The sequence below is a fragment of the Bradyrhizobium sp. USDA 376 genome, from assembly GCF_054063675.1.
In genome coordinates this window covers 5,938,783-6,162,032 of sequence record NZ_JBSSGN010000001.1, presented here as the reverse complement: position 1 = coordinate 6,162,032, position 223,250 = coordinate 5,938,783, and the positions used below count along the sequence as shown (strand labels likewise).

Genomic DNA, 223,250 nt, shown 5'->3' with positions numbered 1-223,250 from the left:
CGCAATCGCTCCATGACGAGGTCGCGGCCGGCAAGATGACGCTCGCCGATGCACAGGCCCAGTTCAAGCTGCGCGGCCGGCAGATGAAGTTTGGCGGCGGCCAGGGCTATCCCGTCGTCTACACCGCCGATTCAACCGTCATGATGAACGGCGGCGCGCCTCAGCTCGAGGGCAAGAACAACGGCATCAAGGATGCCAACGGCATCGTGATCGGCGATGCCACCGTCAACACGGCGAGGCAAGCCCCTGAAGGCGCCATCCTGTCCTATCTCTTCCCGCGTCCGGGCGAGACCGTTCCGGTTCGCAAGCTGGTGTTCGCCCGCTACTTTGCGCCGTGGAACGTCGCAATTGCCTACGGCCTCTATGTCGACGACATCGACGCCGACGTGCGCGCGCTGACGCTGGAGCTGGCCGCGATCGGCGTCGGCCTGATGCTGCTGATGGCGACGCTGTCCTGGCTGATCGCCCGTGACGTGCTCGGCGCGCTCGACCGCCAGAAGAACCGCATGCAGGAGATCTCCGAAGGCGCCATCGACAGGCCGGTCGAGGAGACCGATCGCGGCGACGAGATCGGCCGTATGGCCGAGACGCTCGAAGTCCTGCGTCAGACCGCGCTGACGGCGCGCAATCTGGAGGCCGAGCAGGTCGCTACCAAGTCGCGCAGCGAGCAGGAAAAGCGCGAGGCTCTGATCGCGCTTGCCGACCGCTTCGATGCCTCGGTCGGCCAGCTCGTCGGCCTGATGGCCTCCGGCTCCGGTGCGCTCGAGACCACCGCCAAGTCGATGTCCTCGACCGCCGAAGGCACCAACCGCCGCGCCGCCGTGGTCGGCTCGGCCGCCAATGAGGCCAGCCAGCGCGTCCAGACCGTGGCCTCCGCGGCGGAAGAACTCTCCTCCTCCATCACCGAGATCAGCCGCCAGGTCGCGCAATCGGCTGAAGTCACGGGACGCGCCGTGGACAGCGCCCGCCGCACCGACACCATCGTGCGTGCACTCTCGGACGGCGCCCAGCAGATCGAGCACGTCGCCGAGCTGATCTCGAGCATCGCCGCGCAAACCAATTTGCTTGCGCTCAACGCCACCATCGAGGCCGCGCGTGCCGGTGAAGCCGGCCGCGGCTTTGCCGTCGTCGCTTCCGAAGTGAAGTCGCTGGCAAGCCAGACCGCGGAAGCCACCCGCGAGATCGGCGACAAGATCGCGCAGATCCAGGGCGCCACCAAGGAAGCGGTCGACGCCATCGGCGGCATCACCGCCACCATCGAGGAGGTCAGCCGCATCGCCACCTCGATTGGAGCTGCCATCGAGGAGCAAGGCGCCGCCACCGCCGAGATCGCCCGCAGCGTCTCGCAGACCGCGGAGGCGACCAAGGAGGTCACCACCAATATCGGCGGCGTCTCGACCGCCGCGAACGAGACCGGCAACGCCGCCGGCATGGTGCTTGCGGCGGCCAGCAGCCTCTCCAAGCAGGCCGAGCAGCTCTCCGGTGAAGTCGGAACATTCCTGAAGGGCGTGCGCGCGGCGTAGGCTGCGGGACGTCTGTCTCATCCCTCCCGCTTGCGGGAGAGGTCGGCGCGAAGCGCCGGGTGAGGGCTTTCTCCTCTAGGGGATTGTCCCGTTGTGGTGACACCCTCTCCCCAGCCCTCTCCCGCAAGCGGGAGAGGGAGCACACCTATTCCCTGGCGGCGAGCCAACCTGATCGCGTTCGAACTGTAACGAAATCAGCCCCGCTGCTACCGCCGCGCGAGGCTACAGCCGCTCGACAGCTGGCGCGTCGACCCGGTCGAGCCGTCGTTCGACTGCGACGGGAACTCCTCGAACGGCGAGTTCTGCTTGCCAGTGTTGAACTCGAAGATCTTGCGGAACACGCCCGGCACCATGGCCGAGACCGGATTGACGCGCATCACGGGCGCGGCCGGCGTACCGACGACCTCGTAGGTCACGCCGATCAGTCCCTCTTTGTCGCCACCGCCAAGGAACAGCCCGAGGACGGGAATCTGTCCGAACATGTTGTTCAACCCGTACATCGGCACGAAGGTGCCGCTCATGCAGACCTGGTTGCCGGGATAGTCGATCGAGCCCTCGATGGTGGCGCCGATCATCGGGCCCTTCACGACGCCGTCGCGGATCGTCAGCGCGCCGTTCTGCCGCGTGAATTCGGCGCGCAGCGCACTGAAGGAGACGCCGTTGCCGGTGCCGTTGGGCGCGCCCGCGGCGACGCGCTCGAGCTGCGCCTCGCCCTTCACGGTGAAGTCGCGCACGTTGATGAGGCCCTCGCGCGAGGTGTTCGGCTCCGAGGTCGGCGGCTCCATCGCCACCACCATCTGACCGCCGACCGCCTTGGTGTAGGTGTCGGTGAAGCGCAGCAGCGCGCCGGCATCGTTGGTCTGGAGGTAGATCACCTCGCGGTTGCCCTGGGCGCGGCCGCCGCGCAGGTCGGCCGCAACGGGCGTGTCGCGACCGATCTTGCCGCTCAGCGTGAAGGCCTTGATGGCGCCGCTGCGCTTCGACATCTTGGCATCGACGCTGCGCATCGCCTCGCCGTTGAAGCCGGCGACCGCACCGAGCTTCACGTCGATGTCGAAATCGACATTCTTCAGCTTGCTCTTGTCGTCCTTGGAATTGCCTGAGATCGCCGACTTCAGGAAGCCGCGGCCGTCGAACACGTCGCCACGCATGGTGCCGCGCACCACGCCGTCCTGGTTGCGCTCGACCCTCAACGACGCCTTGTCACCGTCGGACGGCGCATAGGTCGGGAAGTTCGCGTTCAGGAGGTCGCCATTCGGATCGACCTCGAGCGAGCCCTTGATCGAGGCGCCGCCGCCTTCGATGACGATGTCCTCGAAGCGGGTCGACTGCGCGGTCGGCACCACCTTGAAGCTGGCCTTGCCGGACTTGCCCGGCAGCTTGACCCAGCCGGGCAGGATATTGTCGAGCTTGACCGAGGTCAGGTCGGCCTCGACGCCGAGCTTCGTCGTCTGGTCCGGACCGCCGGCGATCTTGCCCGACACCTTGATCGGCAGCGAGCCGCTGACGGCGGGGCTGAGATCGAAGCCGAGGCGCGCGCGGCTCGCATCGTCCAGCGTCGCCTGCAATCTGACGTCGGCATCGCCCTCGGCCGGCTTGCGGTAGTCGAGCGAGGCGGCCTGCCCGTTGATCTTGACGTCGCCCTTGACCTGGTAGCCCTGGTTGCTCGCGATGATCTTGAGGCTGTTTGCCTCGAGTTTCTGGTTCATCACCAGCTTGTCGGCGGCAAAGCCGTTGAGATCGGCGGTGACGGCGTAGGTGGTGTCGGCCTTGGTCAGTTCGCCCTTGACCGGCATGCCGAGCTGGATGTTCGCCGAGAACGTGCCCTTGCTGGTGTTGGGATCGACCACGGTCGCGGACAGATCGCTCAGGCGATCATTCGAGAGCATTTCGGCCGCCGCAGGCACGGGGCCGTCGACGCGGAACCTGGTGCGCGAGGGCGACGGCTTGGGCGCCATGTCGGGCACCTCGAAGGTGAAGTCGGAGATCGTGATCTTGCGACCGGCCGGCGTGTCGGCAATGCCCTGTCCGATATTCACCGTCGCCGTGCGGCCGGTCACGCGCGCCTTGAGGTCGGCATCGTGCACGACCGGCATGCCATCCACCGGTCGGACGGCGACGCCGCTCGCGACGATGTTGACCGACAGGCCGTCATCGGGGATCGGCGGTCCCTTGCGCGGGAGATTGCGCGTCGGCGAGTTGATGCCGATCTCGATGCGCTGGAGCGTGCCGCGCTCGATCCGCTCGATCACCCATTCGCGCAATTCGGGGACGATCAGCGTCGGCCACATCCGCTTGAGCGCGGAGGCCGACATCGGCGTTCCCGCAAAGCCGAGAGTCAGCCGCGGCTCGCCCGAATAGTCGATGGCGCCGGTGCCGGCGACGCCGATCTCGCCGTTGGAGATATCGGCTTGCGTCAGCAACATGCGCTTGTGGTCGGTGTCGAAGCGGAAACCGATCGCGATGCGGTTGAAGACGAGCGGCGGCTCGTTGTCGATGCCGCCGAGAAGGATCGATCCGCCGCTGAAGCCGAGCTGCCAGTCGTTGATGTTGCCGTTGGGCGGCTCGACATGGGCCAGAAGCGTCAGACGGTTGGCGCCGGAGAGGATCTTGAATGGTGCGACCAGCACCCGCCGATTGGCGTCCCACTCGACATTGATCTCGGCGGAATCGATCGCCATCGGATAGTCGGGCGTGTCGGTGTCGATGATGTTGCCGGCGCCGACCGCGATCTTGCCGCGGAAGAAGGTCGGCACGCCGTCGCGACCGAGCTCGCCCTTGAGCTCGCCGGTCAGCGGCAGGTCGGCGGTATAGGTGAGATCCTTCACCCGCAGCGCCAGCAGGATGTTGGAGGTCGAGACCTTGTCGGCCTTGATGTCGACCGAGCGCACGCCATTCTCGGCGGGACCGATCGTGGCGCGCAGCATCCAGGGACGTGCGCCCTCCTCGCCGAGGCTGAGCGCGACGCCGCCGTGGCTCGGCCGGCGCAGGCTGAGCGTGATGTTCTCAAAGCTCCATTTGCTGCCGCGCTGCTGATCGTCGACGATCAGATTGCCGTTCTTCAGGCCGATCTCGTTGAGGTTCTGGCCGTCGAGGCCGGTCATGCTCAGACTGTCGAGCCAGTCGAGGCCCTGGAGAATTCCGCTCTGCGCGCTCGCCTGAGGCGCGGCTTGCGATGCGGCTTGAGATGGATCCTGGCCCGCGGGCGCCGTGGCGAAGGGCGGCGGCGGAACGCCGTTGCGCGGGAATGTCGGCGGCAGGCCCGCATCCTTCTTGGAGGCAACGCCGGTTGCCAGCGGTTTTGCGGTGTCGCCGGCCGAGACCGTGACGGTGCCGTCGGGCGCGATGCGGATCGCGAGCTCGGCATCGACGAGATTGAGGCTTTCCGCGCGCAGGTGCCCCATCAGCAGGCCCGCGCCCGACAGCCTCACCTCGGCCTTCGGGGCGCTGGCGACGATGGCATGGTCGCGGTCGCGCACGATGATGTCGCGGATGCGCACGGCGATACGGACCCGCCCGGCGCGCTCGATCTGGGTGCCGCCGACCTCAACCGTGTTGCCGTGGCCGATATTGTCCTCGATGGCGGCGGCAAGCCAGGGCGTCGCGATGTCGAGATTGATGGGGCCGGCGCCGAGCCGCCACCACAGCGCGCCGAAACAGCCGACGAAGATGACGATGAGGGCGCCGCCGACGACAGCCAGCCGCTTCAGCCAGCGACCGCCGCCCAGCCAGCGGCGCAGCGACCCAAAGCGATGGAAGCCCGAACTGGAACGCGACAACAGCCGGCGCGCCCGATGGCCCGCCGCCGCTTCCTGATCCGGATCCCAGTCGGCCTCGTCCCATTCCTGCGGCTGTTGTTGACCGCCGCGCCGATCGAAATCCCGATTGTAGTCCTGGGGCGACGTATTCCTTGCCATTGCCTCTCGATACAGGCGCCCGTCGTAAGATTGCGCGCCGCCGGGACCGCAGCCGTCCACGGGGCGTGAAGCCCCCTGCGCCGGCACTGCCGCCATACCTCGAATATTCCTGCTGTTCGTCATTTCGCCCCGGGAGCGCGTTCAACGAGCAGTGGGGTGGTGCGTGGAATTCCTTGTAACCATACTCCGGCGTCGTCAGACTTGCCCAGCCAAGGGCGCGATTCCGGCACACCGGACGAGAGCTGCAATACCGCTTCGGTTGACCCGCCGAAAGCGTCGAAAGGAAGGCGTATGTCCAAGAAATCCCGAAAGAAATCGTCCAAAACGCCCTCCGGCAGTCCAACGGCTAAAAAGAAGGCCCCCAAAACGAGGGCAACGACTCAAACAAAGGCCGCGAAAACACAGCGGACACCGGCGAGCAAATCAACCGCGACCATAGCAAAGACAGCATCGCATGGGGCCGCGTCGAAACAGTTAAATTCCTCCAAATCGTCGCGGCCTGCGGCGAAGCCGGTCCTGACCGAAGGTCAGAAGGCGCCCGCCTTCCGCCTGCCCCGCGATGGCGGCGGCGTGGCGACGCTGTCGGACTATGCCGGCCGGAAGCTCGTCCTGTTCTTCTACCCCCGCGCCGACACCCCCGGCTGCACCCGGGAGGCCATCGACTTCACCCGCCTAGCAGGTGCCTTCGCCGACGCCGGCACCGCCGTGCTCGGCGTCTCCGCGGATTCGTTAAAGGCCCAGGAGAAGTTTCGCGACAAGCACAGCCTCGGCGTCCCCCTGATCTCGGACGAGAAGCACGAGATGCTTGAGGCGTATGGGGCCTGGGGCGAAAAGTCCATGTACGGCAAGAGCTTCCTCGGAATTCTTCGCACCACGGTGCTGGTCGGAAACGACGGCAAAGTGGCCAGGGTCTGGCGCAATGTCCGGGTCGACGGCCATGCCGATCAGGTGCTGGAAGCGGCAAGAAGTCTTTAACCAGCCCGTTAAGTTCTAGCGGTTCCGTTTCCGGAAAATTAACCATGACCGGCCCAGATTGCTGCGGCAATTAGGCCGCAAGGAACCCATCCGACCGGCGCCGGGAGTGCCGATGTCGAAAAGTTCTGCCCAATATTCGCAGTACCCCCAGCATCATCCTCACGACCACGGACGGGTCTTCCATCGGCGTCCCGTCGCTGTCGCTGCAGCCGCCGCGATTCCCCTCTCCGACGCCGATGACGCCTACACCATCGTCCATCACGGCAAGCAGGTTCGCCTCGGTCCGGTCGTGTTCTGGATCGTGGTCGGCACGATCGTGCTGCTCGGCCTGTGGTCGGCCGCGACCGCCACCTATTTCGCTTTCCGCGACGACGTCCTGACCCGGCTGATCGCCCGCCAGGCCGAGATGCAATACGCCTATGAGGACCGCATCGCCGAGCTGCGTGCCAAGGTCGATCGCACCACCAGCCGCCAGCTGCTCGACCAGGAGCAGTTCGACCAGAAGCTCGACCAGATCATGAAGCGCCAGACGGCGCTGGAGTCCCGGGCGACGGCGCTGGGCGCCATGCCTGACGTCACCGGATCGATCCCCCGCGCGGCGCCGCAGCGTGGCGACACCGGTCAGGGCGCGACTCAGGGCACGCCAAAACCGTCGCCGATCAGCGACACCGTGATCTTCGTGGCACCGCCCGATCGCGAAGCGCGACTCGAATCGCGCGCCCCTGCCGTCCTGGCTCCGCCGAGCAGCCAGTTCGCCAAGAACCAGGGTTTCGACAATGTTCTGATCCGGCTCACGACCTCGCTCGATCAGGTCGAGCGCCGCCAGATGGCAGCGCTCAGCGCCGTCGAAGAAGGCATGGATTCGCGCATGCGCCGGATGCGCGGCGTCGTCAGCGATCTCGGCCTCAACCTCGCCAGCCTCGAAGCCGCCGTGCCGCGCAGCGCGATGGGCGGCCCGTTCGTCCCGGTCAAGCTGACGGCCAATGCCGGGCCGTTCGAGAAGCAGCTCAATCGCATCAACACGACCCGCGCCGAGATGGATCGTCTCAATCGCACGCTGGCGCTGGTGCCGTATCGCAAGCCCGTCATCGGCGAGGTCGAGTTCACCTCCGGTTTCGGCGTGCGCAGCGATCCCTTCCTGGGTCGGCCCGCGATGCACACCGGTCTCGACTTCCGCGCCGCCACCGGCGATCCCGTCCGCGTCACCGCCTATGGCAAGGTGGTCTCGGCCGGCTGGTCCGGCGGCTACGGCCGCATGATCGAGGTCGATCACGGCAACGGACTGTCGACCCGCTACGGCCATCTCTCCGAGATCAGCGTCAAGGTCGGCGAGATCGTGAAGATCGGTCAGGTCGTTGGTCTCGTCGGCTCGACCGGCCGTTCCACCGGTCCGCACCTGCATTACGAAACCCGCATCGACGGCGAAGCCGTCGACCCGCAGAAGTTCTTGCGCGCGGGCGTGCGCCTCAGCGCGGGCTAAACCGAAGCTCGTCTGTTTCGGCGTGTGCGAACCAGCTCAGCGCCGGCCCCCGCCCATCCCGCCTCCGGGACCGCCAAAGCCTCCGCCACCCATTCCGCCGCCAGGACCCATCGGCCCGCCGGGCGAGCCCATGCCGCCGGGGCCGGACGGGCCGCCGGGTCCGGTCGGCGCGGAGCCGGGATTTGCACCGGGGGGCGATCCGGGCGCAGGCGCGCCGGCCGGGCCGGGCTGACCGCCGCCGGGATTCGGCGTGCCGCGATTCGGATGCAGGATCGAGCCACCCGGCGACCGGTTGGGATTGCCGACACCACCGGGCGCCTGCTTCGGCGATCCCGGGAATTGGCTGACGGCTTGAGCCGAATCCACCTGGAGACCGCGCGAGCGATCGAACGCGCCGTTGACCACCATGCGCGCTTCGCCCGCCGCGGGCCCGAAGCGCGAGCCGTCACGGGCGATCAGCCCCGAGCCGAGCTGGAGGTTGGCGCCCGCCCGCTGCACATAGGCCTCGATCGACAGCCGGCTCGCACCGACAAGATCCGAGAAATCGTCGATCCGCGTGCGTGCGGCCTGCATCGCGCCCTGGCTCACGCTGCCCTCGATCTGGACGCGCTGGCCGACCAAAAGCGGATCGATTCCGTTCAGCTTGAGCCTGCCGATATGTAGACCATCAGGCCCGCGCTCCACCAGACCGGTGACGCGTGCGGCCGCATCGCGGCGCGGCTCGACCAGGCTTGCGACGATGACACCATCGGTGCGGCGCAGACCAAAGACGGCGACCTGCGTGCCCGCACGGAGCTTGCTCTCCTTGTCGCCTGTGACGATCTTCTGGCCGAGCACCGTCAGCTCGTTGCCCCTCACCTGCTCGACCGGCCCTGCGACCTCGCTCGCGATCGCGATGTTGCGTGTGACCAGCGTGCCGTCGGCCTGCCGGGTTGCAACCACGCGCGCGAGCTGGCCGATGCGCAAGGCATTGGCGCTGGCCGGCTCGCCGTCGATGCGGACCGGGACGTCGTTGGCATAGGTGACGCGCTCGCCGTTGACGTAGATGCTGCCGAAGCGCTGGATCACGCCGACGATGCCGGTGCCGCCGATGCCGTGATCATCGCCGCGCGTGATTCCGGTGCCGCCGATGCCCTGGTCGGTACCGCGCTTGACCTGCGCGCGGGCCATCGCCGTGCCGGCGAGCCAGAACCCCATCAACAGCAGACGGCGGGAGATCAGCGGCGGCCGGCTCATGAACCGCCCTCTTTGCCGGCGTTCTTGCCGCTTTCCTTGCCGCTTTCCTTGCCGCTTTCCTTGCCGTTTTCCTTGGCCTCGCTCTCCTCGTCGGCGTCCTCGCTGTAGATGTAGATGCCGAAATTCCAGCGGGCGTCACCGCCCTTGTCCTTGACAAGGGCGCGGTTGGCCTCGCGGTTGGCGGTCTTCAGCGCGTCCATGGCGAGCTCGCGCGAACGGGCCTCGAGGCGCCGCGCCAGCTTCGGCGAGATGTTGTTGTAATGCACCGCGCGTTCGAGGAAGCGTGGCCCATCCGAGACGTTCTGCGCGGCGGCCGCGATGTGGTCGTGCAGGTTGCGGCCGAGATAATGCCACTTGCTGTCGTCCTCACCGCTCGGGACGAACGCGGCCTCGACCAGCTCGATCTCGTCGGCTTCGTTGATCGTGACGAGCTTGCGGTCGACCCACTCGTCGAGCACCGCTCGCGGGCGAACGTCCTTGGTGACGGAAGCGACGAGCTGCTCGAATGACGGCGCATCGCCTTCGGCCGTGCGCGGCAGCGCCAGCGGCTCGCCCTTCGCGTCCGTGAATTCGGGCGCGGCGAGCCAGCGCGCAATCACGGCGCTGGTCAGCGACACCGCTGCCGGGGCTTCGTGCACCGGCGCGCCCGCGCCGCGCAGCCGCGCCACCTCCTTGCGGTGGATGCCGGTGAGCAGGCTGACGCGGCTGTCGGTCTGCTCCTTTCCCTCGAGCGCGAAATCGTGCTCGGCGACGTTGACGAACAGCTCGCGAAGCAATTGCGCCAGCGCCGGAAAGGTCATGCCGCTGCGGATGCAGAGCCGCACCAGCGGGCGCAGCAGCCGCGCCAGCGGCGCGTGCAGCTTCGCGGCGGCATTCGGCTGTGGTGCCGCTGCTTTCGACCCGGGCTTGGCATTCATGTCTGGATTGTAGCGATCTGCGGCGTGGGACACAATCCCACTTTTCCCTGATTGCCGATTGACGTGGTAAATTTTCCCACATATACGGAACACCACTGAGGGCGCGACGTAGAGGGACTCACACCCATGGCAGACCGCTTGGTCCGCATTTCCAGTTCACCGCATGCTGTGCCGATTTCCGCTTGGGGGCATGGCGCAATCGAGCCGATGCTGCCGGCGCTGCTACGCGGAGTGATCTTCATCTCGGTGCTGGCCGCACCGTTCCTCGCAGCGCTTCTCGCAGGCTGACCGCGATCATGCATCACACCAGCGAAACCCCGCGCCGTCCGTCGGTGCTGCACATCTTCAAGATCTACTATCCCGACCTGTTCGGCGGCACGCTCACGGTGATCCGCGACATCTGCGCGAGCCTGAAGGATGCCTTTGCCTCCGCCGTGCTGGTCTGTTCGCAATCGGCCGAGAGGCGCGAGATCGTCGTCAACGACGTGCCGGTCGAGCGCGTGCGCTCGTTCGGCAATGTGCTGTCGATGCCCGCGGCCCCGACCTATCCCTGGCGTCTCTGGCGCAAGATCGCCGAGCACGATCTGCTCGCGCTCCACGCCCCCTTCCCGCTGGCGGACCTCGTCTTCGCCTTCGGATTCGGCGCGAAGCGGCCGCTGGTCGTGCATTGGCACGCCGACATCGTCACCCATGCCGGCTTGCGCTGGTTCATCGAGCCGCTGATGCGGCGGACGCTCCGGCGCGCCAAGGCGATCATCGTCTCGGACCACGTGCTGGTCGACAACACGCCGCTGCTGCGCGAATTCGAGGACAAATGCCACGTCGTGCCGTTCGGCATCGACACCTCGGGCTATGACTGGCCGAAGATCGAGCCGCACCACGTCAACGACCGCGGCCGGCTCGTGCTCGCCTGCGGCCGTCTCGTGCCCTACAAGGGTTTTGACGTGCTCATCCGCGCCGCGGCTGCGCACAATTTCGAGACCTGGATCATCGGCGAGGGTGTCGAGCGGCCGCGGCTCGAGCAATTGATCCAGGAACTCGGTCTCGGTGACCGCGTTCGCCTGATCGGCTCGGTCAGCGATTGCGAGCGCATCAAGCTGATGTGCCTCGCCGACGTCTTCGTGATGCCGTCAGTGACCAATGCCGAGACCTTCGGCCTCGTCCAGCTCGAGGCCATGGCTGCCGGCCGCCCGGTCGTGAACACGGCGCTCGACACGGCGGTGCCGCGCGTCGCCCGTCACGGCATGGAAGCGATCACCGTGCCGCCGGGCGATGCCGAGAAGCTGGGCGAGGCCATTGACACCCTGATCCGGGATCCCGAGCGGCGCCGCCGCATGGGACTTGCGGCGCGCTCGCGCGCCCTCTCCCGCTATTCGGCCACGGCCTTCAAGCAGGGCATGGAGACCGTCTACCGCAACGCCGTCGCCGCCTCGAGCGAGGAGCGATCCACGACCGCCGAGCCGCCGCAGGCGACCGGCTGGCTGGACACGGTCCGGATCGCGGCGGCACTCGCCTGGTCCGACATGCGGCACCGCTATGTGCGCTCGCTGCTCGGCCCGTTCTGGATGTCGCTCCAGATGGCGATCGTGGTCGTGGTGCTGGGCTCGGTGATCGGCCAGATGTCCAACACCAACATGCTGGCGCGCCTGCCGATGCTGGCGCTGTCGATGACCGCCTGGACCTTCCTCAACGGCGTGGTGCTGGACGCGACCACCGCGCTCCAGAACTCGGCGAGCCTGATCCGCGACCGGGCCCTGCCGCCCGTCATCTTCCTGCTGCAATGCACGTTCCGTCAGGCGCTGTTCGCGCTCCACAACGCCTGTGTTCCGCTGCTGCTGTGGCTCGCCTTCTCGCCCCACGACCTCTCTCACGCGCTCGCGGCGCTGCCCGGTCTGCTGCTGTTCGTCGCCTGCACCTTCGCCCTGAGCCTCGTTCTCGGCGCCATGGCGACGCGCTATCGCGACCTCAAGCCGATCATCGAATCCACGCTGATGCTCGCCTTTCTGGCCTCGCCCGTGATCTGGTCGTCCGAGATGATCAACCACCGCTCGACGGTGATGCGGCTCAATCCGCTGACGCATCTGTTCGCGGTGTGGCGAGAGCCGCTGGCGGGCGGCCCTGTCGATCCCGTCAGCATCGTCTACGTCCTCGTCGCGCTGGCGCTCCTGGTCTTTGCGAGCGTGCTGACGCTGGTCCATCTGCGCAAAGCCGCATTCTGGATCTGACGCATGGTCTCGGTCACTCTTCGCAACGTCTGTCTCGACTATCCGCTCTACGGCGCCTACGACTTCTCGCTGAAGCGCCGGCTGCTCGGGCACCTCATCCGCGAGCCGGGCGAGATGCGGATGATCCGGGCCGTCGACGATGTCACGATCGAGGCCGAAGCAGGCAGCCGCATCGGGCTCGCCGGTCCCAACGGCTCCGGCAAGTCGACGCTGCTGCGGCTGATCGCCGGCGTCTATCCGCCGAGCAGCGGCAGCATCGCGCTCCAGGGCAACGTCGTGCCCCTGCTCGGCCTCAACGCCGGCGTCAACCTCGACTTCGTGGCGGAGGACAACATCGCGCTGCTGCTGCGGATCAGCGGCCGCAAGCCGACCCGCGCCGTGATCGACGAGATCTGGGCCTTCACCGAGCTCGAGCCCCGCATGCAGCGGCTGCCGCTGCGGATGTTCTCCTCGGGGATGCTGATGCGGGTGTTGTTTGCGACCGCGACCGCCTTTCCGGCCGACATCCTGCTGCTCGACGAATGGCTCAGCGTGGTCGACGAGCACTTTGCGGAGAAGGCGCAGGAGCGGCTGCTGAACATGGTGTCGCGGGCGGCGATCGTGATCATCGCCTCGCACGACCAGCCGCTGCTGCGCCGCACCTGCACCAGCATCATCAATCTCGATCACGGCCGCATCGCCTCGACCGTCACGGTCGAGCCGCCGGCAACGCACACCTTTGAGCTCCGCGAGAAACGCGCATGAAACAGAACATCCTCGTCGTCTCCGAGTCGCTCGGACAACCCAACCACAAGCGCGGCATCTTCCATTTCACGCGCGAGCTGGTTCGTTCGCTCGCCTCGGAGGGTCACGAACTCACGCTGCTCGTGGAGACCTCGAAGCGCTACCGCAAACTGTTGCGGCGCGAGCGGCGCACAAAACTGTTCGCGGCGCAGTCCCGCAACATCGAGCTGCTTGCTCTTTATCGCTTCCTCGACGAAGTCAACGTGAGCGGGCCGGTGATGCTCAGCGGCTCGCGCCGCAAGTTCGACTGGCTCCGTCATAGGGCCGGAATGTTGCTGTCGCGGGACAACATCCTCTGCCTCCTGCGCGCAATCGGCCTGCGTGGCCTGAACGCGCACCTGATCGAGAACCGGCCCGCCGCGCTCGAATACATTCCGCCGGACCTGAGCCACCTCGAACTGTTCGGCGACTTTCAGCTCGAGCCCGGGTTCTTCAACTATCAGGACTCCTCGGCCTTCTTCCTGCTCCCACCGCCGCGGATCGACGCGCGCGACTACGACGTGATCGTCGTGGACACCCCGACCCGCGTGGCGATCAAGCGCAGGCCGGACGCCAAGGTGATCTGCGTCGTCCACGACCTGCTGCCGCTCACCGATCTCAAGCTCAGCGACATCGCCACGCGGCAATTCCTGGCGCGAATCCGCACCAGCCTGCGCCAGGCCGACGAGCTCGCCTTCGTTTCAAACTACAGCATGATGCGGTTCAGGGAACTGTTGCCGCAATTTGCGCACCTACCGGCGCGGGTCGTGTATCCCCGCACCCGGTTCGACGCCCCGGATGTCCTGCACCTTCCAGCCCCGTCGGGGCGTCCGGGGCGGCCGAGCTTCGTCGTCATCGTCTCGAACGAGCCGCGCAAGAACGTCGCCGCCGTCGTCCGCGCCTTCCGTGGCGTGCCCCAGGCCGAGCTCGTCGTGATCGGCTATGCCGGCGAGATCAGCCGGATGCGCAATCTCCCGCCCAACGTCCGCTTCGCCGGCTATGTCGACGAGCACGAGAAGGCCGCCTTGATCTCGGAGGCGCACGGCCTGATCATGCCGAGCCTTGCCGAAGGTTTTGGCGTGCCGATCATCGAGGCGTTGGCCGCGAACACGCCGGTGCTGTGCTCGGACATCGCGGTCTTCCGCGAGGTCGCGGGCGAGCTTGCCGACTATTTCGACCCGTATTCGACGGACTCGATCGCCGCCTCCGTCACCCGCGTGTTGACGCGGCAGGAGGAGTGGCGCGGCAAGATCCGGGCGCGGCGCCAGGAGCTCGCGAAACGCTTCGGCTACGAGACCCAGGCCCGCGATTTCCTCGGCCGCCAGGTGCCCGCGGAAAGGCTGGTCGCCGCGCCGGTCGCATCGTACGGATGACGGCCGAATCCGCGACGTGGTCCGGTCCCGCCGATCGGCAAGCCGGCCGGACGGGATGGCAGAGCTGGCGCAACCCGGCCGCGCTGCTCCGGGCGGCCGATGTGCTCGTCATCCTGATCGCGGCATCGCTGCCATGGTCCACAACGGCGCCTTCGATCTTCGTCGGGCTCTGGCTGCTCGCGGTGACGCCGACCATCGTCTGGCGCGACTATGCGCGCCAGCTCGCGCGCCCGGCGTTCGCCCTGCCCTTCGCGCTTCTGGTACTCGCGCTCCTCGGCACGCTGTGGTCGGAGGGTGCGTGGGCGGACCGGCTGCATGCGATCAAGCCGGTCGCAAAGCTCGTGCTGATTCCGCCGCTGCTCTACCATTTCAGCCGATCCGAGCGCGGCTTACACGTCTGCATCGCCTTTCTCGCCTCCTGCGCGCTGCTTGCCGTGTTCTCCTGGATCGTGCTGCTCGACCCCGCCTGGAAGATCACCGCGACGGCGTCACCAGGCGTTCCCGTCAAGAACTACATCGACCAGAGCCAGGAGTTCACGCTGTGCGCCTTTGCGCTTGCGCTGCCGGCGCTGACCTTCTGGCGCGGCGGACGCGCGGTCGCAACACTCGTCTGCCTGGCACTGATCCTGCTGTTCGTCACCAACATGGTGTTCGTCGCCGCGGCCCGCACCGCCCTGCTCTGCATCGCGGTGCTGCTGGCCTTGTTCGCCTGGAAGCATCTAAGCCGCCGGGCGGCGCTGGTCCTGCTTGCGGGCGCAGTCACTGCGAGCCTGCTGGCCTGGACGACGTCGCCCTATCTGCGCCAGCGCATCACCGACATCGCCATCGAATACCGCCACGGCCACGAGGACATCAGCCGCGCCTCGACCGCGCAGCGGCTGACCTATTGGCGCAAGGCGCTTCACGCCTTCACTGAGGCGCCTCTGATCGGCCATGGCACCGGCTCGATCAAGCGCCAGTTCGAGCGCGCCGCCACGAGCGAGAGCAGCCTCGCTGCGGAGGTCGTCAGCAACCCGCACAACCAGACCCTCAACGTCGCGATGCAATGGGGCCTGTTGGGCGTCGTCCTGCTCTACGCGATGTGGATCGCGCAGCTGCGGCTGTTCCTCGGCGAAGGCCTGGCCGCCTGGATCGGCCTCGCCGTCGTCGTGCAGAACATCGCGAGCTCATTGCTCAACTCGCATCTGTTCGATTTCCACGAGGGCTGGATGTATGTCCTCGGCGTCGGCGTTGCCGGCGGCATGGTCCTGAAGGCGAAACCCAGCAGCGAGACCTCGCGATCTTCCTCGGGGTCAAGCGGCGGATCGGGAGCTCACGCGGCGCAGGAAGCCGAACGCGCGCCCGTCGATCACCAGCAACGCGCTGCCGATGACGATGGCGCCGGCGATCTCGCGCATGGAGATCGGCTCGCCCAGCACCAGCCAGCCCAGCAGGATGGCGGTGACGGGAATGAGCAGCGTCACCAGCATGACATTGCTCGCGCCCGAGCGCCGTATGATCTGAAAGAAGACGATGTAGGCGAGCGCCGTTGAGAGGGCGGCGAGGCCAAGCACCGCGAGCCAGGTCGTGAGGCCCGGCATCGGCAGGTACCACGGTTGCTCCACCACGCCGGCGACGACCGCCATCATGATCGTCGATGCCATCAATTGAAACGTCGCCGTTCCAAGCGGCGGAGAGTCCTTCAACAGCCGCCGCGCCGCCAGTGCCGCAAAGCCGTAGCTGAGGGCCCCGCCGAGGCAAAGCAGGATGCCGAGCCCTTTCCCCGGCCTCGTCTCGATGCCCCATCCGCGCAGGATGATCACGCCGAGAAGCCCGAGCGCAACGCCGGCCAGGCGCCGCATCTGCAATGCCTCCTCGCCAGCCCCGGCCATGACGATCACCGTGAACAACGGCGTGGTGGCATTCAGGATCGAAGCCAGTCCGCTCGGGATGAAGGTCTGGCCGATCACGATCAGCGAGAACGGGATGACGTTGTTGAGCAGTCCGATCGCGCAGAACGGCTTCCAGCCCATCATGCCCTTGGGAAGGCCGATACTCTGCGCGCGCAGCAATGGAAGCAGAATAGCGGCACCGAGCGCGACGCGCAAAAACACCAGCGTCAGCGGCGGCAATTCCCGCAGAGCCGCGCCGTTGAAGAAGAACGAGCCGCCCCAGAGGACGGAGAGCACCGCAAGCAGCGACCAGTCTCGCGCGTCGATCCGGTTGTCTCTCGCAGGCATGGCGTCTCACATCGGTGATCCAACCTGCCGCCTAGTACGGCGCAGCGGACGGTGCCACCCGATTTCCGAGATGGCCCCTAAGGGCCCGCGCTCTGGCTCCCGTCACCATTACGCGCCTCGCCGGCGATATCGGCAACAACCGCCCCGATGACCAGCGCGCCGCCAACGAGCGCGTGCACGGCGGGTACCTCGCGGAATGCAACCCAGATCCAGAACGGCATCAAGGGCGTCTCCAGCGTCGCGATCAGGGAGGCCTGCCCTGATGGCAGCAGGCGCGAGCCGAGCATGTAGAACGTCAGGCCGAGCGCGACCTGAAGGCAGCCGAACATCGCGAGGATTGCGAGGCTATGGCCGCTGACATGGGCGATGTCGCGGGCGAACGGAAGACTGACGAAACTTCCCAGGAAGTTGGAGAGCGCGGCTGCCGCCACCATCGACGTCTCCCGGTGACGCCGAACGACGACCGTCATGGCGGAGATGGCGAGCACCATCAGGCAGCTCAGCGCGACACCGCCGATGTCGGCGCCGGCTGCGATGCCGCCGACGGTCACCACCACGCCCGCAAAGGCAATCAGGCTCGCGAACAGCGTGCGCCAGCTCGCGGCCTCACCGAGCCACAGCCACGCCAGCGCCGCCGCGACGAACGGCTGCGTCGCAATCAGCACCGCCACATTCATCACCTTGGTCATCTGAAGCGCGGGAATGAAGGAGACCATGCCGATCGCGGACAATGACGCGACGATCAAGCCTCCCTTCCCCGGCGCCACGAACTGCCGCAGGCCGGCGCGGCCTTGCATCACCACGAGAAACACCGTGATCAGGCTGCCGGCGAACAGGCCGCGCCAGAACAAAATGGTCCACGGATCGAACGGCAGCAGCCGGGTGAAGAACGGCGCGGTGCTCCAGGCGGTCGCGGCGGCGATGACGAGGGCAATGCCGAGACCGCGTTCCGAACGAGGCTGCCCCATGTTCGATGCGCCCGGCCTAAGACGGCTTCTTCGGCCGCGACACCAGCTCGATCATCTTGCCTTCATCGTCGTCAGGCATTGCAGCCTTGGCCTGCGCATAGGCCTCGACCGCGGCGCGCGCGACCAGCGGCTTGCCGGCGAGCAGGCTCTCGGCGAGCTTGACGGCATAGGCGGCATCCTTGTGCCGCAGCGCTGCGGTGAAGGTCGCGCCGGAAAAATCGCGGGCGACCATGCGCCTGGAGTGACGCTGCACCTGCGGGCTGGCGGCAACGCCCGCCTGGATCGATTCCAGCACGAGATTCATGTCGAGCCCGGCCTGCTCGGCGATAGCAAGGCCCTCGGCAAGACCGGCGATCTGGATCGCGCCCATCAGATTGTTGATGAGCTTGTAGACGGTGCCGGAGCCGACCGCGCCGAAATGGCGGATGGTCGAGCCGATCGGCTCAAGGAACGGTCGGGCGCGTTCGAGATCGGCGGCGTCGGCGCCAACCAGCAGCGTCAGCTTCCCGGCCGCTGCCGCATCCGGCAATCCCGTCACGGGGCAATCGATGTAGATGAGCCCGCGCGCATTGAGCTCGCGGCCCATCTCGCGGGCGTGGTCATAGGAGACGGTGGAGCATTCGATCGCGATGGTGCCGGCCTTCGCCGTCTTGGCGGCGCCCTCCGGCCCAAGCCAGACCGCGCGCGAGGCCTCGTCGTCGGCAACCATGGTCACGACCGCGTCGGCATCGATCGCGGCATCTTCAGGCGAGGTTGCCCACAGCGCGCCGCGCGCGATCAGGTCCTCCGCCTTGGCCTTGCTGCGATTCCACAGCGTCACCGTGAAGCCGGCATCGAGATAGCGGCCGGCCATCCCGTGGCCCATCCGCCCAAGCCCGATGAAGGCGACGCGGGGCATGGCTAGTCCACGTCCTCGACGTCGCCCGCGGTGGTGCCGAAGGCACGCTGCGCCAGCGTCGCGGCCATGAACTCGTCGAGATCGCCGCCGAGCACGCCCGATGTGTCGGAGGTCTGCACGCCCGTGCGCAGATCCTTCACCATCTGATAGGGCTGCAGCACGTAGGAGCGGATCTGGTGACCCCAGCCGATATCGGTCTTGGCGGCCTGGTCAGCGGCGGCCTTCTCCTCGCGCTTCTTCAGCTCGATCTCGTAAAGACGGGCGCGCAGCATGTCCCAGGCCTGCGCGCGGTTCTTGTGCTGGGAGCGGCCGGCCTGGCAGACCACGGCAACGCCTGTCGGGATGTGCGTCAGGCGCACCGCGGATTCGGTCTTGTTGACGTGCTGGCCGCCGGCGCCGCCCGAACGCATGGTATCGGTGCGGACGTCTGATTCCTTGATGTCGATCTTGATGCTGTCGTCGATGACAGGGAAGACCTGCACGCTCGAGAACGAGGTATGCCGCCGCGCATTGGAATCGAACGGCGAGATGCGCACGAGGCGATGCACGCCCCGCTTCCGTCTTCAGCCAGCCATAGGCGTTGTGCCCGGAGACCTGGATGGTCGCCGACTTGATGCCGGCTTCTTCGCCCTCGGACTCTTCGAGGTACTCGACCTTGAAGCCGTGCGTTTCGGCCCAGCGCGTGTACATGCGCAAGAGCATCTGCGCCCAGTCCTGGCTCTCGGTGCCGCCGGCGCCGGCATGGACTTCGAGATAGGAATCGAAGCGGTCGGCCTCGCCCGACAGCAGCGCCTCGAGCTCGCGGCGTGCGACTTCCTTCTTCAGGTTCTTCAGCGCAGCTTCGGCTTCGGCAACGACGCCGTCATCGCCCTCGGCCTCGCCGAGCTCGATCATGCCGATATCGTCTTCGAGCTCCTGCTCGACCTTGCCGATGCCCGAGAGCGAATCCTCAAGCGAGGTGCGCTCCTGCATCAGCTTCTGGGCCTTCTGGGGATCGTTCCAGAGGTTGGGATCTTCTGCGAGCTTGTTCAGCTCAGCGAGGCGTGCCGTCGATTTCTCGACGTCAAAGATGCCTCCTCAGCAGCCCGACTGACTGCTTGATCTCTTCTACCAACCGTTCGATTTCGGCGCGCATATCGTTCTCTGGTCTGGCGCATGATCCGGGAAAGTGTGCAGCGGTTTCCCGAAAAGATCATGCGCAAAAAAACTAAAGCGCGATAACTCATCGCGCGTTGGGGGATGTAACGGCGGCAGCGCGAAAGCGCAACCGCCCCCCTCGCCCGTATCAGGCGTTATCCGCTACCACAGCCCACCGGTGCCCGGCCGCATGAGGAAGCCGGAATCCGGCTGCTGCTGCTGCGAGGCCGGCATGCCGCCGCGCGCGTCGGCGTCGGCCACGCCGATGACCGAATAATTATCCGGCGGCGCCGTGCCCGGCTTGAACGCCTCCAAAATGGTTCCGCCGGTCTCGCCGGGGCCGGCACGCATGCCGGTCTTGGCGACGACGCGCACCAGCTTGATGCCGGCCGGCACCTTGAACGGAACGGCGGGCTTGTCGGCGAGCGCGAGCTTGAGGAAATCGCGCGCGATGGGCGCAGCCAGATGGCCGCCGGTCGCGGCGTTGCCCTTACCGAGCGCGCGCGGCTTGTCGTAGCCCATATAGATGGCGACGGCGACGTCGGGCGAGAAGCCGACGAACCAGGCGTCCTTGGCCTCGTTGGTGGTGCCGGTCTTGCCGGCGATCGGCTTGCCGACCTCCTTGACCACGGTCGCGGTGCCGGCCTGGACCACGCCTTCCATCAGCTCGGTGATCTGATAGGCGGTCATGGAATCCAGCACCTGCTCGCGGCGGTCGATCAGCTGCGGCTCGTTCTGGTTCTTCCAGCCGCCCGGCGCGTCGCAGCCGCGGCATTCGCGCTGGTCGTGCTTGAAGATGGTGTGGCCGTAGCGGTCCTGAATACGGTCGATCAGGGTCGGCTTCACGCGGCGGCCGCCATTGGCGAGCATCGAATAGGCCGTGACCATGCGCATCGCCGTCGTCTCACCGGCACCGAGTGCGTAGGACAGGTAATTCGGCAGCTCGTCATAGACGCCGAAGCGGCGGGCATATTCGCCGATCAGGGGCATGCCGATGTCCTGCGCGAGGCGCACCGTCACGGTGTTGAGCGACTGCCTGAGCGCATTGCGCAGCGTCACCGGTCCCTGGAACTTGCCCGAGGAGAAGTTTTCCGGCCGCCACACGCCGGCGCCCTGGCCCTGGTCGATTTCGATGGGCGCGTCGAGCACGACGGTCGAGGGCGTGTAGCCGTTGTCGAGCGCGGCCGAATAGACGATCGGCTTGAACGACGAACCCGGCTGCCGGTAGGCCTGCGTGGCGCGGTTGAACTGGCTCTGGTCGAAGGAGAAGCCGCCGACCATCGCGAGCACGCGGCCGGTCCAGGGATCCATCGCCACCATCGCGCCGGACACTTCGGGGATCTGGCGCAGCCGGTACTGGCCTTCGACCGGTTGTCCTTCCTTGGTGTAGAGCGGATCGGCGTAGATCACGTCACCGGGTTGCAACACCTGCGCCACGGATGTCGGAGTCTTGCCCTTGGCGTTGCCTTGCGCCGCCCTCGCCCAACGCACGCCGTCAACGGTGACGATGCCGGTCTCGCGCTGCTTGCTGACGGCGCCGCCGAGCTCGCGGCTCGGCTGGAAGCCGATGCGCGCGGACTGGTCGCTGGTCTCCAGCACCACCGCCATGCGCCACGGCGAGATGTCGGAGAGCGACTTGATCTCGGCAAGCTTCACGCCCCAATCGCCCGACGTATCGAGCTTGCTCATCGCGCCGCGATAGCCCTGCTGCTCGTCGTAGTTCACGAGGCCGGCGACCATGGCCTTGCGCGCCATGACCTGGATCTTGGGATCGAGCGTGGTGCGGACGGAGAGACCGCCCTCGTACAGCTTCTTCTCGCCGTAACGCTCGAAGATGTCGCGGCGGACTTCCTCGGCGAAATATTCGCCGGCGAAGGTGTGGGCGCCGTTGGAGCGGTTGGTGACGGCCAGCGGCTCCTTGCGCGCCTTGTCGGCGTCGGCCTGCTTGATCCAGCCGTTCTCCAAGAGACGGTCGATGACGTAGTTGCGGCGCTCGATGGCGCGGTCGCGGTTACGGACCGGATGCAGCGTCGCCGGCATCTTCGGCAGCGCGGCCAGATAGGAGGCTTCCGCCACCGTCAGCTCGTTCACCGACTTGTCGAAATAGACCAGCGAGGCAGCCGCGATGCCGTAGGCGCCGAGGCCGAGATAGATCTCGTTCAGGTACAGCTCGAGGATCTTGTCCTTCGAGTAGGTCTTCTCGATGCGCATCGCCAGCAAGGCTTCCTTGATCTTGCGGGCGAAGGAGACCTCGTTGGTCAGCAGGAAGTTCTTGGCGACCTGCTGGGTGATCGTGGAAGCCCCCTGCGGACGGCGGTTGGAGCCGTAGTTCTGCAGGTAGAGCAATCCGGCGCGCGCCATGCCGGTGTAGTCGATGCCGCCATGCTCGTAGAAATTCTTGTCCTCGGCAGCAAGGAAGGCGTTGATCACGAGCTTCGGCACCGCCTGGATCGGCAGATACAGCCGCCGCTCCTTGGCGTATTCGCCGAGCAACGAACCGTCGACCGCGTGCACACGCGTCATCACCGGCGGCTCGTAATCCTGAAGCTGAGAGTAGTCCGGCAAGTCCTTGGAGAAATGCCAGATCAGGCCTGCCACGGCTCCGACACCGACAAGGAACACCACTGTTCCCGCGGCGAACAGGAAGCCCATGAACCGCACCAGCAAGCGCATTATGTGTTTATCCGTTCAAACTCTGGATCAGCCCAGTATCAGCCCCATAGGACCTAAAAACTGGCACCCCAAACTGGCGCCAACCTCACGTCGCGAATTCACCGGCCTACGCAATCACATCAAGGCTGGGCCCAAAGACGCTTGCCGAGCGGGATTCTCTCCGATTCCGGAACCCCCTGCGGCATTTTTTATAAAGCGTCCGCTGTGGCCAAACTAGGGCCTTTGCGGCCGGACGGAAAAACCCTTCTTCAATTCGAGATCCCCCGGTCGTCAATTGGGCGATCCCAGGGTCGTCAATTGGACGATCCCAGGGGCGTCAATTTGACGATCCCGCGGTCGCCAGCCGTTTGGCCAGGAACCCGTCGATCGCCTGCGCCATCGAGCCCACTGCCTTGGACCGCCAGCCCTCGGACACCAGGTGCTCGAGGTCGCCTTTGTTGGAGACATAGCCGATCTCGACCAGCACCGAGGGCACGTCGGGGGCCTTCAGCACCCGGAAACCGGCCGATTTCAGGGGGTGCTTGTGCATGCGCACCGTCGACTTCATTTCGCTCATCAGCACATGGGCAAAACGATTTGAAAACGTGCGGGTTTCTCGCTGAGTCAGGTCGATCAGGATGTCGGCGACATCGGTCGGCTCCTCCGCGAGGTTGAAGCCGGCGATCGCGTCCGCGCGGTTTTCGGCGTCGGCCAGACGCTGGGCCTCGGCGTCGGAGGCCTTGTCCGACAACGTATAGATGGTAGCGCCCTGCGCATCGCCCTCGGCCCGCGGCAGCGCGTCGGCATGGATCGAGACGAACAGCGCGGCCTTGAGGTTACGGGCGACTTTGACCCGGTCATTGAGGGGGATGAAGGTGTCGTCGTCCCGCGTCATCACCACGCGATACTTGCCGGCCTTGTCGAGCCGGTCGCGCAGCGCACGGCCAAATGCCAGCACCAGGTTCTTCTCGCTCTCGCCGCTCGACTGCGTGCCGTTGTCGATGCCGCCATGGCCGGGATCGATCACGACGACCGGCCGGCCGTCAGCCTTCTGCTGCGCCGTGTCCGGGGCCGTCGCGGGAACGGTTGCAGGCGGCGCGTCGGCGACCGCCGGCCGCAATTCCGGGCGGTTTTCCGGCGCGAGCGTCGCAACGAAGGCGGCGCGGTCAACCTCCTCCAGCTCGAGCACCAGCCGGGCCGGCTGGCCGTTGGCCGCCTCCACCACATAGGAATTGGCGATTTTTGTCGGCCCGGTCAGGTCGAACACGATTCGCGATCCGCCGGGCATGACGAGCCCGTAGCGGAAGGCCTTGACCAGGCCCCGTCCCGCCGTCCCGGTACCCGCGGGAAGCTGAAAATTGACCTGCGGGACGTCCACCACCACCCGGTACGGGTCGGCGAGCGTCACGGCGCGGAACGTCACGGTCTGGTCGATATCGAGGATGAAGCGGGTCTGCTTGCCATCGCCGGCCAGCCGGGCGCCCGAGGCGATCGGAAAATTCGACGCCGTAACAGAGGGTTGCGGCCGGCTCTCGGCCGCGCTCAGGCGCGAGGAATCGGCACATGGCAATACCGCAGCGCACAACAGCGCGCATCCCAGCAAGACCTTTTGTTTTGCGCGGCTCGCCACCGACTCCGTGCCTCCGAGCAGCTCTTTTAACGCAATAGAACCACAGGGTTAATCGATCCTTAATGACAGATTCGCGAAACTCGCTGACTGTGACCGCCGTGCGACGCTCCCTTGCACGGATGGTCCATTCCTCGTATGTACGGAATGCTGACGGCCGATATTTCCGGTTGTGTCGCATTCAGCCTCCCGGTGCAGCGCCGGAGCTCCCAAGGTTCGGGAATTCCAGCGTTTTCCGTTCCCCTCAAAGACCAGCGCGGTGCGCGGCAGCGAGGCGGAGCGGGTCAAGCCCCGGCGGCGGACGGTTTCCGGTTACCACGTTTCCGGGACGGTTCTGACAGCGACGTAACCCATTACCCGGTCCCTTGATCCCAAGGGGACGGTTCGTGATCCCCAAGGCGAGCGCGCTCGCGCCATGCCTGGCCAGCAGCAACTGATTGAGGGGCGGCCCCGCCGCCCAATGTTTCATACGGGCCGACGCTTGATGCGCCAGACTGTGCCGACGAACTCTGAAGGACCATTCGCGACGCTGCGGAGTGACAATCCCGCGCGCCGCTGTGGTCCTGAGGCTTCCGGTTCGGCAAGGCGCGAGAGACGGCGTTTCGGCCTTCCCCTCACCCCCGAATCAGGTGGACCGTCGCGTCACCCGGCAGCGCACATCGCGCCCACGGTGAGTCGCGCCCGCCGCCGCCAAGAGTTAAGACATGCCCAACAAGATGTTGATCGATGCCACCCACCCGGAAGAGACCCGGGTCGTCGTGGTCCGCGGCAATCGCGTCGAAGAGTTTGATTTCGAGACCGCGCAACGCAAGCAACTGCGTGGAAACATCTACCTCGCCAAGGTCACAAGGGTCGAACCCTCGCTCCAGGCCGCCTTCGTCGAATATGGCGGTAACCGCCACGGCTTCCTCGCCTTCAGCGAAATCCATCCCGACTACTATCAGATCCCGGTCGCCGACCGGCAGGCGCTGATCGAGGCCGAGGAGCAGGCCCACCGCGAGGCCGAGGAAGAGAGCGAGAACCGTTCCCACGGCCGCCGCCGTTCGCGCCACCGCAATGCCCGCCGCCGCGGTCATGGCGAACGCGTGCGCAGCGAGATCGTCGAGGGTCTCGACGCCGGCGCCGATCCCGCCGCCCAGCCGGTCGAGGGCGCGCCGCTGCCGGAGTACACCGAAGGCGCTCCGCACGAAGGCGAGCATCTGCACACCGAGGCAGAGCAACACGGCGAGCACGGTCACCACGAGCACGATGATCACGGGCACGACGACCACCATCACGCCCATGACGATGATCACCCTCACGATCATGACGACCATGGTCATGACGGCGAACACGATCATCGCGACCATGATCATGCCGACGAGACGCCCGCGCCCGTCGCCGCGGTTGGCGCAGAACCCGTCGTGGCGAGCGAGCCCGTTGCCGAGCCGCAGGAGGCCCCGGCCGTCGAAGCTCAAGCCTCCGAAGCTTATGCCTCCGAAGCGCACGCCGAGGCTCTCGCCGAAGCCGTGACGTCAGCCGCGGAGCCGGCCGATACCGTCTACGCCGCGGACGACAGCGCCGAGGCACCGCATGCCGAGGCCGCCGAAACCGGTGAAGAAGAAGACGACGAGGACGAGGACGGCGAGGAAGCCGAAGAGGAAGTCGTCGAATCCGTCGGCGGCGACGACGTGCTGGAGGAAGTGCCGGAGCGCACCTTCCGCCCGCGCCGCCAGTACAAGATCCAGGAAGTCATCAAGCGCCGCCAGGTCATGCTGGTGCAGGTGGTCAAGGAAGAGCGCGGCAACAAGGGCGCGGCGCTGACGACCTATCTCTCGCTCGCCGGCCGTTACGCCGTGCTGATGCCCAACACCGCGCGCGGCGGCGGCATCAGCCGCAAGATCACCAGCGCGCAGGACCGCTCGCGCCTGAAGGAAGTGGTGCAGGATCTCGACGTGCCCGAGGGCATGGGCATCATCCTGCGCACCGCAGGCGCCTCCCGCACCAAGCCCGAGATCAAGCGCGACTTCGAGTACCTGATCCGGATGTGGGAGACGGTGCGCGACCTGACGCTGAAGTCGCAAGCCCCGACCCTCGTCTATGAGGAGGGCTCGCTGATCAAGCGCTCGCTGCGCGACCTCTATAACAAGGAGATCGACGAGATCCAGGTTGCCGGCGAAGGCGGCTACCGCGAAGCGCGCGACTTCATGAAGATGCTGATGCCCGCCAATGTCAGCGCGGTGAAGCAGTATCGCGACGGCCAGCCGCTGTTCTCGCGCATGGGCGTCGAAAGCCAGCTCGATGCGATGTTCTCGCCGACCGTGCAGTTGCGCTCCGGCGGCTATGTCGTGATCAACCAGACCGAGGCGCTGGTCTCGATCGACGTCAACTCGGGACGCTCGACCCGCGAGCACCATATCGAGGACACCGCGCTCAAGACCAATCTGGAGGCGGCCGAAGAGGTCGCCCGCCAGCTCCGCCTGCGCGACCTCGCCGGCCTGATCGTCATCGACTTCATCGACATGGACGAGAAGCGCAACAACCGCGCGGTCGAGCGCAAGCTGTCCGATTGCCTGCGCCAGGACCGCGCGCGCATCCAGGTCGGCCGCATCTCGCATTTCGGCCTGCTCGAGATGTCGCGCCAGCGCATCCGCGCCAGCGTGCTCGAGAGCTCGACCGACCCCTGCCCGCATTGCGGCGGCACCGGACATGTCCGTTCGGTGTCTTCGGTGGCACTGCAACTGCTGCGCGGCCTCGAAGAGATCCTGATGAAGGGCGCGACCCACAATCTCGTGGTCCGCACCCGCACTGACGTCGCGCTCTATGTGCTGAACCACAAGCGCGGCCATCTGCGCGACCTCGAGAACAGCTTCAAGGTCACGCTGTCGGTCATCGCCGATCCCAGCGTCAGCGGCCCGCAGGCCTACCTCATCGATCGCGGCGAGCAGGTGCACACGCTGGAAGCCGCCAAGGCGCTGCTTGTGGCGCAGGCGGCCGCGAGCCCGCCGCCCTTGGCTGAAGACGCCTATGACGACGAGGAGTTCGATCCGGAGCTGGAATCCGAGATCGAGTCCGAGGAGACCGAAGGTCTCACCGAGGAGCAGGCTGCCGGAGAGGCAGCCGCCGAGCAGGACGGTCAGCGCCGCAAGCGCCGCCGTCGCCGGCGCGGCCGCGGTGGCCAGCGCGAGGGCGAGCTGCGCGAGGATGCAGCACAGACCGTGCCCGAGCCGGCGATGATCGCGGGCGAAGGCGAGGAAGAGGCCGAGTCCGAGCAGGACGGCGAGGAAGGCGAGGAGCAGGCCGCCCGTGGCGAGCAGCAGGGCAGCGGCGAGCGCCGGCGCCGGCGTGGTCGCCGTGGTGGACGCCGCCGTCGCGGCGGTAGCGAGGAAGGTCTCGCCGGCTCCATCAGCGACGAGCTCGCGGCGAGTGCGCCGCCGGAGGCGAGCGATGCGGTTGCCGATTTCGACGGCAATGGCGGCGAGACTGCGCCGTCGATCGTGCAGGCCGAACACGCCGCCGAGCCGCAAGTCACTGAATACGTGACCCAGCCCGAGCCCCGCGCCGAGGTGCAAGCTGAGGCACCGGCGCAGCCCGAGCCGGCCCCCGCTGTCGCTGCAGCGGATGAAGAGCCCGCCGACGACAAGTCCGCGCGCCGCCGCTCCACGGTCCGGGAAAAGGTAAGCTTCCTGCTCAACAGCCAGAGCGAGCCGGCAACGCCGGTTACGGAGGCGCCGCAGCCGGTCGCAACGCCGGCGCCGGCACCTGAGCCCGCGCCTGAAGCCGCCAGCGAAACGCCGGCCGCTCCACGCCGCGCCGGCTGGTGGTCCCGCCGCTTCGGCGGCGGCGAGTAGGCCCCGACACCCAATAAAAAACGCCCGGCACCGCCGGGCGTTTTTCGTTTCAGGGCTCCACCGCTACGATGGCACCTCGTCATCCCCGAGCGGCGCGACGTCGCGCGCGGCGATCTGGCGAAGCTGGTCGTAGAGATCGGGCGCCTCGCTGGTGCAGAGGCAGACGCCTGTGGCGGAAGGTCCCTCGCCGGCATTGAGGTAGGCGTGGCCCATGGTGCTGTCGAGATAGATGCCGTCGCCCTCGCCCAAGATCTCAGGCGCATAGAACTCGGTGTGGACAGCGACGCGTCCGCGCGTCACCACAAAATACTCCTCGCCGCCGTGGCGCAGCAGCGGGCCGAACTCCTCCAGCGAGCGCGCGCGGACCTCGGCCACGATCGGCACCATGCGTTTGCCGATCAGATCGGTGCATTGATAGGTGTAGGTGTAGAACTTCGTGGTGATCACCTGGCCCTGCCCGGCCCGGCTGATGCTCCGCCGCGCCGTCACCGGCCGGCCCCGCGCGGGCGCCGCGACCGCCGGATTGAACAGCTCGGCGATCTCCATCTTCAGGCCAGAGGTCAGCTGGAGCAGCTTGTCGTAGGTCAGCGACATCAGGCCGTTCTCGACCTTGGACAGGGTCGAGAGCGCCATGCCGGTCCGCTCCGCCACCTGCTTGAGCGTCAGGCCGCGCGTCTGACGGGCGGCCTTGAGGCATTGGCCGAGCTGGGAATTGGCAATTTCGGGCGTCGTGATCTCGCTCATGGCGCGATGCTAGCACGAAAATAGTTGATCGATCGGTCTAATCTTTTCGACCGATATAGCCCCGATCGGTCCTATTTGGTGGGCCGATGGGCAGCCTGGGCTACCGCTTGCACATGAAATGGCTCGGCTTGACGATTATTGGTGCGCCGGCCCTGGTTTCCGATATGCTAAATCGTTTTCATAATCTGAAAGGAAGCGGGCGTTGTCCGAACTGTGCGATTCCAGTGCCGTTGAGTTGCGCCGCCTGTTGGCCGCGCGGACGATCTCGCCTGTCGAGCTGCTCGACGCCTGCCTGTCGCGCATCGCCGCCGTCAATGGCGCCGTCAACGCCGTCGTGACGCTGGACGAGCCGGGCGCACGCGCTGCGGCGAAAGCCGCCGAGGCGGAAATCCTGCGCGGCGAGGATCGCGGCGCGCTGCACGGCCTGCCGGTCCTGATCAAGGACACCCAGGACACCGCCGGGATGCGCTCCACCTATGGCAGCCCACTGCTGCGCGACAACGTACCAGTCGCCGACCAGGGCTCGGTTGCGCGCTTGCGCGCAGCCGGCGCCATCATCTTCGGCAAGACCAACACGCCGGAATGGGCGGCGGGCGGCAACACCCGCAACCCCGTGTTCGGCGCCACCGGCAATCCGTTCGATCCCATGCGCTCGGCGGCCGGCTCCTCCGGCGGCTCGGCAGTGGCGCTCGCCTGCGGCATGGCTCCGCTCGCCTCGGGCTCCGACACCGGCGGGTCCTTGCGCAATCCGGCCGGCTTCTCCGGCATTGTCGGCATGCGTCCGTCTTACGGACTCGTACCAAGTGAGAAGCGCATCTTCGGCTGGTCGAATCTGTCGACCGACGGACCGATGGCGCGCAACGTTGCCGACACCGCGCTGATGCTGTCGGTGATGGCGAGCGACGACGCCCGCGATCCGCTCGCCTACACCCTGCCCGGCGAACCGGTGCGTGCGCGCGCCGAGCGCTGGGCCGCGCCGCGCCCCGCCGATCTCGGCAAGCTGCGTCTCGCCTTCACCGAAGACTTCGGCTTCGCACCGACCGAGCAGGCAATCCGCCGCGTGTTCCGCAATCGCGTGAACAAGCTCGCGCCGCTGTTCGCCGAAAGCCGCGAGGGGACGCCCGATTGCACCGGCACGGACGACGCCTTCGCCGTGCTGCGCGCGGGCATGTTCCTGGCGACGCACGGCAAGAACTACAAAGAGCGTCCCGAAATGCTCGGTCCGAACGTCCGCGCCAATGTCGAGGAAGGCCTCGGCTACACGCTCGAGGACCACGCCCGCGCCGCAACGACGCAGACGCGGATCTATCGCGCCTACCAGACCTTCTTCGCGAGTTGCGACGTGCTGATCAGCCCGACCATCACGCTGAGCCCGCGTCCGTGGTCGGAGCTCTATCCCGCCGAGATCGACGGCGTGCCGACCAAATCCTATTTCCACTGGCTCGCGCTCGCCTATGCCGTTACGCTTGCCGGCAACCCCGCGATCAGCATTCCGCTCGGCCTCGATGAGGCTGGCCTGCCGTTCGGCCTGCAGATCGTCGGCCCGCGCGGCGGCGACGCCATCGTGCTGTCGGTCGCTGCGAGCATCGAGGCTGCCTTCGCGAACGATGCGCAATTGTGCCGACCCGTGCCCGACCTCGCACGGCTCGTTTCAGCACCGCCGCTGTCGGCCGCACCCGATTTTCTCACCTGGGAATGACCCGGGCCTGACAGGAGACTTTTTCCGATGCAAAGCGCGATCGTTCTCGGCGGCGGCATGGTCGGTGTGGGTGCGGCGCTGCATCTGCAGCGACGCGGCTGGACCGTCACGCTCGTCGACCGCAGGGAGCCCGGCCGCGAGACCAGCTATGGCAATGCCGGGATGATCCAGGCGGAAGCCGTGCGCCCCTATCCGATGCCGCGCGACCTCGCCTCGCTCGTGAAGATCGCGACCGGCCGCACCAACGACGTGCGCTACAGCCTGTCCTCGCTTCATCGCCATGTCGAGCCGCTGCTGCGCTACTGGTGGCATTCGGCGCCGAAGCGGCATCGCGAAGCGATCGTCGGCTGGGCGCGGCTGATCGGCTACGCCACGAGCGAGCACGACATCCTCATCCGCGAGGCTCACGCCGACAATCTGATCCGCCGCGCCGGCTACCGGGCGCTGTACCGCGATGCCGCCGCCCTGGAGCACTCGATCAAGGACGCGGAGCAAGATCAGCGCGAATTCGGTGTGAACTTTCGCGTGCTGTCGGGCAGCGAATTGACAAAAGCCGAGCCGATCCTGCGCGACGATCTGCCCGGCGCGATCCACTGGCTCGACACCTGGACCGTGTCCGATCCGGGCGCGCTGGTCACGGCCTATGCCGAACTGTTCGTGCGCCTCGGCGGCAGGATCGTGCTGGGCGATGCGCAGAGCTTGCAGCAGAGCGCGAGCGGCTGGTCGGTCGACACCGATCAGGGGCGCATCGACGCCGCGCACGCGGTCGTGACACTCGGACCGTGGTCGCCGGATCTTCTCTACAAATTCGGCTATCGCATTCCGCTGGTGCGCAAGCGCGGCTACCACATGCATTACAGCGGCGGCGCCTCGCTCGATCTGCCGCTGGTCGACAAGGGCGGCGGCTACGCCATGGGCCCGATGGCCAAGGGCATTCGCATCACCACCGGCGCCGAGCTGACGGGCCCGGACGCGCTGGCAACACCGGTGCAGCTCGCCAGCGCCGAAGCCTCCGCGCGCGAGCTGATCGATCTCGGCAAGCGCGTCGAGCCGGATCCATGGTTCGGCACCCGCCCCTGCACGCCCGACATGCTCCCGGTGCTCGGACAAGCTCCGCGTCATCCCGGTCTCTGGATGAACTTCGGCCACGGCCACCAGGGCTTTACGCTGGGGCCCGCGACGGGACGCCTGCTCGCGGAAATGATGAGCGGCGAGACGCCGTCGATCGATCCCGCGCCGTACCGGCCGGAGCGGTTTTAGCCCCCAACGCTCGCGGCGAGCACCGCGAGCGCGGCCGACAGGCGCAGCAACGGATCGTCCCATTCGCGGGGGCTGCGCTGGCGGAACAGCCGCATGGTCGGATACCACGGACTGTCCTCGCGGTCGCGCAGCCAGCGCCAGTCGAGCGCGTAAGGCGTCAGCATCCACACGGGACGACCCAGCGCGCCGGCGAGATGCGCAACCGACGTGTCGACGGCGATGACGAGATCGAGCGCCGCGACGGCTGCCGCGGTGTCGGCGAAATCGCCGAGCGCCGGCGCAAGATCGATGATGTCCTTGCCGAGCGCGGCCAGCACCGCAGCATCCTCGGGCCGTGGCTCCTTTTGCAGGCCGTAGAGCTGAACGCCCGGCATCACGAGGCGCGGCAGCACGGCCTCGGCTGACAGCGAGCGCTGCCGGTCGCCCTTGTGTCTGGCATTGCCGGCCCAGACCACGCCGACCTTCAGTGCCGTCACATCCGCAAGCGCCGCGCGCCAGCGCGACAGTTTTGCGGGATCGGGATGCAGATAGGGAACGTGCGCCGGGATGGTGTCGAGCGTGGTGCCGAAGATGCGCGGCAGGCTCATCAGCGGCAGTTGCAGATCGAATGGCGGCAGCGGCGCGCCGCGCGGGATCACGGTGACGTCGGGAAGCTGCCGCAGCAGCGCGGCGAGCGCGGGCTGAACCTGCAAAATGATCCGGCCGCCCTTCGCCGTCACCATCGGGACATAGCGCACGAAATGCAGGGCATCGCCGAGGCCATATTCGGCGAACAGCAGCAATGTGCGCCCCTCGAGCGGCTCGCCCTGCCATTCCGGCTCGGCGAACGCGGGATCGCCGTCCGACAGCGCCTTGCATTTGCGTCGCCAGCGATAGGCCTCGAACCCATCGGCGAAATCGCCGTTCATCAGCAGGAAATGCGCATGGTTGTATTGCGCGAGCGGTTGCTCCGGATCGAGCGCGATCGCACGATGCGAGACGGCGAGCGCCTCGTCGATCTCACCGGCATTGCGCAGCGCGACCGCGAGATTGGCGTGGCCCTTGGCATATCCAGGATCGGCGACGACCGCGCAGCGATGGGCCGCGACCGCGTCGGCGGCACGCTCCTGCTTCTCGAAGATGATGCCGAGATTGGTCCATGCCGGGGCGTGATCCGGCTTCAGCAGCAGCGCGTGCTCGCAAGCGGAGATCGCTTCGTCCAGGGCGCCGAGCTCGGAGAGACAGGCACCGAGATTGCTGGCGATGACGTGGTCCGATGGATCGCGCGCAAAGCTCCGCCCGTAGATCTCGGCGGCCTCCTGCAGGTGACCGGCCTCGTGCAGGACGAGACCGAGCAGGCGCAGCGCCGGACCATTGTCAGGCGCAAGCGCGATCGCGCGGCGGTACTGGACAATGGCATCATCGAGCAATCCTCGCCGATAGAGCACCTCGCCGAGATTGCAGAGCAGCCCGGGAAGCCCGGGGTCTTGGTCGAGCGCGCGGCGATAGGCCGCCTCCGCCTCGTCGAGGCGCGCCTGATCGACGAGGAGATTGCCGAGATTGAGCCAGACGCCGCGATACGAAGGCTCCCGCGCGATCACGGCGCGATAGGCCTCTTCGGCCTCGCGGCGAGCCGCCCCTGCTCCGCGAGCACGACGGCGAGGTTGAAGCAGGCCCGCGTCAGATGCGCATCGAGCGCGAGCGCGCGGCGGTAAGCAGCTTCGGCCTCGTCGAAGCGCGCGAGTTCGTCGAGCGCGACGCCGAGCTTGTTGTGCAGGCCAGCATCATCGGGCCGCCGGACCAGCGCGCGCCGGAATGCCGCGACCGCCCCTTCCTGCTCGCCCTTCACGGCCAGCGCATCACCGAGCGTGACGAGCGCCGGCGCGTGGTCGGGATCGACGCTGAAGATGCGGCCGAGCAGCGCGGCGCCCTCCGCCGCGCGATCGGTGACGAAGGCGGCGACGGCGGCCAGATGCAGCGCAGAGACGTGATCCGGGTCGGCTTTCAGAACCTCCGAGCACAGTGCATCCGCCTCATCCGGACGCCCCGCCGCAAAATGCTCCGCCGCCTGCAACACAATCGGATTCACAGCCGCGTCGCTCACGATACCCACCCCTCAAGCTCCGAGATGCGGGTTAAACGCGCGAGCTCGAAAATTCCGTCAGTCGGCGCGCGAGGCCAGCAAATTTCCGACGGGCTCGGCGTCCGCATAGAAAAGGGCTGATCGACGATCTCGATCAGCCCTATCAATTCCTGGGGACCGACGGCGCGGCTGGCGCCGTCGGTTGTAGCTTGCAGGTCAGTCCGTCGTGATCGCCGTCTCCATGTCGGTCGGATCGATCTGCTTGGAGAGGTTGGCGGTGAGCTTGTCGCGGTCGAGCTCACCCTCCCACCAGGCAACGATCACGCAGGCGACGCCGTTGCCGCAGAGGTTGGTCAGTGCGCGGCATTCGCTCATGAACTTGTCGATGCCGAGCACGATCGCCATGCCCGGCACGAGGCGCGGATCGACCACCGCGAGCGTCGCCGCCAGCGTGATGAAGCCCGCGCCGGTGATGCCGGAGGCGCCCTTCGAGGTCAGCATCGCCACCACCAGGATGGTCAGCTGCTGGCCGAAGGAGAGATCGACGCCGAGCGCCTGGGCGATGAACAGCGTCGCCAGCGTCATGTAGATATTGGTGCCGTCGAGGTTGAAGGAATAGCCCGTGGGCACCACGAGGCCGACCACCGACTTCGAGCAGCCGAGCCGCTCCAGCTTCTCCATCAAGGACGGCAGCGCGCTTTCCGATGACGAGGTGCCGAGCACGATCAGCAGCTCGTCCTTGATGTAGGCGAGGAACTTGAAGATCGAGAACCCCGCCATGCGCGCGATGATGCCGAGCACGACGAACACGAACAGCGCTGCCGTGACGTAGAACGTCGCGATCAGGCCGACCAGGTTGAGGATCGCGCCGGTGCCGAACTTGCCGATGGTGTAGGCCATCGCGCCGAACGCGCCGATCGGCGCCGCGCGCATCACGATGGAGATGACGCCGAACACCGCATGCGCGGCATCGTCGATGAAGCTGCGGATGGTGTGGCCGCGCTCACCCAGGCTCATGATGGCGAAGCCGAACAGCACCGAGAACAGCAGCACCTGCAGGATCTCGCCTTGCGCGAAGGCGCCGACCACGGTGTCCGGAATGATGTGCAGCACGAAGTCGACGGACTTCTGGCCGGCGGCCTGCTTGGCGTAGTTCGCAACCGCCGCTTCGCTTGCCGCCGCATTGCCGAAGCCGGCGCCCGGCCTGACGAGATTGCCGACGACGAGGCCGATCACCAGCGCGAAGGTGGAGACGACCTCGAAATAGACCAGCGCCTTGACGCCGATGCGTCCGACCTTCTTGGCGTCCTGGATGTGGGCGATGCCCGAGACCACGGTGCAGAAGATGATCGGTGCGATCACCATCTTGATCAGCTTGATGAAGCCGTCGCCCATCGCCTTGATCCACTCATTGGTGGCGAACGTCGGCCACAGCCAGCCGACGATGGCGCCGAGCACGATGGCGATCAGCACCTGGACATAGAGAATCTTGTACCACGGCTTCGCTGAGGTCGGCGCGACCGGCGCCCCCGCCATCGTTGTCGTCGTCATCGTTTCACTCCCCCTCAAACGTTGGGGCCAGCCAAGATCAACTTGGCCGGCCCTGTCAATCGGAACCGCTCGTGATTGCGCGTCTTACCCGCGACGGTCGACGATCCGGCGGGCTGCCGGCATCAGCGTCGCGCCCAGCGCGTTCTTGACCAGGGACGCCGCAATGAACGGCGCAAGGCCGACCTGCCAGGCTTTGGCCATGCCAAGACCGATGCCGAAGGCCAGCCAGCCGAAGCCGGAGGCCAGAATGACGACGTGGCCGACCGCCATCGCGGCGAACAGCAGCACCACGCTGCGATCCCAGCCGCGCTCGGCGAGCCAGCCGGTGATGAAGGCAGCGAGCACAAAGCCGAACAGGTAACCCGCGGTCGGGCCGACCAGCGGTGCAATGCCACCCACGGGACCGGCGAACACCGGCAGGCCAAGCGCACCCTCGGCGAGGTGGGCGATCATGGTTGCGCTGCCAAGGCGCCAGCCATAGGCAGCGCCGATCATCAGCACCACCAGCGTCTGCAACGTCATGGGCACGTAAGGCAGCGGCAGGTTCACCTTGGCCGACAGCGCCATCAGCGCGGTGCCGAGCGCGACCAGCACAACAGCGCGCAGTGCGCCGACGGTTTCGCCCGGACGGGTCGGCCACATCAATGCGGCGAGAGGAGAACGCGTGGCGGCGGTGGGCGCGGAACGGTCAGACAAGTTGCACTCCGGAAGGCTGACGAAAACTGGCGGCTATTTAAGCCAGTGAGCGATCCGGTCAACTGCCTCCCGCATCTCTTCTGCCGAACGCGCATAAGAGAACCGTATGAATGAACGGCCATGGATGGGATCGAAATCGACGCCGGGCGTCGCCGCCACGCGAGCCTGTTCCAGCATCTGCTTGGCGAACTCGAAACTGTCCGAGGTGAAATCAGAGACATCGGCATAGAGATAGAACGCACCATCGGCAGGCAGGAACTTGCTGAGGCCCGCTTTCGGCAATCCCTCGATCAGAATCCGCCGGTTTTCCTGATAGCCGTGCTTGATCTCCTCCATCTCGGCCGCGCCGTCGAAGGCAGCCTCGGCGGCGATCTGCGACAGTGACGGCACCGAGATCGACAGGTTCTGCTGCAGCCGCTCGATCGGGCGCACCAGGATCTCGGGCACGACCATCCAGCCGACGCGCCAGCCCGTCATGCAAAAATACTTCGAGAACGAGTTGATCACGAGTGCGTGCTCGGATAGCGCCGCCGCGGTGACCGCCGGAAACGCGTAGTCGAGCCCGTGATAGATCTCGTCCGAGATGAAACGAATGCCGGCGTCTTCCGCCGCCGCGATCAGGCCGGAGAGCGCTTCGCGGGACATCATCGTGCCCGTCGGATTGGCGGGGCTGCCGACCAGCACGCCCTTCAGCGGCGTCTTGCGATGGGCCGCGAGCAGCGCCTCGCCGGTGAGCGCATGGCGTGTCTCGTTCGTGGTCTCGATCAGCACCGGCTCGCAACCGAGCGCGGTGAGGATATGGCGGTACGGCGGATAGCCCGGCACCGTCACGGCGACGCGATCGCCGGGCTCGAACATCGCCAGGAAGGCCAAAATGAACCCGCCGGAGGAGCCGGTGGTCACCACAATCCGCTCGGGGCTGACGTCACAGCCATAGGCATCGCGATAATGGCGCGCGATGCGCTCGCGCAAGGAGGGGATGCCGAGCGCGGAGGTATAGTCGATCCGCCCCGCCTCGAGCGCCGCATGGGCGGCCGCAATAGCGGTTTTCGGCGCGCCGGCCGCGGGCTGGCCGACCTCCATGTGGATGACATGGCCGCCGGCAGCCTCGATTCGGGCCGCGGCGGCCATCACGTCCATCACCATGAACGGGGGAACATCGCTTCGGCGGGAGGGCTCGAGCCACTGCCCCAACCGGTTCCTCAATGTCGCATCCTGCATCGATTTCTGCTATTTCGCTGGCGGACCGGTCCGTCCGGTCCTTAAAAACGGGGCGCTTGCGCCCCAGACTGGCCGCATTGTACGGCTCATAAGGGGTACGGTTCATAGGCCATATCGCGTATCCGGTCCGCCGCCAATCGCCAAAACCAATCACGAAAACTGCTTTTCAGGTCCCCTTGCCGAGACCGTTTGACCCAGACCGCTTGATGTTGCTCGAGACCGCATTGCGCAAGAAGGCCTCCGCCCTCACCGCCCTCGTCACGGCTGCGGCGATCGCACTGGCGCCGCTCCCGGCGGCACGTGCGCAGAGCAAGGGGCCGCCGATCCTGCGCGATACCGAGACCGAACAGCTGCTGCGCGAATATACCCGCCCGATCCTGCGCGTCGCCGGTCTGGAGAAGCAGAACATCCAGATGGTGATCATCAACGACGGCTCGTTCAACGCGTTCGTCGCGGACGGCCGCCGCATCTTCGTCAATTGGGGCGCGATCGTCCAGTCGGAGACGCCGAACCAAATCATCGGCGTGCTCGCGCACGAGACCGGGCATCTGGCCGGCGGTCATCTGTCCAAGCTGCGCGAGCAGCTCGCCAACGCGCAGACCCAGATGATCATCGCGATGCTGCTCGGCGCCGGCGCGATCGCCGCCGGCAGCACCCGCAGCTCCAGCAGCGCCGGCAACAACGGCCTTGCCAATGCGGGCGCGGCCGCGATCGCCGGGCCGCAGGAGATGATCCGCCGCACGCTGCTGTCCTACCAGCGCCAGCAGGAGGAGAACGCCGACCGTGCCGGCGTGAAATTCCTGACCGCGACGCAGCAGTCGCCGAAGGGCATGTACGAGACCTTCAAGCGCTTCACCAGCGAGAGCCTGTTCGCCGCCCGCGGCGCCGATCCCTATCTGCAGTCGCACCCGATGCCCGCTGAGCGCGTCGCAGCACTGCAGGAGTTCGCCAGCAGCAGTCCCTATTGGGACAAGAAGGACGATCCCGCGCTCCAGCTCCGTCACGACATGGTGCGCGCCAAGATCTCGGCCTTCATGGAGCGGCCGGAGACGGTGTATCGCCGCTATCCGCAGACCAACGACAGCATGCCGGCGCGCTATGCCCGGGCCATCAGCACCTATCTGCACGGCGATCTGCGCAGCGCGCTCGCCCAGATCGACGCGCTGATCCAGGTCCAGCCCAACAACCCGTACTTCTACGAGGTGCGCGGCCAGGCCCTTTTGGAAAGCGGCAAGGCCGCCGAAGCCATCGCTCCCCTGCGCAAGGCGGTACAGCTCTCCAACAACGCCCCCCTCATCGAGATGTTACTTGGGCAGGCTCTGGTTGGAACCGATAATAAAGCCTACACCGACGATGCTGTTCGGATTCTCCGCGCCGCCGTGGCGCGGGAGCCCGAGGCGGTGCTCGGCTATACCCAGCTCGCGATGGCCTATGGCCGGAAGGGCGACTATGCCGAGGCGGATCTCGCCTCGGCGCAGGCCGCTTACTTGCGCGGCGACAACAAGACCGCCCGCGAGCTCGCCACGCGCGCGAAAACCCGTTTCGCCGTCGGCACGCCCGGATGGGTCAAGGCCGACGACATCGTGGCGGCCAAGCCGCCGCGCAACTGACGACAAACTGGAACGACGCCTTAAGACCACGACGTCACGACACCGAGCTTTGAGTCCGCCGGGACGTTTTCCGAAACCTGCTTTGGATAAGAGGATTTGCCTATGCCTTCGCTGCGTCTGCTTGCCCCCGCGCTGTTTGCGCTCGCCATGTTCGGCGTGACCGCGCCCGCGTCGGCCGACAGCTTCTCCGATGCCCAGCGCACCGACATCGAGGCGATCATCAAGAACTATCTCGTCACCCACCCCGAGGTGCTCGAGGAGGCGATGACCGAGCTCAGCAAGCGCCAGGCCGCGGCCGAAACGCAGAAGCACGAAGCCAGCATCGCGCAGAATGCGGATGCGATCTTCAACTCGCCGCGCCAGGTCGTGCTCGGCAACAAGGACGGCGACGTCACCTTCGTCGAGTTCTTCGACTACAATTGCGGCTATTGCAAACGCGCGATGGACGACATGCTCAGTCTCATGAAGAGCGATCCGAAGCTGAAGGTCGTGCTGAAGGAGTTTCCGGTGCTGAGCCAGGGCTCGGTCGAAGCGGCGCAGGTCGCCGTCGCCGTGCGCATGCAGGATCCCTCCGGCAAGAAATATCTCGACTTCCACCAGAAGCTGCTCGGCGGCCGCGGCGCGGCCGACAAGGCACGCGCGATGCAGGCCGCCAAGGAAGCCGGCCTCGACACCGCGAAGATCGAGAAGGACCTCACCAGCCCCGAGGTGCGCGCCACCATCGAGGAGAACTTCAAGCTCGCGGAGGCGATGGGCATGAACGGCACGCCGAGCTACGTGATCGGCAAGCAGATCGTGATCGGCGCGGTCGGCGTTGAGGGCCTGAAGGAAAAGATCGGCATTGCCCGCTGCGGCAAAGCGACCTGCTGAGCGCCACGACATTGCGTTGAAAGAGGCCGGCTCACAGCCGGCCTCTTTTTTTTGCGCGGGTTCGGAACGTCGCAGTTTGTCGCGATCCGGGCGAGACCGTTCATCCGGCGTTCAACAAACAAAGCTCGTCGGAACCCCTGGAATTCGGAACGACCGCGCTCTCCTTTCGTTGTCGGCGCGGGCAATGACGCAAAGAAATCACGTGAGGAGAGGTTCAAATGACTAATCGCTTTTTGGTCTCGGTTGCAGCCCTGGCGCTGATCGCCGGCACCGGTTTCGCCAACGCGCAAGGAACCGGAACCAAGGACTACGGCAGTGGCCAGCAGACCCAGCAGGGTACGCAGCCTTCTGGCGAGCGCAGCGGCTCCATGGGCAAGCAGGAATCCATGGACAAGCAAGACAAGCGTGACAAGGGAACGGTCGGCCAGGCTGGCGGCCGGGCGTCCGAAGACAAGTCCGGCGCGATGAAGGACGAGCGTCCCTCCGGTGGCGCGATGAACAAGAACGCGGCCGAGGACAAGGCAGGCGCGACCAAGGGCCAGCGCACCGACGAACGCGCGCAGGGTCAGATGGACAAGTCCCAGCAAGACAAGTCCAAGAGCATGAGCCAGGACACTCCCAAGTCCGGCCAGAAGGACAAGGACATGAAGGCTGAGGGCAGCAAGAGCGGCACCTCGACCGAGAGCCAGAAGGGGACTGGCACCAGCACCAACCAGAACGCCCAGGGCCAGACCGGCACCAGCACGACGGTCGGCCAGGCTGGCGCGGGCGCCAAGCTCTCGACCGAGCAGCGGACCCAGATCACCTCGGTGATCCGCGAGCAGCGCGTGGCCCCCGTGACCAACGTGAACTTCTCGGTCTCGGTCGGCACCCGCATTCCGCGCGAGGGCATCGAGCTGCACGCCCTGCCGTCCCGGGTCGTGACGATCTATCCGGAGTGGCGGACCTATCGCTACGTCATGGTCCGCGAGCAGATCGTGATCATCGATCCGAACACCTACGAGATCGTGGCGATCCTCGAAGTGTAAGGCAGGTGACGACTAATCCCTGGAGGCGGGCTGCAATGCCCGCCTCCTTGCGTTTGGCCGGCAGCCATGCTTTGGACTGGTTAACAAGCAATTTCCGTAGCTTCCGCACAGGTTTTTGCACCCCGGATGAGGTGCCTGAAGCCCCTTGGGAGGTCCTTCAAGGCTTCCCCTAGGACGCTTTGTTACCTATAACCCCGCCACGCCGAAGCACCTCTTCCGGGATTGGAATGGCACAACCTGCAACCGACACGATCCTCGTTCTCAACGGGCCGAACCTCAACATGTTGGGGACGCGCGAGCCCGAAAAGTATGGCCATGCGACACTGGCGGACGTCGAGGCGCTGTGCCGCGAGGCGGCGGCGACGTTCGGTCTCAAGGCCGACTGCCGCCAGTCCAACCGCGAGGGCGAGCTGATCGACTTCATCCACGAAGCGCATGCGCGCAAGATGAAGGGCATCATCATCAATGCCGGCGGCTATTCGCACACCTCGATCGCGCTGCACGATGCGCTGCTCGCGGTGCAGATCCCGACGGTCGAAGTGCACGTGACCAACATCCACGCCCGCGAGAGCTTCCGTCACCACTCCTACACCGCACGCGCGGCGTTCGCCTCGCTCTGCGGTTTCGGCATCGAGGGCTACCGGCTCGCCATCCAGGGCCTTGCCGCCAAGCTCGGCATCAAGCCCAAAGCCTGACGCTCCCTTCCAACAGAACATTCGGATCAAGCAACATGGCGCGCCAGCCAGACGACAAAGCAGCCGCAAAGTTTTCCAGCGAGGATTCCGCGCTCGTCCGCGAGCTCGCCCTTCTGCTCGATGAGACCAGCCTCACCGAGATCGAGATCGAGCGCGCGGGCCTGCGCCTGCGCGTCGCCCGCAACATCAGCGTCGCCGCGACCATGCCGATGCCGCTTGCGGCCGCTGCCGCTGCTCTGCCGGTGGCGGCAAGCGCCGTCGCGCCCGCGGCGGCCGCGGCCGATTTGTCCAAGCATCCGGGCGCGGTAACCTCGCCGATGGTCGGCACCGCCTATTGGGCACCGGAGCCCGGCGCCAAGCCGTTCATCGAGGTCGGTAACAAGGTCTCGGTCGGCCAGACCCTGCTGATCATCGAAGCCATGAAGACCATGAACCAGATCCCCTCGCCGCGCGCCGGCACGGTGACGCAGATCCTGGTCGAGGACGGCCAGCCGGTCGAGTACGGCGAGCCGCTGGTGATTATTGAGTGACGCGAATGGGGAATAGCGAATAGCGAATGGCATCAGCCTTCCCTACTCGCCATTCGCCACTCGCCATTCGCTGCAGGACAACATGTTCGACAAGATCCTCATAGCCAACCGCGGCGAGATCGCCCTTCGCATCCTCAGGGCCTGCAAGGAGCTCGGGATCGCGACCGTCGCCGTGCACTCGACCGCCGACGCCGACGCCATGCATGTGCGCCTGTCGGACGAGAGCGTCTGCATCGGGCCGCCGGCATCCAAGGACAGCTATCTCAACGTGCCCGCACTGCTCGCGGCCTGCGAGATCACCGGCGCCGATGCCGTGCATCCCGGCTACGGCTTCCTGTCCGAGAATGCGCGCTTCGCTGAAATCCTGAGCGAGCACAATCTGCATTTCATCGGCCCGAAGGCCGAGCACATCCGCCTGATGGGCGACAAGATCGAGGCCAAGAAGACCGCCAAGAAGCTCGGCATCCCCGTGGTGCCCGGCTCGGACGGTGCAGTCGGCCCCGACGATGATGCCATGGCGATCGCGAAGAAGATCGGCTTTCCCGTGCTGGTGAAGGCGGCGGCGGGTGGCGGCGGCCGCGGCATGAAGGTCGCGCACAGCGAGGCCGATCTCCAGCTGGCGCTGTCGACGGCAGCCAACGAGGCCAAATCCGCCTTTGGCGACGCCTCGGTCTATCTCGAAAAATACCTCCAGAAGCCGCGTCATATCGAGATCCAGATCCTCGGCGACGGCCGCGGCGGCGCGATTCATCTCGGCGAACGCGATTGCTCGCTGCAACGCCGTCACCAGAAGGTCTGGGAGGAAGGCCCCTCGCCCGTGCTGGCCGCCGCCGCGCGCGCCAGGATCGGCGAGACCTGCGCGAAAGCGATGCGCGAGATGAAATATCTCGGCGTCGGCACCATCGAGTTCCTGTTCGAGGACGGCGAGTTCTACTTCATCGAGATGAACACGCGTATCCAGGTCGAGCATCCCGTTACCGAGAGCATCACCGACATCGACCTCGTGCTGGAGCAGATCCGCATCGCCGCCGGCGGCGAGCTGCCGGCGAAGCAGGACGAGATTCAGATCATCGGCCACGCCATCGAGTGCCGCATCAACGCGGAAAATCCGCAGACCTTCCGGCCCTCACCGGGCCGCATCACGCAATACCACCCGCCCGGCGGGCTGGGCGTGCGCATCGATTCCGCGGTCTATCAGGGCTACCAGATCCCGCCCTACTACGACTCCCTCGTCGGCAAGCTGATCGTGCACGGCAAGACCCGCGCCGAGTGCCTGATGCGGCTGCGCCGGGCCCTCGACGAGATGGTGGTCGAAGGCATCGAGACGACACTGCCGCTGTTCCGCGACCTGGTCCGCCAGGACGACATCATCGACGGCGACTATCACATCCACTGGCTGGAACAGTATCTGGCCGGCAAGGCGGAACCCGCCCCCAAATAAATCCCCGTCGCCGGGAACCCATTGCCTTCGCGGGCGTTTTCAGCAGTTGGGAGCTGTTCGAAGAAGGGGCGTTGAAATTCCATTGTTCGGCGCGGGGCGATACCGTCGTGACGGCTAGAGCGCAGCGGCGGCGCGCATTTTGGCAGGTCCTGCTGTTCGCAGCGGGCCTTCTGGTGTTGACCGTGATCAGCGCCGGCTCCGTCTACCTCGTCAACAAGGCCCGCGAAGACAGCAAATGGGTGCTCCACACCATCGAGGTGGAGAACCAGGTCAACGCGCTGCTGCTTGAGATCCGACGCGCCGAGAGCAGCGCCCGCGGCTTTCTCCTGACGCAGGGACCGGATTTTCAGTCGGATCATGAGAGAGCCGTCGCAGCAATTATTCCCGCGCTCGACAAGCTCACGCGCCAGATCGGCGACAATTCTACGCAGCGCGACAGCCTCGAGAAGCTGAGCGCCGCGATCGAGGTCCGGCTCGGCCAGTTCGCGCGCGAGATGGATTTCATCAAGCAAGGTCAGCCCGACAATGCCAGGGCGCTCGTCCGCGAGGCCGCCGCCGGCACCACCACAACCACGATCACCAACCTCGCCAACGCGATGATCCGCGAAGAGGAACGGCTGTTCCGGCAGCGTTCCGTCAATGCCGACCGCAGCCAGACGCTGGCCGCGTCCCTCACCGGCATCGGCTCGGGCCTCGTGGTGGTGTTCGCCCTGATCTCGATCTGGCTGGTGCGGCGTTCGGCACGCATGCGTGACGAGGCCGAAACGCGCCTGCGCGATGCCAACCTCAACCTGGAGGCCGTCGTCGACGAACGCACGGCCGACCTGCGCGAGGCCAACAACGAGATCCAGCGCTTCGCCTATATCGTCAGCCACGATCTGCGCTCACCGCTCGTCAACATCATGGGCTTCACCAGCGAGCTCGAAGAGCTCGGCGGCGACATCTTCCGCCGCGTCAGCAGCCTCACCCACGTCCCGGCCGACGGGCCGCCTCTGGCGCCCGCCAGCACCGGCGAGATCGCGCTCGAAGGTCCCGACAAGCAGCTTTCCGAGGATTTTTCCGAGGCGCTCGGCTTCATCAAATCGTCGATCGCCAAGATGGACCGGCTGATCTCGGCGATCCTCAACCTCACCCGCGAGGGCCGGCGCGAATTCCAGCCGGAGAAGATCGACATCCGCGAGTTCGTCGAGGCCATCGTGTCGACGCTGGCGCATCAGGCCGTGGAAGCGCAGGCCGAGATCCACGTCGAGCCGCTGCCTGATATCATCAGCGACCGCCTTGCGCTGGAGCAGATCTTCTCCAATCTGATCGACAACGCGATCAAGTACCTGAAGAATGGGGTGCCCGGCGAGATCAGAATTCGCGGGCGGACCAAGCTCGGCTACGCTATCTTCGAGATCAGCGACAACGGCCGCGGCATCGATCCGAAGGATCATCAGCGGATATTCGACCTGTTCCGCCGCGCGGGAACTCAGGACAAGCCGGGACAGGGCATAGGTCTTGCACATGTGCGTGCACTTGTGCGCCGTCTCGGCGGCACCATGTCGGTATCGTCGGAACTGAACGCGGGCAGCACGTTCACCATCACGCTGCCCGTCGCCTGGAACGCCAGCACCCGGAACGCAGATCGATGACGCAGCCAGTCACCATCATCATGATCGAGGACGACGAGGGGCACGCCCGACTGATCGAGCGCAACATCCGCCGCTCCGGGGTCAACAACGAGATCATCTCGTTCGCCAACGGCACCGATGCGGTGAAGCACCTGTTCGGCGCCGACGGCAGCGGGCTGCCCCAGAAGGGCAACGCCCTCTTGATCCTGCTCGACCTCAACCTGCCCGACATGAGCGGGATCGACATCCTGAAGCAGATCAAGGAAAACAGATATCTCAAGGCCTCGCCCGTGGTCGTGCTCACGACCACCGACGATTCCCAGGAGATCAAGCGTTGCTACGAGCTCGGCTGCAACGTCTACATCACCAAACCCGTCAATTACGAGAATTTCGCCAACGCCATCCGGCAACTCGGGCTGTTCTTCTCGGTCATCCAGGTCCCGCCCGCCGCCCCATGAACCAGCAAACGCCGACACTGCTGTATATCGACGACGACGACGCGCTCGCGCGGCTGGTCGAACGCGGCCTGACGCGGCGCGGCTACAGGGTCGTCCATGCCGCGAGCGGCGAGGAAGGCCTCGAGCACATCCGCCGCGCCTGCGCCCAAGACAACACCGAAGACAGCACCGAAGACAGCATCGAAGGCGGCATCGACGTCGTGGCACTCGACCAGTACATGCCGGGCCTCGACGGCCTCGAGACGCTCGAGCAGATCATGGCGATCCCGGGCGCCCCTCCCGTGGTATTCGTCACGGCCTCGCAGGACTCCAGCATCGCCGTCACCGCGCTGAAGGCCGGTGCGGCCGATTATCTCGTCAAGGATGTCAAGGGCGACTTCATCCCCCTGCTCCACGTCGCCGCCGAGGGCGCGCTGCGCCAGGCCGAGTTGCAGAAGGCACGCGAGGAGGCGGAAGCCGAGATTCACGCCTCGCGCGACCGCTACGCCGCCCTTGCCGCCGAACGCGAGCTCTTGCTGCGCGAGGTCAATCACCGCGTCGGCAACTCGCTCCAGATCATCGCCTCGCTGCTGCACCTTCAGGCCAGCTCCGCCGCGCAGGAAGAGGTCAAGGCCGCGCTGACCAACGCGATGGGCCGCGTCGCCGCGGTCGCGCAGGTGCACCGTCGCCTCTACACCTCGCAGGACCTGAAGAGCGTGGTCCTGAACCAGTATCTGGAGTCCCTGCTCGAGGATCTCCGCCGCTCGGCCGAAGGCAACCGGATGTCGCGCCTGACGCTGAAGGCCGAGCCGATCGAGATCGACCCGGACCGCGCGGTCGCCGTCGGCATCATCGTCAACGAGCTGGTGATGAACGCGGTGAAATACGCCTATCCCGACGGCGCCGGCCCGATCCACGTCGAGCTGACCTCGCAGGGCGAGGATCTCCTGCTGACGATCGCCGACGACGGCGTCGGCGACAACGTCAAGGCCGACCCGCGTTCGACCGGCATGGGCCAGCGCATCGTCGCGGCCATGGCCACCAAGCTCGACGCCTCGGTGGAGCGCGACCCCGCCCACAGCGGAACCCGCATCGTGCTGAGGTTCCAGCGCCTGCCCTCCGCACCGCCCGGCAAGGCCAGCAGCGCCGCCGCGAGCTGATCCGCCCCCCATCGCAACCGCATTGCGATCCTGCTATTGTCGCAGGCCATGACTTCGCGCGATTCCGCCTCGTCTGAGATCACGCCGGCCGTACTGCTGCGCGCCTATGCCTGCGGTATCTTTCCGATGGCCGAAAGCGCCGACGATCCGACCCTGTTCTGGGTCGAGCCGGAGCTGCGCGGCGTCATCCCGCTCGACGGTTTTCGCGTGGCCTCGCGGCTCGCGCGCACCGTGCGTTCGGATGCGTTCCGCGTGACCGTCAACACCGCCTTCAAGGCCACGATCGCCGGCTGCGCCGCGCCGCAGGCCGGGCGCGAGGACACCTGGATCAACAAGCGCATTCGCGATCTCTATGGCGGCCTGTTCGAGCTCGGCCATTGCCACAGCGTCGAGGCCTGGCAGGGCGACGACCTCGTCGGCGGGCTTTACGGCGTGAGCCTCGGACGCGCCTTCTTCGGCGAGAGCATGTTTCACACCGCGCGCGATGCGTCCAAGGTCGCGCTGGTGCACCTGGTGGCGCGGCTGATCCATGGCGGCTTCGAGCTGCTCGACACGCAATATGTCACCGAGCATCTAAAGAGCTTTGGCGCGGTCGAGATTTCGCGGCGGCGCTATACCGCGCTGCTCGACAAGGCGCTCGCGGGTGAGCCCGGCGAATTCCTGAGGCTCTCGTCCGGTGACGCGATCCCGGGTGCGCGCACACTCGAGATCATCGCCTCGCGACAATAATCGGTAGCTGGCCTAGCGGCCGAACCCGGGGAGACCGAACAGACCCGGCCGCTGCTCCGGTGGCGGCGGCGGAGCCGGCTGCTGTTGCGGCGGCGGAGGCGGCAACGGCTGCGGCGGACGCTGCTGCACGGCCTGCTTGGGCGCGGCCTTCTTCTGCGCGGGCGGCGGCGGAGGCGCGGGCTTGGTCGCGGGATCCGGTGCCGCGGTCGCAATGGTCTGCTGCGGCTCTTTGCAGTCGGTCAGCCAGATGTCGTAGATCGGATGCTCGACGCCGTGCAGGCCGGGGCTTGCCGCATACATCCAGCCTGAGAAGATCCGCTTCACCTCGCCCTGCAAGGTGATCTCGTCGACCTCGACGAAGGCGTCGGTATTGGTGGCTTCCGTCGCCGGCCGCGTATAGCAGGCGTCGGTCTTGACCCTGAGCGCACCGAACTGGACGGTCTCGCCGATCTCCTCGTCGAAATTGATGATGCGCCCGGTGATCTTGTCGAGGCCGGAGAAGGTCGCCTTCTTGTTGACGATCTTCTGGGCCGGCGGCTCGGTCACGACCTCGTCGCCCGGCTGGAGGCTCGCCGGCGTCTGCGGGACCGTGCCCGGCGCGCCCTTCTGCTGCGGCGGGCGCTGACCGGGCGCACCCGGAGCACCTTGCGGACCGGGCGGCGTGACCGCCGCGGAGGGGGGCTGGTTCGGCGGCGCGACGCTGGAGCCCGGCGGCGGCGCCAGCGGCTGGGTCTCGACCGGCCCCGGCATCACATTCCCCTGCCGGCCCGGCGGCATCGGGCGCGACGGTAGCACGCGACCCTGCGGCGGCAGCTCCGGCACCTCTTCGTCGTCCTCGGGAATCTGCTGCGGCTGCGGCTGGCCACGCGGAATGTTGCCGGGCGGCCGCAGCGGCGGCGGATCGGAGAAGATCGTGCCGATCTGCGCCTGCGCCGGGGTCGCAGCCGTCAGCGCGGTGGCGGCCAGCAGCGCCGCAAGGCCTGTCAGGGTAAAGGTTTTAAGCATCTCGCGCGGCTTCAACAGCGAATCGGGCTTGTTGGACACATTCTACAGGGGATACCGCCGCTCGCAGGCCCTCCGGTTAACACGCCGAATACGGCGGGGGAAGGGCGGCATCCCTGCCCCTCCCGGCGCTGGCTGGCCAGACCGGCTCCCGGATGGGATAGTCGGATACCCCTCCCTGGGGCCCAAGGCGAGCACAAGGCGGGCATTCGCCTTCCGAAACGACGTCCAACCATAACCAGAAGCCTCAGAGGTCCCCCCGATGCCCGTTGTGCTCGATCCCGACGCCGCCGCCATCTACAAGGCCTTCCAGGAGGCCGGCCGCCCCGCCTACGAGACCCTGACCGCACTGGAGGCCCGCGCCTATTACCTGCAGGCGCGCTTTGCCACCAACCCCGAGCCGGCGGAACTCGCCCGCGTCACCCTTCTCGCGATCCCGGCCCCGCACGGGGAGATCCCCGCCCGCCTCTACGTTCCGAACGAACCGCGCCGGCACGATGGCCTGTCGCCGGCCCTGGTGTTCTTCCACGGCGGCGGCTGGGTGATCGGCGATCTCGACTCCCACGATGTCGTCTGCCGCCAGCTTGCCGTTTCAGGCGCACTAGTCGTGATCTCGGTCGACTACCGCCTCGCCCCCGAGCACAAATTTCCGGCGGCAGTCGACGACGCAACCGCCGCAACCAGATGGATTGCCGCCCATGCGCGCGAACTCGGCATCGACGCCTCGCGCCTCTCGATCGGCGGCGACAGCGCCGGCGGCAATCTCGCCGCGGTCGTCGCGCTCGCCGCCCGCGACGCCGGCGGCCCCGCGATCGCCGGCCAGCTGCTGATCTATCCGGCGACCGATTTCGCCATGACGCACGGCTCGCACCGCGAGCCCGAGACCAGCGTGCTGCTGACGCATTCGGTGATCCGCTGGTTCCGCGACCACTATCTCAATGGAGCCGCCGACATCCATGACTGGCGCGCTTCGCCGGCGCGCGCGCAAAACCTTTCCGGCCTGCCGCCGGCCTATGTGCTGACCGCCGGCGCCGATCCCTTGCGCGACGAAGGCGACGAATATGCCGCGCGCCTGAAGCAGGCCGGCGTGCCCGTCGCGTACAAGCATTATCCCGGCCAATTCCACGGCTTCTTCACCATGGGCAAGCTGTTGCAACAGGCCAATGTCGCCGTGAGCGAGATCGGCGCGTGGCTGAAGGGATTGGGGTGACAGTTCCGTAGTCCGACAACGCCGATCGAGATGCCCTCCGTCCTCAAAACCGTCCTCGCCCTCCCCCTGCGCGCCCTGACCTGGCTCGGCGAGCAGGGCACGCGCGCGGTGGCGGCGATTGCCTTCATCGCGGTCGCGGTGCCGCCGCTCGGCGCGCTGCTGCGGCCCTACGTCACCGAGGCGATCCTCTGCCTGCTCTGCATCTCCTTCATGCGCGTCGATCTCGTCGCGCTCTACGGCCATCTCCGCCGGCCGGCACTGATCGCCAGCGCGACGGCCTGGACCACGCTCGGCGTGCCGCTGGTCGTCGGGCTGCTCGCCCATGGAAGCGGGCTCGACAGAAGCTCGCCCGGTCTTTTCCTTGCGCTGATGCTCCAAGGCATGGCCTCGCCGATGATGGCAGCGCCCGCGCTCGCCGCGCTGATCGGCCTCGATGCCACGCTGCCGCTGGTCACGCTGGTCACCGCGACCGCGCTCGTGCCGTTCACGGCCTCGTTGTTCGCGAGCCTGTTTCTCGGCGGCATGCTCAGCATCTCGCCGCTGACGCTCGGCCTGAAGCTGCTCGGCATCCTCGCGGCATCGCTCATTGGCGCGACTGCGATCCGCTGGATTGTCGGCGCCGCTGCGATCCAACGCCACAAGCGGCCGATCGACGGCCTCAACATCCTCATCCTGCTGGTCTTCGCGTCCGCCGTGATGGGCGACGTCGCGCATGACTTCGTCGCCGATCCCGTGTTCGCGATCGGCGTCGCATTGCTCGCCTTCGCGGTCTATTTCACCCTGCTCGCCGTGACGACGCTGATCTTCCGCCGCGCCGGCACCGAGCGTGCCTTTGCGATCGGCCTGATGGTGTCACAGCGCAATCTCGGCCTGATGCTGGCGGCAACCGCAGGCGCGCTGCCGGCCACGACCTGGCTCTATTTCGCGCTGACGCAATTTCCGATTCACCTTGCGCCCTATCTGCTGACGCCGATCGCACGGCGCCTGACGGCGCATGCAGACACGTCCAGGGCGACGGTTGCTGACAGCTCGAGCTAGAACGCTCTCACGTCGGCGCCCCAGCAGGTTTCGACGCCCTGAAGATATAGCGATTGGTGCTGAAGAAATATCGTCCCGCCCCGGCGAGGCGTTCGAACTCGCTGTGCCATGCATTGAGCTCATCGGCCGAAACGTCGTTCGTGCGGCCGACGAAATCCCGGATCCCCTGTGCCAGTCCCTTGCTGTAGCTCCCGTCATCGTAGCTCAAATTGAGAATCGGAAAGACGGAGGCTCCGTCCAGGTGAAATCCTGCCTTGACCAATCTGGAGGCCAACGATCTGGGCAGACGCGGATGGGCGCAATGCGCCTCCCATGATTTCATGACGGCAGCCATGCGTTTTAGGTTGTCGGAATGCCAGACCACGGCGTCCCAATCCGTTGCGACAAAAATCGTTCGGCCGCCCGGTTTCAGGACGCGAAATGCTTCGATGAGGACGCGGTCGACATCGGGCACGTGCTCGGCGACCTGAGTGCAGACGACGGCGTCAAACCATGCATCGGGCTGATCCAATTCCGTCGCGTTGCCGATGGCATATGAAATCCACTCCGACGCCTTCTGCCGGTTGCAGTCGGCGATCAGGTCGGTCGACACATCAATGCCTACGACAGATCCATGAGGCCCGACGAGCTCAGCCATGCTTTCGCAGAGATAGCCCGGACCGCATCCGATATCGAGAACGCGCTCGCCGGCAGACAGATCGAGCTGCCGGATGGTCTCCGCGCGCTGGGCCTTCACATCGCCCGTGAGATAGATTCTCTGGAGCCGTTTCGCGTTCTCATTGCTGTACTCCATTCCGCTCATCGTCGCCTCCATGGTCGCACGGCCAGTGAGATTTCCTACCCCGCCCGCGCCGCGCGCCGCAGCGCCTGCGGCGGCTGGCCGAAGGCGCGGATGAAGGCGCGCCGCATTCGCTCGGGGTCGCGAAATCCGGTGGTTTCCGCAACGAGCTCGATCGCCTCGCGCGAGGACTGCACCCGCTCGCGCGCGACTTCGAGCCGGAGCCGCTCGACTGCCTTCGACGGCGTCGTGCCGGTCTCGGCGGCAAAGGCGCGGGCAAAATGCCGCGCGCTCATGCCGGCGCGATCGGCGAGCTCCTCCACGGTCAGCGGCGCGTCGAGATTTTCGCGCGCCCAGGATAGCAGCGCGCCGAAGCGGCCGTTCGGCGCCTTCAGCTCCAGGAGCGAGGAGAACTGCGACTGGCCGCCGCTGCGGCGATGGTAGAGCACGAGCTGCCGCGCGGCCTGTTGCGCGATTTCCTCGCCATGGTCCTCGGTGACCATCGCGAGCGCGAGGTCGATGCCCGCGGTGATGCCTGCGGACGTCCACACGTTGCCGTCGCGGGTAAAAATCTGGTCCGGCTCGAACTTCACTCTGGGATAGCGCGCGACGAAGTCGCGCGTCCGGCCCCAATGGGTGGTGGCGCGGCGGCCGTCGAGCAGGCCCGCCTCGGCGAGCACATAGGCGCCTGAGCAGACGCTCGCGACCCGCACGCCGCGCCTCGCCAGCCGCTGCACGAAGGCGCGCGTGACCTCGCAGCGCGCGGCCTCGGCGACGCCGGCGCCGCCCGCGATGACGAGCGTCGTGATCGCATTCGCCGACTTGAGATCTCGCGCCATCATCTCGACACCCGACGAGCTGCGCACGAGCCCCGCCTTCGCCGCCAGCACCCGGAGCGCAAGCGGCTTGCCGGACGCACGCGCCGCGACCTCGAACACCGAGATGGGACCTGCCGCGTCGAGCAGCTGGAAATCCGGGAAGATCAGGATGCCGATCATGGGTCATGTCCGAAAGTGAGGGAATTATGCCATTTTGGACAGAAGGGCATCATGCCAGTTTGCGCCCGTCAAGCTCTTCATTGGAGGTTCTCATGTCGGCGCCGCTCCAGATTGGACTTTTGGTGTTCCCGCGCGTCACCCAGCTCGACTTCACCGGCCCGCTGCAGGTGTTCTCCGCCGTCCCCGGCGCAAAGCTGCACTTGATCTGGAAACGGATCGAGCCGGTGCCGAGCGATTCCGCGCTCATTGTGACGCCGACCACGACATTCGCCGATTGCCCGCAACTCGACGTGATCTGCGTGCCCGGCGGCCGCGGCACCGACGATCTGCTCAATGACGAGGAGGTGCTCGAATTCCTGCGCCGGCAGGCAGAGGGCGCCAAATACGTCACCTCGGTCTGCACGGGCTCGCTGGCGCTCGGCGCCGCCGGTCTGTTGAAAGGCTACCGCGCCGCCACCCATTGGAGCGCGATGGAGATGCTCAGCCAGTTCGGGGCGACGCCGACCAAGACGCGCGTCTGTATCGATCGCAATCGCGTGACGGGCGGCGGCGTCACCGCAGGCATCGATTTCGCGCTGACGCTGGTCTCGATCCTGGTCAATCGCACCGCGGCGGAGGCGATCCAGCTCGGGATCGAATATAATCCGGCGCCGCCGTTCAATTCCGGCTCGCCCGATACCGCGCCCGCCGAAGTGGTCGCTGTCGTCAAGCAGCGCATTGAGCCTTTGCAGGCCTACCGCCTCGATGCCGTCGAGCGCGCGGCGGCGCGTGTGAAGTAGGCATTCCACCCTTCGGTGCTGGAACTGAGGTTTTGGGGGACGAGTTAAACCCGCACAAAACTCGCAGCATCCGGAGCGCAGTCATGGAGCATCTCCACTACCCCAACGAAAGCACTGAATATCGTGCCGCGCGAAATGCGTTGCTGGATGAGGAGATTGCCCTCCGGGCGCAGATTGAGGCCGTTTCCGCCAGGCGTCGCGCGCTGCCGCTCGGCGGCGAGGTGCCCCAGGATTACGTCTTCGAGCGCATCGGCAAAACGAGCATGCCGGAACAGGTCAGGATGTCGGAGCTGTTCGGCCCGCGTGACACGCTGATCCTGTACAGCTTCATGTATGGGCCGGAGCGCGAGCTGCCCTGCCCCGGCTGCACCCATTTGCTTGACGGGCTCGACGGCGCCGCACGGCATGTCGGCGAGCGTGCCGCGCTTCACATCGTTGCAAAATCGCCGATCGCGCGTCTCGCCGCCTGGGCTCACGAGCGCGGTTGGGAACATCTGTCGCTGCTGTCCACCGCCGGCAACAGCTTTGACGCGGATTACTTCGGCGACACCTCGAAATTCTCCAGGGGTATGCGCGCGCAGCACCACGTTCCCGGGGGGCAGAACTGGGACGAAACGATCTTCAACGTCTTCAAGAGAGCGAACGGCAAGATCAGGCACTTCTGGGGCTCGGAGATGAGCTTCGCGCCGGCCGCGCCGAAGCAGCATCATCGCGCCGGTGATCTGGTCGATCCGCTCTGGGGCCTGCTCGACATGACGCCTGAAGGCCGCGGCGACTTCTTCCCGAAGGTGCGCTACGACTGAGGCGCACAAACCGGCTGACGAAGTGCCATCAAAGAAAAAGGCCGCTCGGTTTCCCAAGCGGCCTTTCCTGTCTCACGGCGGCTGCACATTCACATCGGGCGATTTCGGAGCTTCCTGACCGGGGGCCTATCTCCCGATCGAGTCCTGGTCGGCGGCCGCTGCATTTCGGGACAGTCGCGAGCTGTTGCCCGAACCGAACGCGATGGTCTCCCATCTCCGTAAGATGGGATCATTGAGCCGCATCGCCCGCATCCGCGCAACGACCACGTAAGCGGCATCCCCGCTGTTCCCGTTGTCCACAGCGGCGTAGCGCGGATGCATGTGCATCCAGCCGGACGATGAAGATCGCGGGCGGTTAGCCGGGCGTCCAGGGCTGGTAGTCGCCGGTCGCCTTGGGACGCTTGCCGCTGGCGAGCGTCGAGCCCGAGGGCCGGTAGGCGTTGGCCGTGCCGGTGAGATTCGGCTGGTGCGGCTTTTCCCACTCGCGGGGTTGGTAGTTGATCTCGGTCGGCGGGGTGTCGACGACGTGATGAATCCAGCCGTGCCAGGCCGGCGGGATGCGGCTCGCCTCGGCATAGCCATTATAGATCACCCAGCGCCGCTCGAAGCCGAGGGTCGGATCGATCGCGCCGCCGCGGGTGCGATAATAGAGGTTGCCCTGCTCGTCCTGGCCGACCAGTTCCCCGTACCGCTTGGTCCAGAGCTGGGTGCCAAACGTCTGGCCACTCCACCAGGTGAAGAACTTCAGAAAGAACTGTTTCATGCGGCAAGGGCCCTGCTTCGTCGGGTCCTGATGCCATCCGGACGGCGAAATGTCCAGTTCGCCGGGTGCGGCCGTCCCCGCCACAAATGCGGTCCCGCGACACCGATGCTGCCGCAAATGGGACGCGATCCGTTCATGCCCGGTACAGCGGCCCCGCGCAAAGCTGCCATCAGGCGCAAACCGGCGTGATCCCAGGAACTCCAGCCCTTTCATGGGGTTTGGCTTCCGGGAAAGGAGTTTCATCATGAAAAGTGTGAAAGTTTTGAGTGTCGCTGCGGCAGTGGCGTTGGTTCTTCCGTTGGCGAGCCCGAGCTTCGCCCAGAATCGTCCTGCAGCGGGCGGCGGCGCCCATATCGGCGGCGGTGGCGGCGGCGCGTTCCACGGTGGTGGCGGTGCACGCATGGGTGGCGGCGGCTTCGGCGGTGGCGCACGGATGGGCGGTGGCGGTGCCGCGTTCCACAGTGGTGGCGGCAATTTCGCGGCCGGCTCAGCAGTACGCCCAAGCGCGGGCAATTTCGCGACCGGCGCGGCGGTACGTCCGAGCGGCGGCAGTTTCGCAGCCGGCACGGCTGTACGTCCGAGCGGCAGTGGTTTCGTAGCCGGCACGGCGACACGTCCCGCCATCTCGCCGTCTTTCAGCGGGACCCGCAGCGTCGCAACCGCGGGCAACTGGCAGGGCGGTAGCGGCAATTGGAGTGGCCGTCACTGGCGTCATCGTCACGGCGGCTTCTGGCCCGGCTTCGCGGCAGGCGCCGCGATCGGCGGCCTCGGCTCGTATGCCTATTACGGCGGCGGGTACTACGATGATCCCTACTACTATGGCGACACTTACTATGATGAGCCATCGGTAGCAGTGGTGCCCGACAGTGGCGGCGATTCGGCAGCCTACTGCGCGCAGCGCTACAAATCGTATGATCCGGCCTCCGGCACATATCTCGGCTATGACGGGCAGCGTCATCCCTGCCCGTAAGCGGACCGAACACGTTTGAAGCAAAAGGCGTCGCAGCGATGCGGCGCCTTTTTCGCGAGTGTCATACCCCTCACCTGTTTCACGTGTGCCGAGCTTTAGTTTCGACGTTGCATACAAGTTGAAGCAAAGGGACCTCTATTCACCCCGCCGTGCATATCTACCTTGATCCAATCCAAAATTGACCCGACCCACGATTCGCGGATATCACCATTGCTTGTGGGGACTTCGATCTACTGGGAAATGTCATGCCGCGTATCCTCGTGGTAGATGACGATCCGATGGTCGGCGCGACCATCGAGGTCCTCCTCCAACGTCAGGGCTTCGACGTCACGCTGGCTGACGGCGGCGAAACCGGATTGGCTGCGCTGGAAACGCAGGCGTACGACGTGATGCTGGTCGATATCTTCATGCCGCACATGCGCGGCTTCGAATCCATCCGCATCTTTCACGAGCGCGCGCCGGCGATCCCGCTGATCGCGATGTCCGGCTATGCCTTCGCCTCGTCCGCCTCGCCCTCTCCCGATTTCCTGCGCATGGCGCTGGAGCTCGGCGCAAGCCGCTGCCTGCGCAAGCCATTCACGCCGGAAGCGCTGCTGACCAGCATCCGGGAATGCCTCGCCGGCGTGAGCGCACCGAAGGACAAGAAAGAAGCCCCTTGATTCCAACGCAGCGCGTCATTCTCGGTGCTGGACTTGCAATCCTCCTGATCATCACCGCAGCCTCGATTGCCCTCGACGTGAAGTCGCGGTCCGAGGCTGCGTGGGTCAATCACACCGTCCAGGTGCAGAAGAAGATCTCCGACCTGCGCGTGCTGCTGCGCCGCGCCGAGAGCGCCGCGCGCGGCTACGAGCTCTATCGCAGCCCGGGTTTCAAGGACGAGTTCGAGGCGGTGCACGCCCAGATCGCGCCGGCCCTCGCCGATCTCAAGCGCGGCGTGCGCGACAATCCCGATCAGGTCGCGCTGCTGGAAGGCACCGAGCCGCTGGCGCTGCGCCGGGTCGAGATCGCCGCCGAGGCGATGCGCCTGCGCGCCATGAATGACCAGGCCGGCATCACCGCGCTCAACAGCAAGGCCGAAGGCCGCGGGCTGATGGACACGGTGATGACCAATCTCGACCATTTGAGCGCAGATGAGGAACGCCTGCTCGCCGCGCGCTCCCAGGATTCGCGCCGCACCGGCATCGTGCTGCTCGGCATCGACGTCGCCGGCGCGCTGGTGATCCTGCTGCTGGTCGTGATGGTGATGCGCGAGAGCCAGCGCACCCAGTTCGCGCTCAAGAGCACGCTATTGGAGACCACGGCCGCCAAGGAGCAACTCGAGGCCGCGGTCGCCGAGCGCACCGAGCATCTGGTCACCGCGCATGATGAGCTGCGGCTGTCGGTCAACGTGCTCCAGAGCACCTTTCGCAGCATGGCGGAAGCGGTGCTGGTCATTGACGCCGAAGGCAACGTCCTGCTGTCCAATCCGGCCGCTGAACGCATGCTGCTGCACCGGACCGGCATGAACCTCGGCAATCTCCGGGCGCTCTCCGACGTCTTTCACGGCGACGGCATCACGCCGATGAAGGCCCGGGAGCTGCCTTCGGCGCGCGTGCTGCGCGGCGAGGAGTTCGAAGATCTGGAGATGATCGTCCGCCCGCACAGCGACAATCAGGTGCGCCATCTCATGATCAGCGGCCGGCCGATGCTGGACGGGCAAGGCGACGTCTCGGGCGCGGTGCTGGTCTATCACGACGCGACCACCTCGCGCGAGACCGAGCGGCAACTGCACCAGTCGCAGAAGCTGGATGCCATCGGCAAGCTGACCGGCGGCGTCGCGCACGACTTCAACAACATGCTGACCGTCATCTCCGGCAACACGGAGACGCTGGTCGCGAGCCTGCAGCACCAGCCGGAGCTGCAGCGCGTGGCGCGCCTGATCGACGATGCCGCCGAGCGCTGCGCCGAGCTGATCCAGCATCTGCTCGCGTTCGCGCGCAGGCAGCCGCTGCAGCCGCGCAACGTCGAGATCAACGCCGCGATTACGGACATCGCAAAACTGCTGCGCCCCACCCTCGGCGAGCAGATCCAGATCGAGACCGTGCTGGAACAGGGGGCGATGACGGCGCATATCGATCCGTCCCGGCTCACCAATGCCGTGCTCAACATGGCGATCAACGCCCGCGACGCCATGCCGAACGGCGGCAAGCTGCTGCTGGAGACCCACCGCGTCGTGCTCGACGAGGCCTATGCGCAGGCCAATGCGGAGGTTCGGCCCGGCCCCTATGTAATGCTCGCGGTCAGCGACACCGGCACCGGCATGTCGGCCGAGACCCAGCAGATGGCGTTCGAGCCGTTCTTCACCACCAAGGAGGTCGGCAAGGGATCGGGCCTCGGTCTCTCCATGGTCTACGGCTTCGTCAAGCAGTCCGGCGGCCACATCAAGATCTACAGCGAGGAAGACCACGGCACCACGATCAAGCTCTATCTGCCGCCGGGCGAAGGCGCGCCCGACGTCGCCGCAAACGTTGCGCCGCAGGCCGAAGGCGGTGCCGAGACCATTTTCGTGGTCGAGGACGATTCCTTGGTGCGCAACTTCGTCACCGCGCAATTGCAGAGTCTCGGCTACAAGACCATCGCCGGCGCCCGACAGCCGGGTGGCGCTGGAAATGATCGAGGCCGGCCAGGCCTTCGACCTGCTCTTCACCGACGTCGTCATCCCCGGCGGCATCAGCGGGCGCGAGCTCGCCGAGAAGGTCGCAGCGCTGCGCCCCGGGCTCAAGGTGCTCTACACCTCCGGCTACACCGACAACGCCATCGTCCACCACGGCAAGTTAGATGACGGCGTGCTGCTGCTGACAAAACCCTACCGCCGCAACCAGCTCGCCGAGATGATCCGGAAGGCGCTGAATGGTGGCGGCGGGATAGCGCCGAGCTAGCGCGTGGACTCACGAAGGCGCGCCGCGGTCACGTACATATAAGGTCGCGCGCACTGGCTCAGGATGTGAGTTCCGGTTGTCCTCTTGAGACGCCGTGGCTCGCCCAGGATTCGCGCTAGAGGTGTTCCGGAACCGCGTTATGCAACGAGTAAGGCCGTTTTGGTCTTGATCGGACCGGTCTCAAGCGAAAATCAAGCGCATCTCAAGGACAAATCGTCTCACCAGACCAGTCTCTGAGCACGCTCTCGACTACTAATGTTGGAGTCGGCGTCGCGACGGTCCACTGGCGGAGCGCGATGTCGAGCGCAGTCACCAAATGCACAGCTAGGGTCTCGGTCTGCGGCCGCAATTGACGGCGCAGCTTCGACAGGTGCTCGCATGAGAAGACGAGAGTTCATCTTATTGGTTGGTGCGGGGCTGGTCTGGCCTGCGATCGCACGGGCACAGGACGGAGCCAAGCTGCATCGGATCTTCTGGGTCTCCACCGGATCCCAACCGGATCCCTTCCTGGACGGCTTTCGCGAGGGAATGCACGCGCTGGGATACGTCGAGGGCAAGACCGTGACCTTCGAGACGCACTATGCCCCTGGAGATCCGCAGGCATTGCGCAAGATTGTCTCCGAGTTGCACCGGGGCGATATCGACCTTGTCGTCTCGAGCGGTCCGGCGACGCGCGTCATGACTGCGGTCACCGACATCCCCGTGCTGTTTGCATTGAGCGGTGACCCCGTCGCTTTGGGTGTGGTGAAGAGCCTTGCTCACCCCGGCACCAATTTCACCGGCAGCACGTTCCTGTCGCTCGAGCTGGCAGGAAAGCGCGTTGAGCTTCTCAGGGACATTTATCCAAAGCTCCAGAAACTGGCGGTCTTCTCGAACACGGATCATCCGGGAGAGCCGCTGGAATGGCGTGCGACTGTGGAGTCATGCCGGAATCTGGGCATTGAGGCAGCCTACGTTCCGTTCTGTGGCGCCCGCGAAATTGAGAATGCGCTGACGGCTGCCGGCAAAGTGGGCGCCGATGCTCTGCTTGTATTTCCCGATGTTGTGACATTGGTGCATCGTGCGAAGATTGCGGAGTTTGCAATCGAGCACCGGCTGCCTTCGATGTTTGGCTGGTCTGAATATTGTGACGCTGGAGGTCTCTTAAGTTACGGCGCAAACCAGCGCACGACCTATTATCGGCTTGCCACTTATGCCGATCGCATCCTGCGCGGTGAAAATCCATCCGATCTTCCGGTAATGCGCCCCGAGAAGTTTGAACTGGCAGTCAATCTGAAGACAGCCAAGCGTCTGGGTATTGACCTCGATGTGTCATCGATCCTGTTTCGCGCCAGCAAGGTGATCTCCTGAGGGCAGTCATGACGGACGGTGCTCCGCAGTCCTCTTCGTGTGCGATGCCCCCGCGTCGCTCGCTGTTTTGCAAGTACTTCGCGACGCTGTTTGTCGCCGCGGTCGTGCCTCTGATACTCGGCGCGGCCGTCGAGGCATCTTTCGGTTACCGGGACCAGCGTCGCCAGATCAGCGCGGTGCTGCAAGCCGATGCTCGCGCGGCGTCGGACAGAATCGAGGCGTTCACCGACGGCATCCGAGATCAGCTGGGTTGGATGGTGCAGTTTCCCTGGTCTGCTGAAGATGCGCAACATAAGATCGACGCCTTGCGCCTCCTCCAGCAGGTGCCTGCGATCGTTTCGGTTTCGCTTCTGGACGAGACCGGCACCGAACGGGTCTTTGTTTCCCGCCTGCATCTGAACAGGACTGGGCGCGGTATTGACATGTCTGCGGACCCCGCTGTTCTGGGCGCACGGGCCAACAAGGTCTGGTACGGACCGGTTCAGTACCAGCGAGATTCAGAGCCCTACATGAGGATGGCGGTTGCCGGCAGCCTGCCGGCTGCCGGGATTGCGATCGCCGAAGTCAATCTGAAGCTGATCTGGGACGTCATCGCAGCTATTAGAATTGGCGAGACCGGCTACGCCATCGTTATCGATGACTCCGGTCACCTGATCGCCCATCCCGACATCAGCCTGGTTCTGCGCGGCCGCGCCAGTTCGGGCAGTTTCGGCCGGATCAAGCATCTCGTTGGCGCGGCGAGCGAAGCGGCGGTGATAACCGGGGACCGAGGCAAGCCGGTGGTGGCGCTATCCGTTCATGCCGCCGACGTGGGATGGACGGTGATTGCGATGCAGCCGGTCCTGGAAGCCTTTGCATCAATTCGCGCGGCGTTGTGGCGCTCCGCAATTCTCATTGCCTTTGGTGTTCTCATCGCGCTGGCGCTCGCCTATTGGCGCGCGCACAGAATGTCTGGCCCGATCAAGCAACTGGAAGAGGGCGTGGAGCGGATCAGAACCGGACAATTTGAACATCGCATCAAGATCTTCAGTGGTGACGAGTTGCAGCAACTGGCGTTGCGCTTCAATGAAATGGCTTCTGAACTGGCGATCTCGCAGCAAAAATCTGCGCGGATCGAACGGCTGAAGCAGTTCTTGCCGTCACAAGTCGCCGAATTGATCGAGCATTCCCATGAATTGCTCGAAGCGCAGCGACGCGAAGTCGCCGTCATCTTTGGCGACTTGCGCGGCTTCACGGCGTTCTCCACGCGCAATGAACCTGATGTCATCATGGCCGTCATGCGCGAGTACTATGAGGCCGTTGGCGCCGTTACGACTCGTCATGAGGCAACTCTCATCGGCTTCGATGGCGACGGAGTCATGCTCCTCGTCAATGCCCCGGTCGCATGTGAACAGCCGGCAACTCAAGCGGTCCGCCTCGCGATCGACCTGCAAATGACGGTGCAGTCCATCGCCAGCAAGTGGTGCGACGCCGGCCACGCGATCGGCTTTGGTGTGGGCGTTGCCATGGGGCCGGCAACGGTAGGGACGGTTGGTTATAACGGTCGGCTGGACTACACGGCGATGGGAGCCGTCGTGAACCTGGCGTCGCGGCTCTGCGATCTCGCGAAGGACGCACAGATCCTGGCTGATCCGACCATCGCTGGCAGGGTGCGGGACAGCATTCCGTTGGCATCGCTCGGACAGCGGAGCATCAAAGGCTACGACCAGGCACTCGAAGTCTTTGCTGTCGCACCTGCTGACTTGCCCTTGAAACCGTCGGGCTCAGGGCTACGCCGGCGAGAGAAAGAGCCTCAGCCTGGTTGATACACCGGCGTTCAGGGCTAGCGCGTCGCCAGCACCACCGCCGCCAGCGTGAACACCAGCCCGGCGATCTGTCCTGCCCCGAGCGGCTCGCCGAGCGCAAGCGCGGAGGCGACGACGCCGATCACCGGCACCGCCATGGTGCCGATCGCGGCGACCGAGGCCGGCAGGCGCGAAAGCGCTGCGAACCAGCTGACATAGGCGATGCAGAACTGCACCACGGTGGAATAGACCAGCAGCCACCAGCCGACCGGCGTCACCAGCGACAGATGCGTGGTCTCGATCAGGAGGCCGATGATCGAGATCGGCAGGCAGCCGATCCCGATCTGCCAGGCCGCGGCCGTGATCGGCGGCAGATGGATCGGGTACTTCTTCGAGAATACCGTGCCGACGGCAAAGCCGAACGCGCCGCCCAGCGCCATGATGATTCCCGGCAGCTTCTCCGCGCTGGCGGCAATGCCGTTGCCGCCCATGATCGAGGCGAGGCCCGCAAAGGCCATCACCAGCCCGAGGGTGCGCAGCACGGTCGGCCGCTCGCCGAGCACCGGCCAGGCGATGATCGAGGCCCAGACCGGCATGGTGTAGGCGATCAGCGCCGCCTCGCTCGCCGGCAGCCAGAGCAGCGCCAGGCCCATCAGCACCATCCAGCCGGTGACGTTGAGCATGGCGGCGGTGAGGAGGCGCGGCCAGATCGCAGGCTCCACCTTCAGGCTCTGCCGGCGGACGAGCGCCAGCGCTGCCAGCAGCACGGCCCCGAGCACGCCGGTGACCCCGCGCAGGGTCAGCGGCGGCAGCTCAGCGAGCAGGAATTTCGTCACCGGCCAGTTGAAACCCCAGCCGATCGAGGTGATCGCAAGGAACATCAGGCCGGCCGGGGCGATGCGTGGCCGCAGCACCGGGCGAGTCGAATCATGCATGTGGGCAGTCCGGCAAAATCGAGGTCAGCTTGGCGCGGATTCGCACCTCCGACCACCACCTCGGCGGGCATGCCTGCCCTCACCCTCCGTAGGGCTACGTGAGTCCTGCTGACGCAATCCCATCGTCCAAAAATATACCTGCCCTGTGAACAGCGGGATGAAGGTCCGGATCATCACGGGATGGAAATTTTTTCGGTTGGGAATCCCTGAGGACTCACTGATACTTGGCTCAACAACAGGTGCGGGCTTGCCCCCTGTTATCCCCCGCAATCCACCATATTTAGTATTTGATTCAGGAACTCGCACTAGTTCTTGACGGGCGCAACGGAGAGTCCTAGCTTTCGGTCCGTTCGGCGCGAGTGAGTTTGCGTCCCGCCGGCACTCCCCCAAAGGGTCTCGCAAATCACCACTCCGCCGGCCGGCCAAAGGCAGCGGAATAAGGGCTTGTCGCCCTGTGAAAGGGACTTTTCGGGCGCCAGAACGGGCCGGCAAAAGGCTCGAATGGCATCGGTTGAAGAAGTGACGTTGTGGGGCGTTGAACGCATGTCGCGCACATCCCGTTGGGGCGGATGGGCGTGGACATGCCGGCGGGTGATCGATGCACGCATCGAGGAATCGCGTCGGGAGAAACTGGGCCGGAATCCACCGGCTGAACTGCGAAGCCTTAAGGCCGAACGGCCGGGAGGACTCGCGAAGCGAAATGACGACCCGGCACGCCCTCAACGAGGGGCGGGACCGGTCAAAGAAAAGGACGGGGCAAGACCATGCGGATTGAGCGGCGCCACACCACCACGGGACAGTCACCTTACGCGGGAATCGAATTCCGCCTGACCACGTCGGAGATTCGCAATCCCGACGGCTCGGTCGTGTTCAAGCTTGAGAACGTCGAGGTGCCGACCGAGTGGTCGCAGGTCGCCTCCGACGTGCTCGCCCAGAAGTATTTCCGGAAAGCCGGCGTTGCCGCGCGCCTGAAGAAGGTCGAGGAGGAATCCGTCCCCTCCTTCCTGTGGCGCTCCGTGCCCGACACCGATGCGCTCGCCGCGCTGCCTGAGAAGGAGCGCTATGTCAGCGAGCTCAGCGCCAAGCAGGTGTTCGACCGCCTCGCCGGCTGCTGGACCTATTGGGGCTGGAAGGGCGGCTATTTCACCAATGACCAGGACGCCCAGGCCTTCTACGACGAGCTCCGCTACATGCTCGCCATGCAGATGGTCGCGCCGAACTCGCCGCAATGGTTCAACACCGGCCTGCACTGGGCCTATGGCATCGACGGCCCCGGCCAGGGCCACTATTACGTCGACCCCTTCACCGGCAAGCTGACCAAGTCCAAGTCGGCCTACGAGCACCCGCAGCCGCACGCCTGCTTCATCCAGGGCGTCGGTGACGACCTCGTCAACGAGGGCGGCATCATGGACCTCTGGGTCCGCGAAGCCCGCCTGTTCAAATACGGCTCCGGCACCGGCTCGAACTTCTCGCGTCTGCGCGGTGAAGGCGAAAAGCTCTCCGGCGGCGGCCGCTCGTCCGGCCTGATGAGCTTCCTCAAGATCGGCGACCGCGCCGCGGGCGCGATCAAGTCTGGCGGCACCACCCGCCGCGCCGCCAAGATGGTCGTCGTCGACGTCGATCACCCCGACATCGAGACCTATATCGACTGGAAGGTGAAGGAGGAGCAGAAGGTTGCCGCCCTCGTCACCGGATCCAAGATCAACCAGAAGCACCTCAAGGCGGTGCTGAAGGCCTGCGTGAACTGCGAAGGCTCGGGCGACGATTGCTTCGACCCCGAGAAGAACCCAGCGCTCCGCCGCGAGATCAAGCTCGCGCGCCGCAGCCTCGTGCCTGACAACTACATCAAGCGCGTCATCCAGTTTGCGAAGCAGGGCTACAAGGACATCCAGTTCGACACCTACGACACCGACTGGGATAGCGAAGCCTACCTCACGGTCTCCGGCCAGAACTCCAACAACTCGGTCTCGCTGAAGGACGACTTCCTCCGTGCCGTCGAGACCGACGGTGACTGGAACCTGAACGCACGCACCTCCAAGAAGGTGACGAAGACGCTGAAGGCGCGCGACCTCTGGGAAAAAATTGGTTACGCCGCCTGGGCGTCGGCCGACCCGGGCCTGCACTTCAACACCACGATGAACGACTGGCACACCTGCAAGGCGTCCGGCGACATCCGCGCGTCGAATCCGTGCTCGGAATACATGTTCCTGGACGACACGGCCTGTAACCTGGCGTCCGCGAACCTGCTCACGTTCTACAACACGACGACAAAACAGTTCGACGTCGCCGGCTACGAGCACCTCTGCCAGCTCTGGACCATCGTGCTCGAAATCTCCGTGATGATGGCGCAGTTCCCCTCGCGCGCGATCGCCGAGCTCTCCTACGAGTTCCGCACGCTTGGCCTCGGCTACGCCAATATCGGCGGCCTCCTGATGACCATGGGGCTCTCCTATGACTCCAAGGAAGGTCGCGCGCTCTGCGGCGCGCTGACCGCTGTGATGACCGGCATCACCTACAAGACCTCGGCGGAGATCGCGGCCGAGCTCGGCACCTTCCCCGGCTACAAGAAGAACGCCGCGCACATGCTGCGCGTCATCCGCAACCACCGCCGCGCCGCCCATGGCGAGGCTTCCGGCTACGAGGCGCTCTCCGTCAACCCGGTGCCGCTCGACCACGCCTCCTGCCCGCAAGCCGACATCGTCACCCATGCCAAGGCGGCCTGGGATGCGGCGCTCGAGCTCGGCGAGCAGCACGGCTATCGCAACGCCCAGACCACGGTGATCGCGCCGACCGGCACGATCGGCCTCGTCATGGACTGCGACACCACCGGCATCGAGCCCGACTTCGCGCTGGTAAAATTCAAGAAGCTCGCCGGCGGCGGCTACTTCAAGATCATCAACCGTGCGGTGCCCTCCGCGCTGCGCGCGCTCGGCTATCGCGAGAGCGAGATCGCGGAGATCGAGGCCTACGCCGTCGGCCACGGCTCGCTCTCCAACGCGCCCGGCATCAACGCCTCGACGCTGAAGGCCAAAGGCTTCACCGATGAAGCCATCGCCAAGGTCGAGAAGGCCCTGCCGACCGCCTTCGACATCAAGTTCGCCTTCAACAAGTGGACCTTTGGCGAAGATTTTATTCGCGACCAGCTGGGTATCGGCGCAGAAGCCATTGCGGCTCCGGGCTTCGACCTGCTCCAGGCCGTCGGCTTCACCAAGCGCGAGATCGAGGCGGCCAACGTCCACATCTGCGGCGCGATGACGGTGGAAGGTGCCCCGCACCTCAAGGCCGAGCACTATCCGGTGTTCGACTGCGCCAACCCCTGCGGCAAGATCGGCAAGCGCTACCTGTCGGTCGAGAGCCACATCCGCATGATGGCAGCTGCCCAGCCCTTCATCTCGGGTGCGATCTCCAAGACCATCAACATGCCGAACGACGCCACGGTGGAGGACTGCAAGTCCGCCTACATGCTGTCGTGGAAACTGGCCCTGAAAGCCAACGCGCTCTATCGCGACGGCTCAAAACTCTCGCAGCCGCTCAACTCGCAGCTCATCAGCGATGATGAGGACGAGGACGATGCGGTCGAGACGCTCTACGAGAAGCCGATGGCCGCACGTGCCGCCCAGGTCTCGGAGAAGATCGTCGAGAAGCTGGTCGAGCGCATCATCGTGATGCGCGAGCGCGAGAAGATGCCGGATCGCCGCAAGGGCTACACCCAGAAGGCGGTCGTCGGCGGACATAAAGTCTATCTCCGTACCGGCGAGTATGACGACGGCCGTCTCGGCGAGATCTTCATCGACATGCACAAGGAAGGCGCAGCGCTCCGCTCCTTCATCAACAATTTTGCGATCGCGGTGTCGCTGGGCCTGCAATACGGCGTGCCGCTCGATGAATATGTCGACGCCTTCACCTTCACCCGCTTCGAGCCGGCGGGCCCCGTGCAGGGCAACGACAGCATCAAGTACGCGACCTCGATCCTCGACTACGTCTTCCGCGAGCTGGCGGTGAGCTACATGTCGCGCTTCGATCTCGCCCATGTCGATCCGACCGAGTCGAACTTCGACGCGCTCGGCAAGGGCGTCGAGGAAGGCAAGGAGCCGGACGAGACCCAGCACGCGACCAAGCTGGTCTCGCGCGGCCTCACCCGCTCCCGCACCGACAACCTCGTCGTGATGCGCGGCGGCTCCGCCGCGATCGCGCCAGGCAACGACAGTGCTCCGACCGGCGGCAGCAAGGTCACGGCCCTCGCCTCCCACGGCACGTCGGCCCGGGCCAGCGATGCCATCGAAGGCGCCGTCGCCCTGAAGCAGGAAACGAGCCACGACCTCTCCCCCACGGAGAAGCTCGAGCAGCTGCAGTGGAGCAAGGCCGGCACCGCGCAAACCATCGTCCCCACCAAGGCCGAGCGCCGCGCCGAAGCCAAGGCCAAGGGCTACGAAGGCGAGATGTGCTCGGAGTGCGGCAACTTCACGCTGGTGCGGAATGGCACGTGCATGAAGTGCGATACTTGCGGCAGCACGACGGGGTGTTCGTGACGCATTAGAGAGCAGAGTAGCAACGATCGTCATGCCCGGGCTTGTCCCGGGCATCCACGAAGGGCGGCCGAGAGGCCGCCCTTTTTGTCGCCGAATACACCTGGACAAATCGAGTCCCACATATTCAATCGAATGACGGCCCACCTATCGCCGGAGCCCGGCATATCGATCGCCGTTATGGCTTCAATCCGCAGGAACTTTCGAATATCCTGCGCGTGGTCGAGGACAACCGCGATCGCTTCGACGAACACACGATGTGGGTCGAACTGTCCGATGGCCGGACACTCGGCATGCCGCTTGCGTGGTTTCCGCGCCTGCTGCATGCAACGCCAGGCCAGCGTAACCAAGTCGAATTGAGCCGGGCCGGCCTGCATTGGGAAGCGCTGGACGAGGACATCTCGGTCACCGGCCTGCTCGCCGGACGTGGAGACGTCACGGGGTCAACTTAACACGCGGCGTAATCCATACGATGGGTGGCGAGACCCGTCGATCTGGAGACCAGGAACATCAATCCATTGCCCGTCCTTCGCGACTTCGCTCCGCTGTCCGCTTCGGCCGCGGTGTCGGGACTTTAAGCTGATGCGAAGGCAGAACGATGGCCGTGACCTGCGGTTGCTCCTGGACATGCGCCCCTCCCAGCACGCCGACTTGAACCGGCGAGATCGGCAGCCCGTTCACTTCATAGGTTGGCAGCTCGGCAGCGAATCCTGCAGTTGCACCGGCCAGCGAGATCACGACAGCGGCCGCAATGATAAGTGACTTCGTTTTCATGGCAATTCTCCTGGATGACATGTTCAAAGCCGCAAATATGCACCCGCGCCGTGCCGTCAATGAGATGATGATAATCATATAAAAACATCATCGTGATCGACCTTGAGCGGCCGAGAGCGAGCAATTCATTTCACCGCCGCGCACGGGCGCGGATCTGCCTGCTCAATCTCCCTGCCAAATCGGAAGAATATTCTCGGCTATCAGACGAATGCAGCCCGTGGGTGGAACTCGATGGGTGGAGCGAAGCGATACCCATCACCAACTCATCGACAAGAGTGATGGGTTTCCTACGAGCTGCTTGGCTCGGTCCCATCTTTCGGAATCAGATCCCGAATCTCCACAAGCGCCTCCAGCGCAATCTCGCAGGCTCCGTCGATGAATTCCTCGCCCCGCGGAGTCGCGTTGATCAGTCTCCTCATGTCCGCTTGATACTGACCCTTCGCAAGATTCAACCGGTTCAGCGCGGCCGACACGACATGATGGGTGATGGCCGGAGATTGCGCGATCTCGCCCAGCGCTGAACGCTCATGCAAGTGGATCGCGGCAAGATCGAAGGCGTCGCGGGCCGTGTAGGTCGATGCGCGATAGACCAGTTTCTTGGTCGCGATTTCCGCAGACCGCTCCGCCGCAATGGAGCGCGCGCCAAACCTCAATTCATATGTCGGATTGGCGGTGTACGACGGGGCGTTCAGGAAATCGATCTCACCGACGTCGCGCAGGACGAGTTTCAGGTACTTGCCCGGCCATTGCCAACTATCGCAAAGCGACTTCGTCACCGGGTTCATGTTCGGCGCGAGGTTCTTCAAGTCTGTGCTTGAATCCAGGAAGATATCGACGTCGTAGCTGATCCGATGCCCCAGAATCTGCGTCAGCGCGGTGCCGCCGCCGAACGTCCACGGTCCGGCGCCCCCCTCCAGACTATCGAGGGCGATCAGCGCCTTCTGCAGGAGATCTTCCCACCTCGAGGGAAGCCATCTCCCTGACCCATCTTTCATTCTCGGACTCCGTGACCTGCCAGGCCTCGATTGCCTTCAATAACTCGTCGAACGTCACGATATGATCAACGACGAGATTGTGGATGACTGATACATCGACCTCGTCGAACAACGCCTGCACGTGCACGCGCCATTTTCGCTCGGAGATCTCCCCCTTCAGACATGCCAGCAGCGTCCCTTCGTCGATGCGGTCAGGCATCGGCGTGTTGATCGTCGTCACGGCTGCAGTCAGGTTCTCGAACGCATCTTTCAACATCCCCACAATATGGTGCCATTCGAGGAAAGCCTCAACCGGCGCCACCGCTTCATCGTTAATCCGGATCACGCAAAGGCCTGACAGGCCATTGATAATACGAGTCTTTTGACGTACTTCCCCCGAGACCCATGCCAGGAAAGCGCAAGCCCCTCCTCCCTCGCCTTCGCAACATCCGGCGGGGCGCTCGATGGGTGCGCAAGACGTTCGCGCGAGCTCCGCAGCTGGTCCGGATCGCAGGCGCCTCCGCGATCCTGCTCGCCGCCGTCGCCTTCCTGAACCTCGCCTACCACGTCATCCGCAAGCCAACAGAACTGTTCTTCTTCGTCGGCAATTCCCTCGACAAGGAGCCCGCCGAAACTTGGCGCCACTATGGCCCCCTCTTCCGCACCTATTCCACCACCACCATCACCCCCGAATTGCTGGCCGCGCTGGCGCAGGTGGAGAGTTCTGGCAATCCGGTGGCGCGCACCTATTGGCGCTGGCGGTGGAGTCTTAATCCGCTGGCGATCTACCGGCCTGCCTCCAGCGCCGTCGGGCTCTTCCAGATGACCGGTCCGGCCTACCGTGACGCCGCGCGGTTCTGTGTCCGCGGCAACGCGGTCACGGAGACCGGCTGCGGATCTGCCTTCTTCTATATCCGCGCGATCCCGAGCCACGCCATCGAACTGACGTCGGTGTATCTGGACCGCCAGGTGGCCATGGTTCTCGGCCTCGCGGGCGATGTGAAGGCGAGCGGGCCGCAGAAGCAGGATCTGGCCGCCTTCATCCATCTCTGCGGCGCGGGTCCCGCCACAGCCTTCGCGCGCCGCAAGTTTCAGATGATCGTAGGGGAACGCTGCGGCGATCACCTCGTCGCGGGCTATGTCGGGAAGGTCAACGCGATGAAGCGGCAGTTTCTGCGGCTGGCGGCGGAAGATCCGTAGATCCGTAGGGTGGGTTAGCTGGCGGTCGCGCGAAGCGCGGTCCGCTGGCGTAACCCACCCTACGGCCCTGCCGATGCCCGGCAAAATCTCACCACATGGCCGCCACGCAAGCGACAACCCACAATCGCGATTTCAGCGCAAACGCGACGGAGGCTCGCGGCTTCACGATATTCAGGAGCCATTTGCAATGTTGAGTAGGATAGAAAATAAGCCAACGGGAAAATCCGGCCGGCGCGGCGGGAAGAAGAAGGCCGGGCAACGGACCGGGGCCGGCGAGCAACACGCAACTGCAGCGCATCCATTGCCGGATGCCTCGGCGGAGATCAGCCAAGAGAACGAGCAAGAGAAACGGCAAGAGAACAGGCAAGAGAACAAGCAAGATACCGAGCAAGAGGTAGAGACGAGCCCACAGATCAGTGCGCAGATACCCTCGCCCGCAGCCTTGCCGTCCGGGATGGAGATCGCTGCCAGCGCGCCCGTCGCACCGGTGGAACCCTCCCTGGCCGGCACGCAGGCGATTGCCGATGCCTATAGCGGCTACATCAAGACGTCGCTTGAGCACGCCTGGACCTTCCTGGGAAAGCTCGCGACGGCGCGCTCACCCGTCGAGGCCTTTGAGCTTCAGATGGAGTACGCGAAACAGGCGTGCGACTCCTTTGTCGCCGAATCCCAGAAGATCGCCGAGCTGCATGAACAAATGACCAGACAAAGGGTCATGCATCTTGAGGGGTTCGTGGCCAAGCTCACCCAGACGACGCTCGAAATCCGCGCCACTCGTCACTAACGACCGGAAGCCCTACCCACCATTTGACGTGATGGGTTTCTCGAGAGGCTCAACCCATCCTGCGTCCGACCGGCCGTTGTGTCCCGTCAGTCCCCGGACTTAAGGACCGCCTGGAGTTCAGTACCCTGACTTGCTCGAGCCGCCGGTGGTCGGCCTCGTGCTCGCGCCGGTGGTTTGACCTGTGGTTTGTCCTGGAGCGTAGCTCGACGCGCCGGGGCTGGTCTTCTTCGAGGCCTTCGCGTGATGCTTCTTCTTATGTCCAGGAGCGTAGCTGGAAGCGCCCGGCTCGCCTTTCTTGGAACCCATTTGCTGCATCTCCTGACCTGGCGTCTTGCTCGATACGCCCTGAGCAAACACGGCTGGTGCTGTCGCCATGACAACGGCAGCAGAGAGCGCGATGATCATCGTTTTCATGTTGTCCTCCTCTGACAAGCCCCTCAAGGAAACGGAATGAGCCAGCGCCCGTTCCTCCATGGGAACGTTCATGGTGAGAACAGCGCTGCTCGACCGGTCCCTTTCGCCACCGCAACGCCATGAACGGGTTTTTTCGAAACAGATCATGCCGCAAGGCAAAACCGATCACGACTGTTCGATCAGGATCGGTGAACCGAGCTCTTCGAAACGAAAGAGCTGAAACACCCGCTGGCCATTGAAGTCGAGCACTCTCAAATCATCGGTCTCGTGCAGGTTGCTTTCGACCGCCTGAAAGTGCCCGCCGTAGCGCTCCCTGGCGAGCGACAAGGGAACCTCGAACGCGACGAACTTGCCGATACCTTTTTGCCTGAGCACCCCGAGAAGCTTCAGGTCGTTCAGGGACTCATGCGAGGTGAGAACAAGCAGCGGACCGCTCGCCGTAAGCAGCAAAAGCGATTTCATCGGATCCTCCTTTGCACCCTACCTGATCTTCGCCAGGCACTCCTTCAGGCGCTCCAGCTCCGTCCGAACCTGGGCCTCCATGGCGTCTTGCAGTGCGAGGATGCCTCTGCTGGACAATTCCGCGGAGGCCTTTCTGTCCAGATTCTGCTTCCAGTCCCGGATGCCTTGCTTGGTGACCCGTTGGGCCTCCGCCGTCGTCTTGGCGTATTCCTTCATGCAGGCGTCGGCCATTGAGCATGTCTGGCACTCCTGGGCGGCGGCCGGACTTGAAAGAAGCAGGGCGAGTATCGTGGTAGGGAGCCTCATTGCGGTTCCTCCCGCGATAGCATAGCACGTCGCAGGGATGCCTGGGGAAGCAGCCCCCGGCTGTTTCAGCGCCAGAAGATCTAAAGCGATCGCGCGACCGCGCCGTGTCGCGCATCGTGTGCCGAGGTCGCCATAAATTCTCCCGCACCGCCCTGTCTTGATCACGACGGCAGCGGAAACTATCCTCTCACAACTCGGACTGCCGCACTCATCCGTTGACACGAAAATGAATAGAGAGCGCTCGGTGCCTGAGACGAACGACCCCAAGCCTGATACTGCCAAGCCTGATGCGTCCAAGCCTGATGCGTCCAAGCCTGATGCGTCCAAGCCTGATGCCGCCAAGCCGGACGAGCCGCGCGCCGACGGCGAGCTGGCGCGGGCCTATGACCGGATCAAGAGTGCAGAGGAAGACCTTGCGCGGCTGGACCGGCTGGTTTCCGGAATGGAACGCGACAGCGAAGGCCCGCGGGCCTCGCACGCAAGCCTTGGTGCGCCGGCAGCCGCCACTTCCGGAAACAAGGTGCCGACACCGGATGCCAGGGTTCCGAATGCCAAGATTCCGAACGCCAAGTTTCGCGATCAAGGCCTGAAGGGAGATCGGACCATGATGCGCGCCTTGGTCGGCCTCGTGCTGGCGATCGGCCTTCTCGGTGCCGCCTTCGCTTCGCAATATCGCGATGAGGCCAAGTCGATCGGCAAGTCGATCATGGCGCGATGGGCTCCGCCGGCCGCGAGCACGCCTCCGCAGGCGTCCGCGGTGGAAAGCCCAGTGCAGCCGCGGGCAATGCGACTGGCTGCTGCGGATGAGCCGAGCCCGGTGCCCGCGCCGCCGGTCGCCAAGGATGCGGAAAGCGTCCCGAAGCCCGGCGCCACAGCGCCTGAGGCGTCATCGTCCGATCTCGCGCAATCGCTCAAGGCCATCACGAGCGAGCTTGCGAGCATGAACGGGAAGCTCGAGCAGCTGAAAAGCCGCAACGAGCAGACCCTGCGTGAGCAAGCCGACACCATTCAGCAGCTCAAGGCGGCACAGGAGAAGGATGCGGCGGACAATGCGCGCCTCGCTGCGCAGGTCCAGGCGCTGCAAACGCAACTGACCACTTCATCCGCGCCTGCCGCCGCAAAGCCCGTCGTGCGCAGTGTGAACAACGAAGCGGCCGCGCAGGCCCGGCCGCACGTCCCAGCGGCCGCACCCCGGCGGCCCAGGCCGCCGCCGCGAGGCCCCTGGATGCCGCCGCGCTATATGGCCGATCCTTACTACGGCGATCCGGATTGGTGAGCCCGAAAGGCGCGATTGGATGTGAAGTGCCGTAGGGTGGGTTAGCCTGCGGCGGCGCAAAGCGCAGTCCGCTGGCGTAACCCACCTCTTTTGATTTCCGCGGAGGCAGACGTGGTGGGTTACGCTGCGCGAGCTGCGCTTCGCGCAGTCGCGGAGCTAACCCACCCTACGGAGTTACGCCCCCCTCACGGTACTTCGCTCATCGACACCTTGGCGGCGATCCCGGGCAGCTCGGAGTCTTCCGGTGCAAGCTCCTCATCGGAAGACGGGCCGACCGAGACTTCCGCCATTCTGCGTTTGACATGTTCGCATGTCTTGCGGACGTCCTCGGTGAACAGCGCGCATTCTTCGATGCGCTTGAAGATCTTCCGTCCCTCTTCACGATACCCCGCCGCCGTTTCCCGCATGAAGGCGATCGCATCATGGACCTGGGCCGTCAGCGCCTCGCATTTTTGCGCGGCGTCGATCAACTCGGTGCCCATGGCCTCGATCTCTTTTGCAGCGGACTCATAGTCGCGAATGACCGCCTCTGCACTGAGCGCGCCGACGCGCGTGACGCCTGCGGTGTGCTCGACGTAATCAGGCAAAGCAATGGACGTGAGAGAGCTTCCCGGGCGTACCGACGCAATGTCCGCCTCGAGCTGGACCAGGTTCACGCCTTCCCGTCTGCGCAATTGTTCGACACTTGCCATGATTGATCCTCCCAATACGCACCCAGAACCCCAAACCGTATTGGTTTATTACGGGGGTAAGTGGCATTCTACACCGATGTATTCTTGACAGTCGCAGCTTTGCCATTTTTTCCCGATCGCTGACGCCGCACGCAGCGATGATGGATGCATCGTCGCGCAACCTCCCCTCGTCGCGGGCTTCAACGCGATGCAGCGGCAGCTTTTGCGGCTTGCGGCGGAGGACGGGGACTAGCAAGGGGGCGTAGTGCCGTAGGGTGGGTTAGCCTGCGGCGGCGCGAAGCGCAGTCCGCTGGCGTAACCCACCTCTTTGATTTCCGCGGAGGCAGAAGCGGTGGGTTACGCTGCGCGAGCTGCGCTTCGCGCAGTTGCTTTGCTAACCCACCCTGTACCCTTTTGGGGTTCGCATCCAGTCGAAGGTGTAGACTGGAACACGGGCCGATCCGCCGGGAGCAGCCTTGCCCACCTGTGTCTTGAACACCGACGTAGGAGCCGCGCCCCGGCAGAGCGGCCGCGGTCGAGATCCAGTAGGAGGTTCGCGCCGAGAGCGCCAGTACAGGGATCGATCAGGATCGCGGTGGCCCGCTTTTTGAGAGCAAGGAGGTCCCAACAATGCTCGAAGATGTACGCTGGTTCGTCGGGATCGATTGGGCAACGCAGAGCCATAGCGTTTGCCTGCTGGATACCGAAGGAAGACAGGTTGCTCACTGCGAGTTCGCCCATGAGGGTGCGGGCCTGACGGAGTTGCGCGACTGGCTGCTGCAGAAGACCAACGCCGCACCGGGGCAGATCGCCGTGGCGATCGAGATGCCGCACGGCCCGGTGGTGGAGGTGTTGCTCGAACACGGGTTTGCGGTGTTCGCGATCAATCCCAAGCAGCTTGACCGCTTCCGTGATCGCTTCACGGTGGCTGGTGCCAAGGATGACCGCCGCGATGCCCATGTGCTCGGAGCTTCGCTCCGCACGGATCGCGCGGCGTTCCGTCGGCTTGTGGTCGACGATCCCACGATGATCGAGCTGCGCGAGTGGTCGCGCTTGGCCGACGAACTGCAGCAGGAGCGCACACGTCTTGCCAACCGGCTGCGCAAGCAGTTGTGGCGATATTATCCGCAGGCCACCAAGCTGACCGACGATGTCGCTGACGAATGGTTCCTGGCGCTTTGGCAGATGGTGCCGACGCCGGCCCGTGCGGCCAAGGCCAGCGAGAAGGCAATTGCACGCGTTCTGAAAGCCCATCGCATCCGCCGCCTTGATGCGGCGGGGGTGCTCGAAACTTTACGCGAGGCCCCGCTGTTCGTGGCACCCGGCACCACCGAGGCCGCCTGCGCACACATCCGCAGCTTGGCGGCACGACTGCACCTGGTCAATCAGCAGATCAAGGAGGCGCATCAGAACCTGGACCGTCTGTGCGTCGCAATCGAAGGCGAGGAGAAGGCCTCGGGGCAGAGCTCGGAGCAGTGCGACGTGACGATCCTTCGCTCCTGGCCAGGAATCGGCAGGATCCATCTCGCCACGCTGCTCGCCGAGGCCGCAGAGCCTCTGCGCAGGCGAGATTATCATGCTCTGCGCGCCTTGGCAGGGGCCGCGCCGGTGACGCGGCAAAGCGGCAAGCAACGCTTCGTGATCCGTCGCCTCGCCTGCAACAGGCGGCTACAGAGCGCCGTCCATCACTGGTCGCGGGTCGCCATCCAACACGATGAGGCCAGCAGGCGACGCTATGATGCCTTGCGACAGCGAGGACATGGCCACGCGCGTGCTCTGCGCACTGTAGGGGATCGCTTGCTCTTTGCCTTGTGCACGACGCTCAAGCGACACACCCCATACGAGGCGGACTATAGCGCAAGGACCTCCACTAAAGCCTGAGCCTCATTCCTTTGTTCGGCCGGTGTGACCATTCCTTCGTCCCGACCTGCCGATCGCCACAGCGCCGCGCGCAGACGCTGTCCAGGAGGCCGTCGGCACCGGCAACGCCGGCGCGAAGCGTCCTGGACGGCGGCGAGCACGGCGCTATGCTCGCCCATCAAGGACGTCTACCTCTTGACCACGGGTAGGAGGTCCTACGGACCTTTGCCCACCCTGCGAAGCGTCGATCATTACCACCAATACGGCCAGCGCCACGCTTCATAGCGAATATAGGACGGCACCAGCGGCGGGCCGTAGGGATCGACGCGGTCGTCTTCCGGGCGATAGCGATAGCGCGGAACGACGTTGTAATCCCACGGCGTCGGCCTCAGCACCGGCGCCGTGACGATGAGCCTCTCCTGTGGTGCACGAACGACGACGGCCTTCCGCGTCCGGGCTTCCGCACCTGATATCCCCTGGCTGCACAGCACCAGGGCCGTTCCGAGCGCACAGGCGAGCGTCATTTTTGTCATGCGTTGGTCTCCTTGCCGGCAGAGTGCAAAAGGACTCAAGGCAAGGCAAGCGAATTTCGCTTCCCCGTTGCAGCTATCGCATATGAAGAAGAGTGGTGGATAGCTCGTCCATAGCGCATCCTTCGAGACGCCCGCCGATGGCGGGCCCTCAGGATGAGGGCGGAGTGCGCGGCAGCAATTCAACGGGGCCAATGCTGCTTAGCCTCATCCTGAAGAGACCGCTGGAAGCGGTCGTCTCGAAGGGCGAGGCGCTTGCTCTGGCCGTCACCAAGAAGCCATCTGCGATAGCCCTTCCCCGTCGCAGCGGCGGCGACATCCGGTCAGCGCCGTGAGTCTCGCCTCGCCTGTGCCCGCTTGTTGGCCTGTGAAACCCGCCCAATCTTCGAGGGAGGAAGTTTGACGGTTCGACGACGGCTCGGCAGTGCGCGCATGCCGTCATGTGACGTGGGATGATTTTCCGGGCGCGCGAACTGCCTGGCCCGGCGCAGCGCCAGCGCCCGCCGGGCGGCTTCGCCAAGTTCGCGCCTCGCTTCAAAGTTCTGGAGTCGTCTCAGCTCCTTGTTGACGCGCTTGAGGGCGGCAACAAAAACCTCCTTGCGCCGGAACGTGCTTGCCCCCGCCCCCGGCGTGCGGCGGCCACCGGGATCGGCCGAACCTTTCGCGACGCGTCGTTGGCGGTGCCCGAGCGTTCGTTCCTTGTCGCGAAGGTCACGCAGGAGGTTGCGCAATGTCTCCAATGCCGCGCGATCGACGTCTCCGATCGCGGGATGGTGGGACGTCAGAACGATCTGCTGTTCTTCGTGGTTCAAGATGCTGGACTCGAATTTACATGGCCTCGACATCCTTTTCCTCCTTCGACGAATGGGAAAGCCAGGGGACGTCGCTATCGAGCACGACATCGGCAGCCGCGAGCCGGCGGAAAAGCGCCCTGCGGCGGGCAATCGGGGGCCAGGCGTAAAGAAAGATGTCGGACGGCTTCCAGATCGCAACCCAGCCGAATATCAGGAAGCTCTCCTGCAGGATCCGGGAAACGGGACTCGCGTCCAGCTTTCGCGACACGAGCCAGCCGAGCACCAGGCAAAACGACAGGATGGAAAGGCCAACCGCAAGCGAGAGCCGTCCGGTCCTAAACAGCTCCCGCATCTCCCGGGTCATGGCCTGGCTTCTGAGGTCGAAATGATCCTTCACCGCGATGACGATGTCGCTTGCGGACGGTTTCGAAAGTTCGTCTGACGGCAGATGAATGACGATCGCGATGGACGCATCGATCGGTAATTCCTGCGCACGGCCCACGATGTAGTCTTCGGCTTCGAGCGCAAGCTCACTTTCCCTGAAGGGCGACGGATCCAGCGTGTTGAAGAGCTGCGACACCTTCCGAAGCTTCAGCTCGATGCGGCCGGTCGGCATGGCCATGGCATCCATTGCAAGCCATCGTCACGTTTTCCGTGCCAACGTGTCCCGACCGATGGCTTGCCGCCATCGGGAAATGTACTGAGGACCGGGGCAGGACTATCGCATATGAAGATGCGTGGCGGATAGCTCGCCCCGCAGCCCATCCTTCGAGACGCCCGCCGATGGCGGGCCCTCAGGATGAGGGCGGAGCGCGCGGCGGCAATTTCAACCGGGCCAATGCTGCTTAGCCTCATCCTGAGGAGACCGCGGAGCGGTCGTCTCGAAGGACGAGGCGCTTGCTCTGGCCGTCACCAAGAAGCCATTGGGGTCCGGGGGGCGTCGTACCGATGCACTTTTTGACGGTTATGGCAGCACGCTTGACCCGGATGAGCGCGCCCGACGCAACGCCTCAGCCAGCTTCGTCCTTTGCTTGCCCCAGCGGGTCTCTTCGGCCTCGGCGCGTTCGTCAAGAGCGGCGCGCTCGGCTTCGATCTCCTCGGTGCGCGCCGCGTGCTCCCGCCTCGCCTCGTCCAGCGCCGCCTCGGCCGCGGCGACCGCCTTATCGCGGCGCGCGCGCTCTTTGGCACGGGCGGCCTCCTCCTTGCGGCGCTCGGCTTCGCGCTGCCGCTCTTCCTTCTCGAACGCCGCGGCGGCCTTTCGCGCGTCTTGATCGTCGACCTTGCGGGACGGTTTGTGTGCCGTCTTGGCGGCGCGCTTGCTCGGCCTGGGCTTGCGTTTGGGCTTGCTCTCGGCGTCGGCGAGATCGGTCGGCAGCTCCGCACTCTCGGTGAACGGACGGTCCGATCCGACCGGACGCCTGAGCACGACGCCCGGCTTGGCCAAGGTCGCGGCGACGATGTCGGGATCGTCGCTCTCCCGGGCAACGCCCTGATGGAACAGATTGGAGCTGGCGCCCCAGGCCTCGAGCGCCGCCTTCATCGAGGGGGCCGCGACCGCCTGGTCGTAGAAGCCGAGCGAGGTCTGGTAGGTCTTCAGTTGTCTCTTGAGTTGTTTCGGCATGTCGCCCCGCGACGCATCAGCCCCCGGCCGTCGCCAGTGCCACAATGCCATCATGCCCCTGTTTTGCCCGACGGGTCAAATGCTGTTCGGTATCGCCGAAATCGGTCCAAGCGACAGGGCGCAAGTCTCGTCCTTGCGCCATTCCTCCCATGGCTCGGCCTTGCCCGACGGGTCACGCGATGTTCGGTATCGCAGAACTCTGAAATCCCTGACGATTTCTACTGTGCATGGGGTTGTTTTCGACGTTTCTTTTGCTACCCACCAATCAACGCGTCATCGCAATCCGCAGGAAGGATCACCATGAACGGCAATCGCTATTACGGCGTCCGCGTCGAGGGCGCGAAATACGGCGTGGGCTTCGGCTCGGCGCTCGCCATCGCGATCTCCTACACCAACAACCATTCGATCCTGTGGGCGATCATCCACGGCATCCTGGGCTGGCTCTACGTGATCTTCGTGGCGCTGTTCCGGTGATATCGCACCGGCAGGCGAGGACCGGGCCGCGCCGTCCTTAAGCTTTCCCTTGCTTTCCCGGTTCCCGCCCCTACGGTCGCGCCGCGAACGAAGCTTTGAATGAGACAGATATGACCGACACGATGAAATGCCCCGCGTGCAGCTCCGAGCACGCCTACCAGGACCGCGACCTCTGGGTCTGCCCGGAGTGCGGCCACGAGTGGAGCGGTGCGGCGGATGCGGCTGCGGACACGACGCCGGAGGCAGGCGTGCGCGATGCCAACGGCAATATGCTTAACGACGGTGACAGCGTCATCGTGATCAAGGATCTCAAGATCAAGGGCTCCTCCTCGGTCGTGAAGGGCGGCACCAAGGTGCGCAACATCCGCCTCCAGGACGCCAGCGACGGACACAACATCGCCTGCAAGATCGACGGCATCGGCGCGATGAACCTGAAGTCGGAGTTCGTGCGGAAGGCGTAAGCACGCGCCGGCGGTCCCGCGCGGTAACGCTAACGCCGGTTCCTTCCTTGGAACATACAATTCCCCTTATCCAATCGGGAAAAATGTGTAATCTGCCTCCTGCCGGGCAGGCCTTTGTAGCGCGTAGCTATTTTATCAACCCGGGGCTGGCATTTCGACGACGCGTTAGATTGCATCACAGCTTTGAGACTTGAATGGCCGCCCCCCGGGGCGGCCTTCCCGTTTTCCGGGGGCCTAGCGCTGCCGCTGCCCCAGATAGAATCCGCACAGCACCGTCATGAGGCCGGCCGTCTGCAACAGCGTCGGCGGCTCGCCGAGCAGGAGCCAGCCGGTCAGCAGCGTCAGCGCCGGCACGCAGGCCGGAAACACCGCGGCGCGGGCAACGCCGAGGCGCTGCACTGAGACCGCGAACAGATAGAGCGCGGCCGGACCCGCAAGCACGCCCTGCGCCAGCGCCTGGATCGCGTTCTCCCACGCGCCGATCGCCGCAACGTGCGCGAGGCCAACGACGGCGATGTAGAGCGGCAGCAGCAGCAGCGACAGCACGTTGATGACGAGCGCAGCCGACACGGCCGAGACGCGCCAGTGCCGCAACGCTGCGCCGAAGCCGGCGAACATCAATCCGGTCAGCACGAAGATCAGATCGCCCTGCACGCCCTCGGCGCCGATGTGGCCGATCGATTCCGCGCCGATGACGCCGAGACCGGCGACGATAATGATGGCGCCTGCGAGCCGCGAGGCGGAGATTCTCTCCTTCAGGACCAATGCTGCGAGCAGGAGGCCGCCGAGCGTGGCGCAGGAGGGCTGGATCACGCTGCCATGGCCGAGCGGCACGAACAGGAAGCCGGTGTAGGAGATCAGCGACATCACGGGGCCGCCGAGCACCATCAGCGCAAGGCCCCTGCCCCAGCCGATGCCGCAGAGATCGGAGATGCCGGCGCGCAACACCAAGGGCAGGAATGCGATGCCCGACCAGACATAGCGATGCACGAGCAGATCGACCGGCGTGAAGCCGACCTTCAGCCCATGCCGCGTGCCGGCAAAGCCCAGCGCCCAGAACAGCGCCGCCGACAGGCCGCAGACCACGCCAAGAAGCGCCGGTGCCGCATCGCTGTTCTGAATGGGAGCGTCAGCGCCGCTCGTCCGCTGATCCATGGATCAAGCCTTATGTCAGTGAAGGCATCGGCTCAACCCATGCCGCCGCAGGGCTGGCGCGCAACTCACGCCCCCTCCCCGAACACCATCCGCCATCCCTTGCGCGTGTCCATGTATTCGCGCACCTCACGGATCCGCTCGCCCGCCACTGTGAACACGAAGCAGTAGTCGTTCTCATATGGCTTGCCGCCGGGGAGCATCGCGCGCATCCGCTCCTCCACGATCACGACGTCGCCGTCGGCATAAGCGCCGCGAAAGGCGATATCGACCTCCGAAAACAGCTTGTGCATCTCCTGCGCGATGAAGCGCGCGATCTGCCGCGCGCCGACCATGTGGTCGGTGTGATCGAGCGCGACCGCGGTGGCGTTGCCCTTGGGCGCGATCCATTCGGCATCGTCGGTGAACAGCGCGGCGATGCGTTCGGCATCGCGCGACGAAAAGGTCTTCCAGGCTTTCAGTACGACGTCCTTCGGGGTGGTCACGGCGGGCTCTCCGGCTGCGTTGAGATGAGAGCTGCTTCTAGGCCGCGATGCGAATTGCGGCTCGCCACAATCGGACTCGGTCATCCCGCGCCTCTTCCGCGTGCGCAGGTCTGCGCTATGATCCGGCCATGCTGAGCTTCGATATCTGCAACGCTGCGCGCCTGCGCCGCGATCCCGATTATGACGGCCGTTTCTTCACGGCGGTGAAGACCACGGGCATCTATTGCCGTCCCGTGTGTCCCGCCAAGCAGCCGCTGGCGCGCAACGTCGTTTATTATCCGACGGCTGCGGCGGCGGAGGCCGCGGGCTTCCGGCCTTGCCTGCGCTGCCGTCCCGAAACCGCGCCGTTCTGCCCGGCCTGGAACGGCACGCGCTCGACCGTGGCGCGCGCGGTGAAGCTCATCAACGACGGCGCGCTCGACGAATGTTCGGTGGTGACGCTCGCGACGCGGCTCGGCATCTCCTCGCGTCATCTGGCGCGGCTGTTCGAGCGGCATGTCGGCGCCACGCCCCAGCAGCTTGCCAAGACGCTGCGCGTCCAGCGCGCAAAACGCCTGCTCGATGCCGGCGATCACACCATGACGGAGATCGCGTTCCAGTCGGGTTTCGGCAGCCTGCGCCGTTTCAACGCCGCCTTCGCCGAGCTCTACGGCCGCTCGCCGTCGCGCTTGCGCGCGCGACGCGCGTAGCCCATCAGAACAAGCCGGGGCTGAGATCGAGGCCGTAGGTCAGGCTCAGCACGAACACGAACAGCGCGGCGGCCGCAAACAGTGCAAGCTGCCTGAGAATGAATTCACGCGTCGACGTCGGGGCAACAACGGCTCTTTGCGCAACGGGCATGAACGACCTCCAGTATGATTCCAGAAATTGGCCGCTCGATATGCGGCGCGCACATCAGGCGCCGCGATCTGCGAAACAACTATTAAGAAGATCACACGCGTCTTGAACGGCCGTACACAACGGCGGCATCGCGCGCTTCTTTTTCAATTCGGATTCTCGATCCGCGCACGCGTGATGAAGAAGCGCTATTCGCGGACGCAAAGAAAAACCGCGCTCCCAAGGGAACGCGGTTTCAACGAGACACGAGGCCTTCTTAAAACCCGAATCTTGCGGCAGGCACGATGCGCGCACCGTGCCTGTCGCGGAAGCTTAGCGGGCCGAGCCCACGGTCGCGGTCTTCACCTTGCGCGGCGCCAGGACGCTGGTCTGGAGCGCCGTGACGCTGGCGGCGGGCGCCGACACCTGTTGCTCGACCTTGTTGGCACCGAGCACGCGGACCTGCAGGGGCGAAGCCGGAATGCCATTGGCCTCATAGGCCGGCAGCTCGGCGGCGAAGGTGGCAGTCGAGCCCGCGATGGCGAGGACGGCGGCTGCGATCGACAAAGTCTTCTTGTTCATTGGTGATGCTCCAGAAGGAAGTTTCGGAGCACATCTAAGCCTGATTTGCTGCATTGCGATATGCACTGCTGCAACGCAATATCGCGTCCCACGCATGGCAATATGTTTAACGCGCCCAACGTCTTGGACGGATTCCCTGATTCGGCGGGTTCAGCCGCCGAGGACGTCGCCCCAGCCGTCGAAGACATAGGTCTTCCAGGCCACGGTCCCATCGCCGCGGAGACGGCTGGCCCGCCGGTAATCGTCGGCCTGATCGGCGGTCCAGGTGATGATCCTGCCGGAGATACGATCGTGCAGGATGGCGGGCTCGGTGGGATCGAAGGCGTCCATGGGACGAAGCGAGGAATGCGTCATGGCCGACCAACGCGCTGCACTTTGGGAAAGTTGCCCCCGAGTCCTCCGATTCGTATTTATCGAAGTCCGGCTCGTGGAACCCAATGGAACCCGCGCGTGGCCCCGAGGCCACACTTCCTACAAAAAGCCCGTTTTCGCCAATTTACGCCATTGCGCCGCCACACCGTCCCCCGAACAATCGACGTGCTGCGTGCCTTTCTTTGCAAGACTGTTCCGACAAGACTGGTTCGGGCAGAACCGTTTGGAGGCAGGGATCATGAATGATCGGCGGTCTCTTCTAGTGGCAGTCGCGTGCCCCTCGGCCGTCATGGCCGGCTGGCTGGCGCTCTCTCTGTCCGCCTATGCCCCTGCCCTGATCGAGAACAGCGGCGCCAACGTGGCCGCAATCTCGCGTGCCAAAGACCTCAGCCGTCTCGATCTCGCCGACGTTCCGCGCGCTGCGACGATCGAGGATGGCATTGCGTTGACGGCCGACATCGCAGCCGCTGCTGCCGCAACACCTATTCCGGCGGTCACCGAGGCAGCGGCGCCCGAGGTGCCCGCTCCCGCCATCAAGCTCGCTGCCGCCGATCCGGCGCTGATCCTCCCGGCCGAGCCGCCAGCACCGCAAATTCTGCCCGAACCGGCGCCCGCCGCCAGCGAGGCCGCGCCGGCGCAGGAGCCGGTCAAGCTTGCATCCGCCGATCCCGCCGAGATCGTGGCCACGGACGCGCTCTCGCCCGCTTCTCTCGCGACCGGGCCGGCGCCCGCAGCGAGCAAGGCGTCACCACCTGCCGACACCATCGCCGTGCTCGACGAATGTTTCGTCATCGAAGCCTGTATCGATCGCTATCTCTGGGCGCTCTACCAGCGCACGCCCAAGGAGGACTCGATCAAGGTGCAGGAGCGCCGCGCCGTCACCGTCAAGCGCAAAGGCAAGATGGTGACCGTGATGCGCAGCTTCACGAAGCTGGTCGACGAGGATTTCGGCTGGAAGGATCCGAAGGCGGCCGAGCACGCGAAAATGTCGATGATGGACTACGTCATCGGCGGCATGGACAAGAGTTTTAAGCGAAAGCTGTTCCGCACGTTGCTCGCCGCCGAGGCCGCCGGTCTGTCGCCGGGCATCACCAGCGCATTCCGCGACGATTATCGCCAGTCGATCGCGAGCGGCCTGAAGGCCGCCTCCGACCGCTCCTATCACGGCGGCAGCACGCGCGGCGGCTATGGCCACGGCATGGCGGCCGACATCGTCAGCACCCAGGGCAACAACCGTGCGCAGCGCTGGGTCTCGACTGAAGTGTTGTGGAAATGGGTCGACGCCAACGGCAAGGCGTACGGCATCGGCCGGCCCTATCTCGGCCGCGATCCGCCGCATGTCGGCCCCATCGACGGCGCCGAATATATCTCGAAGCGCGGCACGGCGGACCGCAAGGACGTCGCCAGCGCCAGGCCGAAGAAGGCGCGGGCCGTGGCGCATGCCAAGCTGCCGAAGGCGCAGGCCGCGCGCGAGCAGAAGGGCCCGGCCAAGCCGCAGAAATCGGCGCAATCGGCCGGCAAGCGCGCGACCTGAGCCGTTACGGCTTGCGTCCCACCGACGGCAGCGGCACCAGCCGCATCTCGGCCGTTCCGGCCTCCTGCGTGCGCACCAGCACGGCAAAGATGGTCTCGACCGCGAGCCGTACCGCGGCCTCCATCGCCTTGCCCTTGGCCAGATGCGCCGCGATCAGGCCGGTGAGCAGATCGCCGGTGCCATACGGGCGGATCGGCAGTCGCGGCGTCGCAAAGCGCGACAGCTGGCCGTCCGCGCAAAGGATCGTCTCCACCTGCCCGTCGGGCGTGTCCGTGAGCGTGCAGCCGGTCGCAACGACGTCGATGCGGCCCTCGCCCGCGAGCGCCGCGCACGCCGCGCGCAGGCCCTGCGTATCCGCGATCGCAAGGCCAGCAAGCAGTTCGAGCTCGAACTGGTTTGGCGTCGTCAGGTTCGCGGCCGGCAGCAGCCGATGCCGCACCACATCCAGGATGCCGTCGGCGACATAGACGCGGCCATCGTCCCCGATCACGGGATCGCAGAGATAGATGAGCCTGGAATTGCGGATCAGGGCGCGCTCGACGAAATCAGCGACGGCAGCCGCATTGCCGGGCGAGCCGAGATAGCCGGTGACCAGCACCGCGGCCTCGTCGACGAGATCGCGCTCCTCGACACCCTTCAGGAGATCGGCGACGAGCTCGGTCTCCAGCACCCGCCCACGCAGGCTCGGATAGCGCGGATGGTTCGACAGTAGCGTGGTCGGCACCGCCGCGACGTTCACGCCTTCCGCCTGCATGGCATAGGCGGCCGCGCTGTTGCCGACATGGCCGTGGACCACCTGGCTTTGAATCGAGATGACGAGCATGCGGAGGTCCGTAAGGTCAATCGCGTTGCAAGGCAAGCGCCGCCCGGATCACGAAAAATCGTACCCAAGCCCCGGGCGCAGCGCCTGCATCTTCCGCGCCAGCCGCCGATGCCCCGTCTCCTCCGACCGCGCCAGGCGGCCCGCGATCGCGACATGATCCGCATCGCTCTTGTGCTGGTTGAGCTTGGCCTGCCCTTCGACGGTATCGACCACGAAATCGATGACGCGGATCGCAGCCAGCATGCTCTCGCGCTTCTCCGGCTCCATCTGCGCGAGGTCCCAAGGGGCCTTCGGCAACCGCGCCTCGGCGACCGCGAGCAGCGCATCGCCGTGCTCGCGGTTCTCGTCCAGCCCGCGCAGATGCGCCACGCCCGACAGGTGCACGGCCTCGTAGAGCCAAGTCGAGACGTTGTCCGGCGAGGCATACCAGTCATTGGAAATGTAAGCATCGTCGCCGGCGACGATCAGCAGGAATCGCCGCGCGCCATCTGCCAGCGGAACGAGCGGATTTTTGGCGGTGAGGTGGATCTGCACGATGGCGCGTCCGTCGCGTTCTGCCAGCACGAACGGCACGTGCGAGGCACGCGGCCCGCGCTCATCCGCCGCTACGACCACGCCGAAGCCGCGTTGCCCGGCGAATTCCAGTGCACGCTGCTCCTCGATGCGGAATTGGGGACGGAGGACATGCATGGCGCGGCGCTCGATCTGTTCGACGAAGGACGAGGCAAGGCTAACCCATCATGCGGCTCAGGCCGAAACGATATCGGCCTGCGAAACGCGGATGTCAGGAATGATTTCGGCGCCGCGCAAGCTCGCCGAGATAGGCGCAGAACATGTCGGCCAGTCCGTCGGCCTGGCGCACGATCTCCGTTTCGCTGCGAGGCGCCTCCGAGAACCTCTTGCCGACCTCGCTCAGCGTCGTCGTGATCAGCTCGCCGGCGAGAGCGCGCGTCGCCTCCGTTGCCTTGGGCAGCGCTTCCCGCATGAAGGCCGCGACGATGCCCTTGCCGGCAGCCCTCGCATCCTGCGCCTCGGGCGCATCGCGATAGAGCGGAGCGGCGTCGCTGAGGGCGGTGCGGATCGCGGCCTCCTCGCACTCGGAGCGGATGAAGGCATGAACCAGCGCGCGCAGCCGCAGCGGCGGCGCCTTCGCACCGTCCGCGAGGATGCCGCGCAGCATGTCGCTCGTGCGCCGCCATTCATCGCTCTGGAGGCGGAACAGGATCGCCGCCTTGTTCGGAAAATATTGATAGAGCGAGCCGACGCTCACCCCGGCCCGCTCCGCCACCCGCGCCGTGGTAAAACGCTGCGCGCCCTCCTTCGCCAGGACCTGAACAGCCGCATCCAGAATGGCCGCCACCAGCTCCGTGGAGCGGGCCTGTTGCGGCTGTTTTCGTGAGGAAACTGAACGGCTTCGGCGATCGGCCATGGCGCCCTCGGGCAATGCGAATAGCGAATGCGACGAATTAGTCGTATTTCAGCTTCGACGCAAGCACACGCTTCGCCGCCAACCCTGGAGACCTCGAATGACCACCCCGACCATCACATCGCTTGCGCCGCTGCTGGATCGCCTCTTCATCGAGGCCGAGGCAGCAAGCGGCGCAACGCACGCAGCCGTCGCGGATCTGTCCGATGCCGAACAGGCGCGGATGCTGCGGAGCAAGACCGACTATCGCGATCTCTATGGACGTCTGAAGGACGCGCCGCTCGCGGTCTCACGCGAGACCGGTTCGCTGCTCTATATGCTGGCGCGCAGCTCCCGCGCCAAAGCGATCGTCGAGTTCGGTACCTCGTTCGGTATCTCGACCCTGCACCTTGCCGCAGGTTTGCGCGACAATGGCGGCGGCCGCCTCGTCACCAGCGAGTTCGAGCCGTCGAAAGCGGCGCGGGCGCGGACGAACCTGTCGGCCGGCGGCTTGATCGACCTCGTCGAAATCCGCGAGGGCGATGCGCTGCAAACGCTCAGTGCCGATCTGCCCGATACGATCGATCTCGTGCTGCTCGACGGCGCCAAAGCGCTCTACCCTGAGATCCTGGATCTGGTCGAAGGCCATCTCAGGCCGGGTGCGATCATCGTCGCCGATAACGCCGACGACAGTCCCGGCTATCTGGCGCGGGTGCGCGCGCCCGGCAGCGGCTATTTGTCCACGCCCTTTGCCGAAGACGTCGAACTTTCCGTGCGGATCGACTAGCGCCGTATCGGAACCACCATAAGAGCTTGAAGCCGCCGCACGATTCACCCCGCGGCAGCTTCATGCCGGGTTCCGGGGTGTCGCAGGCTCGTCACTCACACGTGATAATTGCTGACCGCAAAGCCAAGCCCCGCATGCTAAAGATACCTACCGCGCGGTATCTTTCTTGCCCATGCCCGAGCCCGACATGACCTCCGCCTTCAACGCCTATGCAGCGCTTGCCCTCGCCATCGTCTTCGAGGTCACCGCGTCCGCCTTCCTGCAGCAGTCCGCACAATTCACGCGGCCTTGGCCGACGCTTGCCATGGTGCTGTTCTACGTCGCCTCGTTCTACGCGCTGTCGGTCGCGATCCGGGTTATCCCCTTGAGCATCGCCTATGCGATCTGGGGCGGGGTCGGCATCATCCTGACCGCGACCGTCTCCTTCGTGCTGTTCCGCCAGATGCTGGACGCGGCGGCCTTCGTCGGCATCGCCTTGATCGTATCCGGGGTCGTGATCATCAACCTGTTCTCGGAGACGACGGTGCATTGATGCCGGGAAACGCCTATACCCGCGCCAAGCAGCCCGAACAGGTGCGGCGCGCCCTGCTCGACCACGCCGCGGCCATTGCCATGGACCATGGCGTCGCCGGCGTCACCGTGCAGGCGGTGGCGGAGGCGGCCGGCGTCACCAAGGGCGGACTATTTCATCACTTCGGCAGCAAGCAGGCATTGATCGAGGGCCTGTTCGCCGACCTGCTCGGCCGCGTCGATGCCGAGATCGACGCTGCCATCGAAGCCGATCCCAAGCCGCGCGGCAGTTTTACGCGCGCCTATGTCAATGCCGTGTTCACCGGCAAGGCCTTCGGCTTCACCACGCCATGGGCGGCGCTGAGCATGGTCGTCGTCACCGATCCGTCACTGCGCCGGCTCTGGAACGACTGGATGAAGGCCCGGCTGAAGCGCCACCGCGCGACCGACGGCACGCCCGAGCTGCACATCGTGCGCCTCGCCGCCGACGGCGCCTGGCTGACCTTTGTCACGACGGGACAGACGCGCATGAGTGCGGATCTGCGCGCCGTGCACGACCGGCTGATCGCGCAGACCCATCGGCGCGGCTAGAGCCGCCCCACGCTCACGGCGCCGTCTTGATCTTCGCACGCAGCGATGCTGGCTCCACGATCCCCGGCAGGAAGCTGAAATTCGCCGAGGTCTTGCCATCGACCAGCGTCGCGAAGTTGTGGCAACTGACGCAGGAGCCCGGACCTGCGGGACCATTGCTCAGATAGTTCTGGATATAGGTCTCGAGTGTCATGTTGGACAGCATGCCCGGCACGGCGTTGGATGGAATCGGATTTGGCGGGGTCGGCGGTTCGACATTGCCTCCCCATTGCGTACCGACCAGCATGTAGTTCTGGAATACGCTCTTGAGCGAGCCAAGCGCCATCCGCCACTGCTCGTTCAGGGTGGACGTGGTCGGATAAATCCGCCAGCAGCGCACGGCCTGTGGCTGCGCGGTTGCACTGGTGGTGCCGCCCAGTGCATACGGCTTGCGCGGATTCCAGGGGAATGCCGTCTTGCTGACGCCGGGCGATTGCGGCGAGATATTGGTGCCGAGACTCGACGGCGCGCCGGTGTTGAAGAACGAGAAATGCGCGCCCGGGGCGGGACTGGCCGGCCCGCAGCTCGGCTGGTTGATCCAGTTCGTGGCCTTGTCGGTGCCGCAGCCGTCCGCAACGTTGCAGGGCGCGTTTGCGAGCGGCGCGTTGTCGACATGCTCGAACGTCGCCCAGATCCATTGCGGCCGCAGCGCCGGATTGGTCTTGTCCAGCGGATTGCGCTGGAGGATGTGCATGCCGACGAGCCCCACCCGCTCGCTGCGGCAGAACGGACGGCCGTCGCGCACGAGATCGCCTGATACCGCAAGCAGGATGTTCTGCGTGAAGAATTTTGACGGATCGTCCTTGGACGGATCGAGGATGCGCCACGACGCCTTGATCTCGATCGAACCATTGGTGCCGTCCGGGACCGTGGCCGACGACGTGAAGTCGGCACCACCAGGATTCTTCTTGATGAATTCGAGCTGGCCGGCCCTGGTCGTCAGCGTCTGCGTCTTCTGGCCGCCGGGCGCGCGCAGATATTGCGCCTCGATCTCGTTGACGCGCCGCTCGAACAGCGTCCAGTTGCCGTTGACGTCGATCAGCGGCTTGTTGGTTGCGGCCTGCAGATATTCTTCATTGTTCGGCATCGGCTGGCCCTTGCCGTTCGAGCCGATATGGAAGATCGGAAGAGCCAGCGCCTGCGGGCAGCCGGCGATGACGGGCGCGTTGCCGAACAGCGAAGAGACCGTCGGATAGGCCTGCCAGACCCGCCGGCCCGGCTGCGTCAGTCCCTGCGCTGCCGGCTCCTTGACGCCGCTTGCCACCCAGTTCAGTGCGACGAACATCTGCCAGGCCATGTTGTCGAACGGCGACTGCACGTCCGCCTTCTCGCTCTGCGGCGGCTGACCGTAAAGGCCGTTGTACCCCTGTGTTTCCGCAAGGCCCGGATCGGGGCCGATATAGGCCGGCACGATGGAGCACAGCCCGTTGCTGCCATTGGCGCAGAACTTGGCCTGCGGAATATAGGGCGGTGCCGCTTGCGGCGATTGCGCCTGCGCGGCCGGCCGCAGCGGCGCCACCAGCATCGCCGTGGCGAACGCGAGCGGCATCAAGGCCAAAGACTGCCAATGCTTCATCGGAGGACCTCACAGATGCGAGCTCAACCGCCCCGCCCTCGCCCGAGCTCAAAAGTGATGTGCGACCAAATCCCGAGATCTGTCCGACGGGACATCTAGGTTGCTTTATAGACATAAACTACTTCAGGTTTAATACCACCTCACGGCAGCTCAGACAATCTCATTCTATTTTTGATTGAGAGCGCAATCGCGCGGGATCTTCTCTGGCCGTGACTAGCGGCTCTGCACCGGCTTGGGCGGACGCGGCGCGGACTTGGACGGCTTTGTGCCAGGCTTGGCCGCAGCGCGCGGCGGCTGCGCATCGACGGATTCCAGATACGCGGCGAGCGCCTTGGCGGAATCGGAACTGGTTGCGTAATGGTCCTTCAGGAACCAGGACAGCGTCAGGCTGAAGCGTCCCTTGGCGAGGCCGCGCGGGCTGCGGTGGCACGTCGCGCAACCGTCGGCAAACAGTTTTTCGGGCGACTTGCCGGCATCGAGATTTTGCGCGGACGCAACCGTCGCCGTCAGCGCGGCGGCCGCGGCAAGAATCGTCAGGGGCGCGATCAGGCCGCGCCCCGGTCGGAATAGCGATATCAACGTCGTCCCCCAGAGCGTTTTCAAGCGAAGTGGATGACCGGTTCGCGTCGAGAAAACGCGTCAAAAATCTAGAGTTCCCCGGTCACGCCGCCAGCAGCTGATCGAATTCGGGCGGCGCGTAGGCCTTGCCGTCCTGGTCGGTGATGACGACCCGCCAGCCCTCGCTCGCCCACACTTTTGCCTTCGCCACGATGAGGAGCCGGCTCTCGCGGGCGAAACTGTACTTCTCATTGTCGCGTTCTGCGACCATTTTGTAGGCCAATGCGCATCCCCTTGCGTTGCCCTGCACCCGCCCCCTCGTGGCAGCGGGCTTTGGCGGCAATTCGCCGGGAGCGTGGCAATTTGGTGCCATCCGCAGGCAGCATTGTGCTTGGCTCCGGCGGGCCGACGGAGTTTGATCATGCGCACGATCATGAAGGCGATTCAGCTTGTCGCGGGCTTGCTCGGCATCGCCTCGGCCGGCGCGCCGGCAGCGGCGCAGACCTACGATCCGCGCTATCCCGTCTGCATCGAGGTCTACACCATCGACGGCAGCACTATCGATTGCAGTTTTACGACGATCGCGCAGTGCGCCGCGACGGCCTCCGGGCAGTCCGCGCAGTGCTACGCCAATCCCTATGCCACCCAGAGCAGGCAGCAAGGCCTGGCCTCGTCGCCGCCGCGACGAAACCGATAGCCTTAAGTCCGCGCCCCGATCAATGGACGCGGATGATGTGGGGACGGCCGAGATCGATCAGCCCCTGCACCGCCGAGAGGCGATCGTCGAGGGCTGCGATGGTGAGCAGCAAATTGTTACGGCGCTCGTCGAGCATGCCCATCTCGGCACCGGTCAGCTTTTTGCTCATCCGCTCCTTGTGAATCCCATCGAGGGACTTGCGCAGTCCGGCGATCAGGCCGGCCAGCTGCTTGGCCTCTTTGGTCATCGACCGCTTCGCGACATTTTGGCGGCGCGTGTCCGCCTGGCTCTGTCTCATCGTCATCCTCCCGTGCCCCGCTGCCCCGAGTGGATGATTGCATCTTTGGGTACACATCTTACGATCGATGAAATCTGCCCGCGAAGAACTTTCTTAAATTGTACGCGCAGGGAACTCGGATCAAATCAGCAGAAAGCCCGGCGCGAGGGCCGGGCTTTCCTTGAGGCAATGCTAGCGCTTCTCGTGGCCGCCGCCGGGGCCGCCGGCCGGACCACCGCCGCCACGCGGAGCGGCATTGTGCGGAGCGCCGCCACCGCCGTGCGGCGTTGCAGGCGCAGCGGCACGCGGCGCCGGCATCTGCGCACGGGCATTCATCGGCGCACCGTGGCTCACATTCGGCTGCGCGACATGCGGCGTCGCGGGCCGTGCGGCAGGTGCAGTCGACACACGCGGTGCTTCATGCGCACGTGGCGTCGGCTGAGCACGCACCGCGGCGCGGCTCGCGGCCTGGTCGCGCGTCATACGTGCCTGAGCATCGCGGGGACTGCGAGTCTGCACATTGGTCCGCTCATGCGCGATGCGCTCGCTCCGTCCGGCACGCGTCCGGTCGGCGGCAACCGCAGCGTCGCGTTTCGTGATCGCAGCGTCGCGCTTTGCGATCGCGGCGTCACGCTTCGTGATCGCAGCGTCACGTTTCGTGATCGCGGCGTCACGCTTTGTCGTGATCGCGGCGTCACGCTTTGTCGTGATCGCAGCATCGCGCTTTGCGATCGCCGCGTCGCGCGTCGCGATCGCACCGTCACGCTTCGTGATCGCGGCATCGCGCCGTGAGGTCGCGGCGTCACGTCCGGAGATCGCGGCGGCACCCTTGCCACGCACGCCTTGGCGTTCCAGTGCGATCGTCGCGTCACGCGTCGCCGCACGACCGATGCGGGCTGCGCCCGGGTCGATCGTCATCCGCGTGGCGAAGCGCTGATGCGAGGTCCAGTAATTATTCCAGTAGGCGTGACGGCGATACCAGGGCCGCCCCTCATAGTAGCTCGACCAGTACGAGGTCAGCACGAACGGGACGACGGGCACATCGATCACGTCGACATAGTCGGGGAGATAGACGTAGCGATTGCGGTAGAGATATTCGAGATATTGCGAAGACACCCAGCCGCGATCGTCGGAGAAGCTCACGTCGCACCAGGCATTGCCGCGCAGGCAGCCATGGATGTTGACGCGGGCTCCCCCGGGGATGCGATCGACCAGGGGAAAGCCGGAGCCTGGACCGGCGCGCAGGCCGGTCGAGACGGTGACGATGCCCGGCGCGGCCAGCGCGGCCGTTGGGGCGAGCAGCAATGCTGCAACCAAAATGCTTCTGAGTCTCATGGCGTGTTCCTCCTCTGCGAGACGGAACGCGCAGGCGGAACGAGCGTTCCGTCTGTCATCGTCTAAGCAGCCGAAAGATTGAGAGCGCGCCACGCGCGGAGTTCAATATTCATCCGCCATTCATCGGCACGGCGCGCGCAGCGCTTCCAGCGTCAGTTCACCGCAGCATGAAAGCGTCGAAGTACGAGGCGAGCCCGGCAAAATCGTCGAGCGGCAGCACGGTCGCGACATACTGGTCCGGGCGCACCACGACCATGCAGCCGGCAGTCCGATCGATGCCGCGCATAGCGAAGACATCCTGACCGCTCTTGAAGTCAGGGCAGAACATCTTTTCGTAGTCGTACAAGCCGTAACGGCCTTTGCTCGGAAGCAACATCGGCGGCATCGCCTCGATGGCGAGTTCGCGATGATCCTGCTGAAACACCGCGCGCAGATCGATCACGCCGTCGATGTCGCCGCTACTGGGCGTATATCGCCGGATTGGAGATTTCCGAGATTCGGCCAGGAAATTGCACAAGGCACGAATGGCCGAGCCCGACGCTGCGGGATTCTCCGCGGGCGAGAACGCGTAGATGCGGAAGCGGCCGTCCGCCTGCGCGGCGTGGCCGAGATGCACCGGCTTGGCATCCGCAAGCCGGATCACCGGCGCGGAATGGAAGCGCGTGCCGATCACAAGCCCCTGCGCGAGATGCTGATGTGACGTCGCTCCGGTGAGAAGCGATGGCCGATAATGCGTCGCAGTGCCGGCGGTATAGCGCCCGTGACGGACGAAATAGTCCTGCGTCTTGGCGGCATCGGCGCCGCCGGCCTTGGCGGCCGAAGCGAGAATGCCGGCCCACTCCCGATCGAAATCGATCAGCTCCTTGGCAACCGCCTGGCGCTCCGCTGAATAGGAATGCAGCAGGCTCGGCGCACACCGCTTGCGCAGAACAGCGGCGAGCTTCCAGCCGAGATTGAAAGCGTCCTGCATCGAGACGTTCATGCCCTGCCCGGCCTTCGGGCTGTGGGTGTGGCAGGCATCGCCGGCGATGAAGATGCGCGGCAGGCGGCTGGCGATCTCCGTTTCCGGCACGTCGTCGAACTTGTCGGTCAGGCGCTGGCCGATCTCGTAGACCGACCACCAGGCGATCTCCTTCACGTCGAGCGTATGCGGCTTCAGGATCCGCTGCGCTTTCGCGATCACGTCGTCGGCGGTGATGTTGCGATTGGCAACGCGCTCGCCGACATCGAGCTTGGCGAGCTCGACATAGATCCGGACCATGTAGCCGCCTTCGCGCGGAATGATCAGCAGGCTGCCGTCCTTGGCCGACTGGATCAGGGACTTGAAGCGGATGTCGGGAAAATCGGTCACCGCCAGCACGTCCATCACGCCCCAGGCATGGTTGGCGGAATCGCCGTGCAGCTCGCGGCCGATCGATCTGCGCACCGTGCTGCGCGCGCCGTCGCAGCCGACGACATAGCGCGCCCTGATCGTCTCGACCTTGCCTTCGTTTCCGGCATCGACGCGTTCGAGCCGCACGGTCACGGCATGGTCGGCGGGACCTGCGGCCGGATCGACATGGAGATCCAGCAGGCGGCGGCTGTAATAGGGCTCGAGCTTGCCGGGCGCCTTGCGCATGATGTCGAGAAAGCCGTCATGGATGCGCGCCTGGTTGAGGATGACATGCGGGAATTCAGACAGCCCGTCCTCGACGTCCTGCACCCTTCCGCTGCGGACGATTGTCTCCGGCATGCGCTCGTCCGGCTTCCAGAATGTCGTCTCGTTGACCCAATAGGCCTCCTTCAGCACGCGCTCGCTGAAGCCATAGGCGTGGAACATCTCCATGGTGCGGCAGGCGATGCCGTCGGCCTGCCCGACCAGCAGGCGGCCCGGCTTCTGCTCGACGATACAGGTCTTGATGTCGCCGAACTGAGCAAGCTGTGCAGCGAGCGTCAGGCCGGCGGGCCCGCAGCCGACGATGAGGACATCGACCTCGTCAGGCACCGCGCCCGCTGCGCCTGCGGCCTGAATCCGCTCGGCGGGGTCGGCGATCTCGGGGTCGCCCGGCTGAAATCCATTCAGATGGAATTGCATGAGCACCTCTCCCGTCAACGTCTTCTTCGATATTGCTCAGTATGCTGACTATCAGTATACTTGTCAATGATCCGCACCGTCCCTGCCCTCGAGGAGAATTCGGTGAAAGACAACAACGACATGCCCGGGCATCTGGCGCGCCGGTTCCAACAGATCGCGGTCGCGGTGTTCCTGGCCGAGGTCGGGGATGCCGGCTTCGACCTGACGCCGGTGCAATACGCCGCGCTCGCGACCATCAAGGCCAATCCGGGGCTCGACCAGGTGACGCTCGCAGGACTGATCGCCTATGACCGCACCACCATCACGGGCGTGATCGATCGCCTGGTGCAGAAGGGTCTTATCGAGCGCCGGGCCAGCCCCCGCGACCGCCGCGCCCGCGAGCTCGAGATCACCGACGAGGGCCGGCGCGCGCTGCGCAAGATCACGCCGGCGGTCGAGTCCGCGCAGCGCATCATGCTGCGCGGACTCAGCGCGAAGGAAGGCGAGGAGCTGATGCGGCTCCTGCGCAAGGCGATCGCCGCCGGCAACGAGCTCAGCCGCGCCCCGCTGCGCGAATGAGCATATTTTGTGCGTAATCGTCGCAGTGCGGCGAAACCTGGAACTAACCTTCGGCTGCTACGGTCGGCCCCATTCGGCGCTTAACGCGCGATTAACTTTGCCGTTCGGAGATCGGGATGTTCAGGTTCCTCATTGCGGCCGCGGCCATCGCGCTCTCGACCGGCGATGCACTCGCGAACGGCCATGGCGGCGGCGATGCCCCTCCTCCGCCCAAGCCCGAGGCGACGACCGCACCGGCCAAGGTGGTGCTGACCAAGCAGGGTCCGAAGCTGGTCGATCTCAAGGGCATGACGCTCTACACTTACGAGCGCGATACGACCGGCAAGACCTCGAACTGCAACGGCAAGTGCACGGAGAGCTGGGTGCCGCTGGCCGCAACCGCCGACGCCAGGGCGGTCGGCGACTTCACCGTGATCAACCGCAACGACGGTAGCAAGATGTGGGCGTACCGCTACCGTCCGCTCTACACCTCGCCGGCCGACAAGGCCCCGGGCGATACCAACGGCACGGCCACGACCCTGCAGTGGCACATCGCGCGGCCTGAAAACTAGGGCGAGAACGGCACGCGCCCTCCAGGCGTACCCACGAGCTTCGCGTGTGCTGCGGAATCAGCCGAGGCATAATTGACCTCCGGATTCCAGTGCAGCGCGACGTACAGGACCAATCCGGCCAGGATGGAGCCATAAAAGCCGAACGCGGCCAGGCGCCATTTCCGCACAATGCGGCGGTCGTTCTCATTCAATGGATCAAAGTATTTTTGCATGATGCCTCCAATGGCAGCGAGCCATCAAGGCCTAGCGCAATCGGAGCGGGTCGGCTGTGAAGCCGTTCACCCGTCATCGCTTCAAAACGATGTGATCGTCGTCGGCGTACTAGCGCGCCAGGTCCGACGGCACCGGCTTGAACACCGGCATGTTCGCGCTTGCCTGCAGCGTTTTGACTTCTGCGTTGACCACCACGGGTCCGGTCATGAACCAGGCCGCCGCCACGGCCGCGATCGCTATTCCCGCACCAAGCGCCGCAATCTCTTTCACGTTTCCGCCCCTGGCGATCAGTTGCTGAGGACGACGCCGTGCTGGTGTCGCGACGGATGATCGGCGCCGACCAGCGCGTTCGGGTCGGTCGCAATCACCGCTTCCGGCAACGGCAACGGCTCGAGGCCGGCGAAGCGGCGATAGAGCGCGCCCATGAGGGCGCCGCAAAATGCCGCCGGCACCAGGAGAGCAGCGAGGATCGGCACCACCAATACCAGCAGCAGCACGCAGGCGAACGCCGCCACGCCTCCGATCGCCGCGTATTCCCACGCGCTGCGGCGGCTCATGGCTCGCGCGACATGGTGCACGCAGAGCATGAAGATGCTCGAAGGAATAACCGAGATCACCATCATGACCATGAAGGTTTGCGCCGGGATCACGGATGCGAAGATATGAGCGGTGCTCTTGTCCGCGAAACCGTTCATCAGGAGCGGCACCAGCGTGTAGGGCAGAAGCGTTGCGAGCACTGTCGGCATCAGGGCCGCGATCGCGATGCCGGCGATCGAGGTGCGGACCCGGACCGGTCCGTCGAAGATGATTGGCGGCGGCGCCGCCGGTGCGTCAGCGGCAGGAGTCGCGCCGGCCGCGCGTGCAACCGGACTAAGACCGGCAAATTGACCATAGAGGAAACCGCCGATCATTCCCGCGATCGTCGGCAACAGACCGATCGTCACCACCGTACCGTCGCCGGGTGCGGTCAGCTGGATGTGGTTGCGGATGGCAATGCCGTAGCTCACCGCGGCCATGACGCCGCCCATCAGCCCATAGGCGAGCCGGCTCGAGATTGTCCATTGCCTCAGCACGATGTGCCCGGCAAACAGGAAGGCCGCATTGATGGCCATGCGGCCCGCGAACAGCACCAGGATCTGGTCCGGCGCCGGTGTGCCTGCGGGATCGGTCACCTGCCCACCGGCGATGGCAAAGACCATCAGCACAGCTTCGACGATGGCGACCGGAATCAGCGCGGCGAACAGCGCGCGCGGCGAATTCTTGACGAGATACATGCGAGCAACCCCTTGCTCGCTGCACGCTAGACACGAAGCGTTACGGCCCGCGCAAGACAATGGGTAAAATTGTCCGCAAGCAGCGCGCCGGTGCTCCTCGCCCGAACGCCCTATCCGCGCCAGCGCGCGCCTGGTCCGGCCTGCGCATTCTGTCCGGGCGGCAGCACCACGACGGTCGAATTGAGCTTCACCCGGTCGTAGAGATCGATCACGTCCTCGTTGCGCATCCGGATGCAGCCCGACGAGATCGCCTGCCCGATATATTCGGGCTGGTTGGTGCCGTGGATGCGGTAGAGCGTGTCCTTGTTGCCGACATAGAGATAGATGCCGCGCGCGCCCAGCGGATTGGCGGGACCACCGGGCACGCGCGCCGGATATGGTCCAAGCCGCGCCTGGATGTCCGCCGTCGGCACCCAGTCGGGCCATTCCGCGAGGCGGCCGACGCGCGCAACGCCGGAGAAGGCCATCGCCTCCTCACCGACCGCGACGCCGTAGCGGATCGCCTTGCCGTCGGGCAGCACGAAATAGAGATACCGCGCATCGGTATCGACCAGGATCGTGCCCGGCATCTCCTTGCGCGGATAATCGACGATATGACGCAGATATTGCTCAGGCACGCTCGCCTGGGCGTAAGGCGTATGCGCGAGCAACTGCCGGTCGCGCGGCGTCATGCTCGCGTTGGTCGACGGCGAAAGCGTCGTCTGCATGCAACCGCCGAGCGGCAGCATGGCAACGACGAAGAAAGCGAGAACAGATCTTGGCACCACCGGCCCCCCGATAGCGGATAGCAGCGCCCCCCAGCACCGCTAGATGCTGCCCAAATCGTGCTGAAAACAAGGCAGACCGGAACAATTGCGCGTGTTCGATCAGCCGGGTTCCATCACCACAAACGGCGGAAGAGCGTCGCATCATCTCCATCCCCTCGCCTTGCTTTGGTCAAACCCGGCTGGACTCGTGCGTCATCTGCCCGGGCTCATCAGGTTGGATGGGCTCCTCTCAACTGATCGGCTCGCGCCAATGCGAAACGATGGAGGCTTCAAAGGAGCTGCGATGCTCGCAACGCTGAACAGCAAGCAAATCGTCGATGAGATCGTGAAGGACACGGTCAAGGACAACGATCCGCACGATGCGATTCAGATCTCGCCCGAGATCATCATGGCCTCGCGCCCCACCAGCGTGGCGCCGGCGCTGGCGCCCGACATCACGCCCCGCCCGGAGCCGAAATTCGCGCCGGAGCCCAAAATCAATTCCGAGCCGAAGTTCAGCCCCGAGCCGAAGTTCAGTCCTGTCTCGGAGCCGCCCACTTCAGTACCCCCGGTCGATACCGCCGTGCGCGTCGCGGCCGGCGATGGTCCCAGCCGGCCCAAACGTTCCGCTGCCCGTAAGTGGCTGCGCGGCGCCTTCGTCACGTTCCTGTTTGCGGGCGGCAGCGCGGCTGCCACGGTTGCCTGGGAGAAGCACGGCGATACCGCCAGGCACATGCTCGCCGAGTGGACACCGGTCTTGACCTCGCTGCTGCCTTCGGCATCGCAGACGGCACCGGTCGCCGCCGCGCAGGCGGTCCCGCCGGCGGCGCAAGCTGCAACTGATCAACCGATCGATCAACCTGCGGCGCAAGCTGCGGCCGATCAACCTGCAAGTCCGCCTGCAGCTCAGGTTGCAGCAGCCGCGCCCGCGGCGACGCAGACCGACGCAGCACAGTCGGTACAATCGATGACGCGAGATCTCGCGGCCATGGCGCAGCAGATCGAAACACTCAAGGCCAACATCGCCGAGCTGAAGGCCGGCCAGGAGCAGATGGCACGCGAGATGGCGAAGCCGCCTGCGCCGAAGCCGGTCGTCGAAGCGAAGCCGCCCGTCGATCCGCGCGCACGCGTGTCCGCGCTGCCGCCGCGCGCACCAGTGCCGACGCCGCCGCCGGTTCGCAAGCCGAAGCCGGCCGTGTCGCACACCTACATGCCGGCTTACTCACCTGCGCCGCTTGCACCGCCACCGTCGCAAGCAGCCGCGGCGCCGCCGCCTGCACCGGTCACGACGACGCAAGCAGTTGCCGATGACGATGGACCTGTCGTGCGTCCGCCGATGCCGCTGCGCTAGAGCAACAACGTCACGAACGCTGTCCGAGTCGATGTGATGCGTTGAGTCCGGGTTACTACGGGAAACGATGCTTCGATCGTTTCCATGAGAAAAGGCCGTCGGGATTTATGCCGCCGGCCTTCTCTTGCAACTGCCGGTTCCCGGAGCCCGGTTCTGTTGCAATTCCATGCCTTATGATCGCGCCGACATATTTAATAAAACCTTACCGAGCTCACGTGCTGCACATCATTTCTGCGCCATAGGCACAGAGATTGTGCGGCTTGTTCATTCGATAAAGATCGACTCAGTGGTACCATCCGAAACGTGTCGGGACTTCCGTTGAAGACTTGTTTTCAAGACTTGCAACTGAGACTTAGTCGTCAAACCGGGGGACTACGGATGCCTTACTACTCCTTCGATCTTGTGGTTGGTGAAGAGTTCAAGAACCAGGGCGGAATCATCCTCGAGGACATCGAGGTTGCCTCCGATCGCGCCGATCAACTGGCATGCGAGCTGTCGCAGGTGAAGCCGGAGCTGCAGCAGAAGGGCTGCGCGGTGCGCGTCACCGACCGCGATCACAACGAAGTCTATCGCACGCCGCTCGATCCCGTGCCGGCCTGGCAGCGCTAGTTACTCTTCCAGCACCGGCGCTTCGAACCAGTTCGTCAGCGACAGCCCGCCGTCGACGACGAAGGCCGCGCCGGTGACGTAACCTGAGAGCTTGTTCGACAACACGCTCAGCGCCATCGGCGCAAGGTCGCTCGCCTCGCCGAGACGCCCGAGCGGAATGTGTCTCGCCAGCGAAGCATCCGCGACGAACCCGCCCGCGGCGATTGCACCCGGCACCAGCGCGTTGACGCGGATGTTGTGCCGCCCGAAAGTCTTCGCCAGCTCCTTCACCAGCATCGCCATTCCCGCCTTCGCCGTCGAGTAATGCGGCAGGTTGCGCGGCGTGCCCGCATGCAGCGAGGTGAGGAACAGGAACGAGCCGGGCCGCTTCGCTGCGATCAGCTGCTTTGCGATCTCGCGCGCCAGATGAAAGCCGGCATCGAGATTGACGGCGTGCATCTCCTGCCAGGTCCTGCGATCGACCGCGAGCGCATGATCGGCCTCGCGCCGCGGCGGCGAGGCGCTATGCACGAAATGTGTCACCTGCCCCAGCGCAGCATGAGAGGCGGCCAACAGCGCATCGCAGGCCTCGAGCCCTGCGAGATCGCCGACCCATGGCACCGCGCGTTCGGGCCTCTCGCTCGCGCTGATTGCGGCACTCACCCGGTCCGCGCTGATATCGGCAAACACGGTTCGCACGCCCTCCCCGACCAGGGCTTGCGCGATCGCGCGGCCGATGCCGTTGCCTGCGCCGGTGACGAGCGCCGTATCGGTTGCGGGATCGAACGGCGCGCTGAACAGGCTCATGTCGCTCTCCGAGGCTGGGGCCCGCCACGATAGCGCACCGCGCCACGGAGCGACAATTGCGTCCCGGCACCATTGCGGAGCGGCGCGTCGGACGCTAGCCTCCCCAAAAATCGAGGAGGTACCAAGGATGCGCACTGGTTTTCTGATGACGGGCCTTTTGCTGCTCGCCGCGCCGGCACAGGCGGGCGACGCGCCGCCGCGGGCGACCTATGTGACGATGGTCTTGCAGGCCTTCGCCGCCAAGGTCGAATGTCCGGGCACCGATCTCGTCTATCAGGACCTCGTGCAGAAAGCGCAGCAGATGCAGCTGCCCGACGGCACCACCGAGAAGGTGCGCAAGGCGATCGCCTGGATGCACACCGGCGGCAAGATGGGCGAGAAGCAGGACGACGATCTGATGGCCGAGGTCGCAGTCGCGACGCAGGCCACCGATATGGACCAGCGCCGCCTCGGCATGCCCGGCTGGTGCGAAGCGCAGAAGACCAACCTCGCCGGCCTGATCCGCAGCAAGGGCGGCTAAAGCGTTACGAGCGAAATGGGCGCCGGTTCGCGGATATTGCCTTCGGCGGGTCCTTCCCGGCGTTAAGCACGCCACGGCGGAACTGCCGCCGTGGCCAACAATCGTCACATTCCTCGCCAGCATGCGGCCTCTTCGAACAGGAGACGCCCATGCGGATTGCCTACTTCGTCCTTGCCGCTGCGCTCGCGGCCAGCACAGCGATGGCCGCCCCGGCCTTCGCAAGAAACACCGGCACCCAGAAAGGCGATGACAAATCGACCTCGTCATCGTGCAGCGCCTATCAGCAGGCGCCGGACGGAACGTGGGAGCAGCTTCCCTGCAAGGAGACAGGCGAACGCGGGCAGCCGCAGACGCAACACCGCGCCCCGGCACAGGGAACGGATCACGAGGACCGCTGACAGCCCGTTTCCTCGGTCAGCCCTGGGTGGGGCCGCGCATGATCTTCATGGCGGCCTCGATGTGGCGCCATTCCTTGGCCTCATCGGCCTCGCCGCGGCCCTCACAGGCCTGGGCCTGCTCCGCGGCCTTCGCAATCGCAGCAAAACCGTGCTGTTCGAGCATCTGCCGTGCAACGGTGTGGACCTGGACCTCGGACATCATGGGCGCTCTCCCGTTTGACGAAACCACGGGTTCGCTCGATCGCCCCCGTGCATGTCCTAAAACGACCGAGTCCCGGGCCCCGTTCCGTTCATACCAGCACACATGACAAAGGCGGCCCGCCATGCCCGGCGGACCGCCTTCTCACCCACCCCAAGATTGGAAGTCTTCGGCCGCGTCCCCTACGCGACCGCCACGCGCTTGCGCTCGATGTCGTTGGGCACCTCGATATCGACCTCCAGGGTCGACACCTCGTCGCCGCGTTCGAGCCGCACGATCACCTTGGTCGGGTCCAGCGTCACATGCTTGGACACGACGGCGAGAATTTCCTCACGCAGCACACCGAGCAGATCGGGCTGGCCGCGCATTCCGCGTTCATGGGCAAGCAGGATCTGCAGCCGTTCGCGCGCGACGGGTGCCGAGGCCTTGTTACCGCGGAGAAGTCGAAGCAGACCCATGCTCATGCAGCCCTCCGTCGCAGCAGACGATCCATCAGACCTCTGCGTTCGGCGGGAACGTGCATCGTCACGTTCTCGCCGCAAAGGCGCTTGGCCGCGTCCATATAGGCCCGCGCAGGCGCTCCATCCGCGTTCGACAGGGTCACCGGCGTGCCGACGTTGGAGGCCTTCAACACGTCCTGGCTCTCGGGGATGATGCCGAGCAACGGCGTTGCCAGGATCTCGAGGATGTCGTCGATGGTCAGCATCTCGCCGCGCGCGGCGCGGGAGGGATCGTAGCGGGTGATGAGGATGTGCTTTTCGACCCGCTCGCCCTTCTCGGCCCGCACGGTCTTGGAATCGAGCATGCCGATGATGCGATCGGAATCGCGCACCGAAGAGACTTCCGGATTGGTGACGATCACGGCTTCATCCGCAAAGCGCATCGCCATGGAGGCGCCGCGCTCGATGCCGGCCGGGCTGTCGCAGATCACCCAGTCGAACCGGCTGCGCAGGTCGGCGATGACCTTGCCGACGCCCTCCTCCGTCAGCGCGTCCTTGTCGCGGGTTTGCGAAGCCGGCAGCAGCCAGAGGTTCTCCAGCCGCTTGTCGCGGATCAGGGCCTGCGGCAGCTTGGCGACGCCCTGCACCACGTTGATGAGGTCGAACACGACGCGGCGTTCGGCGCCCATCACGAGGTCGAGGTTGCGCAGGCCGACGTCGAAATCGACGACGACGACCTTGTCGCCGCGCTGCGCCAGCGCGGCTCCCAGCGCGGCGGTCGTCGTCGTCTTGCCGACGCCGCCCTTGCCTGATGTCACGACCAGTACCTTACTCATCTGAAATGTCTCCTTTGCTGGTCAGTTCAGTGCTGTAATTCGCATGGTATTCCCCTGCAGCCAGGCCTGCGCCGGCTTGCCGCGCAGGGCGGCGTCGATGTCGTCCGCAGTCTGGTAAAACCCATCAATTGCAAGCAGTTCGGCCTCGATCTTCTGGCAATAGATGCGCGCGCTCGTGTGACCGTTCACGCCCGCCATGGCGCGGCCGCGCAGCGCGCCGTAGATGTGGATGGAGCCGCCGGCGACGACCTCGGCGCCGGACCCGACCGAGCCGAGAATCGTGACGTCGCCTTCGGGGAAGATCACGGTCTGGCCAGAGCGCACGGGGGCCTCCAGCAGCAGCGAGGTCGGCTTGGCCTCGGCTTTCGCCTCAGGCTTCTTGGCCGCGGTCGGCTCGACCACGCAGCTGCGCCCCCCCGACAGCAGCGGCGGCATCATCGGGGTCAGCCTTCCCTCGTCGACGCCCTCGATGCCGAGCACGCGGATGTTGCGGTCCTGAAGGCTCGTGAGCAGATGGCCGATGCCGGCCTGGCTGAGATCGACCGAGGACAGGTCGATCACCACGGGCCGACCCGCAAAGAAGCCCGGCGACCGCGCGATGGTGGCGTCGATCTCCTGGAGCCAGTCCTGGACCGGAACCGTCGGCACGAACACGAAGGCCACATAGGAACGCCCGCGCAGGCGCACCATCTGACGTTGGACTTTTGCTGCAGCCTCCATAGCGGCCGACTCGTTCCCCGTTATTGAATGGTTAACGATGCGGCGGATTTGGTTAACGGCCGGTTAATTTCTCCGTGGGTTACGTGGGGGGATCGGCGGCCGGCGCTCCCTATCCCGTCATCCTGAGGTGCGAGGCATGGGACGCAACGCGTCCCATGGGGAGCCTCGAAGGATGCACGGCCGAGCTGGCAGCCGGGCCCGTCGCCCTTCGAGGGCCGCTGAAGGAGCGGCCGCCTCAGGGTGACGGTGATAGATTAGCGCGCAACTGCATCAAGGTCGTCATTGCGAGCATAGCGAAGCAATCCAGACTGCCTTCGCAGAGAGGCTCTGATTGCTTCGCTGCGCTCGCAATGATGGAGGGCGGAGCGAGCCCCCACTCCTCCTCCTTTGCTCGCGTCGATTTTGATCACAGCCTCAATCATCGCGCATTGACACGCTCATGCCATCCGGCTTCGATCCGCGTCCCCGGATATGGAGCCCGAGCATGTCAGTTCAGTCCGCCATTAGGCGCAAGACCGCGCCGGACATCCGTGCACGCAAGCAGGGCGAACCGATCGTGATGCTGACGTCCTATCACGCGCATACGGCCGCACTGGTGGATCGGCATTGCGACGTCATTCTGGTCGGCGATTCCCTTGGCAACGTCATGCACGGATTCGAGACGACGGTGCCTGTCACGCTCGACATGATGATCCTTCAGGGCGCCGCGGTGATGCGCGGCTCGAAGCAGGCGCTGGTCGTCGTCGACATGCCGTTCGGCTCGTATGAAGCATCCAGGGAGCAGGCGTTCAACTCCGCGGTACGGATCATGAAGGAAACGCAATGCGGCGCGGTGAAGCTCGAAGGCGGCGCCCGCATGGCGGAGACGATCGCATTCCTGTCCGGGCGCGGCATCCCGGTGATGGGCCACATTGGTCTGACGCCGCAATCCATCAACACGCTCGGCTCGTTCCGCGCCCAGGGGCGCAGCGAAACGGATTGGGGGCCGATCGAGGATGACGCGAAAGCGGTCGCCGATGCCGGGGCATTCTCGGTCGTCATCGAGGCCGTGGCTGAACCACTGGCGCGCAAGATTACGGAGACGATCGCCATTCCCACCATCGGCATCGGCGCGAGCGCGGCCTGCGACGGCCAGGTGCTCGTGCTCGAGGACATGCTGGGGCTGTCGCCGCGACCCCCGAAATTCGTCCGGCGTTACGGCAATCTTGGTCCGGCGATCGAAGCGGCCATCGAGGGGTACGCAACCGACGTGCGATCGCGGGCCTTTCCGGGGCCGGACCACGTCTACGGGATGAAGAAAAGCTGACGATGCGCGGCCAAAGCCAGGCCGTACTGACGGCGGGACCGGCAAAGATGGCCGATTCCCGATCGACCTGCCCTTCCCGCGCGACCTGCCGATAAAGACGACCGACGCGTTCGGCGCCTAGGGAAGGCGGATCTATGCGAAGCTGGGACTGGGAGCGGCATAATACGCCACACGATCAGTCCCGTAGGGAGGGCAAAGCGAAGCCTGCCCACCTTTGCACGTGATGCAAGGAAAGGTGGGCACGGCGCAAGCGCGCCTTTGCCCACCCTACGATCGCTGCGCGCTCAGGTCTTGTTGCGCATCTTGCTCAGCAGATAGTTGTCGTAAAAATTCTCCGCAATCTGCGTATAGAACAAGAGCTCCTTCATATAGGCGTCGTGGCTGTCCTTGGTTCGCTTGAACAGGTCGCTCTTGCCGGCGAGCTCGTTCAGATGCTCCTGGGTCGCGTTGTAGCAGGCCTCCAGCACTGGCTGCGGGAAGGCCTTCAGCTCGGCGCCGTTGGCGATCAGCCGCTTCAGCGCGGCGGGGTTCACGCTGTCGTACTTCTCGAGCATCCAGGCGCCCGCGGCCGACGCGGCCTGGTTGACGATCGCCTGATAGTGCTTCGGCAGGCTCGCCCATTTCTCGTCATTGACGATCATGTGCAGCATGGCGCCGCCTTCCCACCAGCCGGGGAAGTAGTAGTATTTCGCGACCTTCTGGAAGCCGAGCTTCTCGTCGTCATAGGGACCGACGAATTCGGCAGCGTCGATCGAGCCCTTCTCCAGCGCCGAGTAGACGTCGCCGCCCGCAAGCTGCTGCGGCACGATGCCGAGCCGCGCCAGCACATGGCCGCCCATGCCGGCGATGCGGAATTTGAGACCCTTGAGATCGTCGACGGTCTTGATCTCCTTGCGGAACCAGCCGCCCATCTGCGTGCCGGAATTGCCGCACAGGATGGCGTGCGCCTTGAACGGCTTCAGCGCCTCGTTGGTGAGGTCGGCGCCGCCGCCGAAATACCACCAGGACTCCTGGTGGCGATGGTTCATGCCGAACGGCGCACCGGTGGCGTAAGCCAGCGCCGGCTCCTTGCCGATGTAGAAATAGAGCGGCGTCTGCGCCATCTCGACCGAGGCGACGCTGACCGCATCGAGCGCCTGAAGACCCGGGACGAGCTCACCGGCCGCAAAGGTCTGGATCTGGAATTTGTTGTCGGTGGCCTCGGCAACATATTTCGCGAAGGTCTGCGCCGTGCCGTAGATGGTGTCGAGCGATTTCGGGAAGCTCGAGGTCAGGCGCCATTTGATCTCCGGCGCGCTCTGCGCGATCGCAGGTGCTGCAACCAGCGTCGTCGCGCCGGCGACTGCGCCGCCCTTGAGGAATGTACGGCGTTTCATGATCGGGTCTCTCCCTTGAAGTCAGGCTCGAAATGGGTGGCCTTGTGAACCGGCTTTGGCCACGGCCTTGGCGGACCGTTTGCCTGTTCCTGGCGCAGAGTTCAAGCTGCGAGAACGCATGGCGCCGCAGCCATCGGCCGCCAAACGGCGCACCGAACCAAGGGCTTGCCGCAAGCCTCAGGCGTCCTGGAGAAAGACCGATAGCGCCCGCTGCAATTCCTTGAACGCGCGCGGTCCGATCTTGGCCGCGAGCGTCTTCTCGCTCTCGGCAATCGCCGGGCGCAAGCGGCCCAGCAGTGTGGCGCCGGCCTGTGTCAGGTACAGCACGTAATAGCGGCGGTTGATCGCGGAGGCCGACCGCTGCACCAGACCCCGTCGCTCCAGATGATCCACGAGGCGCCCGAGCCCGGCCCGCTCGATCGACAGCGATTGCGCAATGGCGAGCTGATTGACGCCCGGATTGGCCTCGATCACCGACAGGACGGAGAACTGCGCCGCGCTGATCTCGAAGGCGGCGAGCCGCCGGCTGACGTCCTTGAAGACCCAGAGCTGGGCGCGGCGGATGCGATAGCCGAGCGAACGGGACAGATCGTCGGAGGCGAGCAGCTTGGGCCGGGCGGGCTTTGCGGCCGCCGCAGTTCGAGGCGCGAACCGCTGCGGCTTTGCGGCAGGCGCCCGGCGTTGCGCGCCCTTGGACGATCGCTTCCTGACGCCTGCCTTCTCCGGCTCCATCGACGATGATCTTTCACTGGCCGGCGTAGCGGCATCCGCGCCGGCGATCCGGGATTCGACACGAGAGTCTATCGCAGGCGGGCCGGATCGAGAAGCCGGGCGGGATCGCGAGCTTTGCGAGCACAGCTTCTACGACAGGTTGCGCTGCGCACTCGCGCGCCGCGTCATGTTGACACGGCAACATCGGCCGCCCTAGGATCGAAAAAGCCCGCCGTGACACGAGCGGGACCAAGGGGGATGACGTCCGTGCTTCCATCAGAGATGGGCGCCGAGCTGCGTGCGCTTACGCATCGCGGTGCGATCGACTCGCGCAGCACGCCTCTGCGCGTTGCGTGCAAATGGCGCCGCGTCACCTCTGCTTTGCAACGACATCGTCAACGACACCGACTGAACGAACGCGCCCTCATCGGGCGCATCCGTTCGACCATCATTGATGAAACTGGGAGGGACTGAGATGAAACGCCTATTTCTCGCATCGACGATCATGGCCGGCTGTGCCGCTCTCGGCACGCAGGCCATTGCGCACGGATTCCCGCCGAGCGGCGTTGCGCCGCGCGCGTCCTGCACCGCCCTCACCGGCCTCACGCTGCCGAACACGCAGATCCTGAGCGCGACCCAGAAATCGGGCTACTGCACCGTGATCGGCATCATCAACAAGCGCGTCTCGACGCAGGATCCCAATCATTTCACCTACGGCATCGGCTTCGCGCTCAACCTGCCCAACACCTGGCACGGCCGTTTCGAGATGATGGGCGGCGGCGGCACCGACGGCAGCCTCAATGCCGATCCGCAAGGCGCCGCCGGCGTCGAGCTCGGCCAGGGCTGGGCGGTCGCTGCCAACGACGGCGGCCACGAGGACAACGCCAACAATGTCGTCGGCGGACATCAGGACGACGATCCCAATGCCGGCGGCTCCGCGCATTTCGCGATCGACGCGCAAGCGCGCAGGGATTACGGCTACAACGGCATCGAGAAGACCGCGACGATCTCCAAGCAGATCATCTCCTATTTCTACGGCCTCGACACCGTCTATTCCTACATCATGGGCTGCTCGAACGGCGGACGCGACGCCATGATGGCCTCGCAGCGCTTCCCCTGGCTGTTCGACGGCGTCATCTCGCAGAATCCCGGCTTCAACCTGCCGCAGGCAGGACTTGCCGAGGCCTGGAACGAGCAGTTGCTCGGCACGCTTTCAACCAGCAAGGACGTCAACGGACAGCCGTTCATTCCGGACACGTTTCCCGCGCAGGATCTTCAGGTCGCCTCGGCCGCGATCCTGAGCGCCTGCGACGCGCTCGACGGATTGGTCGACGGCATCATCGACAACTATCACGCCTGCACGGCGAAGAAGGTGTATCCGGCGCTCGCCAGCTATACCTGCGGCACCGGCTCGCACGGCAGCACGCCACATGGCGGCACCTGCCTCACCCCCGCGCAAGTGGACGCGCTCAAGAAGATCTATGCCGGACCGGTCAACTCCAAAGGACAACGGCTCTATTCGAACTGGTTCTGGGATGCCGGCATCTGGACGCCGCCCACCGCGCCGGGCGCAGGCTGGCAGCTCTGGAACGTCGTCACCGCGCCGGTGCCGAACGTCAACACCGCGATCAACCTGACGCTCGGCGCGGGCGCGATCCCGATGATCTTCCAGACCCCGCCGGTCGTCACGCCCGTCAACGGGCCGAACGGCCAGGAAGCCTTCGTGTTCAAATTCAACTTCGACACCGACGCGCCGAAGATCTTCACCAAGACGGCGGCCTATCCCGAAAGCAGCATGGACTTCATGGCCGCGACCTCGACCGACCTGCGGCCGTTCAGGGCTCGCGGCGGCAAGCTGATCATCTCCTCCTCCGTCAATGACGGCATCTTCTCCGGCGCTGCGATCGCCCGCTGGTATCGCAACATGGACCGGCAGATGGGCCGGCGCGCGAGCGACTTCGCGCGGCTGTTCATGGTGCCGAACATGGCCCATTGTGGCGGCGGCGCGGCCACGGCGAGCTTCGCCGGGAACCAGCTCAAGGCCATCACCGACTGGGTCGAGAAAGGCACAGCGCCAGACCGCATCATCGCGGCGAACACCAACGCGACGTCGCCCTATCCGACCGGCGGGCTGTTCGATCCGCGCATTGCCCAGAACTTCCCGGCCAGCGGCACGCGGCCGCTCTGCGTCTATCCGAAGATCGCGTCCTACAAGGGCAGCGGCCTGACCAACGACGCCGGCAGTTTCGCCTGCATCGACCCCGGCTTCCGGCCGGGCGGCGACCACGACTTCCACGATGACGACGACGGGCGCGGCGACAACAGGCACTGAGCTTCTCTCGTGCCCCGGACGCAGCGCAACGTCCCTTCGACGATGCGCTGCTGAGCCGGGGCCCACGCACCGACCGGACGTGAAGCCTCTGGGTCCCGGCTCTGCGCCGCACCGCTCTCGCGGTGCGGCTTGTCCGGGACACGGAAATGAGCAACGACGATGCACCTTGCTTCGTCATCGCGGGCGCCCTCACCTCACGCGGCCTCGGCCTCCTCGTACAGGCCGGCCATGAAGTCACCGAACGTCGGCGCAAGCGGCAGTACGTAGCCCCATTGGTCCGACATCGCCTCCGTGAGCGTCCAGCCCTCGTCGTAGTTGGCGACCTCGTGATCGATGAACCAGATCTTGCCGAAATGCGTCTTGTCGATCGTCATGCAGATCGGGTTGCCGCCGCAGTCGCTCATGATCCACAGGAGTTCGTCGATTGTCGGCCATTGCGGCGTCTGCCGCGTTTGGACCAGCGAACATTCGTCGCGCCGCAATCCCAGCACCTCCTGAACCGCTCCGGCCCAATGCCCTTCCGGCCAGTTGAATTCGGCAGAGCCCTGGAAATAACCGCCGGCGCAGGCCAGCAGGAATTGGCGATACTCATCCGGCAGGCGGCAGCCGATCGATTTCTCGAACGCCTCGAGCGCTGCAGGCGTCGGTTGCTTCGTGCCGGCGCGATCGACGCCTGCAATGAATTCCGAAATATCCATGCGATCCTTTCCCTGGCGCGAAACGCGCCAAGCTTGGTCGCAGCCCCCAGGGAACGGGTTCGAGCATTGGAGAGGAGGAACGCCTGCTCAGAGCAGCTTCGCGGACACGAACAGCGCACGGACGGCGTTGGTCGCCTGCACCGCCAGCATGGCATTGCCGGCCGCACCTTCGAGGGCTGCGATGGCGTCCTCGTGCAGCGAACGGAATTCCATCCACTCGACCGATTTGAAATTGGTCAGGAATTGATAGGCCTGCCCGACGGTCGCAATCGCCAGCGTGTCGCCGTTCAGCTTGATCTTGAACGTCGTGCGCAGCGGGGTTTCGGAACTTGCTGGATCACTCATGGGCTGCTTCTGGACGATGACGGCTTAACGAAGGGGAAACGGCAGCCCCGCCGTCCGGCGAATATCAGGAGGCGGTGCTGGCGCGCTGCGAGGCGGTCGCCGATCCGCTCAGGCTCGGCACCACGACCAGGCGGTTGAACTCGCCATTGTCCCAGGCTTTCAGGAATCGATCATAGTCCTTGATCGAGACGCAGCCGTTGGAATCGCCGCGCGGCCCGAGCATGTAGTTGTGGGTGAGCAGGCCGACGCGGCCAAGTGCGCTGGTCCCATCGGTCGGCGTCATGCGCAGCGCGCGGACGCCGTGGAACAGCTTTTCGCGCGGCTTCAGATCGTAGGTCGCCGGCGGGGTCGCACCGACCATACGCTGGTCGACATGCTGGGGGTCGTCCATCAGCGCGCCCATGCCCGAATGCGCTTCCAGCGCGACGCCGCTCGGCAGGTACAGCGCCTTGGCCGAGATGTCGTAGACCGCCGTGCGCGAATCATAGCCGAGCGCGGCGAGGTCCGGCGCCTTGCCGAGCAGGCCGTCGCCGGGGGTCAGCGAGGCCAGCTTGATCTTGTCGGTGAATTTCTCGAAGAAGTTGCGGTTGTCGACCCTGGGATTGGTCTCGGCATAGGCCTGGCTCGAGGCGATCTGGGCCGAGAAGTCCGCCTGGACCGGGCGCGAGCGGGGCATCGGGACGGCATCGGCATGCTGCGCCGGTCGCGGCTCCTCGACGGCGGTCCGGTCGTCATCGGTCAGGGTCGAGCGCCATTCGTCGCCCTGAAGCTTCTGGGCGAGCATCGCCTTGGCGTCGCGGAGCTTGAGCTGGACCGCGTTCACGGCGGAGCGCTCCAGCGTCCGCAGGCCGAATTCGCGGGCGGGCGGGTTTCCAGACGCCGACGCGAAACGGTCCTCGAACGAAGGGGTATTGGCCGGCGGCAGGGCGGCGGTGACCAGCGGAGTCGAATCGCCGAGGTCGGCGACCCATGCGGCAGCGCCCAGCGCCAGAGCGATGGCAGCAAAAGACAGCAGTATCGTCTCGGCTCGCCCAATACGGCGGCGCGACAACAGCCTCTCGGCGTGCGCTGCGTCGGAAACCATCAGATCCCCAAATCGACCCCCGGGGGACCCAACCCCCACCCGGAGAGACTCTATACCAGCTACCACATTGGGAGCCAAAAGTTAGGCATAATCGCGGCCGGTTAGGCACCCCCGGGGGTATCCAATGACCAATCCTTTCGACCTAGAACGCTTCGTCCAGGCCCAAAACCCGGTTTTTCGCGACGTCCAGGGCGAGCTGGCCCGGGGCCGGAAGCAGAGCCACTGGATGTGGTTCGTGTTCCCGCAGATCGCCGGCCTCGGCTTCAGCGCCATGTCGCAGCGCTACGCCATCGGCTCGCGCGCGGAGGCCGTGGCCTACCTCGCCCACCCCGTCCTCGGCCCGCGCCTGACCGCGTGCACGCGACTCGTGCTCGCCGTCGAAGGGCGCAGCATCAACGCGATCCTCGGCGCGCCCGACGACGCCAAGTTCCGTTCGTCGATGACGCTGTTCGGCGCGGTGTCCGACGAGCCCGTCTTCGATCAGGCGCTCGCCCGCTATTTCGCAGGCGAGCGCGACGGCGCGACGCTGGAGATCCTCGCGAAGCTCGATCAGGCGTCGCGCTAACGCGACCTCCGCGTCCGGACGATTGGACGCACGTAGGCGGGGCATGCCGGCCGTCAGCGTAAACCGCGGATTAACGCCGGCTGCCTATTGTTCGGGCAAAATAATTCTCCTCCCGCGCCAATTGCCGGACTGCCCATGAAAATCGGTACGCTCCTGACCGCCGCCATCGTCTCGCTCTCGACCGTGGGCGGCGGCCTCGCGGTCTACGTCGCCGTGACGAAATACCAGACGATGGAGCGCATCACCGAGGCGCAGGGGCGGCTCGCGATCGTCCGAGCCGTCAGCGACATCCCGCGCTACCTCAATCCCGAACGCGGCTTTTCCACCAACATCCTCTACGGGCCTGCAACCATCGACCCCGCACTGCTCACTGAGCAGGACAAGCTGCGCAAGCAGACCGACGGGGCCCGCGACAAGATGAATGCGCTGCGCAAGGAACTGCCCGGCCCGTTCGACGACGGCACCACCATCGGCAGCAACATCGACGGCATCAATGCCAAGTTCACCGCGCTGCGCGAGGCGATCGACAAGGCGCTGGCCGGACCGGCGGAGGCGCGCAAGGACGCCGCCAAGAAGATCGTCGCCGACAATGCATTGCTCAACGGCGGCGTGACCGCGCTGCTGAACGAGCAGGTCCGCCGCATGGCAATCCTCAACGGCGACGCCTACCGGCAGGCCAGCTACGCCAACATCGCGATGACGCTGCGCGACGTCGGCGGCTTCAACTCCAGCCTGCACAAGAACCTCGTCGGCGGCAAGAAGCCGGCGACCGACGCCGAGAAGGCGGACATCAGCCGCTCGCAAGGCCGCAACGACCAGATCGTGATGTCGCTGCTGGAATTGCGCGGCAATCCGGCAACCCCGGCGAACGTCGCCGCTGCGCTGGAGAAGTTCAACGCGATCTATGTCGAGGAGTTCGGCCGCGAGCTCAAGCTGGTCAAGGACGGCGCGGTCAGCGGCAAGTACGAACACGACATGGACACCTATTACGCCGCCACGCAGCGTGGCCTCAGCACCATCATCGAGGTCCGTGACGCCTTCTACGACAACGCCGAGCAGGTCCTCGCCGGCGCCTCGTCGGCCGCGCGCACCAGCTTCATCATCGCGCTGCTCGGCCTTGCCGCCGTGCTGGTCGCCAGCATCGGCCTCGTCGTGACGGTTCGCCGCCGCGTCTGTGCGCCAATCGTCAATCTGACGACGCGGATGTCGCGGCTGGCCGACGGCGAGGTTGCGGAAGAGATTCCGGGCGCCGAGCGCTCCGACGAGATCGGGGCGATGGCCGCGGCCGTCCAGGTCTTCAAGGACAACATGATCCGGGCCGAGCGGCTCGCAGCCGAGAAGCAGGCCGAGAACGACGGCAAGATGCGCCGCGCGCACGCGCTCGACGAGCTCACGCGCACATTCGAGGCCAAGGTCACCGAGCTCGTCGGCGGCCTGTCCCGGGCGTCCTCCACGATGGAGAGCACGGCCCAATCGATGACCTCGACGGCAGCCCAGACCAACAGCCAGGCCGCGGTGGTCGCCGCTGCCTCCGAGCAGACCTCGACCAACGTGCAAACGGTCGCCAGCGCCACCGAGGAGCTGACCTCCTCGATCGCCGAGATCGGCCGTCAGGTCGCGCAAAGCACCGAGATCGCCGCCCGCGCCGTCGACAATGCCCGCCGCACCGGCGACACCGCGCGCACGCTCGCCGAGGGCGCCCAGAAGATCGGCGACGTCGTCACGCTGATCCAGAGCATCGCCGAGCAGACCAATTTGCTGGCGCTGAACGCGACCATCGAGGCCGCCCGCGCCGGCGACGCCGGCCGCGGCTTTGCCGTGGTCGCCTCCGAAGTGAAGTCGCTGGCGGGCCAGACCGCCAAGGCCACGACCGAGATCTCCGAGCAGATTACCGCGATCCAGACCGCGAGCGACGAAACGGTGGCCGCGATCCGCAACGTCGCCGACGTCATCGCCGAGATCGACCAGATCGGCACCGCGATTGCGGCTGCGATCGAAGAACAGGGCTCGGCCACCAAGGAGATCGCCCGCAGCGTCCAGGAAGCCGCCCGCGGCACCCAGGAGGTCAACACCAACATATCAGGCGTGCAGCGCGCCGCCGACGACACTGGAGCTGCCGCCAGGGAAGTGCTGGGCGCAGCCGAGCAGCTCTCGACCCAGTCGCGCGATCTCGCCGGTCAGTTCGACCGCTTCCTCGGCGAGGTCAGGACCGCGTAAGACGACTCAATACGGCGGCGCCTTGCGCGCCCGCTGCGCCTTCGCCGCCTCGATCCACCAGGTGAGATCATCCGCAAAGCGCGGGAACGCACGCTCCAGCGCCTTGCCGCCCTCTCCGATCGGCTCGCCCTCTGCCGACAACGTCTGCGCGATCGGGCCGACGCCGATCGTGCTCGACACCACCACCATGCCCATCTCCGACAGCGTGCCGTGCCAGGCGGTCGCCGCGCGCGCGCCCGAGAAGCGGCCCGCGGAATAGCTCACGATCGCGGCCGGGCGCCAGAACCATTCTTCGAGGAAGTGGTCGGTCAGATTTTTCAATCCGGGCTGAATGCCCCAATTGTATTCGCCAGTGACGAAGACGAAGCCGTCGGCGTCGCGGATCTGCCCGGCCAGCTTCTCCAGCGCTTCGGGCGCTGCGCCCTTGGGATATTCCTTGTACATGCGATCGAGCATCGGCAGGCCGATGGCCTTGGCGTCGATGAACTCGACCTCCTCGCCGCGGCTGCGCAGGCGATTGATGACGAAATTCGCAAGGCGGATGCCCATGCGATCGGAACGGTAGGAACCGTACAAAACGAGGATGCGATTGCTCATGGCCGGCAAGCTAGCACGAAAGCAGGCGGCGCGCCCGATTGATTTGTCGCGCTAAAGCGCGACGAGATTTGGATGAATCATTATCGCGCTTTAGGTTGTTGTTTGCGCATGATCTTTTCGGAAAACCGCTTCGCACTTTTCCGGATCATGCTTTATCGGCCGCGGTCCAGCGTTTGCGACGGCGTCTCGCCGAATTGATCGCGGTAGCTTCTGGAGAAATCGCTGAGGTGCCAGAAGCCGAACGCCAATGCCACGGCCTTGACGCTGTCGGCGCCGGCGAGCAGCCGCCGGCGCACCAGCCAGAGCCGGCGCAGGCGCAAATAGCGGTGCAGGCTCATGCCGCGATAGCGACGGACGACGTCATGCAGTGTGCGGACGGACAGGCCGAGCTTGCGTGCGATCTCCTCGCTGTAGATCGGCTGCGAGAGATCCTCGGACAGCAGCGCGCGAATGTCCTGGAACATCTTGAACTGCCGCCCGTCGTTCGGCCGCACTGTCCATCGCGCGGCGATGAGGTTGGCGAACACGGTGTCGACCGCACCGAACAGGGACTCCTTCATCGCCATCCCCTGCAACGGAACCTCAGCGGGATCGATCGGCTCGGACGCGGCCGCCACTACCTCGCGGACCACCTTCCGCAGCCGGAGCAGCGCCGACATGCTGGTCTCGAAGATCTTGAAGCTGGACTGCGTCTCGGGCCAGCCACGATCCTTCACCTCGGGGTGAAACACGATCGAGCCGATCTGCCTCTGCACTTCCTCGATGGTGTTGTAGGCCGCGCCGCTGCTGCCGATGACCACGACCGCGCGGTCGCGCTGCGCGCCATTGAAGCGAATGGGAACTTCGAGATCGTCCATCGCGAAACCGACCGCCGTACAGTCGGCAACCAGCTGCGCGTCCACCACGCGCGGAAACGTCCGCGTCACGTTCACGTCGCAGCCCGGCAGGCGCAGGATCACCTGCTCGGTCGCGATCCGTCGCACGAACGGCGTAAACTCGATGTTCAACCCGCGTATCGAACTGCGAAACTCGTCGACATCGGAGAAACGAAATATCTTTGGCGCCAATCCCGGCGCATCATCATCATTGTTGCTCATGGCTAATGAAAAAAAGCCGCGCCCTGAAACGACGCGCGTCCGGCAATAGCGCCGATCTGAACTCCCCCCTTCGGTGCCCCCGTTAGACCGAAAGAATTACCCTACCCCGCCCGCATCAATTGGCGAGCGTTCCGTTGAAGGAACAAGCTGCGGCAACTCGTCCTGCCGAATTTCGATAGCGTTTCAGGTTGCAACGTCGATTATTTTATACCTCGGCGTTCAAAATCTCAAATCCAAATTAACGTCTGTCAGGCGCAATGATGGTCGTTAAATCGTCAAAACTATTTCAAATTCAGGCTCCTGCCATGATGGCAAATTTGCCTGCCGATAGTCTTGTTGAATTGGAAGACGCGGTCGCAACTTGCCCGCCGGAGCGTTGCACGCGCATTCTCGAAGGCATCACCCACCTGCTTACCACGAACCGCGATCACCCCCAGCAAATGCTGGTCGGTGTGGTCGATGGTGTCCTGCTACGCCTGACGGAACGGGTCGCGGTTAACGCACTGATGCGGCTCAGCAAGGCGCTCGCTGGACTGAACGTGGCGCCGCCGGGGACACTGCTGCGGCTGGCCTTGCACGACGATCCGGACGTCGCTTGTCCGCTCCTGCTCGAATCGCAGGCACTTTCCGCGCCCGATCTCGTTGCGATTGCGAGCTCGCGCGGCGAGCGGCAGCAACGCGCGATCTGCGCCCGCAACAGCATCCCGCCTGATGTGACCGAGGCGCTGATCAGGCACGGTGGCCGGCCGATTTATCCCGCGCTGATCAAGAACCCGGGGACGAAATTCTCCGATGCGGCCTATGCCGCACTGATCGCCGGGGCCGGGCAGGATGACGAAATCATCAAGGCGCTGGCGCTCAGGCCTGATACCCCCGACCTCATCGTCAGGAAGTTGTTGTCCGCTCCCGCCGGCAAGACGCTACCCGACAAGACACCGCCGGCCAAGCCCGACGCTTCCGCCGTGCCGCCGATGCACGATGCGGCATCCGGTCCGACAACACCCGCTCTACCCTGTCGGGCGGCCTATGCGAACGCAAGGCCGGAGATCGTCGCCCTCGCCCGGGTCGGCAAGCTCAACGACTCCACCGTGAACCGCTTTGCGATCCGCGGAGAGACTGCAAATCTGGTCACCGCGCTGTCGGTGCTCTCGGGGGCTCCGATCGAGATCATCGAGCACGTCATGACCGACGAGAATTGCGAGGGCCTGGTCATGGCCTGCCGTGCCTCGCGGCTGAACTGGGCGACCACGCTCGCGATCCTCAGCAACCGCAGCGGCGTTCGACTCTCTTTCGCACAGCGCAAACGCGCGCAGCTCATCTTTGAAACACTGCTCTTGTCGACCAGCCAATGGACGGTGCGCTGGGGAGAAATCGCAGCAGGGGCAGGCTCAAGCGATCCGGGACATCGCAGCGCAAAAGTGGGGGTTAGCCGATGAGGTTCGACGGTCGAAAGGCGTCTCGCGTGAAAATGGATCACCGGCAGCCCGTCAATCTGATGGGCTCGGACGGCACCTGGCGGCGCAGCTGCGTTCTGCTCGACGTGTCGCAGACCGGCGCGAAAGTCGAGGTCGAGGGTACGCTCGACGTGCTGCAGGCGAAGGAATTCTTCATGGTGCTGTCGTCGACGGGGCTCGCCTATCGGCGCTGCGAGCTGGTGTGGATCGACGGCACCACGGCCGGCGTTCACTTCATCACTGCAGACGGCAAGAAGAGAACTGCAAGCGCATCGGCAGCCACCGCGCCGGGCTCGTCCCAAACCAGATGATCCGAAACTCCGTTCCACGCATTGAAGTCCGGTGTCGTAACTCCAGGTCAGACCGTGAAGAGCGCGCGAACCATCTCAAAAACCGCCGTCAATAGCGACGGCGGTGTCCGGGCGGCAGAGACGGCGCGCCCACTCGTCCAGGTGCTGGCCGACACGTCCGGCAAGCTATCCGGCATCCGCTCGATCCTTGAAGAGAAGTTCACTGTCGCGGGCGAACGCCTTGACGCCGATGCCAAGCTCGCGCAGGTGCCTTACGCGATCGTCGTCCGCGCGGAGTTGCGCGACGTCGACAACATCACGGCCATCAAGAAGCGCGCCGGCAAGCTGGCAAAGGCCAGGAAACGCGTCTTCCTGCTCGAGCACACTTCTCACGTCGGCATTTCGCAAGCCTATGCGCTCGGGGCCACGCTCGTGCTTCCCGGCACGATCAACCGGATCAAATTGCTGGCGGCCCTGTCCGATCATGCCGCCCCGATGACCGCCTCACCGGGCGGCGAGGCGCAGCAGGTCGACGCGGTCGAGACCGCAGCGACTGCCATCGCCTCGATGTTCACGTCCGTTACCCTTGGCCAGCCGCTCGACGTCGACGGCACCAGGGAAGCCGGGCGCCGGATTGCCGATCGCATTATCGAGCATGGCCTGTCCGAGTGGTTGACGACGGTACGCCGCCACCACGAGGGAACCTATCAGCACTGCCTGCTGGTGACCGGCGTCACCATCGACTTCGGTCTTTGCCTCGGCGTGGGCAAAGCCGATCTGGAGCGTCTCTACTCGGCCGCGATGTTTCACGACATCGGCAAGGCCCAGATCCCGCTCGCCATTCTCGACAAGCCGGGTCGTCTCGATGCCGAAGAGCGCGCTCTGATCGAAACGCACCCGGCGGCGGGCTATGGGTTTTTGAAGGACCACGAGGGAATTTCGCCCGAGATCCTCGATGCCGTGCTGCATCATCACGAATATCTCGACGGCAGCGGCTATCCGGACGGGCTGTGCGCCGAAAGCATCGGCGATATCGTGCGAATTCTCACCATCTCGGACATCTTCGCGGCACTCATCGAGCACCGCCACTACAAACCGACGATGCCGCGCGCAGAGGCCTACAACATTCTCTGCGGGATGAATGGCAAGCTGGAGAACGCGCTGGTCGCCTCGTTCAAGCAGGTCGCCCTCACGCGGTAAACGCGGCCCTTCCCCTCGAACACCTGCCCTAGTGCGTCGCCCGGTATTTGGCGCGGCGGGGAATCGAGTTGCAGGCCAGACCTTCGGCCAGCAGCTTCATGTCCTCGCGTTTGCCGCTCCGGATCAGCCGCCCGAACTCGTCGGATGTGAAAGGAAGATTGGGATCATCATCGATTGGACGCCGCACTCGCGGGCCGAACAATCGCCGCACCAGGCTAGCCAGCCGCCGCATATCAATTCCCTCGCGCCAGCAACAAACCTTTCAGTCCGGATATTGTTCCTCCCGCACGTTCGAGATTGCAAGAGCTTGCTGACGACTCCGCACCAAAAAAATTTTCGCCGGAGAACAATCTCCTCTTTGTCGTGCTAATCGGCAAAACCCACGTAACGCACGAACTCGTCGTTGTGTTCGCGGTCCGAGCGAACCTCGTTCGCGGCAAAGCCGTCGTCGGGATAACCCATCGCGACGCAGGTCATGATGACCTCGTCCTCCGGGATATCAGCGACCTCGCGCACGATGTCGGAGCGCATGATGCCCTGCCCGTTGATGACCGAGCCGAGGCCGCGGTCCCAGGCTGCGAGCACGATGCCGTAGCAGAGCGCGCCGAGATCAAAATGGCAGACCGCGCCGGGATCGAGCACGCGGTCATAGGTCAGCACCAGCGAGACCGGCGCGTCGAACTGGCGGAAACCGCGCAGCACCCAGTCCTGGCGCATCGGCTTGTCGTCGCGCGCAATCCCCATCGCACCGAACAGCTTCTTGGCGATGTCGACCTGCCGCGTGCGATGCACGCCCTGATATTCGCCATGGCTGACGATGTCGCGCTTGACCTTGGCGCCGCCAACCATCTCCTCCATGTTGCGGCGGCGCACCTCTTCCAGCGGAGGACCCGTGAGCACGTGAACATGCCAGGGCTGGGTGTTCATCGACGACGGCGCGCGCTTGGCGCTTTCGATGATCGCCTCGATCACCGAACGCGGCACCGGCTGCTGCTTGAAACCGCGCACGCTGCGGCGCGACTGGACCAGCGTCTCGAATTCCACCCCTTAACCTCCCCGCTCATCCCCGCAGCATCGCAACATCCGGCTGGTTGCCGATGCGGCGCGCAAAATCTATGCTAACCCGCAAGCAAGACCAAGAACCCTGTGAGGACTCCCATGGCCGCGCCGCTCGATCCCGTCATCGCCCAGATCATTCCGCTCATGCCGATGCGCGATCCCGCGGTCATGACGCCACAGAGCGCCCGTGATTCCTTGCGCGCACTGGCTGCCTCGCGCGCAGCCATTCCGCCGCCGCCCGTCGATCGTGTGCAGGATATCAAGGTAAACGGCGGCGCCGGCCCGCTCGATGCGCGCGTCTACCGGGTCGGCACCACGCCCGCTCCAACCGTGGTGTTCTTCCATGGCGGCGGCTGGGTCGCGGGCGATCTCGAGACCCATGATCGGCAGGCGCGCAATCTCGCGATCGAGACCGGCGCGGTCGTCGTCTCCGTCGACTACCGCCGTCCGCCGGAGACGCGCTTTCCTGGCGCTTTCGAGGATGCCTTTGCCGCGGTGCGCGACGTGTTTGGCCGCGTCGCGGAATTTGGCGGCGACGCAAATCGCTTCGGCGTTTCCGGCGACAGCGCTGGCGGCAATCTCGCGGCCACCACCGCGATCGCCTGCCGCGATGCCGGCATCAGGCTCGCCGCGCAATTGCTGGTCTATCCCGTGACCGACGTCGTCGGCGCTTACGCCGATGCGGGCGAGAACGCGCGCTTTCCCTCACGCGCCGAGAATGCCGAAGGCTACTTCCTGACGCGCGCCACGATGGAATGGTTCTGCGGCCACTATCTCGCCGATCCCGCCGACGCGGCCGACTGGCGCGTCTCGCCGCTGCGCGCCGCATCGCTCAAAGGCCTCGCGCCCGCGATCGTGACCACCGCCTGGTTCGATCCCCTGCGCGATGAGGGCGCCGCCTATGCGCGGGCGCTGGAGGCCGCCGGCGTGCGCGTCAAGCATCACGAAGGCCCCGGCCTGATCCATGGCTATTTCGGCATGGGCGACGCCTCGGACGTCGCGCGCGCCGAGGCGCAGCGCGCGCGGACCGACTTCAAGGCGCTGCTCGCGCGCGGCGTCTGAGACCATCTGGAGACAGTATCGATCCTCAACCCGGCCGGCGCACGATCAGGAAGCGGCCGCGGGGATTTCGAAGAAACCGGTCGCCTGAACCAGGCGGCCATCTTCGCCGAATCGGCCGAAGCTCTCGCCTTTGACGAAGACGCGGCCGGCGCCGTCGTACATCGTCCAGCGGAAAAGCCCCTGCTCGTGGTGTTCGAGGAAGCTGTCGTTCCTGAAATAGGCACCCGGAAATTTCAGCTGCGTTTGCCCGATGCGGGCCATCAACGCCTCCCGTCCCGCAACCTGCGAGCCGGGATCGGTGTAGACGCAATCCACCGCAACGCTCTGTTCGAGCAGCCGGCGCCGCTCGCTCTCGTCGATCGGTCCCCATGCCGCCTGATAGGTATTCCAGGTCTTCAGCCGCGCGTCGTCGTTCATATCGCAGGACCCTCCAAGGCATTGTGGCCAGCTTCTGACAAATTGACAATTATCGATTTTTTGTCAAGATGCGACGAGTGAACGATAGTGAGGATCATGGCTGAATCCCATATGTCCAAAGAGCAGCTTGCCGTCGCCGCCGCGACGGAGGTGTTCTCGCGCTACGGCTATGCCCGCACGACGATGGGCGACATCGCCGCTGCGGCCGGGATATCGCGGCCGGCGCTCTATTTGCTCTTTCCCGACAAGGATGCCGTGTTCGCGGCGGTGATCCGGGCCATGGACGAGCAGAAGCACCGCGAGATTCAGGCCGCGATCGCTCGTCTCGATGGCCTTCACGCCAAGCTGCTCCACGCCTGCAAATCCTGGGGATCCCATGGCTTCGATCTGATTGAGGCGCATCCGGATTCGGCCGATCTCTTCGACCTCCGCTTCCCTGCGGTCCGCCAGGTCTACGACAATTTCCAGTCGCTGGTTGCCGACCTCATCCGCGATCAGGCGCGGTCCGCCAAGAGAACGGACGAGCGAGCGGACGAGCCGGAAGTGCTGGCGCGATGCCTCGTGTTCGGCATGCGGGGACTGCGCGAAACCGCCCGGAGCGGCAAGGAGATGCGGCGGCTGATTGCCGTTCAGGTCACGATGCTCGTCAGAAGCATCGGCGGCAGCGTCTGAGCCAAGCCGAACGGGCTTATCCAGCGCTCCGCGCCCGCTGCGCCGCCGTGTGCCCCCAGGCCTCGTCCCAGTCCTGGCCGGAGGCGTCGACCACGCGGCCGTCGGCCTCGAAGAACTTGTTGGGCACCTGGAAGATCGCAAGGATCAGCGCGCCGTCCGGGCACCAGGCGGCGTGCCGGCTGCCGGCCTCGCGCCAGATGAATTCGCCGGCCTTGCAGGCGATGCCCTTGGCGGGCCCTTCCTTGTCGACAAGCGCGCCTTCGATCACGTAGCTCTGTTCGATGCCGACATGCTCGTGGTCGGGCAGCACCGATCCCGGCGCGAAGCGCATCAGGGCCGTCATCAGGCCGGTGCCGCGATCGAACAGCAAGGTCTTGGCCTCGCAGCCGGGAAAGCGCGTCTTCTGCCATTCCATGGCCTCAGGTTGAACCAGATGGGGGAGTGCTGGTCGGCGGTCTGCGGGCTCGTCACGGCGTCCATGGCAACGCTCCGTTCCTGCTGCAACGGGATCAGCCTAGCAGGTCCGCGCCGCGTGGTCTGCGCGCAGTGCAGCAAGCACGTGGCGCGAATCCAAAAGCAGCCCCCAGGCCGCGCACGCGTAAAGGCGTGATGCATTCAGCGCGCGCCGGAAAATATCCGCACACCACGACCCGGCACAGCCCGATCCTGCTTGATTGCGCCACGATTCCCGGCTCCAATCCTCAGCGCCATTTCTGGTTTAGGAGACACCCATGATGAAGCGGATTTTCCTGGCTGCGATCGTTGCCACCTTTGCAGCGGGCTCGGCCTTCGCAGAGGACACCTGCGAGAGCAAGGCGGTCGGCAAGGACGGCAAGCCGCTGGCCGGCGCCGCCAAGACCTCGTTCCTGAAGAAGTGCAAGGCCGACGCCTGCGCGCCCAAGGCCGTCAGCGCCGACGGCAAGCCGCTCGCCGGCGCCGCCAAGAACAGCTTTATGAAGAAGTGCGAAGTCAGCGCGTAAAGCGCGCCGCGATGAAGGTAAGCCCCCTCGCCCCGCTTGCGGGGAGAGGGTTGGGGTGAGGGGGAGTCTCCGCGGGGACGGTGGCAGTTGAACTCGCGGAGAGTCCCCCTCACCCGAATTTGCGCTTCGCGCAAATTCGACCTCTCAGCGCGAGCGAAGCTCGTCGCGGCCCCGCAAGCGGGGCGAGGTGAAGGCCATCACTCCCGCCTGAACCGATAGTCGAACGCCCCATCCAGCGGCCTGATCCACCCTACCGTCGGCGCGGGAAAATGGATCGGCAGGATTAGCGTGTCCGTATCCGCAACGGAAGCAAAAAACTTTCGCCGCGACACCGCTGATTGCTTCGGATCCCAATCCGGCCTCGCCGACCAGTCCGGCTCACGGCACTGGATCTGGTGATGCATGAGATCGCCAGCGACCACGGCGCGCTGGCCTTTCGAGAAGATGTTCACGCAGCAATGGCAGGGCGAATGCCCCGGCGTCGGCGTCAGCGTGACGGTGTCATCCAGTGCGTAGTCGTCATCCACCAGCAGCGCCTGCCCGGCCTCGACGATCGGCAGGCAATTGTCGTGAAACACGGTGCCGGGCGGGTTGTTGCCTTTGGCGTTCTCGGCCTCCCAGGCCGCGTATTCACCCTTGTGAAAGACATATTTGGCGTTCGGGAACGTCGGCACCCAGCGGCCGTCGCGCAAGGTCGTATTCCAGCCGGTGTGGTCGATGTGCAGATGCGTGCAGAACACATAATCGATCTGCTCGAAGCCGATGCCGAGCGCGAACAGCTCGTTGCGCCAGCGCTCCTTGCCGGGAAAATCGAACGGCGGCGGATGGCCCTTGTCCTCGCCTGTGCAGGTATCGACCAGGATGGTATAGCGCGGCGTGCGCACGACGAAGGTCTGGTAGGTGATGACCATCATGCCGCGCGCAGCATCGAACACCTCCGGCTCCATCGTCGGCAGATGACGCTTGAACACGCCCTCGTCATAAGCCGGAAAAAAATCTTGCGGCCGCCGCCAGGGCCCCTCCCGCTCGATCACCGCATCGATGGTGATGTCGCCGATCCTGAGCTGCTTCACGCGCCCTCCCCTGATTTTCTTCAGCGTAGCGAACGAGTTCGTAGCGTTCAAGATGCATGGGCGCGTACTTGCGCTGGCGAGTTCCCATCGCTGGCGCGACAGAGCGTCAGTTGGACTCTTGCGACAGCATTCACACAGCGACGCACATGCGTCGCCTGGGCGTCACACGCGCGTCGTCGGCCACGCTCGATAATCTCTGCCTCATTCCAGATCGATCGCGCACAGATTGTGCAGCAAAAAGCATGGGGCACCTAAGTGAAGAAGCTCTTCTCCGTGATAACGTCCATATCGCTCGCGGCAACGCTGGCTGGCGCTGCGCCGGCGCACGCAGATCAGGATGACAACGGCCGCGACCGCGGTTCCGACAACTTCCGCGATCGCGACCATGGCCATCACCACGGCCGCAGATCGCCAGTGATCCTCATCTCGCTCGACGGCGCAAAGCCCGATTTCATCCAGCAGTTCATCGAGGAAGGCGTGCTGCCGCGCGACGGCGGGCTGGCGCGGCTGAGCCGCCATGGCGCGGTGGCGTTGCAGAACATCACGGCATCGCCGTCGCTCACCGCCGTCTCCCATATCGAGATCGCGACCGGCTCGACCGCCGTCCACAACGACATCCCCTCCAACACCTTCCAGGCCATCGTCGGGCCGATCACATCGAGCCTCAGCGGCTTCGCGGCGCCGATCGGCGGCTATCGCGAGAGCCCGCTTGGGCCTTCGCCGCAGCCGACCGCGGCGCCGCTGTGGGTGCAACTGCGCCAGCAGGGAAAGAAGGTGGTCACCGCGACGTGGCCGGGCGGCGACGGCGCCGACATCTCGATCAACGGCACCGTGGTGCAGCCGGCCCAACCGATCCGCGTCACCGACTACACCGTGCCGTTCGGCGCGTTCGGCGGGCTCGGCGCGCAGGGCTTTTCGCTCACGCAGACGAACTTCGCGCCCGATCCGGCGGTGGGCGCGGCGCTCCAGGCGGCCGGCCGCTTCTCGTTCAGCCCGGTGCTGGCAACGCCCACGCCGATCGAGACGTTCTCATGCGCCTCGGTGCAGACCGCGACCTGCACCAGCGCGGCCACGCAGGACCTCAAATACGCGATCCGGGTGGCGGCGCTCGACACCACCAACGACAACAAGGTGAACTACGACACCCTCGTGTTCTTCGATGCCACGCGCGGCATCACGGCCGGGCCGTTCAAGCCGCCGGCGACTGGACCCGCCTATGCGAAGCTCGGTGGCGAGAACGCGCCGTTCTTCCTCGAGGGCAGCGGCGCCAGGGTCGGCGCCGCCTACTTCGTCTCGCAGCTCGCGCCCGATCTGTCGGTGGTGCGCTTTGCCCGCTACGGCGCCAATTACATCCCGCGCAACGCGGCCGTGCTGGCCGACGTCGACGACATCAACAACAGCATCGGGTTCTGGCGCCCGCAGGCCGACTTCCGCATTCCGGAGCGGCTCAGCCCGGGCTTCACCGACTTCCCCGACATCGAGATCGAGGCGATGTACGAGGACATGGTCAAGACCTTCGTGCGTTACCAGGCCGATATCGGCGAGCGCGCGATCAAGAACCATCCCGACGCCGACCTGGTGATGATCTATATCGAGCAGCCTGACGGCTCCGAGCATCAATTCCTGCTCACCGATCCCCGCCAGGGCACCAATCCGAAGGACCCGAGCTCGATCGGCGCCGGCCAGGACGCCGCCAAGGTCGCCCGCTACAAATCGTACATCCGCTTCGCCTATCAGACCGCAGACAAGGCGGTGAAGCAGATCACCGAGGCGGCGGGGCCGGACAGCAACATCATCGTCGTGTCGGACCACGGCTTCGCACCGTTCCACACCTCGGTCAGCATGACCAACATCCTGAAGAATGCCGGTATCGACACCAGCAAGGTGGCGATCCGCACCTCGGGTCCGGCGGTCAACATCTACGTCAACCTGCAGCAGCGCGAACAGGGCGGCACCGTCGATCCCGCGACCTACACGGCGCTGGTGACGCAGATCACCGACGCCGTGAAGAACGCGGTCGATCCGAATTCGAAATTCAACTTCTCGCTCGAGGGCGGACGACTCTTCACCGTGGTCGAGACCCGTCCGCTGCAATGCGAGGCCGGGATCGGGCAATGCACCAGCAAGACCATCGGCCAGGATTTCGGCGATGTGTTCGCGCTGATGGCCCCGGGCTACAATTTCGACGGTATCCAGAACCCCGGCGTCGCCCGGCTCGGCGATGCGCCGTTCAACGCGGCAACGACCACGCTGTCGATGCCGAACTTCTACGGCGCCCACGGCCACGATCCAAAACTGCCGGTGATGAGCGCGACCTTCATCGCCGCCGGCCCGCAGATCCGCCACAACACGACGATCCGCCGTGTGCGCAATCTCGACGTGGCACCGACCATCATGCAACTGCTGGGCGTCCGGCCGCGCCAGGTCGACGGCGAGGTGCTGCGCGAGATTTTGCGGTAACCGATTGACGGCCGCACGGGATGGGCGCCGATCAGCGCCCATCCTCACGGTGGACCACGAGCAAATCGGCGGAATACAACCGCTGGGCCGGTGGCACGAATTTACGTGTTTATGTATGATTTAATTCACAGCGCATTTCCAGTTCGGCTGTAAAATGGAGCTGCGCAACGCGGTGACTCTCAGGTCTTCCGCTTTGCGGTCAAGCTGCTGAAACCGATTGTGGCTCTATGCAGATAGGGCTGAAAAGGCCGTCAGGATCAGGCCCACTACCCGCTTCGGGGAGCGAGTTTCCCAAGTTCGCGGACACGACAACCGTGCCTCGTCTGACATGGCGCTCACCGGAAGGGAGGTTCGCTGTTTATGATTTGGGGGCCGCTTCGTTCAGCTAGATGTCGGCGCGCGCGTAAGCGGGCGTTGACCTTGTTTGGAGCACGAGGTGCCCGGTGCGCGCTGTCGATAGCGTCACGTTCTGCTATCCCGTCCCCGTTCTGCCAGGTAGCGGGGTGGTCAAGGTGAACCATCCGGGGATCGATGTTGCAGAGGCCCCGCCATCGCGGCGCGTGCTCGCAATTCTGGCCGCCGACGTCGTGGGCTATGCTCGCCTGACCGAGGTGGCGGAGGAGGCAACGCACATCCGCCTGCGAGCGCTTCGTTTCGGCGTGATCAACCCGTGCATCGTCTCCTTCCGCGGCAGGATCGTGAAGAATACGGGGGACGGCTTTCTCGCCTCTTTCGATTCCTCGCTCGATGCGGCGCGCTGTGCGGTCGCCTTGCAAGCCGAAGTCGCGGCCGCGCAGACCCGGGAAGGATACGATCGGAAGATACAATTTCGAATGGGTCTGAACGTTGCGCAGACCATCGTCGAATCCGAGGACATCTTCGGAAAGGGCGTCAACATCGCGGCGAGACTCGAGCAATCGGCGCCGGCTGGCGGCGTGGTGCTTTCAGGCGAGATGTTCCAGCAGATCAAGGACCGGCTCGACGTACCTGTCCAGGACCTGGGCGTGCTCCGGCTCAAGCATCTTGCCCGCCCTGTTCACGCTTATTCTCTGCTGCTGCCGGAGGCAGAACGATTGCCGTCGAGCGGCGGCCGCAAGGCGAGCCGCCAGGCCAAGGTGCCCTACATCGCGGTCCTGCCGTTTCGTACGCAGGGAGCGAATCCGGAGGACGATTACTTCGGCGACGGGACGGCCGACGAGATCGTCGTGGCGCTTCAGAGCCTCCGCGGGCTGTTCGTCATCTCGAGCATGTCGACGTCTCCCTATCGCAGCGGACCGATCGACAGCCAGAAGATCGGCCAGGACCTCGGCGTCCGATACGTCCTGAGCGGCAGCATCCGGCGAGCCGACAAGCGGCTTCGCATTGGCGTGGAATTGAAGGACGTCGAAGCGGGGATCATGCTCTGGGCAGATCACTATGATGGCGATGTCTCCGAACTGTTTGAATTTCAGAGCCGCATTGCGACGCGCATCGTATGGAGCATCGCTCCCCAGGTCCGCGAGGCAGAGCTGAAGCGCGCGCTGCAAAAGCGCTCGGACAATCTCAATGCCTACGAGCTGCTCATGAAGGCGATCGACTTCATGTATCGCATGAATTTCTTCGACTTCGGCCGGGCGGGCGAACTGTTGCAGGCCGCAATCGCTTCGGATCCGAGCTATGCCACTCCCTATGCCTATGCAGCGCTCTGGCACATTCACAATGTCGCGCAAGGCTGGGGCGCCGAGGGCGGCCCCGATGCGGCGGAAGCGGCGCGCCTTGCCACTGCGGCGGTCGATCGTGCGCCGGCAGACGGTTTCGCGTTGGCCGTTCTCGGACACACCAAGGCGCTGTTGTTCAAGGACTACGACGCAGCGCTCGACCTCTTTGATCGAGCGTTGAGCGCGTCGCCCGGAAATGCTATGGCTTGGACCCTTAGCAGTGGCGTGTACGGCTACCTTGAGGAGGGCCAGTCAGCGATCACGCGCGCTGAACAGGGATTGCGTCTGTCGCCGGCCGATACCCAGGCATATTTTTACCTGATGTTTCTCGGCCAAGCGCATTACATCAACGGCAATTACGACGAGGCGGTTGTGTGGGCCCGCAAGACCGCAGCTCTGAACGGACGGCTGTCCGCCAACCTGCGTATTCTGGCAGCCGCCTACATTGCGAAGGGCCAGGAGGAGGAGGCCCGGGGCATCACCAGGATGCTTCTGGACATCCAGCCTCGATTCAAGCTTTCGGCCTATCGCGAGCGATGCCCCTTCAAAATAGGTTTGCGGGAACGCTTCATCGACCATTTGCGAGAGGCAGGCTTGCCGGATTGAAACCATGCTGCATTTGCAGCGAACCACAGGAGGATCCCGTCATGGGGGGCAATTGGTTCGGAGGCAACTGGTTTGGTGGCAATTGGTTCGGAGGAAACTGGTCAGGCGGCTCGGGCGGCGGTGGATCGCCCGTGTTCGCGATGCGCGCCGATCGGCCGCTTGCCGAGATCGCCATCACGCGGGACTACAGCGCCAGGTTCCGAGACGCGGAATGGGATCCGGATCTGCGCGCCATAGCGATCCTGCCGGAATTTCTGTCGCAGCAGATCGACGGCAAGCAATGGCAGGCGGCGGTCGCGCTGCCACCGCCCACCTACCCGGTCACTGCGAAGATGATCGACGAGGTCCTGGTGCTGGCTGTCGCGGAGCGGCCGGAAGCGCTCGGCGAAATCGTGGAGGAGAACCAGAATTTTCAGATGCGCTGGCTGCAGCTTCTCAACATCAGCGCCACGTCCCACCCACACACGTTCCTGCTGATGAAGATCATGGCCCGGGTCGGCGAGTTTGCGATGGTCGAGCTCAAGCTCCAATATCCGAACCCGGCTGGTGCCGGGCCCCCGCCCTATTGGTACCAGCCGCGACCAAGCCAGGTCTGCCCGACGCTGTATCCGCCGGTCCAGGTCCCGGGACACCCGGCCTATCCGGCCGGACACGCGCTCATTGGCACGCTCACCTCCGAATGCCTGGCTGACCTGCTGCCCCAATACAAGGAGCCGTTGCGCGCATTGGCGGCGCGGGTCGGGATGAACCGGATGATCGCGGGATTGCACTATCGCGAGGACATCGACGCGGGCGCCAGGGCCGCGGTCGCCATAAGGCCCTTTCTGAAGGCCTGCCCGTTCTACGCGACCACGTTCGAACTCGCGAAGACCGAATGGCAGTGAGATCGCGCGCAACCTGACCACGGCAGCGGAGGCAGTCATGAAGCCTTGGGAACTGCGCACCGGCTATGTACGGGTGCTGGCGCAGCGTAATCAGAATAGCGTGCTCGTCGAGGCGGCAAACGACCTGCTCAAGGGCGATAATCCGGCCGGCACGATGCGCGAATACGTCCACGAGAACGCGGCGCCCGACTTTGTGATCGACGATGAGTTCGGCGCCCTGCCGATCTGGGATGGCGCTGATCAGCGGCCTGCAGTCTCGATCAAGGACAGGGCCGAAAAAGCGTCCTCGCTCCTCGCGCTCGAGAAATCGAAGAAATTCCTGATCCGCGCCTACGTTGATCCCGCGAGCCTCGCCAAGCCGGGCTTCAACAACGGCGAGCCGGTCTGGTTGGATCCTGATGTGCGCGGCCAGCTTGCTTTGCCCCCTGCCAACAAGGCCACGGGCGATACCGAAGCGGTTCGGCTGGACCTCAACACTGCGACGCTGCAGCACAACGGCCTTTATGGTGCGGGTGTTGCCGTCGCGATCGTTGATACCGGCATCTGCAGGTCACATCTTGCGCAGCGGTTCGGCTTCAACCCGGACCTGGATGTCGGCAATTCGTGGACGCCACCGACCGTGGCGACAAAGCCGGGCCACCATCGCATCGGACACGGAACGATGTGCGCCTACGGCGTGCTCGTGGTGGCTCCGAACGTGACGCTGCTCGATTATCCCTTGCTGCTTGGACGTCCGGCCGGGGAGCACACCGTCAGTGCCACGATCGGGGAAATGATGCGCGGTTACTTGGTCCTGATCTGGCGCTGGGCGGTCATCGGGGCCATTCCGCAGACCGCGCTCGTGGTCAACAATAGCTGGGGCATCTTTCATCCGAGCCTCGACGACTTCCCGCCCGGCGATCCCATGCGCTACATCGACAATCCCAATCACCCCTTCAGACTGTACGTCTGGTTGCTCACGGCATTCGGGGCCGACGTGGTTTTCGCCGCTGGCAACTGCGGCGACGGCTGCCCCAATGCCGTGTGTCTGCAGCGGACGGAGGGAACGATCATGGGCGCCAACGCCTACGACGAAGTGCTGACGCTCGCCGGTTGCGACATCCACGACGTGCGCGTCTGTTATTCCTCGCAAGGACCGTCGATCGCGGGCATGTCTCCGCAGAAGCCCGACATCACCGCCTACACGCAGTTTCTCGGCTCGAAGATCCAGCGCGGTCCGCGCGGCTTCGAGCCGGATATGGGAACGTCGACGTCATGCGCCATCGCATCCGGGTGCGTCGCCGCGCTGCGAACCCTGCGGCCACCGACGGCGACGGATCCGGCAACCATGATTGCGGTATTGAAAGCGACGGCGCGGCCCCAGGGCGGCGGAGTGCCCAACTACGATTACGGCTACGGCATCGTCCGGCCGGTGGCGGCGGGGCGAAGCCTGGGCATCATTCCATGAGCGCGCAGATCGCCAGCCGAGGCCCATGAGGAACTGCTCTAGCTCCGCAACCCCGCGCCTCCATTGCAACTCTCTCGATTTGGTTGTAGCCCGGATGAAGCGAAGCGCAATCCGGGAAACTCTCGCATGGTTCGCTATCGGCGAAATTTCGTACCCGGCGGCGCCTACTTCTTCACCGCGACGCTGGACGATCGAAGATCGTCCGCGTTGGTCGACCACGTCGCGCAGCTGCGCGCAGCATTTAAGACGACCCGGATCGAAAGACCGTTCACAATCGACACGATCGTGATCCTACCCGACCATCTCCACGTCATCATGACGTTGCCGGAAAATGACTCGGACTTCTCCGGTCGATGGCGACGCATCAAGAGCCTGTTCACGCACCGGCTCGTCGCTTCAGGCATACCAGTCGGTCGCAATCATCGCGGCGAGTTCGGCCTGTGGCAGCGACGATTTTGGGAGCACACCATTCGCGACGACGCGGATTTCGAACGATGCGCCGACTATATCCATTTCAATCCCGTCAAGCACGGCCTCGTCGCGTCACCGATCGACTGGCCCTACTCTTCGCTCCATCGCTACGTTCGTGCCGGCATCTTGCCCGCCGAGTGGGGCGGCAGCGGCGAGATCAACGGCAGTTTCGGTGAACGCGGAGAGTGATCCCGGATTACGCTTACGCTCCATCCGGGCTACGGGATCCCGTCGGCGCTCTTGCAGCCCGGATGGAGCGCAGCGTAATCCGGGGCCAGACCATCCGCATCGCACGACCGCGCGCGTGGCAGGAACCCGGATTGCGCTGCGCTCTATCCGGGCTACAAGCGCACTACGACCGCAACCCTGGCGCTTCCTGCCCCGTGCGCGCGACGTATTCCGTGTAGCCGCCGCCGTACTGGTGGATGCCCTCCGGCGTCAGCTCCAGCACGCGGTTCGACAGCGTCGCCAGGAAATGCCGGTCGTGCGAGACGAACAGCATGGTGCCTTCGAAATCGGACAGCGCCGTGATCAGCATCTCCTTGGTGGCGAGGTCGAGATGGTTGGTGGGCTCGTCCAGCACCAAAAAGTTCGGCGGATCGAACAGCATCTTCGCCATCACGAGGCGCGCCTTCTCGCCGCCCGAGAGCACGCGGCAGCGCTTCTCGACGTCGTCACCGGAGAAGCCGAAGCAGCCGGCGAGCGCGCGCAAACTGCCCTGCCCCGCCGTCGGAAACTGGTCCTCCAGCGACTGGAACACGGTGCGCTCGCCGTCGAGCAGATCCATCGCATGCTGGGCGAAATAGCCCATCTTGACGCTGCCCCCTAACGCCACCGTACCCTGGTCGGGCTCGCTTGCACCGGCGACAAGCTTGAGCAATGTCGACTTGCCGGCGCCGTTGACGCCCATCACGCACCAGCGCTCCCTGCGGCGGATCATGAAATCGAGCCCGTCATAGATGCGCTTGGCGCCATAGCCCTTGTGGACGTTCTTCAAGGCGACGACGTCCTCGCCCGAGCGCGGCGCCGGCAGGAAGTCGAAGGCGACGCTCTGGCGCCGGCGCGGCGGCTCGACCCGCTCGATCTTGTCGAGCTTCTTCACCCGGCTCTGCACCTGCGCCGCATGAGAGGCGCGCGCCTTGAAGCGCTCGATGAACTTGATCTCCTTGGCGAGCATCGCCTGCTGGCGCTCGAACTGGGCCTGCTGCTGCTTCTCGTTCTGCGCCCGCTGCTGCTCGTAGAATTCGTAATCGCCGGTATAGGTCGTGAGCGAGCCGCTGTCGATCTCGATCACCTTGGAGATCACGCGGTTGATGAACTCGCGGTCATGCGAGGTCATCAGCAGCGTGCCTTCGTAATCGTGCAGGAATTTTTCCAGCCAGATCAGGCTTTCGAGATCGAGATGGTTGCTCGGCTCGTCGAGCAGCATGACGTCGGGACGCATCAGGAGAATCCGCGCCAGCGCCACGCGCATCTTCCAGCCGCCGGAGAGTTTTCCGACGTCGCCGTCCATCATCTCCTGGCTGAAGCCGAGGCCGGACAGCGCTTCGCGCGCCCGGCCATCGAGCGCATAGCCGTCCAGCTCCTCGAACCGGTGCTGCACCTCGCCATAGCGCGCGATGATCTCGTCCATCTGATCGGCCTTGTCAGGATCGGCCATATCGGCCTCGAGCTCGCGCAGCTCGGCCGCGACCTCGCTGACGGGACCTGCGCCATTCATCACCTCGGCCACGGCGCTGTGGCCAGACATCTCGCCGACATCCTGGTTGAAATAGCCGATGGTAATGCCGCGATCGGTCGAGACCTGCCCCTCATCGGGCAGTTCCTCACCGGCGATCATCCGGAACAGGGTGGTCTTGCCGGCGCCGTTCGGGCCGACAAGGCCGATCTTCTCGCCCTTGTTGAGGGCCGCGGAGGCTTCGATGAACAGAATCTGGTGGCCGGCTTGCTTGCTGACGTTGTCGAGGCGGATCATGGGGTCTTTTGGGGGGATTTTTGCGTTGCAGCGTCATAGGGCATATGGCCCGCCAGGGGAAGCCCGGCGGGACCCGGATTCCCCCAGACACGCCAGCGGAACCAGGCTTCGCACCAGCGGGGTGGCTACTCTTGCCTGCCGGGAGACAGCGCAAGGACTCTCTCGAGCAAGCCGGGGTGGCCAAGAACGGCGCGCAATTCCGACTTGTCGAGCCAGCCTGCGGCGTCCTCCAGGCTTTCACATTCCTCGATTTTGGCAGTTGCCGTAGCAAGAGGCACGTCGATACGACCAAACCTGCGCGGACTGGGAAGGCACAGCGAGCCCAGATGCTCGCCCAGCAGCTCCGAATCCTGGCTGAGCTGGCGTAGCGCCCCGGCCATTTCGGTGGACTCGGACGCAGCAAGTTCGTTTGCACGGAGCACCACGGCGGGCGGACGGCTGGTTTCCGGCGTGGCAAAGACTCCGGGTCGCCTCAACCGCGACGACGTTGCGATGCCCAAGGGAATTGAAAGCAGAAGGCCCAGCACCACGGGCGACATCCATAGCAGGAGAGGCAAGGAAACGGCATAAGCGCTGAGCGACAGGACCAGCCCGCAAAGCGTGGGGCCGGCGAACTTGCGATACACTTCGCCGAGAGCAAGCCCCCCATCGCCCCGGCGCTGCACCTGCCAACCGGCGTCTCGGCCAACGAGAATCTCCACGACCGCCTTGCTCTGGAAGATCATCATGCAGGGAGCGATCAATGCCGCGACAAGCGTCTCGCAAACGACCCCGGCAAATACGCGGGTGCTGCCTGCAAAGCCCCTCCGCTCTTCACGATTGCTGATCATCACCAGATAAGCCAGCAGCTTCGGCAGGATGAGAAGGCCCATTGTGGCGGCAAAGACCCAGGCCGCAAGGACGGGGTCCTGTTGCGGCCAGGTTGGAAACAGACTGAACCCTTTCGGAAAGTATTCCGGCCGGATGAAGTGCGCCTGCAGTGAAATGAGCAGGCCGAGCACCAGGAACAGAAGCCACAGCGGCGCGGTCAGGTAGGAGCCGATCCCCGTCAGCAGATGCAGCCTCGATATCCAGTGCAGCCCGCGCGCGGGCAACACGGCGAGATGCTGAAGGTTGCCCTGACACCAGCGACGGTCTCGGCCCGCGAAATCCAGGATCGACGGCGGGACTTCTTCAAAGCTGCCGCCAACGGTAGGTGCCATATAGATCGCCCAGCCAGCACGGCGCATCAACGCGGCCTCGACGAAATCGTGGCTCAGAATGTGCCCGCCGAAGGGTTTGCGACCACGCAGCTCCGGCAGTCCGGCTTCCGCAGCGAAGGCCTGGACCCGGATGATGGCGTTGTGGCCCCAATAGTTGCTGTCGGCGCCGTGCCACCAGGCATTGCCGGCTGCGATGATGGGACCGTACATGCGCCCCGAGAACTGCTGCAGCCTGCTGAACATCGTGCGCGCGTTGACGATGACCGGCTGTGTCTGGATCAGTGCGGCAGCCGGATGAGCCTCCATCGCGTGAACAAGGCGGACGATCGTGTCTCCTTCCATCAGGCTGTCCGCGTCGAGAACGATCATGCAGTCATAGTTCGCGCCGAATCTCCTGACCCAGTCGGCGATGTTGCCCGACTTGCGCGCGGTATTGTCGGAGCGATGCCGGTAATGCAGCCGATCTCCGCCGCAGGCGTGGCGCAGGCGAATGAACGCCATCTCTTCACGAATCCAGATGTCCGGATCGGTCGTATCGCTCAGCAAAAACCAGTCGAATTGGTTCCCGGCGCTCGTCGCTTCGACCGATTCATACATCGCGCGCAGCCGCGCCATGACATGATCCGGGTCCTCGTTATAGGTCGGCAACAGCATGGCCGTTCGCGACGCGACACGAGGCAGCGGGCACGTCGTGTCGATCGGAAGACCGGGGCGCCTGCGCATCAGCAGTACAAAACATCCAGCAAGCGCCGACATGAAGGAGAATGCGATCCAGGCGAGCAGCACGAGAAACAGACCGAGCAGCATCGCCTCGAGGAACGTGACGCCCCCAACCTTCACCACGTCATACATGCCGTAGCCGCCAATAACCGTCAGGCCCCCCGTTCCGGCAAAAAGGAAGAGGCGGCGAACCATCAAAGTAGCACCCGGATGGACCGGCGACCGTCTCGCTTCAAACGCGCGATCCAGCCGGCACGGCGGCATCGGAAGCGGGCTTTCCGGCGGCAAAAACGGGCTGCTGAGGGCGTCTCGCCGCGGCGCGGGCGACAGCTTCAGGGCGTCCATCGATAGACCCATACTTCCGAGACCGGCTCTTCGTTCTGAACCAGAAAGGCTCGCAACTCGATCGCAGCTTGCCTCTTGACGGCGCATTGGAAGCTCAGACGCCATCCACCCGTGATGGGATTGGGTTGCGTGACGATGTTGCTGATCTCGGCCTTTTCGGCGGTCACCATGCCTTTGATGGTCTTGGCATCGATCTCTTTGAGTTGGTCTCCCATGAGTTCCAACACGAACAGCTTGCTACCCTCGCCCCGGCTGCCGATCCCGGTGCGCGTGAATCGTGCCAGTGCCTTGGGTTTCGGTGCGTCCGGCCCCCAGTGCAGCCGATAGGTAAAGATGTGCTCGCTCTTTGCCGCCAGCGGCTGCTTCGGCTGCCAGAGTGCGGCGATGTTGTCGTGGACTTCCTCCTTGGTCGGTATCTCGAATAACTTTACCGCTCCTTCCCCCCAATCGCCGATCGGCTCGAACCAGAGGCTTGGGCGCCTTTCGAAGCTGGATTCGAGATCCTGATAAGCGAAGAAACTCCTCTCCCGCTGCATCAGGCCGAAGCCGCCGGGATTGACGTCCGCAAAGCTGCTGATCTGCAGATCGCGCGGATTGTTGAGCGGTCGCCAGAGTTGTTCACCTCTGCCGTTGAGCATCGCAAGTCCATCCGAGTCGTGAACCGCGGGGCGGAAATCGTCGAAATCCTTGCGGTCGTTCGGTCCGAAGAAGAACATGCTGGTCATGGGCGCAAGCCCGGCATGTTCGACGTCTACGCGAGGATAGAGGGCCATCTCGACGTCCAGTACCGTGGTTTGGCCCGGCCGGATCGTGAATCGGTAACTTGCTGCCGCGCTCTTGCTGTCCAGCAGCGCGTGCACCACGACGGAAGCGGCGTTTGGCGCCGGCTTCTCCAGCCAGAACGTCTTGAAGACCGGGAACTCTTCGCCTTTGGCTTCGCCTGTATCTATCGCGAGTCCGCGTGCGGACAGACCATATGTCTGCCCTTTCGCGACGGCTCGGAAGTAACTGGCGCCGAGGAACACACAAACTTCATCATAGTAATCCGGCCTGTTGATCGGAGCATGAATGCGCAATCCGGCAAACCCGACGTCGGCATCTTGCCATTGCCCGAGACCGTCGCCGAAGGAGAAGTCATCGCGCCGATACGGGACCGGCATGACGCTCCTGTCCGCCACCTGAAAGATGTCGACCCTGTTCTTGTAGAAGAAGCCGCGGTGGAAAAATTGCACCTCGAACGGCAGCTTCTCGTCACGCCACAACGCCTTGTCGGGTGTGAAGCGAATGGATCGATATTGGTCGTAGTTGAGATTCGACAGTGCAGCCGGCAGCTTCTCGTCGGGAGGCTCGAATGGCTTGGCCGCAAGGGAGCGAGCAAGTTGGCGCACGTAGGATGGGCTGAAAGACGACGAAGCGCCCGTCTGAGCGTCCGTTGCACGCGAGAGTATAGCGGCAGCTGAAACAGCAGCTGATGCGCGAAGTAGCTGGCGTCGGTTCAAGCTCACGTCTCCGAATGAGAGCAACGTGGAGAACGGTCGATGTTCCCCGGAGTTCCCGGAAAAAACGGGTGCGACAATGTCGGTCAGCACAATGAATCCGGCCGCTGACTCACTGCCGAAGCGTGCCCTCGTCCCTGTCGTGACGAGCAAGCATCGGCGTCGAGCGCTGCAATGGACCTTGCTGGATCATCGCGCGAGGTTGCCGCCACGACCGTGACGGGATTTCATCGCGGGCATCGTTTCAGGGTTGCAGCAGCGAGAGGAGACGTTGCCGGTCCTGATCGCGACATCGTTGCTCAGCCCGCATTCGTTCAAGTTCGGCTTCGGCCTTGGCCGTGTCCTCATTCTGGCGCTTCATCTCGACAATGAGCGCCTCTTGCTCTGCGAGCCGTCTTTCCCCTTCGACGACATCGCGCTCAACCTGCCGCAGTTCATCGTATATCGCAGTCTTGTACATATGATCCTCGAGCGGCAGTGCTGCGAATCCGCCGTAGAGTAGCGTCCGTCAGGCCATCAGCCACGCCGCAACGCGCATGATTTCCAACTCGACAATCTTCTCGAACGTTCCTGCTTATGCCGCTTTTTCCCGATCGTTGATGCCGCAGGACAAGTGGCCCCAAGTCTAAGCCCTTCGCATCAGCTTGCGCGAACCGCAAGGCGCAGGCTGCGCTAGCCGGCCTGCGCGATGCTCCGTAGACGTCTTGGGGAAGCCGATCCCGACCTCGCCATCGAGCGCATCGTCCAATTCCTCGAAACGGTGCTGCACCTCGCCATGGCGGACTTGCCGCTGCGCCCATCAGGCGGAAGGCCTTACAAAGCAGAAAATATGAAAAGCGCTATCGCGACCGGAACAAATATCGCCAAAGCCAAGAGTTGCCCTTTTGCGAAATCGTGAAGATCGACCGGGTCAGTTGGAAAGACACCAAGACAACAATTCGCATAATAGAACGAGTTCTGATCTTCACGATCCGCCGGCTCTGCAGATGGAGCTTCATCGTCCCCCGCATCACGAACGAGAGGCGTTTGCGGCTGCCGCTGAGGTCTCTCGATCATCGCGATTCTCCTCCAGCCTGCAAACTCGAGAGGCGCGCCGAAGTCAAAGAGTGATGCCGTGGTCCGCTGTCAGAACCTCGCGCAGGGCGGGTCGTTCAGCGTCGTCCGCTTGCAAATCTGTACTCGATCTCCAGCTCGATGGGCCCGCCGGCATCGCCAAGTTCGCGGCGGAGCTCCTCGCGCACGGCGCGGCGGGCGGCCGCCGGCAGGGATATGAATGCTTGCCCTGCCGATCCTGCGCCTGCTTCGATTGGTTCGAAGTAGGCGTCAAACGAAAGCAGCGTGAAAACCCTGGCTTCCAGAGTGATCCCCACATCCCGGAAATTTGCATCCTCAAAAAGCGATCTTAATTTCATCTCGTCGCCGAGCGCAAATACGCGAGCGGCAGCCTCCGCCAGCGATGGCAGGTAGCGGGCAACCGCAAGGTTGATGCGGGTATTGTAGGACCGTTCCGGCACCGTGTTCACTGAGACAGCGGCGCGCCCGCCGGGGCGAAGCACACGATGGAATTCGGCGAGGCCGCGCTGCGGGTCGCGGAAGAACATCAGTCCAAGGCTGCACACGACCGCATCGAAGCTTCCATCCGGGAATGAAAGTGCCTGTCCATCCTCCACTGTGACCGACACGTTGCTCGACCGGCCGAGGCGCTCGCGCGCCTTCTCGGCCATCGCTGGAGACAGGTCGGCAGCTATGAGGCAACCCGTTGGACCGACGGCGTCAAGGATGGGTTCGGCAACGAGCCCGGTGCCTGTGGCAATGTCCAGGACCTGCATTCCCGGCGCGATACGAGCCGCACGCAGCAAGCCGGGTGCAAAATGGGTCGTGACCTGCGCGAACATGCCATCGTAGCCGGCTGCCGCTTGAGCCTTATAGTTCAAGGCCTCCGCCATGAGCGCCTCCTTGATCCCGGGTGCCTTTGATCCCGGAATTAGGCTGGTCTTCAGGCATGGTCCCGACTTTAATGGCGGGGTGTCGATTAATGGAGGTGCCCATGGCGAAGGAACTGAGCTACGAAGCTCAAGCGGCGGCCGGGTACGACGGTGCGTTCGCGCAAGTCACGACCCATTTCGCACCTTTCTTGCTGCGTGCGGCCCATATCACGCCGGGGATGCGCGTCCTCGACATTGCCACGGGCACTGGACTCGCGGCCGAAGCGGCCCTTGCCGTCGTCGGCTCGGCGGGCCACGTCACTGCCGCCGACCTTTCGCCGGCAATGGCCGAGAGGGCGCGTGCGCGCCTTGGCCAAGCAAGAAACGCATCGGTCACAGTAGAGGATGGGCAGGCGCTTTCATTTTTGGATGGAAGCTTCGATGCGGTAGTGTGCAGTCTCGGACTGATGTTTTTCCCCGACCCACAGCGCGGCCTCACTGAATTCCATCGCGTACTTCGCCCCGGCGGGCGCGCCGCTGTCTCAGTGAGCACAGTGCCAGAGCGGTCCTACAACTTTCGGATTAACCTCTCCATTGCACGCTATTTGCCATCGTTGGCGGAGGCTACCGCTCGCGTATTTTCACTTGGCGACGAGATGAAATTGAAATCGCTATTTGAGGCCGCAAATTTCCGGGATGTCGAGATTGTCACGGAAACCCATAGCTTCGCGCTACCTTCCTTTGACGCTTACTTCGCACCTGTCGAACAAGGTGCGGGGGTACCCGGACAGGCATTCGTCTCCCTCCCTGACGCAACCCGCCGTGCCGTGCGCGAGGAAGTACGGCGTGATCTTCGCGATACTGGCGGACCAATCGAGATAGAAGTGGAGTACAGGTTCGGAAGCGGGCGGCGATGACCGCGGCACGCTTTGCACTCGCGCAAGTCAGCTAAGGGTCGAGATTGGCTTGGGCGAGGCGTGAGGCCTGCTTCAGCTCACGAAGTGGACTACGCCAATGAGTGTGCGCCCTAAGCCCGCCGCATCAGCTTGAGCGAAGCCGCCAGCCGCAGGCTGCGCTTGCCGGCCAGCGCAATGCCTTCGAGCTCGCCGCTGTCTTCCGTGCAGGTCCCGGAGAAGCCGATCCCGACCTCGAAACCGCCGAACACGGGGTTCTCGCCTTTCGCCGGCGTGTGCTCCTGGTTGAGCATCTCGCCCTTCCAGCGGCCGTCCGCCGAGGAATAGGAGCCGAGATAGTAGAAGAACGCATCGCCCCCGAGGATGCGGCCGTCGATCAGCAGCATCACGCCGGACAGCCCGGCATCGACGCCGTCGAGCGCCCGCAGGCTCATTCCGTAGAGCCCGTTGGCGATGCCGCCCGGCCCGATCGCGCCGCGCGGCGGCAGCGCCCCGTCGTCGAGCCGCGTCATGTTGGCCCAGAAATGGGCGCCCGGCATGGTGTCAGCACCGCCCTGAAGACGTATCTCGTTGCCGTGCAGGCGGCCGCGCGCCCCGATCGAGGCGACGTCGGCGCCCATCAGCGGCTTGTAGTTGGGATCGAGGTTGTGCCGCTCGGTGATGACTTCGGCGCTGATCTCGCCGTCCCGCTCGACATAGGTACCAAGATGCGCAAAGCCCGAATTGCCGCCCAGCATCTTGCCGTCATGCAGGCACATGATGCTGCGGCCGAACGCATCGTTGACCCCGTATTCAACCTTGTAGAGTCCGTCCAGCAACGCGATAAACCCGCAAAATCAAAAAGAATCGCGGGCTACCTAGCACCGCTGCCGCACCGATTCCACCCGGCTTTTCCGCGCAGGGCTCATTCAAGGACCTGCTCTGCCATGTTGCCATTATGCCCCTGTTTTGCCCGACGGGTCAAACAACGGATCAAACAATTTTCGTAAAAACAGCAGATCGGGATTTCGCTGCGATTTCAGTGCTCCGGCTACTGTGCATGGGGTTGTTTTCGGCGTTTTGTTTTCGAGGGCCCGCTCCCCGCCTCAGTGACGCTTGAAATACTGCACCTCGCGCTCGTGCTTCTCGGCCGCCGCACGGCTCCTGAACGTGCCGAGGTTGCGGCGCTTGCCGGTCTTCGGATTCACCTTGCGTGAATAGAGGCGATATTCGCCGGATGCCAGTTTGCGGATCATGATCGGGCCTCCCGCTTGTCGGGGTTCAACGGCCGCTGCCGGAGCTGGTTCCTGCTCCTCCATCGAACCCGCCGGCGCAGGCGCACGACCAAGGGGCATGAACCAGACAGAGCCATCTCCCGAAGAGCAGGTCGCCGAATTCGTCGCCAGCGCGGCGAAGCGGCCGCTGCTCGACGCCGCCTTCGAACTCTGGCGCTGGCGCTACCGACTGGATTCGATCGAAGGGCGTCCGGCCGCCGAAGAGGTCCGCATCAATCGCACCCTCACGCCGCAGCAGATGGCCGCGAAATACCGCTACGATCGCGACCATGCCCATGAAGGGCCGATGTTCGCCTACGTGAAGCGCGCCCATCCGGATGCCGACGACGATGCGATCCGGCGGGCCATCATCACCGCCGTCAAGTTCGAGGGCGCGACTGAAGCGCATTTCAAATGGGACGGCGATTTCTGGGCCTGCATCGTGCGCGCCGTGGCGCAGGCCGCCGCCGAGTATCCCGATTTCCTCGAGACGACCTATCGCGACGCCCGCAACAATCTCGCCTACTACATGAAGTGAGCTGCGCAGGCGGACGCTCGACTCATCCCTGCTCAAGCAAGGCAATCACATATGTCATTTTGGACGGCCTCGGCGCGCGCCTCGTCCTTCGAGACGACCGCTTCCAGCGGTCTCCTCAGGATGAGGCTCATCAGCATCGGTGCCTGCTGAAACGACGGACGCGCACTCCGTCCTCATCCTGAGGAGCCCGCCCAAAGCGGGCGTCTCGAAGGATGGCCGCGGGCAACCCGCTTCCATGTGCGATAGCCCTCCCTCCCGAAGGGCGAGGTCAATCAGAAGCACAGCGTGGTGACGAGCTTGCCCTGCTTGTCCTTGATCGCATAGGGACAGCGAATGCGCTCCAGCGCCTTCTTGGCGTCCTCATCGCCGAGCGCTGCAGCGCGCTCGTAATAGGCCTTTGCAGCGTCCTTGTCCTTCGCGCCGCCGCGGCCCTCCTGCGCGAAGGCGCCCATCCGCTCCAGCGCGCCGGGATGGTTCTGCGCCGCCGCCTTCTCGAACAGCGCGCGCGCCGCGACATCGTCCTTCGCGCCGCCATCGCCTTCGGAAAGCATCAGGCCGAGCTGGTACTGCGCCTCCGCATTGGTCTCGGCGGCCTTGCCGAGCAGCGCACGGGCCTGCGCGGGATCGGCCGGCGCCCCGCCACCTGCGCTGCCGAGCGCGGCAAGGTTGCTGACGCCGCGCGGATTGCCTGATTGCGCCGCCTTCTCGAACAACTTTCGCGCTTGTGCTTCGTCCCTGGCAACACCCGAGCCGTTGCCGTAGGCGACGCCGAGTTCGACCATCGCCGCGCTCGATCCCTTGTCGGCCGCCTTGCGCCAGGCGGCGATCGCCTCCGCCGTCTGCCGGTTGGCCGCATAGGCGCGCCCCAGCGCGAACATCGCTCGGCGCGAGGATGGCGCGGCCTGCTTGCAGAACTTGATCGCGGTCGCGACGTCGGAGGCAGCAATCTCCGCAACGCCCTTCACGTCGGCCGGCTTGTCGGGATCGCTGGGATCGGCCGCAACCCGGTCGCACAGCACAAGGTCGGCCGATTGCGCATGCGCCGCGAGGGGCGCGGCGAGCGCGACGGCGATGGCAAGGAGATAGGTTCGCATGGACGACAAGTTGCGTCCCCGCCCCGGCAAATTCAAGGCTCGAGTCCGGATTGGCGGAGGACAGGAACGACCTCCGGTGAGGCCAGGTAGCGGAGCAGCCGATCGGCCGCGACGGCGTTCTTCGCGTTTGTCGTGCGGCCGGCGGAAAAGACGGCCGGTGTCTGCAAATCATGCGGGATCGGGCCGACCACCTCGATGCCGCCGACCTGCTTCAGCTCGCTGATCTGCTGCACGGCGAGATCGGCCTCGCCGCTGACGAGCCGCTCCGCCGTAAAACCCTGCTCGACGATGGTGGCCTTGGCGTTGATCTCGGCCGCGATCCCCATCCGGACGATCAGCTGGGCGAAGTACACGCCGCTCGCACCCAGCCGCGAATAGGCAACGGACCGCGCCGCGAGCAGCGTCTGGCGCAGCGCGGCTTCGCTGCCGATGTCAGGATGCGGCTGCCCTGCCCGCACGGCAATGCCGACGAAGGAGCGCGCCAGATCGGCCGCGCTTTCCGCAACCACGCGGCCCTCGCCGATCATCTCGTCGAGCCCCTCGCGCGTGAGGATCACGAGATCGGCGGCCTCGCCGGCGCGCAGGCGCTTGAGCAGGGCCAGCGTCGGCGCGAAGTCCGCATCGACATGAATGCCGCTGGCGGTCTCGAAGGCCGAGGACAGGCTGCGCATCGCGCCCGCCAGGCCGAGCGTCGAGAGCATGCGGATGGTGTGTGCCATGTAAATTCCCGGGATAGCGTTCAGGCGCGGTGCATCAGCTTGAGCGCGGCGGTGAGGCGAAGGCTGCGCTTGCCGGCGAGCGCCGTGGCCTCCAGCACCGCCTCCTCGGCATCATAGCTACCGGAGAAGCCGATACCGACCTCGTGGCCGCCGAAGATCGGATCGTTCTTGGCGGGCGTATGCTCCTGATTGAGGATCTGGCCCTTCCAGCGGCCCTTCGCGGCGGTGTAGCTGCCGAGATAGTAGAACGCCGCATCGCCGCCGAGGATGCGGCCCTGGTTGAGCAGCATCACGCCGGTGAGGCCGCCATCGATGCCGTCGAGCATGCGCAGGTGGATCGAGTAGAGGCCATCGGCGATGCCGCCCTCGCCGACGCCGCCCGCGATCGGCACCTCATCTTCCGTGATCGGCGTCATCACCGACTGGAACGGCACGCCCGGCAGTTCTTTCAGTTCGCCCTTGAAGCGATAGAGATCGCCGTCGGCCCAGCCCTTCGCCAGCAAGGTCGCATCATCGGTGCCGGCCATGGCGCGGTAGTTCGGATCGGGATTGTGACGGACGGTCTTGATCACGACGTCGACGCCCTCATCGGTCTTCTCGTAGGTGCCGATATGGGCGAAGGCCGAATTGCCGCCGAGCATCTTGCCATTGCCGGCATGCATCACGCTCCGGCCGACGGCGTCGCCGAGCTGAAACCGCACCTTGTAGAAACCCTCAAACACCAGCCGTGTCCCCGGCCCCAGCGCGCATCCACGGGCACTCTATCCCGCTTTCGGCGGCGGTGGACAAGTTTCACGCGGCGCAGCCCCCGCGCATCATGGGGATGGCTGTCATCAGAATGCAAAAATCCGCCGGAGCCTTGCAGCTCCGGCGGATTGAATGCCAACCCGGGCCAGCCCCCCAGCCCGGGCCGGGAGGATCTTAGGCCGCGGCCTTCTTGTCGGTCGGCACGGCGGAGATCGTCTTCAGGATCTGCGAAGCGATCTGGTAGGGGTCGCCTTGCGAGTTCGGACGACGGTCTTCCAGATAGCCCTTGTAGCCGTTGTTGACGAAGGAGTGCGGAACGCGGATCGAGGCGCCGCGATCGGCAACGCCGTAGCTGAACTTGTTCCACGGCGCGGTCTCGTGCTTGCCGGTCAGACGCTTGTCGTTGTCCGGGCCGTAGACGGCGATGTGGTCCATCAGGTTCTTGTCGAACTCGGCCATCAGCGCTTCGAAGTACTCCTTGCCGCCGACCGTACGCATGTACTCGGTGGAGAAGTTGGCATGCATGCCCGAGCCGTTCCAGTCGGTGTCGCCGAGCGGCTTGCAGTGGAATTCGATGTCGATGCCGTACTTCTCGGTGAGGCGCAGCATCAGGTAGCGGGCCATCCACATTTCGTCAGCGGCCTTCTTGGAGCCCTTGCCGAAGATCTGGAATTCCCACTGGCCCTTGGCGACTTCCGCGTTGATGCCTTCATGGTTGATGCCGGCCGCGAGGCAGAGGTCGAGATGCTCTTCGACGATCTTGCGGGCGACGTCGCCGACGTTCGAGAAGCCGACGCCGGTATAGTACGGGCCCTGCGGCGCCGGATAACCGGCGGTCGGGAAGCCGAGCGGACGGCCGTCCTTGTAGAAGAAGTATTCCTGCTCGAAGCCGAACCAGGCGCCGGAATCGTCGAGGATGGTGGCGCGCTTGTTGGAGGCGTGCGGGGTCTTGCCATCGGGCATCATGACTTCGCACATCACCAGCACGCCGTTGGTGCGGGCGCCGTCCGGGAACACCGCGACCGGCTTCAGCACGCAATCGGAGCTGTGGCCTTCGGCCTGCTGGGTGGAGGAGCCATCGAAGCCCCAGAGCGGAAGCTGCTCGAGCGTCGGGAACGACGCGAATTCCTTGATCTGAGTTTTGCCGCGCAAATTCGGAGTCGGCGTATATCCGTCGAGCCAGATGTACTCGAGCTTATACTTGGTCATTGAGCCTCTCTGTAGATGATGCGAAAGGTGGGGTTGAGAGCCCCGCACGTTTGTACCCGGCCATCATCGGCCGGCGCTCTACAAGCATTTTGCGTGCCAAAAGGCCGCAGCCTGGCAGGTTTTCCACCACGGCCGGTCCCTCCCCGCCGCCGGCCGATCGTCCACAGCGGCGTGCGTCATAGCGGCGCACCTTCGCGTGAAGCTGCACCGCAAAAATCCCGCGGAAAACGCCTGATTCTGGAGCAGGCCGATCTGTGCCGAAGGTTGCCGATGAAACGCGCATCAACGTCCGGCAATTTTCGTAAAGCCCCGGGCCCCTGCCTAGCAACCTTTGGAATGGCCTAGGCGTTAGCCATTCACAGGGTGCCTTTGGGGGTGCAGTTAGCTGCGTGCCTACAAATTGGGCGGAAACTGATTTCCTTTTCAGCACTTTCCAATTCGGGATGCGCGGCCGATATGGGGATTCCAGTAACCACAATCGAACGAGTCGGGCGCACCATGGAGGCCAAGGCGCTTCGACCAAGGAGAATCGCAATGATGAACAATGGTCTGAGTCACGGATCTGCGACGATCTACCAATTCCCTGTCGGGGGCCGCTCAGCTCTCGCCGGACGCCGCTATGGCGAGACCCGCCTTCCCGCCGATCACGCTTCGCTTCCCGCGAACGTCTCGATCTGCAGCGACAGCTGGTACCACCAGGACGCGGTCGACGAAGCCAAGCCCAAATGGGAACGCTAATGCCAACTGCTGGTTTGATAGCGCCGGGCTCTCGCAAGCGACCGGCAGCAGTTTGAAAAAGGGTCGAAACAACGGTGTTTCGGCCCTTTTTGATTCCTGGTGGACTTCCAGCTAGAGCCCGGGCTTTTCGATCACCGCGCAGGCCGTGACCGGCCGCTTCAGATGCTTGACCGTGGTCGCGCCGGTCTTGCCGATGACAAGCGTGATTCCCGCGCCCGAATAGCGTGCGCCCGAGACCGACAGCCGCTTGGCAAGTGTGACGGGCTCGCCGTCGATCTGGAGGAAGGCGCGCTTGTCATAGTCATAAAATCCCACGATGAACTGCGTACCATCGGCGCAGCGGTAGGTCTTGAACGTCTGCGCATGCGCCTGCCGTACTCCAAAAAATCCGACCGCCAGCATGGTGATCGCCAAAACAATGGCCTTGTGCCGGCCCATGATCGCCCCCTGTAATAGACCTCAAGGACGCCCGCCGTGCGTCCGGTGGAACCATAACCCAAGCTGATCCCATGCAAGACTCTTCTCTAAAGGACTCCCCTGCCCGCCATCTCGCCTTGCAAGGCGCCAGCAACTTTCGCGATCTCGGCGGCTATCGGACCGCCGACGGCCGCACCACGCGCTGGCGGCACATCTTTCGCTCCAATCATCTCGGACAGCTCACCGCAGCCGATGTCGAGATCGTCCGCGCCCTCGGTGTCAGAAGCGCATTCGATTTTCGCGGTGTCGAGGAGCGTGCGGCCGGCGTCTGCGTCGTCAACGAGATCGCGGTGTACTCGCTGCCGATCGAGCCGACCGTCGTCGCCGCGCTGCGCGCCGAGCTCGCGAGGGGCAACTTGACCGCACCGGTCGCGCTCGAGCTCATGCGCGAATCCTATCGCAACTATGTTCGCCACAACACGCATAGCTTTCGCGCACTGTTCAGCCATCTGCTCGAAGACCGCGCGCCGCTCGTGATCCACTGCACCGCCGGCAAGGACCGCACCGGCTTTGCCAGCGCACTGATCCTGCATGCGCTGGGCGTCGGCGACGACGTCATTGCCGAGGACTATCTGTTGACGAACCGGCACTACAAGCGCGACGCTTCGAACGCCGCCGATCTTCCCGCCGACGTTCTCGACGCGATCGGCTCCGTCGAGGCCTCGTACCTGGCAGCCGCCTTCGAAGCCGTCGGGCGCGACTATGGCGATCTCGAAACCTACTTGCGCGATGGGCTCAAGCTCGGCACAGCAGAGCGGACCGCACTGAAGGCGCGCTATCTGCAAGCGTAGCGGCTGCGGCGGGAGAACGATGATGCAAGGCAAGGTTCTGGTCGTCACCGGCGTGCTCGGCGCGCTTGGCAAAGTGGTTGCCGACATCGCGCAGTCTCGCGGCGCACTCATCGCCGGTATCGATCATGCCCCCTCGCAACTGCCAGCGACGCCCGAGCGCATCGAAATCGGCGGCGTCGATCTGTCCGACGCCGCGCAGGCAAAAACGGCGATCGATACGGCGGCGAAGCATTTTGGCCGGCTCGACGGACTGGTCAACGTCGCCGGCGGCTTCGCCTTCGAGACCGTCGGCGACGGCGACATCACGACGTGGCAACGCATGTATGCGCTGAACGTGCTGACGGCGCTCAACACCTCGCGCGCGGCGCTGCCGCATCTCACCGCGTCCAGCGCCGGCCGCATCGTCAACATCGGCGCCATGGGCGCGCTCCAGGCCGGCAACGGCATGGGCCCCTATGCCGCCTCAAAGGCCGGCGTGCATCGCCTCACCGAGGCGCTCGCCAGCGAGTGGAGGGGCAAGGTCACCGTGAACGCGGTGCTGCCCTCGATCATCGACACCAAGGCCAACCGTGCCGACATGCCGAAGGCGGACTTTTCCAAGTGGGTGACGCCTCAGGAGCTCGCCGAGGTGATCCTGTTCCTCGCCAGCGATGCCGCCAGCGGCATCACCGGCGCGCTGATCCCGGTCGGCGGGCGGGTGTAGCTGCGTTCAGATCGAAACGTCCGGGCGCGCCTCGGATTCAATCGGAGCCGAGAAGGCTCTAGACTGCACGCAACTGATTCTTCGATCGGACCACCCGTGGAAACCGCGCTCTACCTGCCCGTCAAACGCTTCCTCGAAGAGCTCGGCTTCACGGTCAAGGGCGAGATCGGCGGCTGCGATCTCGTCGGCCTCAGCGCCGGCGATCCGCCTGTCGTGGTGATCGGCGAGCTCAAGCTCGCCTTCAATCTCGAGCTGATCCTGCAGGCGGTCGACCGCGCGCCGGCGGGCGACGAGGTCTGGATCGCCGCAAAGATGTCCGCGCGCGGCAAGGGACGCGAGAGCGACGCGCGCTACCGCAATCTCTGCCGTCGCCTCGGTTTCGGCATGCTCGGGGTGACCGACCGCGGCCAGGTCGAGGTGCTGGTGAAGCCGCCAACGGCGGCCCCGCGCCGCGAGCCGAAGATTCGCTCGCGACTCGTTGCCGAGCATCAGCGCCGCCAGGGCGATCCGGTGCTCGGCGGCAGCACGCGCGCACCGATCATGACGGCCTACCGGCAGCAGGCGCTGGCTTGCGCGTCGGAACTCGCGTCCGGCCCGCGGCCCGTACGCGAGCTGCGTGTGCGGTGTCCCGATGCCGGCAAGATCTTGCTTAACAATGTGTATGGCTGGTTCGAGCGCGCTGAGCGGGGAATCTACGGGCTCACCGAGGCCGGACATGCCGCCCTGAAGCGCTGGCCGCAGCACCGGGTGGAGGCCGATGCCGGTGTTCCGTCACCGCCCTGACGCCGGATCGATGCAAGCGGTGAATAGCTGAGATGCCACACCAAATTCATATTGCAATGCAACATAGGCAGCACTAGGTATCCCGGATCGAAATGAGGCTACCATGAGCGCAGACTGGAATACCAAATATGGCACGCGGCGCGTGCGTCACGACCCGCCGACCCTGGACGAGGCGATCTTCGCCGCCGTCGGAATCACCGACGACCAGGAGCAGCAGGCCGAGATCGCCGCAGCTCTGATGGGAATGCCGCTCGATGTCGTCCAGGCCGAGGTGAAGAAGCAGGCCCGCACCAACAGCCGCATCACCGCGACGCGCGTGATCGCCGGCGAACAGGGCGCGCAGCGCTCGGTGGTGGTCGAACGCCGCGTCGTGCGCCGCTTCAGCACCGCAACGCGCACCGGTACCTGAGCGCTTATTTCTCGATCCGACATACAAAAGCGGACCGGTTTTGCCGGTCCGCTTTTTGATTCCAGTGCGCTTCTGAGCTAGGCGGCGCGATTGCCGTACATGCTGGAGATGATCTTCCAGCAGGTCGAGTTGAAGCTGAGCAGCGCGCGGCCCGCCGTGAACGGCGCCGCCGCGAGATCCGCCAGCTCGGCCTCGGGCGTCTTGGCGAGATCGATCGTTCCGGTCGATTCGCCGTGGCGGAAAGCCAGATGCGCGCCGAACTTCCTGGCGAGCGCCCGCATCGCGTGATTCTCGGCACCCGTGGTGATGCGCAGCTGCTTGTAGCCCTTCCAGCGCGCCTCCGCGATCAGGCGGCGGAACAGCACGGTACCGACGCCCTGGCGGCGTGCCGAGGCCTCCACGCTGAAAGCCACCTCAGGCAGTGAATCGTCTTCCGGCGGATGCAGCTCGGCCGCACCGCGAACCACGCCGTCGACGATATAGGCGACGATCACGGTGCCATCCTCGGCGCAGCGGGCGGCGTAACGCTCGATGAAGCTGTCGTCGAGAAAGCCGTTGAAACGGTCGTGCCGGCTTTCGGCATCGAGTCTGAGCAGGTGATCGCGCAGAAGCGGCAATTCTTCCTGCTGGATCAGGGTCCGCACATAGCCCGGGGCAGTGCGGACGGTCTCTTGAAGTACCACGTCAAAACTCCTCTTGGTGTCCCTCGAGGAGGCGTTCGAATCCCTAGGACCCCTATATTGTGCAACGCAACACGTTTTTCAAGGCGGGAACCTACCCAACTTAGCGGCATCGGGGATAACTATTTCGTTAACAAAATCAACGCCCCGTAGCCTTACAGGACCAGCTGCGTCTGGGTCACCACAGCCACCAGCTTGCCATCCTCGGTCTCCAGCCGGGTGGTCCAGACCTGGGTCCGCCGGCCCCGGTGGACCGGGGTGGCGGTGGCGATGACCGTGGCCCCCTCCCTGGCCCCGCCGATGAAATTGGTCTTGCTTTCGAGCGTCGTGGTGCCCTTGGCGTCTTCGGGCAGGTTGATCACGGTTGCCGCAGCGCCGACGGAATCGGCCAGCGCCATCACCGCGCCGCCATGGATGGTGTGGTGCAGGGTGCAGAGATCGGGCCGGACCGTCATCCGCGCCACCACGCGGTCCTTCTCGGCTTCGACGAACTCGACGCCCTTGAGCTCGGCGAACGGCATCTTCATCGCTTTAAGTTTCTCGAGCGGCGTCATCGGATCTCCTCCCAATTCCTTGTGTTCTCAAGGTGAATTGCTTCGCGCGGCATAGCAATGACGTCCGAGGTAATGGCCGCCGTGACATCAGCCGCGGCATGAGCGCATATGGTGCACCATGCGCCACTACCCGCCCCGCCGCATCGTCTGCCTGACCGAAGAGACGGTCGAGACACTCTACCTGCTCGGCGAGCAGGACCGCATCGTCGGCGTTTCCGGCTACGCCGTCCGTCCGCCCCAGGTGCGCCGGGAAAAGCCGCGGGTGTCGGCCTTTGTCTCCGCGGACATCCCAAAGATCCTGGCGCTGGAGCCGGATTTGGTGCTGGCCTTCTCCGATCTTCAGGCTGGTATCGCCGCCGATCTCGTCCGCGCCGGTGTCGACGTCCACATCTTCAACCAGCGCGATGTTGCCGGAATTCTGGCGATGATCCGAACGCTGGGTGCGCTGGTCGGCGCGGTCGAGCGCGCGGAGGACCTCGCTCAGAGTTTTGAGCGGCGCCTCGCCGCAATCGCAGCAACGCCCCGCCCCTCGCCGCAGCCAAAGGTCTATTTCGAGGAGTGGGACGATCCGCTGATCTCCGGCATCGGCTGGGTCTCCGAACTGATCGAGCTCGCCGGGGGCGCGGATGTCTTCCCAGAACTGCGGCATCGGCAGGCGGCAAAGGATCGGATCGTTTCGACAGAGGCGGTGCGCGAGGCCGCACCCGACATCATCCTCGCCTCATGGTGCGGCAAGAAGGTCGTCCCTGCCCGCATCCGCGCGCGCGATGGCTGGAGCGAGATCCCCGCCGTGCGTAACGACCGCATCGTCGAGATCAAGTCGCCGATCATCTTGCAACCGGGACCTGCGGCGTTGACCGACGGGCTCGATGCGATCGTGAAGGCGTTGTGGGGGACGCGCTCGAAACTGTCTACCCCGTCATCCTGAGGTGCGAGCTGTGCGGTGCGCAGCACCGTGCAGGGAGCCTCGAAGGATGAACGGCCGCGATGCAGCCGGACCGTCGCCCTTCGAGGCTCGCTCGCGCTGCTGCGCACCGCGGCTCGCGCCTCAGGGTGACGGTGATCCAATCGGGCTCGCAATTGTCGATGTTCAATAATTCGCTGATTGGATCGCGGTGGTCTTGGTAGCGGCGAAGGCCTTGGGAGTTTGTCCCGCCAAGGCCTGATGGGGTCTGTGGTTGTTGTAGTAGACGAGGTACTCGAACAGTTCATTGGCGAAGTGGTCGAGGTTGTCGAAGGTCGCGCCGTCGATGACGTCGTCATCGAGGGTACGCCAGAAGCGTTCGACCTTGCCGTTGGTCTGCGGCCGATAGGGCCTGGTGTAGCGGTGTTTGATGCCGAGCTCGAGCAGCATGGCCTCGAACGGATGCTCGCCCGGCTTGGTGCGGGCGGCGAACTCGGCGCCGTTGTCGGACAGGATTTCCTGGAAGACGAGCCCATAGGTGACGTTGAGGGTGTTGATCATCTTCAGGGTCTTGAACATGACCGGCAGCGCCTTCTTGGATGTCAGGACCTCGGCCCAGGCCAGACGCGAGCAGCTGTCGATCAGGCTGATGATGTAGGCCGTGACCGGGGGTGGCGCGAGGAACATATCGCGCGGCAATTGATGCAGATCGACGTGGCCCAGCTCCCCGAGCTTGTCCTTGATGATACGGCGTTTCTCCTCACGCATCGCCGGCGTGCGGCGGTTCAGGCGGTAGTGTTTCAGCACCCGGTAGATCGTGATCGGCGAAGGTACCGTGTCGCGCGTTTCGCGCAAGACGGCATGAATCTCATAACGGTTCATCCCCCGCTTGCGATGGGCGACGATCTCCGCCTCGATCCCTTCCAGCTCGCGCCGTTCCCGCCACTTCGGGCCGCGCCGCCGCGGCAGCAGATCCGCGTCCTCGCCGCTCTGCAGATAGCGATTGTAATACTTGCGGAACGTCTGCGAGCAGGTCCCGTGGTGCCGGTAGAAGTCGCCGACCCGCTTGAACAGCGGCGATCGGCCAGCCTTCACCGCCTCATACTCCGAAATCAGAAAACGCCACTTGTGCAGATAGTTGCGCTCAACCGTTCGGTCATAGCTGTTGTCTCGCATCGGATCGTTCCTCCGCTGGAGCGATCCAATCAGCGAATTAGTGAACATGCACAGCAATGACGCTTGTGGAAACACCGAACGTGAATTTCAAGCACCGCACGCTCACCTCACCTGTTCCCTCCCAGCACAAACGCCGGGCGCGCGGAAGCAAGACGCTCCACCGGCACGTCGCTAGCCTCTGATCCGACGAAACCTTCGCAACCCAGGGGCCTGTCCATGCGCAATCGTCTGATCCTCAACTGCTTCTCGATGAACGTCGTCTCCCACATCTATCACGGTCTGTGGCGCCACCCCGACAGCACGCAGATGCATTTCGACAAGCTCAGCACCTGGATCGAGCTGACCAAGCTCCTGGAGCAAGGCTGCTTCGACGCGCTGTTCCTCGCCGACGTCATCGGCATCGACCCGGCCTACAAAGGATCATGGGACACCTACATTAGGGAAGGCTTGCAAATCCCCTGCAACGATTCCGCTGCGCTCTCCGCGGTCCTGATCGGCGTCACCGAGAATCTCGGCCTCACCTTCACCAGCTCCATCATGTCGGAGCATCCGTTCAGCTTCGCGCGCCGGCTGTCGACGCTGGATCATCTCAGCAACGGACGGATCGGCTGGAACATCGTCACCAGCGTCAGCCACAACGCCGCGCAGAATTTCGGCTTCGACGAGATCATCCCGCATGACGAGCGCTACCGCCGCGCCGATGAATACATGGAGGTGGTCTACAAGCTCTGGGAAGGCTCGTGGGACGAAGGTGCCGTGCTCGGCGACAGGGAGAACGGCGTCTATGCCGATGCCAGCAAGATCCACCGCATCTATCATTCCGGCGAGCGCTACCGGGTGCTGGGGCCGCATCTCTGCTCGCCCTCGCCGCAGCGCACGCCGGTGCTGTACCAGGCCGGCGCCTCGCCGGTCGGCCAGTCCTTCGCCGCACGCAACGCGGAAGGCACCTTCGTGCTCTATCCGACCATTGAAGGTGCGCGCAAAGGCATCGCGGCGACCCGCGCCGTCGCGGAGGCGAACGGACGGCGGCCGGAGGACCTGAAGTTCATCCAGGGCTTCTCCTTCGTCGTGGGCAGCACCGAGGAAGAGGCCTGGCGCAAGTCCGACGAGATCGACAAGGGCGTCAGCTATGACGGTCTCGCCGCTCATATCAGCCGCGACATGGGCATCGACCTCGGCATGCTCGACCGCGACATGCCGATCGAACAGGCCAACATCGAGGGCCTGCGCGGATTCATCAGCATGTTCGAGGCGAGCAATCCCGGCAAGAAGGCGCGCGTCCAGGACCTCGCCTACGCGCTGTCCTACAACAGCCGGATCGTCGGGACGCCCGAGAGCATCGCCGATCAGCTCGAGGCCTGGCAGGATGCTGGCGTCGATGGCATCAACATGATCTGCCAGTATTTTCCGGGCTCCTATCGCGACTTCATCGAACACGTCATCCCGGTGCTTCAGAAACGCGGCCTTGCCCAGCGCGAATATACGCCGGGCACATTGCGCGAGAAGATGTTCCCCGGCAGCGGCGGCCGGCTGAACGAGCGCCACCCCGCCGCGCGCTATCGCGGGGCCTTCAAGGGCGGCGGCGAGAAGAGCGCAGGCAGCACCGGCGTCAAGTGGCAGACGGAACGCGCATGAGAAACGAGCCTGCCATGGACCGTTCCGAGCTCGCCTTCGACGCGATGTCGAGGGCCAACGCCTTCAAGTCGGGCATGCGGAGATTTGCCTCCGGCGTCGCGCTCATCACGAGCGCCGCCGCCGGACAGCGCGCCGGGCTGGTTGCAACCGCGATCAGCTCGGTCAGCACGGCGCCGCCGACCCTGTTGGTCTGCATCAACAGGAGCGCCTCGGCGCACGATGTCATCGATCGGTCCGGCGTCTATGCCGTCAACCTGCTGGCCGCCGCCGACCTCGAACTTGTCGACGTCTTTTCAAAATCGGCGCGCCGCGCAGAGCGGTTCACGTCCGGCGATTGGCAGACGCTGATCACCGGCGCGCCCGTGCTGGCCTCGGCGCTCGCCGCGTTCGATTGCAAGGTGGTGCAGCGGCTCGCCTACGAGACCCACACCATCTTCCTGGGTGAGGTCTTGCAGGTCGGGCTCGCCGAGCAGGACGTCGATCCCCTGCTCTACATGGACAGTGCATTCAGGCGCCTGGAGCGGGCCGCCTGACGAGGCGCCGGCGGTTCACGCGCCCTCGCTGCGAAATTCCCGCGGCGTCTTTCCGAACCGCTGGCGAAATGTCCGGCTGAAATGCGAGAGGTCGTTGAAGCCCCAGCGCAAGGCGATCTCGGTCACCGTCTCGCTGTCCGCCTTCTGCTTCACGAAATCCCTGGCACAGCGCTCGAGGCGCTGCTCCAGGACCAGGCGGCCGAACGAGCGGCCGCCCTCCTCCAGCACCTTGTGCAGATAGCGCACGGAGATGCCGAAATGGGCGGCGACCTTGGCCGGCGCCAGCTCGGGATCGGCGACGTTCGTCTCGATGTGAGCGACCAGCGAGGCACATAGCGCCTGCCGCGCGGAGCCTTTCGCCATCTCCTGGGTCGCCTGCGTCGCACCGAGCGACATGGCCACGAGCTCGACCATGCTACTACTCAGCATTGCGCCGGTCGGCGAAAGTCCCTCGACATTGCGCACGATCGACTTGAGCAGATCGATGGCGACCGTGCCGACCCCGCCATTGTCGGCGACGATCGTGGCCGTCGCCTTGTCGGGATTGCGCAGCAGCGGGCGCAGCAGATGCCGCGGAATCCGGAACGAGTATTGCTCCCAATCGTCACTGCAATAGTCGTTGAGATAAGGCTCCGTCGAATCCACGATCGAGAATTCGCCGGGATTGAGCAGCGCGGCACGATCGCCCTGCTGCATGCAGCATTGCCCCCGGAGCTGGAGATTGAGAAAATAGACTTCCGTCGGCATGCGGCTGATCTCGGAGCGCCCGCGATAGATCTTCTGACGGCCGGACGAGATGGTGGTGACGTTGATCGTCGAAAGCGGATGGGCGGTGACATGCCCGGCAAAACCGCCCGCCGCGGGCTCGCGTACCGGATTGAGCGCGATATAGGCCTCGCAGAGGACCTCTCTCCAGTAGCTGAACTGATCCCGCTCGGGCAGATCGTTCGTGGTCCAGGTCTCCATGGCAAATCCTCGACACAGAGTGAGACTGGCCTCTGAAAAAGCACTTTCCATGCCAGAGCAGCAACGGCATGCAGCACAAACATTCGGCAACAGATGAGACAGAAGGGCTGCCCGATCCAGCTTGTTCACTGTCAGCACAAAGCCTGGGCGCTGTCGGGCAAGACCGTCGTTGCGCCCGCGCATAGCCTTCCTTCCTCAATCGAGGCGCGCCATGGGACGGCGGCGCGTCGACACGTCTCGATGTCTTGAGGAGGAAGCCATGCCTATCGATTTCACGCTCAGCCCGGAACAGGCCGCGCTTCGCGAAGGCGCACGCAGCTTCGCCAACACCGTGCTGAAGGACGTCCGGCCGACGATCCGCCAGTACAGCAAGCCGGACGAGCGCTTCTATGCGACGCGGCCGTTTCACAAGAAGGCGGTCGAAGCCGGCTTCGTCAAAGGGCTGTTTCCGAAGGAGGTCGGCGGCACCGACGTTCCCGCACTCGACTTCGCCATCGCCGCCGAAGAGCTGGCCGCGGTCGATGTCAACGTGCCGAGCACGCTGCTCGGGACCGGTCTCTGCGTCAAACCCATCGTGTTCTTCGGCACCGTGGCGCAGAAGAAGCGCTTCCTGCCCGACTTCATCGCGGACGGAACCCGGCTTGGCGCGCTGGCCTTCACCGAGGTGACGGGTGGCGCAAACTTCGATGCGCCCGATCCGCGCTACGGCGTGAAGACCTTCGCCAGGCGCGAGGGCGATGAATGGGTCATCAATGGCGAGAAGCACTACACGACCAATGGGACCGGCTGGGACGGCAAGAACTGCCATCTCTATGCCGTGGTGTGCCGAACCGATCCGAGCAAGGGTGCGCAGGAGTCGCTCGCCGTCATCATGGTGCCGGGCAACCTGCCCGGCGTGCAGGTGACGGGAATTCTGGACACGGCGGGGCACCGTGCCACGATCTCGCCGCGGATGAAGTTCGAGAATGTCCGCGTTCCCGCCGACAACATCATTGGCAAGCCCGGCGACGGGATCAAGATCGTCTCCACCAACTTCGCCTGGACCGCCGCGCTGATCGGCGCCGCCTGCGTCGGCGTCATGCGGGCCGCCTTCGATCACGCGCTCGCCTTTGCCAGGAAGGATGCCCGCTCCGGGCCCCACCCCATCATCGACTATCCAACCGTCGGCTACATGCTGGCCGACATAAAGATGAAGATCGAAGCCTGCCGCTACCTGACCTGGAAATCCTGCCAGCAATACGATCTCTCGGGCGGAAAGGAGCACGAGCTCGCCGTGATGACGAAAGTGTTCTGCTCGGAGACCTGCGTGGATGTCGTCTACGACTGCATGCGCCTGGTCGGGGTCGACAGCTACACCGACATGCACCCGCTGGCAGAGCTCATGAACGACGCGATGTGCTTTCCGCTCTATGACGGCGGCAACATGGGGGCTCGCCGCCGACAGCTCCACAGCATCATCAAGAGCCCGTCCTACGACCCGCATTTCGCGCCTTACGGCACGTTCGGCGCCTGAACGCGGGGAGGATCCGCCCGCGGTGCCGGTCCTCCCCGCTCACGTCACGGCGTTCACGACCTGATATTCCGGCCGCCGCCACACCTCGCCCGAAATCACCTCCTCGATGATTTCGGCCGCTTTCATGATCTCGCTCTCGCCGATATACAGCGGCGTGAGGCCGAACCGCATGATGTCGGGGGCACGGAAATCGCCGATGACGCCGCGGGCGATCAACGCCTGCATGGCGGCGTAGCCGCCGTCGAAGGCGAAGGAGACCTGCGAGCCGCGGCGTTCATGCGCGCGCGGGGTGACGAGCTTCAAGGACGGGCAGCGGCGTTCGACCTCGGCGATCAGGAGATCGCCGAGCGCCAGCGAGCGCGCGCGGACCTCGGCGATATCGACACGATCCCATATGTCGAGCGAGGCCTCCAGCGCGGCCATTGCCAGCACCGGCGGGGTGCCCACGCGCATGCGCTCGACGCCGCCGGCGGCAGCATAGGCAAGCTCGAACGCAAACGGTTTTGCGTGGCCCATCCAGCCCGACAGCGCCGCACGCGCAGTATCGGCGTGGCGCGGTGCGACGTAGAGGAAGGCCGGCGCCCCCGGGCCGGCGTTGATGTATTTGTAGGTACACCCCGCAGCGAAATCGGCGCCGCAGCCGGCGAGATCGACCGGCAGCGCACCGGCCGAATGGGCGAGATCCCAGACCGTGACGATGCCGAGCGCATGCGCTCTTGCAGTCAGCTTCGCCATGTCGTGGCGGCGGCCAGTGCGGTAGTCGACCTCGGTGATGTAGAGCACCGCGATCTCCTCGGACAGCGCGGCCTCGATCTCCTCCGGGGCCACCAGGCGCAATTGGTGGCCGCGCCCGAGCGTCGCGATCAGGCCCTCGGCCATGTAGAGATCGGTCGGGAAATTGCCGGTATCCGACAGGACGACCTTGCGCGAGGCATTCATGTCGAGCGCAGCCGCCAACGCCTGGTAGACCTTCAGCGACAGCGTGTCGCCGACCATCACCGAGCCGGATTCCGCACCGATCAGCTGGGCGATGCGGTCACCGACATGGCGCGGCTGGGCGTACCAGCCTGCGGTGTTCCAGGCGCGGATCAGCTCGTTGCCCCATTCGGTCGTGATGACGCGTTTGACGCGCTCGGCGACGCCCAGCGGCAACGCGCCGAGCGAGTTGCCGACGAGATAGATCACGCCGTCAGGCAGATGGAACAGAGCCTTGGTGTCGTCATAGACGCGATATCTGGTCATGGCCATTTCTACAGGATGGTGCGGACGCGCCAGAGTTCGGGAAACAGCTCGACCTCGAGCATACGCTTGAGATAGCTGACGCCACCGGTGCCACCGGTGCCGCGCTTGAAGCCGATGACGCGCTCGACTGTGGTCACATGGTTGAAGCGCCAGCGCCGGAAATAGTCCTCGAAATCGACCAGCTTCTCGGCGAGCTCGTAGAGCATCCAGTGCGTCTCCGGCGCCTCATAGACGATACGCCAGGCCTGCAGCACGCCCTCGTTGAAGCTGTGGGTCTCGCGGACGTCGCGCGCCAGCACGGCCGCCGGCATCTTCAGTCCGTTGCGGTCGGCAAGCCTGAGCACCTCGTCATAGAGGCTGGGCGTCGCCAGCTCGGCCTCGAGCAGTTTTGTCGTTTCCGCATCGTGAACGTGCGGCTTGAGCATCGCATGGTTGCGATTGCCGAGCAAAAATTCGATCAGGCGGTATTGGCGCGACTGGAAGCCCGAGGACTGGCCGAGTTGCGAGCGGAAGCGCGTGTACTCGCTCGGCGTCATGGTGCGCAGCACGTCCCAGGCGTTGTTGAGCTGCTCGAAGATGCGCGACATCCGCGCCAGCATCTTCATCGCGGGGGCAACCTCGTCTTTGGCGATGGCGCGGCGCGCCGCGCTGAGCTCGTGGATGGCAAGCCGCATCCACAGCTCCGTGGTCTGATGCTGGATGATGAACAGCATCTCGTCATGCGCCTCCGACAGCGGATGCTGGGCGCCGAGGATCGCGTCGAGCGCGAGATAATTGCCATAGGACATGCGCCGGGCGAAATCGGTCTCGGCGCCTTCGCTTGCGGGATCGTAATCGCTGGACGTCATGGCTTGCCCTTTCGATCGATCGTCCCGGCCCTCGTCAGTCGAGGCCGATCAGGCGCGCGGTGATCTGCGACGACGGATCCTTGAGCCCGTCGATCACGGTGAAATGGTTCAGCGCAGGCTCGATCACGAGGTGCGTCGCCACGTCGAAACCGGTCCAGACATTGGCCAGCAGGTCGGACTGGCGGATGAATTCGGGGCGCTCGCCGCCGCCGACCCAGGCGGTCACGGGCGAATGGCCGCGCGGCCGATGCAGCGCCGCGCTTTCCAGCGTCGCCTCCTCCATCGTCATGCGTAGCGTGTCGTTCATCTTCGTCTTGAGCAGCGGACGAAGATCGTGCAGGCCGCTGATCGAGAGCGTGCCGGCGATGCGGTTGAAGACCGCGGGTTCGAGCCGGCTGTCGTCGCACAGCATGCGGGTGACGAGATGGCCGCCGGCCGAATGCCCGGCGAGCCGGATCGGGCCGGAGACGAGCGAGGCCGCTTTCGCGATCGCGGCGGTGATTTCGGCTGTCATGTCGGAGATGCGCGCGGCGGGCGCCAGCGTGTAACTCGGCAGCGCTACGGCCCAGCCATGATGGCGTGCACCTTCGGCCAGATCCGTCCAGGTCGACTTGTCGAAGCGCATCCAGTAGCCGCCATGGACGAACACGACGAGGCCCTTGCTGCCGCCGTCAGGCAGGATCAGGTCAAGCGTCTGGCGTTCACCGGAGCCATAGGCGATGTCGGCGCGAAACTCCTTCAGCCCGGCGCGGTAGGCGGCCGCCCGCTCCGTCCACAGCGCCGGCAACTTGTCCGAGCCCGGGATATGGGCCGAATTGGCGTAAGCATCATCCCAATCGCGCATCGTTCATCCCTCGGCGGACTCAGGTCCTGCGACCGCGCGCTAGTCTGCCACCGGGAACGGCCGCATCCTAGTCTTTATTTTAAGCTTAAAGGATTTGAGGAAGCCGGTGGATTGGGCAGTGGCGCTCCGACCGAGAGACCGTAGGGTGGGCAAAGCGAAGCGTGCCCACGCACTTGGTCATGTCGGGTAGAACTCGTGGGCACGGCGCAAGTGCGCCCTTGCCCACCCTACGAGAGCCGTGCCTGAGGCGACCGCTACGCCTTCTCCACCCCGCACCATTCCGCGATGAACAGCGCCATCGCCTTGGTGGTTTTCTTCAGCGAGTCCAGGTCGACATACTCGTTGAAGCCGTGCATCTCGCCGCCGCTGGCGCCGAAGCAGAGGCTCGGGATGCCGTGGTTCAGGCCGTAGAAGCGCGTATCGGTCAGCGCCGTGAAGACGAGGTCTTCGACCGCACCGCCATAGACCTTGTTGAAGGCCTTGCCGAACGCAGCCTCCGGCTCCGCCGCGCCGGTCAGCTCATAGCCTTCCGACAGGAAGCCCGACCATTCGATCTCTGGCGGATTGTTGGCGAGGAAGCGGTGGTTGCGCGAGGCAGCCGCAACACAGGCCAGAATCTCCTTCTGGTGATCGGCGACCGACCAGCCCGGCAGGATCGCGATGCGGCAGTCGACGTCGCACCAGGCCGGGACGCTGGAGGCCCAGTCGCCGCCCTTGATGATGCCGGGGTTGAAGTTGATGGGATGGTTCAGCGTCTTGAAATGGCGATCGGCCTTGGCCCGCTCGTTCCACTCGATCTCGAGCTTTTGCAGGGCGTGGACGAGATGATAGGCCGCCATGATCGCATTGGAGCCGGAGCCGGCAAAGGCGACATGGGTCGGGTGTCCCTTCACGCGCAGCCGGAACCAGATCACGCCGACTTGCGAGCGCACCATCTTGCCGCCGGTCGGCTCCGGGATGAAGCAGGCATCCGCACGATAGCCGCGCTGCAGCGTCGAAAGCGCGCCGACGCCGGTGCTCTCCTCCTCGATCACGGACTGGAAATGAATGCGCGCGGTTGGCTTCAAGCCCGCCGCCTTGATCGCGTCGAGCGCATAGAGCGCGCCGATGGTGCCCGACTTCATGTCGCAGGCGCCGCGGCCGAACATCTTGCCGTCCTTGATGACAGGCGAGAACGGCGGCGTGTCCCACAACTCGAGAGGCCCTGCCGGCACCACGTCGCAGTGGCCCTGGAGGATCAGCGATTTGCCGCCATTCGTTTGCGGACGGTAGGTACCCACCACCGAGCGCGCCTTGGAGAAATCGTGCTCGATCGGGCCGAAGCCGCGCAGATCCTTGAGATCGTCGACGTTGATGTGCCAGTCGTCGACCTCGTAGCCACGCTCGCGCAGGAGGTCGCCGATCATGTCCTGGCACGGCCCCTCGGCCCCGCGGGTCGAGGGGATCGCGACGAAATCGCGTGTGGTCGCAAGCTGGGCTTCGAAACCGGCGTCGACGGCGTCGAGAATCCTTTGCTGCGTTTCGGCATTCATCAGGCAACTCCTGGCACTTCATTGATCCCTAGGAGCGCGCAAGCTAGCCGATTTCAGCCGTTCGGGTACTCCACAAAATATGCATCCCGCAATGCATCTTCGAGCAGTCGGCCTTCCGAATAGCCATTGAGCGTCGCAGGGCGGCTTACACCCTCGAGCAGGCGCGGACATGGCTCCGGCGCGCCGAGCACGGTGCGCACGGGGATGCGCTCGGCATAGATCGGCAACGCATAGTCCTCGTCGTCGTCAGCCACGCCCTTGGCGCGGATTTTTGCCGAGGCCTCCTCGATCTCCATGGCGATGAAGGAGGTCGCCTTGATCTCCTGCGTGCTGCTCGCCCGCAGGCTCGCGGTGCGATCCGGGAAGAAGCGGTCGACCATCGCGATCACCGCACGCTCCTTCTCCTCGGGGTCGGTGACGAGATAGGCGGTGCCGAACGCCATAACCGCGCGGTAATCGGCGGAATGGTTGAAGCCGCAGCGCGCCAGCACGAGACTGTCGAGATGGGAAACCGTCAGGCAGACACGCTCGCCCCTGGTCTGGTTGCGCAACATGCGGCTCGCGCTCGAACCGTGCCAGTAGAGCCTCGTTCCCTCGCGCCAGAAGAAGGTCGGCGTGCAATAGGGCTGGCCGTCGATCACATAGGAGACGTGGCAGAGCATCGAGGAATCCAGGATGCGGTGGACCGTGTCGTGATCGTAGAAGCCGCGGTCGTGACGGCGCTTGACCTGGTTGCGCGCTGACGTCGGATACGAATTCGAGGTTTCGGTCTGGCTCACGGCCGCTCCTATCGGGCTTGGAACAATTCCAGGCCAGTTGTAGCCGCGGATTTGGTCTGCGATAGTGCCAATTCCATGCAAAAAATTCCGACCAATTTTTCCGCGGCCAAGACCCCTTCTCCGTCAAAGCCCGAGCTTCCACTCGACCTCACCGGGGTGCACATCACGCCAGGCGCCTCCGCCGCGCACCGGCTCTACCAGGCACTTTGCGAGATGATCGTCTCCGGCCTCGTCAAGCCCGGCGAGCCGCTGCCGCCGTCTCGGACGCTGGCGAAGCAAACGGGCTTCCGGCGCAACGCCGTCGTCACCGCCTATGAGCGCCTGATCGCCGATGGCTTTGCCGACGCAACTGTCGGCTCCGGCACCTTCGTCGCCGCGCGGATTCCGGCGCGCGCGGCTGAGCCGAAGAAGCCGAAGGTGAAGGTGGAAACGCCAGGACAAGGCGCGTTCGCGCTCGGCTGCACCCATATCGACGAACGCGCCGTGCAGCGCTTTCGCGCCTTCGTCGGCCGCCGCATGCGCGCATTCGGGTCCGAGCATCTGCATTATGGCGATCCCCGCGGCAGCCGCGAGCTGCGCGCCGCGATTGCCGATCATCTGCTGTCGGCGCGCGGGCTGCGCTGCGATCCCGACCAGATCATGCTGACGTCAGGCACGCTGCATGCGCTGCGCATCGTGCTGAGCGCGATCCTGAAGGCGAGCGATCAAGTGTGGTGCGAAGACCCAGGCTACCCTGCCGCGCGAAAAACCATCATGCATTGCGGCTATCGCGCCGTGCCCGTTCCGGTGGACGAGCACGGCATGCGCGTCGCCAGGGGTCGCACCGCGGCTCCCTCCGCGCGCGCGGCCTATGTGACGCCGTCGCATCAGTTTCCGCTGGGCGTGCAGATGTCGATGCCGCGACGGCTGGAGCTGCTGGACTGGGCGAGGCAAGCCGGCGCCTTCGTGCTGGAGGACGATTACGACAGCGAGTTCCGCTATGACGGCGCACCGCTGATGTCGCTCGCCGGCATCGATCACCTCCAGCGCGTGATCTATATGGGCACGTTCGCCAAGACGCTGTTTCCCGGCTTGCGCATCGGTTATTGCGCCCTGCCCGAGCGCCTGATCGGCGATGTGACCGCCGCACGCGCCGCGCTCGACCGCTTTCCCGGCACGCTGATGGAAGGCGCGGTGGCCGACATGCTCAATTCCGGCGCGTTCGCCGCGAACCTGAAACGGGTACGAAAGCTCTATCGCGAGGCGCGCGATGCACTGGCCGGGACGCTCGAAGCCGCATCCGACGGTGTGCTGTCGGTGCCGGTGCCATCACAGGGCCTGCATCTTGTTGCCCGGTTCGATCCATCGGTCGAGCTGGCGGTCGCAGCCGAGGCGAAGCAGGCAGCCGGCGCGGAGGGCTGGCTGCTCGCCGACACCTATTCGCGCGCACGGCCCCTGCCCGGTTTCGTGCTGGGATTTTCCGGACATCCGGTTCCGCAGCTGGTGGCATCCGCCGCGCGGCTCGCACGAGAGGCGCGCGCGTCCTTGCGCGCAAGGGGCAAGCCGGCTCGCCGGACGTGACGAAGCTTCACTATGAGAATCGCACGCCGCTCCCTAGATTGCGGCATCCATGCCGGGACTCACATCATGCTGCTGCGCCACGCGACCTGCCTCTCGCTCCTGATCTCCATCGCGCTTGCCTCGACGGCACGCGCAGCGACCATCGGACGCGAGCAGGACATCGTGGATCTGAAGCTCGGCCAGCGCGTGCTCGTGGATGACGGAACCTGCCCTGCCGGTCAGGTCAAGGAAGTGCGCGGCGCGAAGATGACCGACAAGGGCGTCTCGCGCACGAGCTCCTGCGTGCCGCGACACGGGCCGAAAACGAAATGATGATCTGAGCAGCTACTTGGCCGGATCGAACATGCACTGAAGGGTCGGCTTGGCGATCTTGGTGAAGGTCGGGCCGATCTCGCTTTGCTTTGATGTCGGCACCCAATCGGTCTCGATCGTCGGCACGCCCGTCTCGCTGATGCCGCGCAGCAGCGCTTCGCGCAAATCGCGGTCCTCGACCACAGCGGCGGCATGGTCGTGCAGGCAGCCGCAGACCTCTTCCGGATGCTCCCAGCGCCCGAGCATGCGCGGCGCACACTGACGCACGAATTCGCTGCGCGGATCCGGCAGCCGCGACGGCGCGCGCACCTGCGCCTGCACGGAATTGATCGTCAGAAGGGAGATGAACGCTGCGGCGCAGAATCGAAGCAACATGATGGCCTTGCCGGCTGATTTTCGCAGTGGCGATCAGAAGCGCGCGGCGACCACGATCGGCTGCGGCGCCGGCGTCATGACCGGCGAGCCAGTGTACTGGAAGGTGCCGACGCCAGGGAGATTGCCGTCGGGCATGCCCGCGAATGAGGAACCGGCGAGCACGAAGCCGAAAGCAAGGATGAAGCTGAGCGCGCGCATGGTCTTGTCCCTCAATTCCGTGGCCGGCAGTGCGCCGTCGTCGTTGTGGAGCTGATAACCATGGGCGGTTTCGCGCGTGATGCGCCAAAAGCGGAAAATGGTTTCATCCGGTTGCGAATTGTTTCGTCCGGCTCGAGGCGACGAAACAATTCTCGGAAAATGCCAATCATTTCAGTGAGGTCGCGCGGCGGCTCAAAGCGGCCTCGCAAGTCGCTGTCGCAGTGCGCAACGGTACCGGGCGCCGGCATCGTCATGCGCCCGCCTTGCACGCTTCACATGCGTTTTACGTTTTTCTGCTGAAGAGGAGCCAAACGAAGGCTGGGTCCGGTCGAACCGGGGATGCTTTGGCCGCGACCCAAGCCATCGAAACCGAGACGCCGGGATCACCGGGCGCATCCACGTGAGGAATAGCCATCATGATGGCGCAAGATCGCGCAACGCCGCGCGAGGCGGACCAACGGACGGACCGCGGAGATCAACGACCTGCTCGCAGCCGCGCCACTTCGGCGAACGAAATGGCACAGCAGTCGAGCCGCGGCTTCGAAGCCGCGCCGCAGATGTTCGTGCGGCTGACCGGCTCGCATCTCGCAAAACCGCGCGTCAGCCGCGAACGCGTCACTGAGTGAACGCAAGCGCGTCACTGGAGTGAACGCAGGTTCGTCACTGAGTGAAGAATTCACCGCACTTCTGGACGTTGGCGTCGGCCGGTCCCCACGGCATGATCGGCACGGTCGAGGTCGAGTTCTTCGGCGAGCCCTCGATCAGCTTGTCCGAATAGACCATGTAGACCAGCACGTTGCGCTTGGCATCACAGCCGCGCACGATCTGCATCTTCTTGAAGAACAGTGAGCGGCGCTGACGGAACATGTCGTCGCCCTGCTCCATCTTGCTCCTGAACTTGATGGGACCGACCTGGCGGCAGGCCAGCGAGATATCCGAGACCTCCTCGGCCAACCCCAGCCAGCCCTTGAAACCGCCCTTCTCCGGCACCGTGAAATGACAGGCCACGCCCTCGACTTCGGGGTCGTCGAGACCATAGGTCGCGAGCTTGTCGTTCGGGCTCATCCATTTGAACACGGTGGAGCGGCGGAAGATCAGATCGGGCTCATCGGCGGCGGATGCGGAAGCCAGCGGCACGACCAGGGCCAGGAGGAATAAAGCGAGGCCTTTCAAGCGGATGCCGGAAAGACCGGGGAAACGAGATGACATGAAGTTCTCCGGTAACAAGTCCCCGCAATGTAGGCATCGGCCGGCCGGTCAGGAAGACGACGGCAAGCCGGGCGCGGCCGCCGTTTACCGCTCCGTGAGGCTTTTTTGCTACGTCTTGGACAAAAGCAGCTGATGGCAGAACCGCCTTGCTGGTGAACGCGTATCCCCTCTGCGAGACTAATGTCTGATTGGGATTATGGATTCGAGGATGAATAGCGTGAACGGGTCCGGTTTTGCTGCCAAGCCAGCGCGGATTTGGCGGGTCGCCATTTTGACGGCTGCGGGTGCGATCGGAACGGCAAGCCAGGCTGACGCAGCGTTTTATTATTGGACGGATTATTCCGACGGGTCCTATTACGCCCGGCAGGATCGGCATCCCGACATTCCGCGCCAGAAGCCGCCGCAGAAGCGCGGCGCCGCGGGCAAGAAAGCGATCGTCGCCGAGAAGGAAGCCGGCAGCAAGCCGCAAGGTCCCCTCGTCATCGTCGTCTCGATCGATCGGCAGAAGGTGACGGTCTACGACACCAACGGCGTGTTCGCGGAATCCCCGGTATCGACCGGCATGACGGGCCATTCGACGCCGATGGGTGTCTTCAGCGTCATCCAGAAGCACAAATTCCACCACTCCAACATCTATAGCGGCGCGCCGATGCCGTACATGCAGCGGATCACCTGGTCCGGCGTTGCCATGCATGCCGGCGTGCTGCCGGGCTATCCGGCCTCGCACGGCTGCATCCGCATGCCGATGGCGTTCGCGGTCAAGATGTGGAATTGGACCAAGATGGGCGCGCGCGTCATCGTCACGCCCGGCGAGATGACGCCTCACAGCTTCCAGCATCCGCTGCTCGCTTCGGTGCGCGTGCCGCCGCAGCCGGCGGCCAGCCTGGAGCCGCAGACCAATGTCGGCGACAAGGCCGACAAGGGCGCGACCGCCAAGATCACTGAAGCCAAGATCACTGAAGCTAAGCCGCTCGAGACCAGGACCGCCAGCGCCGAGGCAATGCCGGATCTGCGCTCGTCCGTCGGCCACACCGTGATGTCGGACATGACGACCGGCAATGCACGGGCGCGCAACGAAGCCGCCGCATCGACCGACAAGGTTGACGTGCCTGCGACCTCCGAGACGAAGACCGCCGAGGCCGCGGAAGCGCCCAAGGCTCCGACGGCGACCGACGACAAGGTCGAGGCTGCCAAGAGCGACACGCCAAAATCCGACGCGCCAAAGTCAGAAGCGGCAAAGTCCGAGACGGCGAAGACTGAAGCTGCCGATTCCGCCAAGAAGCCCGACGCCGCCGCGACGGCTACGGCGCCCGCACCGGACGCCAAAAAAGACGAGACCCGCGTCGCCGATCCCGCGCCGGCGGCAAAGCCGGACGCGCCCAAGCGGGCCGGCCAGATCGCCGTCTTCATCAGCCGCAAGGATTCCAAGCTCTACGTGCGCCAGAATTTTGCGCCGCTATTCGAGGTGCCCGTGACGATCGCCGCGAGCGACCGGCCGCTCGGCACGCATGTCTTCACCGCCGAAGTCGACAAGGCCGATTCCAATGCGCTGCATTGGTCGGTGCTGTCGCTGCCCGTCACCGCCCGTTCCGCCGCGCGCGAGGACGACGGCCGCGTTGCGCGCCGCAAGGGTGGCGCCGCCGTGATCCCCGTCGCCGCAAAGCCGGTGGTAACGCCGGACAGCCCGGCCGAGGCGCTCGACCGCATCTCGGTCCCCGCCGATACCATGGCGAAGGTCAACGAGATGCTGACCTCCGGCGGCTCGATCATCGTCTCCGACCAGGGCATCAACCAGGGCGAGACCGGCGAAGGCACCGATTTCATAGTTCGGCTGTACTAGCGCGCGATAACGCGGTGTTGAGCGACCCGGTCACGCCGCCGGAGTAACATCCTCCCCGGATCATTTCGGGGACGCCGTCATGATGAACCGCAGGACATTGCTCGTCGCGGCGCTTGCAGGCGCAGCCGCGCCGATGACGCGCGCGTACGCCGATGGCGGCATGAGCCGGATCTCGGCCTACGCCTTCACCTTCCCGGCACTATCCGGAGACGACATCCGCCTCGCCGCCTTCACGGGCAAACCGCTGCTGGTGGTGAACACCGCGTCGCTCTGCGGCTACACCCCGCAATATGCGGGCCTGCAGGAGCTCTGGAGCGAGTTTCGCGAGCGCGGGCTCACCGTGATCGGCGTGCCCTCCAACGATTTCGGCGGCCAGGAGCCCGGCGGCTCCACTGAGATCACGGAGACCGCGCACCACCAATACGGCGTTACCTTCCCGATCGCGGCCAAGGCTGTGGTGATCGGCGCAAAGGCGCATCCGTTCTACAAATGGGCGGCCGAGGCGCGGCCGCGCGAAGTTCCGCGCTGGAACTTCCACAAATACTTGATCGGCCGTGACGGCTACATCGCCGGGGTGTTTCCCTCCGCGGTCGAGCCGACCGACACGCGAATCAAGACAGCCATTGCCAAGACGCTGGCCGACAGCTGACGCCCGGGTGGGACCCAATCGGGTTGGGCACAATTGTGGCGGGATGCCAAACAGCCGTTGCAATGGCGAGGGCCCACCATCTAGGCTAGGATCGTTTGGGGCGGGAATGTTTGGCTGGAGGCGAAAAGCCACGGCGGAACAACGGGATCAATCGCGAGGACAACACCATGCGCGTGGCGGCAGGACTGATTTTGGCAAGCGCGATGTCTCTAGCGATGACGGGCGCGGCATGGTCGCAGACGCAGGCCGCCAAGCCCGCCGCCACCCAAGCCGCACCGGCGGCAGCACCGGCCGCCGCAGCGCCCGCTGCGGCTCCGGCAGCTGCACCCGCAGCGGCAGCCGCGCCGGCAGGCTTCGTCAATCCACCCCCGCCGAAACAGGCGCCGCAGCCGGCGCGCGCGGCCTGCAACACACAGGGTGCGCTCGGTGTCGCGCGCACGGTCGAGATCGACACCACCGGCGGTCCCGGCTTCGGCTTCGAGCATTTCAAGGAGCTCGACTTCCTGCGCGACAAGGAGGTGGTGCTGACCTTCGACGATGGGCCTTGGCCGAAGAACACGCCCGCGGTGCTCAAGGCGCTCGCCGATGAATGCACCACCGGCATCTTCTTCTCGATCGGCAAGCACGCCACCTACGAGCCGGAGATCCTGAAGCAGGTCTATGCGGCCGGCCACACGGTCGGCACCCACACCTGGTCGCACGCCAATCTCAACAACAAGAAGCTTAACGAAGCGCAGCGCAAGGAAGAGATCGAGAAGGGTCTTTCCGCGGTGAAATGGGCGCTCGGCGGTATCTCGCCCTCGCCGTTCTTCCGCTTCCCAGCGCTCCAGCATCCGCCAGAGATGGTCACCTATCTCGGCAACCGCAACACGGCGATCTTCTCCTGCGACATCGACTCCTTCGACTTCAAGGCCTCGAAGCCCGAGAAGGTGATCGAGACCGTGATGAAGAAGCTCGACGCCAAGGGCAAGGGCATCATCCTGATGCACGATTTCCAGAAGCACACGGCCGAAGCCCTGCCCGAGTTGCTCAAGCGCCTGAAGGCCGGCGGCTACAAGGTGGTGGCGATGCGCGCAAAATTCCCGGCATCGACGCTGCCCGAATACGACCAGGAGTTGCTCAAGGACGCCAAGTTGCCGACGGTGAGCCAGCGCCCGGTCAATTCCGTGGTGACGACCGTTTCCGAATAGCCTGCACTTGTCTTTCCGCATCGAAGGCTACGTCATCGTCTCCGCGGACGGCATGCTCGCCGATCCGTCGCACATCATGCCTGAGACGTTGAAATTCGAAGGCGACAAGCTGTTCTTCGAGCAGGCGCTCGATCGTGCCGCACTGATCGTGCACGGCCGGCACTCGCACGAGCAGCAGCCGAATTCGCCGAAGCGCAAGCGCCTGATCCTGACCCGCAAGATCAGGGCGCTCACCGTCGATCCGGAGATGCCGAACGCGACATTGTGGAATCCGGAGCACGCGAGCTTCGAGGAGGCCTGCGCCTTCGCCGACGTCGCCTCCGGCACCGTCGCAATCATCGGCGGCCCCGTCGTGTTCGACATGTTCATGGACCGCTACGACACGTTCTGGCTGTCGGAAGCCCCCCATGTGCAGCTCCCCGACGGCGAAGGCTGCTTTGTCGGCGTGCCCGAACGGACGCCTCATGAGGTGCTGGCCTCCCACGGGATGAGGCCGGGAGCGCCCTACCTGCTCGACGCGGCGCATGACGTGACCGTCACGCCGTGGCGCAGGGTGGCGGACTAACTTAAACGTCCCCGTAAGCCGCCTCGGCCGGGCGCGTGGTGCGGCCGTAGCCGATGATCATGCAGAGCGCGCCGATGATCGAGAGATTCTTGAGCGCATCCACCAGCATCTTGGCGTTGTCGGGCGGCACCTGGTTCCAGAAGTCGTAGAACAAGATGGTTGCGACCGCGACGTAAATGATCAGCAGCATCGCAAAGAAGCGCGCGCCGAAGTTCAGCGCGATCATCAGGCCTGCGACGATCTCGAGCCCGCCCACCGCGATCGCCAGCAGCTGCGGTGTCGTCATGGCGGTCGCCGTCTCGACCTGCTTGGCGTAGGGCGCGATCGCGTCAGGCACAACGACCTTGGTGGCGATGAAATCGGCGGTCGCCTGGATGGCGAACAGCTTGGTTGCGCCCGTGTAGATGAACAGCACGGCGAACAGGATCCGCCCGAAAGTCACGAACGCTGGCATGATCGGCCTCTTGGCAAAACGCTAAGCGCGGGTCGCTTCCCGTGATTATGAAGAGTCCGCCTGCGGTTTTCAAACGGGGAAATGGAAAACTGAAGGTAATTCAAAACTGGCAGGCGCTGAGTCTGCTCCCTCGCCCCGTTCTTACGGGGAGAGGGTTGGGGTGAGGGGCTGCTTCCGCAATCACGGCGGCAGATGGACTCGCGGAGAGCCCCCTCACCCGGAATTTGCTCTCGCAAATTCCGGCCTCTCCCCGCACGCGGGGAGACGCGAAGAACTCACGCCTTACGTAAACAACGTCGGCTGCTGCCGCGCCGCGCGCTCCTGCGCTTCGACGACTGCAACCGCGGTCATGTTGAGGATGCCGCGCGCGGTCACCGAGGGCGTGAGGATATGTGCCGGGCGCGCCGGACCAACCAGGATCGGGCCGACGGGCAGCGCGTCCGCCAGCGACTTGATCATCTGATAGGCGACGTTTGCGGTGTCGAGGGTCGGCATGATCATGATGTTGGCCTCGCCCTCGAGCTTGGAGTGCGGCAACACCATGCGGCGGGCGGCGGCGGACAGCGCCGTGTCGCCCTGCATCTCGCCGTCGGCCTCGATCTCCGGATGCTTCTCCTTCAGGAGCTGCGTCGCCCGGCGCATCTTGCGCGAGGACTCGGTATCGTAGCTGCCGAAATCCGAATGCGAGACGAAGGCGATCTTCGGCTTGATGTTGAAGCGCTGGACGTGGACCGCGGCAAGCGAGGCGATCTCGGCGAGTTCCTCCGCGCTCGGATTGGGGCGGACCTGCGTGTCGGCGATGAAGAAGGCGCCCTTGCTGGTGATCAGCAGCGCCAGCGCGGCATAATCGCTGATCCCCGGCGAGAAGCCGACGATCTCGCGGACATGGCGCAGATGGCTCATGTAGCGGCCCTCGACGCCGCAGAGCATCGCGTCCGCCTCCCCGCGCGTCACCGCGAGCGCGGCGATGACCGTGTTGTTGGTGCGCACCACCGTGCGCGCCGCATCCGGCGTCACGCCGCGGCGGCCGGCGACCTCGACATAGGACTGCACATAGGAGCGATAGCGCGGATCGTCCTCGGGATTGACGAGATCGAAATCCTTGCCCGCCTTGATCGACAGGCCGAAGCGCTTGATGCGCGCCTCGACCACCGAAGGACGGCCGACCAGGATCGGCGTCGCCAGCTTCTCCTCCAGCACGACTTGCGTCGCGCGCAGCACGCGCTCGTCCTCGCCTTCGGCGTAGATCACGCGAACCGGCTGGGTCTTGGCCTTCGCGAACATCGGCTTCATGACGAGGCCGGAGCGGAAGGCGAAGCGCTCGAGCAGCGCGGTGTACTCGTCGAAATTGGTGATGGGTCGCGTCGCCACGCCCGATTCCATCGCCGCCTTCGCCACGGCCGGTGCGATGCGCAGGATCAGCCGCGGATCGAACGGGCTCGGGATCAGCGAGCCCGGGCCGAACCCTTGCGTCTCGCCGGTGTCAAAACCCTGCGCCACGGCATCCGACGGCGCCTCGCGCGCGAGCTGGGCGATGGCCTCGACCGCGGCATGCTTCATCTCCTCGTTGATGGCGCTGGCGCCGACATCGAGCGCGCCGCGGAAGATGAAGGGAAAGCACAGGACGTTGTTGACCTGGTTAGGGTAGTCGGAGCGGCCGGTGCAGATCATGGCGTCGGGCCGCACCTTGCGCGCCTCCTCCGGCATGATCTCCGGGGTCGGATTGGCGAGCGCCATGATCAGCGGCTTGTCGCCCATCGCCTGCGCCATCTCGGGCTTGAGCACGCCCGGAGCCGACAGCCCGATGAAGATGTCGGCGCCGCCGATGACGTCACCGAGCGTGCGCTTGTCGGTCTTCTGCGCATAGACCGCCTTCCAGCGATCCATCGAGGTGTTGCGGCCCTCGTGCACGAGGCCGTCGATGTCGCAGACCCAGATGTTCTTGCGCTGCGCGCCCATCGACACCAGCAGATTGAGCGTCGCGATCGCGGCCGCCCCTGCCCCCGATGCCACGATCTTGACCTCCGACAGCTTCTTGCCGTTCAGCCGGAGGCCGTTGGTGATGGCGGCGGCGACGATGATCGCGGTGCCGTGCTGGTCGTCATGGAAGACCGGGATCTTCATGCGCTCCTTCAGCCGCGCCTCGATCTCGAAGCATTCCGGTCCGCGAATGTCTTCCAGATTGATGCCGCCGAAGGTCGGCTCCAGCGCCGCCACCGTCTCGACCACGCGATCGATGGTGTCGGCGGCGATCTCGATGTCGAACACGTCGATGCCGGCGAATTTCTTGAACAGGACGGCCTTGCCCTCCATCACCGGCTTGGAGGCCAGCGGGCCGATATTGCCGAGGCCGAGCACCGCGGTGCCGTTCGAGACCACGGCGACCAGATTGGCGCGGGTGGTCAGCGTGGCGGCCTCGGCCGGGTTCTTGGCGATCTCGGTGCAGGCAGCCGCAACGCCCGGCGAATAGGCGAGCGCGAGGTCGCGCTGGTTGGCAAGCGGCTTGCTTGCCTGGATCTCGAGCTTTCCGGGGCGCGGCAGACGATGATAGGCGAGCGCCGCCTGGTGGAGATCATCAGAATAGGACGACATGCGGTGTCTCGCCTCGCGTTACCGGCCTCAAAATGCACGATCCGGGGCGGCCATCCAAGCGGAGGGTATTTCCGGGTCGTGGAAACGGGATGAAGCACGCCGGGCGCCCCGGTGGCAACATCGGATTGCGGCCCCATCAACAGGCCGCGCCGTCAAATATTTGAAAACCATAGCTTTCCCTGGACCGCACGGCGTTTCGCGAATATGGCAGGTTGCGCGGTGCAAAACGAGCAACTGGAGCTGGGAATGAAGCGAATCCTGATCGGCCTGATCGTGGCAGCCGTGCTCGCTGCGGGCGGATGGTTCGGCTTCAATGTCTACGTCCAGCACCGGGCCACCGCGGAGGTCGAGGCGGCCTTCGAGCAGATCCGCAAGCAAGGTGGCAAGGCGAGCCACGGCAAGATCGGGTTCGAGCTGGCGAGCCGGACGCTGACGATCGATGACATCGTCGTCACACCTGGCGGCGAGTCACAGGCGCGGATCAAGATCGCCGGTATCAAGGGCACGGGCGTCCGCCAGATCGACGACACCAGGTTTTCGGCCGACAGCTTCGACATCACCGGCATCGACGTCGCGTTGGACCAGGTCGGCCCAGCCAAGATGAAGGCGTCCTACAGGATCCCGCAACTGACGATGCGCGACTATGCCGGCCCTTTTCGCACTGGGACGGCGCCGGCGAACGGCTCCCTGATCGACCTCTACCGCTACGTGCTCGGTCAATACGCGAGCGTCACGGCGTCCTCGCTCACGGCACCGACGCTGACGATGAGCTTCGATTCCGGCAGCGGTCTCGGCGGCAGCGGCGAGGTCACCTATTCCGGATTGACGATCCAGAACCTGAAGCACGGCAGGATCGATGCGATGAAGGCGGACCGCGCCGCCATCTCGGTCGACGTGAAGCAGCCCGGCAAGCCGGACAAGCTGACCGGCGAGCTGTCGAACGTCATCGTCAATGATTTCGATGCGACCGCGATCATCGCCGCGCTCGATCCGCAGACCAGCAGTGACGAGACCTATCACCGCGTCTACCGGCACGTCTCGGCCGGCCCCTACGCGCTCAAATCGGCTCAGGGGGTGCGTGTCGATATCGACGGCTTCGTGATGGAGGACATCGACGTGCAGCCATCGAAGTTCCGGCTGGCCGAGATATTTGCCGCGCTGCCGCAGGATCAATCAGCCGTTCCGACGCCGGCACAGTCGCGTGAGTTGATGGAGAAGCTTGCCGGAGTCTATGAGGGTCTTCGCATCGGCAGGGCCGAGGTCAACAAGATCTCCGTCGGCACGCCGCAAGGGGCCGGCAGGGTCACCGCCATCAAGTACAAAAAGGACGAATTCGCGGTCGAGGGCGTCGATACGCCATCTCCACAAGGTCAGTTCAAGATGGAGCGCTTCGCGCTCAAATCCTTCAGCACAGCAAATCTGATGCGCTGGGCCGCCAGCCTCAGCAATCCGGGCCAGACGCCTTCACCCGATCAGATGCTGGGCCTGTTCCGCGTGCTCGCTGGCGCCGAGATCAAAGGCGTGGTCTCTCCTTTCAAGAACACCCGGCAGCTCGTCACCATCGACACGATCAGCCTGAACTGGGGACAGCTGGTCGGATCGATCCCGAGCAAGGCCAATCTGGTCGTGAAGATGGTCACGCCCACCGATCCCGCCAATCCGGCGCAGCGGCCGCTGATCATGGCGGGCGTCGACAAGCTCGCGATCGACCTCGATCTCGGTGCAGCCTGGACGGAATCTTCGGGCACCTTCGCGCTCGCGCCGGCGACCATCGATCTCGGCAATCTCGCCCGGGCGCAGGCGCGCTTGGCGCTCGCCAACGTGCCGCGCGGCCTGTTCACGACCGATCCGGTGCAAGCCATGAGCCAGGCCGGGCAGGTTGAGACCGGCGCGATCGAGCTCTCGCTGCGCGACAGCGGCGTCGTCGATCTCGTCGTGGCGCAGTTCTCGCGGATGCAGAACCTCAGTCGCGATGCCGCGCGCAGCGCCATTGTCGAGATGATCCGCGCGCAGGGCGAGAAAGTCACGGCCGCCAATCTCGATGCCAAGGCGGCGGTGGATGCGCTCGCCGGCTTCGTGGAGACGTCGGGACAGACGCTCACGATCAAGCTGACGCCCCGCGCCAAGGTGCCGCTGATGCAATTGATGCAGCTCACCCAGACCGCCCCTGAGAACGCGCTGGCGCAATTCAGGATCGAGGCGTCAACGGGATTGTAGGCGACAGCGGCTCGCCCCGTTCCTGCGGAAACGGGGCCCGTAGATGGGGTAACGGGCCGGCCGCCCGCTCGCTACGGCGCGATTTGGAAGCGCGCTCGCGAGCGGCCTGTTGGTTGGAAGGCGGTCGTCCCTCAAACTGATGGTGTTCAACGGAGTCGGGCAAGCCCGCTCCAAGCATCATTAAGGGACGACCATGTATCACTATGCAGGAATCGACGTGTCATTGGAATGCTCGAGCGTCTGCCTTGTCGATGGGACAGGCAAGATTTTGCGCGAGACGAAGGTTGCGAGCGAGCCGGAGGCCCTGATCGCCTGGTTCCGGTCGCTGGCCTTGCCGCTGGAGCGGATCGGCCTGGAGGCAGGCCCGTTGTCGCAATGGCTCTACGCGGCTCTGCGGGAGGCAGGGCTTGCGGTTGAGCTTCTGGAGACGCGTCACGTTCGCGATGCCTTCAAGGCGATGCCAGTCAAGTCGGACCGCAACGATGCGCGCGGGATCGCCCAGCTGATGCGGCTCGGCTGGTTCCGGCCGGTGCATTGCAAGTCGGTCGCGGCGCAGGAGACGCGCGCCATTCTGACGGCCCGCAAGCTGCTGCAATCCAAGCTGCACGACATCGAGAACAGCCTGCGCGGCGTGCTTCGCGGCTTTGGGCTGAAGGTCGGCAAGACCACCGAGCGCACCTTCGCCGAGCGCATCCGGGAGCTCGTTGCAGGCCATCCAGGCCTTGAAGTGGTGGCGCAGGCGCTGCTCGAAGCTCATGGCGTGCTGCGGCGCGAGTTCAACAGCCTGGACAAGCAGGTCGCCAGGCTCGCCAGATCGCACCCTCAAGCCCGCCTCCTGATGACGACGCCGTCCGTTGGCCCGATCGTGGCGCTGACCTACGCCTCGGCGGTCGACGACCCGAAGCGCTTCCGCTCATCGAAGGCGACGGGGGCGCATTTTGGCCTCACCCCGAAGAAGTACCAATCGGGGGAAACCGACTACACCGGCCGCATCAGCAAGATCGGCGATGCCTCCGTGCGCGAGGCGCTCTACCAGGCGGCCCACGTGATGCTGACCAAGCCGGTCAGGAATTGCGCGGCGCTCAAGGGCTGGGCGATGCGGATCGCCCGGCGCGCAGGCATGCGCAAGGCCAAGGTGGCGCTCGCGCGCAAACTCGCGGTGATCCTGCATCGCATGCTCGCCGACGCCACGCCGTTCAACCCGATGGCCAAAGCCACGACAAGCTGAGCTAAGGAGTATCGATCGGTTCCGGGCGGGCCACGACACCAGGCTCGTCCGCGCGAGGTCCCTTCGCTGGGACGATGGATCCGGTCAGGCCGCCATCCGGGAAGTGGATCACAACCACGCTTCCGTAGATTGGCCGGCCGGCTCCTCATGCACCCCATCAGGCGACGGCCTCCGCGCCGATCCCGTACAGAAGCAAGTGCCCAGCGATCGGATCACGCAAAAAGGGATTGACTAACCAAGGCCCGTTACAGAAGCCCGGATGGAGCGCCAGCGTAATCCGGGACAATTCCATCCGCGCACGAGACGCCCCGGATTGCGCTCCGCTCCATCCGGGCTACGGCTCCGTCATTGCGGACGCAGCCCGCCGCGCATCCGCCAAAGCCTCACTTCTGCGGCAGGTTCACCCTGACATGCAGCTCGCGGAGCTGCTTGGTCGTGGCTTCCGACGGCGCGCCCATCAAGAGGTCCATGGCCTGCTGGTTCATCGGGAACAGCGAGATCTCGCGCAAATTCGTGGTGCCGCAGAGCAGCATCACGATGCGGTCGACACCCGCCGCCATGCCGCCATGCGGCGGGGCGCCGTACTGGAAAGCGCGGTACATGCCGCCGAAGCGGTCGACCACTTCCTGCTCACCGTAACCTGCGATCTCGAACGCCTTCACCATCGCTTCCGGCACGTGGTTGCGGATGCCGCCCGAGGCGATCTCGTAGCCGTTGCAGGTGATGTCGTACTGGAACGCCTTGATGGTCAGCGGGTCCTGGCCCTTCAGCGCGTCGAGGCCGCCCTGCGGCATCGAGAACGGGTTGTGCGAGAAGTCGACCTTCTTGTCGTCCTCGTTGTACTCGTACATCGGGAAGTCGACGATCCAGGCGAGCTCGAACCGCTCCTTGTCGGTGAGGTTCAACTCCTCGCCGACCTTGTTGCGGGCAAGGCCTGAGAACTTCCAGAACTTGTCGGGATCGCCGGCGACGAAGAAGGCGGCATCGCCTTCCTTGGTGCCGATCTGTGCGCGGATCGCCGCGGTGCGCTCGGGCCCGATGTTGTTCGCGAGGGGACCTGCGCCCTCACCGCCCTCGCGCCACATGATGTAGCCGAGGCCGGGCTGGCCCTCACCCTGCGCCCACGAATTCATGCGGTCGCAGAATGCGCGGCTGCCGCCGCCCGCAGCCGGGATCGCCCAGACCTGGTTCTTGGGATCCTCGAGCATGCGCGCGAAGACCTTGAAGCCGCTTCCGCGGAAATGCTCGGAGACGTCCTGCATCTCGATGGGGTTGCGCAGGTCCGGCTTGTCGCTGCCGTATTTCCGTAGCGCTTCGGCAAACGGGATGCGGCGCCAGTTCTTGGTGACCGGCTTGCCCTTGGCGAACTCCTCGAACACGCCGGTGATCACGGGCTCCATCGCCGCAAAGACGTCTTCCTGCGTGACAAAACTCATCTCGACGTCGAGCTGGTAGAACTCGCCGGGCAGACGGTCAGCGCGCGGGTCTTCGTCGCGGAAGCAGGGCGCGATCTGGAAGTAGCGGTCGAAGCCCGACATCATCAAGAGCTGCTTGTACTGCTGCGGCGCCTGCGGCAGCGCGTAGAATTTTCCCGGATGGATGCGCGAGGGCACCAGGAAGTCGCGCGCGCCTTCCGGCGAGGACGCGGTCAGGATCGGCGTGTTGAACTCGAAGAAGCCCTGCCCCTCCATGCGCCGGCGCATCGACTTGATGATCTCGACCCGCGTCATGATGTTCTGGTGCAGTTTTTCGCGACGCAGGTCGAGGAAGCGATATTTGAGCCTGATGTCTTCGGGATACTCCTGGTCGCCGAACACCGGCAGCGGCAGGTCGCCGGCCGGGCCCAGCACCTCGATCTCGCTGACATAGACCTCGACCTTGCCGGTCGGCAGGTCGTCATTGTCGGTGCCTTCGGGGCGGCGGCGGACCTTACCGTCCATCTTGACCACGAATTCCGAGCGCAGCTTTTCGGCCAGCGAGAACGCCGGCGAGTCCGGGTCGACCACGCACTGGGTCAGGCCGTAATGGTCGCGCAGGTCGATGAACAGCACGCCGCCATGGTCGCGAACGCGATGGACCCAGCCCGAGAGGCGGATGGTCTCGCCGATGTTGCTCTCGCGGAGCGCGCCGCATGTATGTGACCGGTAGCGATGCATGGTCGTCCCAAAATCAATGTCGGAGGAAGCGAATCGGACGGCCTGAAACGACCGGTCCGAAGTTGCGGCAGGGTTTACCCGACGAGGCCCAAAGCGGCAACCCAAGGCGGCAACCAAGGGAACGCCCCGATTTGGGCTGGAAGCGCCCATTTTTGGCTTATCAGGTCCGGAGCCTTTGCCGATGGCCGTTCCAGCCCTATCTTGAGGCCATGACGGTCCATTTCCCCTTCCAGAACTCCTATTCGGCGCTGCCGGACAGCTTCTTTGCCCGCGTCGCGCCGACCCCCGTGGCCGCCCCCCGGCTGATCAAGCTGAACCGGCCTCTGGCGGTTCAGCTTGGCCTCGATCCGGACCTCCTGGAGACCCCCGAAGGCGCCGAGATCCTGGCCGGCAAGACGGTTCCCGCCGGCGCCGATCCCATCGCCATGGCCTATGCCGGCCACCAGTTCGGGCAGTTCGTGCCCCAGCTCGGGGACGGCCGCGCCATCCTGCTCGGCGAGGTCATCGACAGGGACGGCATCCGCCGCGACATCCAACTGAAGGGTAGCGGCCCCACCCCGTTCTCCCGCCGCGGCGATGGCCGCGCGGCGCTCGGGCCGGTCTTGCGCGAATACATCGTCAGCGAAGCGATGTACGCGCTGGGCATCCCGACCACGCGCTCGCTTGCCGCCGTCGTCACCGGCGAGCACGTCATCCGCGAGACCGCGCTACCCGGCGCGGTGCTGACCCGCATCGCCTCCAGCCACATCCGCGTCGGGACCTTCCAGTTCTTTGCCGTCCGCCGCGACACCGAGGCGATCCGCCGGCTCGCCGATCACGTCATCATCAGGCACTACCCGGAGCTGCTACATGCGGAACGGCCCTATCATGCGCTGCTCGCTGCCGTCGTCGCACGGCAGGCCGAGCTCATCGCGCGCTGGCTGCTGGTCGGCTTCATCCACGGCGTGATGAACACCGACAACTCATCGATCTCGGGCGAGACCATCGATTACGGCCCCTGTGCCTTCATGGACGCCTACAATCCCGCGCAGGTCTTCTCCTCGATCGACGAGATGGGCCGCTACGCCTATGCCAACCAGCCGCGCATCGGCTTGTGGAATCTGACGCGCCTCGCCGAATGCCTGCTGCCGCTGTTCTCCGACGATCAGGAAAAGGCCGTCGCCGAAGCCCAGGATATTCTCGGCGCCTTTGCCGAAACATTCAGCGCGGCCTATCAGGCGGGTCTGCGCAAGAAAGTCGGGCTATTCACGGAGCGCGACGGCGACGAAGCGCTGATCCAGGACCTGCTCGACGCCACGGCCAAGAACCAGGCCGATTTCACTCTCACCTTCCGCAAGCTGGGCGACGCCGCTGGTGATGACGGCGCCGACGTTCGCGCCCAGTTCATGGATCCCTCAGCCTTCGACGAGTGGGCCAAACGCTGGCGCGCGCGCATCGCGCTCGAGCCGCAGACCGCAGCGGAACGGCAGGCCGCGATGCACGCCGTCAATCCGATGTTCATCCCGCGCAACCACCGCGTCGAAGCCGTGATCCAGGCTGCGGTGAACAACGACGACTACGCGCCGTTCGAGGAACTGGTGAAGGTGCTGGCAAAGCCTTTCGAGGATCAGCCGCAGTATGCCGCTTACGCCGATCCACCGTTACCGGAGCAGCGGGTGCTGCAGACGTTCTGCGGGACGTAGCGACAACCGCGGTGCGTAGGGTGGATTAGCCCTTGGCTGCGCGAAGCGCAGTCCGAAGGCGTAATCCACCACTTCTCTCAACGCAGGAAAGCAAAGAGGTGGATTACGCCTTCGGCCAATCCACCCTAAGAGCTAACATCACACCCGCTCACCGAACTCGCCTGCGATCTTGGTGTCCCCACCCCAATCCTCCGGAAACAATCCGGCCCGCACGTCACGGTGAAACGACGAGTGCGGCCAGTCGCAAACCTTCGACACGTGCCCGTGCTTGACAGGATTGTAGTAGCAATACTCGATATGGCGCGCGTAGTCGGCCTCGTCGCGAACGAGATGCTCCCAGAACCGGCGTTGCCAGATGCCGCGTTCGTTCCGTGCGGCACGGACGGCACTCAGCCGCTCGTTCGGCGGGAGTGCTTTAGCAAAGCGTGTCTTGATCAACCGCCAGCGCACCGAGAAATTGGCATCGCCCGGTGGCAACTTCCAGATTGCATGCAGATGATCCGGCAGGACCACGAAAGCATCGATCTCGAAAGGATGGCTCTGGCGTGTTGCGGCGACCGCGTCCCGTAAGATTTCGATCTGGTCGGTCAAAAGAGCCTTCCGCCGATCGAGCAGGTTCACGGTGAAGAACCAGCATCCTCCAGGAACGAACGCGCGGCGGTAGTCGGACATAGACCATCGATAGCACAACTTGACGTTGGCTCACAGTGGTGGATTACGCCAGCGGACTGCGCTTCGCGCAGCCGCGGGCTAATCCACCCTACGCACCTTCTACTTCGTCGCCTTCCTCACGCCGCCGAACGATGCGACGTTGAACTTCTGCGGGTCGACAGGATCGTAGCGCGACCATTCCATGTCCGGCGTCTTGCCGTATCGCTCGACCCAGACATTGTCGTCCCTCGTGTTGCCGGGAGCGACAGGGCGGAGCTCGAAATGCAGCACCTTGTTGGGGCCGATCTCGCCGATGGTGTCCTTGGCCTTGACGGTCGCTCCCACCGCGAGTGCCTGGCCCTCCTGCCCATTGATACGGCCCAGCTGGACGTAACGCGTGTAAACCACCCCGCCATTCGGAAAGGTGTGCTTGAGCACAACATAGCGGCCGCAGCCGCCGATCACAGGCAGGTCGGCAGGCGCCTGCTCGCTGGTCTCGATCTTGACGACGACGCCGTCTGCCATTGCCACCACCGGTGCGCCCGACGTATCCACGGTGAAATCCTGGCCGGGATGCTCATCATGGGTCCAGCATCCGCAGGCGGTCATCGTCGTGTCCACCGGCTTGTCGGCGCGCGGAAAGCTGCGCGGGGTCAGGAACTCGTTGACCAGCAGTCCCGGCCCCTCCGGCGAGGTGAAGGCATGGATCGCGAAGAGCGACAGCTTGTCGCCGACCGGCACCTCGTTCGGAAGAAACCCGTAGACCACGTCCTGGATGAAGACCTTGAGCTCGGCTCCCTTGGCAGAACGCACAATGATGCAGTTGGTCGCCTGCAGGCTGTCGGCATCCTGCTTGGGCATGCCGCCCATGATCAGGGATCGCTTGAGCGCTCCGCTTGTACACGGCTCTCCGTGAGAGGCCAGCGTGACATCGAGCTTCAGCGGCGACATTGGATAGACGTCCATGCCGCTGGCGGGGCGCCGCCGCGACAGGAATTCGTCGAGATCGGTCTCCTTGTAGCGGGCGAAGTTGAATTCGGCGCCTGCCGCTTCCGGGACCCAGAGAACGACCGGCAGCAGAAAAGCAGCAAGCAATCTCAGCTTGCGGAGAACACGCGGCATCGCCATGCGAAGATCTCGTGATGCAATTCGGTAAGCAGCGCGAGCAAATCATAGCCGCATCTTCGCGGCAAGGTAGATCGGATCCCGCACCTCAATCATGAGGCAGCATCCGGCCGCAGCGGGCCTCCTCCGCTTATCCACGGCACGTCCACACCTTCGGCAGGCCTTCGGGAACCGCTGTCATCAAACTGAAACACACGCGCTCTAACGGGCTGCCAGGGCCGTCCTGCCGGAGGCGCCCATCCTCCAACACAGTCCCGACAAAGCGCCATGCCCTTCAAATTCATTCATATCACCGACACGCATCTCGCGAATCCGGGGCTGAAGCTCTATGGGCTCGATCCGCGCGCCCGGCTGGATGCGGCGATCGCCGACATCAACAAGCACCAGTCCGACGCTGCGTTTGCAGTGGTGACCGGCGACCTCACCCATTGGGGCGAGCCCGAATCCTACGCCAATTTCGCCGAGGCGATGGCTGCGCTGAACATTCCGTACATCGCCATGGTCGGCAATCACGACAAGCGCGTCGCCTGCCTGGACGGCCTCCGGTCCGCGCCGCGCGATGCCAACGGCTTCGTGCAGGGCACACGCACCACCGAGCACGGACTGTTCGTGTTCCTGGACACGCTGGACGAGACCAGCCACGCCGGCGAGATGTGCGCCAAGCGCCTTGGCTGGCTGGCAAACACGCTGGCTGCAGCGCCGGCCGACCAGCAATTCGTGGTGTTCATGCACCATCCGCCCTTCCCGGTCGGCGTCCACGCCATGGACGAGATCGCGCTGAAGCAGAGCGCCGAATTCGCGGAAGTCATCGCGCCGTACCGCTCGCGCATCCGCCATCTCTTCTTCGGCCATGTGCACCGGCCGATCTTCGGTAGCTACGGCAAGATCCCGTTCTCGACGCTGCGCGGCACCAACCACCAGGTTTGGTTCGAGCTCGACGCTGCGGCCACCGAGCATCTCGCCAGCCACGAGCCGCCGGCCTATGGCGTGGTGCTGATCGACCAGGAGAACCTGGTCGTGCACAGCCACGATTTCCTCGACACCAGTCTGCGCTTCCCCTTCGAGCCACCGGCAGGAGTGGACGGCCGCGACTATGCGCTCAATTTCCCGGCGCGATGAGATGAGCCTCGCTGAACCCGCGGCTCTCCCGGTCGCGACTTCGGCGGCGCCGCGTCTGCACGTCCTGAAGCGGTTTTCGAACCGCTTCAAAGCCTCGCTGCCCGCCTATCTGCTGCTCTTGCCTTCGCTGCTCTTCCTCGCGCTGTTCACCTATGGCGCGATGGGACGCGTCCTCATCGACGCGCTTTACCAGCGTGCCACGCCCAAGGCGCCGGTGCGCTTCGTCGGCCTCGACAATATCAGCGCGGTGCTCGCCGACCCCGCCTTCACCGGCGCCGTCGTCAACAATTTGATCTACGCTGTCGGCACGGCGGTGCCGAGCATCGCCCTCGCGCTGTTGTTTGCGCTGGCGCTGTCACGCACCCATGCCGTGAACAGCGCGCTGCGCGCCGCGCTGTTCCTGCCGGTGCTGATCCCGATGGTCGCGGCCTCGGCGCTGTTCCTGTTCATCTTCCTGCCCAATGTCGGCCTGCTCGACTATTACATCGGCCGGGTGCTGCCGGTGCTGCCGAACTGGCTCGGCGACCCCGACATCGCGCTCTACGCGATCATGGTCATCACGATCTGGAAGAACGCCGGCTACTACATGCTGTTCTTCCTCGCCGGCCTGCAGGCCGTGCCCGAGGACGTGATGGAAGCCGCACACCTCGACGGCGCGGGGCCTTATCAGCGGCTTCGCCACATCATCCTGCCGGAGCTCAAGCCCACCTTCCTGTTCGTCACCGTCATCGCGATCCTCAACGCGGTGACGCAGGTCGACCACGTCTTCGTCATGACCCAGGGCGGACCGTCCAACTCGACCAATCTCGTGCTGTTCTACATCTACCAGCAGGCGGTCGAGCACTACGACGTCGGCAAGGCTTCGGCGGCAACGCTGCTGACCCTCGCCGCACTGATGGGGCTCACCGCACTGTCCTTCCGCACCATGGCCAACCGGGAGGGCGGGCCATGAAGCTGTTCGATGCGCTCTGGAAGGACGCACCGCTCGCCACCCGCGGCGAGATCACGCCCAAGCTCGGCTTTGCGCTGACCGTGCTGCTCGCAATCATCTGGTTGATCCCGTTCCTCTGGATGGGCGTGGCGACGTTGCGCCCCGCCTCCGACGGCATCAACGCCATGGCGGAGCTGCTGCCGAGCCTCAAACCCACGCTCGACAATGTCAGGGACGCCTGGGAGATCGGCGATTTCCCGCGCTACACCCTCAACACCACGATCATCTGCACCGGCATCCTGCTGGTGCAGTTCGTCACCATCACGCTCGCAGGCTTTGCCTTCGCGCGGCTCGCCTTCGCCGGCAAGACGCTGATCTTCTATCTGTTCCTGATGCAGCTGATGCTGGTGCCGGTGCTCCTGATCGTGCCGAACCTGAAGCTCGTGGCTCAGCTCGGTCTCTACGACACGCTCGCCGGCGTGATGATGCCGTTCTTCGCCTCGGCCTTCGGCACCTTCCTGATGCGGCAGGCGTTCGAGGCAATCCCGACCGAGCTGGAAGACGCCGCCCTGATCGATGGCGCCAGCCTGTTCCAGCGCATCCGCCACATCTACGTGCCGTTGTCGATGCCGAGCTTCTCCGCGTTCGCCATCATCTCCGTGACCAGCCACTGGAACGACTTCCTGTGGCCGCTGATGGTGATCAATTCGCCCGACAAGCGGCCGCTCACGGTCGGCCTCTCGGTGTTCACCAAGACCGCCGAAGGCACCCAGGCCTGGGGCACCATCGCCGCAGGCACGCTGATGGTGATCGCGCCGCTGCTCGTCACCTTCCTGATCTTCCAGAAGCGCTTCATCAGCTCTTTCGTCACCTCAGGCATCAAATAGGAGATTTTCCGATGCTGTTCTCCCGCAGGCTCATGCTCGGCCTTGCCATGGCAGGCTCTATGGCAGGCGCCCTCGCCGTCCCGGCGATGGCCGAAGGTCCGACCGAGATCGATTTGTTCTTCCCGGTCCCCGTCGACGGCAAGCTCGCCCGCGACATGGGCACCTTGATCAAGGAGTTCAACGAGACCCATTCCGCGATCAAGGCTACCGCCGTCTACACCGGCTCCTATGACGACACGCTGATCAAGACGCGTGCGTCGATCAAGGCCGGCAAGCCGCCGGCCGCCGTCATCATGTCGGCGAACTTCCTCTTGGACATGCAGATCGAGAGCGAGCTCACCAATCTCGATCCCCTGATCGCCGCCGACGGCACCACCAAGGACCAGTTCCTGGGCCAGTTCTTCCCCGCGCTGCAGGGCAATGCGGTGATCAACCGCTCAGTCTACGGCGTGCCGTTCCACAATTCGACGCCGCTGCTCTACATCAACGCCGACAAGGCCAAGGAAGCGGGCCTTGATCCGAACAAGCCGCCGCAGACCTGGGCCGAACTCACCGACTGGGCCAAGAAGCTCACCAAGCGCGAGGGTGACAAGGTGACTCAATGGGGCATCGCAATCCCCTGCGCCTACGACTATTGCGGCTGGATGATGGAAACGCTCACCATGAGCAATGGCGGGCGCTACTACAACGAGGAGTTCGGCGGCGAGGTCTATTACGACACGCCCTCAATGCTTGGCGCGCTGACCTGGTGGAACGACCTCGTCAGCAAGCACAAGGTGCATCCGCCCGGCGCCACGCCCGGCCCGGCCGTCAGCACCTCCTTCATCTCCGGCAACGCCGCGATGATGATGCTGTCGACGGGCTCGCTGACCTATGTGCGCGACAATGCCAAGTTCGCCTACAAGGTCGCCTTCATTCCGCGCAACGTTCGCAACGCCGTGCCGATCGGCGGCGCCTCGCTGATCATGCCGGCCGGCCTCGAGGCCGAGAAGCAGAAGGCCGCCTGGACACTGATCAAGTGGATGACATCGCCCGAGAAGAGCGGCTGGTGGAGCCGCGCCACCGGCTACTTCGCGCCCAACATGGCCGCCTACAAGACGCCCGACATGGTCGACTTCCTCAACAAGAACCCGGACGCCAAGACCGCCGTCGAGCAGCTCGACGTCGCAAAGCCCTGGTTCGCGACGTACAAGACCGTGCCAGTGCGCAAGAACCTCGAGGACGAGGTGATGCTGGTCCTCAACGGCAAGAAGCAGCCGAAGGAAGCCCTCGCCGCCGCCCAGAAGGCCGCGGATGAGACGCTGAAGCCGTACAATGCGGAGACGTCTTTGAAGCTGCCGTAAGGTCTTCATATCTTCGTAGGGTGGGTTAGCTGGGCGGCTGCGCAAAGCGCAGTTCGCCCGGCGTAACCCACCTCTTCTGCCTCCGCGGATTTAAACAGTGGTGGGTTACGCCAGCGGCTTGCGCTTCGCGCAGCCGCAGGACTAACCCACCCTACGCATCTTGCCTCCGCCGCCCACCGTTAACCCCCCGTCCACCATCCGGCCCGGCCCGCCGCCGGTAACCGTTGGAATTAACAGACCCTCAACGCACCCCCGACAAATCTACCAATGTTTCTGGAGATTTCGCCGTGGATCTGTTGGTTTTCGAGTTCCTGGGACTGGCTTTGGTCGCCATGTGCGTGGTCGTGGTGGCGCTGCCCTGCGCCCGCAAATCCTCGCACCGGATCCGCTACGAATAGGAATTTCGTCGGAAACAGGCGATTCCGGCCCGATGCAAGGCTCGAATTCGCTTAGAGGCCCTTGACATCACAGCACTTTCGGCAGAACGGCTGATATCAAGTGTCATGGGCCGTTCATGGATTTGATTACCACCACCGCTGACCTCGCGGCTGCCTGCAGCCGGCTGGCCAAGCACCCCGTCATTACCGTCGATACCGAGTTCCTGCGCGAAACCACCTATTACCCGCTGCTGTGCGTGGTGCAGATGGCCAGCGCCGAGGAAGCCGTGGTCATTGACGCCCTCGCCCCTGGCATCGATCTCAAGCCATTCTTCGAGCTGATGGCCAATGAGGGCGTGCTGAAGGTCTTCCACGCCGCCCGCCAAGACATCGAGATTATCTGGCATCAGGCCAACATCATCCCGCACCCGGTGTTCGACACCCAGGTCGCCGCGATGGTGCTCGGCTACGGCGACAGCATCGCCTACGACCAGCTGGTCGAGAAGGTCACCGGCCACCGCCCGGACAAGACCCACCGCTTCACCGACTGGTCGCGCCGGCCGCTGACCAAGGAGCAGATGCACTACGCGGTCTCCGACGTCACCCATTTGCGCGACGTCTTCGCCGCGCTCGACGCCGACCTGAAGAAGCGCCGCCGCAGCGAATGGGTCTCCATCGAGATGGAGATCCTGACCTCGCCCAGGACCTACGACTTCCACCCCGAGCGCGCCTGGGAGCGGCTGAAGACGCGCGTGCGCAAGCCGAAAGACCTCGCCGTCTTGATGGAGGTTGCCGCCTGGCGCGAGCAGGAGGCACAGAGCCGCGACGTGCCGCGCGGCCGCGTGCTGCGCGACGAGGCGATCACCGACATCGCAACCCACGCGCCGAACACGCTGGAAAAGCTTGCGCATTTGCGCTCGGTACCGAAGGGGTTCGAGAAATCCAAATGGGGCGCGGACATCGTCGCCGCGGTCGAGCGCGGGCTGGCGCGGGATTTCTCGACGCTGCCGAAGCTGGAGAAGCCGCGCAACAATTCCAACGGCGCCGCCATCGTCGAGCTGTTGAAGGTGCTGCTGCGCATGACCGCCGAGCGCCACGCGGTGGCGAGCAAGGTGATCGCCACCGTCGACGACTTAGAGGAGATCGCAGCCGACGATGCGGCCGACGTCCCCGCCTTGCGCGGCTGGCGCCGCGAGCTGTTCGGCGAGGCCGCCCTGAAGCTCAAGCGCGGCGAGCTGGCGCTGGCGATCGAGAAAGGCCGCGTGATCGGGGTGCAGCGGGCGTAGCTGCCTCGCCCCTCCCCGCGGTCGTCCTGGCGAAAGCCCATGGGCGCTAAAATAGTTGCATTGCTTGATAGCGACGTTTTCGTCTTGGTGGTTCGTGTAGATGCCGTCCGAGCGTGGAGCGAAGTCTGCGCAGGCAAGCAATCGCGGGTTGGGGCATGATTGCTTGTCGGAGGGAGGCGACGAGTTGGCGGAGCAGACGCCAGGTCCCTGGACGGGTCAGGCGGCCTCGGCCAAGCGGGGAGAGTCCTCGAGTTCGTCGACGAGTGGCTCGAGCAGGAGAATGATCAGCAGATGAGCGAGGATGTGGGGCCTGGCGGACCGCTCGTCAGTTCCGGGAGGGCCCTTCAGGCCAATCAAACTCTTGAGCCGCTTGAAGCCGAGTTCAATGCGCCATCGCAGCCGATAGAGGGCAAGGACATCGCTCGTTGAGAAGTCCTCCGGTGCGAGCGAGGTCACCAGGATCACCCAATCTGCAGCGTCAAGTGTTTGCCTGGAGAGCTGGTGGCCTCCCTTTTGGGCCGTTCGGCGCGCCTTGCGTCGTGCGACCGCGGCCGCTTGCGCCGGCTTCTTGACGGCAACCAGACGCAGAGCGAGCAGCGGTGCGCCAGACTTGCGTTTTATCCAGATCGGTCGATCGATCAGGCCACATGCCGAAGCCTTGCGCAGTTCGGCCGTCAGATCGACCAGACCACCTTTGGCATCAACCCAACGCGCGCTCTTCCAGCCGGACCGGATCACGAAGTCCGCGCCGGCATCGACGAGACGTGCCATGCGCTCCGGTTGCAGATAAGCGCGGTCGCCAAGACGGATTTCGCCGGCAATCACCGGTATCCGGTCCAGCGTCTCGCCCGCTCGCTGATCGGTCAGCTCGAAGTGACCAAAGCGCTCCTGCGGAAGATCGAACGCGCTGTGTATGCGCCACACCGCGTTCTTGTTCCTGCCGCTCGTCCCAGCCTTCGGGACCGTCGTGGCGTCAACAATGCGGATCAGGCGGCCGTGGCTCGCCTTCGGCGCACCGCTCGCCAGTGCTTGGCCTATCAACTTCGCCAGCCAATCTCCGCACTGACGCAACCGATACAACAGAGCCACGTTGGAGATATCGACAAGGCCCACCGACGTGGCCCATGCCGCCGTCAACCGCAGACCTCGCTCGCCAAGGCAATACGCCAGGATCAAGCGCAGCAAATCCACCGCATTGCTGATTTCCCGCGGGCGGACAAACGCCTTCGTCTCGCGCGCGCTAACGTTGAGCGCTTCGGCGCCGCCAAGCCGGGCGACAACACGCGCCCAGTCCTCGTTCACAAGCGATTCGTGTGCCATCCCAATTTGGAATCACAAGCCAATCCAATGCGCAAATCCTATTTTAGCGCCCATGGGCGAAAGCCAGGACCCATTACCCCAGGGAGGCGTTTGGCGAAGACTCGCCACCTGCTACCACCCCCACCGATAGATCACGCGGTATGGGTCCTGGCTTTCGCCAGGACGACACCGGTGGATGTGGTCGGCTGCTCCGGCCACACTGAAACGCTCGCCTCTACGCCGGTGTCAGCTTCGCCACTTCCGCCTTCATGTCATTGAGCACGCCCGCGATCGCGGCGACCAGATCGTCGATCTGGGCCTTGGTCGCGATCAGTGGCGGACAGATGGCGATGGCATCCAGCATGTTGCGGGAGATCACGCCGCGCTCCTGCAGCATGCGGCTGGCGATGCCGCCGACGGCGCCGGGCGTTGCCGCCGCGGTCTTGCGGCCCTTGTCGAGCACCAGCTCGAGCGCTGCGATCATGCCGACGCCGCGGACTTCGCCGACCAGCGGATGGCTGGTGAGCTCACGCAGCTTGCCCTGCATGTAGCCGCCGAGCTCGGCGGCGTGCGCGACCAGGCCGCGCTCCTCGATGATCTTGAGGTTCTCGAGCGCGATCGCCGAGCCGACGGGATGGCCGCCCGCGGTGAAACCGTGGCCGAGCACGCCGATCTTGTTGCTCTCGTCCGCAATCGGCTCGAACATGCGATCGTTCAGCATGATCGCCGACAGCGGGAAATAGCTCGAGGTGATCTGCTTGGAGACCACCATCGCGTCGGGCTTGATGCCGTAGGTCTCGCAGCCGAACATCTTGCCGGTGCGGCCGAAGCCGCAGATCACCTCGTCGGCGACCAGCAGGATGTCGTACTTCTTCAGGACCGCCTGGATCTTGTCCCAATAGGTCGCCGGCGGCACGATGACGCCGCCCGCTCCCATCACCGGTTCACCGAAGAAGGCCGCGATCGTCTCCGGGCCTTCCTTCTTGATCAGCGCATCAAGCTCCTCGGCCCGGCGCGTGGCGAACGCCTCCTCGCTCTCACCGGGCGCGCCATCCTTGTAGAAATGCGGCGATCCCGTGTGCAGGACGTTCGGCAGCGGCAGGTCGAACGAGCGGTGGTTGTTCGGCAGGCCCGTGAGGCTGGCCGATGCGATGGTGACGCCGTGATAGGCGCGAAGGCGACTGATCACCTTCTTGCGCTGGGGCTGGCCGAGCGCATTGGAACGATAGGCGATCAGCTTCAGCACGGTGTCGTTGGCTTCGGAGCCGGAGTTGGTGAAGAACACCTTGCTCATCGGCACCGGCGCGAGCGCCACCAGCTTCTCGGCGAGATCGATCGAGGGTCCGTGCGATTTGGCGGAGAACGTGTGATAGAACGGCAGCGCCTGCATCTGCTTGTGCGCCGCCTCGACCAGCCGCTTCTCGTTGAAGCCGAGCCCGACGCTCCACAGGCCCGCCATCGCCTCGAAATAGCGCTTGCCCGCCGCATCGAACACGTAAGGCCCCTCGCCGCGCTCGATCACCAGGGGACCGGCCTGCTGATGGGTGCGCGCGTTGGTGTAGGGATGGAGCTGGTAGGCTACATCCCGGGCCTCTTGCGAATTGGGCAGCATGGACATTTGCGAAATCCTTCGAATAGTCGCGTCGCCGGCGCGGCCAGCTTCGTCACCTGATGATCGAGTTACTTGGCTATTGCGACGAGGCAAAACTTGCAACGCCAATTCGTCGGCAGCAAGCGCTCAGCAGCGTTGCACAAAATTGCAGAGTTGGCGGTTCTCAGGCCGCGCTGTCGTCATCGCCATCGTCGGCGGCAGCGGCCTCCCTCACCTCGACGAGCGCCATCGAAAGCAGATAGACCGTCGTGGGCAAGCCGATGCGGCGCGCCCTCTCGGCTACGCGCGACAGCTCGCTCGCCAGCTCCTTGAGCTCTTCTCCCCGTGACAATCTCCCACCCCATCCGCCGATCGCGGCCGCCTACACCGCAACGGCGCCGCTGGTTTTGATCAGTTCGGCGCTGGATTGGATTGTAGCAAAGTTTCCGACAACGTTCACCACCGCCTGCTTATAGGCGGCGGCATCGCCCATGCCCGGCTGCCGGCAGGCCACGGCATCGGCAACCACCTGGTAGCGATGGCTGCGGTGAAACCCGTCGACGGCGGTGGCCAGGATGGTTTCGTCCAGCGAGAAACCGATCAGCACGCAGCGGCCATTGCGGATATTGGACATGTAGTCCACGAACCGCGACGAGCTGTAGGCCGAGGGCAGCGGATGCTCGAACGTCATCTCGCCGGGCCGCGGCTTCGCCTCGGCGATCCAATCGGTCAGCCTCGATGCCGGATTGAACCAGGCGGCCTGGGCGATGCGCTTCAGATGCATCACGGGCCAGAGCCTGTCGCGCCATAGCGTCAGGAGTTCCAGGCAGCGCATGGTGGCGGCCTCGCCGTCGAGGATGACATGGCGCCGCCCGGGGGTCAGATATTCGACCTGGAGATCTGCACAGACCAGGATCGGCGGGTCGTCGGTGATGGAAGCCAGCATTATCTTGCGCGCACCTGCACCAATTTCAGCGATCGGCGAGTGCGAGGTCCCGCAGCGGCGAGGTCACCGCCCGCCCCGCCGAGGCATCGAGCACGCCCGGCCGGTCCCAATCGCCCTCCGGACGGATGATTACGTAAGGATCGCTGTCCAGCGTGATCGCGTCCGGCCCGGGCTCGATCTCGAGCAGCATCTCCGTGTAGGAGAAATCCGAGAAGGTGATCTTGCGGTTGTGGCCGAGCGGCTTGGCGCCGAAATGGGCCCAGAAATCGACCAGCCGGTCCTGGGCCTGGCCGTAGATCTTGCGAAAGCCCTTGCGCTTCACATAGTCGACGCTCGCCTGCACCAGCTTGAAGGAGACGCGCGAGCGTCGGTATTGGTGCCGCACCGCGAGCCGCTCGACCTTGGCGAAATCGCCGAAGAAGCGCACCCGCAGGCAGCCCGCAGGCTCGTTGCCGACATACCCGATGAAATGCGCGGCGACCATGTCGTTGCCGTCGAACTCCTCCTCGAACGGACAATCCTGCTCGGCGAGATAGACCGCCGAGCGAATGGCGGTGACCAGCATGAGATCGCTGGGATCGCGCGCGAGGCGGATGGTGATGGCGCGGGAGTCGGGCTTGGCGAGAGGAATCCTAGTGCCGTGCATCTGCAAAACTCCTTGCTTGGATGATCGCGCCCGGCATGCGCAACGACTGCCGATGCCAGGGGCGTTCGTAGCACCACAGGTCAGGTTGAAAGCTCGGGACCGGTTCGAATCCGGTCGCTCTCATGATGTCGCGTCCGGCCACGGTTGACGGCTGCGCATAGCAATCCGCGCCGCGAAATCTTACCTGTCGCAGATGAGCCGCGGCCTTGCCGAGACCCGCGATGCCGCGCCCCGTCGCGGCAATCGCCCAGATATAGATCGCAGCAACGTCTTCCCGCGCGGAAGCGAGATAGTGCGTCTCGGGCGCTGTGAGGCAGATCTCGTCGAGCAGCAGCGCATCGTGTCCGCGGTCGTTGAGAAACAGGAAGGCCATGCCGCCGAGCAGACGACCCTTCCGGCTGAATGTCAGGATGCTCTGGGGATCGAACGTGTAATATTTCGCAAGCTCCGCCGTCCCGATCTGCACGCCCGGCACCAGCCGGTGCGCCATCTCCGAAAGCGCCGCAATTTCGGAAAATTGCGCGCAACGGACTTCGACTTCGGGACTGAGCGGCAGCGCGTCGAAATCATGCCTTGCGGCAAACGAGCCCCTTTCCATACCGAGATCGCCCCTCTATCGTTTGCGACTTTCATGCCCCGCTATGCCGAGCTTAGCGGTTGGGGATCAGGAGTATGCAGCAGTTATTGCACCGGGGTGCTGCGATGATGCAGCACCGTGAAGAAGCCCTGGGCGCGTCCTGGGACGATTTGAAGCTGTTTTTAGCGTGCGCAAAATATAAAAGTTTCCGCAACGCCGCCGAAGAGCTCAGCCTCACCTCCACGACGCTGATGCGCCGGATCGATCGCCTCGAAGAGAGCATCGGCTGCAAGCTGTTCCTGCGCGACCAGAGCGGGCTCACGCTCAGCGACGAAGGCACAGCGATGATTGCCGACGTCGCGCACATGGAGCGTCACGCCTTCAACGTCTTCCGCCGCGCCTCGCGCTCGTCGAACGATACGTCTGGCACCGTCCGCGTCGCGGTGACGGAAGGCCCCGGCAATTTCTGGATCCTGCCGCGCCTGATCGATTTCCAGAAGACCTATCGCAAGATCACCGTCGACCTGCGCTGCGCGATGGAGCAGGCCGACGTCGCGCGCCTGGAGTCGGACATCGCGATCCAGCTCGAGCCGCCGACCAATCCCGATCTGATCGTCGCCAAGCTCGGCCGCCTGCACATCTATCCCTTCGTCTCCAAGGAGTACGAGAAACTGTACGGCTTGCCGGCAACCCTGGCCGATCTGCAGGACCATCGCATCATCAAGCAGAATGCGCCGCAGGTCGACGACGGCGCCTATGCCCGCGTGCTCGGACTGAAATCGCTCGAGGGCATCGTCGGCATCAAGACCAATTCGTCGGTCGGCGTACTCTATGCAGTGGAGCGCGGCGCCGGCATCGGCTTCCTGCCGACCGTGTCGATCGCGCTCGGCGCACCGCTCGTTGCCGTGGATCTCGGCGTCAGCCACCACGCCGATCTCTGGCTCACCTATCACAGGGAGTTTCGCGCCTCCGAGCGCCACAAGATCGTGGTCGACTGGCTAAAGAAGATCTTCGATCCCAGGGTTCATCCCTGCTTCCGCGACGAGTTCATCCATCCGAACGCGCTGGTGTCGATGATGACCGCCGCGCGCGAGGGCTTTGGATTGACCGGTTACGTCGCGGCAACGCCGACGTGAGCGTCATTTTTGGGAGCATGATCTCCGCGCAAACGCGTTCCGCGTTTGTCGCGAGGGAAAACCGCTACGCACTTTGCGCTGGCGCGGCCCTTCGGGTCCGGATCATGCTCGCTCACCACCGATATTCGAAGCCGACCGTGCCCTGGTGCGAGGTGAACTCGTTGCGGAACTTGCCATCGTAGTTGATGTAGAGCCGCGCCGTGTTGGTCAGGCTGAGCGAGGCCGAGCCGCCCGCATCCACGCCGTAACGGCTCTCGCCGATGCCGGGGACGACGATGCTCTGGGTCCCGAGGCTGACCTGCACCGATCCCAGGTTCTGGTAGAAATTGTCGACGAACTTCCCGTAGGCCGACAGGTCCAGGATCTTCTGGTCGAAGATGAAGTAGCGCCCGATCTCCGCCCCGATCATGACGCGTGCGCGCGAGAGCGCCGTCGAGCCCACATTGAGCGGATCGAGCCCGCCGGCCTCCTGGAACGCCGCGCTGGTGGCGCGCACATATTCGAGCGCACCCTTGGGCACGATGCGCATCTGGTCCTTCGTCCAGTAGTAACTGACCTCGGTCAGCGCGCCGTCGACTGCGGCGCGATAGCCGGCGGTGGCAAGGCCAAAGCCGGTATCCCGGCTGGAATGGACCTTGCCGAAACCGTGCACCACCGCGAAGGCCCAGGTCCACGGGCCCTTGTCGACCGAGCCGTTGAAGCCGATTTGCGTCAGGTCCATCGTCGCCGACTGCAGCGCCAGTGGCACGTCGACGTCGGTGTGGCTCTGGTCGACCGAGAAGCCGAGATTGACGCCTGGCGCGACCCGCGCGCCGAAGCCGGCCACGCCGCCAAACGTCTTGCGTTTGTCGCCTACGAAATCGCCCTGCGGATCGGTCCGCACCGAGATGCCGTAGCCTTCGAACCAGGTGCGGTAGCGCGGGTCTTCCGTGGTCGCGGACGCCCCGCCCCCGCCGGGATTGGTGCGGAACGCGCGGTTGACGCCGCCCGATGCCTGGTTGCCCAGCCGCTCCAGAAAATTCGAGCCGAGATTGAGCGCACTGCTGCCGATCGACTGATCGTAATTGATCGAGGTCGAAGTCGGGGTCGGTGACGGCGTGGGCGTTGGGGTCGGAGTCGGGCTCGGGGTCGGCGTTGGAGTTGGTGTCGGCGTTGGCGTTTGCGCCAGGACAGGCGTGGCCGACATCATCACGGCGAATGCGCACGCCATCATAATAGCCGTCGCGATCCGGCGAACGCGGTTCAGCCCGATCGTCTGCCGTGTCCCTGTGGGCTGCGAGGTGCAGCGCATGACGACTAATCCCGAAGCAAAGGGCGGTCCGCAAAAATGCAACACGAGCGGCTCGCGTGTGCGGCGATTTGTGCCGAACTGCCACGGAGGGTCAACCGGTTGGCAGGCTGTCACCGAGCCTATTGCCCTCGATTGTGGTTCCGCGGCCACAGGTCGCAAATAGCAGACGATGGTACCCACCCCCGGCCTTGAAATTCGCGCGCGGCTTGCTAACGCGCGATTTTCATGTTGCAATATCCGACACAATCGGAATTGGCCGCTCGACTGTGCGTTTCGCGACGATGAGACTCGAACAGACTTCCGGAAGCCCGTTTGTGGCGTGGCACGCGAAAAAGCGGCCGCGTCTTTTTTCTATCTAGTGGAGGAGACTAGCGATGCCGCAAAAGGGCACCGTCAAATGGTTCAACCCGACCAAGGGCTATGGGTTCATCAAGCCGAATGGTGGTGACAAGGACGTGTTCGTCCACATCTCCGCCGTCGAGCGTGCCGGACTCTCCACCCTCAACGAGAACCAGGTGGTTGAATACGACCTCGTGGAAAACCGCGGCAAATCGTCCGCGGAAAACCTCAAGGTCTCCTGATTTTTCTCAAAGCGACACGCGAGAGATCATGACGTTGCCCCCGGCTCTGCCGGGGGATTTCGTTTGGGGGGACGAAACGAAGGCGACGCCTCAGCTCACCACCGGCGCAATCAGAAAATTCTCCGACGCCGAGCTACCCGCCGTCCTGCACACATCGCCCTCGATCCGGACCTTGCCGGTCGCGACCAGCCGCAGCGCTTCGGGATAGATGCGGTGCTCGACTTCGAGGATGCGCTCCGACAGCGTGTCCGCGGTGTCGTGGTCGCCGACGGGAACCGCGCCCTGCATCACGATCGGGCCGGCATCGGTCTCGGGAATCACGAAATGCACCGTCGCGCCGGACAGTTTCACGCCGGCGCGCAGGGCCTGGCCGTGCGGGTCGAGGCCGGGGAAGGACGGCAGCAGCGAGGGATGGATGTTGAGCATCCGCCCGTACCAGGCTTTGGTGAACTCGGCCGTGAACAGGCGCATGAAGCCGCCGAGACAGATCAGCTCTATGCCGTGCTGATCGAGCGCGGCCTGCAGCACTTTCTCGAAACCGGCGCGGTCCTTGCCGAACGGCTTGCTCTCGATCACCAGCGTGTTGACGCCGCCCGCCTTGGCCCGTTCGAGCCCGAGCGCATCGGCCTTGTTCGAGATGACGAGCGAGATTTCCGCCGGGAAATCCGGCGCGCTGGCGGCCTTGATCAGCGCAGCCATGTTGGAGCCGCGACCGGAGATCAGGATGGCGACGCGCCGCTTCATCACAGCGCCAGATCGAGGTGACCGTTATAGACGACGCGATGCTCGCCCTCGGCCGGGATCACGGTGCCGAGCTGCGCCACGGTCTCGCCGGCATCGGTGAAGACCTGCACGACCTGATCGACCTTGTCAGGCTCGACGATCGCGATCATGCCGATGCCGCAGTTGAAGGTGCGCAGCATCTCGAGCTCGGCGATGCCGGCCTGCGCCGCCAGCCATTTGAACACCGGCAGCACCGGCAGGCGCGCGAGGTCGATGCCGACGCCGAGATCCTTCGGCAGGACGCGCGGAATGTTGTCGGTGAAGCCGCCGCCGGTGATGTGGGCGAGCCCCTTCACCGCGCCGGTCTCGCGGATCGCCCGGAGGCAGGATTTGACGTAGAGCTTCGTCGGCGTCAGCAGCGCGCCGCCGAGCGTCATGACGGGCGCGAACGGCGCCGGGGCCCCGAAGCCGAGGCCGGATTGTTCCACGATCTTGCGCACCAGCGAGAAGCCGTTGGAATGCACGCCCGACGAGGCGAGGCCGATCACGGCATCGCCCGCGGCGATATCCTTGCGCGGCAACAAGGTACCGCGCTCGGCAGCGCCGACGGCAAAGCCGCCGAGGTCGTAATCGCCGTCCTTGTAGAGGCCGGGCATCTCGGCGGTCTCGCCGCCGATCAGGGCGCAGCCGGATTCGCGGCAGCCTTCGGCAACACCCGCGACGATCGCGGCGGTGGCCTCCGGATCGAGCTTGCCGCAGGCGAAATAGTCCAGGAAGAACAGTGGCTCGGCGCCCTGCACCACGAGGTCGTTGACGCTCATGGCGACGAGGTCGATGCCGATGCCGCCGTGCAGGCCGGTCTCGATCGCGATCTTCACCTTGGTTCCGACGCCGTCGGTGGCGGCGACCAGGACGGGGTCCCTGAAACCGGCCGCCTTGAGGTCGAACAGGCCGCCGAAGCCGCCGATCTCGGCATCGGCGCCGGGCCGCGCAGTGGCGCGCACCATCGGCTTGATCAGATCGACCAGGCGGTTGCCCGCGTCGATATCGACGCCTGAATCGGCGTAAGTGAGGCCGTTTTTGCGGTCGGTCATGCCCGATTTCCAGTGGGTTTGCGGCTGGTTACGTCGAATTCCGGGGACACGCAATGGCTCGCATGGCGCTCCTCCCTATACTATGTAGACATATCAACCGGTTCAGCCTCCAACGGGCCGGATTTGAGGTGAGACCGGTGCCGGGAAGCGCTGCGTGAGTATTCCGAATATCATTACCCTGGGCCGCATCATGCTGGTCCCGATCATTGTCTGGGCCATCGTGTCGAGCCAAATGGAGGTGGCGTTTGCCGTCTTCCTGATCGCTGGCATCAGCGACGCCGTGGACGGCTTCCTGGCCAAGCGCTTCAACATGCGCAGCGAGCTCGGTGCCCTGCTGGATCCGCTCGCCGACAAGGCGCTCCTGGTCTCGATCTACCTGGCGCTCGGCATCTGGGGCGACATCCCGCGCTGGATCGTGATCCTGGTGGTGTCGCGCGACATCATGATCGTCACTGCGGTGATCGTGTCCTGGCTGTTCGACAAGCCGGTCGAGATGAAGCCGTCGAAAGTATCCAAACTAAACACAGCCGCCCAGGTCGCCTACGCCGCCCTGGTGCTGGCGTCTCTTGCCTTCGGCTTCAAGCCTGCGCCCTATGATATGATCATGATGGGCCTCGTCACGGTCTTCACGCTCTCCTCCGTGTCGCTCTACCTCGTCGAGTGGCTGCGGCACATGAGCACGATCGAGGCCAAATGAGGTGGGATGCGGCCCCGCAAAAGGCCAACTCCCGCTCGATGAAGTCGAATCTCTTCAAACCAAGCCGGCGCGCCGGCACGGAGCAAAGCTAGCGTGGCAGGCGGCGTTCACCCCCGACAATTGGCGTTTTCGCTTCCGCATGCGGAGAGCCTCAGCCGGGACAATTTTCTCGAAGGACCCGCCAACGCCGCTGGCCTCGCCTTGATCGACGGCTGGCCGGAATGGCCGAACCGCATCATGTGGCTGGGCGGGCCCGAAGGCAGCGGCAAAAGCCATTTGGCCGCGATCTGGGCCGAGGAAGCCGGGGCCCGCTCGACCACGGCGAATGGACTGACCGCCGCGGGTGTTCCGGCCGCGCTCGCGACCGGCGCCCTAGTGGTCGAGGATATCAAGGCGAAGAATTTTGACGAGCGCGCCCTCTTCCACCTGATGAACCTCGCCCGCGAGGACGGCGCCTACGTCCTCTTCACTGGACGCGACGCACCGGCCTCGCTCGAGATCGAGCTCCGCGACCTGCGCTCGCGGCTGCGCGCCGTCCCTGTGGTCACGCTGCTGCCGCCCAACGACCAGCTGTTCCGCGGCCTGATCGTCAAATTCTGCGCCGACCGCCAGCTCAGCGTGGACGAGAGCGTGGTCGGCTACCTCGCCACCCGGCTGGAGCGGTCCTCGGCGGCGGCCCGGCAGGCCGTGGAATTGCTCGACAGCGAGGCCCTGCGCCTCGGCCGCCCTGTCACCCGGGCGCTGGCCGCCGAGCTGCTTCGGGACGCCTGACCCCGGCCCGGGCCGCAACACCGCTTGACGGCGCAGAACGGCGGAACATCAATGTCATCGAAACGTCATCGCTCTAACACATGCTCCCGCCGGTTTTGCGCATAAGTCGCAAATTGGGGTGAACTGGATGGATCGACTTCTCATGGACTCTGCGCAAGCCGTTGAAATCAAAGATAAAGCCCCGGAGACCGAGGCCCTTCCGGCGATCGCATCGAGCCCCGAACGGTTCATCAACCGCGAGCTGTCCTGGCTGCATTTCAACCGCCGCGTCCTGGAGGAATCGGTCAATCCCAGCCATCCCGTGCTGGAGCGGGTGCGATTCCTGTCGATTTCGGCAAACAACCTCGACGAATTCTTTATGGTCCGCGTCGCCGGCATCAAGGCGCAGGTGCGCGAGGGCATCGCCGAGCGCAGCCCCGACGGCCTGACGCCGTCGGAGCAGCTGGCACTGATCAACCGCACCGTCTCGCGGCTCGCCTCCGACCAGCAGGCGATCTGGCGCGACCTGCGCGGCACGCTCGCCGATGTCGGCATTGTTCTGGTGGACGGCAAGGACGTTACCAAGGCGGAACGGACCTGGATCGAGGACTACTTCCTCAACAACGTGTTCCCGCTGCTGACGCCGCTCGCGATCGACCCGGCCCACCCCTTCCCGTTCATTCCGAGCCTCGGCTTCACCATCGCGCTCCAGCTGACGCGCGAGGCCGACGGCAAGCAGATGAACGCGCTGATCCGCATGCCCGGCAAGATCGACCGCTTCATCCGCCTGCCCGCCGAGGGCAAGGTCGTCCGGCTGATCTCGCTGGAACAGGCGACCGGCCTGTTCATCAACCGCCTCTTCCCCGGCTACAACCTCCAGGGCCAGGGCGCCTTCCGCATCATCCGCGACTCCGAGCTCGAAATCGAGGAAGAGGCCGAAGACCTCGTCCGCCTGTTCGAGACCGCGCTGAAGCGCCGCCGCCGCGGCTCGGTGATCCGGCTCGAGATCGATTCCAAGATGCCCGAGGAATTGCGCAGCTTCGTGCAGCACGCGCTGTCCGCGGCCGACGACGAAGTGTTCCTGGTCGACGGCGTGCAGGCGATGAACGAGCTCTCGCAGCTCACCCGCCTCGACCGGCCGGATCTCGAATTCACCCCTTACGTGCCGCGCCACCCCGAGCGCGTGCGCGAGCATGGCGGCGACATCTTCGCCGCGATCCGACAGAAGGACCTCATCGTCCATCATCCCTACGAATCCTTCGACGTGGTGGTGCAGTTCCTGCAACAGGCCGCGCGCGACCCCGATGTCGTCGCGATCAAGCAGACGCTCTACCGCACCTCCAACAACTCGCCGATCGTGCGCGCGCTCGCGGAGGCCGCCGAGGCCGGCAAGTCTGTCACCGCGCTGATCGAGCTCAAGGCGCGCTTTGACGAAGAAGCCAACATCCGCTGGGCACGCGACCTCGAGCGCGCCGGCGTGCAGGTCGTCTACGGCTTCCTCGAATTGAAGACGCACGCAAAGCTGTCGATGGTGGTGCGCCGCGAGGGCGGCAACCTCACGACCTACGTCCACACCGGCACCGGCAACTACCACCCGGTCACCGCGCGTATCTATACCGACCTCTCCTACTTCACCTCGGATCCGACCATCGGCCGCGACGCCGCGCGCGTGTTCAACTTCATCACCGGCTATGCGGCGCCGAGCGATCTGGAAAAGATGGCGGTGTCGCCGCTGACGCTGCGCAAGCGCATCATCGAGCACATCCAGGGCGAGACCGCGCATGCGCGGCACGGCCGTCCCGGCGCGGTCTGGATGAAGATGAATGCGCTGGTCGACCCCGACATCATCGACGCCCTTTACGAGGCCTCGCAGGCCGGCGTGCAGGTCGAGCTCGTGGTGCGCGGCATCTGTTGCCTCAGGCCCGGCATTCCCGGCCTGTCGGAGAACATCCGCGTCAAGTCGATCATCGGACGCTTCCTGGAACACGGCCGAATCTACTGCTTCGGCATGGGCCAGGGCCTGCCGAGCGCGAAAGCGGCTGTGTATATCTCCTCGGCCGACATGATGCCGCGCAACCTCGACCGCCGCGTCGAGGTGCTGTGTCCGCTGCAAAATCCCACGGTGCATCAGCAGGTTCTCGAACAGATCATGGTCGCGAATCTCAAGGACAATGAGCAAAGCTGGCAGTTGTTGCCGGACGGGTCCTCAACGCGTATGAAGGCCGCGAAGGGCGAGGAGCCTTTCAACGTCCACAACTACTTCATGACAAATCCGAGTCTGTCTGGCCGTGGAAAGTCGCTCAAGGAATCCTCGCCGCGCCGTCTCACGCGCCGGAATGAACGTCATCAATCCTGATCCGGGATTCCCGACGTGACTCGGCCGCGCAGGCGCGGCGCCACTGTCGCGGTCATCGACATCGGTTCCAACTCGGTCCGTCTCGTCGTCTACGAGGCGCTGGCGCGGAGCCTCATTCCGATCTTCAACGAGAAGACGCTGTGCGGCCTCGGGCGCGAGGTGCAGAGCACGGGCCTGCTCGCCCCTGATGCCGTCGACAAGGCGCTGACCTCGCTCAAGCGCTTCCGCGCGCTGTGCCGCGTGATGCAGGTCGGGCGCGTGTTCGCAATCGCCACTGCCGCCTGCCGCGACGCCTCCAACGGCCCCGACTTCATCGCGAAGGCCGAGCGCATCTGCGCCGTCAAGATCGAGATCCTGTCGGGCCCGCGCGAGGCGCGGCTGTCGGCGCTCGGCGTCATCTCCGGCATCCACCATCCCGACGGCATCGTCGGCGATCTCGGCGGCGGCTCGCTCGAGCTGATCGACGTGCGCAGGAACAGCGTGCGCAGCGGCGTGACGCTGCCGCTCGGCGGCCTTGCGCTCCAGGACCTCGCGCACAAATCGCTCAAGCGCGCCGACCGCATCGTGCGCGAGGAGATCGACGAGGTGCAGCTGCTCACTGCCGGCCGCGGCCGCACCTTCTACGCCGTCGGCGGCACCTGGCGTGCGCTCGCGCGCATCCACATCATCCAGAGCGGCTATCCGCTCCAGGTGATGCACGGCTATTCCATTTCCGCGACCGAGGCGCTCGACTTCTCGCGCCGCCTGCGCCGGCTTGCGGCCGCCGACATGCTCGCCGACATCGAGATCGTCGCCGACGCGCGTCGCCCCCTCCTCACCTATGCGGCGCTGGTGCTCGAGCACATCATCCGCGTGGCGAAGCCCAAGAACATCGTGTTCTCGACCTTCGGCGTGCGCGAGGGCCTGCTGCACGAGAAGCTGCCGGAGTCCGAGCGCAACAAGGACGGGCTGATCTGCGCCGCGGAGGAGCTCAACCAGCTGCTGTCACGCTCGGCCAAGCACGCCCGCGAGCTGATCGCCTGGACCGACCGCCTCGCACGCGTCGTGAAGCTACGCGAGACCGAGGAGGACCGCCGCCTGCGCCACACCGCGTGCCTGCTCTCCGACATCGGCTGGCGCGTGCATCCCGACCATCGCGGCGAGCAGACGCTCAGCCTCGTCGTCAACGGCAATTTCGGCGTGATCACCCACACCGAGCGCGCCTTTGTCGGCCTGTCGGTGTTCTATCGCTATGCGGGCCTCAGCGAGGAAAACCAGCCGCCGGTCACCATGCAGGAGCTGCTGACGCCGGCGCAGCTCGAACGCGCCCGCCTGCTCGGCGCGGCATTCCGTGTCGCGCATCTGATCTCGGCGGCGCGTCCGGGCGTCCTGCCCGCCACGCATTTCCGCACCCAGGGCCGCAAATTGATGCTGGTGTTCGAGCACCGGCTCGTCGACCTCGTCGCCGACCGCGTCGGCAGCCGCTTCCGCCAGCTCGCCCGCCTGGTCGGGCGATCAGGCTCGATCGTGAGGCGGTGAGCCGTCAGCCGGTTCTCATCCTCCCGGGACGCCTTTTGAGCCACATCATCACGCCGCTGACGAACAACGCGAGCGGCGCGAATCCGGCCGTGAAAACCAAAAGGCGTCCCGCAAGTCCGAACGTCGCGCCGTTGTGGAGCCAGAGCTGCTCGGCCAGATAGCGGTCCCCCATCGACATGGCGCCTGCGGTGCGGTCGTGCATCACTGTACCACTCCATGGATCGAGCCAGATCGCCCCCCGCGACCGGACGGCGGGATCAGCGCCGTCGGGACGGAACTGCACACGCCAGGTGTTGCGCGTTGCGGTTGGCGGGTTCAGCATGGCGACCGTGCCGCCCGGCTTGGCCTCCTGGGCGCGTCGCATGATCGCGTCAGGTGAGAGCAGCGGCGTCCCCGCCGGAGGCGGCATTTCGACCCGCGGCGAGCGATCAGGCGCCGGTTGCGACAGAAGGCCAACGATGGGACGCACCAGGTCGGGAAAAACGATGCCGACGCCGGTGATTGAGATCAACAAGAGCACGAACAGCGCCCAAAAGCCCGCCGCACTATGAACGTCCAGAACAAAGCGAAGCAGCGAGACGTTCTTGCGCACCGAGACCGATCGCCAGAATCGCCCGGGCTTCGGCCACCACAGGAAGAGGCCCGACACCGTCAAACCGAGCAGCACGAACCCGGCGACACCGACCAGCTCCCTGCCCCACCACTCATAGAGCAACAGCGTGTAATGGAGACGATAAACCTTCAGCGCGAACGCATTGACGTAGTCACGCCGCCCGAGCACCTTCCCGTTCGAAGGATCGACCATGGTCGTCCAACGGTTCGGGTAACGGCCTGCCTCCGTCTCATGCGAATGTATGACGATCCAGACCGGCCAGGTCCGGTCCGGCGCCAGGATCGTGGCAATCGGCGCTGGATCCGCTGCCGCGGCGGCGCGCATCACGTCCGATAATGTCACCCTTTGATCCGGACCGGCGGGAGCATAGAGCTCCGGATTCAGGGCAACATCGATCTCCCGGTAGAAGACAATGAAGCTTCCGGTCAGACCTATCAGCACGACGACGATTCCGCCGATCAATCCCAGCCATCGGTGAGCCCACAGCAGCGCGCGCCGCGCGCGTCCGGGCCTCATTCGGGATCGGCCGGGCGCGGAGCTGTTCTGTCGCGGTGCCCTGATCGTTTCGTCCATTCAGAGCACCCGTCGTCAGCGCCTGGCTCCGTAGCCGGCCTGGATCAGAAATCGGTCGACATCGACAAGAGCAGGGTTCGTGGCGCGCCCTGCGCCAGAGCGGAGAAGCTCGCCACGCCGGCCCAGTAATTGGTATCGAACACGTTCTGAACCAGAGCCCGAAGCGTGACGGGCCGGTTGTTGATGCGCGTGTTGTAGCGCGCGCCCAGATCGAGCCTCGTCCAGGCCGGAATGACCTGTGTGTTTGCCCCATTCAGATATTGGTGCCCGGTATAGATGGTGTTTGCGACCAGCGTCAGTCCGGGTGCGAACGGGGTGTCCCATTCGGCGGACAGATTGGCTTGCACCTCCGGCACGCCGATCGGCGTCTTGCCGAGGTTGGCCAGCGTGCTCGTCTTTGTCAGCTCCGCGTCGATCAGCGTCACGCCGCCAAGGACGCGGATGCCCGGCTGCACTTCTCCGAACACGGTGAATTCCACGCCGCGATTGCGCTGCTCCTGATCGGCCCGGAAGACGTTGTCGGCACCCAGCTGTCCCGACGGCTTGGTGATCTCGAACAGGCTGATCGTGGTCGCCAGCATGCCGAAATCGACCTTGACGCCCACTTCCTTCTGCTTGCTGAAATACGGCGCCAGGACCTCTCCTTGATTGGCCGCCGTCGTCGGCGCGATATCGCCCTTGCTGAGCCCCTCGATGTAGTTGGCGTACAGCGAAACGTTGCTCCAGGGCTTGACGACCACGCCGACCATCGGCGTAAGCGCCGATTGGTCATAGGCGGAGGTCACGGCTCCCGTGGTGGTGTTGTAGTTGTTCGACTTGACGCCCTGTTGCCTGACGCCGACGGTCAGCTGAAGGCGCTCCTGGAAGACCGACATGGTGTCAGCCAGCGCAAGGCCAGTCAGTTCGGTATCCGACAGCTTCGGCACGGTCGCGGGAGCCGGAACGAACTGCTGAGGACGGGCGATCGGCGCATAGATGTTGGACAACACCGGCGTGCCGGACACGGAGCCCCGCGCGATCTCATCCGTGTAGTAGCTGCCCTGGAAGGTCACGGCGTGACTGATCGCCGCGGTTTCGAACCGGGCGCGTACGCCGGCGTCGGCCACGTTCCTGTCGATGTCGAACTTGAAATGACCCGGTGTCGAACTGGTGTTGCCCGCCGCGTTCAGGATTGTCGGCGTCCCGAACAGACGATCGACCTGGGTCCTGCCGCCGCCGCCGTCGGCGAACACCGTCACGGAGTCAGTCACATCGTATTCGGCGCGCGCCAGCAGCGAATTGTCGTGAACCTTGGCCCATTCCCAGGCCTGCGTGACATTGCGCCGGCCGACCGGCGCAGTCGGGACCGCTACGCCCGTTGCGACCAGAAACGGCCTCGTGGGCGCGTCGAACTTTTCTTCCTGGTCGATGAAGTCGAGCGAGGCTCTGAACTTCTCGCCGCGATAGTCGAATGCCGCGGCGCCGACATGCGCTTCCCGGGTCTGGTTGTCCAGCGGCGTATCGCCGTTGTGATAGCTGCCATTGACGCGAACGCCGAATTCGCGGTTCTCGCCGAACCGCCGGCTCACGTCGAGATGCGTACCGAGCTGGGAACTCGTCGCGTAATCGGTCGTGACCCGTGTGAGATCGACATCCCCGGCACGCTTTGGAACGACGTTGATGGTGCCGCCGACACTGCTGTTTGGCGCCATGCCGTACAGCAGCGCCGTCGGGCCTTTGATGATCTCGATGCGTTCGACGTAATCGGTGAACCCACGATAGTTCGGTGCAACGCCGTAGACGCCGTTGAAGGCAATTTCTCCGACATTGCCCTCCCCGATCGGAAAGCCGCGGATGAAGAAAGAGTCGAGAATGCCGCCGGTCTGGCCCGTGAAACGGACCGAAGGGTCGTTGCTGACGACGTCGGCGACCGTGACAGCCTGTTGATCTTCGATCTTCTTCGCCGTGTAAATGGTGATGTTGAACGGCGTATCCATGAAATCCTTGTTGCCGAGCAAGCCGACCTGGCCACCGCGAGCGACCTGCCCGCCTGCATAAGACGGCGGGAGCGCGCCCGGTCTCGCAGCATTGGGGGCAGCTTCGGCCTGCAACTTGGCCCGCTCGTTGGCGGGCGCGCTGCGGCCCGCCCTCCGGCCTGGATTGGATCGTGGACGTGCGCGTGGCTTCGGCGCGTCTGCGGTGACGGTCACGGCCGGCAGCGTGGTTTCCCGCGCCGTCTCCGGCACAGCGCTTTGCGCACTGGTGCCGTGCAGGACGCCGTCGCTGAACAGGGCGATGGAGACCACGGAGACCGCGAAGGCTCTCGGGCTGGCGCACGTCAGAAGTGTTTTGATGCGAGCGGCAAGAACAGCAACAGGACGGCAAATCACTTTCGACGACATCGCACCAGCTTCCGATTTCATGAACATGAACGTCGGAGCGACGTGCCGCGGGAACCTTCGTCGAGTCAACGAAAGTACCCTTGAATCTCAATAGTTTAGAATAAGACAAGATCCAAATCGCGTGGTGGTTGCAAAGGAAGCCTCTCCACGCAACGCCCACGCGCGCTACCGCGCAACGCGAGGTCCCGCGAAGCGCGCGATGCGCGCCGGTGATGCGAACGCAATGATGAGAGACTTCGGCTCTTGCGCCGAACCCATGGCCGTGATCGCTCGTGTACTGCCACGCGGCGAGCATCTCAGCGACTTGCTCGCCTCTCATTGCTGGAGAGGAAAGCCACGCTGATTAGAGCGTCGACGTCATTCCGCCGACGCCTTGGCGTGGCGCTCGGAGGATTCGAGCGCGGCCTGGGTCAGGCTGCGCCGGCGCCAGATGGTGCCGACGACCAGCACGACGACGACGCCGAGCACTGCGCAGAGATATTCGCCGCCTCCCCCGCCATGACCGAATTGCGGCGGGATGCGGAACGCGCCGAGGATCGAATCCAGCGACGCGCCGAGCGGGCCGTCGAACAGCGTGTGCAGCCTCGGCGCGACGCCGGGATCGGTCGCGATCACCTCGCCCGCGATCCAGCCGAGCAGCGCAGCACCGGCCCACACCAGCACCGGCAGCTTTGCGAGCAGCGCCATGATCAGCGCCGCACCGGCGACGATCAGCGGAACGCTGATGGCAAGGCCGAGGATCAGCAGCGGCACGCTGCCATTGGCCGCGGCGGCGACCGCAATGACGTTGTCCAAGCTCATGACGATGTCGGCGACCACCACGATCTGGATGGCCTGCCACAGATGCGAGGCGGACTCGACGTCGTCCTCGTCCTCGTTTTCCGGCACTAGGAGCTTTGCCGCGATCACGATCAGCGCGAGACCGCCGACCAGCTTGAGATACGGCAGCTCCATCAGGGTCGCGACGATGCCGGTGAAGATGATCCGCAGCATCACCGCCGCGCCCGCACCGAAGATCATGCCCCACAGCCGATGCCGCGGCGAGAGACCGCGACAGGCGAGCGCGATCACCAGCGCGTTGTCGCCGGAGAGCAGGATGTTGATCCAGATGATCTTGCCGACCGCAATCCAGAAAGTCGGTTCGGCCATCTCATTGCGGAACTGGGTGAAGAATGCCCCGATCGTAGCGGGATCGAAGATCTGCCAGAGCCAGCTCACAATGTGTCCTTTCCCCCGTGGATATTAACCTGGCGGCTGACGGATCAGCCGACGATCTCGTTGCCCGAGAAGAACTGCGCGATCTCGATCGCGGCGGTCTCCGGGGCGTCCGAACCGTGCGCGGAGTTCTCGCCGATCGACTTTGCGTAGAGCTTGCGGATGGTGCCCTCGGCCGCCTTGGACGGATCGGTCGCGCCCATCGCGTCGCGGTACTTGGCGATGGCGTTCTCGGCTTCCAGCACCTGGACGACGACCGGGCCGGAAGTCATGAACTCGACGAGCTCGCCGAAGAACGGGCGGGCCTTGTGGACGGCATAGAAGGTCTCGGCCTGCTCCTTGGTCATGCGGATGCGCTTCTGCGCGACGATGCGCAGGCCCGCCTTCTCGATCACGGCGTTGACCGCACCGGTCAGGTTACGCGCGGTCGCATCGGGCTTGATGATCGAGAAAGTGCGTTCGATGGCCATAATCTTGTCCTTGGGGGAAGAAAGCGGTGGTTCGGAGTTGCGGGGCTTATATCGGCGCCTTTGCCGGACGGCAAGCGACCGCCAGACCCCCTCTCACAGGCGCTTCGCCGCAGGCTGATCCAGGCGGATCCTGACGGGGATTACCGAGATTTCACCCAGATGAACCGAATCTGAAGCCCCCATTCAGGGTTTGGTTCAGCCTCGCCGGCGTAAGGTCGGGCCTATCGAAACCGAAGCCTGATCATCAGGCGGAACGTTTCGGCGGCCTTTCCATCGACGCGATAGCCCCGCGCCGGCAGTTCTGAGGAGATCACCATGTTGAGGAAACTTTCGCTTGCCGCCGTCGCCGCGGTCGCGCTGGGTGCCGCGCTGGCACCGACCTCGGCCTCCGCGCACTGGCATGGCGGTGGCTGGCACGGCGGCGGCTGGGGCCACGGCTATGGCTGGGGCGGACCGCGCTACTATGCCCGCGGCCCCGTCGTCTCCTACGGTTATGGCGGCTGCTATGTGCGCCGGCTGGTCCCGACCCCCTGGGGACCCCGCTGGCGGCTGATCAACCGCTGCTACTGAGCCCGACAGCACCTTCCCAAGCACCTTCCAACGGTACCTAAGCCCCCTAAAGGTACCCCCTAGAGAGGCCCCGGTGATCCCCCGCCGGGGCCTCGTTTTTTGGCAGGCACGGCGAATTCATACAATTTTTGCTAGAACGCCGGAGATCCCCCGAGAATGGCGAAACCATTTTGGGGGTCAATGACTTGGTACCGTGTCGTTACTCTGCAACATGGAACCCGTCATGACAGGCCTTCTCGCCAATGACAGCGAACAGATCGACCGGCGGACCAGCCGCTCGATTTGCGACGCCGTGGGCGAACGGCTCCAGCAGAGCCTGCGGCCCGAACCGCGCTTGCCGACGCATCTCGAGCAACTCCTGAACGAGCTGAGGCGGCGCGAGCGCGAGGCGCACTGAACACAAAAGTGCGAAGCGGTTTGCCCACGCGACAAACGCGGAACGCGTTTGCGCGGGGATCATGCTCAAACAATTACCTGACGGAAAAACGAGTTGCGTTCGGCGCGCCTTACGGTGACAAGGCCGCATGCTCTCCGTTAACGACCTCTCCATCCGCCTCGCCGGACGCCTTTTGATTGACCAGAGTTCCGTGCAGATCACGCCCGGATCGCGCGTCGGCCTGGTCGGGCGCAATGGCACCGGCAAATCCACCCTGTTCAAGGTGATCCGGGGTGAGCTGGCCGCCGAGCACGGCACGGTGACCCTGCCGCCGCGCTGGCGCGTCGGCAGCCTGGCGCAGGAGGCCCCGAACGGCCCCGAAAGCCTGATCACGGTCGTGCTGAAGGCCGACCTCGAACGCGACGCGCTGCTGCACGAAGCCGAGAGCGCGACCGATCCGCACCGGATCGCGGAGATCCAGACCCGCCTCGTCGACATCGACGCGCATTCGGCACCTAGCCGCGCGGCGGCGATTCTCTCCGGCCTCGGCTTTTCCGCCGCTGACCAGCTGCGCCCCTGCGCCGAATTCTCCGGCGGCTGGCGCATGCGCGTCGCCCTCGCCGCGACGCTGTTTGCCGTCCCCGACCTGTTGCTGCTCGACGAGCCCACCAACTATCTCGACCTCGAAGGCACGCTGTGGCTGGAGGATCACCTCGCGCATTATCCGCGCACGGTGATCGTGATCAGCCACGACCGCGATCTCCTCGAAAGCTCGGTCGACCAGATCCTCCATCTGGAGCGCGGCAAGCTCACGCTCTACAAGGGCACCTATTCCTCCTTCGAGGAGCAGCGCGCCGCGCGTGAGCTGCTCGATGCCAAGGCGGTCAAGCGCCAGGAGGCCGAGCGCGCCCGCCTGCAAGCCTTCGTCGACCGCTTCAAGGCCAAGGCGTCCAAGGCGCGGCAGGCACAGTCTCGCGTGAAAATGCTGGAGCGGCTGAAGCCGATCACGGCGCTGGTCACCGAGGATGTGCGCGAGATCAGCTTCCCCGCCCCCGAAAAAATCCTGTCGCCGCCGATCATCGCCGTCGACAACGCCTCGGTCGGCTACGATCCAGCCAGCCCTGTGCTGGGCCGCGTCACCTTGCGCATCGACAATGACGACCGCATCGCGCTGCTGGGGGCCAACGGCAACGGCAAGTCGACACTTGTAAAGCTGCTTGCCGGACGCCTGGCGCCGTTCTCGGGGAGAGTTACGCGCGCGGACAAGCTGTCGATCGCCTATTTCGCGCAGCACCAGCTCGACGAATTGAACGAGGACGCCTCCGCCTATGACCACGTCCGCAAGCTGATGGGCGATGCGCCCGAAGCAAAAGTGCGGGCGCGCGCCGGCGCAATCGGATTCTCCGGCAAGGCGGCCGACACCAAAGCCGGCAAATTGTCGGGCGGCGAGAAGGCGCGACTCCTGCTGGGCCTTGCCACCTTCTTCGGCCCCAACATGATCATCCTGGACGAGCCGACCAACCATCTCGACATCGACAGCCGCGGCGCGCTTGCGGAGGCGATCAACGAATTTCCCGGCGCCGTCATCATGGTTTCGCACGACCGCTATTTGATCGAGGCCTGCGCCGACCGGCTCTGGATCGTCGCCGACCGCACCGTCACCAATTATGACGGCGACCTCGACGAATACCGCCGCCTCGTGCTGTCGGCGCGCAACGCGGACGCCGCTCCGCGCGAGCGCAGTGCGCCGAGCGACAAGCCGCAGCGCCCGAAGTCGGACAATCGTGGCTCATTGAAGAAGCGCATCGCGGAAGCCGAGAGCGAGATCGCCCGCGTCAGCGACATCATCGCCAAGATCGACACCGCGCTGGCCCTGCCCGACATCTTTACGCGCGACCCCAGGCAGGCCGCGCAATTGTCGAAAGCGCGCGCCAATGCCGCCGACGCGCTGGCGCGCGCGGAAGAGCAATGGCTCGAGGCGAGCACGCAGTTCGACGAGGCGGCGGGGTAGATTCAAAACCTCGAAAACAACCCCATGCACAGTACGGGTAACAAACTACCCAGCCGCAAGTCGCTGAACGGCATGATCTTTACTCAATCCGCATATTGCCCCGCTGCCTTGATGATCGGCGCCCAGCGATCGACCTCACTCGCCAGCATCGCACCTAACGCCTCCGGCGTGGCTTTGTCCTGCGGGACCGGCTCGGTGTTGATGTCATTGAACCGGGCGATCAAAGCGGGGTCCTTGAGTGCTGCCTGGAGCGCCGCCGTCAGCTTCTGAACGACCGCGGGCGGCGTGCCCTTGGGCGCATAGAGGCCGTGCCAGACGCCGAGTTCGAAACCCTTGAGGCCGGCCTCGTCGGCGGTCGGCAGATCAGGCAGGCTCTTCAGCCGCTCCTTGGTGGTGATCGCATAGGCCTTGACCTGCTTGGCCGTGATCGGGCCGGTCGTGTTCGTCGCCTGGTCGCAGGTGAGATCGATCTGCTTGCCGAGCAGATCGTTCATGATCGGACCGTTGCCCTTGTAGGGCACCGTGGTGAGCTGCTTCTGGATCGCCGTCATGAACAGCATGCCGCAGAGATGCGATGCCGCACCTAACCCGGCATTGGCGTAAGTCAGCTTGTCGCCTTGCTGCTGGGCGTAGGCGACCAGTTCCTTGAGCGTGTCGGCCGGGAAATCCGGACGCGCGATGATGGTCATCGGCGCATTGGTCACGAGCCCGATCGGCGCAAAGGCGGTCTTCGTGTCGTAGCTCAGATTGCGATACAGCGTGGCCGCGGTCGAGATGCCGACATGATGGACCAGCAGCGTGTAGCCGTCCGGCTGGGCACGCGCGGCGCGGGTCGTGCCGATCGTGCCGCCGGCGCCGGTCGCGTTCTCGACGATAACCTGCTGTCCCAGGGATTTCGCCATGCCTGCCGCGGTCAGGCGCGCGATGGTGTCCGTCGGCCCGCCCGCGGCGTATGGCACCAGCACGTGATGGTTCTCGACGGATAGTCCTGGGCGACCGCCGCGCCAAACGGCAACAGCAGAGCCGATACGAGGGCAATGAACCGCATGTTTCCTCCAGTTTTTTTCTCACGCCATATGAGCGCATTCCCGGCCGCACCGCCATCACGAAAGCGACTTCAGCAAAAGTGTCGCAATCACGATCATGATCGCGCCGCCGACGCGGGTGGATATCGGTTGCGCCTGGTCTCTCGGGAAAACCGCTTCGCACTTTTCCGCATCATGCCGTAGGTTGGTCAGTTGCGGGATAGACTGCGACAACCTGTGGGCAACGGTCAGACATGCGACTTCAGCAGCATTTGCACCTGATGGGAGCAACCCTGCTTGCAGCGTTCGGCGCGACCATTGCGTTTGTCATCCCATTTTGCGTGCAGATCGAAGAGCCGATCAACATCCTCGTCGTCACGCAAGTCCTGAACTTGACGATGACGACGTTCATGGTCGCAATCGCCCACGCCGTGCTGCTCGGTGTTCCACTCTATTTTCTCGTCCGCCGCAGGCGATCGCGCGTCGGGATTGCAGCCTGCGCTCTAGGAGGTTTCCTCGTCGCGGCACTGCCATTCGGCGTCCTGGCATTGGTGTCGATGCTCAGTGTCCAGAACGCCTCGACCGACGGCAGGCCAACAATCGTCAATGGCGTGCCAACCCTTTTTTTCTGGATTGAGTACACTCGCACCCTGGGACTGGCGGGCTTGTTGGGCCTTGTTGGCGGCCTCGCTTTTTGGGCTGCCATGCGATTGTCCGGATCCGGCCGGCGATCGTGGAGTGTCGTTTCTGCTGCCGCCATTCTGACGTGTGGCATCTTTATCCTGCCGGTCGTCGTAAGGGACAGAAGCTGCCACAATCTCTTCAGAGACGGGCGCACGTCGGTCAGACCGCAAATCTATGCAAATTTGAAGGTGCCGGCCGAAGACTGGAAAAGCCTCGAGCAAACATTCGCTGACTTTGGTCACGCGCATGCGCTGTCAATTCGCGGCGACGAACAGCTTCGAAACGGACGCAGCACATGGCACACACTGGACCTGTGCAACGAGGCGGGCCTCAGCATCAACCTATTCCATGAGCCCTGGCTCGCATACGTGCACTCGCCTCGTGCCGATGAAGGCATGACGCTCAGCATCTATTCGCTCAAACCAGACGTGGACTGGAAACCGCTCGCTCGTCATTTCCTCAGTGAGATCGAGAAGATTTGGCCCGAGAAAACCACGTTCCGGGGACCGAGCGGTCAGATCCTGTCATTCGAAGATGCAATGAAAGGACGGCCATAGCCGTCCCGCAAGCTCGCCTTACGCCTGCTTCTTCTTCGCCTTCGGCTTCGTCCCCTTCGGCATGACCGGCGCTTCCGGCGTGCCCTCGATCGAGGACAGGCGGCCGGAGGTGAAGGTGTAGATGCCGGCGCGCGGCCCGGTGGTCCAGGTAACGACGGCGACGCGACGGCCGGCCGCGTCATTGGAAAGATTGACGGTCGAGGGCGCGCCGATGCCGCGCACCACGTCGCATTCGGTGTGACCGAGCGCGACCGTACCGCCCGTCGGCGCGGGCGCCGTCGTCGATGCATTGGCGTCAGCAAGCCCCGGGGCCGGCGCCATGCCGGGACAGGCGCCGTCGGCACTGACGAGATCCTCGGCGCCCACCGGCTTGTCCGGGGTCAGCGGCGGCGATTCGATCGAGATGTTCTTGATGAAGAGACGACCCGGCCTCTGGAACCATTCGGCGTCCTTCGACAGCAGATCCGTCCCCGAGCAGCCCGCAACCAGCGGTGCTACGGCGGCCAACGCAACTATGAGCGAGCCGGGAAGCTTTTGATGTCGCACGATAAACTAAATTCCCCGCGTGAAGGACCAGCCCTAAGCGATTGTCCCAACATCACTTTGCGGCACGAAGGTGGCCAAAGCCAGCATCGCCCGAAAAGTACAAATTATCATTAATTGCGGTGGACGGCTAATTCCGCCGCTGCCACCTGCCCCGTTCGTCGGCCTGCCAGTAGGTGACATCAAATCCCCGCGCCTTGCAATCCGTCCAGGCAGTACGGGCCAAAGCAAGCGCATCCGGATCGTCGCCGTTGAACAGCAGCACCATGCGCTCATAGCCCTGCGCGTCCTGCGGCAGCGCGGCGTTGTCGACCAGGAAACGGACATTGGCGCCGTTGGGATTGCCCTCCTCGATCGCCAGCACGATCGGCTGGTCGGCGGCATCGTTCACCCGCCAGGTCGCGTGCGGCAGGAAGGAATCGTCGCGATAGGTCCACAAATGCGCGTCGAGCGCATCGGCGCGCTCCTCCGAGGTCGACTGCACGACGACGCGCCAGCCGCGCTCGAGCGATTTCTCGAGAAGCGGCGGCAACACGTTCTCCACCGTCATGTTTTGCAGATGGTAGAACAGCACTTCGGTCATTTGGTCACTTGCGCTCGTAATGATCGGCGACCAGGCGATCGAGCAGGCGAACGCCATAGCCGCTTCCCCAGCTCTGGTTGATGTCGGTCTTCGGCGCGCCCATTGCGGTGCCGGCGATGTCGAGATGCGCCCAGGGCGTGCCGTCGACGAAGCGCTGCAGGAACTGCGCCGCGGTGATCGAGCCGCCATGTCGGCCGCCGGTGTTCTTCATGTCGGCGAACTGGGAATCGATCAGCTTGTCGTATTCCGGGCCGAGCGGCAGGCGCCAGACCTTCTCTCCGCTCTCGATGCCGGCCGCAAGCAGGCGCTCGGCGAGCTCGTCATTGTTGGAGAACATGCCAGCATGTTCGGTGCCGAGCGCGACCACGATCGCACCGGTCAGCGTCGCCAGGTCCACCATGAATTTCGGCTTGGTCTTCTTTGCGACGTACCAGAGCACGTCGGCGAGCACGAGGCGGCCTTCGGCGTCGGTGTTGATGATCTCGATGGTCTGGCCCGACATCGAGGTGACGATGTCGCCCGGCCGCTGCGCATTGCCGTCGGGCATGTTCTCGACGAGGCCGATGGCGCCGACCACGTTGGCCTTGGCCTTGCGCGCCGCGAGCGCGTGCATCAGACCGACGACGCAGGCCGCCCCGCCCATGTCGCCCTTCATGTCCTCCATGCTGCCGGCCGGCTTGATCGAGATGCCGCCGGTGTCGAAGCAGACGCCCTTGCCGACGAAGGCAACCGGCGCCTCACCCTTCTTGGCCCCGTCCCAGCGCATGATCACGGTGCGGCTCGGCCGCGCCGAGCCCTGGCCGACGCCGAGCAGCGCGCCCATGCCGAGCTTGTGCATCGCCTTGACGTCGAGCACCTCGATCTTGACGCCGAGCTTGCGAAGCTGACTGGCGCGGCGCGCGAACTCCTCGGGGAAAAGCACGTTCGGCGGCTCGTTGACGAGGTCGCGGGCGATGATCACGCCGTCGACGACGTGGCCGGCCGCGGCAAACGCCTTCTTCGCAGCGGTGGCGTCGCCAACCGCAAGCGAGATGTCGGCGCGCGAGCCGCCCTCCTCGCCGTCCTTCTTCTTGGTCTTGTAGCGGTCGAACTTGTAGGCGCGTAAGCGCAGCCCCGAGGCGATCGCGACCGCCTGCTCGCTGGTCATGGCGCCGTCGGGCAATTCCGCCATGATGGTCATGGCGGCAGTACCGGCCGTGAGCTTGCTCGCCGCCACGCCGCCGAACTTGAGGAAATCGCTCGCTTTCAGGCTCGCCGGCTTGCCGGCCCCGATCACCACCAGACGGGTGGCCTTCACCCCCTCCGGCGCCAGGATGTCCAGGGCAGCCCCGCTTTTACCTTTGAAGCCGGCGGCGGCGGCTGCCCGCTTCACGAGATCGGCAGCGCTCCCGAGCGCCTTGGCCGTCGCCGGGCCGAGCTTCAAACCGTCGTCGCAGAACACGACCAGGATGCCACGGGCGGCGGCAGACAACGGGACGAAGCCGACCTTGATGGCATCGGACATGGGTAACTCCTCCAAAACATGGGGCTTTTTTCCGTTCGGCGGTCCCGGCCACTGGCCGGAGCTGAACGGCGATTCACTGAACTTTGCCTACTATGGGCCACCCGCCCGCCCGATGCCAAGCACCGCCGTGGCCGCCAAGCCACAACGCGCGAAATATTAACCATATATTGAGGGTGCCACGGGGCAGCCATTTTGTTGACGGATCAAAGGGATGGTAGTGAGAGAGTAAGCCGGCGGAAGCGGTGGCTGGCCGACCTTGGGGATCTCCAGATCGGGGATTGGTTGGACAGCCGGAGTTCCGGCCTGCAGTGGGGCTTGAGTGGGATTCGTGCGGTAGCGCATGGGGTCGATTGATAGGTATATTTTCCGCACGACGCTGGCGTCGTTTGCGCTGGTCCTGGTCAGCCTCACCGGCGTGATCTGGATTACGCAGGCGTTGCGCGGCATCGACCTGATGACGAGCCAGGGTCAGACCATCCTCACCTTCCTCGGCATCACCAGCCTCGTCATTCCGGCTCTGGTCCTGATCATCTCGCCGATCGCGCTGATGATCGCGATCTCGCACACGCTGAACAAGCTCGCGACCGATTCCGAGATCATCGTGATGAATGCCGCCGGCTTCTCGCCGTTCCGGCTGTTCTATCCGTTCTTCTACGCCACCTGCGTGGTGGCGCTGCTGGTCGCCTTCATCGCGGCCTATCTGGCGCCCGACGGCATGCGGCGGATCAAGCAGTGGGACGCCGAGATCACCGCCGACGTGCTCACCAACATCCTCCAGCCCGGCCGCTTCGCCCAGCTCGACAAGAACCTGACGATCCGCATCCGCGAGCGCAAGCCCGGCGGCATTCTGGAAGGCATCTTCATCGACGACCGTCGCGATCCGAACGAGCGCGTCTCGATCGTCGCCGAGCAAGGCGAGGTCGTGAAGAACGAGAACGGCTCTTTCCTGGTGCTGAAGGACGGCAATCTCCAGCGTTTCGAGGCCGGCAAGCGCGACCCGGCGCTGGTGGCGTTCGGCCGCTACGGCTTCGACATGTCGAAGTTCGGCAATCAGGGCCGTGACGTCACCCTCGGCATCCGCGAGCGCTATCTCTGGGAGCTGTTCTCGCCGGCCGAGGACGACCCCGTCTACAAGCAGATTCCCGGACAGTTCCGCTCAGCCCTGCATGACAGCCTGCTCGCACCGGTCTATCCCTTCGCCTTTGCCGTGCTGACCTTCGCCTTCCTGGGTGCGCCTCGCACCACCCGCCAGAGCCGCAACTTCTCGATCGGCTCCTCGATCCTCGCGGTGTTCGGCCTGCGCATGGCCGGCTTCGCCTGCTCGGTGATGGCGGTGAAATCGCCGGAGCCGGTGCTCGTTCAATATGCGATGGTCATGGGCGCTATCGGCGTCGGGCTGTGGATGATCATCGGTGGCGTCGTGGTCGAGCCGCCTCCCCGCCTCATGGAGGCCATCAACAGGTCCAACGCGCGCATTGCGCGGCTGTTCGGACGGCCGGCCACCGCATGAGCATGCTCACCAACACACTCGGGCGCTATTTCGCCGGACGCTTCGTCGTCGCGGCGCTCGGCGTGTTCGCGAGCATCTTCCTGCTGCTGGTGCTGGTCGACTACATCGAGATGGTGCGCAAGACCTCCGGCCTTGCATCCGCCTCCGCGATCATGGTGGCCGAGACCTCGCTGTTCCGGGTGCCGCAGCTGCTGGAGAAGCTGACGCCGTTCTGCATGCTGATCGGCGCCATGACCTGCTATCTCGCCCTCTCCCGCCGGCTCGAGCTCGTGGTTGCGCGCGCCGCCGGCATCTCGGCCTGGCAGTTCATCGCGCCGGCGCTCGGCAGCGCGCTCCTGATCGGGGTCATCGCCACCGTCGCCTACAATCCGATGTCGGCGAACTTACGCGAGCTCTCCAAGCGCATGGAGGCCGAGCTGTTCGGCTCGGCGCCCGGCGGCGGCATCCAGGATGCCTCCGGCTTCTGGCTCAATCAGGTGACCAGCGACGGCCAGACCATCATCAACGCCGCGCGCAGCGAGCAGCAGGGCATCCGGCTCACCGGGCTCACGCTGTTCCGGTTTGACACACAGCAGCACTTCAAGGAACGCGTCGAGGCGCGCGAAGCCACGCTGGAGGCCGGCCATTGGCTGTTCAGGGGCGTCCGCCGCTTCACGCTGGACGCGCCGCCGGTCGACCAGGCGAGCCTGGAGATTCCGACGACGCTGACCGAGGCCCAGGTCCGCAACAGCTTTTCCACACCCGAGACTGTGTCCTTTTGGCAACTACCGAGCTACATCCGCTCCTCCGAAAGCTCAGGCTTCGCGACAGCCGGATATCGACTCCAGTATCAGAAGCTCCTGGCGCAGCCGTTTTTGCTCGCCGCCATGGTGATGCTCGCGGCTTCGGTGTCGTTGCGCTTCTTCCGGATGGGCGGCGTGCAGAAGATGGTTTTGAGTGGCGTGGGCGCAGGCTTTCTGCTCTACGTTCTGTCGAAAGTAACTGAGGACTTGAGCAAGGCTGAGTTGATGCATCCGATCGCTGCGGCGTGGTTGCCCGTTGTTGTGGGCGGCCTCACCGGCTTTTTGGCCTTGCTCTATCAGGAGGACGGTTAGTGACTGCCGTCCAACGAGGGCGCGTGTCTCGTTTGACGCGGCGTACTGTGGTGCGCGCGAACGGGTGCGGCTTGTCCATTCGCAGGCTCCTGCTCGCCGTTGCCGCCGTGGCATCGCTCGGCGGGCTCATGGACGTTGCGGCCGTGGCCCCCGCCTCCGCCCAGAGCTTCACCTACAATCCGCTGCCGCCGCGCCCGAAGCCGCCGAAGGTCGCCAACGACAACCAGATGCTGGTTCAGGCGACCGAGGTCGACTACGACTACAACAATTCGCGCGTTTCCGCGGTCGGTAACGTCCAGCTGTTCTACAACGGCACCAGCGTCGAGGCCGACAGGGTCATCTACGACCAGAAGACCAAGCGGCTCCATGCCGAAGGCAACATCCGCATGACGGATGCCGACGGCAAGATCACCTATGCCGAGATCATGGATCTCTCCGACGACTACCGTGACGGTTTCGTCGATTCGCTCCGCGTGGACACCGCCGACCAGACCCGCATGGCCGCGAGCCGCGCGGACCGCTCCAGCGGCAACTACACGGTGTTCGATAACGGCGTCTATACGGCCTGCGCGCCGTGTAAGGACGATCCGAAGAAGCCGCCGCTGTGGCAGGTCAAGGGTGCCCGCATCATCCACGACCAGCAGGAGAAGATGCTGTACTTCGAGACGGCACAGCTCGAGTTCTTCGGCGTGCCGCTCGCCTACATGCCGTACTTCTCGACGCCCGACCCGACCGTGAAGCGCAAGAGCGGCTTCCTGATGCCCGGTTACTTCCCCGGCACCACGAACACCGGCTTCGGCGCCGAAGTTCCCTATTATTGGGCGATTGCGCCCGATATGGACGCGACCTTCACGCCGCGCTTCCTGTCGCGGCAAGGCGTGCTGGTGCAGGGTGAATTCCGTCAGCGTCTGATCGACGGCGCCTACCAGATCCGGGCCTACGGCATCGATCAGCTCGATCCCGGAGCATTTGCCGGGCAGCCCGGCGACCGCCAGTTCCGCGGCGCCGTCGACACCAAGGGTCAGTTCGCGCTGAACGACAAATGGGTCTGGGGCTGGGACGGCGTCCTGATGTCCGACTACTATTTCTTCTCGGACTATCGCCTCGCGGCCTACAAGGACCCGCTCGGCTCGTTCCTGAATCTGCCGACCGACGCGTTGTCGCAGCTCTATCTGACCGGCGTCGGCAACCGCAGCTTCTTCGACGCACGCACGATGTACTGGTTGAGCTACTCGGGCAATCAGGACAAGGTCCCGGTCGTCTATCCCGTGATCGACTACTCGAACGTGCTGAACTATCCGGTGTTCGGCGGCGAGTTCAGCTACAAGACCAATTTCGTGAACCTGTCGCGCGAAAACGCGGTGTTCGATCCGATCACGACGCTCGCCAACACCAACAGCCTGTGCACCACCGCCTCGGCCGATCCGCTCGCGCGCACGCCGTCGCAGTGCCTGCTGCGCGGCTTCCCCGGCACCTATACCCGCCTCACCGCGGAAGCGCAGTGGCGCAAGTCCTTTACCGATCCGCTCGGCCAGATCTGGACGCCGTTCGCCAGCCTGCGCGCCGACGCGATCAATTCCTCGGTCTCCAACCAGCCGGGCGTGTCGAACTATCTGCCGGTCGGCGACACCCAGGCATTCCGCCTGATGCCGACCGTCGGCCTCGAATACCGCTACCCCTTCATCAACGTTCAGCCCTGGGGCTCGACCACCATCGAGCCGATCGCGCAGATCATCATCCGTCCGAACGAGACCTATGCCGGCAAGCTGCCGAACGAGGACGCGCAGAGCATGGTGTTCGACACCTCGAACCTGTTCAGCGTCGACAAATTCTCCGGCTACGACCGCGTCGAGGGCGGCGGCCGCGCCAATGTCGGCGTGCAGTCCACCACGCAGTTCGACAGGGGCGGCGCCGTCAAGGTGCTGTTCGGCGAGTCCTACCAGCTGTTCGGCCTGAACTCCTTCGCGGTCCAGGACTCCATCAACACGGGCGTGGATTCCGGCCTCGACAAGCCCCGCTCCGACTACGTGGCGAGCATCGCCTACTCGCCCAACCGCACCTACACGTTCAGCGTCCGCTCCCGCATGGACGAGCAGACCTGGAACGTCCAACGTTTCGAGGCTGAAGGCCGCGCCAATTTCGACCGCTGGTCGGTCAGCGTGATGTACGGCAATTACGCGGCGCAGCCGGAACTCGGTTATTTGACGCGCCGCGAGGGCATCCTGACCTCGGGCTCGCTCAAGGTCGCGACCAACTGGGTGGTGTCGGGCTCGGCGCGCTGGGACCTCGAGGCCAACAAGATCAACCAGTATGTGCTCGGCGCCGGCTATGTCGACGATTGCTTCGTGCTGGCGGCGAACTATGTAACCTCGTACAGCTACTCCGCGGGCACGACCCCGCCGGTGCTGAGCCATGCGTACATGTTCACGTTCGGGCTGCGTACGCTGGCGACCTCGTCGACGACCAGCAGTTCCAGCGGCCTCCAGTAAACGGTTTGAAGTGCCGGTCGCGTTGTCCCAATCGCAGGTTCACCGCGGCTGACATGCGAGCGAGATCCATGACGACTGCCTTGCCTATGTTCCGCCTCCTCTTCGTCCTCGCCGCCCTGCTTCTGGCCGGCGCGCCGTCGCGCGCGCAGAACATCGTCGTCATGGTCAACGGCGATCCCATCACCGATTTCGACATCGACCAG

The 223,250-nt window shown here is 64.9% G+C and carries 213 protein-coding genes and 6 pseudogenes (2 of these 219 only partly in view); 105 read left to right on the top strand and 114 right to left on the bottom strand.

The genetic code is table 11. The annotated features are described in order from the left end of the window. Window positions 1-1,523, top strand: partial view of a methyl-accepting chemotaxis protein gene (locus ACVJ19_RS28555; RefSeq protein ID WP_453952522.1) — the 3' portion only. It extends 172 nt beyond the left edge of the window; 1,523 of the gene's 1,695 nt are visible here — the last part of the coding sequence; its start codon lies off the left edge, out of view; it ends in the stop codon at window positions 1,521-1,523. Window positions 1,524-1,729: 206 nt separating this feature from the next. Here the strand turns inward: ACVJ19_RS28555 and ACVJ19_RS28550 are convergent, their stop codons facing one another. Beyond that, the gene (locus tag ACVJ19_RS28550) at window positions 1,730-5,536 is read right to left on the bottom strand and encodes a YhdP family protein (protein WP_453952521.1); all 3,807 of its coding nucleotides are present in this window, start codon (window positions 5,534-5,536) and stop codon (window positions 1,730-1,732) included. Between the two features lie 195 nt (window positions 5,537-5,731). Between ACVJ19_RS28550 and ACVJ19_RS28545 the strand changes: the two genes are divergently transcribed. After that, the gene (locus ACVJ19_RS28545; protein ID WP_453952520.1) at window positions 5,732-6,415 is read left to right on the top strand and encodes a redoxin domain-containing protein; all 684 of its coding nucleotides are present in this window, start codon (window positions 5,732-5,734) and stop codon (window positions 6,413-6,415) included. Between the two features lie 112 nt (window positions 6,416-6,527). Next, window positions 6,528-7,895, top strand: a complete 1,368-nt coding sequence (locus ACVJ19_RS28540; RefSeq protein ID WP_453952519.1) for a peptidoglycan DD-metalloendopeptidase family protein — start codon at window positions 6,528-6,530, stop codon at window positions 7,893-7,895. A gap of 36 nt (window positions 7,896-7,931) precedes the next feature. Here the strand turns inward: ACVJ19_RS28540 and ACVJ19_RS28535 are convergent, their stop codons facing one another. Beyond that, window positions 7,932-9,131, bottom strand: coding sequence for a DUF5666 domain-containing protein (locus ACVJ19_RS28535; protein ID WP_453952518.1), 1,200 nt, complete (start codon window positions 9,129-9,131; stop codon window positions 7,932-7,934). Then, on the bottom strand, window positions 9,128-10,048 hold the full coding sequence (locus tag ACVJ19_RS28530) for a DUF6502 family protein (RefSeq protein WP_453955229.1): 921 nt from the start codon (window positions 10,046-10,048) through the stop codon (window positions 9,128-9,130). The genes ACVJ19_RS28535 and ACVJ19_RS28530 overlap by 4 nt, the downstream gene beginning before the upstream one ends. Window positions 10,049-10,174: 126 nt before the next feature. Here ACVJ19_RS28530 and ACVJ19_RS28525 point away from each other — a divergent pair, with 126 nt between their 5' ends. The 5 genes and pseudogenes from ACVJ19_RS28525 to ACVJ19_RS28505 form a co-directional block, all read left to right on the top strand. After that, window positions 10,175-10,336: a hypothetical protein gene (locus ACVJ19_RS28525; RefSeq protein ID WP_453952517.1), complete on the top strand. Its 162-nt coding sequence runs from the start codon at window positions 10,175-10,177 to the stop codon at window positions 10,334-10,336. A gap of 8 nt (window positions 10,337-10,344) precedes the next feature. Next, complete coding sequence (locus tag ACVJ19_RS28520; protein WP_453952516.1) at window positions 10,345-12,273, top strand: glycosyltransferase; 1,929 nt, start codon at window positions 10,345-10,347, stop codon at window positions 12,271-12,273. Window positions 12,274-12,276: 3 nt separating this feature from the next. Further along, window positions 12,277-13,017 (top strand): ABC transporter ATP-binding protein, encoded by a 741-nt coding sequence (locus ACVJ19_RS28515; protein ID WP_453952515.1) that lies wholly within the window; start codon window positions 12,277-12,279, stop codon window positions 13,015-13,017. After that, window positions 13,014-14,408: a glycosyltransferase family 4 protein gene (locus tag ACVJ19_RS28510; protein WP_453952514.1), complete on the top strand. Its 1,395-nt coding sequence runs from the start codon at window positions 13,014-13,016 to the stop codon at window positions 14,406-14,408. Before ACVJ19_RS28515 ends, ACVJ19_RS28510 begins: the two co-directional genes overlap by 4 nt. Further along, window positions 14,405-15,679: pseudogene (locus tag ACVJ19_RS28505) on the top strand (O-antigen ligase family protein); the annotation flags it as partial. The gene ACVJ19_RS28510 and the pseudogene ACVJ19_RS28505, both read left to right, overlap by 4 nt. Window positions 15,680-15,700: 21 nt before the next feature. Here the strand turns inward: ACVJ19_RS28505 and ACVJ19_RS28500 are convergent. From ACVJ19_RS28500 to ACVJ19_RS28475, 6 genes and pseudogenes are all read right to left on the bottom strand, one after another. Next, a complete protein-coding gene (locus ACVJ19_RS28500) occupies window positions 15,701-16,627 on the bottom strand; it encodes a DMT family transporter (RefSeq protein WP_453952513.1) in 927 nt (308 codons plus the stop codon). Window positions 16,628-16,704: 77 nt separating this feature from the next. Then, window positions 16,705-17,595 (bottom strand): DMT family transporter, encoded by an 891-nt coding sequence (locus ACVJ19_RS28495; RefSeq protein WP_453952512.1) that lies wholly within the window; start codon window positions 17,593-17,595, stop codon window positions 16,705-16,707. Window positions 17,596-17,611: 16 nt separating this feature from the next. Further along, window positions 17,612-18,493: an NAD(P)-dependent oxidoreductase gene (locus tag ACVJ19_RS28490; RefSeq protein WP_453952511.1), complete on the bottom strand. Its 882-nt coding sequence runs from the start codon at window positions 18,491-18,493 to the stop codon at window positions 17,612-17,614. Window positions 18,494-18,495: 2 nt separating this feature from the next. Further along, a pseudogene (gene prfB / locus ACVJ19_RS28485) lies at window positions 18,496-19,628 on the bottom strand (peptide chain release factor 2). Window positions 19,629-19,792: 164 nt separating this feature from the next. Continuing rightward, window positions 19,793-22,303, bottom strand: coding sequence for a penicillin-binding protein 1A (locus ACVJ19_RS28480; RefSeq protein ID WP_453952510.1), 2,511 nt, complete (start codon window positions 22,301-22,303; stop codon window positions 19,793-19,795). Between the two features lie 316 nt (window positions 22,304-22,619). Further along, entirely contained in the window at window positions 22,620-23,912 is a 1,293-nt protein-coding gene (locus tag ACVJ19_RS28475) for an N-acetylmuramoyl-L-alanine amidase (RefSeq protein ID WP_453952509.1), read from the bottom strand. A 701-nt stretch (window positions 23,913-24,613) separates the two neighbouring features. On the opposite strand from ACVJ19_RS28475, the gene ACVJ19_RS28470 reads away from it, so the two are divergent. Beyond that, window positions 24,614-27,739 carry an Rne/Rng family ribonuclease gene (locus ACVJ19_RS28470; RefSeq protein WP_453952508.1) on the top strand — a complete coding sequence of 1,042 codons (3,126 nt, stop codon included), beginning with the start codon at window positions 24,614-24,616 and terminating at the stop codon, window positions 27,737-27,739. A gap of 63 nt (window positions 27,740-27,802) precedes the next feature. Here the strand turns inward: ACVJ19_RS28470 and ACVJ19_RS28465 are convergent, their stop codons facing one another. Continuing rightward, window positions 27,803-28,483, bottom strand: coding sequence for a helix-turn-helix domain-containing protein (locus ACVJ19_RS28465; RefSeq protein WP_453952507.1), 681 nt, complete (start codon window positions 28,481-28,483; stop codon window positions 27,803-27,805). A gap of 202 nt (window positions 28,484-28,685) precedes the next feature. On the opposite strand from ACVJ19_RS28465, the gene ACVJ19_RS28460 reads away from it, so the two are divergent. Together ACVJ19_RS28460 and ACVJ19_RS28455 are read left to right on the top strand one after the other, a co-directional pair. After that, window positions 28,686-30,182: an amidase gene (locus tag ACVJ19_RS28460; RefSeq protein WP_453952506.1), complete on the top strand. Its 1,497-nt coding sequence runs from the start codon at window positions 28,686-28,688 to the stop codon at window positions 30,180-30,182. 27 nt (window positions 30,183-30,209) lie between these two features. After that, window positions 30,210-31,442, top strand: a complete 1,233-nt coding sequence (locus tag ACVJ19_RS28455; RefSeq protein ID WP_453952505.1) for an NAD(P)/FAD-dependent oxidoreductase — start codon at window positions 30,210-30,212, stop codon at window positions 31,440-31,442. Here the strand turns inward: ACVJ19_RS28455 and ACVJ19_RS28450 are convergent. From ACVJ19_RS28450 to ACVJ19_RS28435, 4 genes and pseudogenes are all read right to left on the bottom strand, one after another. Continuing rightward, a pseudogene (locus tag ACVJ19_RS28450) lies at window positions 31,439-33,534 on the bottom strand (tetratricopeptide repeat protein). The gene ACVJ19_RS28455 and the pseudogene ACVJ19_RS28450 sit on opposite strands and share 4 nt — an antisense overlap. 186 nt (window positions 33,535-33,720) lie before the next feature. Continuing rightward, on the bottom strand, window positions 33,721-35,055 hold the full coding sequence (locus tag ACVJ19_RS28445; RefSeq protein ID WP_453952503.1) for a dicarboxylate/amino acid:cation symporter: 1,335 nt from the start codon (window positions 35,053-35,055) through the stop codon (window positions 33,721-33,723). A gap of 84 nt (window positions 35,056-35,139) precedes the next feature. After that, window positions 35,140-35,697: a biotin transporter BioY gene (locus tag ACVJ19_RS28440; protein ID WP_453955228.1), complete on the bottom strand. Its 558-nt coding sequence runs from the start codon at window positions 35,695-35,697 to the stop codon at window positions 35,140-35,142. Window positions 35,698-35,784: 87 nt separating this feature from the next. Beyond that, window positions 35,785-36,972, bottom strand: coding sequence for a pyridoxal phosphate-dependent aminotransferase (locus ACVJ19_RS28435; RefSeq protein WP_453952501.1), 1,188 nt, complete (start codon window positions 36,970-36,972; stop codon window positions 35,785-35,787). Between the two features lie 206 nt (window positions 36,973-37,178). Between ACVJ19_RS28435 and ACVJ19_RS28430 the strand changes: the two genes are divergently transcribed. The 10 genes from ACVJ19_RS28430 (at window position 37,179) to aat (ending at window position 47,085) form a co-directional block, all read left to right on the top strand. Then, a complete protein-coding gene (locus ACVJ19_RS28430) occupies window positions 37,179-38,582 on the top strand; it encodes a M48 family metalloprotease (protein WP_453952500.1) in 1,404 nt (467 codons plus the stop codon). Window positions 38,583-38,684: 102 nt separating this feature from the next. Then, window positions 38,685-39,452 carry a DsbA family protein gene (locus ACVJ19_RS28425; RefSeq protein WP_453952499.1) on the top strand — a complete coding sequence of 256 codons (768 nt, stop codon included), beginning with the start codon at window positions 38,685-38,687 and terminating at the stop codon, window positions 39,450-39,452. 218 nt (window positions 39,453-39,670) lie between these two features. Beyond that, window positions 39,671-40,480: a DUF1236 domain-containing protein gene (locus ACVJ19_RS28420; protein ID WP_453952498.1), complete on the top strand. Its 810-nt coding sequence runs from the start codon at window positions 39,671-39,673 to the stop codon at window positions 40,478-40,480. Window positions 40,481-40,707: 227 nt separating this feature from the next. Continuing rightward, window positions 40,708-41,175: a type II 3-dehydroquinate dehydratase gene (gene aroQ / locus ACVJ19_RS28415; RefSeq protein ID WP_453952497.1), complete on the top strand. Its 468-nt coding sequence runs from the start codon at window positions 40,708-40,710 to the stop codon at window positions 41,173-41,175. A gap of 35 nt (window positions 41,176-41,210) precedes the next feature. Next, a complete protein-coding gene (gene accB, locus ACVJ19_RS28410) occupies window positions 41,211-41,705 on the top strand; it encodes an acetyl-CoA carboxylase biotin carboxyl carrier protein (protein ID WP_453952496.1) in 495 nt (164 codons plus the stop codon). Window positions 41,706-41,787: 82 nt separating this feature from the next. Then, window positions 41,788-43,146, top strand: a complete 1,359-nt coding sequence (gene accC / locus ACVJ19_RS28405) for an acetyl-CoA carboxylase biotin carboxylase subunit (protein WP_453952495.1) — start codon at window positions 41,788-41,790, stop codon at window positions 43,144-43,146. Window positions 43,147-43,253: 107 nt separating this feature from the next. Next, entirely contained in the window at window positions 43,254-44,780 is a 1,527-nt protein-coding gene (locus ACVJ19_RS28400; protein ID WP_453952494.1) for a sensor histidine kinase, read from the top strand. Next, window positions 44,777-45,217, top strand: coding sequence for a response regulator (locus ACVJ19_RS28395; protein WP_211408200.1), 441 nt, complete (start codon window positions 44,777-44,779; stop codon window positions 45,215-45,217). The genes ACVJ19_RS28400 and ACVJ19_RS28395 overlap by 4 nt, the downstream gene beginning before the upstream one ends. Next, window positions 45,214-46,356 (top strand): sensor histidine kinase, encoded by a 1,143-nt coding sequence (locus ACVJ19_RS28390; protein ID WP_453952493.1) that lies wholly within the window; start codon window positions 45,214-45,216, stop codon window positions 46,354-46,356. The genes ACVJ19_RS28395 and ACVJ19_RS28390 overlap by 4 nt, the downstream gene beginning before the upstream one ends. A 48-nt stretch (window positions 46,357-46,404) precedes the next feature. Continuing rightward, a complete protein-coding gene (aat, locus tag ACVJ19_RS28385) occupies window positions 46,405-47,085 on the top strand; it encodes a leucyl/phenylalanyl-tRNA--protein transferase (RefSeq protein ID WP_453952492.1) in 681 nt (226 codons plus the stop codon). Window positions 47,086-47,097: 12 nt separating this feature from the next. Here the strand turns inward: aat and ACVJ19_RS28380 are convergent, their stop codons facing one another. Next, a complete protein-coding gene (locus ACVJ19_RS28380; protein WP_453952491.1) occupies window positions 47,098-48,129 on the bottom strand; it encodes a DUF2155 domain-containing protein in 1,032 nt (343 codons plus the stop codon). Between the two features lie 220 nt (window positions 48,130-48,349). Here ACVJ19_RS28380 and ACVJ19_RS28375 point away from each other — a divergent pair, with 220 nt between their 5' ends. Next, entirely contained in the window at window positions 48,350-49,297 is a 948-nt protein-coding gene (locus ACVJ19_RS28375; RefSeq protein WP_453952490.1) for an alpha/beta hydrolase, read from the top strand. Window positions 49,298-49,327: 30 nt separating this feature from the next. After that, window positions 49,328-50,335: a Na+-dependent transporter gene (locus tag ACVJ19_RS28370; RefSeq protein ID WP_453952489.1), complete on the top strand. Its 1,008-nt coding sequence runs from the start codon at window positions 49,328-49,330 to the stop codon at window positions 50,333-50,335. 7 nt (window positions 50,336-50,342) lie between these two features. Here the strand turns inward: ACVJ19_RS28370 and ACVJ19_RS28365 are convergent, their stop codons facing one another. Together ACVJ19_RS28365 and ACVJ19_RS28360 are read right to left on the bottom strand one after the other, a co-directional pair. Then, on the bottom strand, window positions 50,343-51,137 hold the full coding sequence (locus tag ACVJ19_RS28365) for a methyltransferase domain-containing protein (RefSeq protein ID WP_453952488.1): 795 nt from the start codon (window positions 51,135-51,137) through the stop codon (window positions 50,343-50,345). A 35-nt stretch (window positions 51,138-51,172) separates the two neighbouring features. Next, window positions 51,173-52,111, bottom strand: a complete 939-nt coding sequence (locus tag ACVJ19_RS28360; RefSeq protein WP_453952487.1) for a GlxA family transcriptional regulator — start codon at window positions 52,109-52,111, stop codon at window positions 51,173-51,175. A 92-nt stretch (window positions 52,112-52,203) separates the two neighbouring features. Between ACVJ19_RS28360 and ACVJ19_RS28355 the strand changes: the two genes are divergently transcribed. Both ACVJ19_RS28355 and ACVJ19_RS28350 read left to right on the top strand, forming a co-directional pair. Next, the gene (locus ACVJ19_RS28355; RefSeq protein WP_453952486.1) at window positions 52,204-52,890 is read left to right on the top strand and encodes a DJ-1/PfpI family protein; all 687 of its coding nucleotides are present in this window, start codon (window positions 52,204-52,206) and stop codon (window positions 52,888-52,890) included. Between the two features lie 83 nt (window positions 52,891-52,973). Then, window positions 52,974-53,693 carry a DUF899 family protein gene (locus ACVJ19_RS28350; RefSeq protein ID WP_453952485.1) on the top strand — a complete coding sequence of 240 codons (720 nt, stop codon included), beginning with the start codon at window positions 52,974-52,976 and terminating at the stop codon, window positions 53,691-53,693. A gap of 355 nt (window positions 53,694-54,048) precedes the next feature. Here the strand turns inward: ACVJ19_RS28350 and ACVJ19_RS28345 are convergent, their stop codons facing one another. Next, window positions 54,049-54,456 (bottom strand): NADH:ubiquinone oxidoreductase subunit NDUFA12, encoded by a 408-nt coding sequence (locus ACVJ19_RS28345; RefSeq protein ID WP_092182557.1) that lies wholly within the window; start codon window positions 54,454-54,456, stop codon window positions 54,049-54,051. 244 nt (window positions 54,457-54,700) lie between these two features. Here ACVJ19_RS28345 and ACVJ19_RS28340 point away from each other — a divergent pair, with 244 nt between their 5' ends. From ACVJ19_RS28340 to ACVJ19_RS28320, 5 genes and pseudogenes are all read left to right on the top strand, one after another. After that, entirely contained in the window at window positions 54,701-55,426 is a 726-nt protein-coding gene (locus ACVJ19_RS28340) for a BA14K family protein (RefSeq protein WP_453952484.1), read from the top strand. A 245-nt stretch (window positions 55,427-55,671) separates the two neighbouring features. Continuing rightward, window positions 55,672-56,085: a response regulator gene (locus tag ACVJ19_RS28335; protein WP_453952483.1), complete on the top strand. Its 414-nt coding sequence runs from the start codon at window positions 55,672-55,674 to the stop codon at window positions 56,083-56,085. Beyond that, window positions 56,082-58,344 (top strand): annotated as a pseudogene (locus ACVJ19_RS28330) (CHASE3 domain-containing protein). The gene ACVJ19_RS28335 and the pseudogene ACVJ19_RS28330 overlap by 4 nt, the downstream one beginning before the upstream one ends. A gap of 378 nt (window positions 58,345-58,722) precedes the next feature. Beyond that, window positions 58,723-59,694, top strand: a complete 972-nt coding sequence (locus tag ACVJ19_RS28325) for an ABC transporter substrate-binding protein (RefSeq protein ID WP_453952481.1) — start codon at window positions 58,723-58,725, stop codon at window positions 59,692-59,694. A gap of 8 nt (window positions 59,695-59,702) precedes the next feature. Further along, window positions 59,703-61,499, top strand: coding sequence for an adenylate/guanylate cyclase domain-containing protein (locus tag ACVJ19_RS28320; protein WP_453952480.1), 1,797 nt, complete (start codon window positions 59,703-59,705; stop codon window positions 61,497-61,499). A 17-nt stretch (window positions 61,500-61,516) separates the two neighbouring features. Here ACVJ19_RS28320 and ACVJ19_RS28315 read toward each other — a convergent pair whose 3' ends face one another. Continuing rightward, window positions 61,517-62,413 carry a DMT family transporter gene (locus tag ACVJ19_RS28315; RefSeq protein WP_453952479.1) on the bottom strand — a complete coding sequence of 299 codons (897 nt, stop codon included), beginning with the start codon at window positions 62,411-62,413 and terminating at the stop codon, window positions 61,517-61,519. Window positions 62,414-63,177: 764 nt separating this feature from the next. Between ACVJ19_RS28315 and ACVJ19_RS28310 the strand changes: the two genes are divergently transcribed. Then, window positions 63,178-66,942, top strand: coding sequence for a vitamin B12-dependent ribonucleotide reductase (locus ACVJ19_RS28310; protein ID WP_453952478.1), 3,765 nt, complete (start codon window positions 63,178-63,180; stop codon window positions 66,940-66,942). A 254-nt stretch (window positions 66,943-67,196) separates the two neighbouring features. After that, window positions 67,197-67,391, top strand: coding sequence for a DUF2442 domain-containing protein (locus ACVJ19_RS28305; protein WP_453955227.1), 195 nt, complete (start codon window positions 67,197-67,199; stop codon window positions 67,389-67,391). 58 nt (window positions 67,392-67,449) lie between these two features. Here ACVJ19_RS28305 and ACVJ19_RS28300 read toward each other — a convergent pair whose 3' ends face one another. The 3 genes from ACVJ19_RS28300 to ACVJ19_RS28290 form a co-directional block, all read right to left on the bottom strand. Continuing rightward, on the bottom strand, window positions 67,450-67,713 hold the full coding sequence (locus ACVJ19_RS28300) for a hypothetical protein (RefSeq protein ID WP_453952477.1): 264 nt from the start codon (window positions 67,711-67,713) through the stop codon (window positions 67,450-67,452). Window positions 67,714-68,000: 287 nt separating this feature from the next. Then, complete coding sequence (locus ACVJ19_RS28295) at window positions 68,001-68,708, bottom strand: nucleotidyl transferase AbiEii/AbiGii toxin family protein (protein WP_453952476.1); 708 nt, start codon at window positions 68,706-68,708, stop codon at window positions 68,001-68,003. Beyond that, the gene (locus tag ACVJ19_RS28290) at window positions 68,632-69,033 is read right to left on the bottom strand and encodes a hypothetical protein (protein ID WP_453952474.1); all 402 of its coding nucleotides are present in this window, start codon (window positions 69,031-69,033) and stop codon (window positions 68,632-68,634) included. Before ACVJ19_RS28290 ends, ACVJ19_RS28295 begins: the two co-directional genes overlap by 77 nt. Before the next feature lie 59 nt (window positions 69,034-69,092). Here ACVJ19_RS28290 and ACVJ19_RS28285 point away from each other — a divergent pair, with 59 nt between their 5' ends. Beyond that, window positions 69,093-69,887: a lytic transglycosylase domain-containing protein gene (locus tag ACVJ19_RS28285; protein WP_453952472.1), complete on the top strand. Its 795-nt coding sequence runs from the start codon at window positions 69,093-69,095 to the stop codon at window positions 69,885-69,887. Window positions 69,888-69,960: 73 nt separating this feature from the next. Further along, window positions 69,961-70,671, top strand: coding sequence for a phasin family protein (locus ACVJ19_RS28280; protein ID WP_453952471.1), 711 nt, complete (start codon window positions 69,961-69,963; stop codon window positions 70,669-70,671). A 117-nt stretch (window positions 70,672-70,788) separates the two neighbouring features. Here ACVJ19_RS28280 and ACVJ19_RS28275 read toward each other — a convergent pair whose 3' ends face one another. From ACVJ19_RS28275 to ACVJ19_RS28265, 3 genes are all read right to left on the bottom strand, one after another. Further along, window positions 70,789-71,085, bottom strand: coding sequence for a hypothetical protein (locus ACVJ19_RS28275; protein ID WP_453952470.1), 297 nt, complete (start codon window positions 71,083-71,085; stop codon window positions 70,789-70,791). A gap of 165 nt (window positions 71,086-71,250) precedes the next feature. Next, on the bottom strand, window positions 71,251-71,547 hold the full coding sequence (locus ACVJ19_RS28270; protein ID WP_100234502.1) for a cytosolic protein: 297 nt from the start codon (window positions 71,545-71,547) through the stop codon (window positions 71,251-71,253). Between the two features lie 18 nt (window positions 71,548-71,565). Then, window positions 71,566-71,778, bottom strand: a complete 213-nt coding sequence (locus ACVJ19_RS28265; protein WP_453952468.1) for a hypothetical protein — start codon at window positions 71,776-71,778, stop codon at window positions 71,566-71,568. A gap of 319 nt (window positions 71,779-72,097) precedes the next feature. On the opposite strand from ACVJ19_RS28265, the gene ACVJ19_RS28260 reads away from it, so the two are divergent. Beyond that, window positions 72,098-73,129, top strand: a complete 1,032-nt coding sequence (locus ACVJ19_RS28260) for a hypothetical protein (RefSeq protein ID WP_453952467.1) — start codon at window positions 72,098-72,100, stop codon at window positions 73,127-73,129. A gap of 185 nt (window positions 73,130-73,314) precedes the next feature. On the opposite strand, the gene ACVJ19_RS28255 is transcribed toward ACVJ19_RS28260, so the two are convergent. Continuing rightward, window positions 73,315-73,821: a hypothetical protein gene (locus ACVJ19_RS28255; RefSeq protein ID WP_453952466.1), complete on the bottom strand. Its 507-nt coding sequence runs from the start codon at window positions 73,819-73,821 to the stop codon at window positions 73,315-73,317. A gap of 609 nt (window positions 73,822-74,430) precedes the next feature. Between ACVJ19_RS28255 and ACVJ19_RS28250 the strand changes: the two genes are divergently transcribed. Continuing rightward, window positions 74,431-75,681 (top strand): IS110 family RNA-guided transposase, encoded by a 1,251-nt coding sequence (locus tag ACVJ19_RS28250; protein WP_453948482.1) that lies wholly within the window; start codon window positions 74,431-74,433, stop codon window positions 75,679-75,681. A gap of 230 nt (window positions 75,682-75,911) precedes the next feature. Here the strand turns inward: ACVJ19_RS28250 and ACVJ19_RS28245 are convergent, their stop codons facing one another. The 4 genes from ACVJ19_RS28245 to ACVJ19_RS28230 all read right to left on the bottom strand — a co-directional run bounded on the left by ACVJ19_RS28245 (window position 75,912) and on the right by ACVJ19_RS28230 (window position 78,605). Continuing rightward, window positions 75,912-76,193, bottom strand: a complete 282-nt coding sequence (locus ACVJ19_RS28245) for a hypothetical protein (RefSeq protein WP_453952465.1) — start codon at window positions 76,191-76,193, stop codon at window positions 75,912-75,914. A gap of 320 nt (window positions 76,194-76,513) precedes the next feature. Beyond that, window positions 76,514-77,002 (bottom strand): hypothetical protein, encoded by a 489-nt coding sequence (locus ACVJ19_RS28240; RefSeq protein ID WP_453952464.1) that lies wholly within the window; start codon window positions 77,000-77,002, stop codon window positions 76,514-76,516. 16 nt (window positions 77,003-77,018) lie between these two features. After that, a complete protein-coding gene (locus ACVJ19_RS28235; protein ID WP_453952463.1) occupies window positions 77,019-77,606 on the bottom strand; it encodes a hypothetical protein in 588 nt (195 codons plus the stop codon). Window positions 77,607-77,948: 342 nt separating this feature from the next. After that, on the bottom strand, window positions 77,949-78,605 hold the full coding sequence (locus ACVJ19_RS28230) for a cell envelope biogenesis protein TolA (protein ID WP_453952462.1): 657 nt from the start codon (window positions 78,603-78,605) through the stop codon (window positions 77,949-77,951). A gap of 300 nt (window positions 78,606-78,905) precedes the next feature. On the opposite strand from ACVJ19_RS28230, the gene ACVJ19_RS28225 reads away from it, so the two are divergent. Together ACVJ19_RS28225 and ACVJ19_RS28220 are read left to right on the top strand one after the other, a co-directional pair. Next, on the top strand, window positions 78,906-79,079 hold the full coding sequence (locus ACVJ19_RS28225; protein WP_018644642.1) for a hypothetical protein: 174 nt from the start codon (window positions 78,906-78,908) through the stop codon (window positions 79,077-79,079). Window positions 79,080-79,189: 110 nt separating this feature from the next. Next, window positions 79,190-79,540 (top strand): zinc ribbon domain-containing protein YjdM, encoded by a 351-nt coding sequence (locus ACVJ19_RS28220; protein ID WP_453952461.1) that lies wholly within the window; start codon window positions 79,190-79,192, stop codon window positions 79,538-79,540. A 234-nt stretch (window positions 79,541-79,774) separates the two neighbouring features. Here the strand turns inward: ACVJ19_RS28220 and ACVJ19_RS28215 are convergent, their stop codons facing one another. Together ACVJ19_RS28215 and ACVJ19_RS28210 are read right to left on the bottom strand one after the other, a co-directional pair. Further along, a complete protein-coding gene (locus tag ACVJ19_RS28215; RefSeq protein ID WP_453952460.1) occupies window positions 79,775-80,695 on the bottom strand; it encodes a DMT family transporter in 921 nt (306 codons plus the stop codon). A gap of 65 nt (window positions 80,696-80,760) precedes the next feature. Next, window positions 80,761-81,177, bottom strand: coding sequence for a nuclear transport factor 2 family protein (locus ACVJ19_RS28210; protein ID WP_453952459.1), 417 nt, complete (start codon window positions 81,175-81,177; stop codon window positions 80,761-80,763). Between the two features lie 128 nt (window positions 81,178-81,305). Between ACVJ19_RS28210 and ACVJ19_RS28205 the strand changes: the two genes are divergently transcribed. Further along, complete coding sequence (locus ACVJ19_RS28205) at window positions 81,306-81,866, top strand: bifunctional transcriptional activator/DNA repair enzyme AdaA (RefSeq protein ID WP_453952458.1); 561 nt, start codon at window positions 81,306-81,308, stop codon at window positions 81,864-81,866. Between the two features lie 4 nt (window positions 81,867-81,870). Here ACVJ19_RS28205 and ACVJ19_RS28200 read toward each other — a convergent pair whose 3' ends face one another. From ACVJ19_RS28200 to ACVJ19_RS28190, 3 genes are all read right to left on the bottom strand, one after another. Then, window positions 81,871-82,017, bottom strand: coding sequence for a hypothetical protein (locus ACVJ19_RS28200; RefSeq protein WP_453952457.1), 147 nt, complete (start codon window positions 82,015-82,017; stop codon window positions 81,871-81,873). Between the two features lie 309 nt (window positions 82,018-82,326). Beyond that, entirely contained in the window at window positions 82,327-82,575 is a 249-nt protein-coding gene (locus ACVJ19_RS28195; RefSeq protein ID WP_453952456.1) for a hypothetical protein, read from the bottom strand. Window positions 82,576-82,725: 150 nt separating this feature from the next. Then, window positions 82,726-82,929: a hypothetical protein gene (locus ACVJ19_RS28190; RefSeq protein WP_453952455.1), complete on the bottom strand. Its 204-nt coding sequence runs from the start codon at window positions 82,927-82,929 to the stop codon at window positions 82,726-82,728. A gap of 256 nt (window positions 82,930-83,185) precedes the next feature. Between ACVJ19_RS28190 and ACVJ19_RS28185 the strand changes: the two genes are divergently transcribed. After that, window positions 83,186-84,481, top strand: coding sequence for a hypothetical protein (locus tag ACVJ19_RS28185; protein WP_453952454.1), 1,296 nt, complete (start codon window positions 83,186-83,188; stop codon window positions 84,479-84,481). A gap of 4 nt (window positions 84,482-84,485) precedes the next feature. Here ACVJ19_RS28185 and pdxY read toward each other — a convergent pair whose 3' ends face one another. The 3 genes from pdxY to ACVJ19_RS28170 form a co-directional block, all read right to left on the bottom strand. Beyond that, complete coding sequence (gene pdxY / locus ACVJ19_RS28180; protein ID WP_453952453.1) at window positions 84,486-85,304, bottom strand: pyridoxal kinase; 819 nt, start codon at window positions 85,302-85,304, stop codon at window positions 84,486-84,488. A 48-nt stretch (window positions 85,305-85,352) separates the two neighbouring features. Beyond that, on the bottom strand, window positions 85,353-85,994 hold the full coding sequence (locus ACVJ19_RS28175; protein ID WP_453952452.1) for an FMN-binding negative transcriptional regulator: 642 nt from the start codon (window positions 85,992-85,994) through the stop codon (window positions 85,353-85,355). A gap of 94 nt (window positions 85,995-86,088) precedes the next feature. Continuing rightward, on the bottom strand, window positions 86,089-86,733 hold the full coding sequence (locus ACVJ19_RS28170) for a TetR family transcriptional regulator (protein ID WP_453952451.1): 645 nt from the start codon (window positions 86,731-86,733) through the stop codon (window positions 86,089-86,091). Window positions 86,734-86,830: 97 nt separating this feature from the next. Here ACVJ19_RS28170 and ACVJ19_RS28165 point away from each other — a divergent pair, with 97 nt between their 5' ends. From ACVJ19_RS28165 to ACVJ19_RS28155, 3 genes are all read left to right on the top strand, one after another. Continuing rightward, window positions 86,831-87,496 carry an O-methyltransferase gene (locus ACVJ19_RS28165; RefSeq protein ID WP_453952450.1) on the top strand — a complete coding sequence of 222 codons (666 nt, stop codon included), beginning with the start codon at window positions 86,831-86,833 and terminating at the stop codon, window positions 87,494-87,496. Window positions 87,497-87,683: 187 nt separating this feature from the next. Next, window positions 87,684-88,028 (top strand): DMT family transporter, encoded by a 345-nt coding sequence (locus ACVJ19_RS28160; RefSeq protein ID WP_084803372.1) that lies wholly within the window; start codon window positions 87,684-87,686, stop codon window positions 88,026-88,028. Then, entirely contained in the window at window positions 88,028-88,597 is a 570-nt protein-coding gene (locus tag ACVJ19_RS28155) for a TetR/AcrR family transcriptional regulator (RefSeq protein ID WP_453955226.1), read from the top strand. Before ACVJ19_RS28160 ends, ACVJ19_RS28155 begins: the two co-directional genes overlap by 1 nt. A gap of 13 nt (window positions 88,598-88,610) precedes the next feature. On the opposite strand, the gene ACVJ19_RS28150 is transcribed toward ACVJ19_RS28155, so the two are convergent. From ACVJ19_RS28150 to ACVJ19_RS28140, 3 genes are all read right to left on the bottom strand, one after another. Continuing rightward, window positions 88,611-90,212 (bottom strand): hypothetical protein, encoded by a 1,602-nt coding sequence (locus tag ACVJ19_RS28150; RefSeq protein ID WP_453952449.1) that lies wholly within the window; start codon window positions 90,210-90,212, stop codon window positions 88,611-88,613. A gap of 213 nt (window positions 90,213-90,425) precedes the next feature. Next, entirely contained in the window at window positions 90,426-90,791 is a 366-nt protein-coding gene (locus ACVJ19_RS28145) for a hypothetical protein (protein ID WP_453952448.1), read from the bottom strand. Window positions 90,792-90,873: 82 nt separating this feature from the next. Then, the gene (locus tag ACVJ19_RS28140; protein WP_080137812.1) at window positions 90,874-91,080 is read right to left on the bottom strand and encodes a hypothetical protein; all 207 of its coding nucleotides are present in this window, start codon (window positions 91,078-91,080) and stop codon (window positions 90,874-90,876) included. Between the two features lie 111 nt (window positions 91,081-91,191). Here ACVJ19_RS28140 and ACVJ19_RS28135 point away from each other — a divergent pair, with 111 nt between their 5' ends. Continuing rightward, window positions 91,192-91,467, top strand: coding sequence for a DUF3551 domain-containing protein (locus tag ACVJ19_RS28135; protein WP_453952447.1), 276 nt, complete (start codon window positions 91,192-91,194; stop codon window positions 91,465-91,467). A gap of 19 nt (window positions 91,468-91,486) precedes the next feature. Here ACVJ19_RS28135 and ACVJ19_RS28130 read toward each other — a convergent pair whose 3' ends face one another. The 3 genes from ACVJ19_RS28130 to ACVJ19_RS28120 all read right to left on the bottom strand — a co-directional run bounded on the left by ACVJ19_RS28130 (window position 91,487) and on the right by ACVJ19_RS28120 (window position 95,153). Beyond that, complete coding sequence (locus ACVJ19_RS28130) at window positions 91,487-91,765, bottom strand: hypothetical protein (RefSeq protein WP_211406724.1); 279 nt, start codon at window positions 91,763-91,765, stop codon at window positions 91,487-91,489. Window positions 91,766-91,936: 171 nt separating this feature from the next. Then, a complete protein-coding gene (locus tag ACVJ19_RS28125) occupies window positions 91,937-93,079 on the bottom strand; it encodes an SH3 domain-containing protein (protein WP_453952446.1) in 1,143 nt (380 codons plus the stop codon). 157 nt (window positions 93,080-93,236) lie between these two features. After that, complete coding sequence (locus ACVJ19_RS28120; RefSeq protein ID WP_453952445.1) at window positions 93,237-95,153, bottom strand: FAD-binding monooxygenase; 1,917 nt, start codon at window positions 95,151-95,153, stop codon at window positions 93,237-93,239. A gap of 102 nt (window positions 95,154-95,255) precedes the next feature. On the opposite strand from ACVJ19_RS28120, the gene ACVJ19_RS28115 reads away from it, so the two are divergent. Both ACVJ19_RS28115 and ACVJ19_RS28110 read left to right on the top strand, forming a co-directional pair. After that, window positions 95,256-95,711, top strand: a complete 456-nt coding sequence (locus ACVJ19_RS28115; protein ID WP_453952444.1) for a MarR family winged helix-turn-helix transcriptional regulator — start codon at window positions 95,256-95,258, stop codon at window positions 95,709-95,711. A 116-nt stretch (window positions 95,712-95,827) separates the two neighbouring features. After that, window positions 95,828-96,262 carry a COG4315 family predicted lipoprotein gene (locus tag ACVJ19_RS28110; protein WP_453952443.1) on the top strand — a complete coding sequence of 145 codons (435 nt, stop codon included), beginning with the start codon at window positions 95,828-95,830 and terminating at the stop codon, window positions 96,260-96,262. Here the strand turns inward: ACVJ19_RS28110 and ACVJ19_RS28105 are convergent. From ACVJ19_RS28105 to ACVJ19_RS28090, 4 genes are all read right to left on the bottom strand, one after another. Further along, window positions 96,259-96,474 (bottom strand): hypothetical protein, encoded by a 216-nt coding sequence (locus ACVJ19_RS28105; protein WP_453952442.1) that lies wholly within the window; start codon window positions 96,472-96,474, stop codon window positions 96,259-96,261. The two genes, ACVJ19_RS28110 and ACVJ19_RS28105, sit on opposite strands and share 4 nt — an antisense overlap. 109 nt (window positions 96,475-96,583) lie before the next feature. Beyond that, the gene (locus ACVJ19_RS28100) at window positions 96,584-96,745 is read right to left on the bottom strand and encodes a hypothetical protein (protein WP_453952441.1); all 162 of its coding nucleotides are present in this window, start codon (window positions 96,743-96,745) and stop codon (window positions 96,584-96,586) included. A gap of 17 nt (window positions 96,746-96,762) precedes the next feature. Beyond that, on the bottom strand, window positions 96,763-97,749 hold the full coding sequence (locus ACVJ19_RS28095) for a hypothetical protein (protein ID WP_453952440.1): 987 nt from the start codon (window positions 97,747-97,749) through the stop codon (window positions 96,763-96,765). 110 nt (window positions 97,750-97,859) lie between these two features. Continuing rightward, the gene (locus tag ACVJ19_RS28090; RefSeq protein ID WP_453955225.1) at window positions 97,860-98,477 is read right to left on the bottom strand and encodes a L,D-transpeptidase; all 618 of its coding nucleotides are present in this window, start codon (window positions 98,475-98,477) and stop codon (window positions 97,860-97,862) included. 322 nt (window positions 98,478-98,799) lie between these two features. On the opposite strand from ACVJ19_RS28090, the gene ACVJ19_RS28085 reads away from it, so the two are divergent. Both ACVJ19_RS28085 and ACVJ19_RS28080 read left to right on the top strand, forming a co-directional pair. Next, complete coding sequence (locus ACVJ19_RS28085; protein ID WP_453952439.1) at window positions 98,800-99,846, top strand: hypothetical protein; 1,047 nt, start codon at window positions 98,800-98,802, stop codon at window positions 99,844-99,846. A gap of 378 nt (window positions 99,847-100,224) precedes the next feature. Beyond that, the gene (locus ACVJ19_RS28080) at window positions 100,225-100,455 is read left to right on the top strand and encodes a DUF6894 family protein (RefSeq protein ID WP_200494243.1); all 231 of its coding nucleotides are present in this window, start codon (window positions 100,225-100,227) and stop codon (window positions 100,453-100,455) included. Here ACVJ19_RS28080 and ACVJ19_RS28075 read toward each other — a convergent pair whose 3' ends face one another. Further along, window positions 100,456-101,241 carry an SDR family NAD(P)-dependent oxidoreductase gene (locus ACVJ19_RS28075; protein WP_453952438.1) on the bottom strand — a complete coding sequence of 262 codons (786 nt, stop codon included), beginning with the start codon at window positions 101,239-101,241 and terminating at the stop codon, window positions 100,456-100,458. It abuts the gene before it with no gap. 127 nt (window positions 101,242-101,368) lie between these two features. Between ACVJ19_RS28075 and ACVJ19_RS28070 the strand changes: the two genes are divergently transcribed. Both ACVJ19_RS28070 and ACVJ19_RS28065 read left to right on the top strand, forming a co-directional pair. Then, the gene (locus tag ACVJ19_RS28070; protein ID WP_212337043.1) at window positions 101,369-101,761 is read left to right on the top strand and encodes a hypothetical protein; all 393 of its coding nucleotides are present in this window, start codon (window positions 101,369-101,371) and stop codon (window positions 101,759-101,761) included. A 149-nt stretch (window positions 101,762-101,910) separates the two neighbouring features. Further along, a complete protein-coding gene (locus ACVJ19_RS28065; RefSeq protein WP_453952437.1) occupies window positions 101,911-102,159 on the top strand; it encodes a hypothetical protein in 249 nt (82 codons plus the stop codon). A 16-nt stretch (window positions 102,160-102,175) separates the two neighbouring features. On the opposite strand, the gene ACVJ19_RS28060 is transcribed toward ACVJ19_RS28065, so the two are convergent. The 4 genes from ACVJ19_RS28060 to minC form a co-directional block, all read right to left on the bottom strand. Continuing rightward, entirely contained in the window at window positions 102,176-102,361 is a 186-nt protein-coding gene (locus ACVJ19_RS28060) for a hypothetical protein (protein ID WP_453952435.1), read from the bottom strand. A gap of 179 nt (window positions 102,362-102,540) precedes the next feature. Next, window positions 102,541-102,822, bottom strand: coding sequence for a cell division topological specificity factor MinE (gene minE, locus ACVJ19_RS28055; protein ID WP_326898489.1), 282 nt, complete (start codon window positions 102,820-102,822; stop codon window positions 102,541-102,543). Next, a complete protein-coding gene (gene minD, locus ACVJ19_RS28050; RefSeq protein WP_158671528.1) occupies window positions 102,819-103,634 on the bottom strand; it encodes a septum site-determining protein MinD in 816 nt (271 codons plus the stop codon). Before minD ends, minE begins: the two co-directional genes overlap by 4 nt. 21 nt (window positions 103,635-103,655) lie before the next feature. Beyond that, window positions 103,656-104,354, bottom strand: coding sequence for a septum site-determining protein MinC (gene minC / locus ACVJ19_RS28045; RefSeq protein ID WP_453952434.1), 699 nt, complete (start codon window positions 104,352-104,354; stop codon window positions 103,656-103,658). A 484-nt stretch (window positions 104,355-104,838) separates the two neighbouring features. On the opposite strand from minC, the gene panB reads away from it, so the two are divergent. Beyond that, window positions 104,839-105,660 (top strand): 3-methyl-2-oxobutanoate hydroxymethyltransferase, encoded by an 822-nt coding sequence (panB, locus tag ACVJ19_RS28040; protein WP_453952433.1) that lies wholly within the window; start codon window positions 104,839-104,841, stop codon window positions 105,658-105,660. A 20-nt stretch (window positions 105,661-105,680) separates the two neighbouring features. Next, window positions 105,681-105,781: pseudogene (locus ACVJ19_RS28035) on the top strand (ABC transporter ATP-binding protein); the annotation flags it as partial. Between the two features lie 163 nt (window positions 105,782-105,944). Here the strand turns inward: ACVJ19_RS28035 and ACVJ19_RS28030 are convergent. Beyond that, entirely contained in the window at window positions 105,945-107,036 is a 1,092-nt protein-coding gene (locus ACVJ19_RS28030; protein ID WP_453952432.1) for a TRAP transporter substrate-binding protein, read from the bottom strand. A 177-nt stretch (window positions 107,037-107,213) separates the two neighbouring features. Next, window positions 107,214-107,768, bottom strand: a complete 555-nt coding sequence (locus ACVJ19_RS28025; RefSeq protein ID WP_453952431.1) for a MarR family winged helix-turn-helix transcriptional regulator — start codon at window positions 107,766-107,768, stop codon at window positions 107,214-107,216. Window positions 107,769-108,222: 454 nt separating this feature from the next. Here ACVJ19_RS28025 and ACVJ19_RS28020 point away from each other — a divergent pair, with 454 nt between their 5' ends. Further along, window positions 108,223-110,079, top strand: a complete 1,857-nt coding sequence (locus ACVJ19_RS28020; protein ID WP_453952430.1) for a tannase/feruloyl esterase family alpha/beta hydrolase — start codon at window positions 108,223-108,225, stop codon at window positions 110,077-110,079. Between the two features lie 194 nt (window positions 110,080-110,273). Here ACVJ19_RS28020 and ACVJ19_RS28015 read toward each other — a convergent pair whose 3' ends face one another. The 3 genes from ACVJ19_RS28015 to ACVJ19_RS28005 all read right to left on the bottom strand — a co-directional run bounded on the left by ACVJ19_RS28015 (window position 110,274) and on the right by ACVJ19_RS28005 (window position 112,137). After that, window positions 110,274-110,777, bottom strand: a complete 504-nt coding sequence (locus ACVJ19_RS28015; protein WP_453952429.1) for an SMI1/KNR4 family protein — start codon at window positions 110,775-110,777, stop codon at window positions 110,274-110,276. Between the two features lie 87 nt (window positions 110,778-110,864). Beyond that, window positions 110,865-111,122, bottom strand: coding sequence for a hypothetical protein (locus ACVJ19_RS28010; RefSeq protein ID WP_453952428.1), 258 nt, complete (start codon window positions 111,120-111,122; stop codon window positions 110,865-110,867). 64 nt (window positions 111,123-111,186) lie between these two features. Further along, window positions 111,187-112,137, bottom strand: a complete 951-nt coding sequence (locus ACVJ19_RS28005; RefSeq protein ID WP_453955224.1) for a DUF2778 domain-containing protein — start codon at window positions 112,135-112,137, stop codon at window positions 111,187-111,189. A 193-nt stretch (window positions 112,138-112,330) separates the two neighbouring features. Here ACVJ19_RS28005 and ACVJ19_RS28000 point away from each other — a divergent pair, with 193 nt between their 5' ends. Continuing rightward, on the top strand, window positions 112,331-112,771 hold the full coding sequence (locus tag ACVJ19_RS28000; RefSeq protein WP_453952427.1) for a DUF1810 domain-containing protein: 441 nt from the start codon (window positions 112,331-112,333) through the stop codon (window positions 112,769-112,771). Window positions 112,772-112,906: 135 nt separating this feature from the next. Beyond that, on the top strand, window positions 112,907-114,988 hold the full coding sequence (locus tag ACVJ19_RS27995) for a methyl-accepting chemotaxis protein (protein ID WP_453952426.1): 2,082 nt from the start codon (window positions 112,907-112,909) through the stop codon (window positions 114,986-114,988). Window positions 114,989-114,994: 6 nt separating this feature from the next. On the opposite strand, the gene ACVJ19_RS27990 is transcribed toward ACVJ19_RS27995, so the two are convergent. Together ACVJ19_RS27990 and ACVJ19_RS27985 are read right to left on the bottom strand one after the other, a co-directional pair. Beyond that, a complete protein-coding gene (locus tag ACVJ19_RS27990; protein ID WP_453952425.1) occupies window positions 114,995-115,585 on the bottom strand; it encodes an NADPH-dependent FMN reductase in 591 nt (196 codons plus the stop codon). A 152-nt stretch (window positions 115,586-115,737) separates the two neighbouring features. Continuing rightward, window positions 115,738-116,682: a helix-turn-helix domain-containing protein gene (locus tag ACVJ19_RS27985; RefSeq protein WP_453952424.1), complete on the bottom strand. Its 945-nt coding sequence runs from the start codon at window positions 116,680-116,682 to the stop codon at window positions 115,738-115,740. Window positions 116,683-116,987: 305 nt separating this feature from the next. On the opposite strand from ACVJ19_RS27985, the gene ACVJ19_RS27980 reads away from it, so the two are divergent. From ACVJ19_RS27980 to ACVJ19_RS27970, 3 genes are read left to right on the top strand one after another with little or no spacing between them, the layout of a single operon-like run. Beyond that, window positions 116,988-118,118, top strand: coding sequence for a DUF2336 domain-containing protein (locus tag ACVJ19_RS27980; protein WP_453952423.1), 1,131 nt, complete (start codon window positions 116,988-116,990; stop codon window positions 118,116-118,118). Beyond that, the gene (locus ACVJ19_RS27975; RefSeq protein WP_453952422.1) at window positions 118,115-118,447 is read left to right on the top strand and encodes a PilZ domain-containing protein; all 333 of its coding nucleotides are present in this window, start codon (window positions 118,115-118,117) and stop codon (window positions 118,445-118,447) included. The genes ACVJ19_RS27980 and ACVJ19_RS27975 overlap by 4 nt, the downstream gene beginning before the upstream one ends. A 54-nt stretch (window positions 118,448-118,501) precedes the next feature. Further along, the gene (locus ACVJ19_RS27970) at window positions 118,502-119,626 is read left to right on the top strand and encodes an HD-GYP domain-containing protein (RefSeq protein ID WP_453952421.1); all 1,125 of its coding nucleotides are present in this window, start codon (window positions 118,502-118,504) and stop codon (window positions 119,624-119,626) included. Window positions 119,627-119,654: 28 nt separating this feature from the next. Here ACVJ19_RS27970 and ACVJ19_RS27965 read toward each other — a convergent pair whose 3' ends face one another. Together ACVJ19_RS27965 and ACVJ19_RS27960 are read right to left on the bottom strand one after the other, a co-directional pair. Further along, window positions 119,655-119,858, bottom strand: coding sequence for a hypothetical protein (locus ACVJ19_RS27965; protein ID WP_212337078.1), 204 nt, complete (start codon window positions 119,856-119,858; stop codon window positions 119,655-119,657). A 134-nt stretch (window positions 119,859-119,992) separates the two neighbouring features. Further along, window positions 119,993-120,670, bottom strand: coding sequence for a nitroreductase (locus ACVJ19_RS27960; protein WP_453952420.1), 678 nt, complete (start codon window positions 120,668-120,670; stop codon window positions 119,993-119,995). A gap of 114 nt (window positions 120,671-120,784) precedes the next feature. Between ACVJ19_RS27960 and ACVJ19_RS27955 the strand changes: the two genes are divergently transcribed. Then, window positions 120,785-121,747 carry an alpha/beta hydrolase gene (locus tag ACVJ19_RS27955; RefSeq protein WP_453952419.1) on the top strand — a complete coding sequence of 321 codons (963 nt, stop codon included), beginning with the start codon at window positions 120,785-120,787 and terminating at the stop codon, window positions 121,745-121,747. A 45-nt stretch (window positions 121,748-121,792) separates the two neighbouring features. Here the strand turns inward: ACVJ19_RS27955 and ACVJ19_RS27950 are convergent, their stop codons facing one another. Then, on the bottom strand, window positions 121,793-122,164 hold the full coding sequence (locus tag ACVJ19_RS27950) for a nuclear transport factor 2 family protein (protein WP_453952418.1): 372 nt from the start codon (window positions 122,162-122,164) through the stop codon (window positions 121,793-121,795). A gap of 96 nt (window positions 122,165-122,260) precedes the next feature. Here ACVJ19_RS27950 and ACVJ19_RS27945 point away from each other — a divergent pair, with 96 nt between their 5' ends. Further along, the gene (locus ACVJ19_RS27945; RefSeq protein ID WP_453952417.1) at window positions 122,261-122,836 is read left to right on the top strand and encodes a TetR/AcrR family transcriptional regulator; all 576 of its coding nucleotides are present in this window, start codon (window positions 122,261-122,263) and stop codon (window positions 122,834-122,836) included. Window positions 122,837-122,852: 16 nt separating this feature from the next. On the opposite strand, the gene ACVJ19_RS27940 is transcribed toward ACVJ19_RS27945, so the two are convergent. Next, entirely contained in the window at window positions 122,853-123,251 is a 399-nt protein-coding gene (locus ACVJ19_RS27940) for a cupin domain-containing protein (protein WP_453952416.1), read from the bottom strand. A 316-nt stretch (window positions 123,252-123,567) separates the two neighbouring features. On the opposite strand from ACVJ19_RS27940, the gene ACVJ19_RS27935 reads away from it, so the two are divergent. Further along, window positions 123,568-123,816, top strand: a complete 249-nt coding sequence (locus ACVJ19_RS27935; RefSeq protein WP_211406749.1) for a hypothetical protein — start codon at window positions 123,568-123,570, stop codon at window positions 123,814-123,816. A 197-nt stretch (window positions 123,817-124,013) separates the two neighbouring features. Here ACVJ19_RS27935 and ACVJ19_RS27930 read toward each other — a convergent pair whose 3' ends face one another. Then, window positions 124,014-124,889, bottom strand: a complete 876-nt coding sequence (locus ACVJ19_RS27930; RefSeq protein ID WP_453952415.1) for an MBL fold metallo-hydrolase — start codon at window positions 124,887-124,889, stop codon at window positions 124,014-124,016. A gap of 201 nt (window positions 124,890-125,090) precedes the next feature. Next, window positions 125,091-125,276 (bottom strand): hypothetical protein, encoded by a 186-nt coding sequence (locus ACVJ19_RS27925; protein ID WP_453952413.1) that lies wholly within the window; start codon window positions 125,274-125,276, stop codon window positions 125,091-125,093. A 27-nt stretch (window positions 125,277-125,303) separates the two neighbouring features. Between ACVJ19_RS27925 and ACVJ19_RS27920 the strand changes: the two genes are divergently transcribed. The 5 genes from ACVJ19_RS27920 to ACVJ19_RS27900 all read left to right on the top strand — a co-directional run bounded on the left by ACVJ19_RS27920 (window position 125,304) and on the right by ACVJ19_RS27900 (window position 132,643). Further along, complete coding sequence (locus ACVJ19_RS27920) at window positions 125,304-127,349, top strand: alkaline phosphatase family protein (RefSeq protein ID WP_453952412.1); 2,046 nt, start codon at window positions 125,304-125,306, stop codon at window positions 127,347-127,349. 443 nt (window positions 127,350-127,792) lie between these two features. Then, window positions 127,793-129,652, top strand: a complete 1,860-nt coding sequence (locus ACVJ19_RS27915) for an adenylate/guanylate cyclase domain-containing protein (RefSeq protein WP_453952411.1) — start codon at window positions 127,793-127,795, stop codon at window positions 129,650-129,652. Window positions 129,653-129,792: 140 nt separating this feature from the next. After that, entirely contained in the window at window positions 129,793-130,536 is a 744-nt protein-coding gene (locus ACVJ19_RS27910) for a phosphatase PAP2 family protein (protein ID WP_453955223.1), read from the top strand. Window positions 130,537-130,573: 37 nt separating this feature from the next. Further along, window positions 130,574-131,983: a S8 family peptidase gene (locus ACVJ19_RS27905; RefSeq protein WP_453952410.1), complete on the top strand. Its 1,410-nt coding sequence runs from the start codon at window positions 130,574-130,576 to the stop codon at window positions 131,981-131,983. 126 nt (window positions 131,984-132,109) lie between these two features. Continuing rightward, window positions 132,110-132,643: an REP-associated tyrosine transposase gene (locus tag ACVJ19_RS27900; RefSeq protein WP_453952409.1), complete on the top strand. Its 534-nt coding sequence runs from the start codon at window positions 132,110-132,112 to the stop codon at window positions 132,641-132,643. Window positions 132,644-132,806: 163 nt separating this feature from the next. Here the strand turns inward: ACVJ19_RS27900 and ACVJ19_RS27895 are convergent, their stop codons facing one another. The 6 genes from ACVJ19_RS27895 to ACVJ19_RS27870 all read right to left on the bottom strand — a co-directional run bounded on the left by ACVJ19_RS27895 (window position 132,807) and on the right by ACVJ19_RS27870 (window position 140,138). After that, window positions 132,807-134,429: an ABC-F family ATP-binding cassette domain-containing protein gene (locus ACVJ19_RS27895; protein WP_453952408.1), complete on the bottom strand. Its 1,623-nt coding sequence runs from the start codon at window positions 134,427-134,429 to the stop codon at window positions 132,807-132,809. 125 nt (window positions 134,430-134,554) lie between these two features. Further along, window positions 134,555-136,696, bottom strand: a complete 2,142-nt coding sequence (gene mdoH / locus ACVJ19_RS27890; RefSeq protein ID WP_453952407.1) for a glucans biosynthesis glucosyltransferase MdoH — start codon at window positions 136,694-136,696, stop codon at window positions 134,555-134,557. After that, window positions 136,684-138,144 (bottom strand): glucan biosynthesis protein G, encoded by a 1,461-nt coding sequence (locus ACVJ19_RS27885; protein ID WP_453955222.1) that lies wholly within the window; start codon window positions 138,142-138,144, stop codon window positions 136,684-136,686. The genes mdoH and ACVJ19_RS27885 overlap by 13 nt, the downstream gene beginning before the upstream one ends. 292 nt (window positions 138,145-138,436) lie before the next feature. Continuing rightward, window positions 138,437-138,652 (bottom strand): hypothetical protein, encoded by a 216-nt coding sequence (locus tag ACVJ19_RS27880; protein ID WP_453952406.1) that lies wholly within the window; start codon window positions 138,650-138,652, stop codon window positions 138,437-138,439. A gap of 353 nt (window positions 138,653-139,005) precedes the next feature. Beyond that, window positions 139,006-139,248, bottom strand: a complete 243-nt coding sequence (locus ACVJ19_RS27875) for a hypothetical protein (RefSeq protein WP_453952405.1) — start codon at window positions 139,246-139,248, stop codon at window positions 139,006-139,008. A gap of 95 nt (window positions 139,249-139,343) precedes the next feature. Further along, window positions 139,344-140,138, bottom strand: a complete 795-nt coding sequence (locus ACVJ19_RS27870; RefSeq protein ID WP_453952404.1) for a class I SAM-dependent methyltransferase — start codon at window positions 140,136-140,138, stop codon at window positions 139,344-139,346. Between the two features lie 101 nt (window positions 140,139-140,239). Here ACVJ19_RS27870 and ACVJ19_RS27865 point away from each other — a divergent pair, with 101 nt between their 5' ends. Beyond that, on the top strand, window positions 140,240-141,034 hold the full coding sequence (locus tag ACVJ19_RS27865; RefSeq protein ID WP_453952403.1) for a class I SAM-dependent methyltransferase: 795 nt from the start codon (window positions 140,240-140,242) through the stop codon (window positions 141,032-141,034). A gap of 110 nt (window positions 141,035-141,144) precedes the next feature. On the opposite strand, the gene ACVJ19_RS27860 is transcribed toward ACVJ19_RS27865, so the two are convergent. Next, the gene (locus ACVJ19_RS27860; RefSeq protein WP_453952402.1) at window positions 141,145-141,849 is read right to left on the bottom strand and encodes a GrlR family regulatory protein; all 705 of its coding nucleotides are present in this window, start codon (window positions 141,847-141,849) and stop codon (window positions 141,145-141,147) included. 267 nt (window positions 141,850-142,116) lie between these two features. Then, complete coding sequence (locus tag ACVJ19_RS27855; RefSeq protein ID WP_007591825.1) at window positions 142,117-142,266, bottom strand: hypothetical protein; 150 nt, start codon at window positions 142,264-142,266, stop codon at window positions 142,117-142,119. A gap of 97 nt (window positions 142,267-142,363) precedes the next feature. On the opposite strand from ACVJ19_RS27855, the gene ACVJ19_RS27850 reads away from it, so the two are divergent. After that, on the top strand, window positions 142,364-142,822 hold the full coding sequence (locus ACVJ19_RS27850) for a hypothetical protein (RefSeq protein ID WP_453952401.1): 459 nt from the start codon (window positions 142,364-142,366) through the stop codon (window positions 142,820-142,822). A 272-nt stretch (window positions 142,823-143,094) separates the two neighbouring features. On the opposite strand, the gene ACVJ19_RS27845 is transcribed toward ACVJ19_RS27850, so the two are convergent. The 4 genes from ACVJ19_RS27845 to ACVJ19_RS27830 form a co-directional block, all read right to left on the bottom strand. Further along, a complete protein-coding gene (locus ACVJ19_RS27845) occupies window positions 143,095-143,916 on the bottom strand; it encodes a tetratricopeptide repeat protein (RefSeq protein ID WP_453952399.1) in 822 nt (273 codons plus the stop codon). A 32-nt stretch (window positions 143,917-143,948) separates the two neighbouring features. Next, window positions 143,949-144,635: a substrate-binding domain-containing protein gene (locus ACVJ19_RS27840; protein ID WP_453952398.1), complete on the bottom strand. Its 687-nt coding sequence runs from the start codon at window positions 144,633-144,635 to the stop codon at window positions 143,949-143,951. Between the two features lie 20 nt (window positions 144,636-144,655). Beyond that, entirely contained in the window at window positions 144,656-145,357 is a 702-nt protein-coding gene (locus ACVJ19_RS27835; RefSeq protein ID WP_453952397.1) for a GrlR family regulatory protein, read from the bottom strand. 199 nt (window positions 145,358-145,556) lie between these two features. Continuing rightward, the gene (locus ACVJ19_RS27830) at window positions 145,557-146,591 is read right to left on the bottom strand and encodes a glutamine synthetase beta-grasp domain-containing protein (RefSeq protein ID WP_453952396.1); all 1,035 of its coding nucleotides are present in this window, start codon (window positions 146,589-146,591) and stop codon (window positions 145,557-145,559) included. A 534-nt stretch (window positions 146,592-147,125) separates the two neighbouring features. On the opposite strand from ACVJ19_RS27830, the gene ACVJ19_RS27825 reads away from it, so the two are divergent. Next, window positions 147,126-147,329 carry a DUF2735 domain-containing protein gene (locus ACVJ19_RS27825; protein ID WP_453952395.1) on the top strand — a complete coding sequence of 68 codons (204 nt, stop codon included), beginning with the start codon at window positions 147,126-147,128 and terminating at the stop codon, window positions 147,327-147,329. 111 nt (window positions 147,330-147,440) lie between these two features. On the opposite strand, the gene ACVJ19_RS27820 is transcribed toward ACVJ19_RS27825, so the two are convergent. Continuing rightward, on the bottom strand, window positions 147,441-147,767 hold the full coding sequence (locus tag ACVJ19_RS27820) for an MliC family protein (protein WP_453952394.1): 327 nt from the start codon (window positions 147,765-147,767) through the stop codon (window positions 147,441-147,443). Window positions 147,768-147,838: 71 nt separating this feature from the next. On the opposite strand from ACVJ19_RS27820, the gene ACVJ19_RS27815 reads away from it, so the two are divergent. The 4 genes from ACVJ19_RS27815 (at window position 147,839) to ACVJ19_RS27800 (ending at window position 150,492) form a co-directional block, all read left to right on the top strand. After that, window positions 147,839-148,597, top strand: coding sequence for a tyrosine-protein phosphatase (locus ACVJ19_RS27815; RefSeq protein WP_453952393.1), 759 nt, complete (start codon window positions 147,839-147,841; stop codon window positions 148,595-148,597). Between the two features lie 22 nt (window positions 148,598-148,619). Beyond that, window positions 148,620-149,300: an SDR family oxidoreductase gene (locus ACVJ19_RS27810; RefSeq protein WP_453952392.1), complete on the top strand. Its 681-nt coding sequence runs from the start codon at window positions 148,620-148,622 to the stop codon at window positions 149,298-149,300. A gap of 96 nt (window positions 149,301-149,396) precedes the next feature. Further along, entirely contained in the window at window positions 149,397-150,083 is a 687-nt protein-coding gene (locus ACVJ19_RS27805; RefSeq protein WP_453952391.1) for a DUF2161 domain-containing phosphodiesterase, read from the top strand. A gap of 103 nt (window positions 150,084-150,186) precedes the next feature. Beyond that, entirely contained in the window at window positions 150,187-150,492 is a 306-nt protein-coding gene (locus tag ACVJ19_RS27800) for a hypothetical protein (RefSeq protein WP_063683963.1), read from the top strand. 77 nt (window positions 150,493-150,569) lie between these two features. Here the strand turns inward: ACVJ19_RS27800 and ACVJ19_RS27795 are convergent, their stop codons facing one another. Further along, window positions 150,570-151,175 (bottom strand): N-acetyltransferase family protein, encoded by a 606-nt coding sequence (locus ACVJ19_RS27795; protein ID WP_453952390.1) that lies wholly within the window; start codon window positions 151,173-151,175, stop codon window positions 150,570-150,572. A gap of 152 nt (window positions 151,176-151,327) precedes the next feature. Beyond that, window positions 151,328-151,726 (bottom strand): PaaI family thioesterase, encoded by a 399-nt coding sequence (locus ACVJ19_RS27790; RefSeq protein ID WP_212337126.1) that lies wholly within the window; start codon window positions 151,724-151,726, stop codon window positions 151,328-151,330. 118 nt (window positions 151,727-151,844) lie between these two features. Here ACVJ19_RS27790 and ACVJ19_RS27785 point away from each other — a divergent pair, with 118 nt between their 5' ends. Beyond that, on the top strand, window positions 151,845-152,654 hold the full coding sequence (locus ACVJ19_RS27785) for a cobalamin-binding protein (RefSeq protein WP_456739460.1): 810 nt from the start codon (window positions 151,845-151,847) through the stop codon (window positions 152,652-152,654). 162 nt (window positions 152,655-152,816) lie between these two features. Here the strand turns inward: ACVJ19_RS27785 and ACVJ19_RS27780 are convergent, their stop codons facing one another. Continuing rightward, window positions 152,817-153,806 (bottom strand): integrase core domain-containing protein, encoded by a 990-nt coding sequence (locus ACVJ19_RS27780; protein ID WP_453952389.1) that lies wholly within the window; start codon window positions 153,804-153,806, stop codon window positions 152,817-152,819. Between the two features lie 216 nt (window positions 153,807-154,022). Between ACVJ19_RS27780 and ACVJ19_RS27775 the strand changes: the two genes are divergently transcribed. Further along, window positions 154,023-155,441 carry an LLM class flavin-dependent oxidoreductase gene (locus ACVJ19_RS27775; protein WP_453952388.1) on the top strand — a complete coding sequence of 473 codons (1,419 nt, stop codon included), beginning with the start codon at window positions 154,023-154,025 and terminating at the stop codon, window positions 155,439-155,441. Window positions 155,442-155,455: 14 nt separating this feature from the next. Continuing rightward, window positions 155,456-155,974, top strand: a complete 519-nt coding sequence (locus tag ACVJ19_RS27770; RefSeq protein WP_453952387.1) for a flavin reductase family protein — start codon at window positions 155,456-155,458, stop codon at window positions 155,972-155,974. A 15-nt stretch (window positions 155,975-155,989) separates the two neighbouring features. Here the strand turns inward: ACVJ19_RS27770 and ACVJ19_RS27765 are convergent, their stop codons facing one another. Then, on the bottom strand, window positions 155,990-156,940 hold the full coding sequence (locus ACVJ19_RS27765; RefSeq protein ID WP_453952386.1) for a helix-turn-helix domain-containing protein: 951 nt from the start codon (window positions 156,938-156,940) through the stop codon (window positions 155,990-155,992). 259 nt (window positions 156,941-157,199) lie between these two features. On the opposite strand from ACVJ19_RS27765, the gene ACVJ19_RS27760 reads away from it, so the two are divergent. Further along, window positions 157,200-158,453: an acyl-CoA dehydrogenase family protein gene (locus ACVJ19_RS27760; protein WP_453952385.1), complete on the top strand. Its 1,254-nt coding sequence runs from the start codon at window positions 157,200-157,202 to the stop codon at window positions 158,451-158,453. 39 nt (window positions 158,454-158,492) lie between these two features. On the opposite strand, the gene kynU is transcribed toward ACVJ19_RS27760, so the two are convergent. The 5 genes from kynU to ACVJ19_RS27735 all read right to left on the bottom strand — a co-directional run bounded on the left by kynU (window position 158,493) and on the right by ACVJ19_RS27735 (window position 163,698). Beyond that, entirely contained in the window at window positions 158,493-159,695 is a 1,203-nt protein-coding gene (kynU, locus tag ACVJ19_RS27755) for a kynureninase (RefSeq protein WP_453952384.1), read from the bottom strand. An 8-nt stretch (window positions 159,696-159,703) separates the two neighbouring features. Next, entirely contained in the window at window positions 159,704-160,543 is an 840-nt protein-coding gene (gene kynA, locus ACVJ19_RS27750) for a tryptophan 2,3-dioxygenase (RefSeq protein ID WP_453952383.1), read from the bottom strand. A gap of 34 nt (window positions 160,544-160,577) precedes the next feature. After that, window positions 160,578-161,387 carry an alpha/beta hydrolase gene (locus ACVJ19_RS27745; protein WP_453952382.1) on the bottom strand — a complete coding sequence of 270 codons (810 nt, stop codon included), beginning with the start codon at window positions 161,385-161,387 and terminating at the stop codon, window positions 160,578-160,580. Between the two features lie 254 nt (window positions 161,388-161,641). Beyond that, the gene (locus ACVJ19_RS27740) at window positions 161,642-162,919 is read right to left on the bottom strand and encodes an ArgE/DapE family deacylase (protein ID WP_453952381.1); all 1,278 of its coding nucleotides are present in this window, start codon (window positions 162,917-162,919) and stop codon (window positions 161,642-161,644) included. A gap of 53 nt (window positions 162,920-162,972) precedes the next feature. After that, window positions 162,973-163,698, bottom strand: coding sequence for a pyridoxamine 5'-phosphate oxidase family protein (locus ACVJ19_RS27735; protein WP_453952380.1), 726 nt, complete (start codon window positions 163,696-163,698; stop codon window positions 162,973-162,975). A 75-nt stretch (window positions 163,699-163,773) separates the two neighbouring features. Between ACVJ19_RS27735 and pdxR the strand changes: the two genes are divergently transcribed. Together pdxR and ACVJ19_RS27725 are read left to right on the top strand one after the other, a co-directional pair. Continuing rightward, a complete protein-coding gene (pdxR, locus tag ACVJ19_RS27730) occupies window positions 163,774-165,258 on the top strand; it encodes a MocR-like pyridoxine biosynthesis transcription factor PdxR (RefSeq protein WP_453952379.1) in 1,485 nt (494 codons plus the stop codon). Window positions 165,259-165,324: 66 nt separating this feature from the next. Further along, entirely contained in the window at window positions 165,325-165,570 is a 246-nt protein-coding gene (locus ACVJ19_RS27725; protein WP_453952378.1) for a DUF6719 family protein, read from the top strand. 12 nt (window positions 165,571-165,582) lie between these two features. Here ACVJ19_RS27725 and ACVJ19_RS27720 read toward each other — a convergent pair whose 3' ends face one another. From ACVJ19_RS27720 to ACVJ19_RS27705, 4 genes are all read right to left on the bottom strand, one after another. Next, the gene (locus tag ACVJ19_RS27720; RefSeq protein WP_453952377.1) at window positions 165,583-165,945 is read right to left on the bottom strand and encodes a hypothetical protein; all 363 of its coding nucleotides are present in this window, start codon (window positions 165,943-165,945) and stop codon (window positions 165,583-165,585) included. Between the two features lie 33 nt (window positions 165,946-165,978). Then, window positions 165,979-166,143 carry a hypothetical protein gene (locus ACVJ19_RS27715; protein ID WP_453952376.1) on the bottom strand — a complete coding sequence of 55 codons (165 nt, stop codon included), beginning with the start codon at window positions 166,141-166,143 and terminating at the stop codon, window positions 165,979-165,981. 11 nt (window positions 166,144-166,154) lie between these two features. Then, window positions 166,155-166,397, bottom strand: coding sequence for a hypothetical protein (locus ACVJ19_RS27710; protein ID WP_453952374.1), 243 nt, complete (start codon window positions 166,395-166,397; stop codon window positions 166,155-166,157). Window positions 166,398-166,803: 406 nt separating this feature from the next. Next, window positions 166,804-167,352: a CreA family protein gene (locus tag ACVJ19_RS27705; RefSeq protein WP_453952373.1), complete on the bottom strand. Its 549-nt coding sequence runs from the start codon at window positions 167,350-167,352 to the stop codon at window positions 166,804-166,806. A 208-nt stretch (window positions 167,353-167,560) separates the two neighbouring features. Between ACVJ19_RS27705 and ACVJ19_RS27700 the strand changes: the two genes are divergently transcribed. The 4 genes from ACVJ19_RS27700 to ACVJ19_RS27685 all read left to right on the top strand — a co-directional run bounded on the left by ACVJ19_RS27700 (window position 167,561) and on the right by ACVJ19_RS27685 (window position 171,596). Then, window positions 167,561-169,192: a L,D-transpeptidase gene (locus ACVJ19_RS27700; protein ID WP_453952372.1), complete on the top strand. Its 1,632-nt coding sequence runs from the start codon at window positions 167,561-167,563 to the stop codon at window positions 169,190-169,192. Window positions 169,193-169,271: 79 nt separating this feature from the next. Next, window positions 169,272-169,841: a glutathione peroxidase gene (locus ACVJ19_RS27695; RefSeq protein ID WP_453952371.1), complete on the top strand. Its 570-nt coding sequence runs from the start codon at window positions 169,272-169,274 to the stop codon at window positions 169,839-169,841. 167 nt (window positions 169,842-170,008) lie between these two features. Continuing rightward, on the top strand, window positions 170,009-171,031 hold the full coding sequence (locus ACVJ19_RS27690; protein ID WP_453952370.1) for a polysaccharide deacetylase family protein: 1,023 nt from the start codon (window positions 170,009-170,011) through the stop codon (window positions 171,029-171,031). A gap of 7 nt (window positions 171,032-171,038) precedes the next feature. After that, window positions 171,039-171,596: a dihydrofolate reductase gene (locus tag ACVJ19_RS27685; protein WP_453952369.1), complete on the top strand. Its 558-nt coding sequence runs from the start codon at window positions 171,039-171,041 to the stop codon at window positions 171,594-171,596. Window position 171,597: 1 nt separating this feature from the next. On the opposite strand, the gene ACVJ19_RS27680 is transcribed toward ACVJ19_RS27685, so the two are convergent. Both ACVJ19_RS27680 and ACVJ19_RS27675 read right to left on the bottom strand, forming a co-directional pair. Continuing rightward, window positions 171,598-172,050: a DoxX family membrane protein gene (locus ACVJ19_RS27680; protein ID WP_453952368.1), complete on the bottom strand. Its 453-nt coding sequence runs from the start codon at window positions 172,048-172,050 to the stop codon at window positions 171,598-171,600. Between the two features lie 282 nt (window positions 172,051-172,332). Beyond that, entirely contained in the window at window positions 172,333-174,642 is a 2,310-nt protein-coding gene (locus tag ACVJ19_RS27675; protein ID WP_453952366.1) for an NADP-dependent malic enzyme, read from the bottom strand. Window positions 174,643-174,888: 246 nt separating this feature from the next. Here ACVJ19_RS27675 and ACVJ19_RS27670 point away from each other — a divergent pair, with 246 nt between their 5' ends. Beyond that, window positions 174,889-176,859: a hypothetical protein gene (locus tag ACVJ19_RS27670; RefSeq protein ID WP_453952365.1), complete on the top strand. Its 1,971-nt coding sequence runs from the start codon at window positions 174,889-174,891 to the stop codon at window positions 176,857-176,859. A gap of 193 nt (window positions 176,860-177,052) precedes the next feature. Next, entirely contained in the window at window positions 177,053-178,087 is a 1,035-nt protein-coding gene (locus tag ACVJ19_RS27665; protein WP_453948252.1) for an IS110 family RNA-guided transposase, read from the top strand. Between the two features lie 383 nt (window positions 178,088-178,470). On the opposite strand, the gene aspS is transcribed toward ACVJ19_RS27665, so the two are convergent. Further along, window positions 178,471-180,243: an aspartate--tRNA ligase gene (aspS, locus tag ACVJ19_RS27660; protein WP_092219170.1), complete on the bottom strand. Its 1,773-nt coding sequence runs from the start codon at window positions 180,241-180,243 to the stop codon at window positions 178,471-178,473. A gap of 209 nt (window positions 180,244-180,452) precedes the next feature. On the opposite strand from aspS, the gene ACVJ19_RS27655 reads away from it, so the two are divergent. Beyond that, on the top strand, window positions 180,453-181,925 hold the full coding sequence (locus tag ACVJ19_RS27655; RefSeq protein WP_453952364.1) for a protein adenylyltransferase SelO: 1,473 nt from the start codon (window positions 180,453-180,455) through the stop codon (window positions 181,923-181,925). Window positions 181,926-182,063: 138 nt separating this feature from the next. Here the strand turns inward: ACVJ19_RS27655 and ACVJ19_RS27650 are convergent, their stop codons facing one another. Further along, window positions 182,064-182,597, bottom strand: a complete 534-nt coding sequence (locus ACVJ19_RS27650) for an REP-associated tyrosine transposase (RefSeq protein ID WP_453952363.1) — start codon at window positions 182,595-182,597, stop codon at window positions 182,064-182,066. Window positions 182,598-182,696: 99 nt separating this feature from the next. Beyond that, window positions 182,697-183,704, bottom strand: a complete 1,008-nt coding sequence (locus tag ACVJ19_RS27645) for a M23 family metallopeptidase (protein WP_453952362.1) — start codon at window positions 183,702-183,704, stop codon at window positions 182,697-182,699. Window positions 183,705-183,968: 264 nt separating this feature from the next. Between ACVJ19_RS27645 and ACVJ19_RS27640 the strand changes: the two genes are divergently transcribed. From ACVJ19_RS27640 to rnd, 5 genes are all read left to right on the top strand, one after another. Further along, window positions 183,969-184,820, top strand: a complete 852-nt coding sequence (locus ACVJ19_RS27640) for a phosphodiesterase (RefSeq protein ID WP_453952361.1) — start codon at window positions 183,969-183,971, stop codon at window positions 184,818-184,820. A 1-nt stretch (window position 184,821) separates the two neighbouring features. Next, a complete protein-coding gene (locus tag ACVJ19_RS27635) occupies window positions 184,822-185,772 on the top strand; it encodes a carbohydrate ABC transporter permease (RefSeq protein WP_453952360.1) in 951 nt (316 codons plus the stop codon). Further along, on the top strand, window positions 185,769-186,638 hold the full coding sequence (locus ACVJ19_RS27630; RefSeq protein WP_453952359.1) for a carbohydrate ABC transporter permease: 870 nt from the start codon (window positions 185,769-185,771) through the stop codon (window positions 186,636-186,638). The genes ACVJ19_RS27635 and ACVJ19_RS27630 overlap by 4 nt, the downstream gene beginning before the upstream one ends. Before the next feature lie 11 nt (window positions 186,639-186,649). Next, entirely contained in the window at window positions 186,650-187,981 is a 1,332-nt protein-coding gene (locus tag ACVJ19_RS27625; protein ID WP_453952358.1) for an extracellular solute-binding protein, read from the top strand. Window positions 187,982-188,495: 514 nt separating this feature from the next. After that, window positions 188,496-189,644, top strand: coding sequence for a ribonuclease D (gene rnd, locus ACVJ19_RS27620; RefSeq protein ID WP_080137879.1), 1,149 nt, complete (start codon window positions 188,496-188,498; stop codon window positions 189,642-189,644). A gap of 216 nt (window positions 189,645-189,860) precedes the next feature. Here the strand turns inward: rnd and ACVJ19_RS27615 are convergent, their stop codons facing one another. The 6 genes from ACVJ19_RS27615 to ACVJ19_RS27590 form a co-directional block, all read right to left on the bottom strand. After that, the gene (locus ACVJ19_RS27615; protein WP_453947895.1) at window positions 189,861-190,964 is read right to left on the bottom strand and encodes an IS4 family transposase; all 1,104 of its coding nucleotides are present in this window, start codon (window positions 190,962-190,964) and stop codon (window positions 189,861-189,863) included. Window positions 190,965-191,178: 214 nt separating this feature from the next. Next, window positions 191,179-192,561 (bottom strand): aspartate aminotransferase family protein, encoded by a 1,383-nt coding sequence (locus tag ACVJ19_RS27610; protein ID WP_453952357.1) that lies wholly within the window; start codon window positions 192,559-192,561, stop codon window positions 191,179-191,181. A 157-nt stretch (window positions 192,562-192,718) separates the two neighbouring features. Beyond that, window positions 192,719-192,886, bottom strand: a complete 168-nt coding sequence (locus tag ACVJ19_RS27605; RefSeq protein WP_453952356.1) for a hypothetical protein — start codon at window positions 192,884-192,886, stop codon at window positions 192,719-192,721. A 30-nt stretch (window positions 192,887-192,916) separates the two neighbouring features. Beyond that, complete coding sequence (locus tag ACVJ19_RS27600) at window positions 192,917-193,480, bottom strand: isochorismatase family protein (protein WP_453952355.1); 564 nt, start codon at window positions 193,478-193,480, stop codon at window positions 192,917-192,919. A gap of 25 nt (window positions 193,481-193,505) precedes the next feature. Further along, complete coding sequence (locus ACVJ19_RS27595; RefSeq protein WP_018645421.1) at window positions 193,506-194,126, bottom strand: GNAT family N-acetyltransferase; 621 nt, start codon at window positions 194,124-194,126, stop codon at window positions 193,506-193,508. After that, window positions 194,113-194,724 carry a hypothetical protein gene (locus tag ACVJ19_RS27590; RefSeq protein ID WP_453952354.1) on the bottom strand — a complete coding sequence of 204 codons (612 nt, stop codon included), beginning with the start codon at window positions 194,722-194,724 and terminating at the stop codon, window positions 194,113-194,115. Before ACVJ19_RS27590 ends, ACVJ19_RS27595 begins: the two co-directional genes overlap by 14 nt. 74 nt (window positions 194,725-194,798) lie before the next feature. Here ACVJ19_RS27590 and ACVJ19_RS27585 point away from each other — a divergent pair, with 74 nt between their 5' ends. Beyond that, complete coding sequence (locus ACVJ19_RS27585) at window positions 194,799-195,839, top strand: LysR family transcriptional regulator (protein ID WP_453952353.1); 1,041 nt, start codon at window positions 194,799-194,801, stop codon at window positions 195,837-195,839. A 112-nt stretch (window positions 195,840-195,951) separates the two neighbouring features. Here ACVJ19_RS27585 and ACVJ19_RS27580 read toward each other — a convergent pair whose 3' ends face one another. After that, window positions 195,952-197,130 carry an autotransporter outer membrane beta-barrel domain-containing protein gene (locus tag ACVJ19_RS27580; protein ID WP_453952352.1) on the bottom strand — a complete coding sequence of 393 codons (1,179 nt, stop codon included), beginning with the start codon at window positions 197,128-197,130 and terminating at the stop codon, window positions 195,952-195,954. A 374-nt stretch (window positions 197,131-197,504) separates the two neighbouring features. On the opposite strand from ACVJ19_RS27580, the gene ACVJ19_RS27575 reads away from it, so the two are divergent. Beyond that, window positions 197,505-197,711, top strand: a complete 207-nt coding sequence (locus ACVJ19_RS27575) for a cold-shock protein (RefSeq protein WP_008551638.1) — start codon at window positions 197,505-197,507, stop codon at window positions 197,709-197,711. 90 nt (window positions 197,712-197,801) lie between these two features. Here the strand turns inward: ACVJ19_RS27575 and purN are convergent, their stop codons facing one another. Both purN and purM read right to left on the bottom strand, forming a co-directional pair. Then, on the bottom strand, window positions 197,802-198,455 hold the full coding sequence (gene purN / locus ACVJ19_RS27570; protein ID WP_453952351.1) for a phosphoribosylglycinamide formyltransferase: 654 nt from the start codon (window positions 198,453-198,455) through the stop codon (window positions 197,802-197,804). After that, window positions 198,455-199,528, bottom strand: coding sequence for a phosphoribosylformylglycinamidine cyclo-ligase (gene purM / locus ACVJ19_RS27565; RefSeq protein WP_453952350.1), 1,074 nt, complete (start codon window positions 199,526-199,528; stop codon window positions 198,455-198,457). Before purM ends, purN begins: the two co-directional genes overlap by 1 nt. A gap of 154 nt (window positions 199,529-199,682) precedes the next feature. On the opposite strand from purM, the gene ACVJ19_RS27560 reads away from it, so the two are divergent. The 4 genes from ACVJ19_RS27560 (at window position 199,683) to ppx (ending at window position 204,849) form a co-directional block, all read left to right on the top strand. Next, the gene (locus tag ACVJ19_RS27560; protein WP_453952349.1) at window positions 199,683-200,225 is read left to right on the top strand and encodes a CDP-alcohol phosphatidyltransferase family protein; all 543 of its coding nucleotides are present in this window, start codon (window positions 199,683-199,685) and stop codon (window positions 200,223-200,225) included. A gap of 93 nt (window positions 200,226-200,318) precedes the next feature. Next, the gene (locus ACVJ19_RS27555) at window positions 200,319-200,996 is read left to right on the top strand and encodes a chromosomal replication initiator DnaA (protein WP_453952348.1); all 678 of its coding nucleotides are present in this window, start codon (window positions 200,319-200,321) and stop codon (window positions 200,994-200,996) included. A gap of 142 nt (window positions 200,997-201,138) precedes the next feature. After that, window positions 201,139-203,331, top strand: coding sequence for an RNA degradosome polyphosphate kinase (locus ACVJ19_RS27550; protein WP_453955221.1), 2,193 nt, complete (start codon window positions 201,139-201,141; stop codon window positions 203,329-203,331). Window positions 203,332-203,346: 15 nt separating this feature from the next. After that, window positions 203,347-204,849: an exopolyphosphatase gene (gene ppx / locus ACVJ19_RS27545; RefSeq protein WP_453952347.1), complete on the top strand. Its 1,503-nt coding sequence runs from the start codon at window positions 203,347-203,349 to the stop codon at window positions 204,847-204,849. Window positions 204,850-204,853: 4 nt separating this feature from the next. On the opposite strand, the gene ACVJ19_RS27540 is transcribed toward ppx, so the two are convergent. The 4 genes from ACVJ19_RS27540 to ndk all read right to left on the bottom strand — a co-directional run bounded on the left by ACVJ19_RS27540 (window position 204,854) and on the right by ndk (window position 210,101). Then, window positions 204,854-206,035, bottom strand: a complete 1,182-nt coding sequence (locus tag ACVJ19_RS27540; RefSeq protein ID WP_453952346.1) for a PepSY-associated TM helix domain-containing protein — start codon at window positions 206,033-206,035, stop codon at window positions 204,854-204,856. 44 nt (window positions 206,036-206,079) lie between these two features. Beyond that, complete coding sequence (locus ACVJ19_RS27535) at window positions 206,080-208,011, bottom strand: TonB-dependent receptor (RefSeq protein ID WP_453955220.1); 1,932 nt, start codon at window positions 208,009-208,011, stop codon at window positions 206,080-206,082. A 762-nt stretch (window positions 208,012-208,773) separates the two neighbouring features. Next, window positions 208,774-209,634, bottom strand: coding sequence for a TerC family protein (locus ACVJ19_RS27530; protein ID WP_453952345.1), 861 nt, complete (start codon window positions 209,632-209,634; stop codon window positions 208,774-208,776). Window positions 209,635-209,678: 44 nt separating this feature from the next. Next, a complete protein-coding gene (ndk, locus tag ACVJ19_RS27525) occupies window positions 209,679-210,101 on the bottom strand; it encodes a nucleoside-diphosphate kinase (RefSeq protein ID WP_018645406.1) in 423 nt (140 codons plus the stop codon). Window positions 210,102-210,416: 315 nt separating this feature from the next. On the opposite strand from ndk, the gene ACVJ19_RS27520 reads away from it, so the two are divergent. The 3 genes from ACVJ19_RS27520 to ACVJ19_RS27510 all read left to right on the top strand — a co-directional run bounded on the left by ACVJ19_RS27520 (window position 210,417) and on the right by ACVJ19_RS27510 (window position 213,058). Then, window positions 210,417-210,671, top strand: coding sequence for a sulfur globule protein precursor (locus tag ACVJ19_RS27520; protein ID WP_453952344.1), 255 nt, complete (start codon window positions 210,417-210,419; stop codon window positions 210,669-210,671). Window positions 210,672-210,894: 223 nt separating this feature from the next. After that, window positions 210,895-211,068, top strand: coding sequence for a hypothetical protein (locus tag ACVJ19_RS27515; protein ID WP_453952343.1), 174 nt, complete (start codon window positions 210,895-210,897; stop codon window positions 211,066-211,068). 127 nt (window positions 211,069-211,195) lie between these two features. After that, window positions 211,196-213,058: an ABC-F family ATP-binding cassette domain-containing protein gene (locus tag ACVJ19_RS27510; RefSeq protein ID WP_453952342.1), complete on the top strand. Its 1,863-nt coding sequence runs from the start codon at window positions 211,196-211,198 to the stop codon at window positions 213,056-213,058. A gap of 83 nt (window positions 213,059-213,141) precedes the next feature. On the opposite strand, the pseudogene ACVJ19_RS27505 reads toward ACVJ19_RS27510, so the two are convergent. Next, window positions 213,142-214,106, bottom strand: a pseudogene (locus ACVJ19_RS27505) (tripartite tricarboxylate transporter substrate-binding protein). A 231-nt stretch (window positions 214,107-214,337) separates the two neighbouring features. Between ACVJ19_RS27505 and ACVJ19_RS27500 the strand changes: the two are divergent. Beyond that, entirely contained in the window at window positions 214,338-215,324 is a 987-nt protein-coding gene (locus tag ACVJ19_RS27500) for a hypothetical protein (protein WP_453952341.1), read from the top strand. A gap of 18 nt (window positions 215,325-215,342) precedes the next feature. Here the strand turns inward: ACVJ19_RS27500 and ACVJ19_RS27495 are convergent, their stop codons facing one another. The 3 genes from ACVJ19_RS27495 to ACVJ19_RS27485 all read right to left on the bottom strand — a co-directional run bounded on the left by ACVJ19_RS27495 (window position 215,343) and on the right by ACVJ19_RS27485 (window position 217,954). Further along, window positions 215,343-215,831: a hypothetical protein gene (locus ACVJ19_RS27495; RefSeq protein WP_453955219.1), complete on the bottom strand. Its 489-nt coding sequence runs from the start codon at window positions 215,829-215,831 to the stop codon at window positions 215,343-215,345. Window positions 215,832-215,997: 166 nt separating this feature from the next. Then, on the bottom strand, window positions 215,998-216,450 hold the full coding sequence (locus ACVJ19_RS27490) for a DNA polymerase III subunit chi (RefSeq protein ID WP_453952340.1): 453 nt from the start codon (window positions 216,448-216,450) through the stop codon (window positions 215,998-216,000). 4 nt (window positions 216,451-216,454) lie between these two features. Next, a complete protein-coding gene (locus ACVJ19_RS27485; protein ID WP_453952339.1) occupies window positions 216,455-217,954 on the bottom strand; it encodes a leucyl aminopeptidase in 1,500 nt (499 codons plus the stop codon). A 340-nt stretch (window positions 217,955-218,294) separates the two neighbouring features. Here ACVJ19_RS27485 and lptF point away from each other — a divergent pair, with 340 nt between their 5' ends. From lptF to ACVJ19_RS27465, 4 genes are all read left to right on the top strand, one after another. Beyond that, window positions 218,295-219,464 carry an LPS export ABC transporter permease LptF gene (gene lptF, locus ACVJ19_RS27480; RefSeq protein WP_453952338.1) on the top strand — a complete coding sequence of 390 codons (1,170 nt, stop codon included), beginning with the start codon at window positions 218,295-218,297 and terminating at the stop codon, window positions 219,462-219,464. Further along, entirely contained in the window at window positions 219,461-220,558 is a 1,098-nt protein-coding gene (lptG, locus tag ACVJ19_RS27475; protein WP_453952337.1) for an LPS export ABC transporter permease LptG, read from the top strand. Before lptF ends, lptG begins: the two co-directional genes overlap by 4 nt. Beyond that, window positions 220,558-223,047, top strand: coding sequence for an LPS-assembly protein LptD (locus ACVJ19_RS27470; RefSeq protein WP_453952336.1), 2,490 nt, complete (start codon window positions 220,558-220,560; stop codon window positions 223,045-223,047). Before lptG ends, ACVJ19_RS27470 begins: the two co-directional genes overlap by 1 nt. Window positions 223,048-223,115: 68 nt before the next feature. Then, on the top strand, window positions 223,116-223,250 hold the 5' end (the start) of the coding sequence (locus ACVJ19_RS27465; RefSeq protein WP_453952335.1) for a peptidylprolyl isomerase. The gene runs 792 nt beyond the window's last position; 135 of the gene's 927 nt are visible here — the first part of the coding sequence; it begins with the start codon at window positions 223,116-223,118; the stop codon falls past the right edge of the window.

What these genes read in the sequence shown, in the direction of transcription:
- ACVJ19_RS28220 (WP_453952461.1), top strand. Translation starts at nt 79,190, where the DNA reads ATGACCGACACGATGAAATGCCCCGCGTGCAGCTCCGAGCACGCCTAC.
- ACVJ19_RS27550 (WP_453955221.1), top strand. Translation starts at nt 201,139, where the DNA reads ATGGACTCTGCGCAAGCCGTTGAAATCAAAGATAAAGCCCCGGAGACC.
- ACVJ19_RS28425 (WP_453952499.1), top strand. Translation starts at nt 38,685, where the DNA reads ATGCCTTCGCTGCGTCTGCTTGCCCCCGCGCTGTTTGCGCTCGCCATG.
- ACVJ19_RS27690 (WP_453952370.1), top strand. Translation starts at nt 170,009, where the DNA reads ATGCGCGTGGCGGCAGGACTGATTTTGGCAAGCGCGATGTCTCTAGCG.
- ACVJ19_RS28395 (WP_211408200.1), top strand. Translation starts at nt 44,777, where the DNA reads ATGACGCAGCCAGTCACCATCATCATGATCGAGGACGACGAGGGGCAC.
- ACVJ19_RS28340 (WP_453952484.1), top strand. Translation starts at nt 54,701, where the DNA reads ATGAAAAGTGTGAAAGTTTTGAGTGTCGCTGCGGCAGTGGCGTTGGTT.
- ACVJ19_RS28310 (WP_453952478.1), top strand. Translation starts at nt 63,178, where the DNA reads ATGCGGATTGAGCGGCGCCACACCACCACGGGACAGTCACCTTACGCG.
- ACVJ19_RS27855 (WP_007591825.1), bottom strand. Translation starts at nt 142,266, where the DNA reads ATGATCCGCAAACTGGCATCCGGCGAATATCGCCTCTATTCACGCAAG.
- ACVJ19_RS27490 (WP_453952340.1), bottom strand. Translation starts at nt 216,450, where the DNA reads ATGACCGAAGTGCTGTTCTACCATCTGCAAAACATGACGGTGGAGAAC.
- ACVJ19_RS27625 (WP_453952358.1), top strand. Translation starts at nt 186,650, where the DNA reads ATGCTGTTCTCCCGCAGGCTCATGCTCGGCCTTGCCATGGCAGGCTCT.
- ACVJ19_RS27995 (WP_453952426.1), top strand. Translation starts at nt 112,907, where the DNA reads ATGAAAATCGGTACGCTCCTGACCGCCGCCATCGTCTCGCTCTCGACC.
- ACVJ19_RS28195 (WP_453952456.1), bottom strand. Translation starts at nt 82,575, where the DNA reads ATGAACAAGAAGACTTTGTCGATCGCAGCCGCCGTCCTCGCCATCGCG.
- ACVJ19_RS27955 (WP_453952419.1), top strand. Translation starts at nt 120,785, where the DNA reads ATGGCCGCGCCGCTCGATCCCGTCATCGCCCAGATCATTCCGCTCATG.
- ACVJ19_RS28000 (WP_453952427.1), top strand. Translation starts at nt 112,331, where the DNA reads ATGACCAATCCTTTCGACCTAGAACGCTTCGTCCAGGCCCAAAACCCG.
- ACVJ19_RS27700 (WP_453952372.1), top strand. Translation starts at nt 167,561, where the DNA reads ATGAATAGCGTGAACGGGTCCGGTTTTGCTGCCAAGCCAGCGCGGATT.
- ACVJ19_RS28165 (WP_453952450.1), top strand. Translation starts at nt 86,831, where the DNA reads ATGACCACCCCGACCATCACATCGCTTGCGCCGCTGCTGGATCGCCTC.
- ACVJ19_RS28490 (WP_453952511.1), bottom strand. Translation starts at nt 18,493, where the DNA reads ATGCCCCGCGTCGCCTTCATCGGGCTTGGGCGGATGGGCCACGGGATG.
- ACVJ19_RS27780 (WP_453952389.1), bottom strand. Translation starts at nt 153,806, where the DNA reads ATGCGAGACAACAGCTATGACCGAACGGTTGAGCGCAACTATCTGCAC.
- ACVJ19_RS27540 (WP_453952346.1), bottom strand. Translation starts at nt 206,035, where the DNA reads ATGGACGAAACGATCAGGGCACCGCGACAGAACAGCTCCGCGCCCGGC.
- purM (WP_453952350.1), bottom strand. Translation starts at nt 199,528, where the DNA reads ATGACCGACCGCAAAAACGGCCTCACTTACGCCGATTCAGGCGTCGAT.
- ACVJ19_RS28190 (WP_453952455.1), bottom strand. Translation starts at nt 82,929, where the DNA reads ATGACGCATTCCTCGCTTCGTCCCATGGACGCCTTCGATCCCACCGAG.
- ACVJ19_RS27975 (WP_453952422.1), top strand. Translation starts at nt 118,115, where the DNA reads ATGAGGTTCGACGGTCGAAAGGCGTCTCGCGTGAAAATGGATCACCGG.
- ACVJ19_RS27880 (WP_453952406.1), bottom strand. Translation starts at nt 138,652, where the DNA reads ATGTACAAGACTGCGATATACGATGAACTGCGGCAGGTTGAGCGCGAT.
- ACVJ19_RS27645 (WP_453952362.1), bottom strand. Translation starts at nt 183,704, where the DNA reads ATGGCGATGCCGCGTGTTCTCCGCAAGCTGAGATTGCTTGCTGCTTTT.
- ACVJ19_RS28420 (WP_453952498.1), top strand. Translation starts at nt 39,671, where the DNA reads ATGACTAATCGCTTTTTGGTCTCGGTTGCAGCCCTGGCGCTGATCGCC.
- ACVJ19_RS27985 (WP_453952424.1), bottom strand. Translation starts at nt 116,682, where the DNA reads ATGAGCAACAATGATGATGATGCGCCGGGATTGGCGCCAAAGATATTT.
- ACVJ19_RS27900 (WP_453952409.1), top strand. Translation starts at nt 132,110, where the DNA reads ATGGTTCGCTATCGGCGAAATTTCGTACCCGGCGGCGCCTACTTCTTC.
- ACVJ19_RS28175 (WP_453952452.1), bottom strand. Translation starts at nt 85,994, where the DNA reads ATGCATGTCCTCCGTCCCCAATTCCGCATCGAGGAGCAGCGTGCACTG.
- ACVJ19_RS28440 (WP_453955228.1), bottom strand. Translation starts at nt 35,697, where the DNA reads ATGTGGCCGACCCGTCCGGGCGAAACCGTCGGCGCACTGCGCGCTGTT.
- ACVJ19_RS27575 (WP_008551638.1), top strand. Translation starts at nt 197,505, where the DNA reads ATGCCGCAAAAGGGCACCGTCAAATGGTTCAACCCGACCAAGGGCTAT.
- ACVJ19_RS28155 (WP_453955226.1), top strand. Translation starts at nt 88,028, where the DNA reads ATGCCGGGAAACGCCTATACCCGCGCCAAGCAGCCCGAACAGGTGCGG.
- ACVJ19_RS27610 (WP_453952357.1), bottom strand. Translation starts at nt 192,561, where the DNA reads ATGTCCATGCTGCCCAATTCGCAAGAGGCCCGGGATGTAGCCTACCAG.
- ACVJ19_RS28060 (WP_453952435.1), bottom strand. Translation starts at nt 102,361, where the DNA reads ATGATGTCCGAGGTCCAGGTCCACACCGTTGCACGGCAGATGCTCGAA.
- ACVJ19_RS27650 (WP_453952363.1), bottom strand. Translation starts at nt 182,597, where the DNA reads ATGTCCGACTACCGCCGCGCGTTCGTTCCTGGAGGATGCTGGTTCTTC.
- ACVJ19_RS28105 (WP_453952442.1), bottom strand. Translation starts at nt 96,474, where the DNA reads ATGCAAAAATACTTTGATCCATTGAATGAGAACGACCGCCGCATTGTG.
- ACVJ19_RS28225 (WP_018644642.1), top strand. Translation starts at nt 78,906, where the DNA reads ATGAACGGCAATCGCTATTACGGCGTCCGCGTCGAGGGCGCGAAATAC.
- mdoH (WP_453952407.1), bottom strand. Translation starts at nt 136,696, where the DNA reads ATGGACGCCCTGAAGCTGTCGCCCGCGCCGCGGCGAGACGCCCTCAGC.
- ACVJ19_RS28435 (WP_453952501.1), bottom strand. Translation starts at nt 36,972, where the DNA reads ATGCAGGATGCGACATTGAGGAACCGGTTGGGGCAGTGGCTCGAGCCC.
- ACVJ19_RS27720 (WP_453952377.1), bottom strand. Translation starts at nt 165,945, where the DNA reads ATGTTGCTTCGATTCTGCGCCGCAGCGTTCATCTCCCTTCTGACGATC.
- ACVJ19_RS27615 (WP_453947895.1), bottom strand. Translation starts at nt 190,964, where the DNA reads ATGGCACACGAATCGCTTGTGAACGAGGACTGGGCGCGTGTTGTCGCC.
- lptF (WP_453952338.1), top strand. Translation starts at nt 218,295, where the DNA reads ATGGGGTCGATTGATAGGTATATTTTCCGCACGACGCTGGCGTCGTTT.
- ACVJ19_RS28465 (WP_453952507.1), bottom strand. Translation starts at nt 28,483, where the DNA reads ATGAGCGAGATCACGACGCCCGAAATTGCCAATTCCCAGCTCGGCCAA.
- ACVJ19_RS28070 (WP_212337043.1), top strand. Translation starts at nt 101,369, where the DNA reads ATGCGCACTGGTTTTCTGATGACGGGCCTTTTGCTGCTCGCCGCGCCG.
- lptG (WP_453952337.1), top strand. Translation starts at nt 219,461, where the DNA reads ATGAGCATGCTCACCAACACACTCGGGCGCTATTTCGCCGGACGCTTC.
- ACVJ19_RS27850 (WP_453952401.1), top strand. Translation starts at nt 142,364, where the DNA reads ATGAACCAGACAGAGCCATCTCCCGAAGAGCAGGTCGCCGAATTCGTC.
- ACVJ19_RS28295 (WP_453952476.1), bottom strand. Translation starts at nt 68,708, where the DNA reads ATGAAAGATGGGTCAGGGAGATGGCTTCCCTCGAGGTGGGAAGATCTC.
- ACVJ19_RS27785 (WP_456739460.1), top strand. Translation starts at nt 151,845, where the DNA reads ATGCGCCACTACCCGCCCCGCCGCATCGTCTGCCTGACCGAAGAGACG.
- ACVJ19_RS27815 (WP_453952393.1), top strand. Translation starts at nt 147,839, where the DNA reads ATGCAAGACTCTTCTCTAAAGGACTCCCCTGCCCGCCATCTCGCCTTG.
- ACVJ19_RS28375 (WP_453952490.1), top strand. Translation starts at nt 48,350, where the DNA reads ATGCCCGTTGTGCTCGATCCCGACGCCGCCGCCATCTACAAGGCCTTC.
- ACVJ19_RS27535 (WP_453955220.1), bottom strand. Translation starts at nt 208,011, where the DNA reads ATGGATACGCCGTTCAACATCACCATTTACACGGCGAAGAAGATCGAA.
- ACVJ19_RS28170 (WP_453952451.1), bottom strand. Translation starts at nt 86,733, where the DNA reads ATGGCCGATCGCCGAAGCCGTTCAGTTTCCTCACGAAAACAGCCGCAA.
- ACVJ19_RS28515 (WP_453952515.1), top strand. Translation starts at nt 12,277, where the DNA reads ATGGTCTCGGTCACTCTTCGCAACGTCTGTCTCGACTATCCGCTCTAC.
- aroQ (WP_453952497.1), top strand. Translation starts at nt 40,708, where the DNA reads ATGGCACAACCTGCAACCGACACGATCCTCGTTCTCAACGGGCCGAAC.
- ACVJ19_RS28025 (WP_453952431.1), bottom strand. Translation starts at nt 107,768, where the DNA reads ATGGAGCCGGAGAAGGCAGGCGTCAGGAAGCGATCGTCCAAGGGCGCG.
- ACVJ19_RS28335 (WP_453952483.1), top strand. Translation starts at nt 55,672, where the DNA reads ATGCCGCGTATCCTCGTGGTAGATGACGATCCGATGGTCGGCGCGACC.
- ACVJ19_RS28530 (WP_453955229.1), bottom strand. Translation starts at nt 10,048, where the DNA reads ATGAATGCCAAGCCCGGGTCGAAAGCAGCGGCACCACAGCCGAATGCC.
- ACVJ19_RS27870 (WP_453952404.1), bottom strand. Translation starts at nt 140,138, where the DNA reads ATGGCGGAGGCCTTGAACTATAAGGCTCAAGCGGCAGCCGGCTACGAT.
- ACVJ19_RS27670 (WP_453952365.1), top strand. Translation starts at nt 174,889, where the DNA reads ATGAAGCGAATCCTGATCGGCCTGATCGTGGCAGCCGTGCTCGCTGCG.
- ACVJ19_RS28390 (WP_453952493.1), top strand. Translation starts at nt 45,214, where the DNA reads ATGAACCAGCAAACGCCGACACTGCTGTATATCGACGACGACGACGCG.
- ACVJ19_RS28365 (WP_453952488.1), bottom strand. Translation starts at nt 51,137, where the DNA reads ATGAGCGGAATGGAGTACAGCAATGAGAACGCGAAACGGCTCCAGAGA.
- ACVJ19_RS27500 (WP_453952341.1), top strand. Translation starts at nt 214,338, where the DNA reads ATGCGACTTCAGCAGCATTTGCACCTGATGGGAGCAACCCTGCTTGCA.
- ACVJ19_RS27675 (WP_453952366.1), bottom strand. Translation starts at nt 174,642, where the DNA reads ATGTCGTCCTATTCTGATGATCTCCACCAGGCGGCGCTCGCCTATCAT.
- ACVJ19_RS28550 (WP_453952521.1), bottom strand. Translation starts at nt 5,536, where the DNA reads ATGGCGGCAGTGCCGGCGCAGGGGGCTTCACGCCCCGTGGACGGCTGC.
- panB (WP_453952433.1), top strand. Translation starts at nt 104,839, where the DNA reads ATGTCAGTTCAGTCCGCCATTAGGCGCAAGACCGCGCCGGACATCCGT.
- ACVJ19_RS28010 (WP_453952428.1), bottom strand. Translation starts at nt 111,122, where the DNA reads ATGAGTGATCCAGCAAGTTCCGAAACCCCGCTGCGCACGACGTTCAAG.
- ACVJ19_RS27760 (WP_453952385.1), top strand. Translation starts at nt 157,200, where the DNA reads ATGCCTATCGATTTCACGCTCAGCCCGGAACAGGCCGCGCTTCGCGAA.
- ACVJ19_RS28235 (WP_453952463.1), bottom strand. Translation starts at nt 77,606, where the DNA reads ATGGCCATGCCGACCGGCCGCATCGAGCTGAAGCTTCGGAAGGTGTCG.
- ACVJ19_RS27585 (WP_453952353.1), top strand. Translation starts at nt 194,799, where the DNA reads ATGCAGCAGTTATTGCACCGGGGTGCTGCGATGATGCAGCACCGTGAA.
- ACVJ19_RS27865 (WP_453952403.1), top strand. Translation starts at nt 140,240, where the DNA reads ATGGCGAAGGAACTGAGCTACGAAGCTCAAGCGGCGGCCGGGTACGAC.
- ACVJ19_RS28245 (WP_453952465.1), bottom strand. Translation starts at nt 76,193, where the DNA reads ATGACAAAAATGACGCTCGCCTGTGCGCTCGGAACGGCCCTGGTGCTG.
- ACVJ19_RS27640 (WP_453952361.1), top strand. Translation starts at nt 183,969, where the DNA reads ATGCCCTTCAAATTCATTCATATCACCGACACGCATCTCGCGAATCCG.
- ACVJ19_RS27800 (WP_063683963.1), top strand. Translation starts at nt 150,187, where the DNA reads ATGAGCGCAGACTGGAATACCAAATATGGCACGCGGCGCGTGCGTCAC.
- minC (WP_453952434.1), bottom strand. Translation starts at nt 104,354, where the DNA reads ATGGAGGCTGCAGCAAAAGTCCAACGTCAGATGGTGCGCCTGCGCGGG.
- ACVJ19_RS28125 (WP_453952446.1), bottom strand. Translation starts at nt 93,079, where the DNA reads ATGAGACTCAGAAGCATTTTGGTTGCAGCATTGCTGCTCGCCCCAACG.
- ACVJ19_RS27695 (WP_453952371.1), top strand. Translation starts at nt 169,272, where the DNA reads ATGATGAACCGCAGGACATTGCTCGTCGCGGCGCTTGCAGGCGCAGCC.
- ACVJ19_RS28275 (WP_453952470.1), bottom strand. Translation starts at nt 71,085, where the DNA reads ATGAAAACGATGATCATCGCGCTCTCTGCTGCCGTTGTCATGGCGACA.
- ACVJ19_RS28065 (WP_453952437.1), top strand. Translation starts at nt 101,911, where the DNA reads ATGCGGATTGCCTACTTCGTCCTTGCCGCTGCGCTCGCGGCCAGCACA.
- ACVJ19_RS28525 (WP_453952517.1), top strand. Translation starts at nt 10,175, where the DNA reads ATGGCAGACCGCTTGGTCCGCATTTCCAGTTCACCGCATGCTGTGCCG.
- ACVJ19_RS27775 (WP_453952388.1), top strand. Translation starts at nt 154,023, where the DNA reads ATGCGCAATCGTCTGATCCTCAACTGCTTCTCGATGAACGTCGTCTCC.
- ACVJ19_RS28285 (WP_453952472.1), top strand. Translation starts at nt 69,093, where the DNA reads ATGCCAGGAAAGCGCAAGCCCCTCCTCCCTCGCCTTCGCAACATCCGG.
- ACVJ19_RS28510 (WP_453952514.1), top strand. Translation starts at nt 13,014, where the DNA reads ATGAAACAGAACATCCTCGTCGTCTCCGAGTCGCTCGGACAACCCAAC.
- ACVJ19_RS28470 (WP_453952508.1), top strand. Translation starts at nt 24,614, where the DNA reads ATGCCCAACAAGATGTTGATCGATGCCACCCACCCGGAAGAGACCCGG.
- ACVJ19_RS28345 (WP_092182557.1), bottom strand. Translation starts at nt 54,456, where the DNA reads ATGAAACAGTTCTTTCTGAAGTTCTTCACCTGGTGGAGTGGCCAGACG.
- ACVJ19_RS27740 (WP_453952381.1), bottom strand. Translation starts at nt 162,919, where the DNA reads ATGAATGCCGAAACGCAGCAAAGGATTCTCGACGCCGTCGACGCCGGT.
- ACVJ19_RS28095 (WP_453952440.1), bottom strand. Translation starts at nt 97,749, where the DNA reads ATGTATCTCGTCAAGAATTCGCCGCGCGCGCTGTTCGCCGCGCTGATT.
- ACVJ19_RS27745 (WP_453952382.1), bottom strand. Translation starts at nt 161,387, where the DNA reads ATGCGCGATTGGGATGATGCTTACGCCAATTCGGCCCATATCCCGGGC.
- ACVJ19_RS27845 (WP_453952399.1), bottom strand. Translation starts at nt 143,916, where the DNA reads ATGCGAACCTATCTCCTTGCCATCGCCGTCGCGCTCGCCGCGCCCCTC.
- ACVJ19_RS27590 (WP_453952354.1), bottom strand. Translation starts at nt 194,724, where the DNA reads ATGGAAAGGGGCTCGTTTGCCGCAAGGCATGATTTCGACGCGCTGCCG.
- ACVJ19_RS27980 (WP_453952423.1), top strand. Translation starts at nt 116,988, where the DNA reads ATGATGGCAAATTTGCCTGCCGATAGTCTTGTTGAATTGGAAGACGCG.
- ACVJ19_RS27600 (WP_453952355.1), bottom strand. Translation starts at nt 193,480, where the DNA reads ATGCTGGCTTCCATCACCGACGACCCGCCGATCCTGGTCTGTGCAGAT.
- ACVJ19_RS28360 (WP_453952487.1), bottom strand. Translation starts at nt 52,111, where the DNA reads ATGATCGGCATCCTGATCTTCCCGGATTTCCAGCTGCTCGACGCGGCA.
- ACVJ19_RS28270 (WP_100234502.1), bottom strand. Translation starts at nt 71,547, where the DNA reads ATGAAATCGCTTTTGCTGCTTACGGCGAGCGGTCCGCTGCTTGTTCTC.
- pdxR (WP_453952379.1), top strand. Translation starts at nt 163,774, where the DNA reads ATGCAAAAAATTCCGACCAATTTTTCCGCGGCCAAGACCCCTTCTCCG.
- ACVJ19_RS28355 (WP_453952486.1), top strand. Translation starts at nt 52,204, where the DNA reads ATGTCGGCGCCGCTCCAGATTGGACTTTTGGTGTTCCCGCGCGTCACC.
- ACVJ19_RS27840 (WP_453952398.1), bottom strand. Translation starts at nt 144,635, where the DNA reads ATGGCACACACCATCCGCATGCTCTCGACGCTCGGCCTGGCGGGCGCG.
- ACVJ19_RS27830 (WP_453952396.1), bottom strand. Translation starts at nt 146,591, where the DNA reads ATGACCAAGTATAAGCTCGAGTACATCTGGCTCGACGGATATACGCCG.
- minE (WP_326898489.1), bottom strand. Translation starts at nt 102,822, where the DNA reads ATGAGCATGGGTCTGCTTCGACTTCTCCGCGGTAACAAGGCCTCGGCA.
- accB (WP_453952496.1), top strand. Translation starts at nt 41,211, where the DNA reads ATGGCGCGCCAGCCAGACGACAAAGCAGCCGCAAAGTTTTCCAGCGAG.
- ACVJ19_RS27630 (WP_453952359.1), top strand. Translation starts at nt 185,769, where the DNA reads ATGAAGCTGTTCGATGCGCTCTGGAAGGACGCACCGCTCGCCACCCGC.
- ACVJ19_RS27770 (WP_453952387.1), top strand. Translation starts at nt 155,456, where the DNA reads ATGGACCGTTCCGAGCTCGCCTTCGACGCGATGTCGAGGGCCAACGCC.
- ACVJ19_RS28325 (WP_453952481.1), top strand. Translation starts at nt 58,723, where the DNA reads ATGAGAAGACGAGAGTTCATCTTATTGGTTGGTGCGGGGCTGGTCTGG.
- ACVJ19_RS27680 (WP_453952368.1), bottom strand. Translation starts at nt 172,050, where the DNA reads ATGCCAGCGTTCGTGACTTTCGGGCGGATCCTGTTCGCCGTGCTGTTC.
- ACVJ19_RS28135 (WP_453952447.1), top strand. Translation starts at nt 91,192, where the DNA reads ATGCGCACGATCATGAAGGCGATTCAGCTTGTCGCGGGCTTGCTCGGC.
- ACVJ19_RS28430 (WP_453952500.1), top strand. Translation starts at nt 37,179, where the DNA reads ATGTTGCTCGAGACCGCATTGCGCAAGAAGGCCTCCGCCCTCACCGCC.
- ACVJ19_RS28520 (WP_453952516.1), top strand. Translation starts at nt 10,345, where the DNA reads ATGCATCACACCAGCGAAACCCCGCGCCGTCCGTCGGTGCTGCACATC.
- ACVJ19_RS27765 (WP_453952386.1), bottom strand. Translation starts at nt 156,940, where the DNA reads ATGGAGACCTGGACCACGAACGATCTGCCCGAGCGGGATCAGTTCAGC.
- ACVJ19_RS27895 (WP_453952408.1), bottom strand. Translation starts at nt 134,429, where the DNA reads ATGATCCGCCTCGACAACGTCAGCAAGCAAGCCGGCCACCAGATTCTG.
- ACVJ19_RS27935 (WP_211406749.1), top strand. Translation starts at nt 123,568, where the DNA reads ATGATGAAGCGGATTTTCCTGGCTGCGATCGTTGCCACCTTTGCAGCG.
- ACVJ19_RS27925 (WP_453952413.1), bottom strand. Translation starts at nt 125,276, where the DNA reads ATGGTCGCGATCGCGGAAGTTGTCGGAACCGCGGTCGCGGCCGTTGTC.
- ACVJ19_RS28015 (WP_453952429.1), bottom strand. Translation starts at nt 110,777, where the DNA reads ATGGATATTTCGGAATTCATTGCAGGCGTCGATCGCGCCGGCACGAAG.
- ACVJ19_RS27655 (WP_453952364.1), top strand. Translation starts at nt 180,453, where the DNA reads ATGACGGTCCATTTCCCCTTCCAGAACTCCTATTCGGCGCTGCCGGAC.
- ACVJ19_RS27485 (WP_453952339.1), bottom strand. Translation starts at nt 217,954, where the DNA reads ATGTCCGATGCCATCAAGGTCGGCTTCGTCCCGTTGTCTGCCGCCGCC.
- ACVJ19_RS27665 (WP_453948252.1), top strand. Translation starts at nt 177,053, where the DNA reads ATGTATCACTATGCAGGAATCGACGTGTCATTGGAATGCTCGAGCGTC.
- ACVJ19_RS27945 (WP_453952417.1), top strand. Translation starts at nt 122,261, where the DNA reads ATGGCTGAATCCCATATGTCCAAAGAGCAGCTTGCCGTCGCCGCCGCG.
- ACVJ19_RS27595 (WP_018645421.1), bottom strand. Translation starts at nt 194,126, where the DNA reads ATGCACGGCACTAGGATTCCTCTCGCCAAGCCCGACTCCCGCGCCATC.
- ACVJ19_RS28250 (WP_453948482.1), top strand. Translation starts at nt 74,431, where the DNA reads ATGCTCGAAGATGTACGCTGGTTCGTCGGGATCGATTGGGCAACGCAG.
- ACVJ19_RS28230 (WP_453952462.1), bottom strand. Translation starts at nt 78,605, where the DNA reads ATGCCGAAACAACTCAAGAGACAACTGAAGACCTACCAGACCTCGCTC.
- aspS (WP_092219170.1), bottom strand. Translation starts at nt 180,243, where the DNA reads ATGCATCGCTACCGGTCACATACATGCGGCGCGCTCCGCGAGAGCAAC.
- ACVJ19_RS27905 (WP_453952410.1), top strand. Translation starts at nt 130,574, where the DNA reads ATGAAGCCTTGGGAACTGCGCACCGGCTATGTACGGGTGCTGGCGCAG.
- kynA (WP_453952383.1), bottom strand. Translation starts at nt 160,543, where the DNA reads ATGACGTCCAGCGATTACGATCCCGCAAGCGAAGGCGCCGAGACCGAT.
- ACVJ19_RS28110 (WP_453952443.1), top strand. Translation starts at nt 95,828, where the DNA reads ATGTTCAGGTTCCTCATTGCGGCCGCGGCCATCGCGCTCTCGACCGGC.
- ACVJ19_RS27990 (WP_453952425.1), bottom strand. Translation starts at nt 115,585, where the DNA reads ATGAGCAATCGCATCCTCGTTTTGTACGGTTCCTACCGTTCCGATCGC.
- aat (WP_453952492.1), top strand. Translation starts at nt 46,405, where the DNA reads ATGACTTCGCGCGATTCCGCCTCGTCTGAGATCACGCCGGCCGTACTG.
- kynU (WP_453952384.1), bottom strand. Translation starts at nt 159,695, where the DNA reads ATGACCAGATATCGCGTCTATGACGACACCAAGGCTCTGTTCCATCTG.
- pdxY (WP_453952453.1), bottom strand. Translation starts at nt 85,304, where the DNA reads ATGCTCGTCATCTCGATTCAAAGCCAGGTGGTCCACGGCCATGTCGGC.
- ACVJ19_RS28540 (WP_453952519.1), top strand. Translation starts at nt 6,528, where the DNA reads ATGTCGAAAAGTTCTGCCCAATATTCGCAGTACCCCCAGCATCATCCT.
- ACVJ19_RS27520 (WP_453952344.1), top strand. Translation starts at nt 210,417, where the DNA reads ATGTTGAGGAAACTTTCGCTTGCCGCCGTCGCCGCGGTCGCGCTGGGT.
- ACVJ19_RS28480 (WP_453952510.1), bottom strand. Translation starts at nt 22,303, where the DNA reads ATGCGCTTGCTGGTGCGGTTCATGGGCTTCCTGTTCGCCGCGGGAACA.
- ACVJ19_RS28500 (WP_453952513.1), bottom strand. Translation starts at nt 16,627, where the DNA reads ATGCCTGCGAGAGACAACCGGATCGACGCGCGAGACTGGTCGCTGCTT.
- ACVJ19_RS28120 (WP_453952445.1), bottom strand. Translation starts at nt 95,153, where the DNA reads ATGCAATTCCATCTGAATGGATTTCAGCCGGGCGACCCCGAGATCGCC.
- ACVJ19_RS28315 (WP_453952479.1), bottom strand. Translation starts at nt 62,413, where the DNA reads ATGCATGATTCGACTCGCCCGGTGCTGCGGCCACGCATCGCCCCGGCC.
- purN (WP_453952351.1), bottom strand. Translation starts at nt 198,455, where the DNA reads ATGAAGCGGCGCGTCGCCATCCTGATCTCCGGTCGCGGCTCCAACATG.
- ACVJ19_RS28255 (WP_453952466.1), bottom strand. Translation starts at nt 73,821, where the DNA reads ATGGCAAGTGTCGAACAATTGCGCAGACGGGAAGGCGTGAACCTGGTC.
- accC (WP_453952495.1), top strand. Translation starts at nt 41,788, where the DNA reads ATGTTCGACAAGATCCTCATAGCCAACCGCGGCGAGATCGCCCTTCGC.
- ACVJ19_RS28150 (WP_453952449.1), bottom strand. Translation starts at nt 90,212, where the DNA reads ATGAAGCATTGGCAGTCTTTGGCCTTGATGCCGCTCGCGTTCGCCACG.
- ACVJ19_RS27965 (WP_212337078.1), bottom strand. Translation starts at nt 119,858, where the DNA reads ATGCGGCGGCTGGCTAGCCTGGTGCGGCGATTGTTCGGCCCGCGAGTG.
- ACVJ19_RS27875 (WP_453952405.1), bottom strand. Translation starts at nt 139,248, where the DNA reads ATGATCGAGAGACCTCAGCGGCAGCCGCAAACGCCTCTCGTTCGTGAT.
- ACVJ19_RS28185 (WP_453952454.1), top strand. Translation starts at nt 83,186, where the DNA reads ATGAATGATCGGCGGTCTCTTCTAGTGGCAGTCGCGTGCCCCTCGGCC.
- ACVJ19_RS28085 (WP_453952439.1), top strand. Translation starts at nt 98,800, where the DNA reads ATGCTCGCAACGCTGAACAGCAAGCAAATCGTCGATGAGATCGTGAAG.
- ACVJ19_RS28320 (WP_453952480.1), top strand. Translation starts at nt 59,703, where the DNA reads ATGACGGACGGTGCTCCGCAGTCCTCTTCGTGTGCGATGCCCCCGCGT.
- ACVJ19_RS28280 (WP_453952471.1), top strand. Translation starts at nt 69,961, where the DNA reads ATGCCCGGCAAAATCTCACCACATGGCCGCCACGCAAGCGACAACCCA.
- ACVJ19_RS27820 (WP_453952394.1), bottom strand. Translation starts at nt 147,767, where the DNA reads ATGGGCCGGCACAAGGCCATTGTTTTGGCGATCACCATGCTGGCGGTC.
- ACVJ19_RS28080 (WP_200494243.1), top strand. Translation starts at nt 100,225, where the DNA reads ATGCCTTACTACTCCTTCGATCTTGTGGTTGGTGAAGAGTTCAAGAAC.
- rnd (WP_080137879.1), top strand. Translation starts at nt 188,496, where the DNA reads ATGGATTTGATTACCACCACCGCTGACCTCGCGGCTGCCTGCAGCCGG.
- minD (WP_158671528.1), bottom strand. Translation starts at nt 103,634, where the DNA reads ATGAGTAAGGTACTGGTCGTGACATCAGGCAAGGGCGGCGTCGGCAAG.
- ACVJ19_RS27715 (WP_453952376.1), bottom strand. Translation starts at nt 166,143, where the DNA reads ATGCGCGCGCTCAGCTTCATCCTTGCTTTCGGCTTCGTGCTCGCCGGT.
- ACVJ19_RS28545 (WP_453952520.1), top strand. Translation starts at nt 5,732, where the DNA reads ATGTCCAAGAAATCCCGAAAGAAATCGTCCAAAACGCCCTCCGGCAGT.
- ACVJ19_RS28130 (WP_211406724.1), bottom strand. Translation starts at nt 91,765, where the DNA reads ATGAGACAGAGCCAGGCGGACACGCGCCGCCAAAATGTCGCGAAGCGG.
- ACVJ19_RS28455 (WP_453952505.1), top strand. Translation starts at nt 30,210, where the DNA reads ATGCAAAGCGCGATCGTTCTCGGCGGCGGCATGGTCGGTGTGGGTGCG.
- ACVJ19_RS28495 (WP_453952512.1), bottom strand. Translation starts at nt 17,595, where the DNA reads ATGGGGCAGCCTCGTTCGGAACGCGGTCTCGGCATTGCCCTCGTCATC.
- ACVJ19_RS28090 (WP_453955225.1), bottom strand. Translation starts at nt 98,477, where the DNA reads ATGCTGCCGCTCGGCGGTTGCATGCAGACGACGCTTTCGCCGTCGACC.
- ACVJ19_RS28205 (WP_453952458.1), top strand. Translation starts at nt 81,306, where the DNA reads ATGCTGAGCTTCGATATCTGCAACGCTGCGCGCCTGCGCCGCGATCCC.
- ndk (WP_018645406.1), bottom strand. Translation starts at nt 210,101, where the DNA reads ATGGCCATCGAACGCACTTTCTCGATCATCAAGCCCGATGCGACCGCG.
- ACVJ19_RS27940 (WP_453952416.1), bottom strand. Translation starts at nt 123,251, where the DNA reads ATGGAATGGCAGAAGACGCGCTTTCCCGGCTGCGAGGCCAAGACCTTG.
- ACVJ19_RS27810 (WP_453952392.1), top strand. Translation starts at nt 148,620, where the DNA reads ATGCAAGGCAAGGTTCTGGTCGTCACCGGCGTGCTCGGCGCGCTTGGC.
- ACVJ19_RS28350 (WP_453952485.1), top strand. Translation starts at nt 52,974, where the DNA reads ATGGAGCATCTCCACTACCCCAACGAAAGCACTGAATATCGTGCCGCG.
- ACVJ19_RS28200 (WP_453952457.1), bottom strand. Translation starts at nt 82,017, where the DNA reads ATGCCCGTTGCGCAAAGAGCCGTTGTTGCCCCGACGTCGACGCGTGAA.
- ACVJ19_RS28300 (WP_453952477.1), bottom strand. Translation starts at nt 67,713, where the DNA reads ATGAAAACGAAGTCACTTATCATTGCGGCCGCTGTCGTGATCTCGCTG.
- ACVJ19_RS28075 (WP_453952438.1), bottom strand. Translation starts at nt 101,241, where the DNA reads ATGAGCCTGTTCAGCGCGCCGTTCGATCCCGCAACCGATACGGCGCTC.
- ACVJ19_RS27950 (WP_453952418.1), bottom strand. Translation starts at nt 122,164, where the DNA reads ATGAACGACGACGCGCGGCTGAAGACCTGGAATACCTATCAGGCGGCA.
- ACVJ19_RS27790 (WP_212337126.1), bottom strand. Translation starts at nt 151,726, where the DNA reads ATGACGCCGCTCGAGAAACTTAAAGCGATGAAGATGCCGTTCGCCGAG.
- ACVJ19_RS28160 (WP_084803372.1), top strand. Translation starts at nt 87,684, where the DNA reads ATGACCTCCGCCTTCAACGCCTATGCAGCGCTTGCCCTCGCCATCGTC.
- ACVJ19_RS28215 (WP_453952460.1), bottom strand. Translation starts at nt 80,695, where the DNA reads ATGGATCAGCGGACGAGCGGCGCTGACGCTCCCATTCAGAACAGCGAT.
- ACVJ19_RS27510 (WP_453952342.1), top strand. Translation starts at nt 211,196, where the DNA reads ATGCTCTCCGTTAACGACCTCTCCATCCGCCTCGCCGGACGCCTTTTG.
- ACVJ19_RS27725 (WP_453952378.1), top strand. Translation starts at nt 165,325, where the DNA reads ATGCTGCTGCGCCACGCGACCTGCCTCTCGCTCCTGATCTCCATCGCG.
- ACVJ19_RS27635 (WP_453952360.1), top strand. Translation starts at nt 184,822, where the DNA reads ATGAGCCTCGCTGAACCCGCGGCTCTCCCGGTCGCGACTTCGGCGGCG.
- ACVJ19_RS28445 (WP_453952503.1), bottom strand. Translation starts at nt 35,055, where the DNA reads ATGACGACGACAACGATGGCGGGGGCGCCGGTCGCGCCGACCTCAGCG.
- ACVJ19_RS28020 (WP_453952430.1), top strand. Translation starts at nt 108,223, where the DNA reads ATGAAACGCCTATTTCTCGCATCGACGATCATGGCCGGCTGTGCCGCT.
- ACVJ19_RS27825 (WP_453952395.1), top strand. Translation starts at nt 147,126, where the DNA reads ATGATGAACAATGGTCTGAGTCACGGATCTGCGACGATCTACCAATTC.
- ACVJ19_RS27910 (WP_453955223.1), top strand. Translation starts at nt 129,793, where the DNA reads ATGCGCGCCGATCGGCCGCTTGCCGAGATCGCCATCACGCGGGACTAC.
- ACVJ19_RS28535 (WP_453952518.1), bottom strand. Translation starts at nt 9,131, where the DNA reads ATGAGCCGGCCGCCGCTGATCTCCCGCCGTCTGCTGTTGATGGGGTTC.
- ACVJ19_RS27580 (WP_453952352.1), bottom strand. Translation starts at nt 197,130, where the DNA reads ATGCGCTGCACCTCGCAGCCCACAGGGACACGGCAGACGATCGGGCTG.
- ACVJ19_RS27515 (WP_453952343.1), top strand. Translation starts at nt 210,895, where the DNA reads ATGACAGGCCTTCTCGCCAATGACAGCGAACAGATCGACCGGCGGACC.
- ACVJ19_RS28030 (WP_453952432.1), bottom strand. Translation starts at nt 107,036, where the DNA reads ATGAAACGCCGTACATTCCTCAAGGGCGGCGCAGTCGCCGGCGCGACG.
- ACVJ19_RS27705 (WP_453952373.1), bottom strand. Translation starts at nt 167,352, where the DNA reads ATGTCATCTCGTTTCCCCGGTCTTTCCGGCATCCGCTTGAAAGGCCTC.
- ACVJ19_RS28305 (WP_453955227.1), top strand. Translation starts at nt 67,197, where the DNA reads ATGTGGGTCGAACTGTCCGATGGCCGGACACTCGGCATGCCGCTTGCG.
- ACVJ19_RS28265 (WP_453952468.1), bottom strand. Translation starts at nt 71,778, where the DNA reads ATGGCCGACGCCTGCATGAAGGAATACGCCAAGACGACGGCGGAGGCC.
- ACVJ19_RS27710 (WP_453952374.1), bottom strand. Translation starts at nt 166,397, where the DNA reads ATGACGATGCCGGCGCCCGGTACCGTTGCGCACTGCGACAGCGACTTG.
- ACVJ19_RS28370 (WP_453952489.1), top strand. Translation starts at nt 49,328, where the DNA reads ATGCCCTCCGTCCTCAAAACCGTCCTCGCCCTCCCCCTGCGCGCCCTG.